This window comes from Halomonas sp. ABH4_019 (genome assembly GCF_056159885.1).
The window spans coordinates 1-225276 of record NZ_JBSWWC010000001.1 but is presented as its reverse complement, the minus strand read 5'-3'; the positions used below and the strand labels follow the sequence as shown (position 1 = coordinate 225276).

The following is a 225276-nucleotide window of genomic DNA, read 5'->3' as shown; positions in this document are numbered from 1 at the left end:
CGGGCCGTGCTCGATGCCGAGGCCGGGCTGCTCGAGCCCGCGCCGAGTGCCGGGCGCCTGGCGGAGGTCGAGGCGGCCGTCGCCGAGCGCGCCGAACGCGCCGCCCGGGAGCGCGCCGCCGCCCATGAGCCGGCCGTCACCCGCGAAGGTCGCGAGATCGAGGTAGGCGCCAATATCGGCTCCGCCGAGGAGGCGCGGCTGGCCGCCGAGGCCGGCGCCGACGGCATCGGCCTGATGCGCAGCGAGTTCCTGTTCCTCGAACGGTCCGCGGCACCCAGCGAGGCCGACCAGCGCGGCGAGTACCAGGCCGCGGTGGACGCCCTGGGCGGCAAGCCGGTGATCATCCGCACCCTGGACATCGGCGCCGACAAGCAGCTGCCCTACCTGCGCCTGCCCCAGGCGCCCAACCCGGCGCTGGGCCTGCGCGGCTCGCGGCTGTGGGAGACCCATCCCGAGCTGCTCGACGCCCAGCTGCGCGCGCTGCTCGGCGTCACGACCCCGGAGCGGCTGCGCATCATGGTGCCGATGATCGCCGATGCCGGCGAGCTGGCACGGGTGCGCGAGCGCCTCGAGCGTCTCGCCGAGGGGCTGGGCGTGACCCGGCTGCCGGCGCTGGGCGCGATGATCGAGGTGCCGAGCGCGGCGCTGTGTGCCCGGCGTCTCGCCGCCGAGGCCGACTTCCTGTCCATCGGCACCAACGACCTGACCCAGTACACCCTGGCCATGGACCGCGAGGATCCCGGGCTGGCGGCCCGTGCCGACGTGCTGCATCCGGCGGTGCTGACGCTGATCCGCGCCACCGTGGAGGGCGCCGCCGGGCGCTGTCCGGTGGGGGTGTGCGGGGCCGCCGCCGGCGACGACCTGGCCGCGCCGCTGCTGGCGGCGCTGGGCGTCGACGAGCTCTCGGTTGAGCCGGCCCGGGTGCCGGCGATCAAGGCCGCGCTGCGTCGCCTGGATGCCGCGGCCCTGGCCGGGACGATCCCCGAGCTGCTGACCCTCGACGACGCCGCGGCGGTGCGCGAGCGCCTTTCGGCCTGGCTCGCCGCGGATGCCACTCGTACCACAACAACAACCCACGAGAGGATGCCCTCATGAGCACCACCCTCGGTTCCCGTCTCATGGCCGGCCTGCAGCGGCTGGGCCGCTCGCTGATGCTGCCCATCGCCGTGCTGCCGGTGGCCGGCCTGCTGCTGCGCCTGGGCCAGCCGGACCTGCTCGATATCGCCTTCGTTGCCGAGGCCGGCAACGCCATCTTCGCCAACCTGGCGCTGATCTTCGCCATCGGCCTGGCGGTGGGCTTCGCCGACGACAGCAACGGTGCCGCCGGCCTGGCCGGGGTGATCGGCTACCTGGTGCTGGACGCCGTGCTCAAGACCCTCAACCCCGACATCAACATGGGGGTGCTGGCCGGGGTGATCATCGGCAGCGTGGCGGGCCTGCTCTACAACCGCTACAAGGCGATCCAGCTGCCGGACTACCTGGCCTTCTTCGGCGGCCGGCGCTTCGTGCCCATCGCCACCGGACTGGCGGCGGTGGGCCTCGGCATCGTCTTCGGCTGGGCCTGGCCGACCATCCAGGCCGGCATCGATGGCCTGGGCCACTGGCTGATCGAGGCCGGGGAATTCGGCAAGTTCGTCTACGGCGCGCTCAATCGGCTGCTGATCGTCACCGGCCTGCACCACGTGCTCAACAGCTTCGTGTGGTTCGTGTTCGGCAGCTTCGACGGCGCCACCGGCGACCTCAACCGCTTCTTCGCCGGCGATCCCAGCGCCGGGGGCTTCATGGCCGGCTTCTTCCCGGTGATGATGTTCGGCCTGCCGGCGGCGGCGCTGGCCATGTACCACGCCGCGCCGCGCGGCCGTCGCGCCCAGGTGGGCGGCCTGCTGCTGTCGCTGGCGCTGACCGCCTTCCTCACCGGGGTGACCGAGCCCATCGAGTTCACCTTCATGTTCCTGGCGCCGCTGCTGTATGTGTTCCACGCGGTGATGACCGGGGTGTCCATGGCGCTGATGCAGTTTCTCGACGTCAAGCTCGGCTTCACCTTCTCCGCCGGGGCCTTCGACTATGCGCTGTCCTACGGGCTGTCGACCCACGGCTGGCTGATGCTGCCGGTGGGGCTGGCCTATGCCGCGCTCTACTACATGGTGTTTCGCTGGGCCATCGTGCGCTTCGACCTGCCGACGCCGGGCCGCGAGCCCGAGAACGAGGCCGCCGAGGCGGCGCCCGCGGCCGCCGGCGAACGCGGCCCGGCCTTCGTCGCCGCCCTCGGCGGGGCGAACAACCTGCAAAGCGTCGGCGCCTGTACCACCCGGCTGCGCCTTGTACTCGCCGATGCCGAGGCCATCGACGAGCCCGCGCTCAAGTCCCTGGGATCGCGTGGCGTGCTCAAGCTCGGCGGCGGCGGCCTGCAGGTGATCCTCGGCCCGATCGCCGACGGCGTGGCCGACGAGATCCGCGCCGCCGTGGCCGCCGAGGGTGTGGCCGCTCCCCGCGCTGTGTCCCCGGATGACGCCCCGCCGAGCGTCGACGAGGCCGGCATGATGGCCGCGGCCCCTGCACCCGATGCCGAGCGGCTCGATCGCTGGCGCGAGGCGCTCGGCGGCCCGCACAACCTGCGCCGCCTGGAGGCCCTGGCCCATAGCCGGCTGCGCGTCGAACTGGTCGACGAGGCCCGCCTCGACGGCGCGGCTCTGGAGGCCCTGGGCTGTCGGGGCGTCCAGTCGCTGGGGCAGGGCGCCTGGCACCTGGTGGTCGGCGACCAGGCAGGCACCCTGGCCGCTTCCCTGGCGGTGCGCGACTGACCGTCTGCCCGTCGCTCCGCGTTCCTAAGCAATGTTTGAAAACTGTCTGCGCTCGGCTATACCACGTTAAAAATCAGCTCGTGCGCGAGCCCGGTCAAAGTCCTCATTTACACCCCGTAAACTCCGGCTTCTCGCTGCTTTTTTGCCTTGTCTAGCCTTCGCTCGCCGACTTTTCAGACAAAGCCTAGCGGAGCCTTTCTTCGGCGGCCGTGTCCGGCCGCCATCCTTTCGCCTTTCATCCTGCATGGCCCCTCGGGGCCGTGTCGGGTGCCTGCGCGCCAGCACTCGGCGGAGGAGGCCGTCGAGCCGGGCCCGGTCGGGCCCATGACAATCGAGATGTCCTCAAAACAATGCCAACAAAGCCAAGGAGACAACGATGCAGTCGTTTCACCGTCATTGCGCCGTGTCGACGTCGCTCATCGGGAGGTACCGCCGGCGCCGCCTGCTGGTAAGTGCCGTGGCGCTATCACTATGGCCCTCGCTGACACCGGCACTGGCCCAGGTGGAGACCGAAGGCTTCTGGGAAAACGCGAGCCTCGACGCCAACCTCTATTACATCTACCGCGATCGCGACCGTCGCGAGGGCGGCAGGGGCGCCAACGGCGAGGGTCGCCCCGGGCGTTATGCCTCTAACCTCCAGCATTCCACCGCCAACCTGGCACTCGACTTTTCCAGTGGCTTCGCCGGAGGCGTGGTGGGGCTGGATCTGGCGGCCTATGCCGCCTACGACTTCCAGAATCAACACCAGGGCACGGAGTTCAACTTCCGGCCGGCCGATACCCTGTGGGACGAGCGCTGGGATGGCAAGGAGGAGAACGGCGCGAGCCTGTATCGCGCCGCCCTCAAGCTGAAGCTGGGCGACAGCTGGGCGCGAATGGGGTATCTGCAGCCCCAGGGCACCAGCGTCATCGCCCCCAACTGGTCCTATCTGCCGGGCACCTATCGAGGCGCGGAAGTCGGCACCGAGGTCGGCGGTGTGGCGCTGAGCTACTTCTATGCCGATGCCTACAAGGCGCCCTGGTATCGCGATGTCTATGAGTTCCGTCAGCCGGATGATCGAGAGATCGATTACCTGCACTCCCTGGGGGCGTCCTATCGTTTCGATGGCGGCGTGACCCTCGAGGCCGCGATTGGCCAGGCCGACGACTTCATGAACCAGGGCTTCGCCAAGCTGTCCTGGGACACCGAGCTGGCCGGCTCGCCCCTGTCGCTGAGCTATCAGTTCTATGGCGCGAACGATACCCACAGCGACGGCTCGGTGAACGACGTCTATGACGGTACCGCCTGGCAGCAGGCCATGACGGCGAGCTACAGCCGTGGGGCCTTCGATTGGAATCTGGAGTTCTCCTGGGTGCGAGCCCCCGGCTCGCAGGGGTATTTCGTCCCGCGCATGACCACGCCCTATGCCTCGTCCAACGGACGCCTCGATATCTGGTGGGACGCTCGCTCGGACTGGAATCACCACGATGAGAAGGCGATCTATGCCGGCGTCGAATACGCCCTCGATGGCTGGTCGCTGCCGGGCTGGGCCCTGGGTGTGTCCTACGCCTATGGCTGGGGCGCGAAACCCTATGCCGGCTATGTCGATCCGGATCGCCGCTTCAGCGAGCGGGCCTGGAATGTCGATGTGCATTACGTGGTGCAGGACGGCTGGGCCGAAGGAACGCGCTTCCAGCTGCACTACACCGACTACGACAACCGCACCGATTACGCCTCCTGGGGCGGGGGTGGTTTCAAGAACGCCTTTCAGGACGAGCGCGACGTGAAGTTCTTGATCGTGGCGCCGTTCTCCCTGCTGTAACGCCCGACCATACCCGGAGGCGCGCCTCCGGGCATGCCGATGTCTTTTCCATGGCCATCTCATGACAAAAAGGAACCCACATGATGACCACGAACACGACTCGCCCGATGCATGGATTCGTTCGACGCCCCCTCGCCACCGCGCTTGCCCGCCGTCGCTGGCTGATGGTCGGGGCGCTGTCCTTGCTGGCGCTGCCCGGCGTCGGGCAGGCCAAGGCCGAGGGTGACCAGGCCCTGGCCGAGCGCCTGGCCGAGCAACTCGAGGTCGATTATCGCATCAACGCCAACCATGCCTCCGTGCACGGTGTCGATTGCCAGTCGCTGGGCGCCGATTTTGCTTCCTGCTTTACTGCCACCATCGGCCTGACCAATCGCGGCGGCGCCATCGAGCGCGAGGACTGGGCGATCTATTTTCCCAGCATCCGCCGACTGCTGCGCGTCGACAGCGATCGGGTCGATATCGAGCACCTGACCGGCGACCTCAACCGGCTCGAGCCCGCTGCCGGGTTCGACGGCCTGGCGGCGGGAGAGCGTCTCGAGATTCCGGTGGTCGGGGAGTACTGGCAGCTGTTCATGACCGATGTCATGCCCCGCTGGTATGTTGCGGTGGGGGACGTCACCGCCACCCTCGACAGCACGGCGACGGAGAGCATCGGGGACTTCGTGGCGCCGATTACCGGCGAGCGAATCAAGCGCACCCCCGAGGATGCCAATGTGGTGATGAACGCGGCGACACGCTTCGAGCGCAACGCCGCGGCCAGTCTCATGCCGGAGGCGGCGTTGCGCGGTGGGATCGTGCCCTCGCCGCGCCGTCTCGAGGTCGGCGCGGCCGAGGCCGACCTCTCCGCCGGTGTCGCGCTCGAGGCACCCGCCATGTCGACGGCCAGCCGTTCGGCCTTGGCGTCGTACTTCTCTCGACGCGACATCGCGCTGCGCGAGGACGGAGGCTGGCCGATCGAGGTGCGGCTGGCCCCGGACGACTTCGAGGGTGAACTGGCGCGGGAGGGCGCCTATCGGCTCAGCTCCGATGCCGAGGGGGCGAGTATCACCGCCTTCGATGCCGCTGGCGCCTTCTACGGCGTGCAGTCGCTGCTGGGGGCCCTGGACGGCGACGGCCACCTACCGGCATTGGAGATCGAGGATGCGCCGCGCTTCGACTATCGCGGCATGATGCTGGACGTGGCGCGCAACATGAAGGACAAGGCCTCGGTGCTGCGGCTGCTCGATCGGATGGCGGCCTACAAGCTCAACCGTTTCCATTTCCACTTGAGCGACGACGAAGGGTGGCGGCTGGAAATCCCGGGCCTGCCCGAGCTGACTGAGGTGGGCGGTGAGCGGTGTCACGATCTGGACGAGAACGATTGCCTGCTGCCCCAACTCGGCTCCGGGCCGACCCGCGCGACCCATGGCAGCGGCCACTTCAGTCGCGAGGATTACCTCGAGATCCTGCGCTATGCCAAGGCGCGCCACATCGAGGTGATTCCCGAGATCGACATGCCGGCCCATGCCCGAGCGGCGGTGGTGGCCATGGAGGCGCGCTACCGTCGGCTGATGGCCGACGGCGACGAGGAGGCGGCCAACGAGTATCGCTTGCTGGACCCGGAAGACACCTCGAAGACGCTCTCGGTGCAGCTCTACGACCGGCAGAGTTACCTCAACCCCTGTCGCGATGCCTCGCTGCGCTTCGTCGACAAGGTGATCGGCGAGGTGGCGGCGATGCATCGCGAGGCGGGGCTGGCGCTGCGTACCTGGCACTATGGCGGCGACGAGGCCAAGAACATCCTGCTGGGCAATGGCTTTCAGGATGTCGATGCCGCCGAGCCGGTGGACTGGAAAGGCACCATCGACCAGCGCGGCGAGGATCACCCCTGGGAGGCGTCGCCGGCCTGTCAGCGCCTGGTGGAAGAAGGCGAGGTGGAATCGGTCGAGCAGCTGCCGAGCCATTTCGCCCGCCACGTCAATGAGCTGGTCGCCGAGCACGGCATCGAGGGCATGTCGGCCTGGCAGGACGGCCTCAAGGATGTGGCCCATGCCGACGACTTCGCGACCGAGCGTGTCGCGGTGAACTTCTGGGAGACCCTCTACTGGGGAGGCAGCGAATCGGCCGTCGACTGGCAGCAGCGCGGCTACGACGTGGTGCTCTCCAATCCGGATTACCTCTATTTCGACATGCCCTACGAGGTCAATCCCCACGAGCGGGGGTACTACTGGGCGACGCGCTTCACCGATACCCGCAAGGTGTTCTCGTTCTCCGCCGCGAGCCTGGCGCAGAATGCCGAGACCTCCCGGGATCGCGATGGCAAGGCCTTCGCCGCCGAGAGCCAGCCGGCCTGGGAGGGCGCCCACGGGCTTTCCGGCCAGGCCTGGAGCGAGACGGTGCGCACCGAGGAGCAGATGGAGTCGATGGTCTTTCCCCGGCTGCTGGGGCTGGCCGAGCGAGCCTGGCATCGCGCCGACTGGGAGCTCGATCCGGTGGCGGGACGCACCTACGAGGGCGGTGTCACCGAGCATGTCGATCGACCGGCCCTGATGAGCGATTGGCGGCGCTTCGCCAATCTACTGGGGCAGCGAGAACTGCCGAGGCTCGAGGCGGCGGGTATCGCCTATCGACTGCCGCTGCCCGGCGGCAGGGTCGAGGAGGGGCGGCTGGCCGCCAACGTGGCCCTGCCCGGTGTCGTCCTCGAGGTCTCGCTGGATGGCGGCGAGACCTGGAGAGCCTACGATGACGCGGCGAGGCCCGAGGTCCACGGCGACGTCCTGCTGCGCACCGTCAGCCGCGACGGTCAGCGTCACAGCCGTGCCGTGTCGCTCTAGCCCCATGGCCCGTCGCGCCGTTCCCCCGGGCGGCATGCGGTGCGACGGGCTGCTAGACTGGCCGCCCATTCATCGAGTGAGGACAACGCATGACGACCCATCTGATCGTCACGGACCTCGACGGTACCCTGCTCGGCGCCGACCATGCCCTGACGGACGTGACGGTCGATACCTTCCGCGCCCTGGCGGCCCAGGGGCATCACCTTGCCCTGGCCTCGGGGCGTCACCATCGCGACATCCTGGCGTTCCGCGACCGCCTCGGCGTGGACGCCCACATCATCAGCACCAACGGCGCCTATACCCACGGCCCCGACGACGGCCTGCTCGAGGCTCGCCACCTGCCGGCCGAGCTGGCCCGCGAGCTGATCGAGCTGCCGCGCCCCGCCGAGGTGCGCTTGAACCTCTATCATGATGACGAATGGGTGATCGATGCCGAAGCCCCGGGGCTACTCGCCCTGCACGCCCACACCGGCTTCGGCTATCGGGTGGAGGCGGCGGAGCGGCTCTCGTCCGACGGCGTCGGCAAGGTGCTCTACATCGGCGAGCCGGCGCATCTCGCCGAGCTCGAGCGGGAAGTGCGCCGGCGCGCCGGCGAACGCCTGCACGTGACGTATTCCATGAGTAACTCGCTGGAGATCATGGCCGGGGGCGTCAACAAGGGTACCGCGCTGGCGGCGCTGCTGGCACGGCTCGGCCTGCCGGCGGAGCGCTGCCTGGCCTTCGGCGACAACCTCAACGACGCCGAGATGCTGGCGCTGGCCGGCGAGGCCCACATCATGGCCAACGGCCACCCCGAGCTGGCGGCGACGCTGCCCGGGGCGCGGCGCATCGGCCACCATGATGACTCGGCGGTGGCCGGGGCCCTACGCGAACGCTTCGCGTTGGCGTGATGGCCGAGCCGATTCTCCCGGCATCCAAGGCGTTGATGGGTAGCCTGGTTGACTGCCGGCGTTTGGCTCGCCGATCGTCGAAGGCGCATCGGGTTCGTCTTCCCCGGTGCATCATCCGCGGTCATCGGGAGACCCCATCCGGCCAGAGATTCCGCCAGTATTCCGTGATCCACTGTCGATGTTCCCTGGCTTCTCCGACCAGCCATTCACGCAGCAGGGTGGCTTCCTGGTCACGGCCTCCTCGCCGCCAGAGAAAGTAATAGGACACCGGCGAAGGGATGGACAGGCGGAAGGGAATGGTGAGACGACCCTCCTCCAGATACTGGCGAGAGCTGACCTCATCGCCAACGGTAATGCCGTCGCCTCGCTGGGCGCTTTCCAGACACAGGCTTGTCTGGTTGTACACGGGGCCCGCCATCCAGTTCAGGTTGGGCATGTCCATCTGCAAGGCCACGTGCTGCCACCATTCCGTGCTGCGGTCGTGTATCAGTCGCACGTCGTGAAGCGTGGAAGGGTCGTGGCGCAGGCGTTTCGCCAACTCGGGCGTGCAGACGGGAAAGGCGGAGTTGGTAAACAGTGGCTCCGACTCGCAGTCGGTCCACCAGCCTCGCCCCCAAAGGATGGCACAGTCGGCGGATTCATCGTCGAGCTCCATCGGATCGATTCGTGTCTGCACCGAGATGGGGGTGTCCGGCATCAATCGCTCGAAGGAGGCCAGCCTGGGCATCAACCAGAGTTGTGCCAGATCGGATTCGACGATGATCTTCAGCGGACGCCGATGCGGTGTCTCGGAGAGCACATCCTCCAGCGCGACATGCATGCGATCCAGGGCGTCGGTCACGCGTGGTGCCAGGCGCTTGCCGTGCCAGGTCAGGGAAACGCTGCGTGGGCTTCGCTCGAAGAGACTCAACCCGAGCTGCTCCTCGAGTCGTGAAATCTGCTTGCTGATGGCCGGTTGGGTGAGGGAGAGCTCCTCTGCCGCCTGGGCGAAGCTTTCGTGGCGTGCGGCGGCCTCGAAGGCTCTTAGTGCCGAGAAGGGCAGGTGCGAACGTTTCATGAGTGTCGTGTGGGCCTGTTGGGTGGCTCGTGGAAAGGGGGTTTCCATCACCGGCGGCCCTGGACGGCCATCGAGTGGAGAGCGCCCCGAGGCGCTCGGTGATGCCATGACCGTCGGCCTGGCGACAGCGGATATCGCGCTGCCAGGCCTCCCATTATGATCGCTAGCTCCCGTCAAGGCTAACTCCAGGTTTGCCTAAAGGTATCGAATAAGTCATTTCACGCACTCTCTTGGCCATGCCAAGCTGTCCGTCATTCGCAGAACGCCAGCCGAGCATGGCCTCAGGCCATGCTCGTCGGCAACGACGTCAGACAACCAAGGAGACTCGTTCATGAAAGTGACCATTGCCGCGACACAGATGTCGTGCACTTGGGATCGCGAGGCGAACCTGGAGAAGGCCGGTGGGCTGATTCGCGAGGCCGCCGCCGCCGGGGCAAATATCATCCTGCCGCAGGAAATGTTCTCGATGCATTTCTTCGGCTTCATGGACTGGAAGCCCGAATACTTTGCCTATGCCGAGACCATCGAAGACAGCGTGACGCTGCAGTACATGCGCAAGCTGGCCAAGGAGCTCGGGGTCGTCATCCCGGTCAACTTCTTCGAGCGCGCCAACCACGTCTACTACAACACCCTGATGATCATCGATGCCAATGGCGAGGACATGGGCATCTACCGCAAGACCCATATGCCGGCGGGGCCTCCCGGCTGCTACGAGAAGATCTACACCAGCCCTGGCAATACGGGGTTCAAGGCCTGGAAGACTCCCCATGGCACCTTCGGCGCAGGTATCTGCTGGGATCAGTGGTTCCCCGAGTCGGCACGCGCCATGTGCGTGCAGGGAGCCGAGATGCTTTTCTATCCCACGGGGATCGGCACCGACTGCCACGATCACTGGCAACGCGTGATGCAGGGACACGCGGCCGCCAATCTCGCCCCACTGGTCGTCGCCAACCGTGTGGGACGTGAGACCGGTGATCTGGGAACCACCGACTTCTGGGGCCGGAGCTTCATCGCGGGCCCCACCGGCGAAATCGTGGCCGAAGCCGACGATCATAGCGACACCTTCATCGCCGCGACCTTCGATCTGGACGAGATCCGGCAGATGCGGGCGAACTGGGGCGTGTTCCGCGATCGTCGCCCGGAGACCTATGGGCCGCTGATGACCATGGATGGCACGAACCCCATGGGGACATAGCAGGGTGTCCGCCCCGGTGGGGGCGGCCTTCAGGATCCGCCGCCACTCGAGGGTGCCTCATGCGTATACCGCCATCGTTCATGGAGCAGCGCCCCGGACCGCTGTGGCGTTTCATCGACAATCGAGGTCTGGGAACGCTGATCCATGCCAGTGATGAGGGCGTCGAAATCTCTCATGTTCCGATTCTTCGTGAGCATGACCTCGGTGCCGAAGACAGCCGCCATTTGAAAGGTGCGATGCTGGTCACTCATGTCGCCAGGTCCAATCCGCTGGTTCGTCGGCTGGAAGAAAGCGCGAGACTGACCGTCTCGTTCCTCGGCCCCAATAGTTACATCTCGGGAGACTGGAACGGGAAGAGTCCCACGGTGCCGACCTGGGACTACATGGCCGTCACGCTGCATGGGCGAGCCCGAGTCTTCCATGACAAGGAGCGAGTGCTTGGCGTGCTGGATCGAACCGCCGAGGTCCATGAGCCTCGTGTTGGTGGTTCATGGTGTCGGAGTGAGGATGCCTTGCAGCTCTCCGACGGTCTATTGGCCGGCATCGTAGGCATCGAGTTCACGATCGATAGCGTCGAAGGGATGTTCAAGCTTCACCAGAATGCCCCCCGGGAAGATGCCGAGAGGGTCGTGGCTTCATTGCAAGGCAGGGCGGATGATGCCTCCCTCCTGCTGGCGGGATCGATGCAGGCCTATTTACAGGAACGGTGTTCAAACGGCGATCTCGAACAAAACTGAACGGGCGGCGAGGAAGTGTTCAAGCAAGAGAAAAGCTTGCGTCATCAACTCCTCGCTTGATTGTCTATCGTATCGATGATGGGCGTGATTGCTCTGGTTCCATGTTATGACGTCTTTCTTGAAAGATTGTCTCGATACTCTGTGCCCGAATTTTATTTGTCTTTCCGGTCATGGGTAGCCCAGGGCCGATATCCCTTAGAGGATTCCATCGAGGAGTCAGTGTATGTCTAATTCAGGAAAGCATCAGGCTCAGGTTCTCCCCTTCAATGATCCTCGCCATACCGAGGATGTCACTCCCAAGATCATGGTCGAGGGGGAGGGGTGTCATGTCTACGATGAGGCAGGCAACAAGTACCTGGAGATGATGAGTGGGCTCTGGTGTGCGGGCCTCGGCTTCAGCAACACGGCTATCACCGATGCCGTCAAGCAGCAGATGGACACCCTGCCCTTCTATCATGGCTTCCTGGGCAAGGCATCGATCACCTCCCTGGAGCTGGCCGACCGCATCGCCGCGGTGACGCCGCAGCATCTGAACAAGGTACTGTTCTCGAACTCGGGGTCGGAAGCGATCGATACGGCGGTCAAGCTCTTGGCGTATTTCAATAATGCCAAGGGGCGACCCAACAAGAAGAAAATCATCGTGCGAGAAGGGGCCTATCATGGTTCGGGTGTATTGAGTGGCGCCCTGACCGCCATGGACTACTGTCACCATGGGTTCGATCTCTCACGGGATCGTATCCTGCACACGGGCAGCCCGAACTATTATCGTTGTGCCGATGAGGGTGAAACCGAGGAAGCGTTCGCGAAACGAAGAGCGCTGGAGTTGGATCGGCTGATCGAGTCGGAAGGCCCGGAGAATATCGCTGCCTTCTTCGGTGAACCGGTTCAGGCGTCCGGTGGAGTGGTCATTCCGCCGAGCCAATACTGGGTGGAGGTTCAGCGGGTCCTCAAGAAGCACGACATCCTTCTGGTCGCCGACGAGGTGGTCTGTGGCTTCCATCGTACGGGCGCGCCCTTCGGCTCCGATCGGTTCGACATGCGGCCTGATATCATGATCCTGGCCAAGCAGCTGTCTGCTGGCTTCGCTCCCATTTCCGCCACCGTAGTGACCCAGGACTTCTATGAGGTGATCGCCGATGAGGCCCATCGCTACGGTATCCTGGGGTGTGGTTTCACCTATAGTGGCCATCCGGTATCGGCGGCGGCTTCTCTTGCCACTCTGGATGAGTACGAGCGTCTCGGCTTTCCCGACAGGGTGATGGAGCTCGAGCCGGTCCTCGCCAGGGCGCTGGCCAAGGTTGCCGACCACAAGGGTGTCGGTAACGTTCGCAGCGTAGGTTTGCTGGGGGGCGTGGAGCTCGACGATGACTATTGTCGCCAGCACCTTGGTATGTCGGCCGCCGCGTGTGCAAGGGAAGTGGTGAAAGTGGCCGAACACAACGGTGTCATCCTGCGCCCCGCCGAGAATGTGGTTGCCTTGTGTCCGCCCATGATCGTGCAGGAAGAGCAGATCGAGGAAACGCTTCGCGTGCTGAAGATGGCCTTGAAAGAGGTCATTCGCTGATGTTCCCGGTGATGATGAAACAGCATGGCGTGATGCATCACGCCATGCGGGATATCGGGAGAGTGACGGGGCTGGAGGCTGTGCTTTAATGGTTTCTTCTCTTGATGTCTCAGGTTAGTGATTGTTCTGGCTGATAAAACTGAAAGGTAGGCATAATGACAAAGTGTAATTCTTTCTTCCTTCTGGCTCTTTCGGTGGCATTCTTTTCGGGGACTTCCCAGGCGGATGATGAGAAAGGGGAGCTCACCGTGGCCGGCAAGGGATATACCGAGCAACTGCTTGTTTCGGCGATTACCAGCGATGTTCTGAGAGAGCATGGCTATGAAGTGAGCAATAGCGACAATTTGCAGAGCTCCATGCTGAGAATGGCCCAGGAGAATGGCGAGGTCGATATCTACTGGGAATACACCGGTACTTCGCTGGCCGTTTACAATGACATGGAGACGGATGGCCTGACCCGGGAGGAGACGATTCAGGCTGTGCGTGAGGCCGATAGAGAAATCGGGCTCGAGTGGTTGAAGTGCTCCGATGTCAATAATACCTGGTCCGTGGCGGTCAAGGGTGGCAGGGAGTTGACCAATGAGTATCAGACCATCAGCGATCTGGCCGAGGCGTATCGTCAAGGAGAAAGTCTGCGTCTCGCGGCGACATCGGAGTCGGCCAATCGTTCCGATGGCCTCAAGGGCATGGAGCGAGCCTACGACTTTCGTGTGCCGCGACCGGAGAAGGTTCTCATGGCGGTTGGCCTCTACAGCACGGCGCTGAAGAACGAGCAGGTCGATGTGGCCATGATCACCTCCACGGACGGTCGCATCAGCGCCTTCGATCTTCGTCTCCTGGAGGATGACAAGCGGTTCTTCCCCGACTACTCGATGTGCCCCGTCGTGCGTCAGGAGACACTGCAGGAGCACCCGGAAGTGAGAGGCATCCTCGAGGAGATTTCCGACAAGCTCGATACCGCCGTGATGCGTCGCCTGAATGAGCGTGTCGACGTCGACAAGGTGTCCATTCCCATGGTGGCTCAAGAGTTTATCGAGGAAAGTGGGCTTTAATGGTTTTCACAGCGAATCAAGGGGAGAGCGCCGTGACCACAGCGAACGACAGGGTGGGGAGGGCGCGGCCCCAGGCCGGCGCCCCCTGGAAGAGTTTCATCGCCGGGCAGTGGGTCGATGGCTCGCAGCACATCGCGGTAGAAGACCCGGGAACCGGGGAAACCTTCGCCGAGGTGATGCTGGCAGGGCCCGGTGACGTCGATGATGCGGTGCGTGCGGCCGCCGAGTGTCATCGCTCGCGCCGCCTGACGGGGCTGCGCCCCGCCCAGCGCCTGGAGCTGATGTTTCGGGTCGCTCGCGAGATACGCGACTTGACCGATGAGGGCGCCGAGTTGCTGTGCCGGGAGTCGGGCAAGCCGTTGAAGGACGCGCGAGGCGAATTCGAGGAGGCGGCGCGCTACTTCGAATACTACGGTGGCATGGCCGACAAGCTGGAGGGACGTTCGATCCCCCTTGGCGATGGTTACGTCGACTGGACACAGCGTGAGCCCCTCGGGGTTTCGGCCCAGGTCGTACCCTGGAACTTCCCGGTGGGTATCGCCGCGCGCTCTCTGTCCGCGGCCCTGGCCACCGGCAATTCGGTGGTGATCAAGACGCCGGAGCTTGCGCCCCTCGCGGTGTTGCTGCTCGGCGTGGCCTGCGAGCGCGCCGGGGTACCGGCGGGCGCGGTCAATATCCTCACGGGCTGGGGGAGTGAGGCCGGGGCGGCGCTGGTGTCCCATCCCGAGGTCGATCAAATCGTGTTTACCGGTTCCGTACCCACGGGGCGCTCGATTCTGCATGCGGCGGCGGAGCGCGTGATTCCCAGTGTGATGGAACTCGGCGGCAAGTCGGCGGCGGTCGTTCACGACGACGCCGATCTCGACAGGGTGATCGAGAGCGTACGTGGCGGCATCTTCTTCAATGCCGGCCAGGTCTGCTCCGCGCTGTCGCGCTTGCTGGTCCACGAGTCGATCCATGATGTGCTGGTCGAGCGTGTGGTGGCCCTGGCCGAGGAACTTCGCGTGGGGCATGGGCTGGAAAACCCCGATCTCACGCCATTGATCTCGGCGGCTCAGCGTGAGCGGGTCGAGGCGCTGTGCCGTGGCGCGGTCGTGGAAGGTGCGACCCTGGCGACCGGCGGGGCGGCGTTACCGCGCCCGGGTTACTTCATGGCGCCCACGGTGTTCACGGACGTGAAGCCGGAGATGGCCATCGCCCAGGAAGAGGTCTTCGGCCCGGTGCTGTCGGTGCTCAAGTTTTCCTCGACGGAGGAGGCGATCCAAATGGCCAACGGCACCGACTACGGCCTGGTGGCCGGGGTGTTTACCCGTGACCTCGACCGGGCCATGGCGACGGCGACTCGCCTGCAGGCGGGGCAGGTGTTCGTCAACGAGTGGTTTGCCGGCGGCATCGAGACACCATTCGGTGGCCAGCGACGCTCGGGGTACGGGCGGGAAAAGGGCCTTGAAGCCCTCGATAATTACCTGCAAACCAAGAACATTGCGGTGAGTCTCGGCGGCGGCCACAGCTGACGACCGAATGCCCCGGTCGCCATTTCCCATGTGCCCGGTGGCATTGTCGACTCCCGCCCAGGGGGTATCGCTCTCGGTGGCATGAGACACCGAGAGCGATCTTGGGAGCAATGAGCTCGGGCGCTGCCACCTTGGTGGTATCGCCCGGGGCCGGTGCCGGGGGTAAGGTGTTCGGCATGACAACCCCCGCCGCTACCCTGATCGTGGTCGACGACGACCCGGAGATTCGCGACCTGCTGGCCGACTACCTGGGGCGCCACGGCTATCGCGCCCTGGTGGCGGCGGATGCCGTGGCGCTGCGCGACTTGCTCGCCACCGAGCGTCCCGACCTGCTGATCGTCGACCTGATGCTGCCCGGCGACGACGGCTTCGCGATCTGCCGCGAGGTGCGCCGCGACGGCGAACTGCCGATCATCATGCTCACCGCCAGCCCCGACGAGACCGACCGCATCCTCGGCCTCGAACTCGGCGCCGACGACTACCTGGGCAAGCCCTTCAATCCCCGCGAGCTGCTGGCTCGGGTCAAGGCGGTGCTGCGCCGCTGCCGGCCCCGGGAGCCGGCGATCGCCCCGGCGCGGGCCCGGGTGGTGGCCTTCGGCGACTGGCGGCTGGATCGCGTGACCCGTGAGCTGATCGGCGCCGACGGCGCGCGCAGCGCGCTCTCCGGCGCCGATTTCACGCTGTTGCAGGCCTTCCTCGACCATGCCGAGCAGGTGCTGTCTCGCGACGCCCTGTTCGACCTGACCCGCGGGCGACCGGCGCCGCCGCTGGATCGCTCCATCGACGTGCATGTCTGCCGGCTGCGCCAGCGGCTGGGCGAGGACGCCCAGCATTCGGCGCTGATTCGCACCGTGCGCGGTGCGGGCTACGTGCTGGCGGCCCGGGTGGACGTGATCGCGTGAGCCGCGGCGCCTGGCGACGCGGCCGCCGCCGCCTGGCGCGCTGGCTGCCGCGCACCCTGCGCGGCCGTTTCCTGCTGATCATGCTGGTCGGGGTGCTCGGCGCCCAGCTCGCCAGCTACGCCATCTGGACGGCCCAGGTACGCGACGGCCGGCTCGCCCGGCTCGACGAGCTGTCCCGCGACATCGCCTACAGCGTGGCCTCCACGGTGCGCTTCTTCCGCTCGCTGCCCTACGGCTACCGCCATATCGTGCTCGACCAGCTGCGCGACATGGGCGGCACGCGCTTCTTCGTCAGCGTCAACGATCACCGCATCGGCGTGGCCGATGTCGGTGCCGGACCCGAGGCGCGGCTGGTGAGCGACAACTTTCGCGACGTGCTGCGCGCCGAGCTCGGCGCCACCGAGGCGGTGGTGAGCTTCTCCCGGCCCGACACCCTGCGGCTGCTCAACAACGAGGTGCCGCTGCGCGACCTGCCGCCGCGCTGGGGCCAACACAGCCTGCTGACGGCGCCGCCGTCGCAGCCGATCCTGGTGGTGCAGCTGCCCCTGGAGGACGCCCAGTGGCTCTACGTGGCGACCCTCTTGCCGGTACCGGAGGGCCTGGACGCGCGCCACTGGCTGTCCGCGGATCGCCTGTTCGTGCTGCTGGTGGTGCTGCTCACCGTGATCGGCCTGTCGTGGCTGGGGATCCGCAGCGCCACGCGGACCCTGGCACGGCTGGCCCGGGCGGCGCGGCGCCTCGGCGACGACCTGGACGCACCGCCGCTCGGCGAGGGTGGCCCGCGGGAGGTCGCGGCCTCGGCGGTGGCCTTCAATCGCATGCAGCGCCGCATCCGCCATCAGCTGGAGGAGCGCGAGCGACTGTTCTCGGCGATCTCCCACGACCTCAAGACCCCCATCACGCGGCTGCGCCTGCGCGCCGAGATGCTCGACGACGAGGCGCAGCGCGAACGCTTCTGCGCCTCCCTCGACGAGCTCGACCGGCTGGTGCGGGGCGCCCTGGATTCGGTCAAGGGGCTCGACATGCACGAGGCGGTCGAAATCGTCGAGCCGCGGGCCCTGCTCGAGGCGCTGGCCGACGAGTTGCGCCTGCAGGGCGGCGAGGTGACCATCGAAGGCGGGGCGTCGCCGCTGGCGGCCAAGCCACTGGCCCTCAAGCGCTGCCTGGCCAACCTGCTGGAGAATGCCGTCTTCTACGGCCGGCGGGCCGAGGTGACGCTGGCGGACGACGAGCGGACCCTGCGCCTCGACATTCGCGACCATGGGCCGGGGATTCCGGCGGCCCAGCGTGAACGGGTCTTCGAGCCCTTCGTGCGGCTCGAACCCTCCCGTAGCCGGCATACCGGCGGCAACGGCCTGGGGCTGGGCATCGCCCGGCACATCCTCGAGGCCCACGGCGGTCGGCTGCATCTCGACGACCCGCCCGGCGGCGGGCTGCTGGTGCGGCTCGTGCTGCCGCGCCCCGGGCCGCTGGCCCCGTAATACTTCGCAGCACTCGGAAACACGGCATCCCCCTCGGCCCGCGCTAGGCTGGATGTCGCATTCACGCAGGAGGAGCCCAGTGAACGTCTACGATCCCGCCTTTCTCGCCGCCCAGGTGCGCAAGACCATGGCCTTCTATCATCCGCGCGCCATCGACCCGCACGGCGGCTTCTTCCACTACCTGCTCGACGACGGCACCATCCTCGACCGCGAGCACCGCCACCTGGTGTCCAGCGCCCGCTACGTGGTGACCTATGCCCGTTACGCCCGCCATGGCGGCGGCGACGAGTATCGCCACTGGGCCCGCCATGGCCTGGCCTACCTGGAGAAGGCGCATTTCCAGACCGCCACCCAGGGCTACGCCTGGACCCTCGACGCCGGGGTGGTGGAAGACGACACCCACCACTGTTACGGGCTGGCCTTCGTGCTGCTGGCCTATGCCGAGGCGCTCAAGGCCGGCATCGACGAGGCGCGAGACGGCCTCCATGCGGTGCATCGGTTGCTGCAGAAACGTTTCTGGGAGCCGCGCTGGCAGCGCTTCGCCGACGAGGCCGATCGTGACTGGCGGGTCTCGGCCTATCGTGGCCAGAACGCCAACATGCACGGCTGCGAGGCGCTGATCGCCGCCTTCGAGGCCACCGGCGAGGCCGCCTTCCTCGACCAGGCGTTGGCCATCGCCCGGGCCATTACCGTGGCCAATCGTGACCATCCCCATGGCTGGATCTGGGAGCACTACGATGCCCAGTGGCGGCCCGACTGGGACTACAATCGCGACGACCCGGCCCACCTGTTCCGCCCTTGGGGCTACCAGGTCGGCCACCAGACCGAGTGGGCCAAGCTGCTGGTGATGCTCGAACGCCACCGTGCCGAGCCGTGGCTGGTGCCCACCGCCGAGCGGCTGTTCCTGTCCAGCGCGGCGATGGGCTGGGATCGCACCCATGGCGGCCTGGTCTACGGCCTCGACCCGGCGCAGCAAGTGTGCGACGGCGACAAGTACTTCTGGGTGCAGGCCGAGAGCCTGGCGGCGGCGGCGTTGCTTGGGGTGCGCACCGGACGGCCCGCCTTCTGGCGCTGGTACGAGCGGCTCTGGGACTACAGCTGGCGCCACTTCATCGATCATCGTCATGGCGGCTGGTACCGCATTCTGACCGCGGACAACCGCCGCTACTCCGACGTCAAGAGCCCGGCCGGCAAGGTCGACTATCACACCATGGGCGCCTGCCACGACGTGATCGAGGCGCTGGGCCGGCGGCATGTTTCAGCCTCGTAACATCACGGCAATACTATCCAGTATTAGGTAACGCCTATCGATAACGCGAATGCGCTAGCGTGTCCCTTGCCGCCGTGTCGGGCGGCCATCGACAACAACAACCGGGAGACACGTCACATGCGCGCATTGATGCGATTCACCCCACTCCGCCATGCCCTGCTGGGACTGACCGCGGCCGGTGCCCTCGGCGCCGGCCAGGTGCAGGCCGGGGAGGTCGAGGTCCTGCACTGGTGGACCTCCGGCGGCGAGGCCAAGGCGGTGGGCGAGCTGCGCGACCTGCTCGAGGCGGAAGGGCATGAATGGAAGGACTTCGCGGTGGCCGGTGGGGCCGGCGACAGCGCCATGACGGTGCTCAAGTCCCGGGCGATGTCCGGCAATCCGCCGGCGGCGGCGCAGATCAACGGCCCGGAGATCCAGGAGTGGGGCGAGCTCGGCCTGCTCGGCAATCTCGACGGCGTGGCGGAGCAGGGCGACTGGGACGCGCTGCTGCCCGAGGTGGTGGCCGACATGATGCGCCACGACGGCCACTACGTGGCGGTGCCGGTGAACGTCCACCGGGTCAACTGGCTGTGGGCCAATCCCGAGGTGCTGGATGACGCCGGGGTCGAGATGCCGACCAGCTGGGAGGAGATGTTCGCCGCCGGCGAGGCCCTGCGCGAGGCGGGCTACGTGCCGTTGGCCCATGGCGGTCAGCCCTGGCAGGACGCCACCCTGTTCGAGAGCGTGGTGCTCAGCCTCGGCGGCAGCGACCTCTATCGCCGCGCCTTCGTCGACCTCGACGAGCAGACCCTTACCGGCGAGACCATGATCGAGGCGCTGACCACCTTCAAGCGCCTGCGCGGGCTGATGGACGAGGGCATGCCGGGGCGCGACTGGAACCTGGCCACCGGCATGGTGATCGACGGCGAGGCCGCCATGCAGATCATGGGCGACTGGGCCAAGGGCGAGTTCACCGCCGCCGACATGCAGGCCGGCGAGGACTATCGCTGTGCGCCGGTGCCGGGCAGCGAGGACGCCTTCACCTTCAATATCGACAGCTTCGCCATGTTCAAGCTCGGCGACCAGGCGGCGCGGGACGCCCAGTACGCCATGGCGCGGCTGGTTCTGGAGCCGGAGTTCCAGCAGACCTTCAACCAGCTCAAGGGCTCGATCCCGGCGCGCCCGGACCTCGACATGAGCGGCTTCGACGACTGCGCCCAACGTTCCATGAACGACTTCCAGGCCGCCAGCGACGCCGACACCCTGGTGCCCAGCATGGCGCACCGCATGGCCATGCGCAGCGACGTCCAGGGCGCCTTCTTCGATATCATCACCAACTACTTCAACTCGAGCGACATGAGCGCCGACCAGGCCGCCGAGCGGCTGGCCCAGGCCGCCAGCCTGGCCCTCTGAGCGTTCCCGCCCGGCGCCCGTCGACGTGCGGGCGCCGCCCCTTCCTCGAGTGTGAGGTGATCCCATGAAATCCGTTTCGACCCACGCGGACGCCTGGCGGCGCGGCGGGCGTCCCGCGGCGCGAGCCAGTCTCACGGGGCGCTTCCAGGCCTGGCTGCCCAAGCTGGTGCTGGCGCCGTCCGTGGCGATCTCGCTGTGCTTCATCTATGGCTTCATGCTGTGGACCTTCGTCCTCTCGCTGACCGACTCGCGCATGCTGCCCAGCTACGACTTCGTCGGTTTCGCCCAGTATGCGCGGCTGATGGCCAACGAGCGCTGGTGGGTGGCGGCCACCAACCTCGGCCTGTTCGGCGCGCTGTTCGTCGGCATCTGCCTGGTGCTGGGGGCCGGCCTGGCGATCCTGCTCGACCAGCGGATCCGCCAGGAGGGCGTGCTGCGCACGATCTACCTGTATCCCATGGCGCTGTCGTTCATCGTCACCGGGGTGGTGTGGAAGTGGCTGCTCAACCCGGGCCTGGGCATCCAGGCGATGGTGCGCGGCTGGGGCTTCGAGTCGTTCACCTTCGACTGGCTGGTGGATCCCGACATGGCGGTCTACACCCTGGTGATCGCCGCGGTGTGGCAGGCCTCGGGCTTCGTCATGGCGCTGTTCCTGGCCGGCCTGCGCGGCATCGACGACAGCATCCTCAAGGCCGCCCAGCTCGACGGGGCCAGCCTGCCGCGGGTCTACTGGCGGGTGGTGATGCCCTGCCTGCGGCCGGTGGTGTTCAGCGCGGTGATGATCCTCTCGCACATCGCCATCAAGAGTTTCGACCTGGTGGTGGCGCTGACCGGCGGTGGACCGGGCTACGCCTCCGACCTGCCGGCGACCTTCATGTACGCCCACGCCTTCACCCGGGCCCAGATCGGCATGGGCTCGGCCAGCGCCATCCTGATGCTCGGCGGGGTGCTGGCGATCCTGGTGCCCTATCTGTATTCCGAACTGCGGAGCCGTCGACATGGATAACGTGATTCGCTCCCGGACGCCGGCGGCGCGTGCCGGGCGCTGGCTGCTGCAGCTGGTGCTGGTCGTCGCCGCGCTGTGGTATCTGCTGCCGCTGGCGGTGATGGTGCTGACCTCGCTCAAGCCCCTCGACGAGATCGGCGCCGGCAGCCTGCTGACGCTACCCGACGACCCGACGCTGGCGCCCTGGCTCAAGGCCTGGGGCTCGGCCTGCACCGGCATGCGCTGCGAGGGGGTGAGCGGCTACTTCTGGAACTCCTTTGCCATCGTCATCCCGGCGGTGGCCATCGCCACCCTGATCGGCGCGCTGAACGGCTATGCCCTGACCAAGTGGCGCTTCCGCGGGGCGGAACTGCTGTTCGCGCTGATGCTGTTCGGCTGCTTCATTCCCTTCCAGGTCATCCTGCTGCCCATGGCCCAGACCCTGGGCTGGCTCGGGCTTTCGAGTTCCCGAGCCGGCCTGGTGCTGGTGCACGTGGTGTTCGGCATCGCCTTCACCACGCTGTTCTTCCGCAACTTCTACGTGTCGATCCCCGATGAGCTGGTGTCGGCGGCCAAGCTGGACGGGGCGGGCTTCTTCCGCATCTTCTGGCGCATCCTGCTGCCGGTCTCCAAGCCGATCATCGTGGTCTCGGTGATCTGGCAGTTCACCCAGATCTGGAACGACTTCCTGTTCGGGGTGGCCTTCTCCGGGCACGACACCCAGCCGGTGACGGTGGCGCTCAACAACCTGGTCAACACCTCGACCGGGGTCAAGGAGTACAACGTCGACATGGCCGCCGCCATGATCGCCGCGCTGCCGACCCTGCTGGTCTATGTGCTGGCCGGCAAGTATTTCGTGCGGGGGCTCACCGCCGGTTCGGTCAAGGGATAACAACGCGAGGTAAATCGCCATGTCAGCTCTGGAAATCGACAATGTCTGCAAGGCCTTCGGCAGCACCCAGGTGCTCAAGGACGTCAGCCTGGCCATCGACTCGGGCGAGTTCCTGATCCTGGTCGGCCCCTCCGGCTGCGGCAAGTCGACCCTGATGAACGCCATCGCCGGCCTGGAGCCGGTGACCGCGGGGACGATCCGCATCGCCGGCGAGGACGTCACCTGGGCGACGCCCGCCGAGCGCGACATCGCCATGGTCTTCCAGTCCTATGCGCTCTACCCGAGCATGACGGTGCGCGGCAACATCGCCTTCGGGCTGGAGATGCGCAGGGTGCCCAAGGCCGAGCGCGAGGCCGCCGTGGAGCGGGTCGCCGACCTGCTGCAGATCTCGCACCTGCTCGAGCGCAAGCCGTCCCAGCTCTCCGGCGGTCAGCGCCAGCGGGTGGCCATGGGCCGGGCGCTGGCCCGCGAGCCCAAGGTCTACCTGTTCGACGAACCGCTCTCCAACCTCGACGCCAAGCTGCGGGTGGAGATGCGCACCGAGATCAAGAAGCTGCACCAGCGACTGGGCACCACCATCGTCTACGTGACCCACGACCAGATCGAGGCCATGACGCTGGCCGACCGCATCGCCGTGATGCGCGACGGGCGAATCCTGCAGTTCGGCACCCCGGACGAGATCTACAACGACCCGGTGGACCTCTTCGTGGCCGGCTTCATGGGCTCGCCGTCGATGAACGTCATCGCGGCCACGCTGGAGGGCGCCCCCGGGGACTATCGCCTGCGCATCGCCACGCCCGGCGCCGACGACCTGCTGCTGCCCTGGCCGGCGAGCCGCGAGACCGCGGCCCTGGCCGAATGCTGCGGTCGGACGCTGACGCTGGGCCTGCGTCCCGAGCACTTCAGCGAGGAAGACGCGCGTCTCGGCGAACGGGCCGAGGGCACGCCGCTGTCGGCGACCGTCAGCGTGGTCGAGCCCACCGGGGCCGATATCCTGCTGCGCCTGCCCCTCGGCGACGGCGAGATCACCGCCCGGGTGAACCCCGACTGCCGGGTGGCGGCGGGGGAGCGCCTCGGCCTGCGCGTCGACATGCGTCGGGCGGTGCTCTTCGATCCCGACAGCGAGCGGCGTCTCGCCTGACACAGGAGGCCATCATGCCAAGCGAAGCCTTTACCCTCGATCTCGAGCGGCTCGGCGAGACCATCGCCGCCACCAAACGCGAGCTGCGCCACCGGATCGGCGACTATCGCGGTGCCTTCGCCCGCGCGGAGGCGGACGTGCGGGCCCAGGCGGCCGAGATTCGTGCCGAACGGGAGGCGGGCCGTTCGCCGATCCCGCGCCTCGCGGCCGACGACGTGGTCGCCAACCGGGTCGATGAGGCGGTCCTGGCGCAGATCCGCCGGCGCGGCGCCTGCGCCATCCACGGCGTCTTCCCGGCGGCCACCGCCGCGGCCTGGAACGTCGAGATCGGCGACTACCTGGCGCGCAACCGCTTCATGGCACGCCTCGCCGAGGCCGCCGAGGATCCCTACTTCGGCGGCCTCGACCAGGGCACGCCGCAGATCTACGGTCTCTACTGGTCGCGTCCCCAGGTGCTGGCGCGCCAGGATCCGCGCCTGGTGGCGGCCTGTCGCTTCCTCAATGGGCTGTGGCGGGCGGGGGAGGCGTTCGATCCCGGGCGCCTGGCCGGCTATGCCGACCGGTTGCGGCGCCGCCCGCCGGGCTCGGCGAGCCTGGGGCTGTCGCCCCACGTGGACGGCGGTTCCGTGGAACGCTGGCTGGAGGCCAACTTCCGCGACGTCTACCGGCACGTCTTCGATGGTCGGCCGGAGCGCTTCGATCCCTTCGACGCCCGCAGCCGCACCCGGGTGCGCGAGGTGAAATCGCCGGCGGTATGCTCGATGTTCCGCACCTTCCAGGGCTGGACGGCGCTGACGGCGCAGCGCGGCGGGGCGGGCACCCTCAACCTGATCCCCGTCGCCAACGCCATGAGCTACCTGCTGCTGCGCGCCCTGCAGGACGACGTGCCGGAAGACGACCTGTGCGGCGCCCGGCCGGGCCGGGCGCTGTCGGTGGACCCGCACTGGCATGCGCCGCTGCTCGAGGCGCTGACGCCGATCCCCGACCTGGCGCCCGGCGATACCATCTGGTGGCACTGCGACGTGGTGCATGCGGTGGATCCCGAGCACCGGGGGCACGAGGACAGCAACGTGATCTACATCGGCGCGGCGCCCTGGTGCGACAAGAATGCCGCCTACCTGGCAGGGCAGTGGCGGGCCTTCGAGGCGGGGCGCACGCCGCCGGACTTCGCTCCGGACGATTTCGAGGTGGATTTCGCCGCCCGCGGCGGCCCCGAGTGGCTGACCCCGCTGGGGCGGGAACTGATGGGTGACCCGGCGCTCAGTGCACGGTGATCACGCTGCAGGTGGCGGCGTGGGCGACCTTGTGGGAGACACTGCCGGTGAGCAGGCCACGCAGGTCGCTCAGGCCGCGGCTGCCCATCAGGATGGCGTCCACGTCGCGGTTCTCGGCCAGCGCGAGGATGATGCGCACCGGGTCGCCGTGATCGATCAGGGGCTCCACGTGATGCACGCCCCGGTCGCGGGCCTCCTCGGCGGCCGCCTCGACCAGGCCCTGGGCGCGCCTTGACTGCTCGTCGCGTGAGGCCGCCACGGCCTGGCGGCCCACGCCCCACACCAGCGGCGGCTCCCGTGGCTCGGCCTCGGGCACGTTGAGCAGCAGCAGCCGCGCGTCGTCCCGGCCTGCCAGCAGCTGGCAGGCCAGGGACAGCGCCTTGCGGGCATGGGAAGAGCCGTCGACCGGCACCAGGATCGTTCGGAACATGGCTGTCATCTCCGAGCCGAAGAGAGGGGCGGCGCTTCAGCCTGGCCTCGGCGCCGGTCAGTGGACGGTGATCACCCGGCAGGCGGCACCGTGGCTGACCTTGTGGGAGACGCTGCCCACCACCAGGCCCTTGAGGTCGCTGAGACCGCGGCTGCCCATGACGATGGCCTCGACGCCGTGCTCCTCGGCCGCCGCCAGGATCGCCTGGCTGGGGTCGCCTTGGGTGAGCACCGGCGTGGCCTGTTCGACGCCCAGGGCCCTGGCCTCCTCGATGGCATGGTCGAGCAGCTCGCGGCCGACCTGCTCGCGCTTCTCGAGGGTTGCGCCCATGGGCACCGCGCCGATGCCCCATACCAGCAGGGGCTCGTGGGACAGCGCCTCGGGGACGTGCAGCAGGACGATGCGGCCGTCCTCCTGGCGGGCCAGCTTGCAGGCCACGCACAGCGCCAGGCGCGAATGCTCGGAGCCGTCGACGGGCACGAGGATGGACTGGAACATGGGAAGGTCTCCTTGGCCGTAGGCACACCCTACAGCCTAGCCCTCCTGTGGCCGGTGTGGGCTGATCCTCGTCATGTCCCGTCGTCCTCGCGGCGCTCCAGTCGCCGCAGGCGGCTCCACAGCTCGCGACGCAGGTCGGCGATGCGCGGGCGCTCGGCCTCGTCGAAGGCCAGCGGCCGCGTCAGCCGCTGGGCGCGCAGCCCCAGCCGCGCCCCCAGCAGGCCGACCGCCATGCCCTGGCCGGCCCGTGCCGAGAGGCGTCCGGCCAGGTTCAGCGACAGCCACTCCATGCCGGCCTCGCCGGCCAGCTCGCTGGCCCCGGCGAAGGCCATGTCGCGCAGCACCTGGCGAAACAGCCGCAGGCGCGCCGCGTAGCCGAGTTCCAGGCCGTAGAGCCGGCACAGCCGGTCGATCAACGACAGGTGGCGCCAGGCCACCAGTGCCATGTCGACCAGGGTCAGCGGGCTCAGCGCCACCATCACCGCGGTCTCGCCGCTCATCCGCGAGATCAGCCGCCGCGCCTCGCGGTCCCGCGGGGCCAGCAGGTGATGGGCCAGCAGGGCGCGGGTCTCGCGGCCGTCATGATGGGGTTCATGGGCGGCGAGGAAGGCCTGCCAGTGAGGATGGTCGTCGTCCAGGCGGAGCTGGCGGCGCAGCCGTTCGGCGGTGGCGCCGGCCTGGCGCGAGGAGGCCTCCGGCAGTGCCGAGAGCGTCTCGCGCAGCCGCTCATGGCGGCGCAGCCGGCGTAGCCGCCACAGCTCCCGAGCCAGGGCGCCGCCCCCCAGGCCGATGGCGCCGAGCCCGAGCAGGCCCCAGCCGAGGCCCAGCCAGTCGCCCTCGGCCAGGGCGGCGGGTATCGACAGGGCGAGCTCCCCGGCGCCCAGGCCGAGCCCCGCGACCAGCAGGCAGAGCATCCCCCAGCGTCGCCGCTTCGGCGGCGCCAGGCCGGCGGTCACGGCGGCCTCGCTTTCGCCGGGCGGTGCGTCGGGCGCCGCCGGCGTCGGCGGATGATGCGTCTGGGCCGGATCGAAGAGGCGTTCCGGGGCCGGCGCCTCGGGCGTTTGTCCAGCGGGGTCGGTCTCCAGCGTGAAGCGCTGGCCGGGCCGCGGGTCGGATTCGCGGGGGGCGGTCATGTCAGCTTGTCTCCGATCAGCCAGTCCAGGGCGGCGTCCAGGCGGATATGGGGCAGGGCGCCGGCGTCCCGGGGCAGGGGGCGGAAGGCGGTGAAGGTGAAGCCCTGGCGGCGCCAGAAGTCGGCGTCGGGCAGCCGCGCCGGGACCTCGCCGGGGAACAGCAGCGTTTCCTCGCCCGCCAGGGTGGTGCCGCGCAGGGCCGGCTGGCGCCGGCCGCGCTGCTCGACCTCGCGGGCCTCGGTGGCGCGGATCGCGGCCAGGCTCAGGGCGCGCACCGGCACGTCGGCGAAGCGCAGGTCCTTGAGCGGCTCGGCGAGCAGTGCCTCGAGCAGCCCGGTGAGGGGGCCATGCTGCTCGGGGGTAACGTGGTCGGCCTTGGTGGCGGCGATGGCCAGGCGGTCGATGCGCGGGGCGAACAGTCGCGACAGCAGGCTGCGCCGGCCGTAGTCGAAGCTCTGCATCAGCCGCGTCAGTGCCCCGGACAGGTCCTCGAAGCGTTCCGGGCCGGCATTCAATGCCCCCAGCACGTCGACCAGCACGATCTGGCGGTCGAAGCGGCGGAAGTGTTCCCGGTAGAAGGGCTTGACGATGTGCTGCTGATAGTGGCGAAAGCGCCGCGCCAGGGTGGCGTAGAGGCTCTCCGGCGGCAGTCGCTCGAGGTCCGCCGGATCGGCGGCGTCGAGCCCCGGCAGGGGAAAGAACTGCAGCACCGGGGCGCCCTCGAGTTCGCCGGGCAGCAGGAAACGCCCCGGCTGCAGGTCCGAGAAGCCGGCCTCCCGGGCCGCCCGCAGGCCCTCGGCGTAGCGCTCGGCGATCTCGGCCAGGCGGGCCTCGTCGACTTCCCGGGCCGGGTCCAGGTCCGCCACCTCGCGCTGCCAGTCGGCGAACAGCGCGGCGCGCTCGCCGTCGAAGCGCTGGGCACGGCACCAGCTGGCGAAGTCGTGGCCGAGCAGCGGCAGGTCGAGCAGCCACTCGCCGGGATAGTCGAACAGGTCCAGGGTCAGCCGCCGGGTATCGCCGCCGATCCAGCCGGGGCGGCGCGGCCGGTAGCGGATCGACAGGCGCAGCTCGCTGATGCCGCGGGTCGGCTCGGGCCAGCGCGGCGGGGCCTCGTCGAGGGCGGCCAGGGCGCGGTCGAAGGGAAAGCGCGGCACGCCGAGGTCCTGTTGCTCGACCCGGCGGGCCCCCAGCAGGCGCCCCTCCCGGGCCGCCGGTAGCAGGTCGAGGCGGGCCTCGAGCCCGGCATGGCGCAGCTGGTCGACCAGTGAGGTGAGAAAGGCGGTCTTGCCCGCCCGCGACAGGCCGGTGACCGCCAGGCGAAGCTGGCGGTCGCGGCCGCGTTCGAGCAGGTCGCGTGTCAGGGTTCGGGGCATGGGGCGTCGCTCGGCATCCGTGTCAGCCCCTAATCTGTGGGCGGCGAGCGCGGAAGGCAAGGTGTCGCAGCCCCAGCAGGGCCAGCGGCAGCACGCACAGCGGGATCAGCAGCGCGTTGAGCGTCGACCAGCCGAGCAGGGTCACGGCCGGTCCGGCGAGCAGCGCCGTCAGCGCCACGGTGGAGAACACCAGGAACTCGTTGGCCGCCTGGGTGCGGGCCTTCTCGGCGGGGCGATGGGCCTCGGTGAGCAGGCCGGTGGCCGGCAGGAAGGCGAAGTTCCAGCCCAGCCCGAGCAGCACCAGTCCGGTGTGGAAGCCGGCGATCCCGGCATCGAACTGGGCGGTCAGGGCGCTGGCGACCAGCAGCAGGCAGCCGGTGGCGATCATTTTCGAGGCGCCGAAGCGGGCGGTCAGCCTGCCGGTGACGAAGGAGGGCAGGAACATCGCCACCACGTGCCACTGGATGGTGGTCGCCACGTGGTCGAAGCCATGGCCGACCTCGGCCATCGCCAGGGGCGTGGCGGTCATGGCCAGGTTCATCACCCCGTAGCCGACCATGGCGCTGACCACCGCCAGCACGAACACCGGCTGGCGGACGATCTCGGCCAGCGGTCGCCGTTCGCCGTCGGTATCACCGGAAGCGGCCTCGGGCAGGCGAACGAAGGCCAGCAGCACCAGGGCCGCCAGATAGAGCACGCCGAGCCCCAGGAAGCTGCCCAGGTAGGGGGTGTCGGCCAGGGCATGGCTATGCCGTGCCAGCCAGGGGCCGAAGAAGGCCGCCAGCACGCCGCCGCCCATTACCAGGCCGATGGCCCGGTCGCGGCCGCCCTCGGGCGCCGCTTCCACTGCGGCGAAGCGATACAGCTGGCCGAAGCCGATGCCGATGCCGATCAGCCAGGTGGCGAGCAGGAAGGTGGCGAAGGCCTGGGCATGCAGGGCGAACACCGCGAGCGCGGCCCCACCCAGCCCCAGCAGATTGCCGAGCACGAAGCCGCGGCGCCGGCCGAGGCGGGCCATGATCAGCGAGGCCGGGATGGTGGCGCACATCAGCCCCAGCCACTGGGTGGCGACGGGGGCGGTGGACCAGGCGGGCGCCGGCGCGAGCTGGGCGCCGATCAGCGGCGACACGGCGATCAGCAGGATGTTGCCGCTGACCAGCAGGGCCTGGCACAGCGAGAGCAGGGAAACCGTCAATGGCATGGCAGGGTGTCCTTGTGGTGGGAGTGCCGAGCGCCGAAGCGCTCATGATAGACCGACGGCGGCACGCCGTAACGGCGATGGAAGAGGCGCCGCAGCTGCTCGGCGCCGCCCAGCCGCCACTGGGCGGCGAGGCGCGCCAGCGGCGGGGCGGGCTGGGAGTCGAGCAGCTGACGTCGGGCGCCTTCCAGGCGTAGCTGGGTCAGGTAGGCGCCGGGCGTGGTGTCGAGATGGCGTCGGAACAGCCGCGACAGATGACGCGGTGTGACCGCCATGCATGCGGCCATGCGCTCCAGGCGGTGGTCGCCGGCGGGGTCGGCGTGCAGCCGGTCCAGCAGCTCGCGCAGCGGGCCGGCGGTGCGCTGCTGGTGGCGCAGTGCCTCGCTGAATTGGGACTGGCCGCCCGGCCGGTGCAGGAACATCACCAGCTCGCGGGCCACCCGGCCGGCCAGGGTGTCGCCGTGGTCGGCCGCGACCAACGACAGCGCCAGGTCGATGCCGGCGGTCACCCCGGCGCTGGTGTAGCGGCCGCGATCGGCGACGTAGAGCGCGTCGGGCTCGAGGCGCAGCGCCGGATGCGCCCGCGCCAGGGCCTCGGCGTGGCGCCAGTGGGTGGTGGCGCGGCGGCCGTCGAGCAGCCCGGCCCGGGCCAGCAGGAAGGCGCCCGTGCAGATGGCCCCCAGGCGCCTGACCCTTGGGGCCATCTCGCGCAGCTCGTCGAGGTGGTGCCCGGCTCGGCATTCCGCGAACACGCCGCTGCCACCGGCCACCAGCAGGGTGTCCGGTGCGCCGCGGGCCGCCAGGCCCGCCCAGTCGAGGTCGGCCAGCATCGCCAGGCCGCCGTTGGTGGTCAGGGTGCCGGGGGCGCGGGCGACCAGCTCAAGGGCGTAGAGAGACCGACCCGAGCAGTCGTTGGCGCTGGCGAATACCTGCCAGGGGCCGCAAACGTCGAGGGCCTGACAGTCGGGGTAGCCGATCAGCGCGATGCGACGGGCAGAGGCGTCGGGCGAGGTGGGGGAAGACGAGGCGGACATCCGGGGCTCCCGTGGTAGGCGATGTCCTCGAGTCTGGCCTCAAGGCGCGATGTCCACAACGACCAATGTCCCACCGATATGGACATGCGGTCCCCAAGCGACGACGCCCCGCGGTGTGTGAAGCGGGGCGTCCAGAGGCGTCGAGAGGTGGGCCGGGGTCAGCCGGCGAAGGCCGCGTAGATGGCGATCACCAGCGCCACCAGCACGATGCCGGCCGGCACCGCGCCCTTCCACGGCGTCAGGTCGACGGCGCCGCTGTCCTCGTGGACCCAGGCCTCGGCCCGCGGGCGCAGCTTGCCGATCACCAGCATCGCCACCACCAGCAGCACGAACACCGAGGCCACGAAGTGGAACTCGTGCATCACCTGCGGCAGCCGGTCGAAGGGCGGAATGAAGTAGCCGGCGAAGATCAGCAAACAGCCGCCCACCAGTCCGACCTTGGCGGCCATCGCCGGCACCCGCTTGGTCAGCAGGCCGACCAGCACCACCGCCAGCAGCGGGATGAAGTAGATGGCGTTCATCTTCTGCAGGTAGCCGAACAGGCTGTCCTGGCCGGCCAGCAGCGGGGCGATGATCATGGCGGTCAGCGCCATCAGCCAGCCGAAGATCTTGCTGGCGCGCACCACCTGGGCCTCGCTGGCGTCCTTGTTGAGCACGCCCTGGTAGAAGCCCAGGCTGAACAGGGTGGTGGTGGAGTTCAGCGCCGAGTTGAACGACGACAGGATGGCGCCGACCATCACCGCGGCGAAGAAGCCGGTGAGGTAGGGCGGCAGCACGTTGAACACCAGGTGGCCGTAGGCCTCGTCGGCCTGGATGCCCTGATCGGCGTAGAGCTGGTAGGCGATGATGCCGGGCAGCACCAGGTACAGCGGCCCGAGCAGCTTGAACAGGCCGGTCAGCAGCACGCCCTTCTGGCCCTCGGCGAGGTTCTTGGCGGCGAAGGTGCGTTGGATGATCTGCTGGTTGGTGGTCCAGTAGAAGACGTTGATCAGCAGCACCCCGGTGAACAGGGTGGCGAAGGGCACCTGCTGGTCCTCGCGGCCCATGGAGTTGAGCCGCTCGGGCTGGCTGTCCTTGAGGATCTCCCAGCCGGCCAGCACGCCGTTGCCGTCGCTGACCGCCTGCAGGCCGAAGTAGACGATCACGAAGCCGCCGACCAGCAGGCCGATGCCGTTCAGGGTGTCGGACACCGCCACGGTGCGCAGGCCGCCGAACAGCGCGTAGACGGCGCCGATCAGGCCCACCAGCCACACGGTCAGCCACAGCAGGACGGTGTCGGACTGGATGCCGGTCAGGCCGTGCAGGTCGAGCATGCCCTGCAGGCCCATGGCGCCGGAGTAGAGGATGATCGGCAGCAGGATCACCGCATAGGCGAGCAGGAAGATCAGGTTGGCGATGCGCTGGGTGGCGGTGTCGAAGCGCAGCTCCAGCAGCTGGGGCACGGTGGCGATGCCGCTTCTCAAGAAGCGTGGCAGGAAGAACAGCGCCAGCAGCACCAGGGCGATGACCGCGACGACCTCCCAGGCCATGACGCTCAGGCCGTCGGCGAAGGCGGCGCCGTTGAGGCCGACCATCTGCTCGGTAGAGAGGTTGGTCATCAGCAGCGAGCCGGCGATCAGCGGGAAGGTCAGGCTGCGCCCGGCCAGGAACAGGCCGTTGGTACTGGCGTGGTCGTCGCGGCGGGTGATCCGCCAGGTGATGAAGGCCACCAGCCCCGTGAAGAACAGGAAGGAGGCGAGGGTGAGGGCATGCATATTGGAAAGATCCTTAACGAGTGGCGCTTGCTGGCATGATCGCCGCGTGGGGCGACGATTTTTTTGCTAACTTTACGAGATGGCGGTGCAGTCTAGGAAACTGTCGAGGCCATGCCATACGCCTTTCGTCTAAGGTCATGCGGGCGGCATGGCGCCGGCGGGGATCGGCGCCACCGGCCCGAACAGCTGTGCCAGCACCGGCGTGGCGGCGATCGCGAACCCCAGTGCGGCGAGCAGTCGACCCGTCCAGCGATGGCGGGGCCGTCGCGCCAGGCTCAGCCCGGCGAGGCAGACCAGCAGGCCGGCGACATTGAAGACATAGCCGAGCATCGGCAGGAGTTGGTAGGCGGTCATGGCGGCCTCCGGCCGGTGTTGGAGAGGGGAGTCGGGCTGCTATGCTGGGATCATATCAGCCGGGGTCGAGACTTGGCCCCATCGCCACAGGGAGGCAGTGACGCCATGGTCGGCCAGGATGCCCAGCCGGTCCTCGACTTCTGGTTCGGGGAACTGACCCCGGCGCAATGGTTCCGCAAGGATGCCGGGCTCGATGACGAGATCCGTCGCCGTTTCGGGGCGACGCTCGAGGCCGCGCGATGCGGCGAGCTGTGGCACTGGCGCCGTTCGCCCCGGGGGCGGCTCGCCGAGGTGATCGTGCTGGACCAGTTCTCGCGCAATATCCACCGCGACAGCGCCGCGGCCTTCGCCGCCGACCCCCAGGCGCTGGTGCTCGCCCAGGAGGCGGTGCTGGCGGGGCTGGACGATGCCCTCGGCGACGCCGAGCGGGCCTTCCTGTACATGCCGTACATGCATAGCGAGTCGCTGCGCGTTCACGACGAGGCCCTGCGGCTGTTCGCGCGACCGGGCCTGGAGGACAATCTGCGCTTCGAGCACCGACACCGCGATATCCTGGTGCGCTTCGGCCGCTACCCCCATCGCAATGCCCTGCTGGGGCGGATCTCGACCGAGGAGGAACTGGCCTTCCTGGAAGGCCCCGGGTCCTCCTTCTGACAGCGTGCCCGGGCGTTTCGGGCGCGTGCAGTGCTTACCATCGACCGCAAACGGAAAAGGAGAGCGTCATGGGTATCATCGCCTGGTTGATCATCGGCGGACTGGCGGGCTGGATCGCCGGCCACATCATGCGTGGCGGCGGCTTCGGCGTGCTGGGCAATATCGGGGTGGGGGTCGTCGGCGCGGTGGTCGGCGGCTTCCTGTTCAGCCTGCTGGGCCTTCAGGCCGGCGGCTTCATCGGCTCGCTGGTCACCGCGGTGGCGGGGGCCGTGGTACTGCTGTGGGTGATCGCCAAGGTCAAGAAAGCCTAGGCGTTGTCCGAGCGTTGCCATGAAAGACACGCCGCCCGGCCAATGGCCGGGCGGCGTGCGTTGGGGGCGCCGGAGTGAGGCATCAGGCGGTGGCGGCGGTCTGGCTACCCACCAGCTCCTTCAGGCACTCCTCGATGATGCCCAGGCCTTCCTCGAGCACCTCGTCCTCGATGGTGACCGGCATCAGGAAGCGGATGGTGTTGCCGTAGAGGCCGCAGGACAGCAGGATCAGGCCCTTCTCGCGGGCTTTCTTGCACAGTGCGCCGGCGAGGTCCGCATCCGGGGTGTGGTTGGCCTTGTCGGACACCACGTCGAAGGCGGCCATGGCACCCAGGTGGCGGCCGTTGTCGATGCAGTCGAAGGCCTGCTGCCACTGCTCGAAGCGCTTGCCCAGCTTGTCGCCCAGCGCCAGGCTCTTGTCGAGGATCTGCTCCTCCTCGAACACGTCCAGCACGGCGAGGGTGGCGGCGCAGGACACCGGGCTGCCGGTGTAGGTGCCGCCCAGCGAGTTGCCGCCTGAGGCATCCATCACCTTGTCGGTGCCGACCACCGCGGAGATCGGCATGCCGTCGGCCATGCTCTTGGCCATGGTGATGATGTCCGGCTCGACGCCGCTATGCTCGATGGCGAACAGCTTGCCGGTGCGTCCGAAGCCGGATTGCACCTCGTCGATGATCATCAGCATGCCGTGCTCGTCGCACAGCTCGCGCACCGCCTTGAGGAAGCTGGGCGAGGCCGGGTAGAAACCGCCTTCGCCGAGCACCGGCTCGAGCACGATGGCGGCGGTGTCCTTGGGGTTGGCGTCGGTCTTCAGCGTCATCTTCAGGCCGCGCAGGGCATCCTCCTCGCTGACGCCGTGGTAGGGCACCGGGTAGGGCGCGCGGAAGACGTTGCCCGGCATGCTGCCGAAGTCGGTGGCGTAGGGGGCGACCTTGCCGTTCATGGCCATGGTCATGAAGGTGCGGCCATGGTAGCCGCCGGTGAAGCAGATGACGTTGTTCTTGCCGGTGGCCGCGCGGGCGATCTTGACGGCGTTCTCCAGTGCCTCGGCGCCGGAATTGGCGAGCATCACCTTGCCGTGGCCGCGCACCGGGGTGACCTGGCTGAGCTTCTCGGCGACCTTCACGTAGCCTTCATAGGGCATCACCGTCTGGCAGGTGTGCATTACCTTGTCGAGCTGGTCCTTCACCGCCTGGACCACCTTGGGGTGGCGGTGGCCGATGTTGAGCACGCCGATGCCGCCGGCGAAGTCGATGATGCGGTTGCCGTCGGCGTCCCAGATCAGGGCATTCTCGGCATGGTCGGCAAACTGGGTGGCCGGGCTCGCGGCGCCGTTGGCGACGTAGCGCTGCTTGAGTTCATTGAGTTGCGCGTTGTTCATGGGGTCCTCTCCTGGTGGGAAAGCGTTGCGGGGCTCAGAGCCCGCCGACACAGACGTATTTTAGTTCAGTGTATTCGTCCAGGCCGTGACGCGAACCCTCGCGTCCCAGACCGGATTCCTTGACGCCGCCGAACGGCGCCAGCTCGGTGGAGAGCAGCCCCTCGTTGACGGCCACCATGCCGTACTCGAGGCCTTCCATAACCCGCCAGATTCGCTGGTAGTCGCGGGCGTAGAAGTAGGCGGCCAGGCCGAACTCGGTGGCATTGGCCATGGCGATCGCCTGCTCGTCGTCGGTGAAGCGGAACACCGGCGCCAGCGGGCCGAAGGTCTCCTCGGTGGCGACGCGCATCTCGTCGGTGACGTCGGCGATCACCGTCGGCTGGAAGAAGGTGCCGCCCAGGACGTGGGGCTCGCCGCCGCACACCAGCCGGCCGCCGCGCTCGAGGGCGTCGCCGATGTGGTCGCTGACCTTATCCACCGCGGCCCGGTTGATCAGCGGGCCCTGGACCACGCCGTCCTCCAGGCCGTTGCCGACCTTGAGCTCGGCCACCCGAGCGGCGAGCTTGTCGAGGAAGGCCTCATAGACGCCGTCCTGGACCAGCAGACGGTTGGTGCACACGCAGGTCTGGCCGGAGTTGCGGAATTTCGAGGCAATCGCCCCTTCCACGGCCGCGTCCAGGTCGGCATCATCGAAGACGATGAAGGGCGCGTTGCCGCCGAGCTCCATGGACGCCTTCTTGACGGTGCCGGCACACTGGGCCAGCAGCCGCTTGCCCACCGGCGTGGAGCCGGTGAAGGAGACCTTGCGCACCCGCGGATCGGTGGTCAGCACCTCGCCGATCTCCGCCGGGCGGGCCGCGGTCACCACGTTGATCACGCCTGGCGGGAAGCCGGCGTCCTCGGCCAGCTTGGCCAGGGCCAAAGCGGTCAGCGGCGTGGCCTCGGCCGGCTTGATCACCACCGGGCAGCCGGCGGCGAGTGCCGGGGCGCACTTGCGGGTGATCATGGCCAGCGGGAAGTTCCAGGGCGTGATGGCGGCGACCACGCCGATCGGCTCGCGGAACACCAGGATGCGCTTGTCGGCGCCGTGGCTGGGCAGGGTCTCGCCGGCCACGCGCTTGGCTTCCTCGGCGTAGTACTCGACGAAGCTGGCGCCGTAGCCCACTTCACCGCGGGACTCGGCCAGCGGCTTGCCCTGCTCGCGGGTCATCAGCCGGGCCAGGGCCTCCTGGTGGGCCATGATGCGCTCGTACCAGCCACGCAGCAGGTTGGCCCGCTGCTTGGCGGTCTGGCGACGCCAGGCCGGCCAGGCCGCTTCGGCGGCGGCCACGGCCTCGCGGGCGGCATCGGCATCGAGGTCGGGCACCTCGGCGAGGGTCTCGCCGGTGGCGGGGTCGGTCACCGGGAAGCGGCGCTCGGCGTCACGCCACTGGCCGGCCACATAGGCCTTGTCGATCAGCAGGTCGGTCTGGGCGGTCATGGGGTATCTCGCTCAAGTGATCATCATGATTGACGAGTGTGCATTATTTAAAACATGTCGCCAAGCCCCGCCGATGACTTTCGTTTCCGGTCGCTCGGAGCATCGGCGCGGCCGGCGCTTTCCGTTACACTGTGTCGCCGAATTTCCCTGCGACGCCCGTCGTCGCGACCAACCGTTGCATGCATGGCGAGGTGAGCCTTGGTCGATCCCCTGAATGCCTGGTGGGCCCAGCAGCTGGTGCTGTGTGATTGGGCCTTCGCTCCCGATCCCCTGACCCTGGAGGCCGAGGTCGCGACGGCCCGCCTCGAGGCACTGGGCGTCGTCGACCGCGGGGAGCTGGGCTGGCGGCTGCTGGAGGCCCTGGGCGCCGGTGGCGAAGCCGATCCGGCGCGGCTGCTGGCGGCCCTGGAACTCGCCGCCCTGGGCGGGGCCGCGGGATGGCTCGATGCCCAACGTGCCAGGGGCTGGGCCCAGCGCGTCGCCGAAGAGGTCGGGACCCATCACGACAGCCTCGACCACTGGCTCAATGCGCTGTGCCGGGCGCGCAGCGCCGAGGGCTGGGTCCACGGCGACGACGGCTTCAGCGAGGCCTGCGAGGCCCTGGCCGCCCTCGAGCATCAGGGCGAGGGCGTCACCTGGGACCTGCTGCGCGAATGGCTCGCCGGGCACCGTCGCCGGGCCGCCCTGTGGCCCGAGGGTGAGGCGGAACGGGTGTGGCGCCTGCGGGCGGCGTTCAGCCCCATCCTCGAGGTCGCCCCGGCGCCCCTGGACTGGCGAGGGCTCGAGGCGTGGCTGGCCGAGGCCTGGCAGATCCAGGGCCGCGACGAACTGGTACGGGTGCTGCTGTGGCTGGGGGCCCAGGGCGATCGCCAGGCCTGGGACCTGGATGCCGGCCGGTTGCTGGCGGCGGCGGGCGAGGAGCGTCTCGCCTGGTGGGAGGCGCTGCCGCCCCGGGACCAGCCTGCCGGCCGGGTGCTGCTCGATTTCGTGTCCGGCGGCGAGCCGCTGGAATGGGCCGCCTGGGACTGGCTGCGGCTGATCGACCTGGCCTGGGCCGGGGCCTGCCTGGGCTGGTTGAGCGAGGAGGAGTCGCAGCACTTTGCGCTGCACGGCGCCGACCTGGTACTGCATCGCTACAGCGACTGGGTGGCGCTGGCCAAGGCCTACCAGCGCGGTCGCAGCCTGTTCGAGGCCCGCGACCTGCGGCCCGCCTTCGACGCCGACTGGGCGCTGCTGCTGCTGTCGCCGGTCAGCCCCTGGCGCACGCCGCTCCAGGGGCTGCTCGACGACGAACGGCTGGAGGCCTCACGCCGGGCCATGCGCGACTGGCGGCGTGATCCCCGCCACTGGGTGCTGGCCCTGTCCGCGGTGCGCGAGCCGGAGCTGGCGCTGCGCCAGGGCCTGGCGCCGGCGCTGCCGGAGGCCCGCCAGCAGGAGGCCCGCCACTATCTGGCCGAGACCCTCGACCTGCACGCCGACGAGGGGGCCGAGGCCCTGGCCCGCTACTGGCTGCCGGCCCAGGCGCATCATCTCAACCAGCTGTCGGCGGACGCCGCCCATGGGGCCCTGCCGTCGGCCCAGACGCCGTTCGGCCACCCGGCGCGGGCCGACGTGGCCGGCCGCGACGCCCTGGGCCAGGCCAGCCGCCATGCCGCCACCGTCCATATGGCCGAGAAGTATGCCTTCCACCTGCAGATGGCCATGGACAGCGGCCTGTTCGCGGAGCGACGCCTGACCGAGATGGCCGCGGCCCTGCACGGTTCGCTGTGTCGCTTCTACGCCAGCCCGCGGCGGCTGTTGTCGGCCTGGGCGCAGTGGGAGGCGTTGCTGCCGGAGCCCGACCAGCCGTCGCTGGTCGCCGAGATCCGTTGGCACCTGGACGACCCCGGCAGCCTCTTTCACTGGCTGGACTGGCGGAGCGGCGAGTGGCAGGAGCTGGGACCCCGGCCGAGCCTGTCCCATTTCACCGCCATGGCCCTGGTGGGCCCCTTGAACAGCGCGGCATGGAGCCTGCCGCAGCCGGAGAGCGAGCGCGAGTGCGAGTCGATCCGCGAGTGGGTCGACGGCCACTACGGCCTGCATGGGGCCGAGGAGCTCACCGACTTCGTGGACTACCTGCTGGAGGCCGGGGATCGCCAGGAATACCAGATCAACTACGCCCCCTATACGCTCAATCCGGCCCGGCTGACCTCGGAGATCGCCACCCTCGAGTCCGGCGAGTGCAACGAGGAAGAGCGCAACCACCTGCTGCGACTGATACGGGTGCGCGACGGCGAGGATGGCTGCAACGACCTGGACCTGGCCGCCTGGGACCTGGCCCAGGCGGTGGACCTGGCGATCGCCGGTCGCCAGCTGGGCTGGCTCGGCGAGGCCGAGTTCCTCAAGACCCTGGAGCGGGCCCATGCCCTGGCCGCCCGTCACTACGGCGGCTGGGAGGAGTATGCCCGGGGACTCCATGCCGGCTTCTCGTTCTTCATGGGCGAGACACCGGAGCGCGAGGCCTTCCTGAGCGGCTTCCGCCAGGCGCTGGTGAGCTGGCTGTCGGCGGCGCCGCCCCTGGCCGGCCCCTGGGCGAGCCTGGACTTCCCCGGCGCGCGGCCGCGCCACTGGGCGCCGATGCACGTGGATACCCTGCCGGGGGACGGCCGGCAGCTGCATTGAGCCCGCGCGCTGGTTATGATGATCGCCGCCGGCGCGAGCCGGGAGACATGAACGCCCTCGAGGATAAGGATCGGGAATGGGAACAGGGATGTCGAAATGGAGCCGTGTGGCGCTCGGCGGGCTTGCGATCGGGTGGCTGAGCGGCTGCGCCGGCACCGGGAGCCAGCCCCCGGCGGACGACTACTTCGCTCGCGACATGCCGGGGCTGCCCGGCGGGGCGCAGATGTCGCCGGTCGACAACCCGGTCCTGGCGCTGCGCGGCCTGCGTCATCCGCCGCCGGCCCAGGTGCGCGGCGCCCTGCTCGCCGAGCATGAGCGCTGGCTCGGTACCCCCTACCGCCTGGGCGGCACCACGCGCCGGGGCATCGACTGTTCCGCCCTGGTGCAGCGGGTATTTTCCGAGACCTTCGGGCTCTCCCTGCCCCGCACCACGTCCCAGCAGGTCCGGCAGGGCGAGGCAGTGAGCCGCGATGCCCTGCGTCCCGGCGACCTGGTGTTCTTCCGTCCGTCGAGCTATTACCGCCATGTGGGGATCTACGTGGGGGAGGGGCGCTTCCTGCATGCCTCGACCTCCCGCGGGGTCAAGCTCTCCTCCCTGGACAATCGCTACTGGCGTCGCCACTATTGGCAGGCCCGTCGCCCGCTGGATGCCGTGAACCTGGTGCAGCGCCTCGACGCCGGCCCGTTTTTGCGCGGCGAGGGCTGAGTTGCCCGCCGGCGGTCAGCGCTGGGCCAGGGCGAAGTCGACGAAGGCGCGTTCGGCCCTCGACAGGTAGGCGCCTTCCTTCCAGGCCAGCGACAGGGACAACCAGGCCGGTGGATCGAAGGACACCGCGGCGAGCTCGGGTTCCTCGACGACCCGGCGCAGGAAGGTGGTAATGCCGAAGCCCTGGCGCACGATGGCCTTGGTCAGCGGAATCAGGTTCGACTCGAAGGCGACGTCGGCGCGGGCGCCGGTGTCCCGGGCCAGGACGTCGATGAATTCGCGATGGAAGTAGCCGTCCTGGAACACCACCAGAGGCTCGGCGAAGAAGGCCTCGGGCGTGACCCCGGCACGCTCGGCGAGGGGATGATTGCGGGGCACGCAGACCACCATTTCCTCGCGGGCCAGCGGTTGGCGCGTCAGATGGCGACTGGCACCGTCGTCGATCACCACCCCCAGGTCCAGCTCGCCCTCGGCGATCAGGCGCTGCAGGCGCCGGGCGCCGGCCTCCACCACCGTCAGCCGGATGCCCGGATGACGCGCCTTGAAGCCCATCAACAGCGGCGGAAAGTAGTAGGAACCGAGCATCGAGGGAATGCCGATGCGCAGCTCGCCCTTGACCAGCTCGTCGAGCTCGCGCATCGCCAGGTGCGCGGCCTCGGCGCGGGCCAGCAGGTCGCGGGCGTGGCCGACCAGCGCCTCGCCCTCGGCGGTCAGGGCGATGCGCCGTTCGTGGCGATGGAAGAGCGTGAGCGCCAGGCGATGCTCCAGGTTGGCGATGGTCTGGCTGACCGCGGACTGGGCCAGGTGCAGCGAACGGGCGGCGGCGCTGAAGCCGCCGTGATCCACCACCGCCAGGAAGACGCCGAGGCTGCGCAGGTCGAAGGGTAGGGCCATAAGGGAATCCGATGGTAGCCATCATGATGTTCTGTTTGGCTTATCATTGTGAAGCCTCGATCATGGGGCGCCAACCCGGAGGTGACCATGATCGATGCCCATAGCCGCGCCTGGTGGCGCGCCACCCTGGCGCTGTGCCTGGGGTCCTTTCTGGTGTTCCTCAATCTCTATGCGGTGCAGCCGCTACTGCCCGAGTTGCACCGTGCCCATGGCATCTCGACGCTGGTCGCCAACCTGACCATGTCGTTGGCGACGCTGTCGCTGGCCGTGGCCCTGCTGGTCTTCGGCCCGTTGTCGGATGCCATCGGCCGGGGCGGGATCATGCGGCTGACCCTGCTCGCCGCCGGCGGCCTGTCGCTGGCCCAGGCCCTCGCGCCGGACTTCGAATCGCTGCTGGCCCTGCGTGTGGTGCAGGGCTTCGTGCTGGGTGGGTTGCCGGCGGTGGCCATCGCCTGGATGGGCGACGAGTTCGAGCGCTCGGCCATGCTGCCGGCGGTGGGGCTCTACATCGCGGCCAACTCGCTGGGCGGGATCGCCGGACGAGTGATCGGCGGCTGGGCCGCCGATGCGGCGGGCGTCTCGGTAAGCTTCCTGTCGGTGGGGGCGCTGACCCTCGTCGGGGTGGGGCTGTTCTGGTGGCTGCTGCCGGCGGCACGGGGCTTCACGCCGCGCCGCTTCCGGGTCGCGTCGGCCCTCGCCGACCTGGTCGGCCACCTGCGCGAGCCGGCGCTGCGCGGCGCCTACCTGCTGGGCGGCCTGAATTTCCTGGTGTTCATCAATCTCTACAGCTATCTGACTTTCCGGCTGGCCGCGGCGCCCTTCTCGCTGGATGCGCGCTGGCTGGGGCTGCTGTTCCTGACCTACCTGGGCGGCACTCTGGGCTCATCGCTGTCCGGACGCCTGGCAAGACGGGTCGCGCCGCCGACCTGCATGGCGCTGGGCACCCTGCTGCTGGCCGCGGGCATGGCGCTGACCCTGGCGTCCTCGCTGCCGGTCATCCTGGCGGGCCTGACCCTGGCCGCCTTCGGCTTCTTCCTCGCCCATTCCATGGCCTCGGGCTGGGTGGGGCGACAGGCGCGCCGCGCCCGCGGCAGTGCCTCGGCCCTCTACCTGGTCTTCTATTACCTGGGCGCGAGCCTCGGCGGGCTGTGGCTCGAGCCGTTCTGGCGTGCGGCGGCCTGGCCGGGGGTCCTGCTGGGGGGCGGCCTGGTGCTGACCGTGACCCTGGTGCTGGCCTGGCGGCTGCGCCGGTGGACGGGCCACGGAGCGGCCGCCGTGCCGCCGCTTCAGGACAGGCCGTGTGCCTCGGCCTCGTCGCCCCAGACCTCCTCGAGTCGGTCGGAGCGCCCGCAGGCCGACTTGTAGAAGTTGTAGCGAACCGGGTTCTTCTCGTAGTAGTCCTGATGGTAGTCCTCGGCGGGATAGAAGGCCTCGAAGTCGAGGATCTCGGCGCCGATCTCGCGGCCGAAGCGCTCGGCCACGGCCTCGCGGCTGGCCTCGGCCATCGCGCGCTGCTCGTCGTCCATCGGAAAGAGGGCGCTCTGGTAGGGACGGCCCCGGTCGCAGAACTGGCGGTCCACGGCGAAGGGGTCGATGTTGCGCCAGAACACGTGCAGCAGGGTGCGGTAGTCGACCACGTCGGGATCGTATTCGACCTTCACCACCTCGATGTGACCGGTACCCCCGCCGGAGACCTGCTCGTAGCTGGGGTTCTCGATCTGTCCGCCGGAATAGCCCGATATCGTCGCCACGACGCCATCGACCTTGTCGTAGGCCTGCTCCACGCACCAGAAACACCCGCCGCCGAACACGGCGCTGCGGGTGTCGGCGGCGTCGACATCGGCGCCCCAGGCGGGGGCGGCGAGGGTGGCCGCGAGCAGGAAGGGCAGGGCGCCACCAGGGCGAAGGACTGTCTTGACCGTCATCATGAAAGACCTCTTCAAGGGCAAAGTGTAGGGTAGTCGAATCCAGCCGCCGGACCTTACAAGGTGGTGCGGAGTGGTATGTAAGGATACTTGTGGGGCGCCGACTCAAGAGGCGATAGCTCACCATGGAACAGGGAGACCGATTTGACCAAGCGACGCCTGATACTACTGTGCCTCATTGCCCTCGTCTTCGTGGGTTTCTTTCTCTCCGGTGCCGATCAGGCGCTGACCCTCGACAACCTCAAGGCCGAACAGGCTCGCTTCCAGGCCTGGCTGGCCGAGGACCCGCTGACGGTGGCCGGCGGCTTCTTCCTGATCTATGTGGCCATGGCGGCGCTGTCGCTGCCCGGGGCGGCCCTGTTGACGCTGCTCGGCGGGGCTCTGTTCGGCTTCGGCTGGGGGCTGGTGCTGATCTCGTTCGCCAGCAGCCTGGGGGCCACCCTGGCCGCGCTGATCGCCCGCACCCTGGCCCGTGAGCCACTCGAGCGGCGCTTCGCCGGCCAGCTCGAGCGCATCAACGCCGGGATTCGCCGCGAGGGTGCCTTCTATCTCTTCACCCTGAGGCTGATCCCGCTGTTCCCCTTCTTCGTGATCAATCTGGTGATGGGCCTGACCCGCATGCCGCTCTCGACCTTCTACTGGGTCAGTCAGCTGGGCATGCTGCCGGGCACCGCGGTCTACGTGAACGCCGGCCGCGAGCTTGGCGACCTGGAATCGCTGTCCGGCATCCTGTCGCCGGGCCTGATCGGGTCCTTCGTGCTGGTGGGGCTCTTTCCCTGGCTGGCCCGGGCCCTGGTGGCCGTCGTCAAGCGCCGTCGGCTGGCCCGTCGCTTTTCTCGTCCGAGCCGCTTCGATCACGACGTGGTGGTGATCGGCGGCGGCTCGGCGGGCCTGGTGGCCAGCTACATCGCCGCCGCCGTCAATGCCCGGGTGGCGCTGGTGGAGCGCGACCGGCTGGGCGGCGACTGCCTGAACACCGGCTGCGTGCCTTCCAAGGCGCTGATCCGCGCGGCGCGCAGCGTCGCCGAGATTCGCCGGGCACCGCGCTACGGCATCGAGGCCGGTGTGCCCAGGGTCGACTTTTCCGCCGTCATGGCCCAGGTGCATCGGGCGATCCGCGAGATCGAGCCCCATGATAGCCGCGAGCGCTACGAGGGGCTGGGCGTCGAGGTTGTCGGGGGCGAGGCGCGCCTGGAGGACCCCTGGCGCGTGCGCATTCGTGAGGATGACGGCGAGCGCGTGCTGACGACTCGGCACGTGATCATCGCCAGCGGCGCCTCGCCCTGGGTGCCGCCGCTGCCGGGCCTCGAGGCCATCGAGGTGCTGACCTCCGATAACCTGTGGCAACTCGAGGCGCTGCCCGGGCGGCTGCTGGTGCTGGGCGGCGGCCCCATCGGCTGTGAGCTGGGCCAGAGCTTCGCACGGCTCGGTAGCCGGGTGACCCTGGTGGAGATGGGCGGCCAACTGCTGCCCCGGGAGGACGAGGACGCGGCCGCCGAAGTCGCCTCGCAGCTGGACGAGGAAGGCGTCGAGGTGTGCCTGAACGCCCGGGCGCTGAGGGTCGTGGCGTTGGATGACGGTGCCCACGGTCTGGAGGTCGAAGTCGGCGAGGGCCCGGAGAAGCGCAGCGAGACGCTGCCCTTCGATCGACTGCTGGTGGCGGTCGGCCGGCGGGCCAACGTCGAGGGGCTGGGGCTCGAGGCGCTGGGCGTCGAGACCCGGTCCGACGGGACCCTGGCGGTGGACGAGACGCTGCGCTCGGTGCTGCCCAACGTCTGGGCCTGTGGCGATGTGGCCGGCCCCTTCCAGCTGACCCACGCCGGCGCCCACCAGGCATGGCACGCCACGGTCAACGCCCTGTTCGGCGAGTTCAAGCGCTTCCGGGTCGGCTATCGGGCCCTGCCGGCGGTGACCTTCACCGACCCGGAAGTGGCCAGGGTCGGGCTCAACGAGCGCGAGGCCCGGACGCGAGGCATCGCCTTCGAGGTCACCCGGTATTCGCTGGCCGAACTCGACCGTGCCATCGCCGACGGCCAGCGAGAGGGCTTTGTCAAGGTGTTGACCGTACCAGGCAAGGATCGCCTGCTGGGCGCCACCCTGGTGGGGGCCGGGGCGGGCGAGATGCTTGCCGAGTTCACCCTGGCGATGACCCATGGCATCGGCCTGAACAAGCTGCTCGGCACCGTGCATCCCTATCCGACTCGCAGCGAGGCGGTGAAGGCCACCGCCGGCGTCTGGAAGAATGCCCACAAGCCGGCGCGGTTGCTGGACTGGCTGGCCCGCTACTTCGCCTGGCGTCGCGGCGAGAGGGGCGCGTCGCGCGATCGCCGCATGACGGGCCATGACATCACCGACAGGGAAGGAGAGGCCTGATGCTCGACCGCTGGACCATGCCACTGACCCAGCGGCCGCTGCGGGGGGTGGCCGGTTGGCTGGCCGGGCTTGGCCTGCGCCCGGACCAGGTGACGCTGGCCGCCTTCGTGGTCGGCCTGCTGGCGCTGCCGCTGCTGGCCATGGAGGCCTATGGCGCGGCGCTGGTGGCGATCCTGCTCAACCGCCTGGGTGACGGCCTGGACGGTGCCCTGGCGCGCTTGACCGAGCGGGACAGCGATGCCGGTGGCTTCCTCGACATCGGCCTGGACTTCGTCTTCTATGCCGCCGTGGTACTGGGCTTCGCCCTGGCCGACCCGGCGGCCAATGCCCTGGCCGCGAGCCTGCTGCTGTTCGCCTTCATCGGCACCGGGACCTCGTTTCTGGCCTTCGCGATCATGGCCGCTCGCCATGCCCTGGATCGGCCGCGCTTCCCGCGCAAGGCCTTCTATTACCTGGATGGCCTGACCGAGGGGACCGAGACCGTGCTGGCGCTGGTGGCCTTCTGCCTGTGGCCGGCGCATTTCCCGGTGCTGGCCGGCATCTTCGCGGCGGCCTGCCTGATCACCACCGCAACCCGGCTGGCGGGGGGCTACCTGACCCTCAAGGGGCTGTCGTCGGACGCGTGCTGAGCTGGCCATGCGGGCATGAAAAAGGGCAGCCAATGGCTGCCCTTTTTCGTCACGGGAGGATGGCGCGAGCCTCAGTGCTCGTGGCCGCCCTCGCCATGGACGTGGCCGTGCTCGACCTCTTCCTCGCTGGCCTCGCGAACTTCGGCGATCTCGACGTCGAAGTTCAGGGTCTGGCCGGCGAGCGGGTGGTTGCCGTCGACGGTCACGGTGTCGCCTTCGACCTGGGTCACGGTGACCATCAGCGGGCCGCCCTGGGTCTGGGCCTGGAACTGCATGCCGGGCTCCACGTTCTCGACGCCCTGGAAGGCATCGCGCGGCACTTCCTGGACGAGCTGCGGCTGCACCTCGCCGTAGCCTTCTTCCGGCGCGACCTTGGCCTGGAGCTTGTCGCCGGCCGAACGGCCTTCCATTTCCTTCTCGAGGCCCGGAATGATGTTGCCGGCGCCGTGGAGGTAGGTCAGCGGCTCACGGCCTTCCGAGCTGTCCAGCACTTCACCTGCATCATTGGTCAGGGTGTAGTGGAAGGCGACAACGGAATTCTGCGCGATCTGCATTGATGAACCTATAGGTGAGTGCATGTAAAAGCGCATGGTAACGTGGCGTCCCGGGAGCTGTCAGTGGCGCGATGACATTTTTCAGCTTGTCCGGGTGCATCCTGAGCGATATTCACGCCTTCGCCGCCGGTTGCGTACCCCCGGTGGCGGGGATACCCTTGCTGCGACGCGTTTCTTCCCCTTCCTATTTCATTCGTACCCTGCTGGAGACCACCATGACCGTGACCGTCATCTGGCTGATCGCCTTCGCCGTGATCCTCTACCTGTGCCTCAACCGCTGGGAGGCCTCCGTCAGCGGGGCGCTCGACAAGCTGATCCCGTCGATCCTGCGCAGCGAGGATGACCGCTGGGTGTGGTGCCCGGCCATCGCCGTGCTGGTCGCCACCGCCATCGTGCGTCCCGTCGACCTGCTGCTGACGCTGATCATCATCGGCTTGATCGCCGTCATCGGCGGCAAGCTGGTGTGCTGGGCGATGAACAAGGCCAGCTTCCACTGAGGCTCGCCCCCTGGAGGCGAGGAGGCCCGCGGCAGTCGCCGCGGGCCTCTTTTTTTCCCGGCTTTTTTTCCTCGGCGGGTTCTGCCCACCGGTCGTGCGATGGGATCAGTAGGGGGCGACGCTGACACGGCTGCCGCTGCCGATCAGGCGGACCCGCTGCCCGACCTGGAAGGCCTGGTCGGCCTTCTGCACCACCACCACGGTCTGGCCGGTGTCCTTGCGGATCTCGAGCTCCCAGGCATCGACGCGGTTGGTGGACTCCTCGACCTTGCTCCCGGCCACGGCGCCGCCGATGGCGCCGGCCACGGTGGCCAGCTGGCGCCCTGAGCCGCCGCCCACCTGGTTGCCGAGCAGGCCGCCGATGACCGCGCCACCGCCGCTACCCAGCAGGCCGCCGGCTCGGCTGTCGGCCTGGATCTGTACTCGGCGCATGGCGGTGATGGTGCCCACGCTGACGTTCTGGGCGGCCTTGGCCTGGTTGCCGGAATAGACGTTGCCCGAATAGGGCGAGGTGTTGGCGCAGCCGGCCAGGGTCAGGGTGCTCAGGGCCAGTACGGGGAGAAGATGCTTCATGGGTGACCTCCTTGCCAGGCGGTGGTATGACAGCGGCGTTGGCGATAACGTGCTGTCAAGACACATGAAATAGTGGATGGATGCGTCTCCGAGTCTATCCCGGAGGTATGGCTTTGACCAGCCGGGGGCGAAGTCGTGCAATGTCGTCGTTGCCTCCCACCGGGGGCCGTCGCGCCAGTGGGCGATCCATCAAAAGGCCCACCCTCGCCGGGCGGCGGGGTGGGCCAAAGGACGTTCGGTGATGAACGGACGGGCGCTTATTCCTCCTCGTCCAGCGGCTGGGCATCCCCGGCCAGCACCTCGTCCCAGGCGTCGTCGAGGGAGTAGCCCACGCGATTGTCGATGGTATCGATCACCTCGACGGCGTGCTGCAGAGACTCCCGATTTCCCTTCAGGGCCAGCACCAGCTTGGCCAGATCCTGCTTGCTGAACGTGCTGGCAATGAGGTCGGCTTGTTGGCTCAGTTCGATGCAGTTCATGTGTAACACCTCTTGATATGGCCATCCGCCGGCGGACATCGGCTCCGGGGAGCCCGCCATCCGCGATGGCATTGTTGTGTGCCTGCTACTCATGCCGGGCCGGGTAAGCGCCCGGTGCTGCAATTGCGAAATGGTCACAAGCTTGGTCAGACCATCGCCTCTGGCGCCCGGATCATCAGGAAAAGCGCCTCGGTGTGTAGCCCAGTGCAGGGTCGTGAATCGGGGTAACGAAACCTTGGCCTGCGCTGTGACTTGACTATGGTGCAGGACAGCAAACTTCACCATGCCTCCTTGGGCGCACTCGCGGTTGTAGCCCGACTACATCGGGCAAGGAACGTCGTGGATGTTGTCGGTATCCTTCACGGGTGAGGAGCGAGAGGAGAAAGGAGTGAGGAGCAAGGAGTGAGGAGTGAGGAGTGAAGAGTGAGGAGCAGGGAGCCAGGAGCCAGGAGCCAGGAGCCAGGAGCCAGGAGCGAGGAGCGAGGGGCAGGGAGCGAGAGGCCTGGGGCGATGAGGGATATGCGAGGAGCGGGAGGCGTGAGGCGAAGGCGAAAGCCAAAGGCGCCGGATGAGCGGGCAGCAAAAGGGGAGGCCGAAGCCTCCCCGGGGATGTGGCCGATGCGGTCGATCAGCCGAACTGGTTCATGGTGTTGTCCTTGCCGCCGGCCTTGAGGGCCGCCTCGCCGTGGAAGAACTCCTTGTGGTCGTCGCCGATGTTGGAACCGGCCATGTCCTGGTGCTTGACGGTGGCGATGCCCTCGCGGATCTCGCGGCGTTGGACGCCCGCCACGTAGGCCAGCATGCCCTCGTCGCCGAAGTAGCCGCGTGCCAGGTTGTCGGTGGAGAGCGCGGCGGTGTGGTAGGTCGGCAGGGTGATCAGGTGGTGGAAGATGCCGGCCTCGCGGGCGCCGTCGCGCTGGAAGTTCCGGGTCCAGTCGTCGGCCAGTCGGCCCAGCTCGGTGTCGTCATACTCGGCGCTCATCAGCTGGGCACGGTCGTAGGCGGAAACGTCGCGGCCTTCGGCCTCCCAGGCGTCGAACACCTGCTGGCGGAAGTTCAGCGTCCAGTTGAAGGACGGCGAGTTGTTGTAGACCAGCTTGGCGTCGGGGCAGACCTCGCGGATGCGGTCCACCATGCCCTTGATCTGGCCGACGTGGGGCTTCTCGGTCTCGATCCACAGCAGGTCGGCGCCGTTCTGCAGGCTGGTGATGCAGTCCAGCACCACCCGATCCTCGCCGGTGCCCGGCTTGAACTGGTAGAGGCCGGAGGCCAGGCGCTTGACCTTGACCAGCTTGCCATCCTGCTTGATCACCACGTCGCCGTTGGCGATATCGTCCGCCGAGGCAATCTCGTCGCCGTCCAGGAAGCCGTTGTACTGGTCGCCCAGGTCGCCGGGCTCCTGGGTCACGGCGATCTTCTGGGTCAGGCCGGCGCCCAGGGAGTCGGTGCGGGCGACGATCACGCCGTCTTCCACGCCGAGCTCCAGGAAGGCGTAGCGCACGGCGTTGATCTTGGCGATGAAGTCCTCGTGGGGCACGGTGACCTTGCCGTCCTGGTGGCCGCACTGCTTCTCGTCGGAGACCTGGTTCTCGAGCTGGATACAGCAGGCACCGGCCTCGATCATCTTCCTGGCCAGCAGGTAGGTGGCCTCGGCGTTGCCGAACCCGGCGTCGATGTCGGCGATGATCGGCACCACATGGGTCTCGTGGTTATCGATCCGGGCGGTCAGCTCGTTGGCTCGCGCCTGGTCGCCGGCCTGCCTGGCCGCCTCCAGATCGCGGAACAGGTGGTTGAGCTCCCAGCTGTCGGCCTGGCGCAGGAAGGTGTAGAGCTCCTCGATCAGCGCCGGCACGCTGGTCTTCTCGTGCATCGATTGGTCGGGCAAGGGGCCGAACTCGGAGCGCAGGGCGGCGACCATCCAGCCCGAGAGATAGAGGTAGCGGCCCTTGGTGTGACCGAAGTGCTTCTTGATGGAGATCATCTTCTGCTGGCCGATGAAGCCGTGCCAGCAGCCCAGCGACTGGGTGTATTGCGCGGTGTCGGCGTCGTAGGCCGCCATGTCCTCGCGCATGATCCCGGCGGTGTAGCGGGCGATGTCCAGGCCGGTCTGGAAGCGGTTCTGGAGGCGCATGCGGGCCGCGTGTTGCGGGTCGATGTTGTCCCACTTGCCGCGCTGGGCCTCGCGCAGCTGGGCCAGGGTCCTGAGTTGGTCGTTGAGTGCTGCCATGGAGCCGTCCTCTCTGCTGGGGAAGTCGCCGTCGGTATCCTCGACGATGGGTATGCTGCAACTGCGAAGTCCTGTTCAGGTTCGTCCGCCCTTCGGCATCTGTCTCTAGGGCCTTGGTCGAACCTCGACGCGGCGGAGGGCCTGGTCTCACTACACGAACGAGCGTTCGCTTCCAGTCGTTCCGCCGTTGCCTTGGTCTTCACTATGGGCCGGCATGGCGGGCCTCAACAATTGATCCTTGGGGGCAGAGGGGGTTGTAGCCCGACTACAGGAGGGGGCTTAATCGTGCCGTTCCTGTAGTCGGATTTCCTGGCGGGAAGGCGGGCAGGGCCGTCAGGCGTCGAGGCGCAGGGCCATGTTGCGGTGCGGAATGCCGGCGTCGAGGAAGGTCTCGCCATGGGCCTCGAAGCCCAGTCGCTCGTAGAAGGCCAGGGCGTGGATCTGGGCCGCCAGCTCCACGGCGGGAAAGCCGCGTCGGCGCGCGGCCTCGATCGCCGCTTCCATCAGGGCGATCCCGATACCCAGGCCGCGGGCCTCCGCGAGTACGGCGACCCGGCCGATGTGGCCATCGGGCAGCAATCTGGCGGTGCCCACCGCCGCGCCGTCGACCAGGGCGAGAAAGTGTACGCACTCGCCGTCGCGGCCGTCCCATTCTTCCTCTCGGGGAACCCGCTGTTCCTCGATAAAGACGACGCGGCGGATCTCGCCGGCCGCCTCGCCGAGGGCGGCCCAGTCGCCTTCGCGGATCTCGATGCTATCACTCATGCGCTTCTTCCTCCTCGTCGCTCCACCAGGCCAGGCTGCCGGCATCGAGCAGCTGGGTCAGCACACGCGGGGCGTCGTCGAAGGCCAGCAGCTCGGCGTCGACCGGCTCGCCGCCGGCCAGGGCGCGGGCCAGGGCGCTCGAGCATGCGAGGCCGTCGCCGTCGACGAACAGGCTGGCGCGATCGTCGTCCAGCGCCCGCCAGGCGAAGCGGGAGCCGGGGCTGCGCTCCAGCGTCTCGCCGTCCTGTAGTGCGGCGACAAGCGCCTCGGGAGCGGTGGGCGTCTCGCTGGCCACCAGCTGGTCGACGTACTTGGGCTGGGTCATCACGCGGCCGAACCACTGGGCCAGTTGGGCCGGGTCGTCGAGGGTCTCGAGGATCAGCGCGCGCATGCGCTCGAGGGCGGCGTCGTCGAGCTCGGCCGGATCGGCGGGCGGCGCCATGCCGGCATCGGCGTAGCGCAGCGAGGGCGGCAGCTGTTCGCCGATGTAGTCGGCGTAGGAGGTCACGGCCTCGTCGGCGGAGGGGGCGCGGAAGCCCACCGAGAAGGTCATGCAGTCGCTGGACTGGCTGACGCCGTGATGGGCCCAGCCCGGCGGCAGGTAGAGCATGTCGCCCGGTTCCAGCACCCAGTCGGCGTCGGCCTCGACCTCGAAGGTCTCGAGGATGCGCAGGTCGATGCCAGAGAGGATGGGCGCGTCGTCGCCGACCTTGCCGCCGAGCTGCCAGCGGCGCTGGCCGCTGGCCTGGAGCAGGAAGACGTCGTACTGGTCGACGTGGGGGCCGACGCTGCCGCCCGGCGGGGCGTAGCTGACCATGATGTCGTCGAGGCGCCAGCGGGGCAGAAAGTCGAAGGTCTCGAGCAGCTCGGCGACCTCGGGCACGTAGTGGTCCACGGCCTGGACCAGCAGGGTCCAGTCCCGCTCCGGCAGGCGGGCGAAGGTCGCCTCGTCGAAGGGGCCGTGGCTGACCTGCCAGGGGCCGTCGGGGCCTTGCTCCTCGACCAGGCGCGCCTCGATGTTGTCCTCGCAGGCCAGGCCGGCGAGCTCGTCGGGCTCGAGCGGGCTCTGGAAGTCGGGGATGGCGCCGCGGATCAGCAGCGGCCGGCGCTGCCAGTGGTCGCGCAGGAAGTCGGCGGCGGTGCGGCCGCCGAGCAGGGTGAGGGGTTCGTCTCGGGACTGTCGTGACATGTGGCTCGCGCTCGCGAAGGGATGAAACGGCGACAGGCGCCGAGTGGCGCCTGTCGGGATACTAGCATGTGGGGCCGGAGTGGCGGGGAACGCGGCTGTTCCGGCGACAGGTCTGGGCGAGGGCGCTGTGAATACGTCCCTGTGCGCTACCGATTCCCTGCGGCGCTCTCGCATCCTGCTCCGCTTGCAGGGCCGGTGCTGGCCATCCTTGGCCGGCCCGTTCGGAGCCGTGCTCCTCACCCCTGGAATCGGACCCTCTTCAGACCTGTCCCCGGCGCCGCTCACGCTTGCTTCCGGCTTCCGGCTTCCGGCTTCCGGCTTCCGGCTTACAGCTTGCGCGCCTGGGCCTCGGCGTTGCCGATGTAGTTGGCCGGAGTCAGCTGCTTCAGTTCAGCCTTGACGGTCTCGGGCAATTCCAGCGTGTCGATAAAGGCGGCGAAGCCGGCCTGGTCGATGCGCTTGCCGCGGGTCAGCTCCTTGAGCTTCTCGTAGGGCTTCTCGATGCCGTAGCGACGCATCACGGTCTGGATCGGCTCGGCCAGCACTTCCCAGCTGTTGTCCAGGTCCTCGGCCAGGCGGGCCGGGTTGGCCTCGAGCTTACCGATGCCCTTCAGCGAGGCCTGGTAGGCCACCAGCGCGTAGGCCATGCCGACGCCCAGGTTGCGCAGCACGGTGGAGTCGGTCAGGTCGCGCTGCCAGCGGGAGATCGGCAGCTTCTCGGCCAGGTGACCCAGCACGGCGTTGGCGAGGCCCAGGTTGCCTTCGGAGTTCTCGAAGTCGATCGGGTTGACCTTGTGCGGCATGGTCGAGGAGCCGATCTCGCCGGCCACGGTCTTCTGCTTGAAGTAGCCCAGCGAGATGTAGCCCCAGACGTCGCGATCGAAGTCGATCAGCACGGTGTTGAAGCGGCACACGGCGTCGAACAGCTCGGCGATGTAGTCGTGGGGCTCGATCTGGGTGGTGTAGGGATTGAAGGTCAGGCCCAGGCCCTCGACGAAGGTGCGGGCGTTGGCCTCCCAGTCGACCTCCGGGTAGGTCGCCAGATGGGCGTTGTAGTTGCCCACGGCGCCGTTGATCTTGCCGAACAGCGCCACGCCCTCGATCTGCTTGAGCTGGCGACGCAGCCGGTAGGCGACGTTGGCCATCTCCTTGCCGAGGGTGGTGGGGCTGGCGGTCTGGCCGTGGGTGCGCGACAGCATCGGCTGGGCGGCGTGCTCCTCGGCCAGGCGGGCCACCTCGTCGGCCACCTGGTGCATCACCGGCAGCAGGGCGTCCAGGCCGCCGCGCAGCATCAGCGCGTGGGACAGGTTGTTGATGTCCTCGCTGGTGCAGGCGAAGTGCACGAACTCGGTGATGGCGTGCAGCTCGGGCTGATCGGCGATGCGCTCCTTGATGAAGTACTCCACCGCCTTGACGTCGTGGTTGGTGGTGCGCTCGATCTCCTTGATGCGTTCGGCGTCCTCCACGGAGAAGTCGCGCACCAGGGCGTTAAGCGCCGCGGTGGCCTCGGCGGAGAGCGGCGGCACCTCGGTGATCTGCGGTTGCTCGGCGAGGCGCTGCAGCCAGCGGGCCTCGACGATGACCCGGGCACGGATCAGGCCGAATTCGCTGAAGTGCTCGCGCAGGGCCTCGGCCTTGCTGCCGTAGCGGCCATCGACGGGTGAAAGGGCGGTGAGGGCGGTCAAGGGGAGTGACTTGGGCTGCATGGTCGCGTTCCGGGTGGGCGTGGTGGGGGAAATCAGTTCAGCTCGTCCAGGGCCTTCTTCAAGGCGCCGCGCTGGAACATCAGCTTCCAGCGGCGGCCGCCCTGCTGGTGCCACAGCAAGGCGAAGCGGATGCCGGTCAGCAGGCAGGCGCGCACCCGTTCGGGCATCATGCGGCTCTGCAGCAGCGAGGGGTCGCCCTGGACGACGATCCGGTTCTTGAAGGTGGAAATGGTGTCCTGATAGGCCTCGCCGAGGCTGGCGATGACGTTCTCGTGAGTCTCGCCGAAGTGCTCGGCCTGGCCCTGGATGCGGGTCAGGCGGGCGCCCAGGGTGTCCATCATGTCGGCGTCGTTGCGCAGCTTGCTCATCAGCATCAGCAGCGAGAAACCGTAGCGCATCACCACGGGGCTGGCCTGGCGGCGGCCCAGCATGCCTTCGAGGGTCTCGAGGCCCTGACGCAGGTTGTTGGGGTGGCCGCCGTAGATGGATTCGAAACTCGCCGGGTCGGTATCCAGGGTGGCGTGGACCAGGGTGTCCCAGGCGCGCTGGTCGACCTGCCCGGTGCGGGCCAGCTGGTCGACCTGGCCGGCAGACTGAAAGACCCCGGCCAGCGCCAGCGCCTGGCGGGAGACCGGCGAGTCCGGGGCGCGGTGAATGGGTGTGGTGCCGTTCATCGCGCGGCCTCCTCGGCGTTCCAGATGGCCTTGATCACGCCGCCGCCCAGGCAGATATCGCCGTCGTAGAGCACCAGCGATTGCCCCGGCGTCACGGCCCGCTGGGCCTCATCGAAGCGCACTCGCACGCCGCCGTCTTCGGTGGTCTCGAAGCGGCAGGCCACGTCTTCCTGGCGATAGCGGGTCTTGGCGGTGAGGCGGCCTTCGGCGGCCGGTGGCTCGCCGGCGACCCAATCCATCGGCTCGGTGGCCAGGCTGTCGGTATAGAGCCGCGGATGATGCTTGCCCTGGACGGCGATCAGCACGTTGCGCTCGAGGTCCTTGTCGGCCACGAACCAGGGCGCATCGGAGTAGTCGGCGAGCCCGCCGATGCCGAGGCCCTGGCGCTGGCCGAGGGTGTAATACATCAGCCCCATGTGCTCGCCGATGACGTCGCCGTCCGGTGTCTCGATGGTGCCGGGCTGGGCGGGCAGGTACTGCTGCAGGAAGTCGCGGAAGCGCCGCTCGCCGATGAAGCAGATCCCCGTGGAGTCCTTCTTGCGCGCGGTGACCAGGCCGTGGCGCTCGGCCAGGGCGCGGACCTCGGGTTTCTCCAGCTCGCCGACCGGGAACAAAGTGCGGGCGATGGCGGCCTCGGGCACCGCATGCAGGAAGTAGCTCTGGTCCTTGTTGGCGTCGAGCCCCTTGAGCAGCCGCGGGCGAGCGTCGCGGATCCCCTCGCGGACGTAGTGGCCGGTGGCGATCTTCTCGGCGCCGAGCATCTCGGCGTACTCCAGGAACACCTTGAACTTGATCTCGCGGTTGCAGAGGATATCCGGGTTCGGCGTGCGCCCGGCCTGGTACTCGGCCAGGAAGTGCTCGAAGACGTTGTCCCAGTACTCGGCGGCGAAGTTGGCGGTGTGCAGCTTGATGCCGAGCTTGGCGCACACGGCCTCGGCATCCGCCAGGTCCTCCTTGGCGGTGCAGTACTCGGTGCCGTCGTCCTCGTCCCAGTTCTTCATGAACAGGCCCTCGACCTCATAGCCCTGCTCGAGCAGCAGCAGGGCGGAGACGGAGGAGTCGACGCCGCCGGACATGCCGACGATCACCTTGCCTTGGGTGGCTGTCATGACGCTCTCGGATTGGGTGGGTCGCAAACGGGGCGAGATTATACATCACTCGAGCGGGAAGCTCGAAGTAGGAAGAACCAAGAGCGCGGCTGCGCCCCTGGAAGAGGGAAGACCGGCGCTGCGCGCCTTGAAGAGGGACGACCAGCCGCTACCCGGCTTCCTTCTTCCCTCGTTCTTCTTCACTCTTCAGCGCTCGTGAATCGCGTCCATTGGGTAGAAGCGCCCGGCCAGGGCATCGCGGACGCGGCGCATTACCAGCGGGCTGTGCAGCCTGCCCTCGCGCTCCAGGGCCTCCAGTTCCTCCAGGGTCAGCCAGTGGGTGGCCAGTATCGCCGGGTCCAGGTCGTGGCCCAGGTGAGCCAGCGCCATGCCGTAGAAGCCGTGGCTGTGGAAGGTCTTGCCGTCCGGGGCCTGGAAGACGTAGAGCCCCAGGTAGTCGCTGATGCCGACCTGCCAGGCGGTCTCCTCGCGGAGCTCGCGCAGGGCGGCGTCGCGGATCCGCTCGTTCGGCTCCAGGTGGCCGGCCGGCTGATTGAAGCGGGTGTGCGGCCCGCCGCGGTCCTCCTCGACCATCAGGAAGCGGCCGGCGCGCTCGACCACGGTGGCCACGGTGACGAAGGGCTGCCAGCGGCTCATCGGCGTCTCCTTGCCGGGCGGTGTCCGGCCGGCGGCTGGGGGGCGTGCAGGGTCTCGTGGCGCCACTCGCCGGGTGCCAGGCCGTCGAGCCGCCAGGGACCGATGGCCACCCGCACCAGGCGCAGGGTGGGGTGACCGACGTGGGCGGTCATGCGTCGCACCTGGCGGTTTCGGCCCTCGGAGATGGTCAGTTCCAGCCAGGTGGTGACCGGGTGGCGCTTCGGATCCAGCGGCGGCTCCCGCTCGGGCAGGCCGCTCGCCGCCAGGCGGCGTACCTTGGCCGGCCGGGTCGGGCCATCCTTGAGGGTGACGCCCGCGCGCAGGGCGGCCAGGGCGTCGTCGTCGGGCTCGCCCTCGACCAGCACGCGATAGGTCTTGGACTGTTTGTGGCGCGGGTGGCTGATGCGGTGGATCAGCTCGCCGTCGTCGGAGAGCAGCAGCAGGCCCTCGGAGTCATGATCGAGGCGGCCCGCCGGATAGATCCCGGGTACGTCGAGATAGTCGGCCAGGGTGGCGCGGGGCGCGCCCTCGGCGTTGCCCTTGTCGGTGAACTGGGACAGCACCCGGTAGGGCTTGTGGAAGAGATATAGGCGGCTCATGGGGGTATCTTACCGGTCGATGCGGCGGGATGGCAGGGATCGTCTCCGATCCGGGCTCATGCGTTGGCGGCGGTGGGCTGGTATACTGCGCCTCGCTCGCCGGAGCGCCCTCGTCATTTTTGGATCTGGCGTGATCAGCCCCGAGGGATGGCCGATGCCTCGTCGCGACTGCTGTGCTGGGCTGTTCTCACCAGGGTTCCTGTCGTCCAGACATCGTGAGCGCGCGCTACCGATCCCGTTTCATGCACCGCAGTGACCAGAGAGATCTACGCCAACATGTCCAACACGCCGAAGATTATCTACACGCTGACCGACGAAGCGCCGGCCCTGGCGACCCATTCCCTGCTGCCGATCATCGATGCCTACACCGATTCGGCCGGCATCACCGTCGAGACCCGCGATATCTCCCTGGCCGGGCGTATCATCTCGCAATTCCCCGATGTCCTGTCCGAGGCGCAGCGGCTGGGCGACCACCTCGCCGAGCTGGGCGAGCTGGCCAAGACGCCGGAAGCCAACATCATCAAGCTGCCCAATATCAGCGCCTCCGTGCCGCAGCTCAAGGCCGCCATCAAGGAGCTGCAGGGGCAGGGCTATCCGCTGCCCGACTATCCGGACGAGCCGAGTAGCGACGCCGAGCGCGACGTCAAGGCCCGCTATGACCGCGTCAAGGGCAGCGCGGTCAATCCGGTGCTGCGCGAGGGCAACAGCGACCGTCGCGCGCCGCGCTCGGTCAAGAACTACGCCAGCAAGTACCCGCATCGCATGGGCGCATGGCAGGCGGACTCGCGTTCCCACGTCGCCCACATGAGCGAGGGCGACTTCTACGGTAGCGAGCGCTCCGCCGTGATCGGCGCCGACGGCGCGCTCAAGATCGAACTGGTCGGCCAGGACGGCAGCGTCAGCGTGCTCAAGGAGCGCACCCCGGTGCTGGCCGGCGAGGTGATCGACGGCGCCATGATGAGCCGCAAGGCGCTCTCGGCCTTCGTCGCCGAGCAGATCGCCGACGCCAAGGCCCAGGACGTGCTGTTCTCCCTGCACCTCAAGGCGACCATGATGAAGGTCTCCGACCCGATCATGTTCGGCATGGTGGTCGAGGAGTTCTATCGCGACGTGCTCGAGAAGCATGCCGCGGCCCTGGAGGAGGTCGGCTTCGACGCCACCAACGGCATCGGCGACCTCTACGCCACCATCGCCAAGCTGCCGGCCGACAAGCAGGCCGAGATCGAGGCCGACATCCAGGCGCTGTATGCCGAGCGCCCGAGCCTGGCCATGGTCGATTCCTACAAGGGGATCACCAACCTGCACGTGCCGAGCGACGTGATCATCGACGCCTCCATGCCGGCGATGATCCGCGATTCCGGCAAGATGTGGGGCGCCGACGATGCCCTGCACGACACCAAGGCGGTGATCCCGGATCGCTGCTATGCCGGCATCTACCAGGCCACCATCGACGACTGCAAGAAGAACGGCGCCTTCGATCCGACCACCATGGGCAGCGTGCCCAACGTCGGTCTGATGGCCCAGAAGGCCGAGGAGTACGGCTCCCACGACAAGACCTTCCAGATCCCCGCCGATGGCACCGTGCGCGTGACCGACGAGGCCGGCGAGGTGCTGTTCGAGCACGCGGTGGAAGAGGGCGACATCTGGCGCATGTGCCAGACCAAGGACGCGCCGATCCGCGACTGGGTCAAGCTGGCCGTGTCCCGCGCCCGCGAGAGTGGTGCCCCGGCGGTGTTCTGGCTCGACGCCGAGCGTGCCCACGACGCCCAGCTGATCGAGAAGGTCGAGGCCTACCTCCAGGATCACGACACCGATGGCCTGGACATCCGCATCCTGGCACCGGTCGAGGCGATGCAGTTCTCGCTGTCGCGCATTCGCCGCGGCGAGGACACCATCTCGGTGACCGGCAATGTGCTGCGGGACTACCTGACCGATCTGTTCCCGATCATGGAGCTCGGTACCAGCGCCAAGATGCTGTCCATCGTGCCGCTGATGAACGGCGGCGGCCTGTTCGAGACAGGCGCCGGCGGCTCCGCGCCCAAGCACGTTCAGCAGCTGCTCGAGGAGAACCACCTGCGCTGGGATTCGCTGGGCGAGTTCCTGGCCCTGGCCGCGTCCCTCGAGCACCTGGGCAAGACCTTCGACAACGCCCGGGCCCGGGTGCTGGCCAAGGCCCTGGACGAGGCCAACGGCATGTTCCTCGACAGCAACAAGTCGCCGTCGCGCAAGGTCGGCGAACTGGATAACCGCGGCAGCCACTTCTACCTGGCCATGTACTGGGCCGAGGCGCTGGCCGCCCAGGACGAGGATGCCGAGCTCAAGGCGCTGTTCGGCAAGCTCGCCGCCGAGCTGACCGCCAAGGAGGCGGCCATCGTCGAGGAGCTCAACGGGGTGCAGGGCCAGGCGGTGGACATCGGCGGCTACTATCATGCCGACGGTGAGCTGGCGGATGCCGTGATGCGGCCCAGCCGCACCCTCAATGCCGCCCTGGAGCTGGTGGCCAAGCGCTGAGTCAGCGCATCCTGCGTCATGGGCACCGAGGTGTCCCGGCCCCCGCCCGGTTCACGGGCGGGGGCCGTTGCATTGAGGGGCCCGCACGTCTATAGCGGGGTGACAAGCCCACGATGAACCCGAGTGCGCCGGTGGCGTCCAAATACGGTTGAGATGTGCCGTGCGCTCGGCTTGTCGATAGTGATAGTGAAGCTTATGTTCAAGACAGAGGAATCGGGCATGGCGGCGCGTCTCGTCCTGCCCCAGGCGGGGATGACGCGTCCTCCCGAGCACGAGGAGGGCGACGACGGCGACCTGGCGGTGCAGTCGTCGGAGCCGGAGCTGGCGCGGCCGCCGATGTACAAGGTGGTATTGCATAACGACGACTTCACCCCCATGGAGTTCGTCGTGGAGGTCCTGCAGACGTTCTTCAACATGGATAGCGAGAAAGCGGTGCAGGTCATGCTGGCCGTGCATACCCAGGGCAAGGCGACCTGTGGCGTGTTCACCCGCGATATCGCGGAAACCAAGAGCCATCAGGTCAACGAGTATGCCCGAGAGTGCCAGCACCCCTTGTTGTGCGACATCGAGGCAACGGATTGACCGTGGCGATGGTCGAAGGGGGGAACCGACAGCGTTGGCGTGACGACTTGCAACGCCGATGTTTGTGCCCGATGTTGATGATGCCGGACCCAGAAAGATCCGACGCAAGCCCTAAGCGGCGAGAAGGGGACTGCCATGCTGAGCAAAGAACTTGAACTGACCCTGAACACGGCGTTTACCGTGGCGCGCTCCAAGCGTCACGAGTTCATGACCGTGGAGCACCTGCTGCTGGCGCTGCTCGACAATGCCTCGGCGGCCGACGTGCTGCGTGCCTGTGGGGCCAACCTCGACAAGCTGCGGTCCGACCTGCAGGATTTCATCAATTCCACCACGCCGCTGATTCCCGAAGACCAGGCAGACCGCGAGACCCAGCCCACGCTGGGCTTCCAGCGGGTGCTGCAGCGGGCCGTCTTTCACGTGCAATCCTCCGGCAAGAGCGAGGTGACCGGCGCCAACGTGCTGGTGGCGATCTTCTCCGAGCAGGAGAGCCAGGCCGTCTACTTCCTCAAGCAGCAGAACGTGGCCCGGGTGGATGCCGTCAACTACATCGCCCACGGCATCTCCAAGGTGTCCGGCCACGGCCAGGGCCAGAGCTCGCCGTCGCCCGAGGCCGAGGAGGCCGAGGAGGCGGGGGGCGAGCCGAGCGGCAACCCGCTCACCGGCTATGCCACCAACCTCAACGAGCAGGCCCGGATGGGCAAGATCGATCCGCTGATCGGCCGCGACCACGAGCTCGAGCGAGTGGTGCAGATCCTGGCCCGGCGGCGCAAGAACAACCCGCTGCTGGTCGGCGAGGCCGGCGTCGGCAAGACCGCCATCGCCGAGGGCCTGGCCAAGCGCGTGGTCGAGGAGGATGTCCCCGAGGTGATCGGCGATGCCGTGGTCTATTCGCTGGACATGGGCGCGCTGCTGGCCGGCACCAAGTACCGCGGCGACTTCGAGAAGCGCCTCAAGAGCCTGCTGGCCGAGCTGCGCAAGCAGCCCAACGCCATCCTGTTCATCGACGAGATTCATACCGTGATCGGCGCCGGGGCGGCCTCCGGCGGCGTGATGGACGCCTCCAACCTGCTCAAGCCGCTGCTGTCCTCCGGTGAGCTGCGTTGCATCGGCTCCACCACCTTCCAGGAATTCCGCGGCATCTTCGAGAAGGATCGGGCGCTGGCGCGGCGTTTCCAGAAGGTCGACGTCATGGCGCCGTCGGTGGAGGACACCATTCGCATCCTCAAGGGGCTGCGCTCGCGCTTCGAGGAGCACCACCAGCTGAAATACACCGACGCGGCGCTGGAGAGCGCCTCGCGGCTGGCCGATCGCTATATCAACGATCGCCACCTGCCGGACAAGGCCATCGACGTGATCGACGAGGCCGGCGCCCACCAGCGGCTGCTGCCGCCGGAGGTGCGGGTCGACACCATCGACGTCGACCAGGTCGAGGCGGTGGTGGCCTCGATCGCGCGGATCCCGCCGAAGAGCGTGTCCAGCTCCGATCGCAAGCTGCTGGCCAACATCGATCGCGACCTGAAGATGCTGGTGTTCGGTCAGGACGAGGCCATCGATGGCCTGGCGGCAGCCATCAAGCTGTCGCGGGCCGGTCTCAAGTCGCCGGACAAGCCGGTAGGCAGCTTCCTGTTCGCCGGGCCCACCGGGGTCGGCAAGACCGAGGTGGCCCGTCAGCTGGCCCATATCATGGGCATCGACCTGGTGCGCTTCGACATGTCCGAGTACATGGAGCGCCACACCGTGTCGCGGCTGATCGGCGCGCCGCCGGGCTACGTCGGCTACGATCAGGGCGGCCTGCTGACCGAGGCGATCACCAAGCAGCCGCACTGCGTGCTGCTGCTCGACGAGATCGAGAAGGCGCATCCCGAGGTCTTCAACCTGCTGCTGCAGGTCATGGATCACGGCCGGCTCACCGACAACAACGGTCGGGAGGCGGACTTCCGCCACGTGATCCTGATCATGACCTCCAATGCCGGGGTCGAGCAGGCCACGCGTCGTTCCATTGGCTTCCAGACCCAGGATCACTCCACCGATGCCATGGAGGTCATCCGCAAGACCTTCTCGCCGGAGTTCCGCAATCGCCTGGACGGCATCATCCAGTTCCACGCCCTGCCCACCGAGGTGGTGCGCAACGTGGTCGACAAGTTCCTGGTCGAGCTCCAGGCGCAGCTGGACGAGAAGCGTGTTCAGCTCGACGTGGACGAGGCCGCTCGGGACTGGCTGGCCGAGAAGGGCTACGACCCCGACATGGGGGCGAGGCCCATGGCAAGGCTGATCCAGGACAAGCTCAAGAAGCCCCTGGCCGAGCTGATCCTGTTCGGGGAGCTGGCCGAGCACGGCGGGCTGGTGCATGTCAGCGTCGAGGGCGACGAGCTGCATCTGGCCACGGAGGCGGAACTGGCCGACGCGCCCTGAAGCGGCGCGTCGTTCACTCCCTCAACCCGCGCAGCGCCCTGTCTTCGGACGGGGCGTTGTGCGTCTGGGAGCAGTGCTGGGAGGGGGGCGAGGGCGATTCCCGCCCTCAGGCTATAGCCTAGCGGGAGCGGTAGACGATGCGGCCCTTGGACAGGTCATAGGGAGTCAGCTCGACCTTGACCTTGTCGCCGGTGAGGATACGGATGTAGTTCTTGCGCATCTTGCCCGAGATATGGGCGGTCACCACATGGCCGTTCTCGAGTTCGACACGGAACATGGTGTTGGGCAGCGTGTCGACGACGACGCCTTCCATTTCGATATGGTCTTCGCGTGCCATATAGGCGGTTCCTCGCTGGTGATAACAAACGACGGCACGAAATGCGGCGTAGCCGCTCGTGCCGATCAGGATAGCGCGATATTGTGCCGCATGCCGGGCGTCAAGGCAAAAAGCGCGGCCTTCAGGCGGAGATCAGGCGTCGCCAGTGTCGTCCCTCGAGCAGCTCGAGGGGCTCGAAGGCCTGCTTGTAGGCCATCTTGCGGCACTCGCGGATCCAGTAGCCGAGATAGACGTGGGGTAGCCCCAGTGAGCGGGCGCGTTCCACCAGCGCCAGTACCGCATAGGTGCCGAGCGAGCGCCGGGCGAGGTCGTCGTCCGGGTCGAAGAAGGTGTAGATGGCCGACAGGCCATGCTCGAGCTGGTCGAAGGCGCAGACGGCCAGCAGCCGTCCGTCCAGGCGCAGCTCCAGCAGCCGGGCGTAGTGCTGGTCCAGGGTCAGGAAGGTGCGGTACTGCTCGTGGCTCGGCGGGTACATGTCGCCGTCGGCATGACGGGTGCGGATGTAGTGGGCATAGAGCGCGTAGTGCTCGGGGTCGAACAGGGCCGGTCGCACCCGCATCTCGAGGTCGGCGTTGCGTCGGTAGAGCTTGCGCTGGGTGCGGTTGGGCGTGAAGTCGTCGGCCGGAATGCGCACCGAAATGCAGGCGCTGCAGCCCTCGCAGTGGGGGCGATAGAGGTGGCGGCCGCTGCGCCGAAAGCCGAGCAGCGCCAGGGCGTCGTAGACGCCGACGCCGGGGGATTCCTGGGGATCCAGGAACAGGGTGGTGGCCTCGCGTCCCTCGAGATAGCTGCAGGCGTGGGGCACGGTCAGGAAGAACCGCAGATCGCGAATCGGCTGGCGGGGAGTGTTACTGCTCAAGTCGGCCGCCTCCTCTGGCTCCGGGGGGCATCAGTCTCGCGGTGTCGAGGCGTTCGAACGACCATGCCGGCGGCGGAATCTCGCCGGGCGCATCGCCCTGAACATCCGGCATCTCGTCCAGCCACTGTTCAAGATAGCCGATGAACTCGCCTCGGGCGATGTCACGGGCGCCGAGGCTCGACAGGTGGGCGGTATGCATCTGGCAGTCGATCAACCGACCGCCCTCGGCGGCCATGGCGCGGGCCAGCGTGACCAGGGCGACCTTGGAGGCATCGGTGGCCCGGGAGAACATCGATTCGCCGAAGAATACCGGTCCCAGGGCGATCCCGTAGAGGCCCCCGACCAGGTCGCCGTGCCGCCAGACTTCCACCGAGTGAGCCGCCCCCATGCCGTGCAGCCGGCCATAGGCGGCGGCCATGTGCTCGGTGATCCAGGTGCCGGGTTGGTCCCGCCGTGGCTCGGCGCAGGCGGCCACCACGTCATCGAAGGCGTGGTTGCCGGTGACCGTGAAGCCGGCGTTGCGCATGCGCTTGGCCAGGCTGCGCCTGACCCGGACCTCGCCGGGGAACAGCACCATGCGCGGGTCGGGGCTCCACCACAGGATCGGCTGACCCTCGCTGTACCAGGGAAAGATGCCATGGCGGTAGGCGGTGAGTAGCCAGGCCGGGCTCAGCTCGCCGCCGGCGGCGAGTAGCCCGCCGGGATCGTCGAGGGCGGAAACGACCGGGGGAAAGCGAACGGGATGCTCGGGGAGCCAGGGCAGCATGGGGCGGACGTCCTCGCGTCGGAGAGGCCCCAGTTTGACGGGCCCGGTGGCCGGGCTCAAGTCAGCGTCTGCCCCTGTGACGGGCGGGCCTGGCTCGGTATGATTGACGGCCGTGGATTCTGGAAGACGCCGTGTGGCGCAAGGGGGTTGGCCGCTTGAGTGCCAAGAAGACGACCACGTCGACGCGCGAACGCGCGGCGACTGCCAAGGAAACGGCCAGGCGCTTCGGCTTGCGGCTGCAGGGTTCGGTGCGCGAGGGCGCGGTGATCCTGCTGCTGGCGGCCTGCGTGTTCCTGCTGCTGGCCCTGTACAGCTTTCGTTCCGCCGATCCCGGCTGGTCGCGCAGCGGCCCCGAGACCGAGGTGGCCAACTGGATGGGGCGCATCGGCGCCTGGCTCGCCGACGTGCTGTACTCGCTGTTCGGAGTCAGCGCCCTCTGGTGGCCGGCCATGCTGGGCTTCGCCGCCTGGTGGCTGATTCGCTCCCGGCAGGTGCGCCTGGAGTGGGATGCCACGGCGCTCGCCGTGCGCTGCGGCGGGCTGATGCTGTTGCTGCTGGGTACCACCACCCTGGGGGCCCTGCACTTCTACGACCCCGACAGCGTGCTGCCCTATGCGGCGGGTGGCATCCTCGGCGAGGGCCTGGTGGGCGCGCTGCTGCCGCTGGTCGGCGCCGGCGGCACCTCGCTGCTGGCGCTGGCCGCCATGCTCTGCGGCGTACCGCTGTTCACCGGCTGGTCCTGGCTGACCATCATGGACGAACTGGGCCATCGGGCCACGGCGCTGGGGCACTGGGTCGCGGAGCGTTTCGCCCTGGGGCGGGATGCCTCCGATGAAACGGCGACCGACGGCCGTGTCGACACGCTGGCCAAGCCCGAGCCGGAATCGGAGCCCGAGGCCTTGCGGCCGCCCTGGTGGCGACGTTGGCTGCCGGCACGCCGCGAGCCGGCGCCGGCGCTGTCCGCCGAACGCGGGCGCCGGGAGCCCGGCTTCGGCGACGACGGCGACACCGAGATTCCCTGGGAGGTGCCCGAGCGCACGCCCTCGGCGAAGCGCCCGGAGGCGGCCTATACCGCCCAGGAGCCGAGCCTGTCGTTGACCGCCGAACGCAGCGAGCCGCGTGAGGCCCGCGAGCCCGCCGTCGCCCCCATGCCGCTGCGCGCCACCGATCCTGCAGAGCCGGAGGCTCCGGCCGCGCCGGCGGCGCGCGCATGGCCGGCAGGGTCGATGCCCCGGACCGAGGCGCCGGGCGACCCCGAGTCGTTGTCGTCTCGCTCGCCCGAGGCCGAGTCCGGGGAGCGGTCCTGGCCTGGCGAGTCATCCGATGCCGCGCGCTCGCCCGAGATGCCTGCCGAGCCCGCCCGGGAGCCCGTCGCGACGTCCCCGGCCCCCGTGCAGGCGCCGGAAGTCGAACCGACGCGGGAGCCCGCTCCCTCCGCGGTCGAGCAATCGTCTTCCGGCACGCCGTCGTCCGGGATGCCGTCGTCCGGGATGCCGGTCGAGGAGGCCCATGCCGAGGCGGACGCGCCGTCCGGGTCGCGTGACGAGATCGACCACTCGGCGCAGGCCGAGCGCGACCTCGCCCCGAATCAACCGGCCGAGCCCCAGGCACCCGAGGCGTCTTATGGGGCTGCCGCACCCCGCGAACCTTTGGCCGAACCCGCCGCGCCGCCGGCGCACGAGCGCCACGAATCGGCCTCGCCGCCTTCGTCCGAGCCGCGCCGCGTGCCGGAGGTGATCCCCGATCCGGTGCTGCCGGACGAGGAGGATGAGACGCCGCTGCCGTCTTCCTCGATGTCGGCAGCGCCCGCCTCGAGGGCGACCGAGCCGTCGCGCCAGCAGGAGGGCGCGTCGGGCCAGGTGGCCACCGCCGACCAGGCGCGCCGCGCCGCCGACGAGGACGATGGGCCGACGCTGTGGACGGTCGAGCACCTGCAGAACCAGCGTCCGGAGATGGAAGCCTTCGCCGAGCCGGAGGGCGAACTGCCGAGCCTGCGGCTGCTGACGCCGCCCCAGGCCCATCAGCCCAACTACACCGACGAGCAGCTGGCCGAGATGGCCGAGCTGCTGGAGGTCCGGCTGCGCGAATACGGCGTCAAGGCCGAGGTGGTCGACACCTGGCCGGGCCCGGTGATCACGCGCTTCGAGATCAAGCCGGCGGCCGGGGTGAAGGTCTCCAAGATCAGCAACCTGGCCAAGGACCTGGCGCGCTCGCTGATGGTCAAGAGCGTGCGGGTGGTCGAGGTGATCCCGGGCCGGCCCACGGTGGGCATCGAGATACCCAACCCCCATCGGGAGATGATCCGGCTGCGCGAGGTGATCGACTCCGACCGCTACCAGCACGAGGCCTCGGCGCTGACCCTGGCGCTGGGCCAGGACATCGGCGGCGGCGCGGTGGTCGCCAACCTCGGCAAGATGCCCCACCTGCTGGTGGCCGGCACCACCGGCTCGGGCAAGTCGGTGGGGGTCAACGCCATGCTGATCTCCATGCTGCTCAAGGCCAAGCCCGACGAGGTCCGCATGATCATGGTGGACCCCAAGATGCTGGAGTTGTCGGTCTACGACGGCATCCCGCACCTGCTGGCCCCGGTGGTCACCGACATGAAGGAGGCCGCCAACGCCCTGCGTTGGTGCGTGGCCGAGATGGAGCGCCGCTACAAGCTGATGGCCGCCATGGGCGTGCGCAACATCGCCGGCTTCAACGCCAAGCTCGACGAGGCCGAGCGCGCCGGGGCCCAGGTTGCCGACCCGCTGTGGGAACCCCAGCCCTGGGAAATGCACCAGGCGCCGCCGGTGCTCGAGAAGCTGCCCTACATCGTGGTGGTGATCGACGAGTTCGCCGACATGTTCATGATCGTCGGCAAGAAGGTCGAGGAACTGATCGCGCGGCTGGCCCAGAAGGCCCGCGCCGCCGGCATCCACCTGATCCTGGCGACCCAGCGGCCCTCGGTGGACGTGGTGACCGGCCTGATCAAGGCCAACATCCCCACCCGCATGGCCTTCCAGGTGTCGTCGCGGGTCGACTCGCGCACCATCCTCGACCAGGGCGGGGCCGAGAACCTGCTGGGCCACGGCGACATGCTCTACCTGCCGGCCGGGTCCGGCATGCCGACTCGGGTCCACGGCGCCTTCGTGGACGACGACGAGGTGCACCGGGTGGTCGAGGACTGGAAGCGTCGCGGCGAGCCGGAATACATCGACGAGATCCTCTCCGGGGGCGTGTCCGCCGATGCGCTGGCCGGCCTCGAGGCCGAGGGTGGCGGTGGCGGCGACGACGACGCCGAGCAGGACGCCCTCTACGACGAGGCCGTGGCCTTCGTCACCGAGAGCCGCCGCGCCTCGATCTCGGCGGTCCAGCGGCGCTTCAAGATCGGCTATAACCGGGCCGCCCGGCTGGTCGAGGCGATGGAGATGGCCGGGGTGGTCTCGACCATGGGCACCAACGGCGCCCGCGAGGTGCTGGCGCCGCCCCCGGCCGGCGACTGAGCCGCGGATCGTGCAACCACCATGCAAGCCGCGGCGGGATTGCAACCCGCTGCGGCCACCGGGGTCCGACCCACAGGATACCCATGGACCCCAGGGATACAGGAGAAGACCATGAAGAAGTCCCTCGCCGCGCTGGCCCTGCTGGCCCTGACCCCGCTCTCCGCACTGGCCGCCGACGGCGCCGAGCGGCTGGCCCGGATGCTGGCGCCGCTGGACACCTACGTCGCCGACTTCGACCAGCAGATCCTCGACGGCTCGGGGCAGCGTCTCCAGGAGGCCAGCGGTCGCATGTGGCTGTCGCGCCCCGGCCGCTTCCGCTGGGAAGTGGACGCGCCCTACGAGCAGATCGTGGTGTCCGACGGCGATGAGGTGACCCTCTACGACCCGGACCTGCAGCAGGCCACCGTCCAGGCCCTCGACGATCGCGTGACTCACACGCCGGCCCTGTTGCTTTCCGGCAGTGCCGACGAGCTCACCGACAGCTACGAGGTGTCGAGCGGCCAGCAGGGCACTGCCGAGACCTTCACCCTGCGCCCGAAGAGCGCGGATACCCTGTTCGAGGAGCTCAAGCTGACCTTCTACGGCGAGCGGCTGGGCTTCCTGCAGATGACCGACAGCACCGGTCAGCGCACCGCCATCGAGTTCGACGGCGTCGAGCAGAACGTCTCGGTCGAGGATTCGCGCTTTCGCGTCGACCTGCCCGAGGGCACCGACGTGATTCGCGAATCGCGCTAAGCCAGACGGCCCCGCCGCTCGTCATCGCCCCCGGCAGTGTCCGGGGGCGATGTCGTTCAGGCCAGGGGAACGGCGCGGCGGCCACGCTGCCGCAACCGGGCATTTACCGCCAGGCTGGCGGCGAGCAACGCGATGCCGAAGGCGACGAGGGCATGGCCCTGGCCGAGGCGCTCCATCAGCGTGCCGGTGACGACGACCGGCACGCTGAAACCGAGGTAGGCCATCAGGAAGAAGCCCGCGCTGGCGCGGGCGGGCTGGTCGCCGGCCGCCTCCAGGACACCGCTCAGACCGCCCAGGTAGATGAAGCCGTAGCAGGCGCTGCTGGCGGCCACGGCGCCCAGCAGCACGACGGTCAGCTGGCCGTTGAGCGCGCCCCAGGCGATCAGTGCATAGGCCAGTGGCAGGATGACCAGGCCGAGCCTGACGGAGACCGTCGGGTCCAGACGCCTGGCCAGGGGCTGGAACAGTACGCCGCCGCTGCAGATGCCGAGGGTGGCGAATCCGGACCAGGGCGACAGGCTGTGGCTGGCCAGCACGCCGGGCAGGATGGCGATGACCAGGCCGACCGTGGCCCAGGCCAGCAGGATCGCGACGCCGAACGCCATGCTACCGGCAGGGTAGGTGGGCATTCGCAAGCGCGCGGGTGCTGACGGGGCGGCGGCGGCATCTTCCAAACGCCACAGGCCGAGCATCGCCAGCGAGGCCGCGCACAGATACCACCACAGGCTCGGCGGGGTCAGGCTGGGCTCGCGCAGCAGGCACAGGCTGGTCAGGGCCGCGCCCAGGCCGAACCCGAGCGAGGTGCTGGCCGTCACCCAGGCCGTGGGGCCACGAGTGTCTCGACCGGCAAACAGCGCAAGCATGTAGGCGGGCGCCGAGGCCGAGGTCAGGGCGGCGGCGATGCCCATCAGGAAGCGGGCAATGCCGAGCGTGACGATGCCCGGGGCGACCCACGTCAGCAGGGTGGCGACGAGGCACAACCCGAGGGCGGTCGCGATCATCGCGCGTCGTCCATAGCGGTCGGGCAGTCCGCTGCCCAGGAGGAGCATCGGCAGAATGCCGAGTACGTAGCAGGCGAAGGCGATGCTGGTGGCGGTGACGCCGAAGCCGTCATGGGCGGCCAGGGCGTCGTAGTAGGGGGCCTGGAGGTTGACGGCGGTGGTGATCAGGCACAGGGCCAAGGCCAGGCGAAGTCCCGAAAGCGTTGGCATGGTGGTCCTCGAGCGGATGGGGGGAGGCCCAGGCTCCCATCCTACCCGTGGCCGCATAAGGTACACTGGCGACGAATTTCTCGGGAACGGTGCGGGCGAGGGAGGAGGTCCATGCAGGTGCAGATCGATCCGCTCGCAGGGCGTCCCAGAGTCGAACAGCTGACCGACGGCATGCGCGACTGGATTTCGCGGCACGGGGCGTCCGGCGAGCGGTTGCCATCGATCCGCCGACTCGCCGCGACGCACGGCGTCAGCCGCAACATGGTCATCGAGGCCTATGAGCGCCTAGTAGCACTGGGCTGGATCGTGTCGCGTCCCGGTTCGGGGTTCTATGTGGCCGAAAGGGCGATCGATGAAGCCGAGCGTGACGCTCGTTCGGGTATGGCCGACGTCTCCGACGAAATGTGGAACCTCTTCCAGGAGGCAGGCGATTCACTGCGCCTGGGCTGCGGCTGGCTGCCCACTGCCTGGCGCGACGACGACGCCTTCGGGCACGCGCTGCGCCAGGTAACGAGGCGGTCATCGGCGGCACTGTTCGAGTATGGTACGCCGCTGGGATCGCCCGAGTTGCGCGCCCTGTTGCAGGAACGGCTGCGTCGCCTCGCGATCGAAGTCGATGCCAACCAGTTGCTGATGACCGGCGGCGGTAGCCAGGCGCTCGATATCATCGTGCGTTGGCTGCTGCGTCCGGGCGACACCGTGCTGGTCGAATCCCCGGGCTACTACAACCTGTTCGGGCTGCTGCATCTCCATCGCGTCAAGGTCGTCGGCGTGCGCCGTACCGAGGACGGGCCGGATCCCGAGCATCTCGAGACGCTGCTCGATCGCCACTCGCCCAAGCTGTTCTTCTGCCACAGCGTCCTGCACAACCCCACGGGCACGACCCTTTCCCGGGGCGTGGCCGAGCGGGTGCTGGCGCTGGCCGAGCGCCATGACCTGAGGATCGTCGAAGACGATATCTATGCCGACTTCCAGTCGGCGCTCACGCCGCGACTGGCGGCTCTGGACGGCCTGCGGCGGGTGCTCTACGTGGGCAGCTTCTCCAAGACCCTGTCCTGCTCGCTGCGCGTCGGCTTCATCGCCGCGCCGCCGGCGCTGCTCAAGCCGCTGGTGGACATGAAGATGCTGAGTAACATCGCCACCTCGCCCTTCGCCGAACAGGTATTAGCGACCCTGTTGCGCAACGGGAGCTACCGTCGGCTGATGGAGAGGCTGCGGCCGCGACTTGCGCGGCGCATGGGCACCGCGCTGGCGCTGGCCCGCGAGGGCGGCTGGGTGCCGTTCGCGACGCCCCGAGGCGGCATGTTCCTGTGGGCACGCCATCCGGACATCACATCGTCCCGGGCGCTGGTGGACGCCGCGGCACGCCGGGGGATTCGGCTGTCTCCTGGCGACGTCTTCCTGCCCGAGGCAAGCGACACTCCCTGGATCCGTCTCAACGTGGCCTACGTCGACGATGCCCGGGCGCGGGCCTTTCTCGCCGACCCGCGATGACTCAGCGCGACTCTCCGTCGGCGTCGGCATCCAGCTCCGCGCGCCACTCCATGATCTGCCCGTAGCGCTTCTCCTGGCCGTAGGCCGTGGGCCGGTAGAAGCGCTCGTGAGGCACGTCCTCCGGCCAGCAGTCATGGGCGCTGCCCGCCGGGTAGCCGTTGGGCTCGTTGTGGGCGTAGCGATAGCCGTCGCCGTGGCCGAGCGATTCCATCAGCTTGGTGGGCGCGTTGCGCAGATAGGTGGGCACCTCGAGCCGCGGTTGGGCGGCGGCGAAGGCCTTGGCGCGATGCCAGGCCTGGTCGACGGCATTGCTCTTGGGGGCGACCGCCAGGTGAACGGCGGCGTGGGCGATGGCGCGCTGGCCCTCGTGGTCGCCGAGCCGCAGGTAGGCGTCCCAGGCCGCCATGGCCAGCGGCAGCGCCTTGGGGTCGGCGTTGCCGACGTCCTCGGAGGCGATGGCGGTCAGCCGGCGGATCACGTCCAGCGGGTCGCCGCCGCCCTGGAGAAAGCGGGCGATGTAGAGCAGGGCGGCGTCGGGCCGCGAGGAGCGCACCGACTTGTGGATCGCCGAGAGCAGGTCGTAGTAGTGGTCGCCCTGCTTGTCGAAGGCGCTGGCCTGGTGGCCGATTACGTCCTCCAGTGCCTCGCGGGGCAGCCGCTCGCCGTCGTCCTCCGGGACGGTGAAGTCGCAGGCGGTCTCCAGCAGGCCCAGGGCCCGTCGGGCGTCGCCGGCGGCGGCCCGGGCCAGCAGGGCCAGCACCTCGTCGTTTACGGCGATACGACGGCTGCCCAGGCCGCGTTCGGCATCGGCCAGCGCGCGCCTGAGCACCTCGATCAGCTCCGCCTCGGTCAGCGACTTGAGCACATGGACCCGGGCTCGGGACAGCAGCGCCGAGTTGACCTCGAAGGAGGGGTTCTCGGTGGTGGCGCCGATCAGCGTCAGCAGCCCGGATTCCACGTGGGGCAGCAGGGCGTCCTGCTGGCTCTTGTTGAGCCGGTGAATCTCGTCGAGGAACAGCAGGGTGCCGCGATCCTGGCCCTGGGCGACGCGGGCGCGCTCCACGGCCTCGCGAATGTCCTTGACCCCTGCCATGACCGCCGAGAGGCGCTCCAGGTGGGCGCCGGACTCCTCGGCGAGGATCTCCGCCAGGGTCGTCTTGCCGGTGCCGGGCGGCCCCCACAGGATCATCGAGCGCACCGTACCGCCCTCGGCCATGCGGCGCAGTGGCTTGTCGGGGCCGACCAGGGCCTGCTGTCCCACGTAGTCGGCGAGACGACGCGGGCGCATGCGCCAGGCCAGGGGGGCGTGGTCCTCGCTGGCGGCCTGCTGGAACAGGTCCATTTCTGACTCCTTCGCTGACGACTGCTATGTTGGAGACTCGATGCCGAACGTTCGACCCCGGCATCGGGCAAAGGTCCTGGGCGAGGCGGGGCGGTCGGCGACGGCCGCTCCTCGTCGTCAGGAACCTGGATGGCGGAGTCGGGTCTAATTCGAGACGCCTTCCGTCCATGACCGATTATGAGGAGGCTGCCGCAATGCCCATGCTGAACCAACTGCGCCAGGATCATGCCAATATGGCCCGCATGTTGCACGTTCTTCAGCTCAAGCAGAAGACCCTGGCCCGCGGCGAACGGCCGAATTTCCAGCTGGTGCGGGAAGTCGTGGATTACATCCTCGATTACCAGGATGGGTTTACCCAGCCACTGGAGAAGGTCTGCTCCGAGCGGCTTCAGGAGCTGGCTCCGGAGGCCAGCGAGGTGACCGAGCGCCTGGCCAAGGACTATCGGGCCCTCAAGGCCCAGCTCAAGCGTCTGTCCGGCGACCTCGACATGATCCTCATGGATGCGGTGATCCCCATGGACCGCTTCGCCGACGACCTCAAGGCCTATCTCGATACCCACCGCGCCTACCTGCGAGACGAACGCGAACTGCTGTTTCCGCTCATTCGCGAGCATTTCGAGGACGGCGACCTGGAGCGCCTCGCCGAGGCCCTGCCGCCCAATGCCGCCGCCGAGCTCGAACGCCTGCAGGAGGCCTATCCCGAGCTCTATGCCGAGCTTCGCGACGCCCCGGAGCCGGTGACCTGAGGGCCTGGTGCCGCGCGTGTCGACCCAGGATTCGGCTCGCGCGGCAGATCGGCGTTAAGTCGAGCCGGCTCGTGAGGTAGAATGCGGCGCATCGTTCGACGGGATGCCTGCGATGCCGCCAACCGAGAGAGCCCCATACATTACGCCCCCCGTGCCCTGCCGGCCGGGGGGCGGTCGCGTGGTGGCCGGCTGATGGCGGGGCCGGTGCTGGTGTTCGATTCCGGGGTCGGTGGCCTGTCGGTGGTCACGGCCCTGCGACGTCGCCTGCCGGACGTCGCCCTGGCCTACGCCTGCGACAATGCCATGCTGCCCTACGGGGTCCGCGAGGATGACTGGCTGGTGGCGCGTATCCTCGCCGTGTGCGAGGCGGCGGTGGCGGCCAGCGACTGCAGTGGCCTGGTGGTCGCCTGCAATACCGCCAGCACCCTGGCGCTCGATGCCCTGCGCGACCGCCTGCCGGTGCCGGTGGTCGGTACCGTGCCGGCGATCAAGCCCGCCGCCGGGGCCAGTGCGAGCCGTCACATCGGCCTGCTGGCCACCAGCGCCACCGTGTCGCGGCCCTACACCGATCGGCTGATTCGCGACTTCGCCGGCGACTGCCGGGTCACGCGGCTGGCCGCCGACGCCCTGGTGGGCCAGGCCGAGCGACTGGTGGCGGGCGAGTCTCCGGACCCCGAGATCCTGCGCCGGGCACTGGCGCCGCTGGCCGCGCTGCCGGACCTGGACACCCTGGTGCTCGGCTGCACCCACTTCCCGCTGCTGCGCGAGGCGCTCGATGACGTGGTCCCGCACCGCGTGCGCTGGGTCGATTCCGGCGATGCCATCGCGCGGCGCACCGGCCAGGTGGTCGCCGCGCCGCGCCGTCGCCCGGCCCTCGAGCGGGGTTGGGTGACCGCGCCCACGCCGGCGCTGGCACGTGGGCTCGCGGGTTTCGGCTTCGCCGAGACCCGGCATCTGGCGCTGTCGTGACCGGCCTCGCTTCCCGTCTTCCTCTTCGACCGACCATATCCAGGAGCCGCCGTGGCCATCCCCGTTGTCGACCCCGATCGCTATGATGAGCAGCTCGCCGCCAAGCGAGACCGCCTGAACGCCGATTTCGCCCGCTTCTCGCCGCCCCCGTTGGAGGTCTTCCCGTCGCCGGCGAGCCATTATCGACAGCGCTGCGAGTTCCGGCTGTGGCACGAGGGCGACGACCTCTTCTATGCCATGTTCGAGGTCGATCCCGAGGACCCGAAGCAGAAAAGGGTCGTGCGCCTGGACGACTACCCGGTGGCCGGCCGGCATATCAACGCCCTGATGCCCAGGCTGCGCGAGCGACTGCTCGACAATCCGACCCTGCGTCATCGCCTGTTCCAGGTCGAGTTCCTTACCACCCTGTCCGGCGAGGCGTTGGTGACGCTGATCTATCATCGCCGGCTCGACGAGGCCTGGGAGGCCGAGGCCCGGGCCCTCGAGCAGGCGTTGGGCATCATGGTCATCGGCCGGGCGCGCAAGCAGCGCCTGGTGCTGACCCGGGACCACGTCTGGGAGCGCCTGAGCGTCGACGGCCGCGAGTTCGTCTATCAGCAGGTGGAGAACAGCTTCACCCAGCCCAACGCCGAGATCTGCCGCTCGATGCTCGCCTGGGCCCGTGGCGTCACCGCCGGCAGCAACGATCGCGACCTGGTGGAGCTGTACTGCGGCAACGGCAATTTCACGATCGCCCTGGCCGAGAATTTCCGCCGGGTGCTGGCCACCGAAATCTCGCGAACCTCGGTGGCCAGTGCCCGGGAGAACCTGGCCGCCAACGGGATCGCCAATGCCACCGTGGGACGCATGTCCGCCGAGGAGTTCGCCCAGGCCCTGAAGGGCGAGAAGGGTGGTCGCCGGGTCGCGGAGATGGCCCTCGACGACTACGATTTCTCCACCGTGCTGGTGGATCCGCCCCGGGCCGGGCTCGACGAGGCGAGTTGCCGCCAGCTCAGTGAGTACGAGCGTATCGTCTATATTTCATGCAACCCCGGGACGCTTGCCGACAATCTGGATGTGCTGACCCGCACCCACGAGGTGGTGCGCTTCGCGCTCTTCGACCAGTTCCCCTGGACCCACCACTGCGAATGTGGCGTTCTGCTGGAGCGTCGCGGCAGCTAGGCGCGATGCGGGTGGCTTGTCAAGGGCGATGCGCAACCGACATGCACCATGAGGGAACCGGCATGTGGCTGGGGCCGTCGGAGAGATTGCCGTAAGCTCCTGGTGCATGGGCATTAAGCCCGGGAAGTACGTCAAGTGATCCGGCCGCACAGGGTGGCCGCTGTCAGTCGAGGTGATGGATGCTACACGTCGCACACGAGGAGAGCCGTCAGGATCTGCTCAAGCAGCTCGAGGAACGGCTGCAAAGCCGCTTGGACAAGGACAAGGCCAAGACGGTGCAGGGGTTCGCCCGGCATTTCTATGCCGCCGTGCCCCTGGAGGACCTGTCGGATCGCCGTCTGGATGACCTCTACGGGGCGACGCTCTCGGTGTGGCATTTCATCCAGCAGCTCGATCCCGAGGCGCCCAAGGTGCGGGTCTTGAACCCGGATTTCGAGGAACACGGCTGGCAGTCGACCCATACCTTCATCGCCGTGCTCCACCGGGACATGCCGTTCCTGGTCGACTCGGTGCGGGTGGAGCTCAACCGCCGCGGCATGACCGTGCATGCCATTCACAACGCCGTGCTGGCGGTGGAGCGTGACGACCAACATCGCCTGCGTCGGGTGGGCTCTCCTAGCGAGGCCGAGGCGCCGGAGTCTCGCGAGTCGCTGATCGCCATCGAGGTCGATCGCCACTCCGACCCGGCCGAGCTGGAGGAGATCGAGGCCAGCCTGCAGGAGGTGCTGCATGACGTGCGCACCGCCGTGGCCGACTTCGACAGCATGCGCGACCAGGTGCGCGCCGCCAAGGCCGAGATCGAGGCCTGCCGGCCGGAACAGGTGGACGCCGAGGACCATCGCGAGGCCATCGCCTTCCTCGACTGGCTGCTCGAGGACAACTTCACCTTCTTCGGCTACGACGAGTACCTGGTCCACGAGGAGGGCGGCGAGCAGCGCCTGGACAAGGTCGAGGGCAGCGAGCTCGGCGTCTTCCGGCTCGATCAGCCCCGCTACCGGGAGCGCATCCGCACCGACCTCGGCGTCGAGGGCGACCGCTACGTGCTGGTGCCCCAGCTGCTGTCGTTCGCCAAGAGCGCCCATCATGCCCGCATCCATCGGCCGACCTACCCGGATTACATCTCCATCGACCGCTACGATGAGCACGGCAACATCATCGGCGAGCGGCGGTTCCTGGGGCTGTTCACCGCCACCGTCTACAACGATTCGCCGCGCCATGTGCCGATCCTGCGCCGCAAGCTTCAAGCGGTGATGGACATCTCCGGGTTCAGTCCCAAGGCCCACAACGGCAAGCAGCTGATGCAGATCCTCGAGGTCTATCCCCGCGATGACCTCTTCCAGATCGATGTCGATGAGCTGGCGCAGACGGCGCTGGGCATCCTGGATATCCGCGAGCGTCGCCGGGTGCGCCTGTTCATCCGTGAGGATCGCTTCGGCAAGTTCTATTCCTGCCTGGTGTTCGTGCCGCGGGACGTCTTCTCCACCGAGCTGCGCGTTCGCCTCCAGGAACTGCTCTGCCAGGAGCTGGATGCCACCTTCGGCGACTTCAACACCTATCTCTCCGAGTCGGTGCTGGCGCGCATCCAGTTCGTCCTGCGCTTCAACGGCGAGCGGCCGGTGGACTACGATATCCGGCGCCTCGAGGAGAAGCTGGTCAAGCTGGCCCGCAACTGGCGCGACGACCTGCTCAATGCCGCCATCGAGGGCTTCGGCGAGGAGCAGGCCAACCTGCTGATGGCGCGCTTCCGGGACGCCTTCCCGGCCAGCTATCGCGATGACTTCAGCGCGCGCACCGCGGTCTACGACCTGCAGCATCTCGGCGAGCTCGACGACGGTGCGCCCCTGGCGCTGTCGCTGTATCGGCTGATCGAGGAGGAGGGCAGCGGGGTCAACCTCAAGCTGTTCAATGGCGATGCACCGATCCCGCTGTCCGACGTGCTGCCGATGATGGAGAACCTCGGCCTGAGGGTGCTCGGCGAACGCCCCTACGGCGTCCACGCCGACGATCGCTCCTATTGGATCCACGACTTCACCCTGGAGCATCACACCAGCGTGGAGGTGAACCTCCAGGAGATGCGCGAGCCCTTCATCGACGCCTTCCAGCGCATCTGGACCGGCGAGGCCGACAACGACCCGTTCAACCGGCTGATCATCGGCGCCAACCTGGACTGGCGCGAAGTGGCCATGCTGCGTGCCTATGCACGCTATCTGAAGCAGATCCGCTTCGGCATGTCCCAGGACTACATCGCCACCACCCTGGTCAACCACCCCGAGATCACCCGCGAGCTGGTGACCCTGTTCGAGCTGCGTTTCGATCCCGCGGATCGCCCCGAGGACAGCGAGGTCGCCGACTGCGAGGCCCGCATCCTGGCGCTGCTCGACGAGGTGCCGAGCCTCAACGACGATCAGCTGCTGCGCCGCTACATGGAGCTGATCCGGGCGACCCTGCGCACCAACTATTACCAGCGCACCGAGGCCGGGGGCTTCAAGGACTACATCGCCCTCAAGCTCGAGCCCTCCCGGGTCTCCGGCATGCCCAAGCCGCGTCCGGCCTACGAGATCTTCGTCTGCTCGCCGCGGGTCGAGGGCGTGCACCTGCGCGGCGGCAAGGTGGCGCGCGGCGGGCTGCGCTGGTCGGACCGCCACGAGGACTTCCGCACCGAGGTGCTGGGCCTGGTCAAGGCGCAGCAGGTCAAGAACGCGGTGATCGTCCCGGTGGGCGCCAAGGGCGGCTTCGTCTGCAAGCGCATGCCCGAGGGGGCGGATCGCGAGACCACCCAGCAGGAGGGCATCGCCTGCTACCGGATCTTCATTCGCGCCCTGCTCGACGTCACCGACAACCTGTCCGGCGGCGAGGTGGTGCCGCCGCAGGACGTGGTGCGCCACGACGACGATGACATCTACCTGGTGGTGGCCGCCGACAAGGGCACCGCGACCTTCTCCGACATCGCCAACGAGATCTCCGCGGAATACGGCCACTGGCTGGGGGATGCCTTCGCCTCCGGCGGCGCCAATGGCTATGACCACAAGAAGATGGGCATCACCGCCAAGGGGGCCTGGGAGTCGGTCAAGCGCCATTTCCGCGGCCTGGGGGTGAACACCCAGGAAGACGAGTTCAGCGTGGTCGGCGTCGGCGACATGGCCGGCGACGTCTTCGGCAACGGCATGCTGCTGTCCGACAAGATTCGCCTGCTGGGCGCCTTCAACCACCTGCACATCTTCGTCGACCCCGAGCCGGACGCCGCGGCGAGCTTCGCCGAGCGCAAGCGGCTGTTCGAGCAGCCACGCTCGAGCTGGGAGGATTACAGCGCCGAGCTGATTTCCGCCGGCGGCGGCATCTTCAAGCGCAGCGCCAAGTCGATCGCCATCACGCCGCAGATGAAGAAGGCCTTCGGCATCCGCGAGGACAAGCTGTCGCCCAACGAGCTGATTCGCGCCATGCTGGTCTCCCAGGTCGATCTGATCTGGAACGGCGGCATCGGCACCTACGTCAAGGGCAGCGAGGAGAGCGACGCCGAAGTGGGCGACAAGGCCAACGATGCCCTGCGCATCGACGGGCGCGACCTCAACTGCCGGGTGGTCGGCGAGGGCGGCAACCTCGGCCTGACCCAGCGCGGGCGCATGGAAGCCGCGGCCAAGGGGGTGCGGGTCAACACCGACTTCATCGACAACGCCGGCGGCGTGAACTGCTCCGACCATGAGGTCAACATCAAGATCCTCATCGACGAGGTGGTGTCCCGCGGCGACATGACCGAGAAGCAGCGCAATCAGCTGCTCGCCGACATGACCGACGAGGTCAGTGAACTGGTGCTGCGCGACAACTACCGCCAGACCCAGGCCATCGACCTGGCCGAGTTGCTCTCTCGACAGGGCATCGGGCCCTTCCGGCGCTTCATCAGCGAACTGGAGGCCGTTGGCCAGATCGACCGCGAGCTGGAGTTCCTGCCCAGCGACGAGGAGCTCCAGGAGCGTACCCACCAGGATCAGGGCATGACCCTGCCCGAGCTGTCGGTGCTGATCTCCTACGCCAAGAGCGCGCTCAAGGGCGACCTGATCGCCTCGGACGTGCCCGACGACCCGACCATCACCCGCTACGTGGAGCGTGTCTTCCCGTCGGTGCTGGCCGAGCGCTACCGCGACGAGATGTACGAGCATCGCCTCAAGCGCGAGATCGTCGCCACCCAGGTGGCCAACGACATCATCGATCACATGGGCATCGTCTTCATCCGGCGGCTGATGGACTCCACCGGGGCCGGCCGCGCGGACATCGCCAGGGCCTACGTGATCGCCCGCGACAGCTTCCAGCTGCCGAAGCTCTGGGAGCAGGTCGAGGCGCTGGACAACAAGGTGCCGACCCGCGTCCAGTATTCGATGATGCTCGACCTGATGCGCATGCTGCGCCGTGCGACGCGCTGGTTCCTGCGTCACCGGACCAGCATGACCACCCGCGATGCCATCGACTACTTCGCCCCGCGCCTGGCACAGCTCCAGGAAGGCATCGGCAAGCGGCTGCGCGGCGAGGAGAAGGCCCAGTGGGAGATCCGCCGCCAGGAGCTGGTCGAGGCCGGCGTGCCCGATGCCCTGGCCAACACCGTGGCGGCCGCCAACAGCCTCTACGCGGCCCTGGGCATCATCCACGCGGCGCGGCAGAGCGACGACAAGCCGCAGCGGGTCGCCGAGATCTTCTACGAGATCGGCGCCCGGCTGGAGCTGCCCTGGCTGCTGCAACAGGTGACCCAGCTCGAGGTGCGCGACGGCTGGCAGGTCAAGGCCCGCGAGACCTTCCGCGATGACATCGAGCGCCAGCAGCTGGCGCTGACCGGCAGCGTGCTCGGCATGGAGGGCGGCCCCCGCGACAGCGCCGAGCGGGTCGAGCGCTGGCTGTCGCTGCACGAGAGCATGCATCGGCGCTGGTGCCGCCTGCTCGAGGAGGTCGGCAGCGGCAGTCAGGGCGGGTTCCCGCTGTTCGCCGTGGCCGTTCGCGAACTGGTCGACCTGGCCGAGAGCAACAGCGAAACCTAGCCGCCTTGCCTTGGCGCCAGCCCCTGCCGGCCCGGAACCGGCAGGGGCGACGCGAAGGCGATCGACCGGCATGAAAAAGGGCGCCCCGCGGGGCGCCCTTTTTCATGCCGGCCGCGCCGCGATCAGCGGCAGCGGATGCTCCAGACGGCCTTGTAGCCTTCGCCGTCCTGGTTCAAGGCCTCGAGGTCGGTGTCCTCGTTGACGGTGCCGCCTTCCACCATGGCGGTGGCCTGTTCGCGCTTCTCCGCGCTGGCGTCTGGGCCCAGCACCTGCTGGCGCTCGATGATGAACTCGTCCCGGTCGCGGGCCTCGCACACTTCCAGGGCGCGTTCCTTGGCCTCTTCCAGGGCTTCCTGCCGGTCGTCGCCCAGGCCGGTCACCACATAGTCGGTGCTCTGCTTTTCCATGGAGGCGCTGTCGCTGGCGCAGCCGGTCAAGCCGAGTGCGGCGATGGCGCCCACCGCCCATAGCATCGAACGAGTCTTGGTCAACATACGGTATCTCCTTTGCCGTCGTGACGATCCATGACGAGGGATTCGGTGAAGGCCACCCGTTCGGGCGGGTGCCCGGTCGCCTTGCCTGTCATGCTAGGGAAATGGTCGAGCGCCGCAAGAGTGGCACTCGGGCGACGCGGGGTGTCGTCGTTCGACGACAGACCGGGGCGGCGCGGTCGGCCTGCGGGCAGGCCGACGAGGGGGAGCGGGGCTACAGCAGGAACAGCGTGGCCAGGCCGAGGAAGGACATGAAGCCCACCACGTCGGTGACCGTGGTCAGTACCACCGAGCCCGACAGCGCCGGGTCGATGCCGAAGCGCTTGAGCGCCAGCGGCACGACGATGCCGGCGACGCCGGCGGCGAGCATGTTGATCACCAGGGCCGCGGCGATGATCACGCCGATGCCGAAGCTGCCGAACCAGGCGACCGCCAGCACCGCCACCACCAGCGCCCACAGCACGCCATTGAGGATCGCGATGCCGACTTCCTTGCGCAGCAGCCAGTTGCTGTTGGTACGGCTGATCTGGCCCAGCGCCAGCCCGCGGATTGCCAGGGTCAGGGTCTGGCTGCCGGCGATGCCGCCCATGCTGGCGACGATCGGCATCAGCACGGCCAGCGCCACCAGCTGATCCAGCGCCGCCTCGAAGCGCCCGATCACCCAGGCGGCCAGGAAGGCGGTCAGCAGGTTGATGCCGAGCCACACCGCGCGCCGCTTGGCGCTGGGCAGCACCGGGGCGAACAGGTCCTCCTCCTCGTCGAGGCCGGCCATGTTCATCAGCGCCTGCTCGGAGTGCTCGCGGATCACGTCGACGATATCGTCGATCACCACCCGGCCCAGCAGCATGCCGCGGCCATCGACCACCGGCGCCGAGACCAGGTCGTGGGTCTGGAAGAGGGTCGCCACGTCTCGTGACTTCATGGTCACCTGGATGCTGTCCACGTCGCTGTCCATCAGGTCGGCCACCGCCAGCTCCTGGTCGCTGGCCACCAGCCGGGCCATCGGCAGCACGCCCATGAACATGCCATTGCGGTCGACCACCATCAGGCTGTCGGTATTGTCGGGCACGTCCTGCTTCCAGCGCAGGAAGCGCTGCACGGTCTCCAGGCTGACGTCGGCGCGCACGGCGATGGTGTCGGTGCGCATCAGGCGGCCGGCCGAGTCCTCCTCGAAGGCCAGCGTCTCCTGGAGGCGCAGCCGCTGAAGCTCGTCCATCGAGCGCAGCATGTCCTCGGCCACCTGCTGGGGAAGGTCCTCGAACAGCTCGGCCAGGTCGGTGGTGTCGAGCCCGGCGGTGGCGGCGACGATCTCGGCATGATCCATGTCGTCGATCAGGGTGCTGCGCACCTCGTCGTGGACATGCAGCAGCACCTCGCCGTCGACTTCCTGGGGAATGCGCTCCCAGAGCCGGATTCGTTCGTTGGGCGGCAGCGACTCCAGCAGCAGGGCGACCTCGGCCGGTTCCAGGTCGGCGATGATATCGTCGACCCACTCCAGGTGTTCCTTCTCCAGCGCCAGGTGAATGCGCGACAGGCGGTGTTCGAGGGTCTCGGTGGTATCGGTCATGGCGTCTCCCTGGCGAGGCGGTATGCGCCCGCGATGTGTCCGCTGTGGGGCGTCCTGATGTGCTGTCAGTAGATCACAAAAGCCCCCCCTCATGGCAGGTGCCAGCGGGGTTCGTCGTCGAGCGGCGGCTGCGCTATACTCGCGCCCCATTGCCCGCCGCTGCCTCCAGGAGATGCCATGTACGCCCTCGCCCGCTCGCTGCTGTTCCGCCTCGATGCCGAGAGGGCCCACGGCCTGGCGCTGTCGGGGCTGGATCTGGCCGATCGCCTGGGCCTGACGCGGGCCACGGGGCGGCGGGTCGAGGATCCGGTGGAGCTGATGGGACTGCGCTTCCCCAATCGGGTCGGGCTGGCGGCCGGGCTCGACAAGAACGCCGATCACCTGGACGCCTTGGGAGCGCTGGGCTTCGGCTTCGTCGAGGTCGGCACCGTGACGCCCAAGCCCCAGGACGGCAACCCCAGGCCGCGGCTGTTCCGTCTGCCCGAGGCCGGCGCCATCATCAACCGCATGGGCTTCAACAACGCCGGCGTTGATCATCTCGTCGCCAATGTCCGGGCCAGCCGCTTCGACGGCGTGATCGGCATCAACATCGGCAAGAACCTGGCGACGCCGGTGGAACGGGCGGTGGACGATTACCTCCACTGCCTGCGCAAGGTGCACGCCCACGCCCACTACGTCGCCGTGAACATCTCCTCGCCGAATACCCCGGGACTACGCAACCTGCAGTTCGGCGAGCACCTGGACGAGCTGCTCGGCGCGCTGCGCGAGGAGAGTGAACGCCTCGACCGGCAGAGCGGGCGTACCGTGCCCCTGGCGGTAAAGATCGCCCCGGACATGGACGCCGAGGAGGTGGCCCTGGTGGCGGCAAGCCTGACGGCCAATCGCATCGACGCGGTGATCGCCACCAACACCACCGTCGCCCGAGAGGCGGTGGCCGGCCTGCCCCACGGCGAGGAACAGGGCGGGCTCTCCGGGCGGCCGGTATTCGAGGCCTCCAACACGGTGATTCGCGAGCTGCGCCGGCACCTGCCGGACCTGCCGATCATCGGCGTGGGCGGCATCGACGGCGGCGAGGCCGCGGCGGCCAAGGTCGAGGCGGGGGCGGACCTGGTGCAGCTGTATTCCGGTTTCATCTATCGCGGACCGGCGCTGGTGGGAGAGTGCGCCCGGGCCCTGCGGGCGAGAGGGCACTAAAAAGCCCACGCCAGGCGTGGGCTTGAGGAGATCGTGTGGGGCGGTGATGCCCGTTGCGGGTCAGATCACCATGGGGTTCTTGTGAATTCCGGAGACACCCGTCATGCCGGACCAATGATCTCCACGACCTTCACGCCAACCGCTCATCCAGTACTCGCGTAGATTGATATCCTGATTGGGGCAGTCATCACGGGAACGACCAGTAAGACCCGCCTTGTACCCATGGACATAGGCACGCTGGAAGCGATCACGTTTCTGTCGTTTCATTGGATTACCTCTTGCTAAAGGTACCGTTGGAATACGACGCTCGGAAAGGCGTCGCACCCGTGCTTGCAGGATGTCGCCGGCGCGATCGATGTACCGTGCCCTGAGGGTCGACATCCCGTTGACAGGAACGCATGCGTTGTCTGGTAGCTACCACTTCATTCATAGCGCAATCTGGTCGATGCCGTCGACTGGTGATTTGTAACAAAGCGTACATTCAGGCGTCACGCCGGCGTGCCGGGCCTGATGCCACCCGATGGACTTGATCATGACCGAACCACGAGCTTCCGACTCCCGGGCCTTCCTCGCCACCTGCCCCAAGGGCCTCGAGCTGCTGCTGGCCGAGGAGCTGGCGGCGCTGGGTGCCGAGCCCGGCAAGACCACCCTGGCCGGCGTGCACTTCCAGGCCGACCTGGCGACGGCCTATCGGGCCTGTCTATGGTCGCGGCTGGCCAACCGGGTGGTGCTGTGCCTGGTCCGGGAGGACGGCATCGAGACCCCCGAGCAGTTGCGTGCGGCCGCCGCGGGCGTGGCATGGCGCGACCATCTGCCCCGCGGTGCGACCCTGGCGGTGGATTTCCACGGGCGTTCCAGCGAGATCCGCCACACCCGCTTCGGGGCCCAGACCGTCAAGGACGGGGTGGTGGATCGCCTGCAGGCGGAGGGCCAGCCGCGGCCCAGCGTCGACACGCGCCAGCCGGACCTGCGGCTCTACGCCCACCTGCATCGTGGCCGGTTGACCCTGGGGGTCGATTTTGCCGGCGACAGCCTGCATCGCCGCGGCTATCGCCGCGACGTCGGTCACGCCCCGTTGAAGGAGAACCTGGCCGCGGCGCTGCTGATCCGCGCCGGCTGGCCGGCGCTGGCCCGAGAGGGCGCGCCGCTGGTCGACCCGCTGTGCGGTGCCGGTACCCTGCTGATCGAGGCGGCGATGATGGCCGCCGACATGGCCCCCAACCTGCATCGCGAGCGCTTCGGCTTCGAGGGCTGGGCCGGCCACGACGCGGCCCGCTGGCAAGAGCTCAAGCGCGAGGCCGAGGCCCGGGCGAGCATCGGCCGCAAGCGCTGCCGTTGCCGGCTCTACGGCGTCGACCAGAGTCCTCCCGCGCTGTCGTCGGCCAAGGCCAACGCCATGCGCGCCGGCATCCCGGCGCTGATCACCCTGAAGGGCGCGAGCCTCGGCGAGCTGGCCCGCCCCGAGGAGCTCGAGGCCGAGGCGAGGGGTCTGCTGATCACCAATCCGCCCTATGGCGAGCGGCTCGGCGAGCTGCCGGAGCTGGTGGGGCTCTATGCCGAGCTCGGCGAGGGCGCGCGCCGGGCCTTTCCCGGTTGGCGCCTGGCGCTGTTCACCGCCAACCCCGACCTTGGCCATCGCACCGCGCTGCGTGCCCACAAGCAGTACTCGCTGAAGAACGGTCCCCTGGATGCCAAGTTGCTGCTGATGGATATCCCGGAGACCTCGCAGGAGGCGGGGCAGCGAGAGTCGGTCGCACCGGCGCCGCGCTCCGAGGGCGCGCAGATGTTCGCCAATCGCCTGGTCAAGAACCGCAAGCGTCTCAGGAAGTGGCTCAAGCGCTCCGGCGAGCCCTGCTACCGGCTGTACGACGCCGACATGCCGGAATATGCCCTGGCCATCGACGTCTACGGCGATCACGTGCACGTGCAGGAGTACGCGCCGCCGAAGTCCATCGACGCCGGCCAGGCCCAGAAGCGGCTGTTCGAGGCCCTCTCGGTGATTCCCGAAGTGCTGGAGGTCGACGCCGGCCGGGTGGTGGTCAAGCGCCGCGAGCGCCAGAGCGGCCGGGCCCAGTACCAGAAGCAGGCGGCCAGTGGCGAGCGTTTCGAGGTCCGGGAGGGCGAGGCCCGGCTGTGGGTGAACCTGCGCGACTACCTGGATACCGGGCTGTTTCTCGATCATCGGCCGGTGCGGCGGATGCTGGGCGAGATGGCCCAGGGCAAGCGCGTGCTGAACCTGTTCTGCTACACCGCCACGGCCACCGTCCAGGCGGCGCTTGGCGGGGCGTCCGACAGCGTCAGCGTAGACCTGTCCAACACCTACCTGGAATGGGCCCGGGACAACTTCGCCCTGAATCGCCTCGATCCCTCGCGACATCGCGTAGTGCGCGACGACTGCTTCCAGTGGCTGGAGACCGCCGGTGTGCAGTTCGACCTGATCTTCATGGACCCGCCGACCTTCTCGAACTCCAAGAAGATGGCCGATACCCTGGACGTGCAGCGCGATCATCCCCGGCTGGTGCGCCTGGCCATGGCCCGGCTGGCCCCCGGCGGCACCCTGGTGTTCTCCAACAACCAGCGGCGCTTCAGGCTCGACGCGGAGCTCGCCGAAGCCTTCGCGGTGGAGGATATCTCGGCGAAGACCTTCGATCCGGATTTCACCAGGCGCCCGGATCTGCACCACGTCTTCCTGGTCCGCCATCGCGAGGAAGAGGAGGAGAGGGGGGCATGAGACCTTCGATCCACTCTCTATTCCGGCAGCCGCCGACCGGATCTGCATCATGTCTTGTTGATACGTCACCGCGAGGCACAAGAGCATGAGACCTTCGATCCACTCTCTAATCCGGCAGCCGCCGACCAAATCTGCACCACGTCTTCCTGATCCGCCATTGCGAGCAAGAGGCGGAAGAGGAGGAGAGGGGAGCATGAGACCTTCGATCCGCTCTCTATCCCGCAGCCGCCGACCGGTCCGGTGCCATGTCTTGTTGATTCGCCCTGGCGAGTCGACTGAGGGAAGGGCGGGACACCCATGGTTCACCTGACGCTCTATACCACGCTGGGTTGCCACCTCTGCGAGGCGCTGGAGGCCTGGCTCTCGCGGCTGGCCGTCGTCGAGTATCGCCTGACGCGGGTCGAGATCGGTGACGACGAGGCCCTGCTGGCACGCTTCGGTGAGCGCATCCCGGTGCTGTTGGAGGAGGCGACGGGCGAGACGCTGGAGGGTGGCGTCGATCCGCAGCGGCTGGCCGACTGGCTGGCCGCAAGGGGCTGGTTGGACGAGCCGGCCTGGCGGGCGTCGCAGGGTGTCAGCGACAGCGCGCCGTCGCCCGCCGGCGGCGCACGCCTGCGTCGGGGGCGTCGTTATCTGACGCCAGGAGAGTGACGCTGGAAGACCCTTTTGCCCCACGTTAGAGGCAACACGCTGCCTGCCAGCTTACGGGGTATCCAGCAGCGACAGCTGGGCCACGGCGTCACGGCCCTCGGGGCTGTGGTCATCGGCCTCGAGTACCTTGCGAAAGCCCCGCGAGGTCTGGATGGTCGTTTCGTCGTCGAGCCACATCATGGCCTGGGCATGGTCGTCGGCGAGACGGTGCTTGAGGCCGCCGAACTGGGTGCCGATCTGCCCCCAGGCGCGGCTGAAGATCCAGTCGCCGAACATGTCCTGATGGACATGTACCAGCACATAGTCATGGTCGGTTTCCCAGCGGACGATCACGGCGGCTCCCGGTGTCGGCGGCGGCGCGTGAGCGCCCCGCTCGTGTAACATGGGGCGCTATTGTAAGGCCTTGTGTTCCCCGGACAAGTCACGCGAAGGAGGCAGTCATGAGAATCGTCGTCGATGCCAATGTGCCGGCGGCCCAGGCGTACTTCGGGCCCCTGGGCGAGGTGGTCACGATGCCGGGGCGGGAGATCGATGCCGCCACGCTGCGCGAGGCCGATGCCCTGGTGGTGCGCTCGATCACCCGGGTCGACGAGGCCCTGGTCGCGGGCTCCCGGTTGCGTTTCGTCGGCACCTGCACCATCGGCACCGACCACGTCGACCGGGCGGCCCTGGCGGCGCGCGATATCGGCTTCGCCAATGCCCCGGGCTGCAATGCCGAGGCGGTGGTCGACTACGTGCTGGCCAGTCTCGCGACCCTGGCCGAGCGTCATGACGTCAGGCTCGCCGAACGCCGGGTCGGCATCGTCGGCGTCGGTAACGTGGGCGGCCGGCTGCTGGCGCGCCTCGAGGCGTTGGGCATCGAGTGCCTGGCCTGCGATCCTCCCCGCGCCGAGGCGGAGGGCGAAGAGGGCTTCCACGACCTGGAGGCGTTGATCGAGGCCTGTGACGTGCTCTGCCTGCACACGCCGCTGGTCGAGGAGGGCCCCCATGCCACGCGGCACCTGCTCGACGCCCGTCGCATCGCCGAGCTGGCGCCGGGCACCATCCTGCTCAACGCCGGGCGCGGCGACTGTCTCGACGGCCGCGCCCTGCGGTCGCGCCTCTCCGGGCAGGGTGACATCGCCGCGGTGCTCGACGTCTGGGAAGACGAGCCCGGCATCGACGCCGCGCTGCGCGACCTGGCGACGCTGGCCACGCCCCATGTCGCCGGCTACAGCCTGGATGGCAAGCTGCGCGGCACCCATGCCGTCTATCGCGCCCTGGCCCATCGCTTCGGCCTGCCGGTACGGCAAACCCTGGAGGACCTGGCGCCGACCCCGCCGCTCGCCGCCCTGACCCTCGACGGTGGCCTGTCGGTGGAGGAGGCGCTGCGGCTGTGCATGCGCGCGGTCTATGACGTGCGCCGCGACCACGATGCCTTGCAACGCGAGAGCCGTCGCCAGGGCGTGGCGGTCGGCTTCGACGCCTGCCGCGCGAACTATCCGCTGCGCCGTGAGTTCTCGACCCTGGCCGTGCGGCTGCGCCCGGCGGCCGAGGCCCTGGCCGGGCCGCTGTCGGCCGCCGGTTTTCGGGTAGAGCGCGGTAAGGCGTGAGGCGAAAGGTGGAAGAGATCGGGGTAAGCAGAGCAACGGACGCGGCGAGCCACCGGTCGTCTGTCGAAAGAAAGCCCCGCTGGCGGCGGCCAGTGGGGCTCGTGATTGCAGGGGCGATGGCGGTGCTGGAGGGCGGGGCACGATGCCGCGCCTCACGCCTCTCTCATCGCTCTACTGCCGGTAGGCCGCTTCCTTGAGGGCGCGAATCCGCTCGTCCAGCGGCGGGTGGCTGGCGAACAGACGCTCCATCAGCTTGCGGGTCTGGCCGGTGGTGATGGCGAAGGCCGTCAGGGTGTCGGGCATCTGGTCGGGCATCTGGGTCTCGGCCTTGAGCCGGGCCAGGGCATTGATCATGGCCCCGCTGCCGGCCAGCTGGGCGCCGGCGGCGTCGGCGCGGTACTCGCGGAAGCGCGAGAACCAGGCGACGATGGCCGAGGCGATCAGGCCGAACACGATCTCGGCGACGATCACCACCGCGAAGTAGCCGAAGAAGCCCAGCCCCTCGTTGTCGTCACGGCGCAGGAAGCTGTCGACCAGCTGCGCCACCACGCGGGCGAAGAACATCACGAAGGTGTTGAGCACGCCCTGGATCAGCGCCAGGGTCACCATGTCGCCGTTGGCCACGTGGCCGATCTCATGGGCCAGGACGGCGCGGATCTCCTCCGGGCGCATGCGGTTGAGCAGGCCGGCGGAGACCGCCACCAGGGCGTCGTCCTTGTTCCAGCCGGTGGCGAAGGCGTTGGACTGCTGGGCCGGGAAGATGCCGACCTCCGGCGTCTTGATGCCGGCCTCGCGGGCCAGTTCGCCCACGGTGTCGAGCAGCCACTGCTCGCTGCTGTTGGACGGCTGCTCGATGATCACCGTGCCCGTGGTGCGCTTGGCCATCCACTTGGAGATGAATAACGACACCAGGGAGCCGGCCATGCCGAACACGAAGCAGAAGATCAGCAGGGCATTGAAGTTGATGCCCTGGGCGGTCAGGTAGGGCGCCACGCCGAGCAGGCGCAGGGTGATGCTGGCCACCAGGATCACCGCCAGGTTGGTGCCCAGGAACAGCAGGATTCTCATCATTGCCGGAACTCTCCCCTCAAGGGTTGTCACGCGGGCGCCGCGCCCGGGTGGGCGCAGCGAGTAGAAGCATTTGCTTAGATACGGCCTTTGGCCGAGGGTTTCAAGTCCGATGCGTTATTGACGATAGCGCGACAGGAAGCGGGCGAAGCGATCCAGGGCGTCGTCGAGCTGCTCGGCCCAGGGCAGGGTGACGATGCGCACATGGTCCGGTTCCGGCCAGTTGAAGGCGGTGCCCTGGACCAGCAGGATCTTCTCCTGCAGCAGCAGGTCGAGCACCAGCTGCTGGTCGTCCTGGATGTTGTACACCTTGGGGTCGAGGCGCGGGAAGGCGTACAGCGCCCCCTTGGCCTTGGTGCAGGACACCCCGGGGATGGCGTTGAGCTTCTCGAAGGTGATGTCGCGCTGGGCCAGTAGCCGGCCCCCCGGCAGGATCAGGTCATTGACCGACTGGTAGCCGCCCAGCGCGGTCTGGATGGCGTGCTGGGCCGGCACGTTGGCGCACAGGCGCATCGAGGCCAGCATGTTGATGCCCTGCAGGAAGTCCTCGGCGCGCTGCTTGGCGATGTGGCCCGAGAGCGTCATCCAGCCGCTGCGAAAGCCGGCGCAGCGATAGCTCTTGGACAGCCCGTTCATGGTCACCACCAGCTGGTCGTCGCCGGCCAGGGCCCCGGTGGCCACGTGCTCGGTGCCGTCGTAGAGGATCTTGTCGTAGATCTCGTCGGAGAACACCACCAGATCGTGCTCTCGGGCGATCTCCAGCAATTCCCGGACCACTTCCGGCGGATACACGGCGCCGGTGGGGTTGTTGGGGTTGATGATGACGATGGCCCGGGTGTGGCCGGTGACCTTCTCGCGAACGTCGGCCAGATCCGGGGCCCAGTCGGCCTGCTCGTCGCAGCGATAGTGGACGGCGCGCCCGCCGGAAAGGTTGGTGGCGGCGGTCCACAGCGGGTAGTCCGGTGCCGGAATCAGCACTTCGTCGCCGTCGTTGAGCAGCGCCTGCAGGGCGATGGTGATCAGCTCGGAGACGCCGTTGCCGATGAAGATGTCCTCGATGCCCACCCCCGGGATGCCCTTGCGCTGGCACTCCTGCATGATCGCCTTGCGCGCCGAGTAGAGTCCCTTGGAATCGCAGTAGCCCTGGGCGGTGGGCAGGTTGCGCATCACGTCCTGGAGAATCTCCTCCGGGGCCTCGAAGCCGAACGGGGCAGGGTTGCCGATGTTCAGCTTGAGAATGCGCTGGCCTTCCTCTTCCAGGCGCTTGGCGTGGTCGAGCACCGGGCCGCGGATGTCGTAGCAGACGTTGTCGAGCTTGTGCGATTTCCTGAGCGGGGCAGTGTCCATGGGTCGTGTCCAGTGGTGTCCAGGGCCGCCGGGGGCGGGGCTGTCGTCTTGGCGTATTCGAGATCGATCACGACGCCGCGTCGTCGGCGGCGTCTTCGTCGGCTTCGGGGGCATCCGGCGGGATGTCGGCGGGCGTCTCCAGGGTCAGCCGGCCGAGCTTGCCGTCGCGCAGTTCGTGGAGCAGCACCTCGGCGCCGCGGTGCAGGTCGACCTCGCCGCCGGGGCGCAGGCCGCCACGCTTGCCGGCGATGGTGCTCAGGATGGCGTGGCCGTCGAAGCCGGCCAGTGCCAGCAGGTCCGGCTGGGGATCTCCATCGGCCTCGACTCGGTCGGCCTCCGGGTTGGCTTGATAGGCCGGGAGTGACTTGAGCTTGTAGCGGGAGGAGAGAGCCTCGGGGTAGCGCTTGGCCAGCTCGGCGGCGGCCACCACGGCCACATCGACGTAGTCGATGGCGGTGTCGCGGATGGCGCCGCTGGCGGCCAGGCGATAGGCGCTGGCCTGATCCTCGATCTTCGGCCACAGCACGCCTGGGGTATCGATCAGTGCCACCTGACCATTGAGGCGCACCTTCTGCTGGCGCTTGGTGACCGCCGGCTCGTTGCCGGTCTTGGCGATGGTGCGCCCGGCCAGGCCGTTGATCAGCGTCGACTTGCCTACATTGGGAATGCCCATGACCATCACCCGCACGTCGCGGTCGGCGCGCACCTGGCCGGCCAGCTCGTGGCACAGCTTGGGGATGCGCTTGAGCTCGCGTGCCTGGGTGGTCGTCACCGCCAGCGCGCGGGTATCGGCCTGGGCATCGAAGTGGGCCGTCCACTCCCGAGTACGGGCCGGATCGGCGAGGTCGGCACGGGAGAGGATCTTGAGCACCGGCTTGTGCCGGGTGAGCTCCGCCAGCATGGGATTGGCGCTGGAGTAGGGCAGGCGGGCGTCGAGCACCTCGATCACCACGTCGATCTCCGGCAGCGCCTCGAGGATCTGACGGCGTGCCTTGTTCATGTGTCCCGGGTACCAGCCGAGCATCACTCCTCTCCTGCTTGCCAAATGAAACGGCCGACCATCATAGCAGATGGCCGACCGCCTCAGGGTGGGGCGCTCGACTATTCGCCGGGGTGAAAGTCGATGGCCACGGAGTTGATGCAGTAGCGCTGGCCGGTGGTCTCGGTCGGGCCGTCGGGGAAGACGTGGCCCAGATGGGCATTGCAACGAGCGCAGATCACCTCGGTGCGTTGCATGCCGTGGCTCGAGTCATCCTGTTGTTCCACGCAGCCGGCGGCCAGCGGTCGGTCGAAGCTCGGCCAGCCACAGCCGGCGTCGAACTTGTGCTCGTTCTCGAACAGCGGGGCATGGCAGCACACGCAGTGGTAGATGCCGTGCTCCTCGCTGACCCGGTAGTCGCCGGAGAAGGGGCGTTCGGTACCTTTCTCCCGGGTCACCTGATACTGCTCGGGGGTGAGCTGCTCACGCCATTCGGCATCGCTCTTCTCGATCTTCTTGCGCATGGCCTCTCTCTCCTTAGTCGCGTCGCGGGCGCCGCACCTCATTGTGACATCCAGGGGCGGCATTTTTTCCACCCCCGCTACCAACGCTGGCGCTCCGGGGATCGACCGCGCTTGACACTTTCCCGGCCTGTCAGTACTATACGCGCCATCTCGACGAGGCGAGACACAGCGTCCCATTCGTCTAGTGGTCTAGGACACCGCCCTTTCACGGCGGTAACAGGGGTTCGAACCCCCTATGGGACGCCACTCCTCTCGAAGAGATGCCGGAGCGCGGGAATAGCTCAGTGGTAGAGCATCGCCTTGCCAAGGCGAGGGTCGCGAGTTCGAATCTCGTTTCCCGCTCCAATTGCTCCTTTGGGGTAATGATGCGTCCCATTCGTCTAGTGGTCTAGGACACCGCCCTTTCACGGCGGTAACAGGGGTTCGAACCCCCTATGGGACGCCACTTCCGGTGTTTGACAATGCGAGACCTGCGGGAATAGCTCAGTGGTAGAGCATCGCCTTGCCAAGGCGAGGGTCGCGAGTTCGAATCTCGTTTCCCGCTCCATTTTCCTTCGGGTTGATGGACTTAGAGTAGGGCCTGCGAGGGTCGCGAGCTGGTGCGCCAGCCCGGTCGGATCTCGTTTCCCGCTCCATGCGTCCCATTCGTCTAGTGGCCTAGGACACCGCCCTTTCACGGCGGTAACAGGGGTTCGAACCCCCTATGGGACGCCACTTCGCATCGTCTCCCTCCTGTAAGCGGGAATAGCTCAGTGGTAGAGCATCGCCTTGCCAAGGCGAGGGTCGCGAGTTCGAATCTCGTTTCCCGCTCCATTCGAAAGGTTTTCCTCACCGGTCAGGCCAAGGCTCCCGTCACGAGCTGGAGCGCCAGCCCGGCGGATGGCCGCCCCATCGATCTCGTTTCCCGCTCCATTTGATTCCAGTGCTTCAATCGGTTTGGCCAAGGCTCGGGTCACGATCCGGTGCGCCGGCCCGGCGGATGGCCGCCCCATCGATCTCGTTTCCCGCTCCATTCGATTCCAGTGCTTCAATCGGTTTGGCCAAGGCTCACGCCGCGATCCGGTGTGCCGATCTTAATCGTGTCACTTTTCTCGCTCTAGTCCTTTCCCCTTTCTTTCACGACCGTCGACGCCGCCAAGCGGGGCCGACTGTCATTGCGCGCGCGAATGCGCTATGGTGCGGCCAAGACACGGGGTGCGGCAGCCGCCGCTGAGATGATACCCGTTGAACCTGATCCAGCTCACACTGGCGAAGGGATGTCGGCCGGCTCCAGCGCGGCGCCCTTTGCCGCGTAAAAGGAGTCCCACCCCATGGCTGTTTCCTCCCTCCCGATCGACGAGCAGGTGGTGCTCATCACCGGCGGTGCCCGCGGCCTCGGTGAGCACTTGACCCGTGCATTTCTCGCCCAGGGGGCCCGGGTGGTGATCAACTACTTCCAGAGTCGCGAGGCCGCCGAGGCATTGGTGAGGGAAGCGCCGCAGCGGGCCCTGGCCGTGCAGGCCGATGTGCGGGAGGCCGAGGTGGTCGCCGCGCTGTTCGAGCGGGCGCGCAGCCACTTCGGTGCACCGATCACCACCGTGGTGAACAACGCCTTGCCCGCGTTCACCTTCAACGGCGATGCGCGTCCCCACGCCGACGCGCTCGACTGGGCGCACCTCAACCAGCAGATCGAGGGCGTCAACCGAGGGGCGCTGAATACCATCCGCTCGGCGCTTGCCGGCATGCGCGAACGCGGTGGCGGCCGCATCCTCAACATCGGCACCAACCTGTTCCAGAATCCGGTGGTGCCCTATCACGACTACACCGCCGGCAAGGCCGCGCTCCTCTCGTTGACCCGCACGCTGTCCCATGACCTGGGGCCCGACAATATCACCGTGAACATGATCTCCGGCGGTCTCCTGCGCACCACCGATGCGTCGAGCGCGACCCCGGAGGCGGTCTTCGAGCTGATCGCGCAGAACACGCCGCTGCGTCGGGTGACCACGCCGGAGGAGTTCGCCGACGCGGCCTTGTTCTTCGCCTCGCCCTGGGCGAGGGCGGTCACCGGCCAGAACCTGATCGTCGATGGCGGACTGGTGAAAGGCTGATGACGTCGCGCAACCCCGACGAGACACTGCACATCAACCTGTTCGTCATGGGCTGCGGCCACCATCGCGCGGCCTGGCGGCACCCCGATTCCTGTGCCGAGCGACTCGGTGACATCGCCTATTACGAGTCGCTGGCGCGCACCGCCGAGCGTGGCAAGCTGGATGCGGTGTTCTTCGCCGACGGTATGAGCGCCGGCAGCGTTGAGGATGGCTTTCACTGGCATCTCGAGCCGCTGACCGCGCTCTCTGCCATGAGCCGGGCGACCCGGCGAATCGGGTTGATCAGCACGATCTCGAGCACCTTCTATAGCCCCTTCCATGCGGCCAGGCTGGTGGGCTCGCTGGACCACATCTCCGGCGGACGCGTGGGCTGGAATGTGGTGACTTCGATGTTCGACAGCGAGGCGCGCAATCACGGCTATCCGGCGATGCCCGGCCACGCCGAACGCTATGCCCGTGCCGAGGAGTTCGTCGCAACCGTGCTGGCCCTCTGGGACAGCTGGGCCGACGATGCCATCGAGCGCGACCGGCAGGGGCGCTATGCCGATCCGCACAAGGTGCGCAAGATTCATCACCACGGCGAGCACTTCCTGGTGGACGGCCCCCTGAACCTGCCGCGGCCGCCCCAAGGGCATCCGGTGCTGGTGCAGGCGGGCTCCTCGTCGCAGGGGCGCGACCTGGCGGCCCGCTACGCCGAGGCCATCTACGCGGTCGCCTACGACCTCGAGACCGCCCAGGATTACTACCGCGACATCCAGTCGCGGGTGAAGGCGGCCGGCCGCGAGGCGTCGGTGCCCATCCTGCCGGGGCTTGTCACCTACGTCGGCTCCACCATGGAAGAGGCCAGGGCCAAGCAGCGCGCCCTAGACGCATGCCTGCCGGTGGCGGCCTCGCTGCGTCAACTGGGGCTGTTCATCGATCAGGACTGCAGCGACTGGGAGCTGGATGCGCCGGTGCCGAGCTTGCCGCCGCTGGCCGAGTTCCGCGGCCCGCAGGGGCGCTACGCCACCATCCTGCGCATCATCGAGAGCGAAAGGCCCACCCTGCGCGAGCTGCTGGGGCGGCTGGCCGCCGGTGGCGGCCATTGCACCATGATTGGCACGCCGGAGAGCATCGCCGACGAGATGGAGCGCTGGTTCCGCGGGCGCGGGGCGGATGGCTTCAACCTGATGCCCCCGTCACTACCCGCGGGGATCGAGGACTTCGTGGATCACGTGGTGCCGGAGTTGCAGCGCCGCGGGCTGTTCCGCGAGGCGTACGAGTCGGCCACGCTGCGCGGCCACCTCGGCCTCGAGCGGCCGGTGAAATAACGCCCCTTGGCAGGGGCGTTCGCCTGTCGGCTGGGAGAGCATTACCCCTCGAAGCGTCGGGCGCCGGCGCTCAGCACCGTGAAGTCGAAGCGCCGTTTCGCCGGCAGCAGCGCCAGCAGCGCCAAGCCCGTGGCGACCGGGGCGAAGGTGGCGAGCAGGAAGGACGCCATCAGCGTGTTCAACGCGTCGCCCGGGGCCGGGAAGAGGGAGAGGCCGGCAGCTAGACCGCTGATCGTGGCGAGCACCGCGGCGCGCCCGTCGAAGCCGCGGTTGAAGAGTCCGAAGAACACCGGGAACGCGGCCGCGCAGCACAGCAGGTCGGCCAGCAGGAACAGGTACAGCACGCTGTAGCCCTGGGCAGCCACGAAGGTCACCGGCAGCGCCAGCAGCAGGATCAGCCAGCGCGACAGGCGCATCAACTGCTGATCGCTGGCCCGGGGCAGGAGGCGTCCGCCGTCGACGGCAATCATGCTCGAGGCGGCGCTGATGGTGGTGTCGGCGCTGCTCATGACCAGTGCCAGGCCCAGGAAGATCAAGCCTACGGCGAACCAGCCGGGGATATCGGCCAGCAGCACGCTGAACAGCGCGACCGAGCCGTCGCCGGGCAGCCCCAGCCCCACGAACGCTAGCCCGAACAGGCCCATCACGAAGATCATCGGTGCGCTCAGCAGGCCGCCGAGCAGGAAGCCCAGGCGCACGGCACGGTTGTTCCGGGCGGCATACACGCGTTGCCAGTTACCCTGGTAGAAGAGCCCGGTCAGCATCACCGCCAGGAAGAAGGTGAGGCCGGCCTCGAGCCCGCCCGGATCCGTGATGTCCAGTAGCTGCGGCGCCGTGGTCGCGAGGCCGTCGAGGGTGGGGCCGACCCCGCCGGCGGCCTGCCAGCCGAAGATCAGCAACGTGGCGAGCAGCGGCATGATCACCAGCATCTGTACCTTGTCGGTGAAGATCGAGGCGCGCAGGCCGCCGTAGAGGGTGTAGAGCAGGGTGGCGGCCATCACCACTGAGCTGGTCGCCCAGAGCGGGACCGGTGCCAGCAGCCCGACCATCCTGGCGATGGCGGTGATCCCCGCGGCCAGGGAGATGAACAGGTAGAACAGCATGATGGCCAGGGTGAAGGCGTACATGGGGCGCCCGTAACGGCTCATCACGAATTCGGTGAGCGAGTGGCCGCTCGGGGACAGCTCGCGCAGGCGCCGCCCCAGGGGAATCATCACCAGCCGCGGCGCCAGCGAGCCCAGCGCATAGCCGGCAATCGCGGCCAGGCCGCCCCAGGTGGCCGCCTGGGCGGGGCCGAACAGGATCCAGGTACCCATCGTCGATGCCATCAACGTCAGCACCGTGGCGGTGGCGCCCTGGCTGTTGCGCGCGATGATGAAGTCTTCCAGGTTCTCCTGGCGGCGGCGGGCATACAGCATGCCCGGCACGGCAAACAGGACGGCGAAGGCGGTGAGCCACCAGAGGGCATTAGCGGTCGCGAGCATTACGTTCTCCCTAGCGTGGAAACGCCCGGCACGATGCCAAGCGCCGCTGCGAGAGGGCGCGAATGCGTTGGGTGAGAAGCGTGGGCAGATGGCACTTCCTTCCCTTCGCCGGCATGATCCGGATCAGGTTCGAAGGGTTACCGTCGTCGCGTGGCGTTCACGCGGCGACGGAGTCTCAGTCCGTCAGGACTCCCCCAGGAATGCGCTCAAGCCTAGAGACCCAGCGTCGCGGGGTCAACTCGGCCCGGTCGACGGGCGCGTCTCCGATTAGCATGCGAACCGTCAGGCCAATGACGTAAGATGGGCGAGCGCCGCCTTCGGGGCCGGACGTGCCGAGGCGCGGAAGGCCCCGGCCATCGCTTGAATTGCGTCATGGCGCCCCCATCTCATAGCGCCCACGTGCTGCATGGCGAGCCTGCCCGCCTGATGCGGGCAGGCGTGGCACGACATTCATTTTCTGGACGGGATCTTTCATGGCCGAACCGGCTCTGTCCATTCGTGGCCTGACCAAGGTCTACGGCAATGGCTTTCAGGCCCTCAAGGGCATCGACCTCGACGTCGCCAGGGGCGACTTCTACGCCCTGCTGGGCCCCAACGGGGCGGGCAAGTCCACCACTCTGGGGGTGGTCTGCTCGCTGGTGCAGAAGACCGCCGGCGAGGTCTCGATCTTCGGCATCGACATCGACAGGGACTTCGCCCGCGCCAAGTATCATCTGGGCGTGGTGCCCCAGGAGTTCAACTTCAACCAGTTCGAGAAGGTGATCGACATCGTGCTGGCCCAGGCCGGCTACTACGGCATGTCGCGCCGCGAGGCCCTGCCGCGCGCCGAGGAACTGCTCCGCGATCTGGGGCTGTGGGACAAGCGCAACGGCAGCGCGCGCATGCTCTCCGGCGGGATGAAGCGCCGGCTGATGATCGCCCGCGCCCTGATGCATCGCCCCAAGCTGCTGATCCTCGACGAGCCGACCGCGGGCGTCGATATCGAGCTGCGTCGCAGCATGTGGGAGTACATGCGCCGCATCAACGAGCAGGAGGGCACCACCATCATCCTCACCACCCACTACCTGGAAGAGGCCGAGAGCCTGTGTCGGCATGTGGGCATCATCAATCACGGCGAGATCATCCGTGACACCAGCGTGCGCGAGCTGCTTGCCGAGCTGGATACCGAGACCTTCCTGCTCGACCTGGCGCATCCGGTCGAGGCGGCGCCGGTGGTCGAGGGCTTCGACCTCAGGAAGGTCGACGACGCCCAACTGGCGGTCGTGGTCCATCGCGGCCAGCGGTTGAACGACGTCTTCGACGCCCTGGGGGCGCAGGGCATCGCGGTGGTGTCGATGCGCAACCGGGCCAACCGACTCGAGGAGATGTTCGTGTCGATGGTCGAGAGCAGCCAGCAGCCGGCCAAGCAGAACGCGGAGGTAAAAGGATGAACCCGAGCCAGATCGCCATCGCCCTGTGGACGCTCGTGGTCAAGGAGATCAAGCGCTTCACCCGCATCTGGCCGCAGACCCTGCTGCCGCCGTCGATCACCATGACGATGTACTTCATCATCTTCGGCAACCTGATCGGTTCGCGCATCGGGGCCATGGATGGCTACAGCTACATGGACTTCATCGTGCCCGGGCTGATCATGATGTCGGTGATCACCAACAGCTACTCCAACGTGGCCTCGAGTTTCTTCTCCAACAAGTTCCAGCGCAGCGTCGAGGAGATGATGGTCTCGCCGATGCCCAACTGGGTCATCCTGTCTGGCTTCGTGCTGGGCGGCATGGCCCGAGGCCTTGGCGTGGGCGTCATCGTCACCTGCGTGTCGCTGTTCTTCACCCGCATCGACGTGGCCCATCCGCTGCTGACCATCGGCGTGGTGGTGCTCACCGCGGCACTGTTTGCCATCGGCGGCTTCATCAACGCCCTGCTGGGCAAGAAGTTCGACGACATCTCCATCGTGCCGACCTTCGTGCTGACGCCGCTGACCTACCTCGGCGGGGTGTTCTACTCGATCTCGCTGCTGCCGGCCTTCTGGCAGGGCGCCTCGATGCTCAACCCGATCCTCTATATGGTCAACGTCTTCCGCTACGGCTTCCTGGGCGTCTCCGACATCCCGGTAGGCTGGGCGCTGGCCGCCATCCTCGGCTTCATCGTGGTACTGTTCGGCATCGCCCTGTGGATGCTCGACAACGGCAAGGGCATCAGGAGTTGACCATGACACACGAACGCCCCGAGACGCTCAAGGAGGCCCCGCTGGGCCGCGAGTCCGCCTACCCGGAGCACTACGATGCCGGGCTGCTCTACCCGATTGCCCGCGCCGCCAACCGTGCGCCACTGGGCATCGAGGAGGGCGCCTTGCCGTTCGTCGGCGAGGACGAGTGGCACGCCTTCGAGGTCTCCTGGCTCAACGCCCGCGGCAAGCCCATCGTCGCCGTGGCGCGCTTCCGGCTGCCGGCGGACTCGCCGCGGCTGATCGAGTCCAAGTCGTGGAAGCTCTACCTCAACGGCTTCAATCAGACTCGCTTCGCCTCCCGGGACGAGGTCCAGGCGATCATGGAGCGCGACCTGGCCGCCTCGGCCGGGGCGCCGGTGACCGTGGAGCTGTTTGGCGTCGACGACGAAGCGCTCGCTCCGCGCCGCCTGCCGGGGGAGTGCATCGACGACCGCGACATCGAGGTCGAGGACTACACGCCCAGCGCCGAGCACCTGGACGTCGGCGACGCGATCGTCGAGGAGACGCTGAACTCGCACCTGCTCAAGTCCAACTGCCCGGTCACCGGCCAGCCCGACTGGGGCAGCGTGATGATCCGCTACCGTGGGCCGCGCCTCGACCGTGACGGCCTGCTGCGCTACCTGATCGGCTATCGCCAGCATCAAGACTTCCATGAGCACTGCGTCGAGCACATCTTCATGGACCTGATGGAGAAGGCTCAGCCCGAGCGGCTGCTGGTGCTGGCGCGCTACGTACGCCGTGGCGGGCTCGATATCAGCCCCTGGCGCGGCACGCCCGGCGAGCGGCCGCCGACGCCCCTTCGCCTGTCGAGACAGTAGGCGAGTCGGGACGGCAAGGCCGGCGCGACAGCGAATGGCTGGCTTGATAGAGTGACGAGAACTCTTCTCGTTTGAATCCTGGCAAGGAGACCCTGATGGATGCGATGACGCTGCTTCACGAACGCAGTTCCATGGGCAAGCTGATGGGGCCCGCCCCCGGTCCGGAACAGCTCGAGGCGATGTACCGGGCGGCGTTGAGGGCCCCGGACCACAAGGAGCTGAGGCCCTGGCGGTTCATCGAATTTTCCGGCGAGGGCCTCGACCGGCTCGGTGAACTGTTCGCCGAGGCCGAATTCCGCGAGGACCCTCATGCCGGGGATGCCGTGCTGGACGCCGCGCGCAAGAAACCCAAGCGCGCCCCGATGATCATCGCCGTGATCGCCAAGGTGACCCCGGACGAGCCCAAGGTCCCGCGGGTGGAGCAGGTGATCTCCGCCGGCTGTGCAGCTCACGGTCTGCTGTTGGCGGCCCACGCTAAGGGGCTTGGTGCCATGTGGCGCACCGGCAAGTACGCCTTCGATCCCACGGTGCGCAAGGGGCTCGGGCTGGCCGAGGACGATGAACTCGTCGCCTTCCTCTATGTTGGCCAGCTCGGTGGGCGCCATCGGCCGGTGCCCGAGCATGACATCGACGCCTTCGTCGAGCGTTGGGACTGACCGTGCGCGAACCTGGCATTCCCCATCCCCGCCTGGCGCTGCCGTCGCCGGGCGACGAGGATGATCCGGCGGCCTTCCTGGCCTGGCTTGGCGAGGCGATACCCCTGGTCCGGCATCTCGGTATCGAGGCGATGCGCCGTGACGGCGATGCCCTCGAATGGCGGCTTGGGCTCTCGCCGAACCTCAACGACAAGGGCACCGGCTTCGGCGGCTCCCTGACCGCCCAGACCACGCTGCTCGGCTGGTGCTGGACGACGCTCTGGCTGCGCCGGCACGGACTCCAGCGCGATGTGGTGGTGGCCGAGGCCGGCCAGCGTTTCCTGGCGCCGGTCACCGGCCACTACCGGTTGGTGTGCACCCCCGAGGCCGAGGAGGGCCCGGCAAGGCTGGACGATCGCCTGGCCCAGCGTGGCAAGGGACGTATCGCCCTGGTCCAGCGCCTATGGTGCGGTGATACCCTGTGCCTCGAGGCTCATGGCGACTACGCGGTGCTGCCGGCAGAGTAGGGCGTTGCCGCGGATGCGATCGCCTGGCCAACCAAAAAACGGCTTGCATTCGCGGACTTAAGGCGATAATATATGCGCCGTTCTCGAGGGGAAGGCAAGGCGCCATCGATTCGAGAACCACAATGCGGAGGGGTGTCCGAGTGGTCGAAGGAGCACGCCTGGAAAGTGTGTAAGTCGAAAGGCTTCGAGGGTTCGAATCCCTCCCCCTCCGCCATAGAATTTTGAAGGGGAATCAACCGCTAGGTTGATTCCCTTTCTTCGTTTTTGGCCTTTGGGAACGATTTTGGGAACAATCCTGGGGATGCTTATAGACCCAGGAGCTTCTCGATCATGGTTGGCACGTCCTACCCGCCGGCATGAATCGATTTGCCATATCGCCGCTGAACCATGGTGACGTGGGAGTGGCCGACATGGTTGGCGATCCAGCGCAGCTGCACCATGCCGAGCGACAGCATCTGGCTTTGGGTCGCCGTCATGTCTTCCATAGCATTGCCATCGACTGTCGCACTTTCGCCACAGGGATAGCACGGCGCTTGTTGCTAGCCTGATGCTTAAGCCTGCCGCTCTATATCGCCAAGGGGGCCTCTATGCGTCTGATTCACTTGCTATTGTGCTCTATCGCCATGTCTGCCCTGGTCGGGTGCAGCTATCAGCCTGCGCGAATCAATACGGTACCGGCCATTGTCATTGACGATGACCGATACCACCGCGACCGTCATTGGGAGCATCGTGACTGGGATGACGATGACAGATGGGAACGTCGGCGTGAGTGGCAACAAGAACGCCGGGAGCGTGAACGGGAACGCTGGGAAGAGGCACGAGAGCGTGAATATGAACGCATAGAGCGAGAGCGTGAACGCCGAGAGGAGCTGCGAGAGCGTGAGCGGGAGCGCTGGGAAGAGCGGCGCGAGAGATGGGAGGACGACTAATGGCGTGCCCGCTTGACCCATTGTGCCCCCGGCCTTATGCCGGGGTGCTTGCCTGAGTGGCCCAACCCGCGCTGCCTTTCACCTCACACTGCACCCGCGTGCCGAAGCCGCTGTCACCCAGAGAGTGTTCCACCTCGGTGATCAGCCAGAGCGTGGCGTCGAAGCGCTCGCCGAGCCGGGTCAGGAAGTTGAGGTCACTCTCGTCGGCCTGGTCGATGTGCTCGACCCGCGTGTCGGCGAGCGAGCCGCCGGAGACCGACGCCAGGCTGCGTTCACCCCGTTTGCGTGCCGGCTTCCCCATCTCCGAGGCAGTAGCGCTGCGTGACCTGGCCACAGGCGACGCAGGTGATCCGGTAGTGATCCGCATCGAGGCGCCTGAGCTCGAATCTCGACCAGTTTGGCCCCTGGGGGGAGCGTAGCTCGGTGGCGCCGCATGAACACATCAGCATCCAGTGGCCCAATGGGGAAGGGCTCAGTTCAATTCCTTGCATCCCGGTCTCTCCGCATGAGCTACGACACCTTCAGCCTCGTGGACCGGCGAAGAGGCGGACATAGGCGATGTCGGAATTTTCATGTGCGGGTTCACTGAATGGCGAATCCCGGGAGGACGAGGCGGCCTCGTCCCAAGTGCGTGTCCGTCAGAGACGACGGCTTCGCGGCGAGTAACTGATCTCGGGCACGCCAGTTGCCTCGATGTCGCGTTGTCGATGTCGTACGCGCGACGTCGCCAATGCCATGCGGCCCCTTCTCGGGTTTAGGCTCAAGCTTACACACGTGGCGTCTCGCTGGCGTCGGGTCAGCGGTCTCCTCGCGAGACCGGTGCGTCGATAGGCGAGGGCCCATTGGCCAAGGTTGGTACATCGACCGAGGCCCCGTGCCCCTTGCGGGGCCCGATGCGGGCGACTCCTCTTCGCTATCCGCCATATCAGGCCCCGATATTTCCCTGTTTGGCCCCCCGCCGGGGGGCATTTTTTCGTGCTTCTGCTCGACTCGGGCAGGGCTCACGCGGGGTTGGCGGCGGGCAGCTCGGGCGGGTGGCGCACCCATTCCAGGGCCTTGGGCTTGTCGCGGACCGAGAAGGCGCGGACGTCCATGCGCCTGAACATCCGGTTCTCCAGCCGGGCGAGGTGGCGCACCCAGTGCTTGTCACTGAGCACCGCGGCCCGGTAGTAGCGGTCGAGGTCGCCCACCTGGGTCAGGCCATAGCCCAGGTCGCGGAGAAAGGCCGTGAAGGTCATCCAGCGCATCTCGTCGAGTTCGGTGTAGAGGCTGACACGGGGCTGGGTCTTCTTGACGGCCTCGATGGCATCGATGGCCACCTGGAGATCCGCCGCGGTGACCCGGCCGCTGATCTTCATCGCCACCACGTGATCGGCGCCCGGGGGCAGGAGTTCGAGCATTGTGGATCCTCCTCCATGCAGTGTTGCGGCTCCCTTCTAGGAGCATAGTCCCTGCAGGCGCCTACACTAAGCGACACGTCTACGGAGAACGCCATGCAAGCGCGCATCAGCATGATCACACTGGGTGTCGCCGATCTCGAGCGGTCGGTGCGCTTCTATGCCGAGGGTTTGGGCTGGGAGCGGATGGAATCGCCACCGAGTGTGGCCTTCTTTCCCCTCAATGGCACCTGGCTGGGGCTCTACGGGCGAGAGGCGCTGGCCGAGGATGCCGGGGTCAGTGCCGATGGCGAGGGGTTTCGCGGCGTGGCGCTGGCTCACAACGTGGCAAGCGAAGCCGAGGTGGACGACGTGCTGGCCCTGGCGGTGGCCGCGGGAGCCCGGCTGGTCAAGCCGGGCCAGGCGGTGTTCTGGGGCGGCTATTCCGGCTACTTCGCCGACCCCGACGGCCACCTCTGGGAGGTGGCTTACAACCCCTTCATGTGGGTCGGGCCCGGCGCCGAATGACGCCGGGCCAGGCGGAGGTTCAATGCCGGGCCGGCGCCTCGCCCATCTCGTGCTCCAGGCGGCGGGCCACGTCGCCGGGTGAGCCGGTGCGCCGCGCCAGCAGGTCATAGGCCACCGGTACCACGAACAGGGTGAAGAAGGTGGCCGCGGCCACCCCGGTGAAGATCACGGTGCCGATCACCAGGCGCGTCTCGGCGCCGGCGCCGCTGGAGAGGATCAGCGGCACCGAGCCGGCGATGGTGGTGGCCGAGGTCATGACGATCGGGCGCAGCCGGGTCATGGCGGCGCGCAGCAGGGCATCGCGGAAGGCGGTGCCCTGGTCGCGAAGCTGGTTGGCGAACTCCACGATCAGGATGCCGTTCTTGGCCGCCAGCCCCACCAGCATCACCAGGCCGACCTGGCTGTAGATGTTCAGCGACTGCCCGGTCAGCCACAGGCCGAGCAGGGCGCCGCCGATGGCCAGCGGCACGGTGAGCATGATCACCAGCGGGTGGATGAAGCTCTCGAACTGGGCGGCCAGCACCAGGAACACCACCAGGATGCCGAGGACCAGCAGGAAGGTGGTGGCGCCGCTTGACTCGCGGTAGTCACGGGCGGCGCCCTTGACGTCGGTCTGCACGCCCGGCGGCAGCACCTCGTCCACGGCGTTCTCGAGGTACGCCAGCGCCTCGCCCATGGCGTAGCCGTCGGCCAGGTCCGCCTGGACGGTGATCGCCCGCAGCCGGTTGTAGCGATTGAGCTCGCCGGGGCCGGCGTAGGTCTCGATCTCGACCAGGCTCGACAGCGGGATCAACTCGCCTGTGCGCGCCGAGCGCACGCGCACGCTCTCCAGGGCGCTCGGCGTCGGCGTGGCGCCGCGCTCGCCCTCGAGGATGACGTCGTATTCCTCGCCCTGGTCGGTGAAGCGTGTAACGGTGCGCCCGCCCAGCAGGGTCTCCAGGGTGCTGCCGATCTCGCTGACGGTGACGCCGAGGTCCGCCGCCCGGGTGTAGTCGATGTCGACGCTGAGCTGCGGCTGGTTCTCCTCGTAGTCGCTCTCCAGGTTGAGCAGCCCCGGATTGTCCCGGCGGATGTGCGCCAGCAGGGCGTCGCGCCAGGCCGCCAGCTGCTCGTAACTGCCGCCGCCCAGCACGAACTGGACGCCCTGCTCGCTGCCGCCGCCGAAGCCCTGGCTCATGATCGGGAAGGCACGAATGCCGGGCAGCTCGGCCAGGGTCTGGCGCACCTCGTTCATGATCGGCCAGGCCGGGCGGCGTTCGGCCCAGTCGGCGAGGCCGACGATGGCGAAACCGGAGTTGAAGTTCTCGGTATTGCCCCGGCCCCGGGGGGAGATGATCAACACCCGCTCCACCTCGCCGTCCTCGCGCAGCGGCAGCAGCCTGGCCTCGACCTCGTCCATGTAGTCTTCCATGTAGGAGAAGGTGGCGCCGGGCGGGCCGTTGATCAGCACGAAGAAGGTGCCGCGATCCTCCCGCGGCGTGTACTCCGCGGGCAGCTGGGGATAGAGCCAGGCGAGAGCGGCGAGCAGGGCCACGAAGCCGGCCACCACCAGCCAGCGCAACGCGAGCACCGCCTCGAGGCAGCGGCGGTAGAGGCCCTGGGCCCAGTGCAGGCCGTCGTCGACCCAGTGGGCCAGGCGACCCTCGTGCAGGTGCGACGAGAGGATCTTGGAGGCCATCATCGGCGTCAGGGTCAGCGCCAGCAGGGTGGAAATGGCCACCGCGGCCGAGAGGGTCAGCGCAAACTCTGTGAACAGCTTGCCCACGTCGCCCTGGATGAAGCTCAGCGGCACGAACACCGCGATCAGCACCAGGCTGGTGGCGATGACCGCGAAGGCCAACTGGCGGGCCCCGCGGTAGGCCGCTACCAGCGGCGTCTCGCCATACAGGTGCATGCGCCGGTGGATGTTCTCGAGCACCACGATGGCGTCGTCCACCACCAGGCCGATCGCCAGCACCAGCGCCAGCAGGGTCAGCAGGTTGATGGTGAAGCCCATGGCGGCCAGGGCGGCGAAGGTGCCGATCAGGGTCACCGGCACCGTCACCGCCGGCACCAGGGTGGAGCGCAGGTTGCCGAGGAACACGAAGATCGCCACCACCACCAGGCCGATGGCGATCAGCAGGGTGGTCACCACCTGGCGGATGGCATCGGAGACGAAGTTGGAGGCATCGTAGTTGAGCGACAGGCTCATGCCCTCGGGCAGCCTCGGCGCCACGCGCTCCATCTCGGCGCGCACCGCCTCGGATAGCGCCATGACGTTGGCGGTGGACTGCTTGACCATGCCCAGGCCCACTACCGTCTCGCCGTTGCCGCGGAACAGCGAGCGCTCCTCCACGGTCCCCAGCTCGACCCGGGCCACGTCGGCGAGGCGCACCAGGTAGCCGTCCTCGCCGCGGTCGAGCACCAGCTCGCGGAAGTCCTGCGGGGTGGCGAAGCTGCGCGGCAGGCGCACGATGAACTGGCGATCCGCGGACTCCACGGCGCCGCCCGGCAGCTCCACGTTTTCCTCGCGCAGGGTGTCCTCCACGTCGCTGACCGCGAGCCCACGAGCGGCCAGGGCATCGCTGTCGAGCCATACGCGCATGGCGTATTCCCGGCCGCCGCCGACGAACACCCCCGAGACGCCCTCCTGCACCGAGAAGCCGTCGACCAGGTAGCGCTCGGCGTAGTCGGTGAGCTCGGCGGTGGTGTAGCCCTCCCCGGAGAGCATCAGCCACATCACCACCTCGGAGCTGGTGTCCTCCTTGCGCACCTCGGGCGGGTCGGCCTCGTCGGGCAGGTTGTCCGCGGCCCCGGAGATGCGGTCGCGCACGTCGTTGGCGGCGGCGTCGACGTCGGTGGCGAGGCTGAACTCGATGTTGATGTCGGATTCGCCGTCGCTGCTGGAGGACGAGATCACCTCGATGCCGGCGATGCCGGCGATGCGTTCCTCCAGCACCTGGGTGATGCGGGTCTCGACCACCTCGGCGTTGGCGCCCGGGTAGTCGGTACTGACGCTGACCACCGGCGGGTCGATGGTGGGATACTCCTGCAGCGGCAGGCGGGTGAGGGCCAGCAGGCCGAAGGCGACGATCAGCGCCGCCATGACGATGGCCAGCACCGGGCGCTGGACGGAGACGTCGGACAGGCGCATCAGGCGTCATCTCCCTGGCGGTCGGCCCGCAGGATATCGCTGATGCTGGTCGAGTCGTCTTCGATGCCGATCAGCCGGACCCGGGCGGCGGCGTGCAGGCGGTCGGCGCCGTGGCTGACCACCAGGTCGCCCGCCGCCAGGCCCTCGGTGACCTCCACCTCGCCGCGGCGACGGGCCCCCACGGTGATGTCGCGGCGCTCGACGGTGCCGTCCTCCCGTGAGGTGATGACCCACACGCGCTGGAAACGCCCCTCCACGACCACGGCGGATTCCGGGATCACCAGTGCCTGGCGCGGGCGCCGGTCGAGGGTGACGCGCATCAGCATGCCGGGCCGCAGCAGGCGCTCGGGGTTGTCGAGCAGGGCGCGCACCGCGACGCTGCGACTGACCGGGTCGACCCGGGAATCGACGGTGGCCACCTCGCCCTCGAACACCCGTTCCGGATAGGCCGCGGTGGTGGCGCTGAGGGCGAGCCCCCGGGCCAGCGAGCCCAGCTGCACCTCGGGGACCTCGAAGTCGAGCTTCATGCGCGACATGTCGTCCAGGGTGACCAGCTCGGTGCCCGGGGTCACCAGGCTGCCGGCGCTGATGTCGCGTACCCCGACCACGCCGTCGAAGGGCGCCTTGACCCGGTAGTTCTCGAGCCGGGCCCGCAGTCCCTGGAGGGTGGCGTCCACCTGCTGCAGCTGGGCGCGGCTGTCCTCGACATCGGCGCGGGGCGCCAGGTTGCGGCTTTGCAGTTGGGAAAGCCGGTCGACGGCGTTCTGGCGTTCGACGCGCAGCGCCTGGGCCTCGCGCAGCGCGGCCTGCTCCTCGTCATCGGACAGCTCGACCAGCACCTCGCCCCGCTTGACCCGCTCGCCGCCCTCGAAGTTGATCGCCGATACCGTGTCGGTGACCGTGGCCGAGAGCGTCACGCTTTCGTTGGCCGAGAGGGTGCCCAGCGATGCCAGCGGGTCGGACCAGGCCTTGCGCTCGGCCTGGGCGCCGATCACCGGGGTGAGCGGACGGTCGCCGGTCGGCTGGGCCGGCGCATGCGGCGACAGCAGGCCGAGCAGGGCGGCGATGGCGGCAAGGCCGAGCGCAAGGCCCGGGGGGCGAGGCGAGGCGAGAGAGTGGCTCATGAGCGTGTGTCCAGAGAGGGAAGCGTGGCCCTCGGCAACAGGGGTGTCGACGTAAAGCGACAGCATGCCTGAAGCCGGGATCCCAGGGTGGCATGATACCGGGGGTTGCACATTGTTTTCGCAACTCGTTGCCCTTGTCGCAACGCCTCGTCGTCGATGCTGCAACCGCGGGGGATAGACGCGGCCGGCTTTGCTAACATGGCGCCCTTTTCCGGCCGGCGCGATGCGTGGCTCCGGCACATCCCCCGCAAGAGAGGTAGGCATGACATACGACGTGGTCGTCATCGGCGCAGGCGCCGCCGGACTGATGTGCGCGCTGACCGCCGGCTATGCCGGGCGCTCGGTGCTGGTGATCGATCACGCCAACAAGCCGGGCAAGAAGATCCTGATGTCCGGGGGCGGGCGCTGCAACTTCACCAACCTGGCGGCCACGCCGGCCAACTTCTTCTCGGGCAACCCGTCGTTCTGCATCTCGGCGCTCAAGCGCTATCGGCCGGAGCACTTCGTCGAACTGGTCGAGCGCCACGGCCTCGAGTACGTGGAGAAGGCGCCGGGCCAGCTGTTCTGCGCCGAATCGGCCAAGGACCTGCTGGCGGTGCTGCTCACCGAGTGCGACTGGGCGGGCGTCGAGCTGCGCATGAAGACGGTCGTCGAGCGCCTCGAGCGCCGTGGGGAGGGCATGCGGGTCGAGACCTCGGAAGGGCGCATCGACGCCGGGGCGGTGGTGATCGCCACCGGGGGGCTGTCGGTGCCCACCATGGGGGCGACCGGCTTCGGCTATGACGTCGCGCGCCAGTTCGGCCTCGAGGTGACCGACACCCGGGCCGCCCTGGTCCCCTTTACCCTGACCTCGGCCTGGAAGGAACGGGCGGCGGCGCTCTCCGGCGTGTCCACCGAGGTGGTGGCGCGCTGCCGGGACGGCGAGTACCGGGAGCCGATGCTGTTCACCCACCGCGGCCTGTCGGGGCCGGCGATGCTGCAGGTGTCCAGCCACTGGTGGCCGGGTGACGAGCTCGCCATCGACCTGCTGCCCGGCGAATCGGCCTTCGAGGCCCTGGCGGCGGCCCGCCGGGAGACGCCCAAGCGTCGCCTGGCCACCTGGCTCGGCGAGCGGTTGCCGCGCCGCCTGGCCCAGTCGCTGGTCGAGTGGCATGGCGGCGATGGTCCGCTGGCCGAGCGCTCCAATGCCGAACTCGCGGCCTGGGCCGCGCATCTCAACGACTGGCGGCTCAAGCCCGCCGGCACCGAAGGCTGGCGCACCGCCGAGGTGACGATGGGCGGCGTGGACACCCGGGGCCTGTCGTCGAAGACTTTCGAGGTCAACGGCTTGCCCCAGCTGCGCTTCATCGGCGAGGTGCTGGACGTGACCGGTGAGCTCGGTGGCTACAACTTCCAATGGGCCTGGGCCAGCGGTGTGGCCTGCGGGCAGTCGGTGTAGCGGGGGGCCGTCGTACTCGCCATCGGCGCTCGAGCCGCCGGGTTACCGACGCCTCGATTCCAGTATTCGGGCACGTCAGGGGGCCCTTCAGTCGTCGGCTGAAGGGCCCTTGACGATGCATCGTTATCGGAATGTTTCGGTCGGCACGCAGAAGAAGCGCCCGGAACCTTCAGGCCATGACGCTGCCATCCAGCAGGATGCCCCCTTCGAACTGACCCACCAAGGCGGCCTGGTGTTCGTCGCTTTCCGAGAAGCTTGCGAGGACGTCGCCTCGGTCAGCGCCTTGCTCGAGCTGGTCGAGATAGTAGGCCCTTCCGTCGTCGTCGGCCATGCGGTCCAGGACGTTCTGGTAGAGAAAATCGACGTATTCATCGTCGTTCATGCCGCTGACACTGCCGAAGCTGTCCATGAACTCGTCCGAGTTCAAGAAGCTGTTGGCGATCTCGCCCAGGCTGTCCCCGGCATCCAACTGGTTGGTGTAGAAGCTGAGGCCAGGCAGGTCCCCCTCTCGATCGAGTGCTGCATCATAGAGGCGCGATGCCTGGCCGGCGCTTCCTCCCGCGTCGAAGGCCACGACATCATTCGAGACCGAGATGCGGCCATCTTCCAGGTCGGCCATAGCCTGCGAAGCACTGACACGTTCGATTTCGCCCACGGCGATCGGCAAGACTGCCTTATAGCCCGCGGTACCGTCGGCCTGGCCATCCGTCCCGGCACCCTGAGAGCCATCCAGGGAAAGGCCATGCAGCACGATTTCGCGCTGGTCGAGGTTCTCCGCGGTCAGGGCCATCTCGAGACTGGCCCCCATGCCATCTGCGTTGTCGGCGCCGGCATCCAGTTCACTCAGATCGTATGAGGCGGTTTGTACGAAAAAGGTGCCATCAGGCGTCGGGAAGTCTTCGATGGCACCGCCAGCGGGGTCGGTCAATGATAACTGGATGGGGCCATAAAGTTCGGCGCCCTCGGAGAGTTCGACGATCCCGTCGCCATCGGCATCCTGGTCCAGCGTCGGCGATTGGGCGGTCTGTAGGCTGCCGTCATCAGCGATGTCGAAGCCGTGGATGTGCTGCGGGTGCACCATCCCGGCTTCCACCCCAAGGCCGGTGGTCACGACGGTCAGTGTGTTGGTCTCGGAGTCGAGAGCCAGGAACGCACCCCCTGAGACACCGCTGCTGTTGAGCGCTGTGTAGTCGACCTTGTAGAACGCATCGGCATTTACCAGTGCGTTGTAGGAGTCACTTGCCGAGCCTAGTCGATCCTGGGACAGAGCATTATGAGCCATGATCCATTACTCCTCTTTGAGACGTACATCACATTCAGCGTCACGGCCGGGTTCGCAAATCGCTTTATTGCGCGATGACGCATCCGGCAAGTGCAGATACGTCCGTCAAGCCAATATGGATTCAGGTTCTTTCGCTTTTTGTGACGCCATCCGGACGCGAGGTTGCGGCCGGGAGAGGCGCTGCTTGTGGCTCATGCACGGCGCCTGAGCCGTCAGCTCAGGCGTTGGTCGAGCTCCCGCCACAGCGTCGCATAGGCCCTGGCCGCGGCGCTGCGCGGGGCGAAGTCGCGCACCGGAGCGCGCTCGAGGCCCATGCGTTCGACCACGCTGGCCGAGGGGATGGCCGTCGACAGCCGCAGCGGCCATTGCTCCTGCAGGCCGGCCATCACCTCGCGGTGCAGGGTGCGCCGCCGGTCGGCGAGGGTGACGAAGGGCCAGCGCGGACAGGCGATGTCGCGGTCGTCCAGGAAGCCCTCGAGCTGCTCCAGGGTGCGCAGCGAAAGTACGGTCGGCACGACTGGCACCAGTAGGGCATCGACGCTGGAGAAGATGTTTTCCGAGAGGTGGGAGAGGCTCGGGGGGCAGTCGAGGATGACCAGGTCGTAGTCGCTGCGTACCGGCTTGAGGATCTGTCGCAGATGGCTGTGACCTCGCTTGGCGAGCAGGGCGTCCATCTCCCGGGAGGCCAGGGCCGCCGGCAGCAGGTCGAGCCCTTCGACCCGGGTGGCGCGGATTACCTTGTCGAAGGAGGCCTTGCCCTTGACCAGCTTGCCCACGCCGCCGCGCAGTCGCGGTTTGACGCGCAGGTAGAAGCTGGTGGCCGCCTGGGGGTCCAGGTCCCAGAGCAGCACGCGATATCCCGCCCGCGCGGCTTCCGCCGCCAGGTTCACCGCCGAGGCGGTCTTGCCGACGCCGCCCTTGATGCTGTAGAGCGCCAGCATGCGCATGGGATGCGTGTCCTGTCGTGGAATTGTCATGAAGTCGACACGGGAGCATAACAGGCTCGCCATCTCGGGATGTTACGGCGAGATGATGGTGGCCGCCCTGCGACGATCGGACGCCCCGGGAGGCGGCGATGAGCGGGGCTCAGGGCAGGGTCAGGGCAGAGGTAGTACGCGGCGCAACTGCTGCAGTCGCCGCGCGGTGATCCAGGCAAACAGCCCGCGCTTCGCGATGCGCTTGGCGGCGGCGGGATGGCGCAGAGACCACCAGAGCAGCAGGGCGCTGCCAGCGAGCGCCGGCAGTCGATAGCGCTGCATGGCCTGCCAGCCGGCCTCTAGCGGGCGAGCCGCGGACTGCCAGCGCTGCGCCTCCACCAGCAGGTCGAGTCGCTGCTGCTCGATGGCGGCCTCGAGGGCCGCCTTGCGTGCCCGTCGCTCAGTCCTGCGCATCGCGGTGGGTCTCCAACAGCTCGCGGTCCAGCGCCAGATGCTTGAGGGTATCGACCAGCAGGGTGCGCCGTCTGGCCAGGTGGAGCACCCAGCCCGCGAGCCCCAGGCCGCTGAACAGCAGCACGCCGGCGCTGACGCCGATGGCGGTCAGCCGGTGGCTGTCCCAGAAGGCGACGATGACCAGGGCGGTCAGGGTCCCCAGCCCCAGAAGCAGCAGCAACAGGCTGATCCCGGCCAGCATCAGCAGGGTGACCAGACGGGCACGCTCCTCCTCGAGCTCCAGCACGGCGAGACGCAGTCGCGTCTCGCCGGTGGCGAGCAGGCTGCCCAGCAGGCGCTTGCCGGCGCCGAACAGTCGCTGAGCCGGTCCCTGGCTCTGGGCCATCAGCGCCGCCCGATCAGCATGCCGACCACCACGCCCACGGCGGCGCCGATGCCGATGCTGGTCCAGGGGTTCTCGTGGACATAGCGGTCGCAGGCGTCGGCCTGGTGGGTCACGGAGTCGCGAGCGTCATGGTAGGCACGTTCGCCGCGGGCCTCGAGGCGGGCGCGGGTCTCGTTGAGACGCTTCTCCGCCCGCTCTCTCAGTTCCTTGATGTTGTGGCGGGAATCGTCCGCGGTGGCGTTCACCAGCTCCTCGATGGTGTGCGAGAGATGGCGCAGGTCTTCCTTGAGCTGGCGGGTGCTTTCACGGGTATGGGACCGGTGTTCGGTCCCGCTGTTGTCCTGGTTATGGGGCGCTTGGTCGGTCATCGGGTCATCCTCTGACGGTACATGACAGCCCCAGCATAGCAGCCGCTCTCGCTCACCGTAATGGCCCGGGGCGGGTCATTGCTCGAAGCTGCCGGTGGAGAACAGCGGGTTGAGGCTGAAGCCCACGCTCAGGCGCTGCACGCTGCGGTTGTAGTCGATCAGGCTGTCGCCGTAGCCGTGGTAGTACTGGAGGTGCCCCCGAACCTTGCCGAACAGCGGCCAGGAGTAGTCGAGCTGGGCGCCCATGTGGCCGCGGTCCGGGTTGCCGCGCCACAGCAGGCTGGCCTCGTGGTCGTCGAACAGCCGGCGTGCCACCGTGACGTCGCCGTAACCCAGGTACTCGTGGATGTCGGGATTGTCGTCCTCGCCCTCGGCTTCCGGGAGTCGCCAGTAGGGTGCCAGCGAGACGGCCCAGTCGTCGTTGATGAAGGTGCTGGTCAGGATCAGCCGGTTCCAGCTGCGCGACAGGTCGCCGGAGCGTCCGTTGGACTGGTGATTGATGGCGATGCGATTGTTGATGTTGGTCCAGCCGGCCAAGGTCCAGTCGTTGTCGAAGTCGATGAACGCCTCGGGCTCGTAGTTGGTCTCGCGGAAGGGCGATGAGGCGTCGGCGTTGTAGGCCTGCCACCAGCTACGCTGGGTATAGCCGAAATAGAGATCGCCGTGGCCCAGAATCAGCTCCTCGGCGAGCTGGAACTTGGCGCTGAACTGGAACTTCACTTCCAGGCGGTCGGGATTGGCCTTCTCGTCGATCTCACGGAAGCCGCTCTCGTTGGGGCTGGTGGTATAGCTGAGCGGCAGCAGGTAGTTGCGGTGGTGAGTGGTGATGGCGAAGGGGTTGGCGGCCGACTCCTCCTCGAGCAGGCGTCGCTCGGCGACCGACGCCTCGAGTTCCGGCTTGGCCTGCGAGGCATCGGTATCGGCCTCGGGCGTCTCGGCCGCGACGGCCGGCTGACGGGCCAGGCGCGCGCGCAGCTCGCCGATCTCGGACTGGAGCGAGTCGATACGATCGCGAATGGCCTGTCGCTCGGCATCGCCGAGCGGTTCGTCGGTCTGGGCATGGGCCGTCCCCTGGCTGGCCAGGGCGGCGGCCAGCGCAAGCGCCGACAGTCGGGGCAATGAGCATGAAGCCATGGTGCTGCGGCTACCTTGTCGAGGTTGATAGGTCGTTCTATCACGCCCGTCGGGCAAGTCAACGGGCCTGGCCGAGTGGCGTGGCGATTGCCTTGTCGGCTCGGGCGGTCGAGAATCCGGGACACGGCCCATGGTAACGCTCTCGACGAGGTGCCCTTGATCGCTTTTCCACGCCCCTGGCGGCTCGCCCGCTTTCACATTCTTTGCCTCGTGCTGCTGGCGCTGGTCCTGGTGCCGCTGGCCGTGCCGGCCGCCGAACTGCCCGAGCGTGCCGCGCTGGAGGAACGGCTCGCCTCCCTGCAGCCCGCCGAGGGAAAGACGGCCGACGAGGCCACCCAGGCCGACATCGAGGCGCTGGAGTCGGCCCTGGCGGGGCTCGAGTCGCTGGACGAGGTCGAGACCCGGCTGAACGAGCTGGAGGAGCGTGCCGAGCGCGTGCCCCAGGAGCTGGGCGAGACCAGCCGGGCCTTGGCGGCCGCCCGACAGGCCCAGGATCCGGTGCCGGGAGACGAGGAGCTCGAGGCGCTGGAACTCGACACCCTGGAGACGCGCCGCGAGTCGGCGAGCGACGACCTGGAGGAGGCGCAGGATCGTCTCGCCGAGGTGGAAACCCGCCTGTTGGGCACCCAGACCCTGCCCGAGCGGGCCCAGCAGGGGATCGGGGAGGCGACCGCGGCGATGGACGAGCATCGACGCGCCCTGGAGGAGCTGGCGGCCCGGGAAGCGGCGGATGGCGATCCCCAGCGCCTGCGCCACCTCATCGCTCGCCGGCTCGCCGAGCGTCGCCTTGCCCTGCATCAGCGCGAACTGGCCACCAACTCGCGCTTTCGGGAGCTGGCCCAGCAGCGACGCGATCTGCTTCGCCTCCGGGTGGAACGCCTCGAGGCACGGGTCAGGGCCCTGCAGGGCGCCCTCGAGCGTCGCCGTCGCGAGCAGTCGGAGGAGGCCATCGCCCAGGCGGTTCGCGACGAGCCGGAGGGCGTGGCTCGTCATCCGCTGATCCTGGAGGCCCAGCAGCTCAATCGCGAGATGAGCCTCGAGCTGCTGCGCGCCACCAGCCGGGCCAACGACCTGGCCCGCCAGGGGCAGGAAGCGCGTCGACGCCTCGATCGCGTGCGCCAGATGCAGCGCGGCCTCTCCGAGCACATCGAGGCGATTCGCGGCAGTCCGCTGCTGTCGCGCATCCTGCGCGAGCAGCGCCAGGCCCTGCCGCAGGTCGAGACCGGCGGCGGCCTCAAGGAGGAGATCGCCGACCTGCGCCTCAAGCAGTTCGACCTCGACCGCCAGCGCGAACGCCTGCAGGACGCCGAATCGCTGGCCCGCCAGCGCCTCCAGGAGGCCGACGCGGATGCCTCCGCGGCCGTCCGCGACTCCCTGACCCAGTTGCTGCAGGCGCGCCGCGAACTGCTCGATCGGCTGGAGCCGACCTACGGTGAGGTGCTGACCGCCGCCATCGAGCTGCAGCTCAACCAGCAGCAGCTGCTCGAGACCAGTCGCGACCTGCGTGCGGCCATCGACGAGCAGTTGTTCTGGGTCGCCAATGCCCGGCCCCTGGATCTGACCTGGCTGCTGCGGCTGCCGGGCCACCTGCAGGCCGAGTGGCGGGAGGGCGAGTGGCGCCAGGCCCTGCCGACCCGGTGGCGCTGGCCCGATGCCGGGGCCCTGCTGGGGGTGCCGGTCCTGCTGCTGGCCGGCCTGTTGCTGGGGCTGCGCCGGCCGCTGTCTCGACGGCTCGAGCGGCTGCACGGCGAGATCGGCCACCTGCGCCAGGACAGCCAGGGGCACACCCCGCTGGCGGTGGCGCTGGAGGCCTTGCTGGCCCTGCCGGGGCCGCTGTGCCTGGTGGCGCTGTCCCTGGCCCTGACCCAGGGCGGTGCCGGTATCGCCGCGAGCATCGGCTGGGCGTTGGCGCACCTCGCCCTGGCCTGGGCGGTGCTGGCCTGGTCGAGGGGCCTGCTGGTCCCCGACGGGGTGGCCATCCGCCATTTCCACTGGTCGACCGGTTACGTGGTGGAGCTGCGGCGGTGGTTGCTGTGGCTCGGGGTGGCCCTGGTGCCGGTGCTCTTCGTGGGCACCCTGGCGCGGGAGGCGGCCATCGACCTGACCCAGCGCCCGGTGGCCCTGCTACTACTGCTGGCGGGGCTGGCGGGCATGAGCCTGGCGCTGGCCAAGCTGATCCTGGCCCATGTGCCCTTCTTCGGCCTCAAGCTGTTCCGCCTGCTGGTGGGTCTGGCGATGGCGGTGGTGCCTCTGGTGCTGGGCGGCCTGGTGGTCTATGGCTTCGCCTACACGGCGCTCAGCCTGGTGGCGCGCTTCGTCATCACCCTCTACCTGCTGGGCGTGTGGATCCTGGTCGAAGCGGCCGTGGTGCGGGGGCTGGCGGTGGCGGCGCGGCGGCTGGCCTATCGCCGGGCCCTGGCGCGGCGCCGCGCCCTCGCCGAGGAGACCGACAACGGCGAACACGAGCACGGGGTCGAGGTGGTCGAGGAGCCGCCGCTGGACATGCAGCAGGTCAACCAGCAGTCGCTGCGGCTGTCCAAGCTGATCCTGATGCTGGCCTTCCTGGTGGTGCTCTACCTGGTGTGGGCCGACCTGCTGGCGGTGTTCGGCTATCTCGACCAGGTGATGGTGTTCGGTGGCGAGGGCCAGCAGGGCACCGATCTGGTGGGGGCCTCGATCTCGGTGGCCGACCTCTTCGTGGCGCTGCTGGTGGTGGCATTGACCCTGATCATGGCGCGCAACCTCCCGGGCCTGCTCGAGGTGATGGTGCTGTCGCGCCTCGAGCTCAAGCAGGGCAGCGCCTATGCCATCAGTTCACTGCTCTCCTATACCATCGTCGGCACCGGCGTGGTCTGGGCGCTCGGCACCCTCGGGGTGTCCTGGAGCAAGCTGCAGTGGCTGGTGGCGGCGCTGGGCGTGGGGCTGGGCTTCGGCCTGCAGGAGATCTTCGCCAACTTCATCTCCGGGCTGATCATCCTGTTCGAGCGCCCGGTGCGCATCGGCGACACCATCACGCTCGGTAACCTGACCGGCACGGTCAATCGCATCCGCATCCGTGCCACCACGGTGACCGACTTCGACCGCAAGGAAATCATCATTCCCAACAAGACCTTCGTCACCGATCAGCTGATCAACTGGTCGCTGTCGGACAACATCACCCGGGTGATCCTGACCTATGGCGTGGCCTACGGCAGCGATCATCGGCTGGTGCAGCGGCTGCTCTACCGGGTCGCCGAGGAGAACGAGCGGGTACTGGTCGACCCCGAGCCCCAGGTGTTCTTCATGCGTTACGGCGCCAATAGCCTGGAGTTCGAGCTGCGCATCTTCGTCAACAGCCTGGGGGATCGGCTGTTCGCCACCGACGAGATCAACGGGCGGGTCGGCGAGCTGTTCGCCGAGCACGGGCTGGAAGTGGCCTTCAACCAGCTGGATGTCTGGCTGCGCGACCGCAACGGGAACGAGGCCAGGGTCGTCGGTCGCCGCGACGGGGAGACGCCGTCGCATCCGCCGCCGGGGGCCGGCGGCGACCCCGGCGACCTGGATGCAGGCGACGGCGGTGGGGGTGACGCCGGGCGCTGAGCCCGTTCAGCCCAGGCGGGCGTAGAGCAGGAACTCGCGATTGCCGTCGCCGCCGCGGATCGGGCTTTCCTGCCAGTGGCGGATCGCGAAGCCATGGGCGGCGCAGGCCTCGCGCAGGCGGGCTTCCACCTGGGCGTAGCGCGCGGGCTCGGTGACCAGCCCCCGGGCGTTGACGCCCTCGGGGCCGACCTCGAACTGTGGCTTGACCAGCGACACCAGTTCGCCGCCGGCGGGCAATAACGCGGCCAGCTCCGGCAGGATCAGCGTCTGCGAGATGAAGGACACGTCCATGACCGCCAGCGTCGCCGGATGGTCGGCCAGCGCCGCGGCGAGCCGCGGATCGCCGCGCATGGCGCGGGCGTTCAGTCCTTCCAGGCAGGTGATGCGCGCCTCGTCGCGCAGTTCGGGGGCGAGCTGGTCGTGGCCGACCTCCACGCCGATCACGTGTGCCGCGCCATGGCGCAGCGCGCAGTCGCTGAAGCCGCCGGTGGACTGGCCCACGTCGAGGACCGTGACGCCCTCGAGCGGCAGCGACAGGGCGTCGAGCACCGCCTCCAGCTTGAGCCCGGCGCGGGACACGTAGCGCTCCTCCGGGTCGTCCTCCACCAGCAGGCGGGCCGTGTCGGGGAGTTTCTCGCCGGGCTTGGTCAGCACCCGGCCGTCGTCGGCCAGGCGCACCCGGCCGTGGCGGATCAGGCGCTGGGCGCGAGTGCGCGAGCGGGCCAGTCCCTGGTGGAGCAGCAGCTGGTCGAGGCGTGGCATGGGGCGTTCCGACGGTAGCAGCGACATGGACCCGCCATTATGCCACAGCGGGTCGCTCGGCCGTCGTTCAGGCGCCGGGGTCGGCCTGCAGGCCACCCGGCGGCAGGCGTTCGCCCCCCCAGCTGCGCTGCAGGTAGCCGATCACCCGGTCCAGCTCGGCCTGCTCCACCTGGGCCAGCTCGCCGCGTTCCAGGGGGTCGTGGTGGAAGATGTAGAGCCGGGAGGCGAACTGCTCGAAGGGCAGCGAGGCCTCGCCGAAGCGCTCCCCGCGCCCGGCGGTGCTGACCCGCACCCCGTCGCCCCAGTCCTGGCCGCTGTCGTTGTTGGGGTTGTAGAAGTAGACCCGCATCTCCTCGGCGGGGTCGAGGCTGACCCGCAGCAGGGTGATGGCATGCCAGCCGATGAAGCGGGCGGCGCTGTCGGTGACGGCGATGCCCGCCGGCTGGGGATGGATCAACGGCTGGTTGCCGTTGTAGTAGGGGTGGTAGCTGGCGTAGAAGTGGCGCAGGAAGGCGTCCAGGTCGACGATCCGGCCGCTGGCCACGTCGACGTTGATGCGAAAGCCGCGCCCCGACCACCAGCCGTGGAACTCCGGGTTCACCCAGCGGTGGGGGTCGCCCTCGCGACCGATGCAGCGTCGGCCCATCTCGCCGTAGATGCGGTCAAGGTGGGGCACCACGATCAGCGATACCGGGTCCAGGTCCATGGGCAGTTCGGTGGCCACGCCGCCGGTGCTGGCCATCGAGGACAACGGCATGCCTTCGAAGTGCATGATGATCTCGTCGTCGCGGGCCGCCCAGGCCACCATCTGCAGCAGGTAGTCCGGGTCGTTGTAGGCCCACATCGACAGCGCCCGGGCGGACTGGCAGGTCGGGTTGTTGCCCTGGCCCACGCCCAGCGGCAGGCCCAGCATGCACAGCACGCCCTCGAGCAGCCGGGCCCGCGGCGACACCGAATCGCCGAAGGCCAGGTTGAGCCGCGCCTCGGACCAGGCGGAGAGCGTGAGCCCGAGCTGGCGCCACATGGCCGGTGCCACCGGCGGCTGGTAGAGGATGCCGCGCTCGAGCATCAGCGCCAGGCCGTAGACGGCCTGGGGCGTGGCGGGGTAGACGCCGCCGCGGATCAGCGCATGGACCAGCTCGCGGTAGCACAGCAGGCAGTCTCGACCGGTGGACGACAGCCCCAGGGCCTCGCTGATCAGCTGGTCGCCGTGCTCGGTGAGGTGGCGCAGCAGCACCGGGTGATAGGGCGACACCAGGCCGGTATCGTGCATCGCCCGGGCGAATCCGGTGGCCTCGGCTTGCAGGGCGGGGGTGTCCATGCCGGCCAGGCGCTCCCGATAGACGTCGACGCCCGGGTCCTCGCGGCTGGCATGGGTGGGGCCGAACAGCGAGCTGACCAAGCGGTCGGCGCCCTGGCCGCTGGCGCCCAGGTCGATCGCCGGGTCGGCCTGGGAGACGGCGATCTGGGTGATCATCTGCTTCACCGGCTCGACCTGGATCGGGCGCTGCTGCAGGATCCGCCAGATCTCCGCGATCAGCTTGTCGATGATGTGTTCGTAGCCGATACGCCGGGCCAGGTGCGCGAAGAGGTGCCGGGGCAGGGCGGCCAGGCGCCCCTGAGACTCGCGCTCGGCCTCGCTGGGCGCGCCGAACAGCAGCCACAGGTTCAGGGCGATCACCTGGGTCAGGTAATGGTGCGCCTGTTCCGCCGAGACCTGGGCATGGCGATACTCGCCCTTGGCCACCGCCAGCAGTCGCAGTTCGCTGAGTGCCTCGATCACGACGGTGTTGGCGTCCGGGCTCTTCAGTGCCTGGGTGGTCAGCGAGGGCACCAGGAACTGGGGGGTGGCCCAGTCCGAGCCCTCGAAGACGCCGGCCGTTTCCAGGCTCTCGGCCCGGGCCTCCATCGCCGCGGCGCCACCCTCCAGCAGCAACACCCGTCGGGCCGTGTCGAGCACCCGTGGCAGCTTGCCCGGCTTGGCGAAGGCCTTGGCGCCGGCCAGAAGGCCGACGGCTTCGTCCAGTCTGGCCAGCAGGCCCGTGAGCCTGTCGTCGCTGGCTCCGGCTTGGTCGGGTTGCGTGGTCACGCCGACTCCTCGTCGTCAGGTTGTCATGACCGACATGACGCCCCCTTCAGACATAGAAATCAAGTTCTTCCAGGTTCTTGAGCAGGTCGCGCATGCGATGGGGGTCGTCGCCCTTGAAGTACACCAGGCCCCAGTGAGTGCCGAAGGCGGTGCGCTTGGTGACGGTTTCCTGCAAGGGGGGCGTCAGCTCGTGGGACTCGAAATAGGGGTCGTCCTCGATCTGCTCGGGAATCTCCAGTCGGCTGACCACCCGCAGGCGCGGATAGACCCCGAAGCAGCCGGCGTAGCCGTCGGCGTCGACCACCTCCCTGGGGAAGAAGTTCTTGACCTCCTCGGCGGTGGACTTGGGATCGAACACCAGCATGCTGGCCTGGTAGGCGTTGATGCCGTAGACCCGCTCGAGCAGCTCGAAGACCTTGAACCCCGGGGGGCGGTAGGCGACCTCGCCGAAGTACATCTCGCCGTCGCTGGTGACGAAGTACTCGGGGTGGATCAGGCCGAACTCGATGTCGAAGGCCTTGATCAGCTTCTCGATCTGGGCGGTGATCTGGGCCCGATATTTCTCGAGCTCCGGCGAGGCGGGCACGAATACCGAGTAGCCGAGGGTGACGTACTCGGAGATGTTGAGAAAGGCGATCTTGCCATTGTGGATCCAGGCTTCCACGGCGAATTCCCAGCCGTCCAGGTGCGATTCCATCAGCACCGGGAATTCTTCCTCGGGAATGGTATCCACCTCGTCGGGGGTGCGGATCACCCGATGGCCCAGGCAGCCCGCCTTGTCGAAGGCCTTGAGGTGAATCGGGTCGTTGGGGTCGCCGTCGAGTTTCAGCAGCGTCTGGTTGACGCGCTTGAGGAAGCGGATGACGTCGTCTCTGTCGTGAGCCTCCTCGAAGATGCCGACCCGGATCCCGCCGAGCTGGGCGCGACGCTTCATCAAGGCCTTGTCGCGCAGCAGCAGCGACTGGCCGTAGAGCCGCGGGCTGTCGAGGAGCACCGAGTTGATGGCGCCCGCCCACTCCACGGTTTCTTCGAACAGCGGGATGGCCACGTTGACGCCCATCTCCTTGAGCGTTTCGGCGATCTCCATGGAGCGGTCGTTGAGGCGCTCGAAGTTCCAGGACACATAAGGAATATCGTGCTGCTGGCAGTATTCCTCCGCCCAGTCCGGTGCCACCACCACATAGCGCCGGTCGAAGTTCTCGGCGGCCTCGACGGCGTTCAGGCTCCAGCCCAGTAGAGCGATATAACCCTTGTTCGGATCCTTCTTCATGGCGTGCCTCCAGAGTCGGCATGAGAAAAAGGCCCGTCGGCGCCTCGACGCCACGAGCGTATACATGCCTACCACCATAGCAGCTGGGTGCGTTGTTCTTGCCGGCTGTCGTCAACGCCCGGCGCGCTCGGCAATCCATCCTTGCCGAGCGGAGGGCCACTTGATATAGTGCGCGGCGTTCGACAAGTGATTGATCACACGTCGACTTCGGCATTCCAAGCAGTGCCCGCTGTGGTGGCCTCGTCGGTCCTCTCGCAACGCTAAACCGCAAACCCCGCCAGGCCCGGAAGGGAGCAACGGTAGTGGTGGACGCGTGTGCCGGGATGTGGCTGTCGGGGCCGCCTCCATTTCAGCCCTTGTCTCAAGGGGCGTCCTTTCCTCTTCAGCCGCCCGCTGCGCCCATTCCCCGGGGCATCGCTTTTCCCGTATCGACGCGCTTGCAGCCCACTATCGGCCGCGTCATAGTCGTGCCCGAGGCATCGGGGGCGATCGCGCCGTGTCCGCCCGATGCCGTTCCCACACGGTGTTACCCGGCGAGGAGGCGGCAATGAATGCCCAACGGATTCTCTCCCAGTTGATGCAGCAGGCCGGCGCGGGTCGCCGCGGCGGTGTCGATGTCCAGGGGCTGATGGATGGCCTGTCGTCCAGGTTGTCCGGCGGCGAGGCGTCCGGCCAGGCATCGTCGCGTTCCGGCGGTGGGCTCAACAGTGCCCTCGGCGGCGGCGCGCTCGGCCTGCTGCTCGGCTCCAAGCGAGGCCGCAAGCTGGGCGGCAAGGCGCTCAAGTACGGTGCCATCGCCGGCGTCGGGATGCTGGCCTGGAAGGCCTGGCAGGGCTCCCGTGGCGGCGCCTCGGGGGAGGCGGCCGCGGAGGGCGCGCCCCTCGAGGACCTGCAGGGCGAGGCCGGCGAGCAACGCAGCCTGGCCCTGCTGCAGGCGATCATCCTGGCGGCCCGGGCCGATGGCCACATCGACGAGCGCGAGCGGGCGCTGATCACCGAGCAGATCGACGCCATCGGCGCCGACGACGAACTGCATGCCTGGGTGGAGCGCCAGCTGTCGGCGCCCCTGGATGCCCTGGCCCTGGCCCGGCAGGCCGATTCGCCCCAGGCGGCCCGGGAGATGTACCTGACCAGCGTGGCGGTGATCGACGAGGAGAACCCCATGGAACGCGCCTGGCTCGATCAGCTCGCCTCCGGGCTGGGCCTGGACGAGACCGTGAAGCGCTCCCTCGAGCACGAGGCCGGGGCGGCCGGCGAGCCCGAGGCATGACAAGGAACCCCTGATTCGATGTTGACCTTTCACAGTGACGAGACCGGGCGTCGCCGCGCCCGCACCGAGCTCGACGAGGGCCGGCTGGTGACGCCCTACGAATGCCCCGAGCGGGTCGCGCTGGTGCTCGAGCGGATCCGCGAGGTGGGCCTCGGCGAGGTGCGCGCCCCCGAGGTCTTCGGGCTCGAGCCGGTACTGGCCGTGCACGACCGCGGCTACGTGGACTTCATCGCCCGCTGCTGGGACGACTGGTGCGCCGCCGGCCATGGCGGCGAGGCCATTCCCTCCATCTGGCCGACCCGCACCATGCGCGACGACATCATCCCCGAGCACATCGACGGGCGGCTCGGCTACTATGCGCTGGCCGCCGAGACCTCCATCTGCGAGGGCACCTTCGAGGCCGCCATGGCCAGCAAGGACATCGCGCTGTCCGCCGTGCGCCACACGCTGGCCAGCGGCGACCCCTGCTTCGGGCTGTGCCGGCCGCCGGGCCACCATGCCGCCACCGACCAGTTCGGCGGCTACTGCTTCTTCAACAATGCCGCCATCGCCGCCCAGCACGCCCTGGACAGCGGCGTGGCCCGAGTGGCGGTGCTGGACGTCGACTTCCACCACGGCAACGGCACCCAGCAGATCTTCTACGAACGCGACGATGTGCTGTTCGCCTCGCTGCACGGCGATCCGCGCAGCTGTTTCCCCTACTTCCTGGGTCACGCCGACGAGATCGGCCGCGGGCGAGGGGAGGGCTTCACCCTCAATTACCCGATGGCCCCGGGTACGGCCTTCGACGCCTGGTCCCGAGCGCTCGACGACGCCCTGGCGCGCATTCGCGACGCCGGCTGCGAGCTGCTGGTGGTCTCGCTGGGCGTCGATGCCTTCGAACACGATCCCATCAGCGCCTTCAAGCTGACCAGCGACGATTTCACCGAGCTCGGCCGGCGCCTGGCCGGCCTGGGGCTACCCACGACCTTCCTGCTCGAGGGCGGCTATGCGGTGAAGGAGATCGGCATCAATGCCGTCAACGTGCTGTCCGGCTTCGAGGCCGCCATTCACAAGGAGTGATCCATGGCACGCATCCACGACGACAATTCCCGCTCGATCGGCAACACCCCGCTGGTCCGGCTCAACCGGGTCAGCGAGGGGGCGACGATCTGGGCCAAGATCGAGGGCCGCAACCCGGCCTACTCGGTCAAGTGCCGCATCGGCGCGGCGATGATCTGGGACGCTGAAGAGCGCGGCGTGCTCAAGCCCGGCATGAGCATCGTCGAGCCCACCAGCGGCAACACCGGCATCGCCCTGGCTTTCGTCGCCGCGGCCCGCGGCTATCCGCTGCTGCTGACCATGCCGGCCTCGATGAGCCTCGAGCGGCGCAAGGTGCTCAAGGCGCTGGGCGCCGAGCTGGTGCTGACCGAGCCGGCCAAGGGCATGGCCGGGGCCATCGCCAAGGCCAGGGAGCTGGCCGACGCCGAGCCGGACAAGTACTTCCTGCCCCAGCAGTTCGACAACCCGGCCAACCCGCGCATCCACGAGACCACCACCGGCCCGGAGATCTGGCGCGATACCGACGGCGAGGTGGATGTCTTCGTCGCCGGGGTGGGCACCGGCGGTACCCTGACCGGGGTCTCGCGCTACATCAAGGAGACCCAGGGCAAGGCGATCACCAGCGTGGCCGTGGAGCCGGTCGACTCGCCGGTGATCAGCCAGACTCGGGACGGCCAGGCCCCGACGCCCGCCCCGCACAAGATCCAGGGCATCGGCGCCGGCTTCGTGCCGACCAACCTCGACATGTCGCTGGTCGACCGGGTCGAGACCGTCGGCAACGACGAGGCGATGGAGATGGCGCACCGGCTGATGCAGGAGGAGGGGATCCTGTGCGGCATCTCCTGCGGCGCCGCCGTGGTCGCCGCGGTGCGCGTCGCCCGCGACCCGGCGCATCAGGGCAAGAACATCGTCGTGGTGCTGCCGGACAGCGCCGAGCGCTACCTCTCCTCGGCGCTGTTCGCCGGCCGTTTCGGCGAGCTGGAAACCGAGCAGTAAGCCTCGTTCCGGCGGCCCCCGGCCGCCGGCACTGCCCCTGTTGCGCTGCTATCCCTGTGGCGGGGGCAGGCTGGGCACCCAGTCCACCACCCCGAACGTCTCTCCCCCGATCCACGCCAGGAAGCCCACGTAGAGCGCCAGCAGGGCCACGCATTCGCGTCGGGTCAGCACCATGCCGGTGCGCATCATCAGGAACAGCGCCACCGTGGCGGCGGTGAGCACCGCCATCATCGGTGCGGCGATGGAAAAGTTGATCATCGCGGTGCCGGCGATCAGCACCCCGGCCGGAATGCACACCAGCAGGTCGAAGGTATTGCTGCCCAGCACGTTGGCGATGCTGGTCACCCCGCGTCCCCGGCGGGCGGCGCGGATCGACACGAAGGCATCGGGAATCGAGGTGCCGGCCGCCACCACGGTGATGCCCCACAGGAAACTCGGGGTGTCGAAGATCTCGCCGAAGTGGATCGCCGCCTGCACCAGCCCCTCCACGCCGATCACGATCACCGCCAGCGACAGCGCCAGTCGGCCCCACTCGCGGCCGGGGCGGACGTCGCCGGCGTCGACCTCGCCCTCGTGGTCGAGAGTGTCCTGGTACTGCACGAACAGATAGAGGCCGTAGAGCGCCACCGGCATCAGCGCCAGGCCGCGGGTCAGCTCGCCGCTGATCGCGTTCCCGGGGCCGTCCGCCGGGTGATAGATGGCGGCGAAGGCGAAGGTCAGCGTGAGCACCGCCACCGCGATCATGTAGAACTGGGCCTCCTTGTAGACCAGGTCGCGATTGGCGGTCAGCGGCCGACGACTGGCCAGGCCCGACAGCGCGGGAATCACCAGGATATTGAACAGCGCCGAGCCGACGATGGCCGCCACGCCCAGCTCGAACTCGCCGTGCACCAGGGTCGAGATCACCGTGGTGGAAAGCTCCGGAAAGCTCGAGCCCACGGCCACCACGATGGCGCCCTGCACGATGTCCGGCAGTCGGTAGTAGGCCGCGAGGCGCTCGCTGCTGCGCTCGAGCAGGCCGCTGCCGCGCCAGATGACGGCGGTGGCGATCACGGCCACGAGGCTCCAGATCAGGATGGGGGGCATGGCGGTCGTCCCTTCCGTGAATGACGTGCACAGCCTACCAGCCCCTGCGGCCTCGTCCGATGCGGGGACGAGGCTGGCGGCGCCTCTCGGATGACGCGCCCTGCGCCGGGGCGAACCGGTGCGCATCGAGGCTATCGCCGCCGGCTCCTCGCCGACAGGCGCGACAGCGGCCGGCGGGGCCACGCTTTGCGCCCGGGCCGCCACCCGGTAGAATGTGGCCATCTCTTTCCAGCCCGTCGGTGGGCGAGCCCGGTACCGGCGGGGCTTTCGTGTTCGGCTGCCAGCCAGCCCAGCCGCAAGGATTCCGAGCTGCATGAGCTATCAGGTTCTGGCCCGCAAGTGGCGGCCGCGTACCTTCCATGAACTGGTCGGCCAGGAGCATGTCCAGCGCGCCCTGGTCAACGCCCTGGACCAGGGCCGGCTGCACCACGCCTACCTGTTCACCGGCACCCGAGGGGTCGGCAAGACCACCCTGGCGCGGATACTGGCCAAGTGCCTGAACTGCACCGCGGCGGGGCACGGCGACGAGGGCGTGACCTCCACCCCCTGCGGCCAGTGCCCGAGCTGCGAGGCCATCGACCAGGGGCGCTTCGTCGACCTGATCGAGGTCGACGCCGCCTCGCGCACCAAGGTCGAGGACACCCGCGAGCTGCTCGACAACGTGCAGTACGCGCCGACCCAGGGACGCTACAAGGTGTACCTCATCGACGAGGTGCACATGCTCTCCACCAGCAGTTTCAATGCGCTGCTCAAGACCCTGGAAGAGCCGCCGCCCCACGTGAAGTTCCTGCTGGCCACCACCGACCCGCAGAAGCTGCCGCCCACGGTGCTGTCGCGCTGCCTGCAGTTCACCCTCAAGCACATGCCGCCGGAACGCATCGTCGGCCATCTCTCCCAGGTGCTCGAGGCAGAGGACGTCTCCTTCGAGGAGAGTGCGCTGTGGCTGCTGGGCAAGGCCGCCGAGGGCTCGATGCGCGACGCCATGAGCCTGACCGACCAGGCCATCGCCTTCGGCCAGGGCGCGGTGCGCCACGCCGACGTGGCGGCCATGCTCGGCACCCTCGATCACCGCCATGTGCTGGCGCTGCTCGAGGCGCTGGCCGAGGTCGACGCCGCCCGGGTGCTGGCCGAGGTCGCCGCCCTGGCCGAGCAGGGGCCGGATTTCGCCGGCGTGCTCGACGACGTCACCGGCGTGCTGCATCGCCTGGCCGTCGCCCAGATGGTGCCCGAGGCCCTGGACAACGGCCACGGCGACCGCGAGACGCTGCTGGCGCTGGCCGCGCGCTTCACCGCCGAGGACATCCAGCTCTACTATCAGGTCGGCATCCAGGGCCGCGGCGACATGGCCCATGCGCCGGACCTGCGCACCGCGCTCGAGATGACCCTGCTGCGCATGCTGGCCTTCCGGCCCCAGGGCGTGCCCAGGCCGGCCCAGACGCCGCTGCCGATGCGCGGCGACGGCGGCGCGCCCGCGGCCGGAGGCGGTGGCGGGCAGCCGGGTGGCGATGATCAAGCCGCCGGCGCCGCTACGGCGCCGAGTGGTACCGCCGCCGCCGCGCCTGACGCTTCTGCGCCGCGGCCCATGGCCGAATCCGCACCCGCTTCCGACGCGCCGGCCCCTCGGCCCGACGTCGCGCCCGAGCCGGCGCCTGAACCGGCCTCCGCGCCGGTCGACGCTGCCGAGCCGTCCGAGCCGTCCGAGCCGGCCGAGCCGGCCGGTCAGCCGCAGCCGGTGCCCGAGCCGCCGCCCTGGATCGAGGACGCACCCGCTCAGGAGATGCCTGTTCAGGACGCCCCCGTTCAGGACATGCCGGTACAGGACATGCCGGTACAGGACGTGCCCGCTCCGGCGGCGCCGATGCCGGAACCGTCGTCTGAACCCGCGGTATCCGAGTGCGCAGCGCCCGAGCCACGGCCCGAACCGGCTCCTGAGCCCGCGCCTGCGCCTGCGCCCGAACCGCAGTCCGCATCCGCCGAGGCGCCGGCCTCCGCCTCGCTGGCAGAGGCCGGCTCGGGCGAGCTGACCCACGCTACCTGGCTGGCGCGCTTCGATTCCCTGGGGCTCTCGGGCCTGACGCGCAACCTGGCCGCCCATTGCGTGGTCGAAGCCGACGACGGCGTGGCGTTGACGCTGCGTCTCGATCCGTCCCAGGCGGCCATGCAGGCCGAGGTCCACGTCGAGCGGATCCGCCAGGCGCTGGCCGGCGCCGGCATCGAACGTCGCCTGACTGTGGCCGACGGGCCGCTGCCCGCGGGGGTCGAGACCCCCAAGCAGCGCGCCGACCGCCTGGCCGCCGAGCGCCATGCCGAGGCGGTGGCCTCACTGCAGGCCGACCCCCAGGTGCAGAAGATCCAGCAGGCCTTCGGCGCCAGGCTGATCGAGACCACGGTGAAGCCCGCCGAGGCGGGTCGCCACTGACCGCCGAGTCGACGCGCACGGCTCTCAAACACAGAAGGGGCGCCGAGTCGGCCCCGCGGAACATCCAATCGAGAGGACGAGACCATGATGAAGGGTGGAATGGGCAACCTGATGAAGCAGGCCCAGGAGATGCAGGAGAAGATGCAGCAGGCCCAGGAGGAGGTCGCCAAGGCCGAGGTCCATGGCGAAGCCGGGGCCGGCATGATCAAGATCACCATGAACGGCCGTCACGACGTGCTCAAGGTCGACATCGATCCGAGCGTCATGGAAGAGGACAAGGAGCTGCTCGAGGATCTGCTGGCCGCCGCGGTCAACGATGCCGTGCGCAAGGTCGAGGCCAACTCCAAGCAGCTGATGGAAGATGCCACCTCCGGGATGAATCTGCCGCCCGGGTTCAAGATGCCCTTCTAAGGCATCCCGCCCCGAGATCGACGAGGGATGGGCGTCCGCGGGGCGCTCATCCCACCGCCTGACGAGACTGGATTCCTGGACGACCCATGAGCTTTTCTCCCCTGGTCGAACGGCTGATGGAGGCCTTCCGGGTGCTGCCCGGCGTCGGCCCCAAGACCGCCCAGCGCATGGCCATGCACCTGCTCGAACGCGATCGTGACGGCGGTCGACGGCTGGTGGAGTCGCTCGGCCTGGCCCTCGAGGCGGTGGGCTATTGCCGACGCTGCCGCACCCTCACCGAGGAGGAGCTGTGCGGCATCTGTGCCAGTCCCCGTCGCGACGACGGCGTGCTGTGCGTGGTGGAATCGCCCGCCGACCAGCTCGCCATCGAGGAGGCCGGCGGCTATCGGGGCCGCTATTTCGTGCTGCACGGCCATCTCTCGCCGCTGGATGGCATCGGGCCCGAGGATATCGGCCTCGACCTGCTGGACGCCCGGGTCGCCGAGGGCGGCATCGAGGAGGTGATCCTGGCCACCAACCCCACCGTCGAGGGCGAGGCCACGGCCCACTATATCGCCGCCCAGCTCGCCCCGCAGGGCGTCAAGCTCTCGCGCCTGGCCTATGGCGTGCCGATGGGCGGCGAGCTCGAATACGTCGACGGCGGCACCCTGAGCCGCGCCTTCAACGGCCGGTTGCCCTTCCAGGGCGAGTGACCGTCGTCTCACCTTCCTGCCATGTCGGATGACCGCATGTCCCTGACTCCCGAGATCCGCTGGATCGACACTCCCGAGGCCCTGGATGCCGCCTGCGCCGAGGTGGCCGGGGCCGATGTCCTGGCCCTGGACACCGAATTCTTTCGCGAGCGCACCTTTCATCCGGTGCCGGCGCTGATCCAGTTCTGTGCTGGCGGGCCGGCCTTCCTGGTCGATCCGCTGGAGGTCGCCTGCACCGAGCGCTTCCGCCGCCTGCTCTCCGAGGGGCCGCTCAAGCTGCTCCATGCCTCCAGCGAGGACCTGGAGGTGTTCGCCCACTGGGCCGGCGTGCCGGTGGCGCCGTTGGTGGATACCCAGATCGCCCAGTCGCTGCTCGGCGAGGTGCCGGCCATGGGCTACCAGAAGCTGGTCGAGCACTGGGTGGGCGAGACCCTGCCCAAGGACGAGACGCGCTCGAACTGGCTGGAACGCCCGCTCTCCGAGGCCCAGAAGACCTACGCAGCGCTGGACGTGGTCTACCTGCTCGACGTCTGGTCCGGCCAGCACGAATCCCTGGAGCGCCACGGGCGCCTGGCCTGGCTGGAAGAGGACTGTGCGGTCCTGGTGGACCAGGCCACCCGCAGCGACGACGCCGACGGCCAGTGGTACCTGCGACAGCGCAACCTGTGGCGACTGGGTCCTCGGCAGATCGAGGCCTACCGGCGGCTGACCATCTGGCGCGAGGGCGAGGTGCGTCGCCGGGACCTGCCGCGCGGCTGGCTGGTCAGCGACAAGCTGCTGTTCGCCATCGCCGAGCGGCTGCCCGAGAATCGCTTCGAGCTGGCCTCGGTGGAGGGCATCAAGCCGCCGCTGGTCAAGCGCGAGGGCGATATCCTGCTGGCGCTGGTCAAGGAGGCGCGCCATCTTGAGGAGAGCGAGCTGGCGCCGGCGCCGCTGTCGCCGCTGTCGCCGGCCTTCAAGCGCTGCCTGAAGGCCATGAAGAAGGTCGTGGGCGGCGAGGCCGAATCCCTGGGCGTGGCGCCGGAGGTGCTGATGCGTCGCCGTGACCTGGAGGCCCTGGCCAGCGCCAAGCTGCGCGGCCGGCCGTTGCCGTTGCCCGTCGGCTGGCGCGGCGAGCGCCTGGCCGCGAGCCTGGAGCGCACCCTGAACGAGGTGGGAGAGCCCGCATGACGACCCTGAACGGCAAGCTGTTGTGCGAGGTGTTCAAGAGCCCGCGCAAGGACGAGATGTACCTCTACGTGGACAAGCGCCGCGGCCTCGAGGGCGTGCCCGAGGCGCTGCTCGAGCGCTTCGGGCGGCCGGTCTCGGCGATGACCCTGATCCTCACCCCCGGCAAGCGGCTGGCCCGGGCCAGCGGCGCCGAGGTGATGGCCGCCATCGCGGAGAAGGGCTTCTACCTGCAGTTGCCCCCGGCCAGGGAGGAGTATCTGCTGGATCTTTACCGGACGCCTACGGAAGCAAAATATTAGGCTGCGGGCTGCGGGCTGCGGGCTGCGGGCTGCGGGCTGCGGGCTGCGGGCTGCGGGCTGCGGGCTGCGGGCTGCGGGCTGCGGGCTGCGGGTCGGCAGGCTTGCGATGAATCGCTCGTTGCCCGGGGCTCGCTGCTCGCGGCTTGTTTGCCACTAACCGATCGACGACGGTGACGATGAGAGAACGTTTCTGGGAGCGCTTCCCGCTGGAAGAGCTGACCAATGAGGAGTGGGAGGCGCTGTGCGACGGCTGCGGCCAGTGCTGCCTGCTCAAGTTCCTGGACGAGGAGGGCGACCTGGCGGTGCTCAACGTGGCCTGCGAGCTGCTGGACATCCAGGGGTGTCGCTGCGGCGACTATGCCCACCGCTTCGAGCGGGTGCCGGACTGTCAGCAGCTGACCGTCGACCGCATCGAGCAGTTCCGCTGGCTGCCCAGGTCATGCGCCTATCGGCGCCTGGCCGAGGGGCGCAAGCTGGCCGGCTGGCACCCGCTGATCTCCGGCGATCCCGAGCGGGTCCATCGCAAGGGCATCAGCGTGCGCAGCTTCGCCGTGTCCCAGGCCGAGGTCCCAGAGGAAGACCTCGAGGACCATATCATCGCCATCCTGCCGATCGACGGTTAGGTCGCCCGATAGGGGGCGAAGACAAAGAGAGGCGGCCAAGCGGCCGCCTCTTGCGTTTTTGTGCCGCTCGCTTAGGCTTCCCGCGCTTCCAGCCCCAGCGCCCACAGGATGAAGGCATCCTGGCGGGCGTTGTCGTGCCAGCCTTTGAAGCGCCCCGAGGCACCGCCGTGGCCGGCCTCCAGGTCGGTCCGCAGCAGCGTGGGATGCTCGCTGGCGTCGACGCCGCCGGCCTCGGCCAGCTCGGTGAGGCGCGCATACAGCTTGGCCGGTTCCCAGTAGGGCACCCGGGTGTCGTGCCAGCTGCCCTGGAGGAACACCGGCGGCCAGGGACGCTCGGGCAGGTTGTCCAGCGGCGAGTAGTCGCGGATGCGGCGCCGCGCGGCGGGCTCGCGGGGATCGCCCCACTCGCTGTACTCGGCGGTGGTCAGCGGCAGGTCGGGGTTCTCCATGGTGCGCAGCACGTCGACGAAGGGCACGTCGAGCACCGCGGCACGGAAGCGATCCGGTGCCAGGTTGAGGCTGGTGCCGACCAGCAACCCGCCGGCGCTGGCGCCGTAGGCGACCAGTCGCTCGCCGTCACTGAAGCCCTGCTCGACCAGGGCATCGCGGGCGGCCAGGAAATCCCGAAAGCTGTTGGCCTTGTGCTCGAGCTTGCCGGCCAGGTACCAGGGCTCGCCGCGGTCGCCGCCGCCGCGCACGTGGGCGACCGCGAAGGCCGCGCCCCGCGCCAGCAGTTCGAGGCGGGCCACCGAGAACCAGGGATCGAGCACCTCGCCGTAGGCGCCGTAGCCGTAGAGCAGGGTGGGCAGCGGATGGCCGCTGAGGTCGGCCCGCATCACCACCGAGACCGGCACGCGCTCGCCGTCGTGGGAGGTCGCCCACAGCCGCTCGCAGGTCAGTTGCTCGGGGCGCAGGTCGCCGTGTACCGGCTGTTGCTTGAGGAGGCGGCGCTCGCCGCTGTCCAGGTCCAGTTCGGTCCAGGTCACCGGCAGGGTGAAGGACTCCTCGCGCAGCCGCAGCCGGCGCTCGTCGAAGTGCGGGGCGTCGCCGAGGGACAGGCTGCAGGGCGTCTCGGGCAGCGTCAGTCGCTCATCGCGGCCGACAGCATGGCGCGCGTCGAGCTCGATCACCCTCAGGTGCACCTGGGCCTGGTGATGGTCGCGCTCGGTGGCCACCAGGCCCCAGGCGAAGGCGTCCACGCCCTCGAGGGTGGTGTCCTGGCGATGCGCGAGCAGTCGCTGCGGTGGCGCCTCGGGGTCGGCCTCGTCGACGCGGTCGAGGCAGAAGTGGGGCGCCTCGCGGTTGTGCAGCACGTAGAAGTGCCCGGGGCGGTGGTCAATGGCATACTCCACGCCGTGCTCCCGGGGGCGGAAGCGCCGCGGCGGGGTCGCCGGGGCCGCGGCCGGAACCAGGTGGACCTCGCTGGTGTCCTTGGAGGCGGTTTCCAGCAACAGCCACTGGCGGGAGCGGGTCTTGCCGAGCCCCAGCCAGAATTCCGGGTCGTCCTCGCGCAGCATCAGCGACGGCTCATCCGCCGTGGGTGTCGCGCCGAGGACGAGCGGCAGTCGCCAGATGCTGTCGGGGCGCTGGGTGGCGTCGTAGCGGGTGAACAGCAGGGTGGTGCCATCCTCGGCCCAGCACAGCTCGGGACCGATGGCCTCGAGCAGGGCCAGCGGTTCGCCGTCGGGCAGGCGCTTGAGCCAAAGGGTAAAGGTCTCGTCCCCTCGGGTGTCCTCGCTCCAGGCCAGCCAGGCCTCGTCCGGCGACAGGGCCATGTCGCCGACCTCGAAGAAAGCGTGGTCGGCGGCCCTGGCCTCCAGGTCGAAGAAGGGCTCGCCTCGCCTGGGCTCGTCGTTGGGGTGGCGCCACCACACCGGGTGGTCGGCGTCCACCGCGGTCTCGCTCCATACCGTGTAGTGGTCGAGTGCCGTGGGAAGGCCGTGCACGGCCAGTTCCCGGCGTGCCAGATGGCCGTGGTAGAGCCGCTCGGTCAGGTCGTCGAGGGGTGTGAACCAGGCCCGTGACTGGGCGTTGGCGGCCTCGAGGAAGGCCGTTACCTGCGGGTCGTCGCGGTGTTCCAGCCAGTGCCAGTCGGGATCGTCGGGGCGCTGGAAGTCGGCGACGGGAGAGGGAGTGGCGCCGGCCGTTGGTTGGCCGGAATCACGTGGCGGCTGTGCTTTCATGGTGCGGGATGTACCATACTCGGAGTGAATTCAACAGGGTGCGTCTTTCGACGCCGCAATGACGAGGTACCGATGCTGCTTTCGGATTCGATGTCTCTACTATGGCTGAGCTATGCCGTGCTGTCGCTGGTGGTGCTCGGCACCGGTTACCTGGGCCTGGCCTTCCTGCCGCGGCTGCCGCGGCTGGTGATCACCTGGGCCGTGGCCGGCGTGATGTGGGTCCCGGCCAGTTTCCAGCTGCCGCTGATGGAAGAGGGGCAAGTCTACAACGGACTGGCCCCGGCCGTGGTGGTCAGCGGGTTGGCCTTCCTCGAGGGAGATGCCGGCACCCTGCTGCCGGCGCTGCTGCTGGTGGCGGTGGCCGCCGGGCTGGGCGCCCTGGTCGGGTTGCTGTGGTGGCGTCGTGGCCGCCGCCGGGCGCTGGCCGCCGCGGCGGGCAACGACGATGATCGTGCGGGGGAACGCCGCCAGGAGGGCGGGGCGGAGCGCCAGGAGCCGGTCATCGGCTAAGGAGTCGCGATGCGTAGCGCAGTGGGGTGCGGTCCGTGGAGTCGTCGCCGCTGGTGGGGGCCGTTGCTGTGGCTGGTCGCGGCGCTGGCGATGGCGGTCGCGTCGCCGGCCTCGGCGCGTCCCGACGTGCGGGTGGTCGTCGACGTTTCCGGCAGCATGAAGACCCACGACCCCGATCGCCTGGCGGCCAGTGCCATGGGCTTGCTCGTGTCGCTGCTGCCCGAGGGGGCGAGCGCCGGCGTCTGGACCTTCGGCGAGCGGGTCGACAACCCGCTGCCGCTGGGGCGCGTCGAGTCCGCCTGGCGCGAGCGAGCCCTGGGCCTGCCCCCGGCGCTGCGCGACTACCAGCAGTACACCGACATCGAGGCCGCGCTGCGCCGTGCCGGCGAGGCCGAGGCCAACGGCGGCCGGCACCTGATCCTGATGACCGACGGGGTCATCGACCTGCCCCCCGCCCGGGGTGCCAAGCCTGGCATCGATCGCGATTCGCGGCGCCGGCTGGTGGAGGAATTGGCCCCGGCGCTCGCCGACCGGGGCGTGGCGGTGCACGCCATCGCCTTCTCCGACGAGGCCGACCTGGCCCTGGTCGAGCGCCTGGCCCAGGATACCGGGGGGCTGGCCGCCCGGGTGAATTCTCCGGAGGGCCTACTGGGCGCCTTTCTGGATATCTTCGAGCGCATCTTTCCCGCCGATCGCCTGCCCCTGGACGACGAGGGCCGCTTCATCGTCGACGAGGGCGTGGATAGCCTCTCGGCGCTGATCTTTCATGACCCGGACGCGCCGCCGCTGACCCTGATCGCCCCCGACGGCACCCGCTATCGGGCGGATTCCGCCCCGGCGGGCACGCGCTGGCAGGTGGAGCCACGCTTCGACCTGATTCGCCTGCCCGATCCCCAGGCGGGGGAGTGGCGGCTCGAGGGCCCGGTGGGCGAGCGCAGCCGCATCAGCGTCAGCGGAGCCTGGCAGCTGCGCACCTCGCCGCTTCCCGCCACGCTGTACCGGGGCTTCCCGGTGCCGGTCGAGGCCTGGCTGGCGGCCGAGACCGACGCCACCCGCCTGCCCGGCAACCTGACGTTCGAGGTCCGGCTGGAAGATGCCGACGGTGAGGTGCAATCCTCGGTGAGCCTGGGCGACGGCGAGGACGAACGCTTCCGGGGCGAGCTGCCGCCGCCGGCCTTCACCGGCAACGCGCGGCTGGTGGTGCGTGCCTCCGGCGAGGGCTTCGCCCGCCAGCGCAGCCAGGCGGTCAACGTCCTGCCGGCCATCGGGGCGGTACACGACCCGGCGGCGGGGCGCGTCGTGCTGGCCGCCGAACATCCGCGGCTGACGCGCGACAACACCCGGATCCGCGGCGACCTGCGCGGCGAAAGGCTTGACGCCAAGGCGGTCGACGAGGCGCGCTGGCACCTGCCGCTGCCCGAGCTGGATCCCGAGCTGCGCCAGCCGCTCGAGCTGAGCGCCAGCATCACCCTAGACGGCGAGACCCGCGAGCTGCGCCTGCCGCGGCTGATGCTCAATCCGGACGCCCGGGTGGGGATCGCGGGCGCCGACGCCGGGCCGACGCTGTCCGCCGAGCGCTTCGCCGAGGCCAACGACGCGCCGGTTTCCGGGCCATCGCCGACCCTGGCCGACCGCTTCGTCGAGGGCGTCAATACCGTGCCGGCGAAGCTGCGGCTGGCCTGGCAGGAAGGCTGGCCGGGGCTGCTCGAGCGGGCCCGCGGCTGGGCGGACGCGCCGATGTTCTGGCTCTTCCTGATATTGGTGATCGGCCTGGCGCTGCTGCCCGCACTGTGGCGACATGCCCGGCGTTCTCGATCCCATGAGCGTAAGGACCCGTATGTGTGAATTGCTGGGCATGAGCGCCAACGTGCCGACCGATATCTGCTTCAGCTTCACCGGCTTTCTGCACCGTGGCGGCGGTACCGGGCCGCACCGCGACGGCTGGGGCATCGCCTTCTACGAGGCAGGCGGCTATCGCGACTTTCGCGACCCCCATCCCTCGGTGGATTCGCCGATCGCCCGGCTGATCCGCGACTACCCCATCAAGTCGCACATCGTGATCAGCCATATCCGCCAGGCCAACGTCGGCCAGGTGCGGCTGACCAACACCCACCCCTTCACCCGGGAAATGTGGGGCCAGCCCTGGTGCTATGCCCACAACGGCCAGCTCGAGGGCTGGGAGGCGCTGCCGCTGTCCTTCTACCGGCCGGTGGGGGCCACCGACAGCGAGCATGCCTTCTGCTGGCTGATGGGCGAGCTGCGCCGGGCCTTCCCCGAGCCGCCGGACGACCGCCGGGCGCTGTGGTCGCACCTGCACGGGCTCTGCGAGCGGCTGCGAGGGCTCGGGGTCTTCAACCTGCTGCTGGCCGACGGCGAATACCTCTACACCTTCTGCACCACCAAGCTGGCGCACATCACCCGCCGTGCGCCGTTCGGCCAGGCCAGCCTCTCGGATGCCGAGCTGGCGGTGAACTTCGCCGAGCACACCACGCCCGACGACGTGGTCTCGGTGATCGCCACCGAGCCGTTGACCGACAACGAGGACTGGGTGCGCCTGGCCCCCGGCGAGCTGCTGGTGTGGCGCGACGGCGAGATCCAGGGGCGCTATAAAACGTAGGTTTCAATCGGTCGTTTTACATTCGCGAAAGGGTTGGGATAGGGTAGAGCCAGAACAACAAGGAGCGGCCCGGAACGCCCCGGGGCGACCACAGCCAGGAGAATGCCATGAGCGAGCACGCCACCCCCGCCGTCCTGCGCGGCCCCGAGCTCGAGGACAGCGACGCCTATGCCTCGGTGATGGAGGTCTTTCATGCCGCCATCGAGCGCTTCGCCGACAAGCCGGCCTTTACCTGCATGGGCCGGACCCTGAGCTATGGCGAGCTGGATCGCCTGTCGGCCGATTTCGCCGCCTGGTTGCAGCACGAGACCGACCTGGCCCCGGGCGATCGCATCGCCATCCAGTTGCCCAACGTCCTGCAGTTCCCGGTGGCGGTGTTCGGCGCCCTGCGGGCCGGCCTGGTGGTCGTCAACACCAACCCCCTCTACACCGAGCGGGAGATGGCCCACCAGTTCAAGGATTCCGGTGCCCGAGCCATCGTCATCCTGGCCAACATGGCCGGCAAGCTCGAGAAGATTCTCGACGACACCGGGCTCTCCCATGTGGTGGTGACGGAGCTCGCCGACCTGCATGCCTTCCCCAAGCGGCCGTTGATCAACGCCGCCGTGAAGTACCTCAAGAAGCTGGTGCCGCCCTACCGGCTGCCCGGGGCCTGGCGCTTCCGCGAGACCCTGGCGCGCGGGGCGTCCCGCGAGCACCGCGAGGTCGCCCGTCAGGGCAGCGACATCGCCGCCCTGCAGTACACCGGCGGGACCACCGGCCTGGCCAAGGGCACCATGCTGACCCACGGCAACCTGGTGGCCAACATGCTCCAGGCGCGCCAGGCGATCGGCCCGGGGCTCGCGGAGGGGGGCGAGACCATCATCGCGCCGCTGCCGGTCTATCACATCTACACCTTCACGGTGAACTGCCTGTTCATGATGGAGACCGGCAACCATTCGGTGCTGATCCCCAATCCCCGTGACCTGGAGGGCTTCGTCAGGACGCTGAAGTCGGTGCGCTTCACCGGCTTCGTGGGCCTCAATACGCTGTTCAATGCGCTGTGCCAGCGCGACGATTTCCGAGCGCTCGACTTCTCCGGCCTGCACCTGACCATCTCCGGCGGCATGGCGTTGACCGGCGCGGTGGCCAAGCGCTGGGAGGAGGTGACGGGATGTCCGGTGGCCGAAGGCTACGGCCTCACCGAGACCTCGCCGATCGTCAGCTTCAACCCCATCGACGCCATCCGCCTCGGTACCATCGGCAAGCCGGTGGCCGGCACCGCGGTCAAGGTGGTGGACCTGGAGGGCAACGACTTGCCCGGCGGCGAGGCGGGGGAACTCTGCGTCCAGGGGCCCCAGGTGATGAAGGGCTACTGGAATCGCGACGAGGACACCGCTCGTTCCATCGATGCCGATGGCTGGTTCCACACCGGCGACGTGGCGGTGCTCGAGGACGACGGCTACATCCGCATCGTCGACCGCAAGAAGGACATGATCCTGGTCTCCGGCTTCAACGTGTATCCCAACGAGATCGAGGACGTGGTGGCCAACCACCCCGGGGTGGTGGAGTCGGCCGCCGTGGGGGTGCCGGACGAGGCCTGCGGCGAGGCGATCAAGCTGTTCGTGGTAGCCCGGGACCCGGACCTGGACGCCGAAACCCTGCGCGCCTGGTGCAAGAAGGAGCTGACCGGCTACAAGGTGCCGCGCTTCGTGGAGTTCCGCGACGAGCTGCCAAAAACCAATGTGGGCAAGGTACTGCGCCGTCAGCTACGAGATGAGGTCAGGGAAGAGGACGACGCGAGTTAGGGCAGCATGGCTGCCAAAAACGCTATCGTGTTCAGGAAGGTACTGCGCCGTCAGCTACGAGATGAGGTCAAGGAAGAGGACGACGCGAGTTAGGGCAGCACGGCTGCCAAAAACGCTATCGTGTTCAGGAAGGTACTGCGCCGTCAGCTACGAGATGAGGTCAGGGAAGAGGGCCAGGCGTCCTAGGTCGGCTCGGCTGCCCAAGGCGCGATCACGGCTTGAAGCCTGAGGCCCGCAGCCCGTAGCCGGTAGCCCGCAGCTCGTAGCCCGTAGCCCAAGCCCCCGGGGCGATTAGCCGCCGAGAGTCTCCCGGCGTTACAATAAATGGCCCGCACCGCTTCGCCGGTGCGGGCGCTTTCGTCCCTGCCTGATCGATCACCGGAGCCCTCGAGTCATCGTGAGTACCCTGACCCAAGCCCCCGACGCGCCCGAATCCGACGCCGCCGCCCTGGAGGCCCTCAAGGGCGAACTCGACGGCGTGCTGCTGCGCGACGCGCCCCGCCTGGCCAAGCGCCTCGCCGGCCTGGCGCGGCGCCGTCGTCAGGGCAAGCCGGTGGACCGCGGGCTCGCCGAGGTGCGCCGCGACATCGAGCGCTCCCGGGCCCGGGTGGAGGCACGGGCCTCGCGTCCGGTGACGCTGTCCTATCCCGAGGAACTGCCGGTCGCCGAGCGCCGCGAGGATATCCTCGCCGCGCTGCGCGATCACCAGGTGGTGGTGGTGGCCGGCGAGACCGGCTCGGGCAAGACCACCCAGCTGCCCAAGCTGTGCCTGGAGCTGGGGCTGGGGCGGCGCGGGCTGATCGGCCACACCCAGCCGCGTCGGCTGGCGGCGCGTTCGGTGGCCACGCGGCTGGCCGAGGAGATGGCGGTGCCGCTGGGCGAGCAGGTCGGCTACCAGGTGCGTTTCACCGACCACACCGACGACGCCACCCTGGTCAAGCTGATGACCGACGGCATCCTGCTGGCCGAGACCCGGCATGATCCCGACCTCTCGCGCTATGAGGCGATCATCATCGACGAGGCCCACGAGCGCAGCCTCAACATCGACTTCCTGCTCGGCTACCTCAAGCGCCTGCTCGACCGCCGCCCCGACCTCAAGGTGATCATCACCTCGGCGACCATCGACGTGGAACGCTTCGCCGAGCACTTTGCCCTGCCGGGGGCAGACGGCGCCCGGCGCCCTGCGCCGGTGGTCGAGGTGTCCGGGCGCACCTACCCGGTGGAGGTGCGCTATCGGCCGCTGACGCGCGAGGCCGATGACGAGGACGACCGTACCCTGCAGGAGGGCATCCTGCAGGCGGTGGAGGAGATCGAGGCCATCGAGCGCGAGAAGCGCTGGTTCCACGGACCCCGTGACATCCTGGTGTTCCTGCCCGGCGAGCGCGAGATCCGCGAGGCCGCCGATACCCTGCGCCGCGCCGAGCTGCGCGACACCGAGATCCTGCCGCTCTACGCGAGGCTCTCCAACGCCGAGCAGAACCGCGTGTTCGCCGCGCACCGCGGGCGACGCATCGTGCTCTCGACCAACGTCGCCGAGACGTCCCTGACCGTGCCGGGCATCCGCTACGTGATCGACCCCGGCCTGGTGCGCATCAGCCGCTACAGCTACCGGGCCAAGATCCAGCGCCTGCCGGTGGAGGCGGTCAGCCAGGCCAGCGCCGACCAGCGCAAGGGGCGCTGCGGCCGCGTGGCCGAGGGCGTGTGCATCCGCCTCTACGGTGAGGAAGACTACCTCGGCCGCCCCGAATTCACCGATCCCGAGATCCGCCGCACCAACCTGGCCTCGGTGATCCTGTCGATGCTGTCGCTGAAGCTCGGCGACATCGAGGCCTTCCCGTTCGTCGACCCGCCCGACTCGCGCTTCGTCACCGACGGCTTTCGGCTGCTGTTCGAGCTCGGCGCGGTGGACGCGGGCCAGCGCATCTCGCCGCTCGGGCGCAAGCTGGCGCGGCTGCCCATCGACCCGCGCCTGGCGCGCATGCTGCTGGCCGGCGCCGAGCAGGGCGGGCTGCGCGAGGTGCTGGTCGTCGTCTCGGCGCTGGCCATCCAGGACCCGCGGGACCGCCCCGCCGAGAAGCGCCAGGCCGCCGACCAGGCCCACCGCCGCTGGCAGGACCCGGACTCCGACTTCGTGGCCCTGCTCAACCTGTGGCACGGCTTCGAGGCCGCCCGCGAGGAGCTCTCCGGCAATCGCCTGCGCCGCTGGTGCAAGGATCACTACCTCAACTACCTGCGGCTGCGCGAGTGGCACGATACCTTCCGCCAGCTGCGCCAGCTGCTGCGCGACATGGACATCGAGGTGCCGGCGCCGGCCCCGCGGCCGGCCGGCGACGACGATGGCGAGGCCGCCAGGCAGGCCCGCCGCGAGAGCGCCGTGCGCCTGCACAAGGCGCTGCTGCCGGGGCTGCTCTCGCACCTCGGCCAGCTGCTGGAGAACCGCGAGTACCAGGGCGCGCGCAACCGCAAGTTCATGATCCACCCGGGCTCGGGGCTCTCCAAGAAGACGCCCAAGTGGCTGATGGCCTTCGAGCTGGTCGAGACCTCGAAGCTGTTCGCCCGCACCGTGGCCAAGATCGACCCGGCCTGGATCGAGCCGCTGGCCGGCCACCTGGTCAAGCGCAGCTACAGCGAGCCGCACTGGGAGATGAAGCGCGCCCAGGTGGTGGCCTTCGAGCAGGTCACGCTGTTCGGCCTGGCGATCGTCAACCGGCGCCGGGTGCACTATGGCCCCATCGCCCCGGCGGAGTCCCGGGAGCTGTTTATCCGCCGGGCCCTGGTGGAGGGCGAGTTCAAGACCCGCGGCGCGTTCTTCGCCCACAACCGGGCGCTGGTCGAGGAGGTCGAGGACCTCGAGGACCGCGCCCGCAAGCGCGACATCCTGGTCGACGAGGAGGCGCTGTTCGACTTCTACGATGCGCGCCTCCCCGAGGACATCGTCAACGGCAAGGGCTTCGAGGCCTGGCGCAAGCAGGCCGAGCGCGACGACCCGGACGTGCTCAAGTTCGATCGCGCCGCGCTGCTGGCCCGGGACGCCGAGGAGGTCACCGAGGCCGACTATCCCGACGAGCTGGCGCTGAACGGCGTGCGCTATCCGCTGAACTATCACTTCGCGCCGGGTGCTGCGGACGACGGCGTGACTCTCACGGTGCCGGCGGCGATGCTGCCTCAGCTGCCGGAGGGGCGCCTGGAGTGGCTGGTGCCGGGCCTGCTGCGCGAGAAGTGCATCAGCCTGCTCAAGTCGTTGCCCAAGTCGATTCGCCGCCAGGTGGTGCCGATCCCCGACTGGGTGGACGCCGCCCTGCAGGCCATGACGGCCGACGACGTGCCGCTGACCGAGGCGCTGGGCGAGTTCCTGCGCGTCAAGACCGGGGTGCGGCTCACGCCCGACGACTGGCGGGTCGACCAGCTCGAGCCGCACCTGGTGATGAACCTCAGGGTGGTCGACCACCAGGGCCGCGAGCTCGGCCAGGGACGCGACATTCGCGCCCTCGAGCAGCGCTTCGAGGCCGCCGCGGGGGAGGGCGCCAGGGCGCTGGCCCAGGAAACCAGCGAGGCCGAGACGCTTGAGACCCTGCCCGAGGCGGCGCTGCCGGAATCCCGGGTCACCACCCAGGCCGGCATCCGCGTCGAGGCCTATCCGGCGGTGGTGGCCGAGGACGACCACCTCAGGGTCGAGCTGTTCGACCATCCCGACAAGGCCCGCGAGGCGCACCGCCGCGGCGTGGTGCGCGCCGCCATGGCGCGGCTGCCCGACCAGGTGCGCGCCATCGAGCGCCTCCCCGGGCTTGCGCCCTGCGCGCTGCTGTTCGCCAAGGTGGGCAGCAAGCGCCAGCTGGCCGAGGACCTGGTAAGCGCCGTCTTCCAGCGGGTGGTGGCCGTCGACCCGCTGCCGCGCTCCCGCGACGAACTCGAGACGCGGCTGGCCGAGACTCGCGACGGCCTCGTACCCCACGCCGAGGAACGTCTCGCCATCCTCAAGCAGGCGCTCGAGGGCCATCTGGCGGTGACCAAGGCGTTGAAGGGCAACCTGAACCTCTCGCTGGCGCTGGTTTACAGTGATCTCAAGGCCCAGATGCAGCGCCTGGTGCATCCCGGCTTCGTCACCGAGGCCGGCGACTGGCTGGCCGAGTACCCGCGCTACATGGAGGCCGCGCAGATCCGCCTGGAGAAGGCGCCACGGGAGCGCATGCGCGACCAGATGCACATGCAGGCCGTGCAGGACTTCGAGGCGCGGCTGGCGACAAGGCGCGAGAGCGAGCGGCGCGGCGGCGTCGAGGACCCGGCGCTGGTCGAGTTCGGCTGGTGGATCGAGGAGCTTCGCGTGTCGCTGTTCGCCCAGCAATTGGGCACCCGGATGCCGGTCTCGGAGAAGCGCCTCGAGAAGCGCTGGGCGGAGCTTACCGGGCGCGCCTGATTCACGATCAGATCGGTGGGGCATGCCCCTGCACCGGTCCAAGGAGAAACGCATGACGGACGTGGTCATCACCGGCACCGGCCTCTACACGCCGCCGCAGGCCATCGACAACGACGCCCTGGTGGGCGCCTTCAACGCCTGGGTGGAGACGGAGAACGCCCGCCGGGCCGAGGCCATCGCGGCGGGGGAGTGTGAGCCGCTGGCGCCCTCCAGTAGCGACTTTATCGTCAAGGCCTCGGGCATCGAGAACCGCCATGTGCTCGATGCCGAGGGCATCCTCGACCCGACCCGGATGCGCCCCCGGCTGCCCCGGCGCGGCAACGACGAGCCGTCGATCCAATGCGAGATGGGCCTGGCGGCGGCCAACGAGGCCCTGGCCGCGGCGGGCGTCACGGCCGGCGATATCGACCTGGTGATCGTGGCCTGCTCCAACCTGGAGCGGGCCTACCCGGCGGTGGCCGTGGAGCTGCAGGCGGCCCTCGGCGCCTCCGGCCACGCCTACGACATGAACGTGGCCTGCAGCTCGGCGACCTTCGCCATCGATGCCGCCGCCAACGCCATCCGCGGCGGCGAGGTGCGCCGCGTCCTGGTGGTCAATCCGGAGATCTGTTCGGCACACCTCAACTTTCGCGACCGCGACAGCCACTTCATCTTCGGCGATGCCTGCACGGCCATCGTCCTCGAGGATGCCGCCCTGGCCACCGCCGAGGCCCCCTTCGAGGTGCTGGGGACGCGGCTGGTGACCCGCTTCTCCAATGCCATTCGCAACAACGCGGGCTTCCTGGACCGGGTCACCGACGCCGACCCCCAGGCCCTCGACCGATTGTTCGTCCAGGAGGGCCGGCGGGTGTTCAAAGAGGTCTGCCCGCTGGTGGCGTCGTTGATCGGCGAGCACCTGGCCGCGCTGTCGCTGTCCGGCGAGGATCTCTCGCGGCTCTGGCTGCACCAGGCCAACCGCCACATGAACGACCTGATCGCCCGCCGGGTGCTGGGCCGCGAGCCGGGCCCGGCGGAGGCGCCGATCATCCTCGATCGTTACGCCAACACCAGCTCCGCAGGCTCGATCATCGCCTTCCACCTGCATCGCCATGACCTGGCATCGGGAGCGCTCGGGGTGGTGTGTTCCTTCGGCGCGGGCTACAGTGCCGGCAGCGTCGTGGTGAAGCGACGCTGAGCCGATATGGACGATGAAAGATGCGCAGGGAGACTGCTCCAGCAATGAACTCGTATGCCCCCCTTCGCCAGGCCGGGACCGGCCTGGCGGCGCTGTGCGCGTTGGCCCTGATGACGGGGTGTGCGTCCACGGCCACCGGCGAGCGCTCCCATCCCGAGGATCCCTGGGAAGGGGTCAATCGCCAGGTGTTCGCCTTCAACGACGTACTCGATCGCTACGCCCTCAAGCCGGCGGCCCAGGGCTACCGGTTCGTGACGCCGGATCCCGTGGAAGACGGCATCGGCAACGTCTTCTCGAACCTCGGCGAGATTCGCACCACCCTCAACAGCCTGCTGCAGGGCAAGGGCAGCAACGCCGGCATCGCCACCGGCCGCTTCCTGATCAACTCCACGGTGGGGGTGCTGGGCTTCTTCGATGTGGCCACGCGGCTGGAGCTGACCGGGCGAGAGGAAGACTTCGGCCAGACCCTGGCCACCTGGGGCGTCGGTGAGGGGCCCTATGTGGTGCTGCCGCTGTTCGGGCCCAGCACGGTGCGCGATACCGCCGGCATGCCGGTGGACATGTACACGGATCCGCTCACCTATGTGGAGGAGGATAAGGTACGCTATTCGCTGTTTGCCCTGGATGTCATCGATACCCGGGCCGGGCTGCTCGACCAGGAGCGCCTGATCAGCGGCGATCGCTACAGTTTCATCCGCGATAGCTGGCTGCAGCGCCGGCGCTTCGAGGTCAACGACGGCGAATTGGGTGAGGATCCCTTTGCGTCCGACGAGTTCGACCTCGACGATGCCGATTTCGATGACGCCTTCGCCGAATGAGGCCATGACAGGATGCCTGGAGCCAACGAGCTGGTCGCACTGATCGACGTTCCCGGGCCCGAGCGCGATGCCCTGGCCGAGATCATCGCCAAGGAAGGGCTGGCGGTGCTCGCGGTGGAGAACGCCGAGCAGTTGCCGCGCCATGCCGCCCTGGTGGTGGCGCATTCCCGGGCGCTGCCCAGCGATGCCTGGGACGCGCTGGCCGAGCGCGTGCCGACCCTGGTGGTCAGCGACGACCGCCAGGACAGCGAGCTGCTGCATGCCGTGGATGCCGGCCTGGTCGACTACGTGGTCGAGCCGCGCCGCCACGGCCATCTGTTGCGTCGCATGATCCGCCGGGTCATCGACCTCAATCGCCTGGCCCAGGAGCGCGAGCACGACCGTGCGCGACTGGCCGAACTCAACGAGCGCCTCGAGACCCACCTGGCGATGCTGCGCCTCGACCAGCAGGCCGGTGGCCAGATCCAGCGCAAACTGCTGCCGCCCCGGCCCCAGAGCGTCGGCGGGGTGAGCTGCGACTACTGGCTGGCGCCGTCGCTGTATCTGTCCGGCGACTTCCTCGACTTCCAGCGCTTCGACGACCGCTACACCCTGTTCTATTTCGCCGATGTCTCGGGCCACGGGGCCTCCTCGGCCTTCGTCACCGTGCTGCTCAAGTCGCTGTCCAATCGCTGGCAGCACGAGTGGGACGGCCAGCATCCGGAGTGCCTGGCGCCGCGCTGGCTGGCCGGGCTGAATCGAGAACTGCTCGATACCGGGATCGGCAAGCATGCCACTCTGTTCGTCGGCGTCATCGACCGCGAGCGACGCTATCTCCACTATTCGCTCGGCGCGCAGCTGCCCATGCCGTTGCTGGTCGCCGACGGCGAGGCCCGCTACCTCGCCGGGGAGGGCATGCCGGTAGGGCTGTTCCCGGAGGTCGAATATCCCCAGCTGGGCTGCGAACTGCCCGCCGATTTCCGGCTGTGGCTGTGCTCCGACGGGATCCTGGAGTGCCTGCCGGGCGAGACCCTGGAGGCGCGCCTGGAGGAGCTGCGCACTCGGGCGCAGGACAGCGATAGCTTGTCGGCGCTGCGCAACGGCCTTGCCCTGGGCGAGAAGATCGCCGACGATGATACAGAGGTCGCCGAGCACGCCCCCGGCCATGACGAGCTTCCCGATGACCTGACGATCATGATGTTGAGCGGATTTGGCAATGATGATGCATGAGGGCCGCATCAAGGCGGCGTTCGATTCCGGGGTCTTCGTGCTCAAGCTGTGCGGGGATGTCCGGCTGACGCTGTGTGCCACCCTCGACAGCCAGGCCCAGCGGCTCGCCGAGACGCCCGGGCTCGAGGCGGTGATGGTGGACCTGCGCGAGGCCACCAACGTCGACTCCACGGCGCTGGGGTTCCTGGCCAAGGTGGCCATGGCCCTGCAGGGTCGCCTGCCTCAGCGGCCGACCATCGTCGTCGACAACCCCGATGTTCGGCGCATGCTGGACGTCATGGGCTTCGCCCACTACTTCACCCTGCTGGACTCGCCGATCAGCGAGCCCCACGAGCTGCGTGACCTGCCCGAAGTGCCCGCGGACGAGGCGGGCCTGCGCCAGCGTATCCTCGAGGCCCACCGCATCCTGATGCACATGAACGAGCATAACCGCGAGCAGTTCCAGCCGCTGGTGGAGATGCTCGAGGCCCAGGACACGGCCTCTCACCGGGACTGAAGGCGCCGTCCGGTGCCAGAATCCTTTCATCGTGCGGGGGAGTCGCCGAGGGCGGCTCCCCCGTTTCGCGTCAGCCCTGACGCAGCTCGCCCAGCAGGCTCTCGAGCTTGCGCTGGTCGGCCATGAACTTGCGGATGCCCTCGGCCAGCTTCTCGGTGGCCATGGCGTCCTCGTTGAGCGCCCAGCGGAATTCGGCCTCGTCCTGGGGCTCAGGGGCGTGGGTCTCGGCATCCAGCGGGGACAGGCGACGCGTCAGCTGGCCGTGGGTCTCGGCCAGCTCGCCCAGCAGGGCCGGCGAGATGGTCAGCCGGTCGCAGCCGGCCAGCGCCTTGATCTCGCCGCTGTTGCGGAAGCTGGCGCCCATCACGATGGTCTCGTAGCCGTGGCCCTTGAAGTGCTCGTAGATGCGCTTGACCGACTGCACGCCCGGGTCGCGGTCGCCCTCGAAGTCGGCCTCGGGGTCCCGGGCCTTGTGCCAGTCGAGGATGCGGCCGACGAAGGGCGAGACCAGGGTGACGCCGGCATCGGCACAGGCGCGGGCCTGGTCGACGCCGAACATCAGCGTCAGGTTGCAGTGGATGCCCTCGCGCTCCAGCACCTGGGCGGCGCGAATGCCCTCCCAGGTGGCAGCGAGCTTGATCAGGATCCGCGACGGGTCCACGCCATGGCGCTGATAGCGCTCGATCAGCGAGCGGGCCCGGGCCAGCGAGGCGTCGGTGTCGAAGGACAGCCGAGCGCTGACCTCGGTGGACACGTAGCCGGGCACCAGGGCGCTGATCTCGCTGCCGATCTCCACCGCGACGGCGTCCAGGGCATCGTCGATGTCGGTGGCCTGGCGGGCAATCTCGGCCAGTCGCTGTCGGCGGCCCTCCTGCTGGGCGGCCTGCAGGATCAGCGAGGGGTTGGTGGTGGCATCGGTGGGCTGGAAGCGGCGGATCGCCTCGATGTCGCCGGTGTCGGCCACTACCGTGGTCATGTCTTTGAGTTGCGTCAGCAGGTCGTCTGCCATGGGTCGTGCGTCCTCCGTGGTGTCCGGCTTTCACTCTAGCAAGGGCCGGTGGGTGAATATAGGTGATTCCGGCAAGAGGTCGGCACTTGGGTTACCATTAGCGCCCTAGTGGATATCGTTCTGGAGGCTCCTTGACCCTCAACGCCCGACGCGTGGCCCTGCTGGTCGCCATCAATACCGCCCTGGCTCCCTTCGCCATCGATGCCTACCTGCCGGCCATGCCGGCGTTGGCCGAGGCGGTGGGGGAAAGCATCCACCATACCGAGCTGTCGATCAGCGTCTTCCTGCTCGGCTTCGCCTTCGGCCAGCTGGCCGGGGGGCCGATGTCCGATCGCCTCGGGCGCCGTCCGGTGCTGCTGACCGGGCTGGTGATCTTCCTGCTGGCCAGCCTGATGATCATCTGGGTCGAGTCGCTCGGCGAGTTGCTGACCTGGCGCTTCATCCAGGCCCTCGGCGGCGGGGCCTGCGTGGTCAATTCGGCGGCCATCGTGCGCGACTGTTTCAGCGGACGCGAGGCGGCCAAGGTGATGTCGACCATGGCGATGATCCTGATGCTGGCCCCGCTGGTGGCCCCGGCGGTGGGCAGCGGCCTGTTGTATCTGGCCGACTGGTGGTTGATCTTCGCCTTCCTGGCCGCCTATGCGGCCTTCCTGCTGTGGTTCATGGGCACCCGGCTGCCGGAGACCCGGGCCCCGGATGCCCCGGTGGCCTCGCCGCGCCAGGTGCTGCGCAACTACGCCAGCGTGCTGCGCCATCGCGAGGGCATGGGCTATGTGCTCTCGGTGGCCGCGACCTTCTCCGGGATGTTCGCCTTCATCACCGCCTCGCCCTTTCTCTACATGACCCACTACGGCGTGTCGCCGGCCACCTACCCGTTGGTGTTCGGCGCCAACGTGGTGGTCATGGCCGCCTCCAATCGCCTGAATATCCAGTTGCTGAGGCGACGCACGCCCCAGCAGAACATGCGCCTGGGGCTCGGCGTCCAGTTCGGGGTGGCCGTGACCCTGGTCGCGCTGGTGGCCGCCGGGCTCGACTCGCTGGTCACCGTGGTCCCGCTGATCATGCTGTTCATGGGCACGGTCGGGCTGATCACCCCCAATGCCATGTCGTCTTATCTGGAGCACTTCAGTCACATGAGCGCCACCGCCACCGCGCTGCTTGGCTGCATCCAGTTCTGCTGCGGGGCCCTGGCCGGGGTGGTGGTCAGCGCCTTCGAGGTCGACAGCGCCTGGCCGATGGTGCTGACCATGCTGCTGGTGTCGCTGGTCGGCAACCTGGCCCTGCGGGGGCTGGTGGGGCGGGCCGCCAATGCTTGACGATATTCTCCTGTGGCGCGACATGCCGTTGTGGCGCTGGGTAGGCACCGCCGCGATCCTGACCCTCGGCGCCTTCGTACAGCGCGCGAGTTGGATAGCGTCTGGCCGCTTGGGCGGGGTGCGCCGTCATGATTGATGGTCTTCTGGCGTGGTTCGATATGACTCTGTGGCGCTGGGCGGGGGCCGCCGCGATCCTGACCCTCGGCGCCTTCGTGCAGCGCGCGAGGTGGATAGCGTCTGGCCGCTTGGGCGGGGTGCGCCGTCATGATTGATGGGCTTCTGGCGTGGTTCGATATGCCTCTGTGGCGCTGGGCGGGGGCCGCCGCGATCCTGACCCTCGGCGCCTTCGTACAGCGCGCGACCGGCTTCGGTCTCGCGGTGGTCGGGGCACCGCTGCTGCTGATGCTGGAGCCGCGCCTGGTGCCGGTGACCCTGGTGCTGATGGGCTTCATGCTTTCGCTGCTGATGCTGCGTCACTATCGCCACGAGGTGCGTCTGGGCGATATCGGGGTGGCCCTGCTGGGGCGCTTGCCGGGCAATGCGCTGGGCCTGGCGCTGCTGGTGACCGCCTCGGCGGCCTGGCTCGAGCGCTGGATCGCCCTGGGCGTGCTGTTCGCGGTGGGCGTCAGCCTGAGTCGCGCGCGGCTGCCGCTCAACCGGCTGACCCTGTTCATTGCCGGTATCCTGTCCGGCGTGTTCGGCACCGTGGCGGCCATCGGCGGCCCGCCCATGGTGTTATTGATGCAGGGCATGGCCCCGGATCGCGTGCGCGGCAACCTGGCGGCCTTCTTCTTGATCACCACCTTGATGACGCTGGCGACCCTGGCCCTGGCGGGTCGGGTCACGCCCTGGCACCTGGGCGTGTCGGCGAGCTTCCTGCCGGCCCTGTGGCTGGGGCATCGCCTGGCCGCGCGGACGGCCGATCGTCTCGATCGCCGGCGCCTGCAGCAGGCGTCGCTGCTGCTGTGCACCCTGGCGGCCCTGGGGTTGCTGATCTGAGTTCGTGCCTGCCGCGCGTCGCGCGCTCCTTGTCATGAAGCTGTCATTTTCGTGGGGCATCGTGTGTCTCGCGCAGGATGATCACTTCTCAGAACAGGAGCCTTCTCCATGAACCGCATCCTCAAGACCACCGCTATCGCTGCCGCCGTCATGGGCGTGGTCGGTGTCGCCCAGGCCCGCGACCAGGTTCGCATCGTCGGGTCCAGCACCGTCTATCCGTTTGCCAGCTACGTGGCCGAGGAGTTCGGCGCCACCACCGACTACCCGACCCCGGTCATCGAGTCCACCGGCTCCGGCGGCGGCGCGCGCCTGTTCTGCAACGGCGTCGGCGAGGATACCCCGGACATCACCAACGCCTCGCGTCGCATGAAGCCCTCCGAGTTCGAGCGCTGTGCCGAGAACGGCGTGACCGACATCACCGAGGCCTTCATTGGCTATGACGGTATCGCCTTCGCCCAGTCCAGCGCCAACGAGGCAATGGAGGTGACCCTGGAACAGATCTTCCTGGCGCTGGCCGCCCAGGTGCCGGTCGACGGCGAGCTGGTCGACAACCCCTACACCCAGTGGAGCGACATCGATGCCGCGCTGCCGGAGCGCGAGATCGCCGTCTACGGGCCGCCCACCACCTCCGGCACCCGCGATGCGTTCGAGGAGCTGGTGATGGAAGCCGCCTCCGAGGACATGGAGGCCTACGGCGGTGAGGGCTACACCGATATCCGTACCGACGGCGCCTTCATCGACGCTGGCGAGAACGACAACCTGATCGTCCAGCGCCTGGCCGAGAACACCGAGGCCTTCGGCATCTTCGGCTACTCCTTCCTCGAGGAAAATGCCGACAGCCTGATCGGGTCCAGCATCGACGGCGTCGAGCCGACGCCGGAGGCCATCGGCAGCGGCGAGTACCCGGTGTCACGCTCCATGTTCTTCTACATCAAGAACCAGCACGCCGATGAAGTGCCGGCCATGTACGAGTACGCCAACCTGTTCATGAGCGAGCAGATGGTCGGCGAGCTGGGCTACCTCAAGGGCATCGGCCTGATCCCGGCCCCGGAAGACATGCGTGCCGAGGCGCGCAGCGCGGTCGAGAATCACGAGACGCTCGAGCTGGCCGACCTCAAGTAAGAGGCCGGGTTACAGCCCTGAACCGGCCGGCAGCCTGGGGCTGCCGGCCGGCGCACGTTCCGGCGGGGCGACGCTTTCAGCCCCGCGGATCCATTCCGCCGAGAGACAACTATGCAGACCAATCAAATCCTCGCGCTGTTCTGCGGCACCTTGCTGGTGCTGGGTCTGATAGCCTTCTTCCTGGGGCGGGCCAAGGCCGCCAAGGTGCGCGCCACCGGCACGTCCATGTACGCGCAGCCCGATCAGTATGCCTGGTTCAGCGTGCTGTCCACCGCCGGGCCGGCGATTCTCGTGGGGGCGGTGGGCGCCTTCGCGATGCTGCTGCTGGGCGCCGCGATTCCGCCCCTCTACCTGCTGGCCGCCAGCCTGGTCGTGGCCTGTGCGGGACTGGCCGCCGGCATCGGCCTGGTGCGCCCCGATTTCCATGCGCGTAAGGCCATCGAGCGGGTCATCCGCTTCATCCTGGCCGGCGCCGCCTTGATCTCGATCTTCACGACGTTCGGGATCCTGATCTCCATCGTGGGGGAGGCCATCCGCTTCTTCCAGATGCAGAGCTTCTGGGACTTCATCACCGGCACCACCTGGAATCCCGGGGCCAGCTTCCTCGAGGCCGCCGGGCGTGCCGAGGAGGGTGGCAGCGCCGCCCAGTTCGGCTCGGTGCCACTGTTCGCCGGCACCTTCATGATCACCGCCATCGCCATGCTGGTGGCGATTCCCGTGGGGCTGCTGGCGGCGATCTACATGGCCGAGTTCGCGCCGGCCCGCGTGCGGACCCTGGCCAAGCCGGTACTCGAGGTACTGGCCGGCATTCCCACCGTGGTCTATGGCTTCTTCGCCGCCATTACCGTCGCCCCGATCATCGTCGATGTGGCCGGCGCTTTCGGGATCGACGCCTCGTTCAACAACGCCCTGGCCCCGGGCATCGTCATGGGCATCATGATCATTCCCTTCATCTCCTCGCTGTCCGATGACGTCATCAACTCGGTCCCGGACAGCATGCGGCAGGGTTCGCTGGCGCTGGGCATGACCAAGGCCGAGACCATCCGCGACGTGGTGGTGCCGGCGGCCTTGCCGGGCATCATCTCCGCCTCGCTGCTGGCGGTCTCCCGGGCGCTGGGCGAGACCATGATCGTGGTGATGGCCGCCGGCATGCGGCCCAACCTGACCGCCAACCCCTTCGAGGACATGACCACCGTGACGGTGCGCATCGTCGCCGCCCTGACCGGCGATCAGGAGTTCGCCAGCGCCGAGACCCTTTCGGCCTTCGCCCTGGGGCTGGTGCTGTTCGCGGTGACCCTGTCGCTGAACCTGGTCTCGGTGATCATGATCCGCCGGTTCCGCGAGAAGTACCGGATCAACAACCTCTAACGCTGGGAGCCATTCCGATGAGCCAATCCTTCGACGAGATCAGCGCCCAGCTCCGGCGTCGTCATCGCAAGTCCGCCCGCCTCAAGTGGGTGTCCATGGGCGCCCTGGGGCTGGCCGGCCTGTTCCTGGTGCTGTTCTTCGCCGACATGCTGGTCAAGGGCCTGCCGGCCTTCCAGCAGGCGCAGATCCAGGTCGAGGTCGACTACAGCGAACGCGCCGCCGAACTGCCCCTGGCCGCCGTCCAGGAGGACGTCCGCCCGCTGGTCAGCCGCGGCTACCTGCGGCTGATTCCGGGCCGCATGGAAGACAATGCCGGCCTGCTCGGCACTACCCGCATGGAGTGGGTGCTGGCCGATGGCCAGGTCGACCAGTACCTCAAGGGCCACCATTCGCGGCTCAACGCGGGCCAGCAGGCGGTGGTCGATCGCCTGGTGGACGAGGGTCGCGCCGAGCTGCGCTTCAACACCACTTTCTTCAGCCGCGGCGACTCCAAGATGCCCGAGCTCGCCGGCATCGCCGCCGCCGCCATGGGCACGGTGATGACCCTGCTGGTGACCCTGGCGGTGTCCTTCCCGATCGGCGTGATGACCGCGGTGTATCTCGAGGAGTTCGCCCCGGACAACCGCTTTACCCAGCTGATCGAGATCAACATCAATAACCTGGCGGCCATTCCCTCGATCCTGTTCGGCCTGCTGGGCCTGGCGATCTTCATCAACTTCTTCGGCGTGCCGCGCTCCTCGCCGCTGGTCGGTGGCCTGACGCTGGCGCTGATGACCCTGCCGGTGATCATCATCGCCACCCGTACGGCGCTGCGCAGCGTGCCGGACTCGATCCGCCATGCCGCCTTCGGAGTGGGCTGCTCGCGCTGGCAGGTGGTTCGCGACCACGTCCTGCCCCTGGCCCTGCCGGGCATCATGACCGGCTCGATCATCGGCCTGGCCCAGGCCATGGGCGAGACGGCGCCGCTGATCATCGTCGGCATGGTGGCCTTCATCCCCGATGTCACCGCCTCGTTCGGCGAAGCCGCCACGGTGCTGCCGGCGCAGATCTTTACCTGGGCGGGCGAGCCCGACCGTGCCTTCATCGAGAAGACCTCCGGCGGCATCCTGGTGCTGCTCAGCGTGCTGATTACCCTCAACGCCACCGCCGTGGTGCTGCGCAAGAAATTCGAACGTCGCTGGTAACCCATGCGGCCCGACACAGGACATGCCAAGATGAACATTCAAGTTGCCCAGCGGAGCATGACGCCCATGACCGGTCACAGCGCGGGCGAGCCGGCGGCCGGGGCCCCGGTGACCCGAAACGAGCAGGCCAACCACGAACTGAGCGTGCGCGTGCGCGACCTCAACCTGTGGTACGGCGCCAGCCAGGCGCTGCGCGATATCAACATCGACGTCTACCAGAAGAACATCACGGCGCTGATCGGCCCGTCCGGCTGTGGCAAGTCGACCTTCCTGCGCTGCCTCAATCGCATGAACGACCTGATCCCCAGCGTGAGCATTGCCGGCCTGGTGGAGATGGACGGTCGCGACGTCAACGAGACCAGGATGGACGAGGTGGCGCTGCGTCGCCGGGTGGGCATGGTGTTCCAGAAGCCCAATCCCTTCCCCAAGTCGATCTACGACAACATCGCCTATGCGCCGCGCATGCATGACCTGGTGAGCCGCAAGGCCGACACCGACGAACTGGTGGAGCGCTCGCTGCGCGACGCCGGGCTCTGGGAGGAGGTCAAGGACAAGCTGCAGGACCCCGGCACCTCGCTGTCCGGCGGCCAGCAGCAGCGCCTGTGCATCGCCCGGGCGATCGCCGTGCAGCCCGATGTGATCCTGATGGACGAGCCGACCTCGGCCCTGGACCCGATCTCCACGGCGACCATCGAGGACCTGATGGACAAGCTCAAGCAGCAGTTCACCATCATCACCGTGACCCACAACATGCAGCAGGCCGCGCGGGTCGCCGACTACACGGCGTTTTTCCACCTCGGCGAGCTGGTCGAGTACAACGACACCCAGACCATGTTCTCCAACCCGGCCACCAAGAAGGCCGAGGACTACATCACCGGCCGTTACGGTTGATCGCGGCGCGAGCATGAGGGATCGACGGGGAGGCGGCCACGCCTCCCCGTCGTCGTTTCTGGCTGTCACGGATTTGACATCTCCGTCTTGTATATATGAAATTCCATATATCCTCAGGAGATCTGCACATGGCCAAGCAGAGCGTGCTCTTCCTGTGCAACGCCAACTCCGCTCGCTCATTGATGGGCGAGGCCCTGTTGCGCCACCTGGCGGGAGACCGTTTCGCGGCATCGAGTGCCGGCACTGAACCGGATTACCCCCATGAGATGGCCCTGGCGACGCTCCACAAGCAGGGCATTGCCACCGAGGGGCTGGCCAGCCAGTCGCTGGATGATTTCGCCGGTGAACACTTCGATGCAGTGATCGTGCTCTGCGACAAGGTGCAGCAGGCTTGCCGCGACTGGCGGGGCAGCAGCGACGAGCATCTCTACTGGGACATCCGCGATCCACGTCTGATCGAACGCGAGAATGCCTATGAGCAGGCATTGCGGGAGATCCGGCTGCGCCTCTCGCTGTGGCTGGAAATCAAGGCCCGGGACGATCTGCCCCAGGCGTGACAGCTCGTCGGAACCATCCTTTCATCTCATCGGAGAACGACATGACACTTCGCATCGGCATCAACGGCTTCGGCCGCATCGGACGCCTCGTGCTGCGCAGCCTATGGCCGCGCGTCGAGGCCGGCGAGGTCGAGGTGGTGCGCCTCAACGACCCCGGCGGCGACGCCGCCACCTTCGCCCACCTGCTGGAGTTCGATTCGGTCCACGGCCACTGGTCGCCGGGACGGGGCATCCGGGCCGAGGACGACGGCCTGGTGATCGATGGCCGGCGTATCGCCTTCGGCGCCCACCACCTGTTGGCCGACAGCGACTGGTCCGGCTGCGATGTGGTCGTCGAGTGCTCGGGCAAGATGAAGTCGAAGGAAAAGCTGCAGGCCTACCTGGATCAGGGCGTCGAGCGGGTGGTGGTCTCGGCGCCGGTCAAGGAGGAGGGCGTGCTCAACGTGGTGATGGGCGTCAACGACGACGCCTTCGACCCCGCCCGCCATCGCATCGTCACCGCGGCCAGCTGCACCACCAACTGCCTGGCCCCGGTGGTCAAGGTGATCCACGAGACCTTCGGCATCCGCCACGGCTCGATGACCACGGTGCACGATATCACCAACACCCAGACGATCCTCGATGCTCCCCACCAGGATTGGCGCCGAGCGCGTGCCTGCGGCATGAGCCTGATTCCCACCACCACCGGCTCGGCCAAGGCGATCACGGCGATCTTTCCCGAGCTCGAGGGCAAGCTGAACGGCCACGCCGTGCGGGTGCCGCTGGCCAATGCCTCGCTGACCGACATGGTCTTCGAGCTTGCGCGCGAGACCACGGCGGAGACGGTCAACGCCGCCCTCGAGGCCGCCGCCCAGGGGCCGCTGGCCGGGATTCTTGGCTATGAGACGCGCCCGCTGGTGTCCATCGACTACCGCACCGACCCGCGCAGCTCGATCATCGATGCGCCCTCGACCATGGTGGTCAACGGAACCCAGCTGAAGCTCTACGCCTGGTACGACAACGAATGGGGCTACGCCAACCGAACCGCCGAACTGGCGATAAAGGTGGGCGGTGAACGGGGGCGGCATGGCTGAGTCGCTTGTCGCTCGACTCCAGGCGCTGCCCTTCGAGATCCGTCAGTACCTGCTGATCACCGGCAACTACTGGGCCTTTACCCTCACCGATGGCGCGCTGCGCATGCTGGTGGTGCTGCACTTCCACCAGTTGGGCTACACGCCGCTGGAGGTGGCGCTGCTGTTCCTCTTCTACGAGGCCTTCGGCGTGGTTACCAACCTGGTGGGCGGCTGGCTGGGCGCGCGGCTCGGCCTCAACCGCACCATGAACGTCGGGCTCGGCCTGCAGATCGTGGCGCTTTCCATGCTGATGGTGCCCGCCGCGGCCCTGACCGTGCCCTGGGTGATGGCCGCCCAGGCGCTGTCGGGCATCGCCAAGGACCTCAACAAGATGAGCGCCAAGAGCGCGGTCAAGGTACTGGTACCCGAGCGCGGCGCCCAGGGGGCCCTTTACCGCTGGGTGGCGATCCTTACCGGCTCGAAGAACGCGTTGAAGGGCGCCGGCTTCTTCCTCGGCGGGCTGCTGCTGACGCTGATCGGCTTTCGGGGCGCGGTGATCGCCATGGCGGCGATGCTTGCCGCCGTGCTGGCGCTGTCGCTGGTTCGGCTCAGGGCCGACCTGGGGCGGGGTAAACGCAAGCCCAGGTTCAGCGAGGCGTTCTCCTCCTCAAAGGCGGTCAATGTGCTCTCGGCGGCGCGGCTGTGCCTGTTCGCCGCTCGGGACGTGTGGTTCGTGGTAGCGCTGCCGGTGTTCCTGTATGACCAGCACGGCTGGAGCCACTGGACGGTGGGCGGGTTGCTGGCCGTCTGGGTGATCGGCTACGGCGGGGTCCAGACCCAGGCGCCGCGGCTGACCCGCCATCTCGGCACGAGTCCGCGTCGCATCACCGCGGGGCTGGCGGTGTTGCTGGCCGGCCTGCCGGCATTGCTGGCCCTGCTGCCCCTGGCCGAGGTGGGGTGGCTGGTGGCCGGCCTGCTGGCCTTCGGCGTGCTGTTCGCCGTCAATTCGAGCTGGCACAGCTACCTGATCGTGCGCTTCGCCCGGGCCGAAGGCGTGTCCATGGACGTGGGTTTCTATTACATGGCCAACGCCATGGGGCGGCTCGCCGGGACGCTGCTGTCCGGCTGGCTCTACCAGGCCGAGGGGCTGGCCGCCTGCCTGGCCGTGTCGGCGGCGCTGGTGGCGGCCAGTGCGGCGTTGGCCCTGGCGCTGCCCCGCGATGCTTGAGGGGCAAGCGTCACATGGTGGGAAGAATAACCGAGGAGGCGACGACACCGTGATACCACCGACCCCCGTGCAGGTCTTCAAGTGCCTGGCCGACGACACCCGCCTGATGCTGGTGCTGCTGATTCGCCACCAGGGCGAGCTCTGTGTCTGCGAGCTGACCGAAGCCCTCGGGCTCTCCCAGCCCAAGGTATCGCGCCACCTGGCCCAGCTGCGCCGCTGCGGCCTGCTGGAGGGCCGTCGCGCCGGACAATGGGTGCATTACCGCCTGTCCGTCGAGCTGCCCGACTGGGCGCTGTCGACGCTCGCCGCCGCCGCCGAGGGCGATGCCGAGCGGCTGAACGGCTTGGCGGCACGGCTGAACGAGATGGGCGGGCGGCCGGCGCGCCGCGCGGCGCTCTGTTGAAACGGGGCGGTCACACCGTCCCTTCGCCCCGAGAGGGCGTGCCACGCAGGCTCCAGAGTCCCAGCACCGGGCCCGGCAGCAGCCACCAGATCGCCCATGGCCCCTGGGAGGCCCACAGCGTGGTCGTCAACCAGATGCCGGGCAACGTCAGGCCGAAGCCGATGGCGTTCATCACCGCCAGGGTCGAGCCGATGTGGGCGCGTGGCGCATTGGCCGCGGCCAGGGCGGAGAACTGGGGCGAATCGGCGATCACCGTCAGTCCCCACAGCGCCATCAGCGCCAGCAGCCACCAGGGCGACAGGTTCGCCAGTAACGGATAGCCCAAGCAGATCAGCCCCGAGACGCCGAGCGCGCCCCGGGCCACCGGCAGGCTGCCCAGTCGCCGGCTCAGCCGCCCGCCCAGCACGCAGCCCACCGCCCCCAGCGCGATCACGGCGAAGGCCAGCCAAGGCACCAGCGCCGGCGAGGCCGAGAGCCGGGCGAGCTCGCGGCCGACCAGGAAGGGCGTCAGGGTCCATACCGCATAGAGTTCCCAGCAATGGCCGAAGTAGCCGCCGGCGAGGGCTCGGAAGCGAGTATCGCGCAGCGCGGCCAGCCCCTCGCGTAGGCGTGCCCGGCCACCGGGTGGCGGCAGGTGAGGGCCGTCGCCGAGGGCGAGCACCAGGGCGCCGCCGGCGAGCGCCAGCGCCGAGGCGCCCAGCAGCGGCCACTGCCAGGGTAGCCCCAGGGTGGCACCGCGCAGCAGGTGGGGCAGGGCGGTGCCCAGCGTCAGCATGCCCAGCAGCCAGGATAGCGCCGCTCCGGTGTAGCGTGGCGTCCAGCCGATCACCAGCTTCATGCCCAGCGGATAGATGCCCGCCAGGCAGACGCCGGTGAGAAAGCGCAGCACCAGGGCGAACGCGGGGTGTGGGGCGGCCAGCATGAAGCCGGCATTGGCCAGGGCGCCGGCCAGGCAGGCGGTGGCGAACACGCGGCTGGCGCGGAAGCGGTCGGTGAGCCCGCTGGTGGCGAGCCCCAGGGCGCCGAGGATGAAACCGGCCTGGACGGCCAGCGTCAGCCGGCCCAGGTCGGCATCGGTGAGCCCCAGGTCGGTGGCCAGCGACAGGCCCACGCCGTTGACGCTGAACCACAGCGAGGTGCCGAACAGCTGGGCGATGACGATGATGGCCAGCGGGTGGCGCGATGGCGAGGGCATGACAGGAATCCGCGAAGCGAGGCTGGAGCGACCATCCTATGAGCCATGGCTCATATTAGCCAGCCGGCCCGGCAGTGAGGCGCGAGGCGAGGCCTCCGTGCCAGGAGGCCGACCGCCAAGGGGCAAGACGGCGAGGAAGAGGGCGAGGCTGGCGACGCGGCATGCCAGCACCCGGCCCCTTCCACCGCGGTCGGCGTCAGTCGACCAGCTCGATGGCCACCGCCGTGGCCTCGCCGCCGCCGATGCACAGACTGGCGATGCCGCGCTTGCCGCCCCGGGTGCGCAGGGCGTGAATCAGGGTGGCGATGATGCGCGAGCCGGTGGAGCCGATGGGGTGGCCCTGGGCGCAGGCGCCGCCGAAGACGTTGACCTTGTCGTGGGGCAGGCCCAGGTCGTCCATGGCGATCAGGGTGACCACGGCGAAGGCCTCGTTGATCTCGAACAGGTCGACGTCGGCCACGCCCCAGCCGAGCTTGGTCATCAGCTTCTCGATGGCGCCGACCGGGGCGATGGTGAACTCGCTGGGATGCCGCGAGTGGGTGCTGTGGCCCAGCATGCGGGCGATGGGCCTGGCGCCTGCGCGGTCCGCCGCGGCCCGACTGGCCAGGATCAGCGCCGAGGCGCCGTCGGAGATGGAGCTCGAGTTGGCAGCGGTGATGGTCCCGTCCTTGGCGAAGGCCGGGCGCAGCGAGCGGATCTTGTCGAGCTTGGCCTGGAAGGGCTGCTCGTCGCGCTCGACGAGGGTATCGCCGTGTCGGCCGGGGACCGTGACCGGGGCCATCTCGGCATCCAGGTGGCCGGCGTTGGTGGCGGTCATGGCCCGCTCGAGGGAGGCGATGGCGAAGTCGTCCAGGCGCTCGCGGGAATAGTCCCGGGCGCTGGCCACCTGCTGGGCGAAGCCGCCCATCAGCTGCCCCGTCTCGGCGTCCTCGAGGCCGTCCAGGAACATGTGATCCTTGAGTTCGCCGTGGCCCAGTCGGTAGCCGCCGCGTGCCTTGGTCAACACGTGAGGCGCGTTGGACATCGATTCCATGCCGCCGGCCAGCAGGATGTCGCCACTGCCGGCGCGGATCAGGTCATGGGCCAGCATGGTGGCCTTCATGCCGGAGCCGCACAGCTTGTTGACGGTGGTGGCGCCGATGGCGTCGGGGATGCCGGCCTGGCGCATGGCCTGGCGGGCCGGGCCCTGCTTGACGCCGGCGGGTAGCACGCAGCCCAGGATGCCCTCGTCGATGGCATCGGCCTCGATGCCGGCGCGCTCGATGGCGGCGCGGATCGCCGTGGCGGCGAGCTCGGGGGCGGCGAGGCCGGACAGGCTGCCCAGCAGGCCGCCCATGGGCGTGCGGGTGGCGGAGAGGAAGACGATGTCTTGGGAATCGCTCATGGGGGGTCTCCCGACGTCGAGGGTTGTGATTGTGAGGCGCCAAGCCGGGCGGCGCGTTGACCTGCCGGCGGGGCTATGGTTCTCTCGGGGGCAACCAAGCAAGCGCTAGTGTAAACGTCGATGAATGTAATGAATGACTCGCCGCGCCGCAAGGAGCTTACGCGCCAGGCCGCCCAGCTGTTCGTCCAGGAGGGCTTCGACCGTACCACGGTACGCATGCTGGCCCAGGAAATGGGTATCAAGTCGGGTAGCCTCTTCCATCACTTCCGCGACAAGCAGGAGATCCTCGCCGCGGTGATCGAGGAGGGCACCGAGAACGCCCTGAGCATCGCCCGTGCGGCCCTCGATGATTGCGACAGCGACCCGGAAGCGAGGTTGCACGCCATGGCCCGGGCCCACCTGGAAACCCTGCTCACCGACCGCAACGCCCACGTGGTGGCGCTCTACGAGTGGCGCCGCCTGGACGGCGAGGCCCGCGCCCATCTCAGCCATCTGCGCGATGCCTACGAAGCCCTGTGGGAGGCGGTCATCGACGAGGCCCTGGCCGCCGGCCTGATCCAGGGCGACCGCTTTTTGGTGTCGCGCTTCGTGATGGGCGCGCTCAACTGGACCGTGCGCTGGTACGATCCCGCCGGTGCGCGCAGCCCGGACGACCTGGCCCGCGAGCTCATCGCCATGCTGCTGATGCCCCGCCGCTGATCCCCCCGTGTCGCCCGTCGTCCGGCGGGCTCGACCATCGTCTAGTCGCCTTCAACCCCTTTACGCCTTGCCCCGTCGCCGGGAAGTCTCTAGCTTGACCCTAGCGCTTGCTAGGGTAACGTTTACGTCAACGGCATATTGGCGTGGTCGCTATCCGGCACGGAGCGCGCCGGCAGACGGCCGAGCGCCGACAACAAGCACAACAGGCCCCGTCACGGGGCCGTCAGCCAGAGGGCAGCCCATGAGCACAACAGCGACGCTTTCCGACTACGCGGCCTATCTCGACGACTTCTCCGTGGAGGCGGTGGTCGACCGCCTCGACGATCACCGCGATGGCCGGCTCAACGCCTTCGAGGCCTGCTGTGGCCGCCACCTGCGCGAGGGTCGCGGCGAGGTGCCGGCCCTGGTGCAGGAGGATGCCGAGGGTCGGGTGACCACCCTGACCTACGCCGAGCTGGCCGCCCAGAGCGAGAGGCTCGCCGGCTGGCTCGAGCGCCGTGGCCTGGGGGAGGGCGATCGCATCGCCTGCATGCTGCCGCGCTCGCCGCAGCTGCTGATCGCGGTGCTCGCCAGCTGGCGCATCGGAGCGGTCTACCAGCCGCTGTTCACCGCCTTCGGCCCGGACTCGGTGGAGTACCGCCTGGGCCGTGCCGATACCCGGCTGGTGATCACCGATCACGCCAACCGCGGCAAGTTCGACGGCCTGGCCGGCTGCCCACCGGTGCTCGCCGTGGGTGGCCCCGATGGCGATCACGGCGATGACCTGGACTGGGCCGAGGCCCTGGCCGGGGCGCCCATCGTCACCGCCCCGCCGCGCCAGTCGCCGGACGCCCCCTTCCTGCAGATGTTCACCTCCGGCACGGTGGGCAAGCCCAAGGGCGTGGCCGTGCCGCTCGCGGCGCTGCCGGCCTTCGCCCTCTACATGGAGCTGGCCATCGGCCTCGAGCCCAGCGACCGCTTCTGGAACATGGCCGATCCGGGCTGGGCCTACGGGCTCTACTACGCCATCGCCGGACCGCTGCTGCTGGGCGTGACCACCCACTTCTGCGAGGCCGGCTTCAGCGCCGAGGGGGCCCTGGCCTTCATGAAGCGCCACCGCATCACCAACTTCGCCGCCGCGCCCACCGCCTATCGTCTGATGAAGGCCTCGGGCCTGTTCGACGACGCCCACGAGACCCTCGAGCTGCGGCGGGCCAGCTCCGCCGGCGAGCCGCTCAACACCGAGGTGGTGACCTGGGTGGAGAGCGCGCTGGGCTGTCCGGTGATGGACCACTACGGCCAGACCGAGACCGGCATGACCTGCTGCAACCATCATGCCCTCGAGCATCCCAAGCACGTCGGCGGCATGGGCGTGCCGATGCCGGGCTATCGCCTGGCGATCCTCGACGCCGAGTATCGCGAGCTGCCCCCCGGCGAGCCCGGCGTGCTGGCGGTGGATATCGCCCGCTCTCCGGCCCACTTCTTCCCCGGCTACACTTGGCAGGAGAAGCATCCCTTCGCCGAGGGCTACTACCTCACCGGCGACGTGGTGATGCGCAACGAGGACGGCACCTTCCAGTTCGCCGGCCGCGACGACGACATCATCACCACCGCCGGCTATCGGGTGGGGCCCACCGACGTGGAGAATTCCGTGCTCACCCATGCCGCCGTGGCCGAGTCCGCCGCCGTCGGCCAGCCCGACGAGATCCGCGGCGAGATCATCAAGTCCTACGTGGTGCTGCGCGAGGGCTTCGAGCCGAGCGAGTCGCTGGCCGACGAGATCCGCCAGCAGGTACGCGAGCGCCTCTCGACCCACGCCTTCCCGCGGGAGATCGAGTTCGTCGATGCCCTGCCCAAGACCCCCAGCGGCAAGATCCAGCGCTTCAAGCTGCGCGCGGATGCCGCCGACAAGGCGGCGACGGCCGCCCCCTGACCCTGGAGAGTTTTCGATGCAAGTGAAGGACAATGCCTTTCTGATCACCGGCGCCGCCTCCGGACTGGGAGCGGCCACCGCCGAGCGCCTGGTGGCCGCCGGCGGCCGGGTGGTGCTGTGCGACCTCAGCGAGGCCGTCGAGGCCCATGCCGAGCGCCTGGGCGAGGCGGCGCGCGCGGTGCGCGGCGACGTCACCTCGGCCGACGACATCCAGGCCGCGGTGGATGCCGCCGTGGCCCTGGGGGGCGAGCGGGGCCTGGCCGGGGTGGTGCACTGCGCCGGCGTGGTCAGCGTGGCCAAGCTGCTCGACCGCGAGGGCAACCCCGCCGACCTCGAGGCCTATGCGCGCACCGTGCAGATCAACCTGGTGGGCACCTTCAACGTCATGCGCCTGGTCTCGGCCGCCATGGCCGGGAACGCGCCGGGCGAGGATGGCGAGCGTGGGGTGATCATCAATACCGCCTCGGTGGCGGCCTTCGACGGCCAGGTGGGGCAGTGTGCCTACAGCGCCTCCAAGGCCGGGGTGGTGGGCATGAGCCTGCCGGCGGCCCGGGAGCTGTCGCGCCACGGTATCCGCGTGATGGCCATCGCCCCGGGAGTATTCGAGACGCCGATGATGAGCGACATCCCCGAGGATGCCGTGGCGGCGTTGTCGGCGGCGGTGCCGTTTCCCAAGCGGCTGGGGCGGCCGGACGAGTACGCCCGGCTGGCCGAGCAGATCGTCACCAATCCCATGCTCAACGGCGAGGTGATCCGCCTGGACGGCGGCATCCGCATGCAATGACCCGGCGTCGCCCTGAGTGATAAGCCGTCAGCCATAAGCTGGAAGCGCAACATCCTCGAGAAAGCCTCGAGGGTGTTGCTCGCCCGACAGGCGAGCCACTCCCTGCTCACGCCTCACGCCTCACGCCTCACGCCTCACGCCTCACGCCTCACGCCTCACGCCTCACGCCTCACGCCTCACGCCTCACGCCTCACGCCTTCGCTCTAAAACGAACGCTTGACTGCCCTTTCGCGCGGGCGTAATTTCAAACATGTGTTTGATTGTGGCCTCGGTCGTGTTCCTGCGCCCGATGTCAGGCGACCCTTAGTGGAGAGACGAGATGCCCGATTACCAGGCCCCGCTGCGCGACATGCGTTTCGTGATGGAAGAGCTGCTGGACTACCCGACCCACTATGCGGGGCTGCCCGGTGGCGAGGAAGCCACCCCGGACGTGGTGGCGGCGATCCTCGAGGAGGGCGGGCGCTTCGCCCGGGAGGTACTGTTGCCGCTGAACCAGAGCGGCGACCGCGAGGGCTGTTTGCTGGAGGGCGGCGAGGTCAAGACGCCGCGCGGCTTCAAGGCCGCCTACCGGCAGTACGTCGAGGGCGGCTGGCCGGGCCTGGCGGCGTCTCCCGAGCACGGTGGCCAGGGCCTGCCGCCCTCGCTGTCCATGGTGCTGTCGGAGATGATCTGTTCGGCCAACCTGGCCTGGGGCATGTACCCGGGGCTCTCCCACGGGGCCGCCGATGCCCTGCGCCACCACGGCAGCGCGGCCTTGCAGGCCACCTATCTCTCGAAGCTGGTGGAGGGCACCTGGACCGGCACCATGTGCCTGACCGAGCCCCACTGCGGCACCGATCTCGGCCTGATCAAGACCCGGGCGGTGCCCAACGACGATGGCAGTTACGCCGTGACGGGGACGAAGATCTTTATCTCCGCCGGCGAGCATGACCTGGCCGAGAACATCGTCCACCTGGTGCTGGCCAAGCTGCCGGACGCCCCCGAGGGGTCCAAGGGCATCTCGCTGTTCGTGGTGCCGAAGCACTTGCCGGAGTACCTGCCCGAGGCCGGTGGCGCGCCGGGCGAGCGCAACGGGGTGAGCTGCGGCTCGCTGGAACACAAGATGGGGATCCACGGCAACGCCACCTGCGTGATGAACTTCGATGGCGCCAGGGGCTTCCTGGTGGGGCAGCCCCACCGCGGGCTCGCGTGCATGTTCACGATGATGAACGCCGCGCGCATCGGGGTAGGCATCCAGGGGTTGGGGCTCGCCGAGGCCAGTTTCCAGAACGCCCTGGCCTACGCCCGGGATCGGCTGCAGATGCGTGCCCTCTCCGGTGCCAAGGCCGCGGACAGGCCCGCCGACCCGATCATCGTGCACCCGGACGTGCGTCGCATGCTGCTGACCCAGAAGGCCTTCGCCGAAGGCGGCCGGATGCTCACGCTCTACACGGCGCAACTGGTCGACGTGGTCGAGCACGGCGAGGACGTGGCCGAGCGCGAGCGCGCCGACACGCTGCTCGGCCTGCTCACGCCCATCGTCAAGGCGTTTCTCACCGAGGTCGGCTTCGAGGCCACCAACGAGGGCGTGCAGGTATTCGGGGGCCATGGATTCATCCAGGAATGGGGCATGGAGCAGCTGGTGCGCGATGCCCGCATCACCCGGCTCTACGAGGGCACCACCGGGATCCAGGCCCTGGATCTGCTGGGCCGCAAGGTGCTGATGAGCCAGGGCGAGACCCTCAAGGTCTTCACCAAGGAGATCCACAAGTTCTGCGAGGCCGAGCAGGCTACCCCGGGGCTGGCGGAGTTCGTCCGGCCGCTGGCCAAGCTCAATGCCGAGTGGGGCGAGCTGACCATGGGGATCGGCATGAAGGCCATGAGCGATCGCGAGGAAGTGGGGGCGGCCAGCGTCGACTACCTGATGTACGCGGGCTACGTGACATTGGCCTACCTGTTCGCCCGTGCCGTCAAGCAGGCGCGCGCGGCGCTCGACGCCGGCACCGAGGAGCCGGCCTTCTACCGGGCCAAGATCGATACTGCACGCTTCTACTTCGAGCGGCTGCTGCCGCGGACCCGCGGCCACAAGCAGGCTGCCGAGGCGGGGGCGGATTCGCTGATGGCGATCTCCGCCGAGGATTTCGGCCTCGGTTTCGAGATCTGATCGCGACCTCGGGCGAGGCGTGCCGCGGTGGGCCTCGCTCCGCCGCTCCTCGACATGCGCGGGCGCGGCTCGTGAGACGCGGGCCCGGCGGCGACGGCCGCCGTGGCCCCGTGACGACGCTGAAACGCGCCGAATATGGCCGCGGCGACTATCCTGAGGGTCCGTCCCCCTGGCGAGGTCGTTCGAGATGGAATCGACGCTGGTCTTCTATACCCACCCCTTGTCGCGGGGCGCCATCGTGCACTGGATGCTCGAGGAGCTCGGCGTGCCCTATCGCCGTGAGGTGCTCGACTACGGCGCCGCCATGAAGGCCCCGGACTACCTGGCGATCAATCCGATGGGCAAGGTGCCGGCCCTTCGTCATGGTGAGGTCGTGGTCACCGAGGCCGCGGCGATCTGTGCCTATCTCGCCGATGCCTTCCCCGAGGCGGGCCTGGCCCCGGCCCCCGAGCAGCGCGGCGCCTACTACCGCTGGCTGTTCTTCGCCGCCGGCCCCGTGGAGGCGGCGCTCTCCCTGCAGGACTGCGGGTTCTCGCCGACGGCGGAGCAGCAGATGCGACTGGGCTTCGGCAGCGTCGAGGCGGTCATCGAGACCCTGGCCTCGGCGGTCGCCGGGCGTCGCCATCTGGCGGGAGATGCCTTCAGCGCGGCGGACGTCTATGTCGGTTCGCACATCGGCTGGGGCATGGAGGTCGGCACCTTGCCCAGGCGCCCGGAGTTCGAGGCCTACTGGGCCGGCCTGTGCGACCGGCCGGCGCGCCTGCGCTGCCAGGCCGTCATCGACGAGGCCATGGGTGACGGCTGAGCCGAGGCGTCGGGCCCGCCGTCATTTCCATTTGATGTTGCAGCCGATGGACGGTTGCTGGTCCGGCGACGGTGCGCTCCCGGCCAGCACGGCATCGATGGCGGCGCAGAGGTCCTCGCCGGTCACCGGACCTTCCTTCCCGGGGCGGCTGGCGTCGAACTGGCCGCGGTAGGCGAGCCGGTGATCGCGGTCGAACAGGAAGAAGTCCGGGGTGCAGGCGGCCTGGAAGGCCCGGGCGACCTCCTGAGTCTCATCGACCAGGTAGGGGAAGGTGTAGCCTCTCGATCGGGCCTCCGCCAGCATCATCTCGGGGCGATCCTCCGGATGGCGCCGATAGTCGTTGCTGTTGATGCCCACCACCGCCAGGCCCTTTGCCTGGGACTCCCGGGCGACGTTGGCCAGGACGTCCGCCAGGTGCTTGACGAAGGGGCAGTGGTTGCACATGAAGACCACCAGCAGCGGCCGGTCGGGAAAGTCGTCGCTACCCGTCACCCGGCCCTCGGCATCGGGCAGGCGGAAGGAGGGCAGGGGGCTGCCCAGATCGATCATGGTAGAAGGCGTCAGCGCCATGGGACCTCCATTGCGTCGGTGGTGTGTTCAGCCTGGCAGGGGGCGGGGCTCGGCCGTCGAGGGACTATTCATCATAGCCCAGCGCCACGCGCAGCCGGTCGGCGTGGGCAGCCACCCAGTCCGGATCGATGGGGCCCCAGTCGCGGATCACGTAGTGGCCGACGTTGTGGCGCTGGCCGGGTTCGGCCTCGAACTCGCAGCGAACGTCCAGTTCGGCCAGGGCGGTGATGGTGTCCTGGGCGGTGCGACGGGGCATGCCGGTGGCGCGCATGATCGCCGGCACGCTGGCGGTACCGTCGGCGACCAGGTAGGCCACGTAGAGGCGTCGGTAGAAGCTGGCTTGGGTCTTGCTCAGGGGCATCGGGGCGTCTCCGGGTTTTGCCCCAGGCTGACACGGCGCCGGGGCCTGTACCAGCCCCGGCGCCCGACGATCAGCCCTGCCGGAACCAGCCCTTCATGGTGCCGGTGATGAGTCGCAGGTCGTCTTCCGCGGTGATGTAGGCGGGCATGGTGTAGAGCCAGCGGCCGAAGGAGCGCAGCCACACGCCCTGGCGGCGGGCGAAGTCGGCGACGCCGTCGAGCGAGTCGGCGTCGTGGACCTCGATCACCGCGGTGGCGCCGAGCACGCGCACGTCGGCCACCTCCGGGTGGGCGCGCAGCGCCTCATCGTCCGCCAGCTCCTCGCGCAGCACGCCGTTGAGCGCCTGGATGCGGCCCAGGTAGTCGTCTTCCTCGAACACCGCCAGGCTCTCCAGCGCCACGCGGCAGGCCAGCGGGTTGCCCATGAAGGTGGGCCCGTGCATAAAGGCATGTTCGGGACTATCCCCGATGAACGCCGAATGCACCCGATCGGTGGCCAGCGTCGCCGCATGGCCCAGATAGCCGCCGGTCAGCCCCTTGGAGAGCACCATGATGTCCGGCGTGACGTCGGCGTGGTCGGCGGCGAACATCCTGCCGGTGCGGCCGAAGCCGGTGGCCACCTCGTCGAAGATCAGCAGCACGTCGAACTCGTCGCACAGTTCGCGGGCGCCGCGCAGGTAGTGGGGCGAGGTCATGTTGAGCCCGCCGGCGGCCTGCAGCAGCGGCTCCATGAGCAGGGCGCCGATCTCGTCGTGATGGGCTTCCAGTACGGCGCGCAGGGCGTCGAGGTCGGCCTGCACCTCCTCCCGACTGGCGTCGAAGCCGGCGGTGGGCGCCGGGGCGAAATGGTGCCGGGGCAAAAAGCCGGTGAACAGCGAATGCATGCCTTCCTCCGGGTCGCACACCGCCATGCAGCCGGCGGTGTCGCCGTGGTAGGCCTTCATCAGCGTCAGCATGCGGTGCTTGGCCGGCTGGCCGCGCAGGTAGTGGTACTGCACGGCCATCTTCATGGCCACTTCCATGCCCACCGAGCCGCTGTCGGAGAAGAACACGTGGTTCAGGCCTTCCGGCGTGACGCGCACCAGTTCCCGGGCGAGGCGGTCGGCGGGCTCGTGGGTGAGTCCGCCGAGCATCACGTGACACAGCTCGTCGGCCTGGCGCTGGATGGCCCCGACCAGCCGCGGATGACGATAGCCATGGATCATGCACCACCAGGAGCAGGTGGCGTCGAGCAGCGACTCGCCGGTGTCCAGGGTGAAGCGCGGGCCCTCGCCGCCGACCACCTTGGGTGACGGGGCCTGGGTCTTGAGGTGGGCATAGGGGTGCCAGACGGGGGAGCTCATCTCGGCCTCCGTTGCTGCGGGTGGGAGTGATACGGGCGCGGCGAATCGCCCCGCGACGCTTGGCAAAGGCGGGTGCTCGGTTTCGAGAAGGCGCTGATTGGATGGTGCGGATGGGGAGACTTGAACTCCCACGCCCGAAGGCACCAGAACCTAAATCTGGCGTGTCTACCAATTCCACCACATCCGCACGGGTAGGCAGGCGTCCACATTTTACGGACGGCCCCGCGCAAGTCAATCCGCATCCGGCGCCTCCCGCCTCGCGTCGAGGGGAGCGGGAAGGGCCAGGTAGTCGGCCGCGGCTTCGGCCCTGCTGTTCGGGGTCTCGGCCCCCAGGCGCGGCACGATGCCGAGGCAGGGGGCGTCCAGGGTGCGCGCCAGCGTCGCCAGGTTGTCGCGATAGCAGGCGTCGTCGGCAGAGAAGTCGGGGTCGATCAGGTTGCCGACCCAGCCGGCCAGGCGCAGGCCGTCGGCGCGAATCGCCTCGGCGCTGAGCCGGGCGTGGTTCAGGCAGCCGAGCTTGAGGCCGACCACCAGGATCACCGGCAGCTCGAGGCGTACCGCCAGGCCGGCGAGGTCCTCGTCGTCGTTGAGCGGCACTCGCCAGCCGCCGGCGCCCTCGATCAGCGTCAGGCCGCGCCGCTCGGCCAGCGGGGCGGCGACGCGTGCGGCCAGGGCGTCGACGGTCGGCCGCTCGCCGATCTGCTTGGCTGCCAGGTGGGGGGCGATGGGCGGCGCGTAGGTGTAGGGATTGATGACGGCGTAGGGCGTGGCCGGCTCGCTCTGGGCCTGCAGGGTCAGGGCATCGATGTTGCGCAGCCCCTCGGCGGTCGACTCGCAGCCGGAGGCCACGGGCTTGAGCCCCAGGGTGGTCAGGCCTCGGCGGCGGGCCTGGGCCAGCAGGCCGCTGGCGACGAGGGTCTTGCCGGCGTCGGTGTCGGTGCCGGTCACGAAGTAGGCGGTCATCTCAGCGTTCCAGCTCCAGCGTCAGCAGGTGATAGGAGACGGGCAGGCCGTGCTCGGTGCGCAGGGCTTCGAAGCGACGGGCGGCGCGGGCCACGTCGGCGCGCGAGAGCCGTGCGCCGTCGCGCGCTACCTGGGCACCCACGCCCTTGATGGAGGCCATCACCGCGGACAGGTCGGGGTAGTGGAAGCGCTCGAGGCGCTCTGTGACCTCGACGCGGCGGAAGCCGGCCTGGTAGGCGGCTCGGCGATGGCGGGCGGCGTCGCGGAAGCCGAGCAGGGCGGCGGGGCGCGCCCAGGCCTGGCCGACCTCGGCCAGCGTGCCCGGCGCCAGGGTGTTGATCAGCGCGCGACCGCCGGGGCGTAGCACCCGGACGAGTTCGGCGAGCACCGCGTCCAGGTCCGGACACCACTGGATGGCCAGGTTGGAGGCCACCAGGTCGAGGCTTGCGCTCGGCAGCGGCAGCTCGGCGGCGTCGGCGCACAGCCAGCCGATGGCCTCGCCGTGGCGGCGGCTGGCCTCGGTCAGCATGCCGGGTGCCAGGTCGAGGCCGTGGATCGAGGTGTCATCGCCATCGCCATCAACATAGCGCCGCGCCAGCTCGGCGGTCATGTCGCCGGGGCCGCAGCCCAGGTCCAGCACGGCACCGGCACGGTGGGGCAGTCGCTCGAGTAGCCGCTCGGCCATGGCCTGCTGGGCCTGGGCGCGTTCGCGATAGTGGGGCGCGGCCCGGGAGAAGGCGTGGGCGACCCGGGCGCGCCAGTCGCGATCCTGGTCGCCGTCAGTCGCGTTGAGGTCGCGACTCGGCAGGGCGGTCATGGCATGGGCTCCTGGATGGTCTCGGCCCTGGCCTCGGACAGCGTCGTGTGCTCGGGTGCCGCCGCCATGGCGGCCAGCGCTCGGGCGAGCCGAGCCGGCTGGCTGAGCAGCGGGCAGTGGCCGGCCTCGGGCAGTCGCAGGTCGGCCCGCTCGCGCACCGCCGGGGCCAGCAGCGGGTCGGCCTCGCCGGCCAGGCGATGCACCGGACAGGGTGGTGCTTCGAGGCGCTCGGTGTTGTCGAGCCCGGCGAGCTGGGCGAGGCCCGCGGTCAGGGTCGCGGTGTCGGCGCTGGCCTCATTGCCCAGCAGGCCACGCAGCCGGCGATGGGCGGCCCGGGGCGACGGCTCGCCGCCGAGCTGCCAGCGCAGGAAATGGGCGTGGGTGCCCGCCGGATCGCGGCGGAAGGCCTTGCGAAACTGGGCCAGGGCGGCGCGGCTGACGCCCTCGGGATGCGGGAAGCGCTCGCCCATGCCCAGCAGCACCAGGGCGCGGGGTGTGGGCAGCCGGTCGAGCAGGGCGCCGGCCAGCAGGCCGCCCAGCGACCAGCCGACCCAGGCGGCGTCGCTCGGCAGCTCACTGGCCATGGTCTCGGCCAGGGCCTCCAGCGAGGTGGGGTCGTCGAGTGCCGCTCGCTCGCCGTAGCCCGGCCAGTCCGGCGCGGAGACCTCGAGCCCGCTCGGCCAGTGGCCGTCGAGCGCCTGCCAGATTCGGGCGTCGCAGCCCCAGCCGCTGAGCAGCACCAGCTTGCGCGTCGGTGATTGGCTCATGCGGCCTCCTCCCGCTGGCAGGCGGCCAGTCCGTCGAGCAGGGCGTCCAGGGCGTCGTCGTCGTGGGCGGCGGAGAGCGTGATACGCAGCCGCGCCTCGCCTTTCGGCACCGTCGGGGCGCGGATGGCGCCGACCCGCAGGCCGGCGTCGCCGAGCCGGGCGGCCCAACGCAGCGTGCGCGCGTTGTCGCCGAGGCGCAGCGGCTGAATCGGCGTGGACGATTCGTCCAGTTCGAGGCCGAGGGTGGCGGCCTCGCGGCGGAAGCGCGCGATGCGCTCATGCAGCCGGGCGCGGCGCTCGGGTTCGGCCTCGAGCACGTCGAGGGCGGCCAGGGTCGCCGCCGCCACGCCGGGGGGCTGGGCGGTGGTGTAGACGTAGGGCCGGGCGAACTGCACGAGATGCTCGATCAGCGCCTCGTCGCCGGCCACGAAGGCGCCGGCGCTGCCCAGCGCCTTGCCCAGGGTGCCGACCAGCACCGGCACGTCATCGACGCCGTGGGCCCGGCCGGCGCAGCCGTCGCCGGCCTCGCCGAGCACGCCCAGGCCGTGGGCGTCGTCGATCATCAGCCAGGCGTCGTGGCGGCGTGCGGTGGCGGCGAGCCCCGCCACGTCGGCCACGTCGCCGTCCATGCTGAATACGCCGTCGCTGACCACCAGCGCCGGCGCATCGCCAGTGGCGCGAGCCAGCAGGCGCTCGAGGTCATCGAGGTCGCGGTGGTGGAAGCGCCGCGAGGGGGCGCCGGCGAGCCGCGCGCCGTCGATCAGCGAGGCGTGGTTGAGGCGGTCCTGGAAGACCGGTGTATGGCGATCGCACAGCGCCTGCAGCACGCCCAGGTTGGCCATGTAACCGGTGGAGAACAGCAGCGCCCGGGGGCGGCCGGTGAGCGCGGCGAGGCGCCGCTCCAGCGCCTCGTGAATCTCCTGATGGCCGCACACCAGATGCGAGGCCCGGCCGCCGGCGCCGAAGCGCCGTGCGCCCTCGGCCTGGGCCTCGGCGAGGCGCGGGTCGCGGGCCAGGCCGAGATAGTCGTTGCCGGCGAAGTCGCGCCGGCCGTCCTCCCGCCCCACGGTGGGGCGGGCGCGCCACAGCCCCTCGGCGCGGCGGGCCTCGGCCCGCTCGGCCAGGCGACGCGACCAGGTCTCGGCCATGGGATCAGGCCCCGGTGGCGTCGTAGAACATCGCGTCGTCCTTACGCTCGCGCATGGCGGCTTCCAGGGCGGCCTCGGTCTTCTCGTCGTCGGCGCAAGTCTCGCGCTGCTCCGGGTGCAGGCCGAGCTTGTCGAACAGCGCCCGGTCGCGCTCGACCTGGGGATTGCCGGTGGTCAGCAGGGTGTCGCCGTAGAAGATCGAGTTGGCACCGGCCAGGAAGGCCATGGCCTGGGTGGACTCGTCCATCTGCTCGCGGCCGGCGGACAGGCGCACGTGGCTGTTGGGCATCAGGATGCGGGCCACGGCGATGGCGCGGATGAACTCCAGCGGGTCCATGTCCTCGACGTTTTCCATCGGGGTGCCCGGCACCTTGACCAGCATGTTGATCGGCACCGACTCGGGATGCGGCTCCAGGCGCACCAGCTGCTGGAGCAGGGCGGCGCGGTCGCGGGGCGCCTCGCCCATGCCCAGGATGCCGCCGGAGCAGACCTTCATGCCCGCCTCGCGCACGTTGGAAAGCGTCTCCAGGCGATCGGCGTAGGTGCGGGTGGTGATGATCTCGCCGTAGTAGTCCGGCGAGGTGTCGAGGTTATGGTTGTAGTAGTCGAGCCCGGCCTCGGACAGGCGCTTGGCCTGATCGACGTCGACCATGCCCAGCGTCATGCAGGTCTCGAGCCCCAGCGCCTTGACCCGGCTGACCATCTCCATCACCACCTGCAGGTCCTTCTCGCGCGGGCTGCGCCAGGCGGCGCCCATGCAGAAGCGGCTGGCGCCGGCTTCCTTGGCGGCCTTGGCCTGGTCCACCACCTTCTCGATCTCGAGCAGCTTCTCCTTGCCGAGCCCGGTGTTGTAGTGGCCGGACTGCGGGCAGTACTTGCAGTCTTCCGGGCAGGCGCCGGTCTTGATCGACAGCAGGGTGGAGACCTGCACGGCGTTGGGATCGAAGTGCGCGCGGTGGACCTGCTGGGCGCGGAACAGCAGGTCGTTGAAGGGCAGCGCGAACAGCGCCTCGATTTCCTCGAGGGACCAGTCGTGGCGAAGCGCCGGGCGGGTGGCTAGGGTCAGATCAACCGGGGCGTTGTCGCGGGGTTGGGCAGGCATGGGAGGCTCGCTTATGGTCAACTTTGCTCGAGTATGGCGGTTGACCGACAGGGTACGGGGACGAGGCGGCATGTCAACCTTTCGCTATCGCGAGGTTGACGGTTGGCTGCGCCGGGTGCTGCCGGGGCGTTGCGTGTTCTGCCTGGCGGCCTGTCCCGTCGTGCGGCCCTGGTGCCCGGCCTGCCAGGCGGCGCTACCCTGGAACCGGTCGGCCTGTTCGATCTGCGCCGAGCCGCTGCCGGCCTCGGTCGGTCCACGACCCTGCGGCCACTGCCTGCGCCGCCCGCCGGCCTTCGACCGGGCGCGGGTGCCGCTGCGCTACGAGGCCGAGGTGGTCGGGCTGATGCAGCGCTTCAAGTTCCACGCCTCGCCGCGGGCCGGCACGGTGCTGCTGGCGCTGCTGGAAGAGGGTTTGCAAGAGGGGTTGGCCGGCGTCGCGCCGCCCCAGGCGCTGGTGGCGGTGCCGCTGCATCCGCGCCGGGCCCGTGAGCGCGGCTTCGATCAGGGACGCTGGCTGGCCGAACGCTTGGCGGCGAGACTCGAGGTGCCGCTCATCATGGGCCGGAGGCGGAAGGACACCCCGACCCAGCGGGGCCTCGATCGTCGTGGGCGGCGGGGCAACCTGCGCGGGGCCTTCGAGGTCGCGGCACCGCTACCGCCTCGGGTGGCGCTGCTCGACGACGTCATGACCACCGGCGCGACCCTCGACGCCCTGGCCCGGGCCTGCCGCCGGGCGGGCGCCGTGGAGGTCGAGGCCTGGGCGATCGCGCGCACGCCGCTGGAGCACGGGTGAGCGTGGCGGCCTCGGCGGCGGAGTCAGGCCGTGGAGGCGTGGCGGTGATCGGCCAGCCGCTCGCCGGCGGCCAGGGTCTCGCGCTCGTGGGGTTCGTCCCGCCAGGGCTCGGCGAGGGCGGCTCGGTACCAGTCCCGCATGCCGGGCAGGGCCAGCAGCCGCTCGACGTAGCCGCGTGCGGCCGCGTCGAGGGGCAGATCGAAGCCCTGCACGCGAAAGGCGACCGGGGCGAAGAAGGCGTCCACCGTGGTGAAGGCCGGGCCGGCCAGGAAGGGGCCGCCGAATCTCTCCAGCCCCTGCGCCCAGAGCTCTTCCAGGCGCGCCAGGTCCTGTCTCAGCGGTTCGGAAGGCGTCGTGAGCCGCACGCGCAGCCCGCAGTTCATGGGGCACTCGTCTCGCAGTGCCTTGAAGCCGGAGTGCATCTCGGCGCAGGCCGACCGCGCCCAGGCCCGAGCCCCACGGTCCTCGGGCCAGACGCCGTCATGCTCCTCGGCCAAGTATTCGACGATGGCCAGGGAGTCCCAGACGGCTCGCTCGCCGTCGACCAGGCAGGGCACCTGGCCGGTGGGCGAGAAGGCGCGAAACGAGGCCCAGCTCGAGCCGTCCTCGAAGGGCGTCAGTCGCTCCTCGAAGGCGATGCCGAGCTCGCGCATGAGCAGCCAGGGGCGCAGCGACCAGGACGAGTAGTTCTTGTTGGCGATATGCAGTCGATACACGGCATCAGGCCTCTTCGGGGGGAACGGGATGTGCTCAGGGCGACGTGGCGATCAGCGAGCCGCCCGAGACCATGAACAGGCCGCCGGTGGCGCGATGAAAGCCCCGGGCCCGGCGCGGGTGTTGGAACCAGCGCCCCAGGCCCGAGCCCATGGCGGCGTAGAGCGACATCAGGGTGAGGTCGACCACCGCCCAGGTGGCGGCGAGGATGGCGAACTGCACGAGCCGGGGTTCGCCCACGTCGATGAAGTTGGGGAACAGGGCGGCGAAGAACAGCAGGTCCTTGGGGTTGCTGATGCCGACCAGGAAACCCTGGCGCAACAGCCGGATGGTGGAGGTGTTCGCGGATGGGAGCGCCTCGGCGGTGTCCGGTGCCTGCAGCGGAGAGGCATCGCCGGCGCGGCGCCAGGCCTGGAGGCCGAGGATCACGAGATAGGAGCCTCCGACGAGCTTCAGCACGTGGAAGGCGGTCTCCGAAGCGGCCAGGATGGCGCCGAGGCCCAGCGACGACAGTACCATCAGTGCCAGGGAGGCCAGGGTGCCGCCCGCCACGGTGGCCGTGGCGCGGCGTTGTCCGAAGCGCAGGCCGTGGCTGGTGCAGAGCAGGGCCACCGGCCCGGGGAAGATGATCAGTGCGACGATCACGCCGAGGTAGGTGATCCAGATCAGCAGTTCCATGGCGTGTCTCCGGCCGCGACGTCCGTGAAGTGCATCGGGCCCCGTGCCGATGAATGCACTAGCATAGGGCAGGCGCGGCGACGATTTCCAGCCGCTTTCCTGACCGGCGTCACCCGCGGCGAGGGGCGCCGGGCACGGGTCGTAGAGAAGGGAGGCCTGTCGATGGATCCGCCCCGAGCAGCCGCCCGGAGGATGGCTTTGTTACCATGGGGCTTTGCCTGCGACGAGAACGCCCATGTCCGATGCGATTCATCCCTTCGCCCGCCTCGAGCCCGCCCGCGTGGTGGCGGCGGTGGAATCCCTGGGCTTCTGGCTGCCCGGCGAGCCCTTCGCGCTCAACAGCTACGAGAACCGGGTCTACCTGGTGCACGATGACGAGCGCCGCCGCTGGGTCGTGAAGTTCTACCGCCCCGGGCGCTGGAGCGACGCCCAGATCCAGGAGGAGCACGACTTCCTGGCCGAGCTCACGGAGGCCGAGGTGGCGGTGGCCGCGCCCTGGCGAGACGCGGCGGGCAGGAGCCTGCACCGCCACGACGACTTCCGCTTCGCGCTCTTTCCCCACCTGCCCGGCCAGGCCCCGGAGCTCGACCATCCCGAGCACCTGTTCGCCCTCGGCGAGGTCATCGGGGCGACCCATGCGGTGGGGGCGCGCCGTCCCTTCGTGCACCGGCGCACCCTGGTGGCGCGAAAGATGGCTGAGGAGGCCGTCGAGACCGTGTTGGCGAGCCACTGGCTGTCGGATCGTCAGCACCGCGCCTACCGACGCATCGGCGAGGCGCTGGCGGCAGCGCTGGCCGAGCGGGACTGGCCGGCGCATCAGCTGCGGGTCCAGGGGGATTGCCATCTGGGCAACATGCTGGGGCGCGACGAGCGCTTCGCGCTGGTGGACTTCGACGACTGCCTGATGGGGCCGGCGGTGCAGGACCTGTGGATGCTGATCACCGCCGAGGACGAGGGCGAGCGCCAGATGCAGCTCTCCGAGGTGATCGAGGGCTACGAGCAGCATCGCGACTTCGACCGGGGCGAGCTGGCGCTGGTGGAGCCGCTGCGCGCGCTGCGCCTGCTGCGCCACAGCGCCTGGCTGGTGGCGCGCTGGGAGGATCCGGCCTTCCCGGTGGCGTTTCCGTGGCTGGCCGATGCCGGCTACTGGGACACCCACCTTCGCGAGCTGGAGCAGCAGCGCCAGGTACTGGACGACGGCCCCAGGTGGCTGGCCTGACATGCCGCGACACCCGGGCTTGGCCGGCGGGCCGAAGCGCCGCAGGCGTCACTGACCGGCGGCGTCTCCCTCGACGGCCGGTGCGCCGTGCCGGCGGCGTTGCTCGTTGAGCTCCGCCGAGGGGTTGGCCTGCTGCTTCAGGCTCAGCGGCCGGGTCAGCGTCAGCAGGAAGGTATCGGCCGGCGTCAGGCGGCAGCGGCTTGCCTGGCAGGCGGCGATGCCCACTTCGCCGTCTGTGTCGTAGGCGCTGGCGCCGAGCTCGCCGGTGAAGACGGCACTGTCAGCGCCTCGGGTCTCGATGCAGGTCAGGGCGCTGGCGGTGAGGCGCAGGCGCTCGCCGTCGCGCCGGGCATCGCCGGTGATGACGCAGTAGTCGGGCAGTCGATGGCTGCCGGCGCCGTCGCCGACCGGGCGCATTACCAGGTCGTGGCGGATCGGGGTGTCGGCATCGAGGACCAGGTCGTCGACCACGGCCATCGATACGCGGGCGTCGGCAGGCAGGGACAGGGTATCCCCCAGCGCCAGGCTTGGCAGCACGAGAGTGGTCGCCAGCAGCAGCAGGGTCGGTGTCTTGATCATGTCGGCGGTCGTGGTGTCGGTGGGCGCGGGGCGACGGCCACACTTTATCACAGTCCCCGGTCCGCGTTCCGGTGGGCGCCCCAGGCCGACCGGCTCGCCGTCGCGGGAGGCCGTGACGGTGGCGGCATGGCACTGCGTCGGGCCGCGGCATGCGATAGAATCATGGCCATTCCTGCCTCGTATATTGTACAAATACGAGATGTTGCATAGTTTATGTATAAGGGTGTGTGGCCGGGGAGTTCGCCGCCACACCGCCACCAAGACACTGCATGGGGCCTGACCATGACCGAACAGCTCGCCGACCACTATCGCCACATCATCGAGGAGATCGGGGAAAACCCCGATCGTGAAGGGCTTCGCGACACGCCCAAGCGGGCCGCCAAGGCCATGCAGTTCCTTAACCGCGGCTATCACCAGTCGCTCGAGGAGATCGTCAACGGTGCGGTGTTCGCCTCGGACACCGACGAGATGGTGCTGGTCAAGGACATCGAGCTCTACTCGATGTGTGAGCATCACCTGCTGCCGTTCATCGGCAAGTGCCATATCGCCTACCTGCCGCGGGGCAAGGTGCTGGGGCTGTCCAAGTTCGCGCGCATCGTCGACATGTATGCGCGACGCATGCAGATCCAGGAGAACCTCACCCGCCAGATCGCCGAGGCGGTGCAGCGGGTCACCGAGGCTCGGGGCGTGGCGGTGGTCATCGAGGCACGCCACCTGTGCATGATGATGCGCGGCGTGGAGAAGCAGAACTCCAGCATGACCTCCTCGGTGATGCTCGGTGCCTTCCGCGAGTTGCAGAGCACCCGCCAGGAGTTCCTGACCCTGGTCCACGGCCGCTGAGGAGACCGAGATGCCATTGCATGCACTGGGCGACGAACACCTCGACCATGATCTGGCGACGATCCGCATCAAGGACCTGCGCCTGCGGACCCATGTTGGGATCAAGGAGGAGGAGATCCAGAATCGCCAGGACGTGGTGATCAATGCGGTGATTCGCTACCGTGCCGACAAGGCCGTGGCGTTCAATCGCATCGAGCAGGCGCTGAACTACCGCACCATCACCAAGCAGGTCATCGCCCATGTCGAGGACAACCGCTTCCTGCTGCTCGAGCGCATGACCCGCGAGGTGCTCGACCTGATCATGAGCTTCGAGCAGGTGCTCGCCGCCCAGGTCGAGATCGACAAGCCCCATGCCCTGCGCTTCGCCGATTCGGTGTCGATCACTCTGTCCGATTCCCGGGAGGCCCGTCGCGGGGCCTGACCCTGCCTCCCGCATGAGCGGTTGGCGTGTCGGGGGGCTTGCGCTTAGCATGAGGAACATCCCCATTGAAGTGCGCCCACACGCCAGGAGTCGACCATGGAATCCCTGAAGGAAACCCAGCTCTACTGTCCGTTCGCCTATATCGACGGGAGTTGGGTCGCCGCGGACAGCGGCGAACAGATCGATGTGCTGAACCCGGCCACCGGCGAGACGATGGGCAACGTGCCGCGGCTGGGCCGTGCCGAGACCGAGCGGGCCATCGATGCCGCCGACGCCGCCCTGCCGGCCTGGCGGGCGCTGACCGCCCAGGAGCGGGCCGATATCCTGATGAAGTGGCACGACCTGATGCTCGAGCATCAGGATGATCTGGCCATGATCATGACCCACGAGCAGGGCAAGCCGCTGGCGGAGGCCGCCGGCGAGATCGCCTACGCGGCGAGCTTCCTGCGCTGGTTCGCCGAGGAGGCGCGTCGGGTCTACGGCGAGACGGTGCCTCCCGCCAAGCCCCATCAGCGCATCGTCGTCACCAAGCAGCCGATCGGTGTGGTCGGTGCCATCACACCGTGGAACTTCCCGGCGGCGATGATCACCCGCAAGGCCGGCGCCGCCCTGGCCGCGGGCTGCACCTTCGTGGTCAAGCCGGCCAGCCAGACGCCGTTCTCCGCCACCGCCCTGGCGCTGCTGGCCGAGCGTGCCGGGGTGCCGCGCGGGGTGTTCAACGTGGTGCCCGGCCGCGCCGCGGAGATCGCCGCGGCGCTCACCGAATCGCCGCAGGTGCGCAAGATCACCTTCACCGGTTCCACCGAGGTGGGGCGCGAGTTGATGAGCCAGGCCTCGCGCCACGTGCAGAAGATCTCGCTGGAGCTCGGCGGCAACGCGCCCTTCATCGTCTTCGAGGATGCCGACCTGGACGCCGCCGTGGAGGGGGCCATGGCCGCCAAGTTCCGCAATGCCGGCCAGACCTGCGTGTGCACCAATCGTTTCCTGGTGCAGTCCAGCGTGGTCAACGCCTTCTGCGAGAAGCTCGCCGTGGCGATGAACAGCGAGCTCAAGGTGGGCAAGGGCACCGAGGGCGGCATCAACATCGGCCCCTTGATCGACGACAAGGCGGTGACCAAGGTCTCCGAGCACGTCCAGGACGCCGTGGACCACGGCGCGGAGCTGCTGCTGGGCGGCCATCCGCACCCGCTGGGCGGCAACTTCTTCACGCCGACGCTGATCAGCGATGCCAACGACACCATGAAGGTGGCCACCGAGGAGACCTTCGGGCCGCTGGCCGCGGTGTTCCCCTTCGAGGACGAGGAAGACGCCGTGCGCATGGCCAACGACACCGAATTCGGCCTGGCCTCCTACTTCTATTCCCGCGACCTGGGACGCGTCTGGCGAGTGGCCGATGCCCTGGAGTACGGCATGGTGGGCATCAACACCGGGCTGATCTCCAACGCCGCCGCGCCCTTCGGCGGGGTCAAGGCCTCGGGGCTCGGCCGCGAGGGCGGCCACCAGGGCATCGAGGAGTTCCTCGAGACCAAGTACCTGTGTATCGACCTCGGCGACTAACGCTGGACGCCTGAAGAGCGCGGCTTCGCGGCTGGAAGCGGTAAGAACAACACCCCGTCGAGGAGACTCGACGGGGTGTTGTTCTATGACTGACTCGCGAAAACCGCTGGACGATGGTCAGGCTAGGCGAAAAGCGGCGAAAGAGCGGAGTTTGTCAGCAAATGAGCATCTTGATGCCGCTTTTCAACGACGCATGGCCGAATTCCAGCGTTTTCATTGAAGATCAGTGGCGGAAGTGGCGCATACCGGTGAACACCATGGCGATGCCCGCCTCGTTGGCGGCGTCGATCACCTCCTGGTCGCGCATGGAGCCGCCGGGCTGGATCACCGCGGTGATACCGGCCTTGGCGGCGGCGTCGATGCCGTCGCGGAACGGGAAGAAGGCGTCGGATGCCATGACCGAGCCGGGCACCGAGAGGCCCTCGTCGGCGGCCTTGATGCCGGCGATCCTGGCCGAATAGACGCGGCTCATCTGGCCGGCGCCGACGCCGATGGTCTGGCCGTCCTTGGCGTAGACGATGGCGTTGGACTTGACGTACTTGCCGACCTTCCAGGCGAAGGCCAGGTCACGCATCTCCTGCTCGCTGGGCACCCGCTCGGTGACCACGGTCAGCTCGTCGCGACCCACCATGCCGAGGTCGCGGTCCTGGACCAGCAGCCCGCCGGTGACGCGCTTGAAATCGTGGGCGTGCTCGCGCTCACCGGGCCAGTGGGCGCCGATATCGAGCAGTCGCACGTTCTTCTTCTCGGCGACGATCTCGCGGGCCTCGGCCTCCACGCCCGGGGCGATGATCACCTCGACGAACTGGCGGTCGATGATGGTGCGGGCGGTCTCGGCGTCCAGCGCCCGGTTGAAGGCGATGATGCCGCCGAAGGCGCTGGTGGGGTCGGTGGCGAAGGCCTTGTCGTAAGCCTCCACCGGGCTGGCGCCCACCGCCACGCCGCAGGGGTTGGCGTGCTTGACGATCACGCAGGCGGTGTCGGTGAAGGTCTTGACGCACTCCAGGGCGGCGTCGGTGTCGGCCACGTTGTTGAACGACAGCGGCTTGCCCTGCAGGGTCTCGGCGGTGGCCACGCTCGGCTCGCGGCAGTCGGGCTCCACGTAGAAGGCGGCGGCCTGGTGGGGGTTCTCGCCGTAGCGCATGGCCTGCTTCTTGTGGAACTGCAGGTTGTAGGTGCGCGGGAAGCCGTCCTCGCCGCCCTCGACGCGCTGGCCGAGATAGTCGGCGATGGCGGCGTCATAGCCGGCGGTGTGTTCGAAGGCCTTGACCGCCAGGTCGAAGCGGGTGACCTGCTGCATGCCGCCCCGGGCGACCTCGTCCAGCACCCGGGCATAGTCGCCGGCGTCCACCACGATGGTGGTGTGGGCATGGTTCTTGGCGCAGGCGCGGACCATGGTCGGGCCGCCAATGTCGATGTTCTCGATGGCGTCCTCGAGCGTGCAGTCCGGGCGCGCCACGGTGGCCGAGAACGGGTAGAGGTTGACCACCACCATGTCGATGGGGTCGATGCCATGCTCGGCCATCACCGCGTCGTCCTGGCCGCGACGGCCGAGGATGCCGCCGTGGATCTTGGGATGCAGGGTCTTGACCCGGCCGTCCATGATCTCGGGGAAGCCGGTGTGCTCGGAGACCTCGGTGACCGGGATGCCGTTCTCCTGCAGCAGGCGGAAGGTGCCGCCGGTGGAGAGCAGCTCGACGCCCTGGGCGCTGAGGCCGCGGGCGAAGTCGACGATGCCGGTCTTGTCGGACACGCTGATCAGGGCGCGGCGAACCGGCGTGGTGGAGGCTTGGGACATGGATTCACTCTGTTGCGGGCATGGAGAGGGTGGTCGGAAAGCAGGCGAGGGCGCTCTTCGGCGCCCTCGCGGGAATCAGATCAGGCCATAGTGCTTGAGTTTCTTGCGCAGGGTGCCGCGGTTCAGGCCGAGCATCTCGGCGGCCCGGGTCTGATTGCCCTGGGCGTGGGCGAGGACGGCCGTGAGCAGCGGCGCCTCGACCTCGGCCATGACCATGGCGTGAAGGTCGGTGACGTCGCTGCCGTCGAGATGAGCGAAGTAGCGGCGCATGGCGGCCTCGACGGCCTCGCGCAGGGGCATGTCGTCATGCGGGCGAGGGGCGGTGCCATCGGCGGCCTCGGCGAGGCTCCGGGAGGCGTGGGCGTCCAGCTCGGTCAGCGCGGGATCGTGGTCAAAGGCTTGGCTGCTGGTCATGCGGCACAGGTTCCGTCCGGCGCCATGACCCGGGCGACACGGTCGGGGGCCGTGGCGGGGTCATGACGAAAGAGTTCGTCGATGAAGCGGCACTGGTCAGCGGCGCTGTCCAGGCCATTGAAGGTGGCACGCAGGGCGCGGCGCCCGTCGTCATCGAGCCGGGCGTCCCCGGCCAGATACCAGCCGAGGTGCTTGCGGGCGATGCGCACGCCCATGTGCTCACCATAGAAATCGTGCAGGGCCACCAGGTGGCCGTGCAGCACCGTCGCGCGCTCGGCGTCGTCCGGGGACGCCAGGCGCCGGCCGTGGCGCAGGAAATGGTCGATCTCGCGGAAGATCCAGGGATTGCCCTGGGCGCCGCGGCCGATCATCACCGCATCCGCCCCAGTATAGTCGAGGACGTGGCGGGCCTTCTCGGGCGAATCGATGTCGCCGTTGGCGAACACCGGCAGGCCGACGGCGGCCTTGATGGCGGCGATGGTGTCGTATTCCGCTTCGCCCCCGTAGCGCTGCTGGCGATGGCGACCATGAACGGCCAGGGCCTGGATGCCGGCGGCCTCGGCCAGCCGCGCTACCCGCACCCCGTTGTTGCTGTCGGCGCACCAGCCGGTGCGGATCTTCAGCGTCACCGGCACGTCCACCGCGGCGACCACCGCGTCGAGGATCTCGGCGACCAGCGCCTCGTCGCGCAGCAGCGCCGAGCCGGCGGCCTTGTTGCAGACCTTCTTGGCCGGGCAGCCCATGTTGATGTCGATGATCTCGGCGCCCATCTCGGCATTGAGCCGCGCCGCCTCGGCGAGCATCTCGGCGTCGCCGCCGGCGATCTGCACGGCGCGGGGACCGGGTTCGCCACTATGGTCCATGCGCAGCCGCGACTTGCGGGTATGCCACAGCTTGGGGTCCGAGGTCACCATCTCGCCCACCACCAGGCCCGCGCCCAGCCGGCGGCAGAGCGCGCGGAAGGGGCGGTCGGTGACGCCGGCCATGGGCGCCAGGATCACCCGGTTGGGCAGGGTGTGGCGGCCGATGCGGGGCAGGGAACGTGAGTCGGGCATGAGCGCAATCGGTGGTTCGAAGGGGGACACATCATACGCCCCCCGAGGGCCTGGGTGAAGGTGGGCGCGCGTCTCAGTGCGGGCGCCGCCCCGTGAGGCGGACCCAGCCCTCGCGCACCTCGGGCTCGTCCATCAGCAGCCCGCGGGCCTCGTAGGCCTCGCGGACCTCGCCGGCCTGGGCCTCGAGGATGCCGGACAGCGCCAGGCGCCCGCCCGGCGCTACACGTTCGGCGATCTCGTCGGCCAGTTCGACCAGCGGCCCGGCCAGGATGTTGGCGACCACCACCGGGAAGCGCGCCGAGGCGTCGAGCCGTTCGGGGTAGTGCAGGGCGAAGGCCTCCGCGGCGATGCCGTTGCGCTCGGCGTTGTCGCGGCTGGCCGAGAGCGCCTGGGGATCGATGTCGGTGCCCACTGCGCTGTCGGCGCCGAGCCTGAGGGCGGCGATGGCCAGGATGCCGGAGCCGCAGCCCACGTCGAGTACCTGACGAGTCGCCAGTTCGCCGGCCACGGCGAGCTCGTCCAGCCAGGCCAGGCACAGCGCCGTGGTCGGGTGAGTGCCGGTGCCGAAGGCCAGGCCGGGATCGAGCAGCAGGTTCACCGCCTCGGGGTCCGGCGCCTCGTGCCAGCTGGGCACGATCCACAGGCGCTGGCCCATGCGCAGGGGCTGGAAATCGTCCATCCAGGCGCGTTCCCAGTCGCGGTCGTCGAGCAGCTCGTGCTCGATCTCGGGGCAGGGTTCGCCGGGCATGGCCTCGGCCCAGGCGGCGCCGAGGCGCTCGAGCATCGCCGGCAGGCCCTCGAGGTCGTCGTAGAGGCCGGTCAGCACCGTCTCGTCCCACAGCGGCGTGGTGCCGCGTTCGGGCTCGAACAGTGGATCGTCCTCGGCGTCCTGGAGCGTGATGGCGGTGGCGCCTTCGTCCAGCAGCAGTTCCTCGAGCAGGTCGGCCTGCTCGGGGGCGATGCGCGCCTTGAGTTGCAGCCAGGGCATGGTGACTCCCGGGAATCGCGTGGGGAAACGACGGCGGGGCGGCCAAGCCGCCCCGCGCCGCAGGAGGTTCGGCCGGGCTCAGAGTCCGAGCTTCTTCTCCAGATAGTGGATGTTCACGCCGCCCTGCTGGAAGTAGCCGTCGCGGACCAGGTCCTTGTGCAGGTCGGTGTTGGTCTTGATGCCCTCGACCAGCAGCTCGTCCAGGGCGTTGCGCATGCGCGTCAGCGCCGTCTCGCGGCTGGCGCCCCAGGTGATCAGCTTGCCGATCAGCGAGTCGTAGTGCGGCGGTACCGAGTAGCCGGTATAGACGTGGGAGTCCATGCGCACGCCCAGCCCACCCGGCGGGTGATAGAGGGTGACCTTGCCGGGGGAGGGCATGAAGGTCCTGGCGTCCTCGGCGTTGATCCGGCACTCGAAGGCGTGGCCATTGAGCTCGACCTCGTCCTGGCCGATCGACAGCGGCAGGCCGGAGGCGATGCGCAGCTGTTCGCGGACGATGTCGACGCCGGTGACCATCTCGGTGACCGGGTGCTCGACCTGCACGCGGGTGTTCATCTCGATGAAGAAGAACTGGCCGTTCTCGTAGAGGAACTCGAAGGTGCCGGCGCCGCGGTAGCCGATCTCGAGGCAGGCGTCGGTACACGACTTGAGCACCTGGGCGCGGGCGTCCTGGTCCAGGCCCGGGGCAGGCGCTTCCTCGATGACCTTCTGGTGACGGCGCTGCAGCGAGCAGTCGCGGTCAAAGAGGTGGATGGCGTTGCCTTGGCCGTCGGCCAGTACCTGCACCTCGACGTGGCGCGGATTCTCGAGGAACTTCTCCATGTAGACGGTGCCGTCGCCGAAGGCCGAATGGGCCTCGGTGCGGGTCACGGTCACCGCGGAGAGCAGGTGGCCCTCGGCGTGCACCACGCGCATGCCGCGTCCGCCGCCGCCGGCGGCCGCCTTGATGATCACCGGGTAGCCGATGCGCCGTGCGGTGGCGAGGATCTCGCCCTCGTCGTCGCCGAGCGGGCCATCGGAGCCCGGCACGGTGGGGACGCCGGCCTTCTTCATGGCCTCGATGGCGCTGACCTTGTCGCCCATCAGGCGAATGGTCTCGGCCCTGGGGCCGATGAAGGTGAAGCCGGAGCGTTCCACCTGTTCGGCGAAGTCGGCGTTCTCGGAGAGGAAGCCGTAGCCGGGATGGATGGCGCTCGAGTCGGTGACCTCGGCGGCACTGATCAGCGCCGGGATGTTGAGGTAGGACTGGGCCGAGGAGGCGGGGCCGATGCACACGGCCTCGTCGGCCAGGCGCACGTGCATCAGCTCGCGGTCGGCCTTGGAGTGTACCGCGACCGTGCGAATGCCCAGCTCCTTGCAGGCGCGCAGGATGCGCAGGGCGATCTCGCCGCGATTGGCGATGAGAACCTTGTCCAGCATGATGGGGTCCGCCAAGTGGGTGAAAAGATCAGGAGATGACGACCATCGGCTGCTCGAATTCGACCGGCTCGCCGTCCTCGACCACGATGGCCTCGATGACGCCGTCACGGTCGGCCTCGATCTGGTTCATCATCTTCATCGCTTCGACGATGCAGATGGTCTCTCCCTTCTTGACGCTCTGGCCGACTTCGATGAAGGGCTTGGCACCCGGCGCCGGGGCCCGGTAGAAGGTGCCCACCATGGGGGAAAGGACTTCCTGGCCCTGGTAGCTGGGGCCCTGGTCGGCGGCGGGCTCGGCGGGAGCCGCGGCGGACTGGGCCGCCGGGGCGGCGGGCTGGGCCGGGGCCGGAGCCGGCCAGGCGGGCGCCGGTGCCTGGGGATAGGCGGCACCGTTGGGGTGGCGGCTGATGCGCACCGATTCCTCGCCTTCCTGGATCTCGATCTCGCTGATGTTCGACTCTTCCAGCAGCTCGATCAGCTTCTTGACCTTGCGGATATCCATATGACGTCGTCTCGATGGGTGGATTCGGGGTGACGGCCGGCGCTGTCAACCTTGGCTGAATGTACATAGATCGCGGCAAGATGTCGTCTCTTGCCGCCTCTATCGGCCTCGAAGGGCGATGTGGACGGAGTTTGCCGAAAATCAACGGCGATGTCCAGCGAGCCGGCGAACGCTGTTCGCCGGTGCGTTAAAAGGCCCGTCAGCCCGGATGGCCCGCGCCGTTCAGCCAGCGCTGGACGTCGTCCAGATGGCGCGCCAGGCGTTCGGCGTCGACCTCGCCCTGGAGGCGCGCCTGGCGCAGTTCGCGACCGTCGTCGAAGAATAGCAGGCTCGGCGGGCCGAACAGGGCATAGTGCTCGAGCAGCGTTCGGCTGGCGTCATCGGAGGCGGTGACGTCCACCTCGATGCGGCGAAAGCCTGCCAGCGCCTCGGCCACGGCCGGGTCCGGAAAGACCTCGCGCTTCATGACCTGGCAGGAGATGCACCAGTCGGCGGTGACATCGACGAAGGCCGGCTTGGTCCCCTCGGCCACGGCCGCCTGCAGCTCGTCGAGGCGGGTGACCACCTGGATCGGCTGCCGGGACGAGGTCGCGTCGGTGGCCGTCGTCGGGGTGGCGATGCCGGCCAGCGGTCGCAGCGGGTCCTGGGCGCCCCGGGAGGCGCCGATCACCAGCGTCACCCCCCACACCAGCAGCAGGATGCCCAGCGCCTGGCGAGCCCGTGGCCAGCCCTGGGGCGAGTTCAGGGTCAGGGCGCCGAGCGCCAGGGCGCTGCCGATGGCCAGCGCCGCCCACAGCAGCAGGGCGACCGGCCCGGGGATCAGCCGCTCGACCAGCCACACGGCGACCCCCAGCAGCAGGATGCCGAACACCGCCTTGATGCCTTCCATCCAGGCGCCGGTGCGCGGCAGCAGGCTTGGGCCCAGGGTGCCCACCAGCAGCAGCGGCACGCCCATGCCCAGCGCCAGGGCCAGCAGCGCGGCGCCGCCCATGGCGGCGTCACCGGTGGAGGAAATGAACACCAGGGCGCCGGCCAGCGGCGCCGACACGCAGGGCGATACCACCAGCACCGAGAGGGCTCCGGCCAGGGCCAGTCCCGCCGGTCCGCTGCGCTGGGCGCGGTTCTGCCAGCCCTCGATGCGCTGCGCCAGCCGCGATGACAGGCGCAAGTCGAAGGCGCCGAACATGGCCAGGGCGAACACCGCGAACAGCACGGCGAAGCCGATCAGCACCGGGGCCGACTGCAGTCGGGCCTGGAGATTGAGGCCGGCGCCGAACAGGCCCATCAGCACGCCGACGATGGCGTAGGTGGCGGCCATGCCGGCCACATAACTCGACGACAGCGCCAGGGCCCGCGGGCGACTGGGGTGCTGGCCGACGATGATCGAGGAGAGGATCGGCACCATCGGCAGCACGCAGGGCGTGAAGGTGAGCCCCAGGCCCGCGATGAAGAACAGCCCCAGCACCAGCGGCAGGCTGGCCTCCTGGAGCAGGGTGCGGAAACGGCCGTCCTCGCCGACCGGGGGAGCGGGCGCGGACGTCGTCCCGGCGTCGCCCGGGGCGGTGTTTCCGGCATCTCCCGCGGCATCGGTCGGGACGTCGCGGAAGGCCTGCGGTGCCTGTCCCTGGGGCGCCTGTAGCGAGACCCGTTCGGGAGGGTAGCAGAGGCCCGCGTCGGCGCAGCCCTGGAAGCCCAGGGTCAGGTCGAGGGGGCCGTGCGTCTGGCCCTCGATCGGCACCGTGAACACCACCCGGTCGTAGAAGACCCGCACGTCGCCGAGGAACTCGTCGGTCTTGGCCTCGCCGGCGGGGAGGCGAGGCGTGCCCAGGGTAGTGCCCTGGCTGTCGCTTTCGACGCTGAAGCGATGGCGATAGAGATAGTAGCCCGCGGCGTTCTCGAAGCCGATGTGGAGCGTCTCGCCGTCGTGCCAGGCGCTGGGCTGGAAGGCGGCCTCGACCGGCAGGAAGTCGCCTGCCCCGTCGTCATCGTCGAACCATTGGGCCTGGGCGGTCAGCGGGATCCACAGCAGGGCGAGCAGGCAGAACAGGCGACGGAGTTGCAACACGGGACTTCCCTTCTCAAGGTCTCAAGATGTTTGGCGGAGCGCGTTTGTGACCCGTAACGGGGCATGGGGTTCCGCGGCAGGGCCCGCTATGATCAGATGCTAGGCAATGTCGGAAAACTGTCTGCGCTCGGCTATACCGCGTTAAAAATCGGCTCAAGGTCCTCATTTACACCCCGTAAACTCGCACGCGAGCCCGGTCCGGCTTCTCGCTGATTTTTGCCTTGCGACCCACAGGGATGTGGGAAGTGCGTTGGCCCGTCGGGAACGGGCCTAGCCTTCGCGCGCCGACTTTTCAGGCAAGGCCTAGGGTCGTGCGATGCCCGAGCGGGCGTCGATCCGGTCTAGGATAACGTAGCGGCGGGGTACTGTGGATGCTCCGCCTCCCGGCGCGGGCGAGGCCCGGGCCTTCATCGTCAGGGAATTCGCATCATGGCATTGAAGCGACAGGCGGCCGAACGGCGTCGCCGCAGGATCGAGGCGCTCGAGCGTCCCCAATACGGCTGGATCTGGAAGCCGCTGCTGGCGCTGCTGGTGATCTATCTGCTGGTGGCCCTGGGGCTGGGCATCTGGTGGAGCCGCGCGCCGGCCCTGGAGGCGCAGCGGGAAGCCCCGCCGGTCCCCGAAGCCGCCCCGGGCGGCGCGACCCTGGGCGCCCTGTCGGGCCTGACGACGACGCTGCTCGACAAGCCCGGCGGTTACCTGCGCAACGACCTGGCGCCGCCGGGCCTGTGGCTCGACAACATGCCGGCCTGGGAGCTCGGCGTGCTCAGCCAGGCCCGTCGGCTAGGCCAGGCGCTGCCCGCCATGGCCGGCAGCGAGCCGGCGGCCCTCGAAGCGGTGCGGGTGCAGCTGGAGGGCGACAGCCGTGACTGGTTCTATCCCTCCACCGAGCATCGCCTGGAACAGGTGCGCTCCGGCCTCGAGCGCTATCGGCAAACGCTGGCCGAGGGGCAGGACGGCTTCGCGGCCGATGGCCGGGGCTTGACGCCCTGGCTATCCGGCGTGGCACGTGGGCTCGACGACCTGGGGCGCCGCCTCTCGGCCAGCGTCGGCAACCCCGAGGCGCTGGCGGACCTGGACCTGGAGGCCGAGGGCCTGCCTCGGGAGACGCCCTGGTATCGGGTCGACAACGTCTTCTTCGAGGCGCGCGGCCAGACCTGGGCGCTGCATCGTCTGCTCAGCGCCGTGGGACAGGAGCAGGCCGAGCGGCTCGCCGCCGCCGGGCTGATCGCCCGTTGGGAGCTGCTGGTGGCCGAGCTGGAGCGCAGCCAGCGCCGCCTGTGGAGCCCGGTGGTCCTGAATGGCTCCGGCTTCGGGATCTTCGCCAACCACTCGCTGGTGATGGCCAATCATGTGCTGCGTGCCCGCGATCTGAGTCGCGAACTGGCCGAGGCACTGGCCGTCTCGGGGGCCGCTGGCCCCGCAACAGGCATGACGCCGGAAGCCGGGGACGAAGGCATCGAGGAGTCGTCCGGCGATGCGGGTGCCGCGGAGCCCGTCGGCGTTGCCTCCGATGAGGGCGCGGCGGGGGGCGATGACGTCGAAGCGAGTGTCGAGGCGGCGGCCTCCGGCGATGGCGGCGACGACAGCGCTGACGGCTTGACCGCCCCCGAACCCGGCGCAGACGACTGAGCAGCCAGACTCTACCGTGCTGGTCTGCTTGGAACATACAAGCGCCACTCACGATGAAGGGCCGCCCACCGGGCGGCCCTTCGGTCATTCGCGACACTGCGGCGTCGATCAGGCCTTTTCGTAGGCGGCGGCCGACTTCTCGATGGCCTTGCGGGCGGCCTCGACGCCTTCCCAGGATTCCACCTTGACCCACTTGCCCTTCTCGAGATCCTTGTAGTTCTCGAAGAAGTGGGCGATCTGCTGGCGCAGCAGCTCCGGCAGGTCGGTGACTTCCTGGATGTCGTCGTAGAGGCTGGAGAGCTTGGGATGGGGCACGCACACCAGCTTGGCGTCCTCGCCGGCCTCGTCGGTCATGTTGAGGATACCGACCGGGCGGGCGCGGATGACGCTGCCGGGTTGCACCGGGTAGGGCGTGACCACCAGGGCGTCGAGGGGGTCGCCATCGTCGGCCAGGGTGTGCGGGATGAAGCCGTAGTTGGCCGGGTAGAACATCGGGGTGGCCATGAAGCGGTCGACCAGCAGCGCCCCCATGTCCTTGTCGATCTCGTACTTGACCGGGGCATGGTTGGCCGGGATCTCGATCGCCACGTAGAGGTCGTCGGGAAGGTCCTTGCCGGCGGGGATGTTGTCGAAGTTCATGAGCGCGTCCTTCTCTGGCGGATAGCCGTCGGGTGTAAAATCCGCCGAATTATACGAGGCCGACCCGGCGATTACCAATCCGACCTAGTGTCGAGGGGGAGAGTCAGGAGCGGTGTCTGGCGTGTATCATGAGCCCGCTAGGAAGGGGCCGTCGGCCCTCGGAACCGCTGCCAGCACAAGGAGATCGTCTTGGCGTCCGCGCAACTGTCACTGAGTTTCGGCCAGGCCTTCGTGGTCCCGGCGCGGGGCCGGCATCGCAGTTCGATGTCGGTGTGCCTGCCCGAGGACGCGCTGGTGGCGACCAAGGGCGCCTGCGCGCTGATCACCGATTCCACCTCGCGCAATCCGCTGGCCAAGCAGGCCGGCGACCTCAGCGTCCAGGGCTTCCTGGCCGACTACTATTCGACGCCGGACCACTGGGGAGCCAAGCTGTCGGCGACCCGGGTGCTGCGCTCGCTGAACGCCTGGTGCTTCGGCCAGAGTCGGCAGGTCAGTGACGGCGGCTATGTGAGTTCGATGTCCACCATGGTCTACGAGGGGCGTGAGGCGCACCTCTTCCACATGGGCGACACCCTGGTGTTTCGGCTCAGGGGGGCGGAGTTCGAGCAGCTCACCCGGGATCACGTCACGGACCTCGGCGGCTATCGCTATCCGTCCCGGGCGCTGGGCATGGATGCCAGCCTCGATATCGACTATGTGCAGATGCCGCTCAAGCAGGGCGATATCTTCCTGTTCACCACCCAGGGTGTTCAGGGCACGCTGATGCCGTCGGACTATGTGCGCCTGATTCGCCAGGATGCCAGCGACCTGGATGCCGCCTGCGAGCGACTGGCCCAGACCGCCGGCGAGCGGGCCCGGGAGCGCGGCTACGGCGGCGACCAGTTCTGTTTCCAGCTGGTGCGCATCGATGCCTTGCCCGAGGAGGGCGAGGATCGGCCCGATCGGCGCTACGGCGACCTGCCGATTCCGCCGGAGCTCGACGTGGGCGAGCGGCTGGATGGCCTGGAGGTGCTGGAGGTGCTGTCGCGCACCGCCCAGTCGCGGGTCTACCGGGTGCGCGATGTCCAGTCCGGGCGCGAGATGGTGATGAAGGCGCCGAGTCCCGAGCTTTCCAGCCGCAACGCCTATCTGGAGCACTTCCTGCTCCAGCAGTGGGTCGTGGAGCGCGTCCGTTCGCCGTTCGTGGTGCGGGTCATGGCGCCGTCGCGCCCGCGGCGGCACCTCTACTACCTGATGGCCTACGTGGCCGGGGAGACGCTCGCCGAATGGGCGAGGCGCCATCCCCGGGCCGGCCTGGCCCAGCGCCTGGATATCGCCATCCAGCTCGGCAAGGGCATCCAGGCACTGCATCGCCGCGACCTGCTGCACCAGCGGGTGCATCCCGACAACGTGTTGATCGATCGGCATGGCCAGGTGGTGCTCGCCGACCTGAGTGCCTGCCACCTGCGCGACGTGGACGGCCATCGTCGCTCCCGGGGGCTGCTGCGCCAGGTCGGGCTGACCGAACACAGCGCGCCCGAGTATGCCCTCGATGACGAGGTGGGGCGTCGCAGCGACCAGTACTCGCTGGCCTCCACGACCTACTGGCTGCTTACCGGCGCCTTGCCCTATGAGCAGCCGGTCAAGGACCTGCTGCGCCACACCGACCTGGAGCGAATGCACTATCGCAGCGCCCGGAGCCACGACGCCGAGATTCCGCCGGCCCTCGATGAGGCGTTGCGGCGGGCGCTCACGCCCCAGCGGGCGCTGCGCTATCGGCGACTGTCGGAGTTCCTGCACGCCCTGCGCACGCCGGAGGAGGCCGGCGGCGCCGCATCGCGCCCTCGCTGGCACGAGCCGAGTCGGCTGTGGCAGGCGGTGGCCGGCGTGCTGCTGGTGCTGCTGGTGCTGAGCTGGTGGCTGCGCTAGTCACGAGCCACGAGCTACGAGCGAAAAAGAACGCCACCGCCCCGAGGGGTAGTGGCGTTCTGTTTTGTGTGGGGCAGGCTTGTTAGCCCGCAGCCCGCAGCCCGCAGCCCGCAGCCCGCAGCCCGCAGCCCGCAGCCCGCAGCCCGCAGCCCGCAGCCCGCAGCCCGCAGCCCGCAGCCCGCAGCCCGCAGCCCGCAGCCCGCAGCCCGCAGCCCGCAGCCCGCAGCCCGCAGCCCGCAGCCCGCAGCCCGCAGCCCGACGCTTAGATCTTGAATTCCGGCAGCTTGCGCTCGGCGCGATGCTTGGTCAGCTTGGCCACCTTGGGCAGGCCGTTCTCGAAGGGCGGGAAGTCCTCGCCCTGGATCAGCGGCGACAGGTAGCGGCGGCAGGCCTCGGTGATGCCGAAGCCGTCCTCGCGGATGAAGTCGCGGGGCATGAACTTCTCGCGGTTGGCCACCTCGGCCAGCGGGGCGGCCTCGACGCTCCAGGAATAGGGCGCGTCGCCGGTGCGCTTGATCGCCGGCATCTTGGCGTTGTCGCCGGCCAGCGCCAGCTCGACGGCCTTCTCGCCCACCGCGTAGGCCTGGTCGACGTCGGTCTTGGAGGCCAGGTGACGCGCGGCACGCTGCAGGTAGTCGGCCACCGCCCAGTGGTACTTGTAGCCCAGGTCCTGCTTGACCATACCGGCGAGCGTCGGCGCCACGCCGCCCAGCTGACGGTGGCCGAAGGCGTCGGTGTTGCCGGAGTCGGCGAGGAAGGTGCCGTCCTCGTAGCGGGCGCCCTCGGAGACCACGATCACGCAGTAGCCGTAGTCCTTGACGGACTGCTCGACCCGGGCCATGACCGCGGCGCGGTCGAAGGCGACCTCGGGGAAGATCACCAGGTGCGGGGCGTCGCCTTCCTTCTCCCCGGCCAGGGCGCCGGCGGCGGCGATCCAGCCGGCGTGGCGGCCCATCACCTCGAGCACGAACACCTTGGTGGAGGTGGCGCACATGGAGGCGATGTCCAGCGATGCCTCCAGGGTGGAGGTGGCGATGTACTTGGCCACACTGCCGAAGCCCGGGGAGTTGTCGGTGATCGGCAGGTCGTTGTCCACGGTCTTGGGCACGTGGATGGCGGTCAGCGGGTAGCCCATCTTCTCGGACAGCTGGGAGACCTTGAGGCAGGTGTCGGCGCTGTCGCCGCCGCCGTTGTAGAAGAAGTAGCGGATGTCGTGGGCCTTGAAGACCTCGATCAGGCGCTCGTACTGGGCGCGGTGGGTCTCGATGTCCTTGAGCTTGTAGCGGCAGGAGCCGAAGGCGCCGGCGGGGGTATGACGCAACGCCGCGATGGCTTCGTCGCTCTCCTGGCTGACATCGATCAGGTCCTCGGTCAGGGCGCCGATGATGCCGTTGTGGCCGGCGTAGACCTTGCCGATCTGGTCGGAGTGGCGGCGGCAGGCCTCGATGACGCCGCAGGCGCTGGCGTTGATCACGGCGGTGACGCCGCCGGACTGGGCGTAGAAGGCGTTGTGCTGGGCCATGGGGCTATCCTGTTGCTGGTCGCGTCATGGGAAGCGGCCGCGCGGCGGGGCGCTTCCGGGGTTCGTCCGGGGAAAGGCGTCGATTCTAGCCCATCGCCCCGATGCCTGCATCCCGTCGGCGATCCGCGACGTCCGCGGACGCTGGAGGGGGCGCGGGGGCCATGCTAGGCTGCCGCTTTCCGCGGGCGGCCGATGGTCGTCGGCAAGGCATTTCGGTAGCGGAGAGTCCATGCACCTTCATATTCTCGGCATCTGCGGCACCTTCATGGGTAGCCTGGCGCTACTGGCCCGGGAGCAGGGGCATCGCGTCAGCGGCTCGGATGCCGGTGTCTACCCCCCCATGAGCACCCAGCTCGAGCAGGCGGGCATCGTCCTCGCCGAGGGCTTCGCCGCCGGAAACCTGGAGCCGCGCCCCGACCTGGTGGTGATCGGCAATGCCCTGTCTCGGGGCAACCCCGAGGTCGAGGCGGTGCTGGATCGAGGGTTGCCCTACGTCTCCGGTCCCCAGTGGCTCGCCGAGCATGTCTTGCCCGGCCGGAGGGTGATCGCCGTGGCCGGCACCCACGGCAAGACCACCACGGCGAGCCTCACTGCCTGGCTGCTGGAGGCAGCGGGTCGGGCGCCGGGGTTCCTGATCGGCGGCGTGCCGCGCAACTTCGGCATCTCGGCCCGCCTGGGAGCGCCGGAGGCGCCCTTCGTGGTGGAGGCCGACGAGTACGATACCGCCTTCTTCGACAAGCGTTCCAAGTTCGTCCACTACCGCCCCGAGATCGCGGTGCTGGGCAATCTGGAATACGACCACGCCGACATCTTTCCCGACCTGGCCGCCATCGAACGCCAGTTCCACCACCTGGTGCGCACCGTGCCGGGCAAGGGGCGGCTGCTGGTGGCCGACGGCGAGCCGGCCCTGGAACGGGTGCTCGAGCAGGGCTGCTGGACCCCGGTCGAACGCTTCGGCCAGGCGTCGGACAGTCCTTGGCGCCTCGAGCTCGAGCGCGAGGACGCCAGCCGTTTCCGGGTCGTGCATCGCGGTGCCGACCGCGAGCAAGAGGCCGTGATCGACTGGGGGCTGACCGGCGAGTACAACGCCCGCAACGCCCTGGCGGCGCTGGCCGCCGCCCAGGCCTGCGGCGTCGCCCTGGCCGAGGGCGCCGAGGCGCTGGCCCGCTTCCAGTCGCCGCGTCGCCGCCAGGAGGTGCGCGGCGAGGTGGCCGGCATCCAGGTGATCGACGACTTCGCCCACCATCCCACGGCCATCGCCGCCACCCTGGCCGGGCTGCGCGCCGCCACGCCTGGCGGCCGCCTGCTGGCGGTGATCGAGCCGCGTTCCAATACCATGCGCCTCGGCACCCTGCGCGAGCGGCTGGCGAGCAGCGTGGCCTGTGCCGATGCCGCCTACTGGTATCAGCCGCCGGGGCTCGACTGGTCGCTGTCGCCGGTGATCGAGGCCGCCGGCCGGCCGGGTGGCGCCTTCGACGACCTGGAGGCGCTGGTGGCGACCCTGGTCGCCGAGGCCCGCGAGGGAGACCGCCTGGTGGTGATGTCCAACGGCGGCTTCGGCGGCATCCACGACAAGCTGCTGACGGCGCTGGAGGTGGCCCATGGCGGCTGAGCATGAAGGTCGGTTCGAGCCCCCGGTCACGGTGGCGCTGACCGGAGCCTCGGGGGCCCAGTACGGGCTGCGCCTGATCGAGGCGCTGGTGGCGGCGAACCGCGAGGTCTGGGTGATGATCTCCAAGGCCGCCCTGCTGGTGATCGCCACCGAGACTGAGGACGAACTGCCGGCGCGCCCCGAACGCCTGGCCGAGGCGCTCACCGAGCGCTGCGGGGCAGGCCCCGGCCAGATCCGCTGCTTCGGCCGCGAGGACTGGATGGCCCCGGTGGCCTCCGGCTCCGGGGCCAGCTCGGCAATGGTGATCTGCCCCTGCTCCACGGGGACCCTCTCGGCGGTGGCCTGCGGCGCCAGCAACAACCTCATCGAGCGCGCCGCCGACGTGGCGCTGAAGGAGCGTCGCCAGTTGATCCTGGTGCCCCGCGAGACGCCGCTGTCGGCCATCCATCTGGAGCACATGCTGTCGCTGACCCGGATGGGCGCGGTGATGATGCCGGCGGCGCCGGGGTTCTATCACAAGCCGCAGGGCATCGAGGATCTCGTCGACTTCATCGTCGCCCGGATCCTCAACCAGCTCGGCATCGAGCATCGACTGATGCCCCGCTGGGGGGAGTGAGGAGCGATGAAGACGGGGTGAGGAGTAAGGAGTAAGGAGTAAGGAGGAGGCAGCGGAGACGAGCCACCGGCCATACTGCTTCCTTCGCACCTCGCACCTCGCACCTCGCACCTCGCACCTCGCACCTCGCACCTCGCACCTCGCACCTCGCACCTCGCACCTCGCACCTCGCACCTCGCACCTCGCACCTCGCACCTCGCCGCCCGACGTGCGTTTTGGCCATTCAAGGAGGAGGCCCGCCACCGATGATCGATCTCGCCGTCTTGTCGGTGTTCGTGCCGACCTTTCTGCTGGTCTCGTTGACCCCGGGCATGTGCATGACCCTGGCCATGGTGCTGGGCATGACCCAGGGGGTGAGGCGCACGCTGTGGATGATGGCCGGCGAGCTGGTCGGCGTGGGGCTGGTGGCGGTGGCCGCCGGGGCCGGGGTGGCCGCCCTGATGCTGCGCCAGCCCGGCCTGTTCGCCGTGTTCAAGTGGCTGGGCGGGGCCTACCTGGCTTATCTGGGCGTGATGATGTGGCGTTCCCGGGGGCGCATGGCGATCCCCGATACCCTGGCGTCCCAGGCCCGTGCCGGCCGCCGCGAGCTGGCCGTGCAGGGGCTGGTCACCGCCATCGCCAACCCCAAGGGCTGGGCCTTCTTCATGGCTCTGCTGCCCCCCTTCCTGGATGCCTCGCGGCCGCTTGCAGCCCAGCTGGTCGCGCTGGTGGCGGTGATCCTGACCATCGAGTTCGGCGCCTTGCTGGCCTATGCCACCGGCGGACAGACGCTGCGCCACCTGTTGGGGCAGGCCGACAAGGTGCGGTTGCTCAATCGCCTGGCCGGTACCCTGATGGTGGGTGTGGGGCTGTGGCTGGCGCTGGGCTGACCCCGGACATCGTCCGGGAGCTAGAAGCTTGAAGAGCGCCGCTTCGCGGCTGGACGCTTGAAGTCAAAAACGTGCAGAAACCCTTGACCCGATTGTTGCCGGGCTCATGCTGACTTCCAGCTTCCAGCTTCCAGCTTCCAGCTTCCAGCTTCCAGCTTCCAGCTTCCAGCTTCCAGCTTCCAGCTTCCAGCTTCCAGCTTCCAGCTTCCAGCTTCCAGCTTACGCCGGCCCCAGCCAGGCCACCCGTGCGGCGGCCAGCGCCAGGGACGCCGCGCCCAGCGCCCATCCGGGGCAGGGGCGCAGGGTCTCCCGCGAGCGATGCTGCCAGGCGAGCTGCACCAGGGCGCAGACCACCAGGCCGAGCAGGGCGCCGCCGATCAGGTCGCTGAGCCAGTGAACGCCCAGCACCAGCCGCGACAGCGCCATGGGCACGATGATGGCGATGGCGCCCCAGTAGGCCCAGAAGCGTCGCTGCAGCGGCATTTCCCGGGCGATGAAGGCGGCGGCCAGGCCGAACAGCACCACGGCGGTGGAGGTGTGGGCACTGGGGTAGGACAGCGAATCGACCAGATGGGCCGAGGCATCCGGCCGGGCGCGACCGATGACGGCCTTGCCCAGGGTGTTGAGGGCGGCGATGCCGAGCAGGCCGGCGGCGACGTGGCCGAGGGCGTCGAGTCGCCCCCTGGCCAACCACCACAGCCCCCAGGGTAGCACCAGGGCCAGCACGCCATAGAGGTCGCCGAGCCTCGCCAGTACCTGGCTCAGCGTCAGCAGGCCGGGAAGCGCCAGGTCATCCATCAGGACGTCGAGGCGACGATCCATGGGCAGCGGGCCGCCATGGTGCAGCACCACCAGGGTCCAGGCCGACAGCGCGGTGAGCGAGGTCAGCAACAGCAGCCAGGTGCCCAGCGGCGGCTCCCGGTCATGGGGGCGGGCCAGTGCCCGCCAGGCCCAGCGCCCTCCGGGGTGACGACGCAGCAGCCAGGCCATGCCGCGATACACCAGGCCGTCGTGGTGGGTCTGGTGGCGCAGCCAGGAGAACACCAGGGCCAGCACGACCAACAGGACGCCGAGGCCCACCAGCCAGGGCTGCAGGGCCTCGGGGAAGCCCGGCAGGCGTTGCCAGGTGCGGCCCAGCAGGTAGCCGGGCAGCACATAGGCCGGGGCCCACAGCGCCGCCGACACCAGATTGGCCCAGGTGAAGCGGCGCGGCGGCATGTGCATCATGCCGGCGATCAGTGGCACCACCGGCCTGACCGGGCCGACGAAGCGGCCCAGGAATACCGACAGCGAGCCGTGGCGTCGGAAGAAGCGCGCACCTTGGGCCAGCCATTCCGGGTAGCGTGAGAGCGGCCAGATGCCGGTGACGCGCTCGCGTTGGGTATAGCCGAGCCAGAAGCTGAGGCCGTCGCCGACGACGGCGCCGACAAAGGCGGCCCCAATCACCGTCGCCACGGCCATTTCCTGGTGTCCGGCCATGGAGGCGGTCGCGGTGATCAGCACCACGCCGGGCACCAGCAGGCCCACCAGGGCCAGCGACTCCACCAGCGCGATGGCGGCGATCAGCAGCAACAACAGCGCCGGGGAGGGCGTCAACTGCTGGAGCAGGTCGACTGGGTTCAAGAGACTCTCCGTGGTCGGTGGCGGTCCGTCTAGTCGGCGGCCAGGGCCTGGGTCATGGCCTGCAGGCGGGTGAGAAAGGCCGGCCAGCGTTCGCCGTGGCGCGGCGTTTCCAGGCGCTGGCGCACCTCCAGCGGCCCGGTCTCCACCAGCACGACCTGCTCCAGGGCCTGCTGCAGCCGTTGCTGGACCAGCAGCGCGCCGTTCTCGGTGGTGTTCGGCAGGATCAGCCAGAAGGCGGTCTCGTCCTCTCGCCCGAGGGTGTCGAGCTCGCGGCAATGGCGCAGGGTGCCCTGGCAGAACGCCGTCAGCATGGCGCGGCGGGTGGCCTCGCCGAACTGCTCGCGGGTCATGTCCAGTTGAGGCAGATGGATCAGCAGCACCGCCAGGGGGCATTCGAGCAGGCGAGTCCGCGCGAACTCGCCGGTCAGCCGCTCGTGCAGGTGCTGGCGGGTCAGGGCCGGGCATTCATGTTCGCGGGGGTCGGTGGCCTGGAGCAGGGCGCGCTGTCGCAGCCGGTCCCAGAGTGCCAGCGTGGCCACCGCGACCAGGGCCAGGTAGCCGACGGCGAGTTCCGGGTCGAGGGCACCGTCGCCGAGCAGGGCCAGCCAGACCGGCGTCAGCGCCAGGTTGAGCAGTACCGCCGGGCCCAGCGGCAGCAGTACCAGGGTCAGTACCGGCGGCAGGCCGATCCATAGCGCCGCGGTGCTCGAATGGCCGGGCAGTTCCACCGCGATCAGCAAGAAGCCGCAGATCAGCACCAGGTAGGCCGCGGTGCGCGAAGCCGTGGCGCCGGCGGTGGCCGCGAGCAGGGCGGCGAGCGCCATCACCGGCGAGAGCAGGGCGGGCAGCAGGATGCGCGTGTAATGGCCCATCAGGTAGAACCACAGCGCCTGGCCGAGCAGCATCAGGATGCCGATGCCGATGGCCAGGGTGAAGAGCCGGGAGCGCGGCGAGCGGGGCTCAACCATGATGGGCGATCTCCTTGACCTCCAGGGGGCTGGCCTGACGAGCCAGGGCGCGCCGCTCGCGGGTCAGCGAACCCAGGCCGGGCAGGGCGACGGCACGCACGCGCACCGGGATGCTCAGCGCCGACAGCAAGGCCTGGCGGCGCGTCTCGGCCTGGGCGGCGTCGCGGCTGATCAGCAGCAGCCCCAGGGTACGGTGGTCCAGCCGGTAGCCGTTGTCATAGGGCTGCAGCAGCCGGCAGCATTGCTCCGCCAGCGGCCAGAGCTGCCAACGGCCGGTGCGCAGCAGCAACAGCTCGACGTGGCCGCCCTCGTGGCGGGCGCGGTGCCGTTCGTGGCGCACGTCGTGCAGCAGGCGCTGGCTCGACCACAGGCGTAGCTCGGGGGTCAGGCGCGCGCGGTGGTAAATGCGCCGGCGCAGGGCCTGCAGCTCCAGCGAACGCGACAGCCCCAGCAGCATCAGCCCGGCGAGCAGCAGGCCCGCCAGGGACCATTGTTCCGGGCCGAGCCGATCGTAGAGGCTCCACCAGCTGGCCGTGGCCAGCAGGGCATTGAAGATCAGGATCCAGCGCGGCTGGGGCACCATCAGCAGGATCGCCCAGGCCCAGAACCAGGTCAGATGACGGGCCGGCGTGACCCACAGCAGGGCCGCCAGGAGCAACCCGGGAAGCAGCTGCCAGGGGATGGTGGCCGGATGCCGGTGGCTGAGCCGGACCTGGGTGGCCGTGACGCCGAGCCACAGGCAGGCCAGCCCCAGCAGCAAGGCGTCGGGCAGGCTGTCGGCGGTCAGCGCCAGAAAGGCGGTGAGACCGGCGGCCACCAGCAGGTTGATCCGCATCAGGCCGACTTTGTACTTGCTCTGCATGGTGACTTAGTATGGGCTCCTTCCCGTTTCGACTCGAGCCTGGGGCGCGGCCCGGCGCCACGGCCCTTTTCTTGGAGACACTCTACGGCATGACAGCTCACGCCTCCCACTCCGACGACGCCGTTGCCGACGTCGACGCCTACATGCAGCGCCTGGGCCAGCAGGCCCGGGATGCCGCGACCCGGCTGCGGCGCGCCGATACCGCGGCCAAGAACGCCGCCCTGCTGGCCATGGCCGCCCACCTGGACGCGGCGCGCGCCGAGGTGCTGGCGGCCAACGCCCGGGACCTGGAGCAGGGCCGGGCCAATGGCCTCGATGCCGCGCTGGTCGACCGCCTGGCCCTCGACGAGGCGCGCCTGGACGCCATGATCGAGGGGCTCCACCAGGTGGCGGCGCTGCCCGATCCGGTGGGCGAGATCGATGGCCTGAGCGCCCGACCGAGCGGCATCCAGGTCGGCCAGATGCGCGTGCCGCTGGGCGTGATCGGTATCATCTACGAATCGCGGCCCAACGTCACCATGGAAGCGGCCAGCCTGTGCCTCAAGTCCGGCAACGCCGCGATCCTGCGCGGCGGCTCCGAGGCCCGAGCGTCGAACGCGGCCATCGCCGCCTGCATCCGCGCCGGGCTCGAGCAGGCCGGGCTGCCCGAGTACAGCGTCCAGGTGGTGGCGACCACCGACCGGGCCGCCGTGGGTCGCCTGATCGCCATGCCGGAGTATGTCGACGTCATCATCCCGCGCGGCGGCAAGTCGTTGATCGAACGCATCAGCCGCGAGGCGCGGGTGCCGGTGATCAAGCACCTGGATGGGGTCTGCCACGTCTACCTGGATGCCACCGCGGACCGGGACAAGGCGCTGGCCATCGCCGTCAATGCCAAGACCCAGCGCTACGGTACCTGCAACACCATGGAGACCCTGCTCATCGATGCGCCCCTGGCCGAGGCGTTGCTGCCCGCGCTGGCCGAGGCCTACGCCGAGCATGGGGTCGAGCTGCGGGGCTGCGAGCGCACCCGGGCGATCCTCGCCGACGTCGCCGCGGCCAGCGAGGCCGACTGGGCGGCCGAGTACCTGGCGCCGGTGCTGGCGATCCGCGTGGTCGACGGCATCGAGGCCGCCATGGCGCACATCGAGCGCTACAGCTCCCGGCACACCGACGCCATCGTCACCGAGAGCTACACCCTGGCCCGGCGCTTCCTGGCCGAGGTGGATTCCAGCTCGGTGATGGTCAATGCCTCCACGCGCTTCGCCGACGGCTTCGAGTACGGCCTGGGCGCCGAGATCGGCATTTCCACCGACCGCCTGCATGCCCGGGGGCCGGTGGGGCTGGAGGGCCTGACCACGCGCAAGTACGTGGTGTTCGGCGACGGCCAGATCCGCCGGTGAGCGAGACGATGCAGGCCCCGCGCCTCGCCATGCTCGGCGGGACCTTCGACCCGGTGCATCTCGGGCATCTGCGCAGCGCCGTGGAACTGCGGGAGGCGCTGGGGCTCGACCGGGTGCACATGATGCCGGCCGCCCGGCCGCCGCTGCGTGGCGAGCCGCGGATAGCGCCGGAGGAGCGCCTGACGCTGCTGCGGCTTGGCATCGGCGACACGCCGGGGCTGGTGGCCGATCCCCGCGAGCTCGAGCGCCAGGGGCCCTCCTACAGCGCCGACACCCTGGCCGAGCTGCGCGGCGAGGTCGGCGGCGAGGCGCGGCTGGTGATGGCGCTGGGCCACGACGCCTTCCTGCGGCTGGCCGATTGGCATGCCCCCGAACGCCTCTTCGCGCTGGCCCACCTGGTGGTGATGGATCGTCCGGACCACGAGGCGGCGCTGCCCGGGCCCCTGGCCGATCTGATCGACGGGCGCGAGGTCGACGATGCGCCGACGCTGATGGCAGCGCCGGCCGGGCGATTGCTGCGCCTGCGTCTGCCGTCGCGGATGGCGATCTCCGCCACCGAGGTACGGCGGCGCCTGGCCGAGGGGCGCAGCGTGCGCTACCTGCTGCCCGAGGCCGTGGAGGCGCACATCCTCGCGCGGGGGCTCTACCGATGCTCGCGCTGACGGGACATGCGGAAAAAACCGGCCCATCGCGTCACGAGGCGCTGCCAGGCCTCGCTCGAGTCGGTACAATGGGGACATGACCATTTCCCGCTGAGAGGGGCTGATACGAAGGCATGCACATCGACGCACTCAAGACGCTGGTGCTGGACGCACTGGAAGAGCTCAAGGCCCAGGACATCGCCGTCCTCGACGTCTCCCACCTGACCAGCGTGACCGACCTGATGGTGGTCGCCAGCGGCACCTCGAGCCGCCACCTGGCGGCGCTCTCCGGCAGGGTGATCCAGACCGTGAAGGAGCAGGGCGTGCCGCCGCTGGGCGTCGAAGGCGAGAACGGTACCGATTGGGTGCTGGTCGATCTGGGCAGCATGGTGGTGCACATCATGCTGCCCGAGACCCGGGCCCTCTACGACCTGGAGCGACTGTGGGCCGACCTGCCGAGCGACGGCGTGGCCCTGGAGGAAGAGGCTCACGGCACCTCATGAGGGTGCGACTGCTGGCCGTGGGGACTCGCATGCCCGACTGGGTGACCCGCGGCGTCGAAGAGTACCGCAAGCGCCTGCCCCGGGATTTCGCCCTCGACCTCGAGGAGATCGCTCCCGGTCCGCGGGGCAAGAACGCCGATACCCGACGCGCCGTGAGCCAGGAGGCCGAGCGCATTCGCGCCCGGCTGAAAGGCGACGAGCACCTGGTGGCCCTGGAAGTGGGCGGCAAGGCCTGGAGCACCGAGCAACTGGCGCGCCAGGCCGAGGACTGGCGCCTGGAAGGGCGAGACGTGGCCCTGCTGGTCGGCGGCCCCGATGGGCTCGACCCGGCGCTCTCCGCGGCCGCCGATCAGCGCTGGTCGCTGTCGCCGTTGACCCTGCCGCATCCGCTGGTGCGCATCCTGCTGGCCGAGCAGCTCTATCGGGCCTGGACCCTGATGGTCGGTCACCCCTACCATCGCTGAGCGCTCCCGAGGTCATCACCAAGCATGCGTCAGCCACGCGACACCCTGAAGAATCCCGAGCAGGAACTGCGCATCTTTCGCTGGCGCTCGCTGCTGGCGGTGGCCGTGGTGCTGTTGCTCACGGGCCTGCTCGGCGGGCGCCTGGCCTACCTGCAGATCGTGCAGCACGAGGTCTACACCACCCGCTCCGAGAAGAACCGCGTGCGGGTCGAGCCGCTGCCCCCGACCCGAGGGTTGATCTATGACCGCAACGGCGTGCTGCTGGCCGAGAACCGCCCCACCTACAACCTGACGCTGGTACGCGAGCGGGTCGATGACCTGGACGAGACCCTGGCGCTGCTGGTGGAGCTGCTGGAGCTGCCCGAGGATCGCCTGGCGGCGTTTCGCGACCGCTCCCGTCAGCGACAGCGGCCTTTCCAGCCGGCGCTGCTGATGAGCGACCTGGACGAGGAGCAGATCGCCCGCCTGGCGGTCAATCGCCATCGGCTGCCCGGGGTGGAGGTCCAGGCCCAACTGCTGCGCTATTACCCGGACGCCGAGATCATGTCCCACGTGCTCGGCTACGTGGGGCGCATCAACGCCGAGGAGCTCCAGACGCTTGATGCCGGCAACTATGCCGGGACCCACTTCATCGGCAAGACCGGCGTCGAGCGCTTCTACGAGGAGGCGCTGCACGGCCAGGCCGGCCTGCGCCAGGTGGAAACCAATGCCCGCGGGCGGGTGCTGCGCGAGCTGGGTCGCACCGACCCGGTGCCCGGGCAGAACCTCACCCTGACCCTGGACAAGGGGCTGCAGCGGCTCGCCGTGGACCTGCTCGACGGGCGCCGCGGCGCCATCGTGGCGGTGGCCCCGCAGAGCGGCGAGATCCTGGCCATGGCCTCGGTGCCGGGATTCGATACCAACCAGTTCGTCACCGGTATCGACCTGGCGTCCTACCGGGCGCTCCAGCAGGACATCGACCTGCCGCTGTTCAACCGCGCGATCCGCGGCAGCTATCCCGCGGGCTCCACCATCAAGCCGTTCATGGCCATCACCGGGCTGCGCGATGGCGAGATCACCCCGGGCGAGGTGATCTACGATCCCGGCTACTACCAGCTGCCCAACGACTCGCGGCGCTACCGCAACTGGCTGCGCTGGGGCCATGGGCGGGTCGACCTGGAGCGGGCGCTGGCGGTGTCCAACAACACCTATTTCTATTCCCTGGCCCATGACCTGGGCATCGACCAGATCCACGAGAGCCTGTCGCAGTTCGGCTTCGGCCGCCGGGTGGCGGCGGACGTGGCCGGCGAGAGCTCGGCCCTGCTGCCGTCCCGGGAATGGAAGCGCGAGCGCTTCAACCAGCCCTGGTATCCCGGCGAGACGCTGTCGGTGGGGATCGGCCAGGGCTATCTGCAGATCACCCCGCTGCAGCTGGCTACCGCCACCGCGGTGCTGGCCAACCGCGGCGACTGGATCAAGCCGCGCCTGGCCCTCGAAGTCGGCGGTGAGCCGGTGCCCACCGAGCTGCCGGACACGCCGCCGGACATCGAACTCGACAACCCCGGCTGGTGGGATCGCGTCTACTCCGGCATGGAGAAGGTGCTGTCCGGCCGCGAGGGCACCGCGCGCCGCGCCGGCGCCGGCCTCGAGTATCGCATGGCCGGCAAGTCCGGCACCGCCCAGGTGTTCTCGCTGGGCCAGGACGAGAAGTACAACGCCGAGGAGCTCAAGGAGCGGTTGCGCGACCACGCCCTGTTCATGGCCTTCGCCCCGGTGGACGATCCCCAGATCGCCGTCTCGGTGATCGTCGAGAACGCCGGTGGCGGCAGTAGCCATGCGGCGGGGCTGGCGCGTGACACGGCCGATTACTGGCTGCTCGAACGCCACCATGGCGAACCGCAGGAGGCCGCCGACGGCGAGCCGAGCGAGGGAGAGGACTAATCGCGATGGTCGATTTTCTGCTGCGCCGCCCCCATCCGGTCAAGCCCTCGCTGAGCGGCATCACCCGCAAGCGCGGACTGTGGGAGCGCATCCACCTCGACCCCTGGCTGCTCGGCATGCTGCTGGTGCTGATGCTGGCCGGGCTGGTGGTGCTCTACAGCGCCAGCGGGCAGCGCCTGGACGTGGTGATCGCCCAGGCGGTGCGGTTCGGCGTCGCCATCGCCGGCATGGTGATCATCGCCCAGTTCACGCCCGCGACCCTGCAGCGCTGGTCGATTCCGGCCTACCTGGTGGGCATGGCCATGCTGGTGGCGGTCGAGATCATGGGCGACATGGGCATGGGGGCCCAGCGCTGGCTGGTGATCCCCGGCGTGGTGCGCTTCCAGCCCTCGGAGATGATGAAGCTGGCGGTGCCGATGATGGTGGCGGTCTGGCTCAGCCGCCGGGAACTGCCGCCGCGCTGGCAGGACCTGCTGGTCTGCGCGCTGTTGATCGGCGCGCCGGTGCTGTTGATCGCCCGCCAGCCCGACCTCGGCACCTCGCTGCTGGTGGCGGCGTCGGCGGTCGTGGTGGTGCTGCTGGCCGGACTGTCCTGGCGCATCATCGGGTTGCTCGGCGCGCTCGCGGCCGCGGCGTTGCCGCTGCTATGGATGAACATGCACGACTACCAGCGCCAGCGGGTGCTGACCCTCCTCGACCCGCAGAGCGACCCGTTGGGGGCCGGCTGGAACATCATCCAGTCGACCACCGCCATCGGCAGCGGCGGGCTGTGGGGCAAGGGCTGGCTGCACGGCACCCAGTCCCACCTGGAATTCCTCCCGGAGCGGCATACCGACTTCATCGTCGCCGTGCTCGGCGAGGAATTCGGCCTGGTGGGCATGCTGGCCTTCCTCGGCCTCTACCTGCTGATCGTCTGTCGCGGGCTGTGGCTCGCCGGGGCGGCCCAGGAGACCTTCGGGCGGCTGCTCGCCGGCAGCATCATCCTGACCTTCTTCATCTATGTGTTCGTCAACGTCGGCATGGTCAGCGGCATCCTGCCGGTGGTCGGCGTGCCGCTGCCGCTGGTCAGCTACGGCGGGACCTCCAGCGTGACCTTGCTGGCCGGTTTCGGTATTCTCATGGCCATTCATTCGCACCGCCGCCTGCTGCCGCGCTAGCGCGGCCGGCGGGCAGGACGACTCAGGGAGAGCAGCATGACGGTGACGATGTCGCGACACGGACGCCGCTGGATGGGCCTGGCCCTCGGCGGCCTGCTGGCCGGACTGGCCGTCGGCGCCACGGCGGCGGACTTCGACCCCCGCCGCGGGGAGGTAGGGGGGCTGGTCGACGAGGTCGCCGAGCGCGGCGTCGACCGCGCCTGGCTCGAGGACGCCCTGGGCCGGGCCGAGTTCCGCCAGGAGGTGCTCGACGCCATGTCCGGCGCCGCCGAGCATCGCCTGGTGTGGCACGAGTATCGCGACATCTTCCTCGGCGAGGCGCGCATCGCCGAGGGCGCGGCCTTCATCGACGCCCACCGCGAGGCCTTTACCCGGGCCGAGGCGGAATTCGGCGTGCCGCCGGAGATCATCGCCGCGATTCTCGGCGTGGAGACCCGCTACGGCGAGATCACCGGCGATCATCGCGTGCTCGACTCGCTGTCGACCCTGGCCTTCCATCACCCGCGCCGCGGCGGCTTCTTCCGCGACGAGCTGGCCGCCTTCCTCGAGATCACCTATCGCCAGGAGGTCGCGCCGGACAGCATCGAGGGCTCCTACGCCGGGGCCATGGGCTATCCGCAGTTCATCCCGACCAGCTATCGCGCCTATGCGGTGGACTTCGACGGCGACGGCCACCGTAACCTGTGGACCGACCCGGTGGATGCCATCGGCAGCATCGCCAACTACTTCGCCGAGCACCGTTGGCAGGCCGGGGCGCCGATCTATCACGAGGCCGAGGGGCCGAGCGAGCGCCCCGGGGGCATCACCTTCAACGCCGCGCGGCCGCCGAGTGCCACCGTCGGCGAGCTGGCCGCGGCAGGCATCGAGAGCGATGCGGGGCTGGCGGATGGCACCGAGGTGGTGCCGCTGGCGCTGGAGCGGGAAGACGGCAGCCTGCAGTACCGCTTCGGCCGCGACAACTTCTACGTCATTACCCGCTACAACCACAGCCATCTCTACGCCATGGCCGTGACCGAGCTGGCCGAGGCCATCGCCGCCGCCGAGGGGCGCCAGGCCGACTGGTTCACCGCCACCGCGGCCGATCCGGAGGAACGCCCATGAGAGCCTGGTGGATTCCGCTGCTGGCCGCGCTGTGGCTGACCGGCTGTGCCGGGGGCGGCGGCACCTCGCCGACGCCGTCCGGCAACGCCGGTGCCGATGTCACCGATGGTGCGTCGAGCGGCGGCGAGCGCTATGCCATGAGCAGCGATGCCTACCCGCAGGAGCCGCCCGACGTCAGCCGGGTGCCGGATGCGGTGCCGCGCATCGAGTCGCCTTCCCGGGCGGGCAACCGCTCCACCTACGAGGTGTGGGGCAAGACCTACCATGTGATGGACGACCCCAGCGGCTATGTGCGCCGGGGCACCGCCTCCTGGTACGGCAAGAAGTTCCATGGCTATGCGACGTCCAACGGCGAGATCTACGACATGTACAAGATGAGCGCCGCCCACCGCTCGCTGCCGTTGCCGACCTTCGCCCGGGTCACCAACCTCGACAACGGTCGCTCGGTGATCGTGAGGGTCAACGACCGCGGCCCCTTCCACAGCGAGCGCGAGATCGACCTGTCCTATGCCGCGGCGGCGCGCCTCGAGATCCTCGAGCGCGGCACCGGCCGAGTGCGCGTCGAGGCCATCGATCCCGCGGCCTGGCTGGCCGAGCATCGCGGCGCTACCGAGGCGCCGCGGCCCGCCGTCGCCGAGACGCCCGAGCCGGCAGCGGCTGCGGTAGCCGCCACGCCGGCGGCGAACGAGGCGTCGGCTCCCGCCCCGGCGGGATCGGCGGCTGCCCCCATTTTCCTGCAGGTCGCGGCGCTGGGCTCCGCCGACAGCGCCAATGCGCTCAAGGCGCGGCTCCAGTCGTCCCTGGAACAGCCGGTGCGCGTGGCCACCGCGCCGGGCCTGTATCGCGTCCAGGTCGGCCCGCTGGCCGGGCGCGCCCAGATCGACCCGGTGCGCGGCGAGTTGCGCCGGGCCGGCTTCGACGAAGCCTTCGTTGTCGATGAGTCGACCGACTGAGTCGGCCCTCACGAATCTCCCGATGTACCCGAAGAGACTGCCATCCATGAAAGTCCTGAGTTCGTCCTCGCTACGCCGGCTGCTGCCGGTCCTGATGGTCTGCCTGTCGCTGGTGGCCTCGCCGCTGATGGCTCAGAAGCCGCAGCCCCAACGGCCCCAGGTCCAGACCATGATCCCGGCGCCGCCGCGGCTGGCCGCCAAGTCCTGGGTCCTGATGGACGCCGACAGCGGCCGCGTGCTCGCCCAGCACAATCCCGACGAGCGATTGCCGCCGGCGAGCCTGACCAAGCTGATGACCGCCTACCTGGTCGAGCGCGAGCTCAACAGCGGCAACATCGCCCCCGACGACCTGGTGCCGGTCAGCGAGAAGGCCTGGCGGACCGGGGGCTCGAAGATGTTCATCGAGGTCGGCGAGCAGGTGCCGGTGAGCGAACTGTTGCACGGCATCGTGATCGTCTCCGGCAACGACGCCAGCGTGGCCATGGCCGAGTACCTGGCCGGGGGCGCCGAGCCCTTCGCCGATATCATGAACCAGCATGCCGCGCGCCTGGGCATGAGCAACACCCACTACATGAACCCCACCGGGCTGCCCCACGACGACCACTATTCCTCGGCCCGGGACCAGGCCGTCCTGGCCCAGCACATCATCAACGACTATCCGGACCACTACAGCATCTATCGCCAGAAGCACTTCAGCTACGGCGGCATCGACCAGCCCAATCGCAATCGCCTGCTGTGGCGGGACGCCAGCGTCGACGGCCTGAAGACCGGCTGGACCGAGGCCGCCGGCTACTGCCTGGTGGCCTCCGCCGAGCGTGACGACATGCGCCTGATCTCGGTGGTGATGGGCACCGACTCCGAAGAGGCCCGCGCCCAGGAGTCGCAGAAGCTGCTCAGCTACGGGTTCCGCTACTACGAGACCCTCAAGCTCTACGACCAGGGTGCGGTGCTCAACACCCCGCGGGTGTGGGGCGGCGATCGCAACGAGCTCAAGGTCGGGGTGGACCGCAACGTCTTCATGACCGTGCCGCGGGATCGCAACGAGGAGCTGACCGCCAAGCTGGATATCCGTGCCGATCTCACCGCGCCCATCGCCGCCGGCGACCAGGTGGGCACCATGGAGGTGCGCCTGGGCGACGAGGTGGTCGGGGAGCGTGCCTTGCTGGCCCTGGAGCCGGTCGAGGAGGGCGGTTTCTTCAAGCGCCTGATCGACAAGGTGCAACGTTTCTTCACCAACCTGTTGGGCGGTTTCTTCGACTAAAGCCGATGTCGCCTTGGTGGGCGAGCGCGGGTCGCGTAAAATGATCGCTCATGCTTCCAGATGGGTGAGGGATGAACGACAAGACCCTGCGTGACCTGCGCCGCCCGAGCGCGACCAAGGGCGGCAAGCCGCCCAAGATCACTTTCCCCTGCGACTACTCGATCAAGGTCGTGGGGGATGCCAGCGACGACTTCGCCGCCATGGTGTGCCAGGTGGTGACGCGCCACGACCCCGCCTTCGATGCCGCGAAGATCCAGGTGGTACCCAGCCGCAACGGCCGCTTCCAGTCGGTTCGCCTGACCCTGCGTGCGACCGGCGAGGCCCAGCTCAAGGCGCTGTTCGCCGAGCTCAAGGCCAGCGGTCGCGTGCACATGGTGGTGTGAAGTGGAGCCACTGCAGTTGCACCGCCTCGGGCGGCGGCCCTACGAGCCGGTCTGGCGGGCCATGCGCGAGCTGACCGACACCCGGGACGACAGCACGCCGGACCAGCTGTGGCTGGTCGAGCACGACCCGGTTTTTACCCAGGGGCGGGCCGGCAGGCCCGAGCACCTGCTGATGCCCGGCAATATCCCGGTGGTCCAGACCGATCGCGGCGGCCAGGTGACCTATCATGGCCCCGGCCAGCTGGTGCTCTATCCGCTGCTCGACGTGCGTCGCGCCCGGGTCGGGGTGAGGGAGCTGGTCAGCGCCCTGGAGAATGCCGCCGTGGCGCTGCTGGCCGAGCACGACATCGAGGCCCATGCGCGCCCCGACGCCCCCGGCGTCTACGTGGGCGAGGCCAAGATCGCCTCGCTGGGGCTGCGCATCCGGCGCGGGGCCAGCTTCCATGGCATCGCGCTGAACGTCGATGGCGACCTGACGCCCTTCGCGCGTATCAACCCCTGCGGCTATGCCGGCCTGGCGATGACCCGCCTGGCCGATCTCGTATCCGAGCCCCCGTCGCTGGCACAGGCCGGCGAGGCGCTTGCCGCCTGCCTGGCCCGCGAGCTCGACCGGGAGCTGGTCGAGGCGTAGGAGCATCGACGGCGTGCGGTGCGACATAAAAAAGCCCGAGGCTATCGCCTCGGGCTTTTCTGTTGCTGTGAGCCATGGGTGAAGATCCGTTAGCCTTGCTGCGCCTCACGCCTCACGCCTCACGCCTCACGCCTCACGCCTCACGCCTCACGCCTCACGTCTTTCAGCCCACATTACGCACGGGAATGATATTGGGGTCGGGTTCCGCCTGCCCGGGCACCTCGGCGGGGGAGGCCAGCTCGAGCCCGAGGTTGTTGTTCTCGAACACCCGATCGGCGCGATAGCTGGAGCGGACCAGCGGCCCGGAGGGCACTTCCATGAAGCCTTTCTCGAGGCCCTGCTGACGATAGCGCTCGAACTCCTCGGGGGTGACCCAGCGCTCCACCGGCAGGTGGTTGCGGGTCGGGCGCAGGTACTGGCCGAGGGTGACGATGTCCACGCCGATCTCGCGCAGGTCGTCGAAGGTCTGCAGGATTTCCTCCTCGGTCTCGCCGAGGCCCAGCATCAGGCTGGTCTTGGTGATGACGTCGGGGCGATGACGCTTGGCATGGGCCAGCACGTCGAGGGTCTTGCGGTAGCCGGCGCGGGGGTCGCGGACGCGGCGGGTCAGGCGTTCCACGGTCTCGACGTTCTGGGCGAACACCTCGAGGCCGGAGTCGACGACCCGCTCGATGGCGCTGGGGGCGCCGTCGAAGTCGGGCGTCAGGGCCTCCACCGCGACCTCCGGGGTGCGCGCCTTGATGGCGCGAATGCAGTCGGCGTAGTGGCCGGCGCCGCCGTCGGGCAGGTCGTCACGATCCACGGAGGTCAGCACGATGTAGCGCAGGCCCATCAGCTCCACCGACTTGGCGGTGTTCTCGGGTTCCTCGGCGTCGAGCCAGCCCTTGGGATTGCCGGTGTCGACGGCACAGAAACGGCAGGCACGGGTACACACCGAGCCCATCAGCATGATGGTGGCGGTGCCGTTGCTCCAGCACTCGCCCATGTTGGGACAGTGGGATTCGGCGCACACGGTGCTCAGCCGATGCTCGGCCACGTTCTTCTTCACGGCGTCGAAGCGCTCGCCGCCGGGGATCTGGGCGCGCAGCCACTTGGGCTTGCGCCCCAAGGCCGGGCTGTCCTCGGCCTGCGGACGCGATTTCATGCCATCCTTGATGGCCGTTGCACCGTGTTCGTTGCGGTACTTCTCGCCGCTGGACACATGCTTGCTGGTGTTGTCGCTCATGAGCTGGGCGCCTCTTCCACTCGGCGGCCGGTCGCTGGGGCATCCTGTGACGCTGCCCCGGCGGCAGGCATGGCGTGTATACAAAGGTAGGGGGGCAATCTATCACATTCGCCGTCCGGCTGGACAGGCACCGGCCATGGCCGGTGCCCGCCGGGCGTCATGGGGAGGCCTGCGGCAGGCAGGCCACGCCATGGCTCGGCAGGGGCGCGGGGCCGCCGGCGAAGTGGGCATGCAGCTCGTCCAGGTGCTGGCGAACGAAGCGCAGGAACAGCTCGGTGACCGGGGTCGGGAAGCGCTCGCGATGGTAGACGGTGCACCAGGAATGGCGCAGCGGAAAGCCGGGCAGCGCCAAGGGTGCCAGCAGTCCGGCCTCGAGTTCGAGGCGCACCGCCAGGCGAGGCAGCACGGCCACGCCGAGCTGGGCCATCACCCCCTGCTTGACCGCCTCGTTGGTGCCCATCTCGATGGCGTGGTCCAGGCGCACGTCCTGCTCGGCGGCCAGTTCCTCCAGGGCGCCACGGACCCCGGAGCCGGGCTCGCGCATCAGCATGTAATGATGGGCCAGGTCCTCCAGGGTCGGGCTCGGGGCGTCCAGCAGCGGATGGCCCGGCCACACCACCGGGATCATCTCGTTGTCGAGAATCGGCATGAACACCAGGGCCTCGTCGTCGGGCACCCGGGCCATGATCACCAGGTCGTCGCGACGCTCGGCGAGGCGCTCCAGGGCCTGGCTGCGGTTGCAGACCCGCAGGCGGATCTGGACGTTGGGATACTGGGCCCGGAAGCGGGCCAGCAGGTGAGGTACCACGTACTGGGCGGTGGACACCGCGGCGAGATTGAGTTCGCCGGTGATCGTGCCCTCCAGATCCGACAGGCTCATCTGCAGCCGCGACACCTGCCCGAAGATGGCCTGGGTCGAGGCGGCCAGGGCGTCCGCGGCGGGCAGGGCGTGCAGGGTGCGCCCTGCGTACTTGAACAACGGATGCCCCAGGGCCTGTTCGAGCTGGCGGATCTGGGCGCTGACCGCGGGCTGGGTCAGGCCGAGCGCCTCGGCCGCGCGAGAATAGGACTGGCGCTCGTGGACGGTGCGGAACACCTGTAGCTGGCGAAAGGTCAGCCGATTGAGCAGCTTGGGTGTGGTCATGGATCATCCGTTGAGGCGGCGCCGAGGCGCTCGTTGAGGCCTCCCCATGCTAGCATCTTGCCTCGGCATGCCGGTAACCTCCGGCCGACTGCTTCCTTCTCCTCTCCCGCATGGGGACATCGTCGATGTCGTTCTCTCTCTGCGTTCCCCGTCGTCCGCTGATCGTGGGTCATGGTGCCGGTGCGATGCGGCTGCGCCAGGCGGCCGACGAGCTGGGTATCGGCGGCCTGGTCGCCGAGGGTGAGCCCAGGGCGCTGATGGCCCGGGCCCTCGACGAGGGCTGCGACGCGGTGCATCCCGGCGAGCTGCCGGCGGCGACACAGCTCGAGCTCGCCAAGGCCTGCCGCGAGGCGGGACTGCGCTTTCTCGGCCAGGGGGCGCCGTTGCTGTCCGCCATGGCCGATGGTGCGGCCATGCGCCGGCTGATGGCGGAGGCCGGGCTGCCACTCGCCGCAGCTGGCGGCGAGGGGGCGCTGGTGCGCCTGTCGCTGCTGGCCGATCGCCATGGCCAGGTGGTGCACCTGGCGCCGCGCCAGGCCCTGGACGGTGGCATGGCGGTGGCGCCGTTGCCCTGGTTGACCGCGGAGCGTACCGCCTACCTGGGCCGCCTGGCCGCGCGGGGCGTCGCCGCCCTGGGCGCGACGGGGCTGGTCGAGGCCGCTTTCCGCCTCTCGGGCAATGCGCTGGGCTTCGTCGCCCTGGGGCCGGGCCCTGTGGGTGAGGAGGCACTCGACGAGGCGCTGTTCGGCCTCGACCCGCTGGTGGCCCAGTGGCAGCTGCTGGCCGGCGAACGCCTGCGCGAGCGGCAGTCCCACCTGCCGGGCCCGGGGCATGCCCGGCTGTGGCAACTGGCCCTGCCCGAGGGCGCCCGGCTCGATGGCGGCCCCGGGGTCCGCCTGGATCATCCCGGCGACGGGCACGAGGCGCGGCTGGTGGTCTGGGGGCGCCGCCGCGAGGACCTGGCGCGGCGGGCGAGCCGTGCGCTGACCGGCCTGCTGGGGGCCGAGGCGGCACGCGACCGGTTGCCCTGACGGGGCGCCATCCCTCGCCAGTCGGCGGATACTGGGGTATATTGCATTGCAGCAAAGGCGGTTCGGCGCCGCAGGCGCGACCGTCTTCCTTCCCCATGGCGACCCATGGAGTGACGATACGATGATGCCCCTGATGCCGACACTGCCTCCCGCCCTGATGCCCTGGATGGATCCCTTCGGCTTCGGTCGCGCGGCCTTCGATTACTGGCGCGACGGGGTGGAGCGCAGCACGCTCTACCTGGACGTCATGCGCCAGCGCGGCAACCAGTACCTCGAGCATATCGAGAAGACCAAGCCCAACGTGCTCGGCTTCGAGGCCGAGGTGCTGCTCGACGGCCGCGAGCTGTCGCGGCCCGTCAACTACGAGCTGATGCGGATCCTGCCGCCCGACGGGGTGGAGACCGATGACCTGATGCGGCCCTTCGTGGTCGTCGACCCGCGGGCCGGCCACGGTCCGGGGATCGGCGGCTTCAAGCCGGACAGCGAGCTCGGCGTGGCGTTGCGCGCCGGCCATCCCTGCTACTTCATCGGCTTTCTGCCTTACCCGGAGGCCGGGCAGACCGTCGAGGACGTGGTCGAGGCCGAGGTGGCCTTCCTGAGCCATGTCATCTCGCTGCACCCGGATACCGCCGAGAAACCCATGGTGGTCGGCAACTGCCAGGCGGGCTGGCAGATCATGATGGCCGCGGCGCTGGAGCCCGACGTCTTCGGGCCCATCCTGATCGCCGGGGCGCCGCTCTCGTACTGGGCCGGCGAGCGTGGCCAGGCGCCGATGCGCTACACCGGCGGCCTGACGGGCGGCAGTTGGGTGACCTCGCTGCTCAGCGACCTGGGCGACGGCCTGTTCGACGGCGCCTGGCTGGTGCAGAACTTCGAGCGGTTGAACCCCGCCAATACCTGGTGGCAGAAACAGTATCGCCTCTATGCCCAGGTCGACACCGAAGCGGAGCGCTACCTGGACTTCGAGCGCTGGTGGGGCGGCCACGTGGTGCTGGGCGGCGAGGAGATCCAGTACATCGTCGACAACCTGTTCGTCGGCAACCGCCTCTCCACCGCCCAGATGGTCACCGCCGACGGGCGGCGCATCGACCTGCGCAACCTGCGTTCGCCGGTGGTGGTGTTCTGCTCCCGGGGCGACGACATCACGCCGCCGCCCCAGGCCCTGGGCTGGATCCAGGACCTCTACGAGGATAACGACGAACTCATCGCCAACGAGCAGACCATCGTCTACTGCGTCCACGACACCACCGGCCACCTGGGGATCTTCGTGTCGGGCAGCGTGTCGCGCAAGGAGCACACCGAGTTCACCGCCAACATGGACTACATCGACGTGTTGCCGCCGGGGCTCTACGAGACGGCGATCTCCCGGGCCGAGGACCGCCCCGATGCCGAGTTGATCGAACGCGATTACCTGCTCGAGTTCCAGCCGCGCAGCATCGAGGAGCTGGACCGGGAGATCCATCATCGCCCCGACGACGAGCGGCGCTTCGCCGCCGTGGCCCGGGTCTCGGAGATCAACCAGGGGCTGTATCGCCAGTGCCTGCGGCCCTGGGTCCGGGCCATGGCGACCCCCGAATCGGCCCGCTGGATGCGGCGCATGCACCCCAATCGCCTGGGCTATCGGCTGCTCTCCGACCGCAATCCGCTGATGGTGCCGGTGCCGGTGCTGGCCGAGCGGGTGCGCGAGAACCGTCACGCGGTCGGTGAGGATAACGTCTTCCGGGCGCTGGAGGGCGTGCTGTCCAGCCAGATCACTCAGGGCCTGGAAGCCTGGCGGGAGTGGCGGGATCGCAGCCTCGAACGATGGTTCCTGGACCTCTACGGCCAACCGCTGCTGCAGGTCCTCGTGGGGCTCGGCGGCAATGCCCCGATGCGTTGCCACCCCGGCGCCGAGCCCGAGCAGCGCCGCTTCGTCCAGCAGCGCCGCGCGGCGATACACGCCAGGGTCGCCGAGGGCGGCAGCCACGAGGCGGTGATGCGCTCGGTGATCTACGTGCTGGGCGGCGCGCCCGCCACTGACGGTCGCAACTTCAAGCGTCTGCGAGCGTCGCGCGCCGAGCTCGAGCCGACCGCGCGGCTGGCCGACTTCAAGCACCTGGTGCGCGAGCAGTTCTTCATCCTCGAGCAGGATCGCGAGGCGGCGCTGGCGGCCATTCCGCGCCTGCTGGCCGGCGGCAGCGCCGAGGACATCGACGGCCACCTGGAGCATATCGAGCATGTGCTGGCGGCCAGCGGCGAGCTCAGCGAGCGGGCCGCCCAGCGCTTCGAGCGCATCCGGGCGCTGTTCGCGAGCGCTCGCCCCGAGCCCCCGACGCCATCGTCCACGCCCGACGAGACGCCGGATGGGACGCCCGAGAAAGGCGGTTCGTCTGGGTCGGCCAAGCCGGCCGCCGCTCGGTCCGGCGCGCCATCGGCCTCTGAGACGCCCGCGTCATCGGCGTCGCCCCAGACCGTCGAGACGCCTGCAGCGCCCAGGGCGAGCCCGGCCGCCAGGGAGGCCGCTCCGGCCAAGAGCGATCCGAGCAAGGCCGCTACGGCGTCCAAGGCGTCTTCGCCTTCCAAGGCCGCCTCGTCAGAGGCGTCCGGGAAGGCGGAGGCATCGGCGACGAAGCGCGGGGCGCGCCGCAGCGGCTCGCGTCAGACCGGCGCACGGCGCCGCAAACCGCCAGAGTCCGAGAGCTGACGTTTTCGAGTCTCTCCCATCGCGCCCCCGCCGGTTACGCCGGCGGGGGCGTTTGGTTGAAGGCGCGCCCTTGTCGGGTCGTGGGCGGCGGTCTAGGGTCAAAGGCCCGACGAGGCCGCGACTGGCGTGTTGGGTGGCGCTGGGGTAGGGTAAGCGCATTTTTCCGCCCGCCTGCGGGTGGCAGATTCCGTTCGACGCGGGGATTCCCGCGCCTACTGACGTTTGGAGCACTATGGGCAAGTCTCTGGTCATCGTCGAGTCGCCGGCCAAGGCGAAGACGATCAACAAGTATCTCGGCAACGAGTTCATCGTGAAGTCGAGCGTGGGGCACATTCGTGACCTGCCGACCAGCGGCTCGGGCAAGGCGGCCTCGGATCCCAAGGAGCGTGCCCGGCAGGCCGCGGCAACGCGCAAGATGTCCGCCGAGGAGAAGGCGGCGTATCGTCAGCGCAAGTCCCAGGAGCAGTTGATTCGGCGCATGGGCATCGACCCCGAGCATGACTGGGAAGCCAACTACGAGATCCTGCCCGGCAAGGAAAAGGTCGTTGCCGAGCTGCAGAAGCTCGCCGAGAAGGCCGATGCCGTCTATCTCGCCACCGATCTGGATCGCGAGGGGGAAGCCATCGCCTGGCACCTTCGCGAGACCATCGGCGGCGACGAGTCGCGCTATCGTCGGGTGGTGTTCAACGAGATCACCAAGAATGCCATCCACGAGGCCTTCGAGGATCCCGGCCAGCTCAACATGCCGCGGGTCGAGGCCCAGCAGGCCCGACGCTTCCTGGATCGGGTGGTGGGCTTCATGCTCTCGCCGCTGCTGTGGGCCAAGATCGCCCGCGGCCTGTCCGCGGGCCGCGTGCAGTCGGTGGCCATGCGCCTGATCGTCGAGCGCGAGCGGGAGATCCGCGCCTTCGTGCCCGAGGAGTTCTGGGACGTCCACGCCGACCTGAAGCCGGGCGGCGACCCGGAGGCCGCACCGGTGCGCTTCGAGCTGGCCCGCCAGGACGGCAAGGCCTTCCGCCCGACCTCCGAGGCCGAGACCCTCGAGCGTATCGAGGCGCTGCGGACGGCGTCGCTCGCGATCACCTCCCGCGAGGACAAGCCGACTCGCTCCAGGCCCAACGCGCCCTTCATCACCTCGACCCTGCAGCAGGCCGCCAGCGGCCGCCTCGGGTTCTCGGTCAAGAAGACCATGACCCTGGCTCAGCGCCTCTACGAGGCCGGCTACATCACCTACATGCGGACCGACTCCACCAACCTGTCCCGCGAGGCGGTGGACGGCGTGCGCGACTTCATCGGCGAGGAGTACGGCGAGCGCTACCTGCCCGAGGCGCCCAACCGCTATTCCAGCAAGGAGGGCGCCCAGGAGGCCCACGAGGCCATTCGCCCCTCCGAGGTCACCCGTCGCGCCACCGACCTGGCCGGCATGGAGCGGGACGCCGAGCGCCTCTACGAGCTGATCTGGCGCCAGTTCGTGGCCTGCCAGATGACGCCTGCCGAGTACCTCTCGACCACCCTGACGGTGGCCAAGGACGGCTATGAGCTCAGGGCCAAGGGGCGGGTGCTGAAGTTCGACGGCTATACTCGGGTCATGAAGCCCATGGGCCGCAAGGACGAGGACCAGTCGCTGCCGGACCTGGCCGAGGGGACGCCGCTCGGCCTGGAGGCGCTGGACCCGCAGCAGCATTTCACCAAGCCCCCGGCGCGCTACACCGAGGCGAGCCTGGTCAAGGAGCTGGAGAAGAAGGGCATCGGCCGGCCCTCCACCTATGCGTCGATCATCTCGACCATCCAGGATCGCGGCTACGTGCGCCTCGAGAACCGGCGTTTCTATGCCGAGAAGCTCGGCGACATCGTCACCGAGCGCCTCAAGGAGTCGTTCCCCGACCTGATGGACTACTCCTTCACCGCGCGCATGGAGGACAGCCTCGACGAGGTGGCCGAGGGCGAGCGTCGCTGGCGCGAACTGCTCGACGCCTTCTACGGCGAGTTCCGCGAGGAACTCGACGAGGCGCAGAGCGAGGAGGGCATGCGGCCCAACCAGCCGGTACCCACCGATATCGACTGCCCGACCTGCGGGCGCAAGATGCAGATCCGTACCGCCTCGACCGGGGTCTTCCTGGGTTGCTCCGGCTACAACCTGCCGCCCAAGGAGCGCTGCAAGACCACCATCGACCTGCTGCCCGGCGACGAGGCCGTGGCCGCCGACGCCGACGAGGATGCCGAGACCGACGCGCTGCGCGCCAAGCATCGCTGCCCGAAGTGCGGCACCGCCATGGACAGCTACCTGATCGACGAGACGCGCAAGCTGCACGTCTGCGGCAACAGTCCGGACTGCGAGGGCCATGAGGTCGAGCAGGGCAAGTTCCGCATCAAGGGCTACGAGGGCCCGACCATCGAGTGCGACAAGTGCGGCAGCGAGATGCAGCTCAAGTCGGGGCGTTTCGGCAAGTACTTCGGCTGCACCAGCGAGAGCTGCAAGAACACTCGCAAGCTGCTCAAGAGCGGCGAGGTGGCGCCGCCGAAGATGGACCCCATCCCCATGCCGGAGCTGTCCTGCCAGAAGGTCGACGACCACTACGTGCTGCGCGACGGGGCCAGCGGCCTGTTCCTGGCCGCCAGCAAGTTTCCCAAGAATCGCGAGACCCGGCCGCCGCTGGTGATCGAGCTCAAGGCCCACGCCGAGGAGTTGCCGGACAAGTATCGCTACCTGCTCGATGCGCCCGACGCGGATCCGGAGGGTCGCCCGGCGCAGATCCGTTTCTCGCGCAAGGCCAAGGCCCAGTTCCTGATGACCGAGGACAACGGCAAGGCCACCGGCTGGAAGGCCACCTTCGATGACGGCAAGTGGCAGGTGGAGGACAAGCGCAAGTGACCCCGCGAGCCCGCACCAATCAGCTGCTGTACCAGGCGGAGCTGCTGCTGGCGGCGCCCGCCGGCGATGACGAGCACGCCGAGGCGCGGCGCATGGCCGGCGAGGAGGGCGCCCTGGCGCTGCTCGAGCTGGCCCTGGAATCGCTGCTGCGCGAGGTGACCGAGCACGCCGGCCTCGCGCGACACGACTGGCGCGAGCTGCTGTCGGCGGACGGCGAGCCGCTCGCCGAGCTCGAGCGATTGCGCGGCCTGGCCGGCCGCCCGGATAGCTGGCTCGCGCGGTTGATCGCCCGACTGGAGGCCCTGCACACCAGTGACGGCGTGGCGCGTCGCGCCAGCGGCGCGGCGCAGGGCATCATCGCCGTAGGCAGCGCCGCCGCCCTGGGGGATGAGTTGAGCGAGTGCCTGGCGGCCGCCAAGCGCGAGATCGCCGAGCTGCGCCTGACCAGCGAGGAGTGGTAGCCGCCAGGCGCTGGCGTGCCTGTCGACGCTCCTGCATCGCCGTATCCCCCGCAGAGCCGGTGGTGCCGACATGCTCCGCTCGGCGCCGTATGTTCCCTTGAGGCACCGCCGTCGTGGTGGTGCCGTCCTCTCCCCCCGGTTCGCTAGGCGCGCGCCCGCGAAACGCGTAGCGCCCCCCGCCACTTTTACCTGAAAGGATGCCGCTCGCACCCCTGGACGACGGGCCCGGCAATGTCTCGTGCCAGGCTCTCGCGTCTTGCTCGCGACGATCGCTGCCGTCTGGTTCGGCATGGCCAAGATGCCGCGCGTCGAGAGGGGCGGCGGAGCGTCGAGAGGCGCGTACGCTTGCGGCGGGAGCGGCCGTCTCGGCCGGCGGCGGCTCGCCATCGGCGCGGTGGGATGGCACTCGGTCGGCACTCATAGGTGTCTCTCTTTGGAGACGCTTGGCGCCGGTGTCGTCGAAGGGCCGGGAGTTGGCCGCATTCCGCGGCGTCCGGCCGAATCTTTCGTCATGTCTCGATATGGCGACAGCCCGGCGGCCTTGTGGGTCGAGAGGGCCGTGGGGAAGAGTGAGCCGTAAACTTCTCCGCCTCGGTGCCTGACATCAACGCCATGATGCGCTATAACGGCGTCGTCATTTTCGGTCCCGTGCGAGCCATAAGGAACATGCGAAAGATGCCCAAGATGTCTCGTCGCCGCTTCGGCCTGCTGGCGTTGAGCCTGCCGTTCTGGTCGGCGACCCAGGGCGCCCCCCTGATGTCCGAGGTGCTGGTCGATGCCAGCGAGCCGCTGTATCCGGGTGAGCTCTGGGTGTTGGTCGACGACCAGGAGGCGAGGCTCAGCATCTTCCGCGGCCGCCAGCTGGTGAACCGCTTTTCCCCGATTTCCCTGGGTCGCGGCGGGGCCAGGCCGCAGCGCGTGCGCGGCGATCGCACCACGCCGCTGGGGGAATTCCGGGTGACGCGGTTCAACTTCGACAGCAAGTATCACATCTTCGTCGGCCTGGACTTTCCGACGCCGACCCACGCCCGCATGGCGCTGGATGCCGGCGTCTACAGTCAGCGCGACTACGACGACTACTTCAGCTACTACCGCCGCCATGGCACGCCGCCCCAGGACACGGCGCTGGGAGGCTACATCGGCATCCATGGCGTCGGCGTGGCCGATCCCGAGATTCATCGGCGCTTCCACTGGACCGATGGGTGCGTGGCGGTCACCGATCGGCAGATCGAGGCCCTGTCGTCGATGATCGACATTGGCACGCGGGTCGTCATCCGCTAGGCTTTACATGCGCTAAGGACGTTCTAGTCGGCAGTCGTGCGTTGTCCCTTGAAACATAACAGCGTTTACGCCGCCGACTTGCAGCAAGCCGCTTGCTGCAGTAGAACCTGCGATAGCAGGAAGCCTGTTCATCAGGCATCACCAACGCAGTACCAAGGAAGACCCAAGGAGAACACTATGACCCTCAAGACTACTCTGAAGCTGTCCGCCGCTGCCGCCTCTCTCGCCGTTCTGGCAGGTTGCGCTTCCTCCGGCGCCCTGGAAGAAGTTCGCACCACCGCCGAGTCCGCGCAGGCTGACGCTGCCGAGGCTCGCAGCATTGCGACCCAGGCGCAGAACACTGCCAACCAGGCTCAGCGCGACGCTCAAGCGGCTCTGCAGATGTCCCAGCAGAACCGTGAAGAGATGAACCGCATGTTCGAGCGTTCCATGCGCAAGTAAGCGGTAGCGTGCAGGCCAGGCTCAGCGCCTGGTGATGCCACGATCCACCACCCCTCGCGAGAGGGGTGGTTTTTTTGTGCCCGACGCTCGGGCAGCCCGGGCCGACGCGTCTTCCTGCATCGGCGGTGGATCAAGATCCCTGGCTGGCTTCGACTGCGAGCCGAATCGGCCTTTGTCCGGGGCGGGCCGGGCGGTGTCGTCAGCGATCGCCCAGGCCTTTCAGTGCCGTGAAAGGCGGGGCTTCGGCATTGTCCGCGCGATAGCCGGGTTGGGAAGGTCGCGCCGGGCGAGGCCCGGTGGGCGGGCTAGGGCTCGAGCAGTAAGCGTATCGCAGGTCAGTGTAGGAGTTTTGCCAGCCTTTATCGTGTCGAAGGACTGGCCAAAAACTAAGAAAAATGTACTATCTTAAACTCAGTCTTCGAGTTGGTAAGTATGCTTAGTCATTGGCTGAATGAATAAACAATAAAACGCCAGGCCAGTACCTCCACGATATCGACGCCCGGGGAGGGCATGAAGTGGCCAGGTCGAAAAGCGGGCAGGGGAATCGACCTCGCCGAGTGCTTGGAGACGCCGCCGAGACCGCGATCACGCTCATGCGGCCGGGGTTGCCTCGAAGACGGCTTGTTACGCAAGGGACAAAAGGATGTCAGCCGACCCGGAACGTCGGCGACCAGGGCAGGGCCGCGACGATCGCCATTCGCCGGGGCCGGCGCAAGGTAATATCACGTAACGACAAGCGGGGAACTCACCATGAAACGTCTTTCTCTCTTTCGAGTGCTCGCCAAGGCGCACGCCACCATGACCACCAGTCAACTGAACCGCCCTGTCTTCCGTCGACAGCGGGGGGCGACGGCGATCGAGTACGCCATTATTGCTGCAGTCCTGGCAATTGCCATTTTTGCGGTTTTTAGTGCTTCTGACGGGGGGTTCCAGACACTTCTTGGAAACCTATTCGATCGAGTCGAAAGTGCGCTGACAACTACTGAATAGTTCAGTGGTGAGTACATCTGCTGGCTGGCATTTTTCTGTTGATCTGATGTCTTGAATGGTGGCTGTCTGATGTCCCCAAACTTGCTGAAAGGCATCGCCGTCTTGCTGGTGATGATCGCCATCGGCCTGGCCTTCGCCGGCTGGCGGATGGCCGGCGACGTCCCGCAGGCGGTGGTGACGGCGCCTGCGATAGTGCCCAAGGCGACGGAGGAGGCCGGCCATGCGGTGCTGACCGCCGCCCGTCGTCTGCCGGTAGGGACGCGTCTCGAAGCGCCTGGAGAGGGCCAGGCGCCGTTGCTGAGTAGCGTCGATTATCCCGCCCCGCTGGCGGCCAGTTTCGGCGACCTCGCCGAGGTGGAGGGGCGGGTGCTGACCCGGCCGCTGGCGCCGGGCGACGTGCTGCGCCAGTCCCATTTCGCCGCCGGCGGGTTGCTTGCCGAGGCCGTGCCGCCGGGCAAGCGGGCCATCGCGGTGGGCGTCGACGAGGTGATCGGGAGCGGCGGTTTCGTGGCCCCGGGGGACCGCGTCGATGTGTTCTTCTTCGCCCGCGACGACGATGACGCGGGCACTCGGCTGGCGCGACGCCTGCTGCGTGACATCGAGGTGTTGAGCTTCGGCGATGCGCTGCGCGGGCAGCCGCCTCTCGATGACGAGGCGAGCGGCGTCAAGCGAAGCGGTCGCACGGCGGTGCTGGCCCTGGATGAAGACCAGGCACCGCGGCTGCTGCTCGCCGAGGAGACCGGCCGTTTGCGGCTGGCGGTGATCGGCAGCGAGGAGCGCCGTGCAGTGCTCGCGCCGGCAACGCCCGATCCCGTCTCCGGCGGTTGGCTGATGTCGGCCGCACTCGATGTCCCCCGCGACGGACTTGACGATGCCGATGAGCTAGGCGAGGCGGTCGAGTTCGATACCTTGATGGGTCGT

Annotated in this window: 195 protein-coding genes, 8 tRNA genes, 1 other RNA gene and 2 riboswitches (1 of these 206 only partly in view); of the genes, 121 read left to right on the top strand and 83 right to left on the bottom strand. The window is 68.8% G+C overall.

Annotated features, from left to right (window positions below):
* From ACXAFN_RS01020 to ACXAFN_RS01000, 5 genes are all read left to right on the top strand, one after another.
* Nucleotides 1-1095, top strand: partial view of a glucose PTS transporter subunit IIA gene (locus tag ACXAFN_RS01020; RefSeq protein WP_474985414.1) — the 3' portion only. Its footprint begins 1365 nt before the window's first position; 1095 of the gene's 2460 nt are visible here — the last part of the coding sequence; its start codon lies off the left edge, out of view; the stop codon is at nucleotides 1093-1095.
* On the top strand, nucleotides 1092-2801 hold the full coding sequence (gene nagE, locus ACXAFN_RS01015; protein WP_474985412.1) for an N-acetylglucosamine-specific PTS transporter subunit IIBC: 1710 nt from the start codon (nucleotides 1092-1094) through the stop codon (nucleotides 2799-2801). Before ACXAFN_RS01020 ends, nagE begins: the two co-directional genes overlap by 4 nt.
* Before the next feature lie 376 nt (nucleotides 2802-3177).
* Nucleotides 3178-4602 (top strand): OprD family outer membrane porin, encoded by a 1425-nt coding sequence (locus ACXAFN_RS01010; protein WP_474985410.1) that lies wholly within the window; start codon nucleotides 3178-3180, stop codon nucleotides 4600-4602.
* 80 nt (nucleotides 4603-4682) lie between these two features.
* Nucleotides 4683-7415 (top strand): beta-N-acetylhexosaminidase, encoded by a 2733-nt coding sequence (locus ACXAFN_RS01005; protein WP_474985409.1) that lies wholly within the window; start codon nucleotides 4683-4685, stop codon nucleotides 7413-7415.
* An 89-nt stretch (nucleotides 7416-7504) separates the two neighbouring features.
* Nucleotides 7505-8305 carry a Cof-type HAD-IIB family hydrolase gene (locus ACXAFN_RS01000; protein ID WP_474985407.1) on the top strand — a complete coding sequence of 267 codons (801 nt, stop codon included), beginning with the start codon at nucleotides 7505-7507 and terminating at the stop codon, nucleotides 8303-8305.
* Nucleotides 8306-8426: 121 nt separating this feature from the next.
* Here the strand turns inward: ACXAFN_RS01000 and ACXAFN_RS00995 are convergent, their stop codons facing one another.
* Nucleotides 8427-9362 (bottom strand): LysR substrate-binding domain-containing protein, encoded by a 936-nt coding sequence (locus tag ACXAFN_RS00995; protein ID WP_474985405.1) that lies wholly within the window; start codon nucleotides 9360-9362, stop codon nucleotides 8427-8429.
* Between the two features lie 331 nt (nucleotides 9363-9693).
* Here ACXAFN_RS00995 and ACXAFN_RS00990 point away from each other — a divergent pair, with 331 nt between their 5' ends.
* From ACXAFN_RS00990 to ACXAFN_RS00930, 13 genes are all read left to right on the top strand, one after another.
* The gene (locus ACXAFN_RS00990; protein WP_474985403.1) at nucleotides 9694-10557 is read left to right on the top strand and encodes a nitrilase-related carbon-nitrogen hydrolase; all 864 of its coding nucleotides are present in this window, start codon (nucleotides 9694-9696) and stop codon (nucleotides 10555-10557) included.
* Nucleotides 10558-10616: 59 nt separating this feature from the next.
* A complete protein-coding gene (locus ACXAFN_RS00985; protein ID WP_474985401.1) occupies nucleotides 10617-11294 on the top strand; it encodes an FMN-binding negative transcriptional regulator in 678 nt (225 codons plus the stop codon).
* Between the two features lie 223 nt (nucleotides 11295-11517).
* Entirely contained in the window at nucleotides 11518-12858 is a 1341-nt protein-coding gene (locus ACXAFN_RS00980; protein WP_474985399.1) for an aminotransferase, read from the top strand.
* Between the two features lie 155 nt (nucleotides 12859-13013).
* Nucleotides 13014-13910 carry a glycine betaine ABC transporter substrate-binding protein gene (locus ACXAFN_RS00975; protein ID WP_474985397.1) on the top strand — a complete coding sequence of 299 codons (897 nt, stop codon included), beginning with the start codon at nucleotides 13014-13016 and terminating at the stop codon, nucleotides 13908-13910.
* A 32-nt stretch (nucleotides 13911-13942) separates the two neighbouring features.
* Entirely contained in the window at nucleotides 13943-15424 is a 1482-nt protein-coding gene (locus tag ACXAFN_RS00970; protein ID WP_474985396.1) for an aldehyde dehydrogenase family protein, read from the top strand.
* Nucleotides 15425-15600: 176 nt separating this feature from the next.
* On the top strand, nucleotides 15601-16326 hold the full coding sequence (locus tag ACXAFN_RS00965) for a response regulator (protein WP_474985394.1): 726 nt from the start codon (nucleotides 15601-15603) through the stop codon (nucleotides 16324-16326).
* A complete protein-coding gene (locus tag ACXAFN_RS00960; RefSeq protein ID WP_474985392.1) occupies nucleotides 16323-17807 on the top strand; it encodes a sensor histidine kinase in 1485 nt (494 codons plus the stop codon). Before ACXAFN_RS00965 ends, ACXAFN_RS00960 begins: the two co-directional genes overlap by 4 nt.
* Before the next feature lie 79 nt (nucleotides 17808-17886).
* Entirely contained in the window at nucleotides 17887-19077 is a 1191-nt protein-coding gene (locus ACXAFN_RS00955; RefSeq protein ID WP_474985391.1) for an AGE family epimerase/isomerase, read from the top strand.
* A gap of 117 nt (nucleotides 19078-19194) precedes the next feature.
* On the top strand, nucleotides 19195-20469 hold the full coding sequence (locus ACXAFN_RS00950) for an ABC transporter substrate-binding protein (protein ID WP_474985389.1): 1275 nt from the start codon (nucleotides 19195-19197) through the stop codon (nucleotides 20467-20469).
* A 64-nt stretch (nucleotides 20470-20533) separates the two neighbouring features.
* Nucleotides 20534-21475 (top strand): carbohydrate ABC transporter permease, encoded by a 942-nt coding sequence (locus ACXAFN_RS00945; protein WP_474985387.1) that lies wholly within the window; start codon nucleotides 20534-20536, stop codon nucleotides 21473-21475.
* Nucleotides 21468-22346: a carbohydrate ABC transporter permease gene (locus tag ACXAFN_RS00940; protein ID WP_474985385.1), complete on the top strand. Its 879-nt coding sequence runs from the start codon at nucleotides 21468-21470 to the stop codon at nucleotides 22344-22346. The genes ACXAFN_RS00945 and ACXAFN_RS00940 overlap by 8 nt, the downstream gene beginning before the upstream one ends.
* Before the next feature lie 19 nt (nucleotides 22347-22365).
* Nucleotides 22366-23487 carry an ABC transporter ATP-binding protein gene (locus ACXAFN_RS00935; protein WP_474985384.1) on the top strand — a complete coding sequence of 374 codons (1122 nt, stop codon included), beginning with the start codon at nucleotides 22366-22368 and terminating at the stop codon, nucleotides 23485-23487.
* A gap of 14 nt (nucleotides 23488-23501) precedes the next feature.
* Nucleotides 23502-24761: a YbiU family protein gene (locus tag ACXAFN_RS00930; RefSeq protein WP_474985382.1), complete on the top strand. Its 1260-nt coding sequence runs from the start codon at nucleotides 23502-23504 to the stop codon at nucleotides 24759-24761.
* Here the strand turns inward: ACXAFN_RS00930 and ACXAFN_RS00925 are convergent.
* The 8 genes from ACXAFN_RS00925 to ACXAFN_RS00890 form a co-directional block, all read right to left on the bottom strand.
* Nucleotides 24748-25191, bottom strand: coding sequence for a universal stress protein (locus ACXAFN_RS00925; protein ID WP_474985381.1), 444 nt, complete (start codon nucleotides 25189-25191; stop codon nucleotides 24748-24750). The two genes, ACXAFN_RS00930 and ACXAFN_RS00925, sit on opposite strands and share 14 nt — an antisense overlap.
* A gap of 57 nt (nucleotides 25192-25248) precedes the next feature.
* On the bottom strand, nucleotides 25249-25689 hold the full coding sequence (locus ACXAFN_RS00920; protein ID WP_474985379.1) for a universal stress protein: 441 nt from the start codon (nucleotides 25687-25689) through the stop codon (nucleotides 25249-25251).
* 71 nt (nucleotides 25690-25760) lie between these two features.
* On the bottom strand, nucleotides 25761-26822 hold the full coding sequence (locus ACXAFN_RS00915; protein WP_474985377.1) for a TIGR01620 family protein: 1062 nt from the start codon (nucleotides 26820-26822) through the stop codon (nucleotides 25761-25763).
* Nucleotides 26819-28195, bottom strand: a complete 1377-nt coding sequence (locus ACXAFN_RS00910; RefSeq protein ID WP_474985375.1) for a YcjX family GTP-binding protein — start codon at nucleotides 28193-28195, stop codon at nucleotides 26819-26821. Before ACXAFN_RS00910 ends, ACXAFN_RS00915 begins: the two co-directional genes overlap by 4 nt.
* Nucleotides 28196-28217: 22 nt before the next feature.
* On the bottom strand, nucleotides 28218-29396 hold the full coding sequence (locus ACXAFN_RS00905; RefSeq protein WP_474985373.1) for an MFS transporter: 1179 nt from the start codon (nucleotides 29394-29396) through the stop codon (nucleotides 28218-28220).
* A complete protein-coding gene (locus ACXAFN_RS00900; protein WP_474985372.1) occupies nucleotides 29387-30427 on the bottom strand; it encodes a GlxA family transcriptional regulator in 1041 nt (346 codons plus the stop codon). Before ACXAFN_RS00900 ends, ACXAFN_RS00905 begins: the two co-directional genes overlap by 10 nt.
* A 158-nt stretch (nucleotides 30428-30585) precedes the next feature.
* Entirely contained in the window at nucleotides 30586-32181 is a 1596-nt protein-coding gene (locus tag ACXAFN_RS00895; protein WP_474985370.1) for a solute:sodium symporter family transporter, read from the bottom strand.
* 135 nt (nucleotides 32182-32316) lie between these two features.
* Nucleotides 32317-32535 carry a hypothetical protein gene (locus ACXAFN_RS00890; protein ID WP_474985369.1) on the bottom strand — a complete coding sequence of 73 codons (219 nt, stop codon included), beginning with the start codon at nucleotides 32533-32535 and terminating at the stop codon, nucleotides 32317-32319.
* Between the two features lie 105 nt (nucleotides 32536-32640).
* Here ACXAFN_RS00890 and ACXAFN_RS00885 point away from each other — a divergent pair, with 105 nt between their 5' ends.
* On the top strand, nucleotides 32641-33189 hold the full coding sequence (locus ACXAFN_RS00885) for a DUF924 family protein (protein WP_474985368.1): 549 nt from the start codon (nucleotides 32641-32643) through the stop codon (nucleotides 33187-33189).
* 68 nt (nucleotides 33190-33257) lie between these two features.
* On the top strand, nucleotides 33258-33500 hold the full coding sequence (locus ACXAFN_RS00880) for a GlsB/YeaQ/YmgE family stress response membrane protein (protein ID WP_474985367.1): 243 nt from the start codon (nucleotides 33258-33260) through the stop codon (nucleotides 33498-33500).
* Nucleotides 33501-33582: 82 nt separating this feature from the next.
* Here the strand turns inward: ACXAFN_RS00880 and gabT are convergent, their stop codons facing one another.
* Both gabT and ACXAFN_RS00870 read right to left on the bottom strand, forming a co-directional pair.
* Nucleotides 33583-34881 (bottom strand): 4-aminobutyrate--2-oxoglutarate transaminase, encoded by a 1299-nt coding sequence (gabT, locus tag ACXAFN_RS00875; RefSeq protein WP_474985365.1) that lies wholly within the window; start codon nucleotides 34879-34881, stop codon nucleotides 33583-33585.
* A 34-nt stretch (nucleotides 34882-34915) separates the two neighbouring features.
* Nucleotides 34916-36361, bottom strand: coding sequence for an NAD-dependent succinate-semialdehyde dehydrogenase (locus ACXAFN_RS00870; protein ID WP_474985363.1), 1446 nt, complete (start codon nucleotides 36359-36361; stop codon nucleotides 34916-34918).
* Nucleotides 36362-36559: 198 nt separating this feature from the next.
* On the opposite strand from ACXAFN_RS00870, the gene ACXAFN_RS00865 reads away from it, so the two are divergent.
* On the top strand, nucleotides 36560-39022 hold the full coding sequence (locus ACXAFN_RS00865; protein ID WP_474985362.1) for a DUF1266 domain-containing protein: 2463 nt from the start codon (nucleotides 36560-36562) through the stop codon (nucleotides 39020-39022).
* 88 nt (nucleotides 39023-39110) lie between these two features.
* On the top strand, nucleotides 39111-39728 hold the full coding sequence (locus ACXAFN_RS00860; protein ID WP_474985360.1) for a C40 family peptidase: 618 nt from the start codon (nucleotides 39111-39113) through the stop codon (nucleotides 39726-39728).
* Between the two features lie 15 nt (nucleotides 39729-39743).
* On the opposite strand, the gene ACXAFN_RS00855 is transcribed toward ACXAFN_RS00860, so the two are convergent.
* Nucleotides 39744-40622, bottom strand: coding sequence for a LysR family transcriptional regulator (locus tag ACXAFN_RS00855; protein ID WP_474985359.1), 879 nt, complete (start codon nucleotides 40620-40622; stop codon nucleotides 39744-39746).
* 87 nt (nucleotides 40623-40709) lie between these two features.
* Here ACXAFN_RS00855 and ACXAFN_RS00850 point away from each other — a divergent pair, with 87 nt between their 5' ends.
* Nucleotides 40710-41987, top strand: a complete 1278-nt coding sequence (locus ACXAFN_RS00850) for an MFS transporter (RefSeq protein ID WP_474985357.1) — start codon at nucleotides 40710-40712, stop codon at nucleotides 41985-41987.
* On the opposite strand, the gene msrA is transcribed toward ACXAFN_RS00850, so the two are convergent.
* Nucleotides 41909-42550 (bottom strand): peptide-methionine (S)-S-oxide reductase MsrA, encoded by a 642-nt coding sequence (msrA, locus tag ACXAFN_RS00845; protein WP_474985356.1) that lies wholly within the window; start codon nucleotides 42548-42550, stop codon nucleotides 41909-41911. The two genes, ACXAFN_RS00850 and msrA, sit on opposite strands and share 79 nt — an antisense overlap.
* A gap of 141 nt (nucleotides 42551-42691) precedes the next feature.
* On the opposite strand from msrA, the gene ACXAFN_RS00840 reads away from it, so the two are divergent.
* Nucleotides 42692-44920: an FAD-dependent oxidoreductase gene (locus ACXAFN_RS00840; RefSeq protein ID WP_474985354.1), complete on the top strand. Its 2229-nt coding sequence runs from the start codon at nucleotides 42692-42694 to the stop codon at nucleotides 44918-44920.
* Entirely contained in the window at nucleotides 44920-45549 is a 630-nt protein-coding gene (locus ACXAFN_RS00835) for a CDP-alcohol phosphatidyltransferase family protein (protein WP_474985352.1), read from the top strand. Before ACXAFN_RS00840 ends, ACXAFN_RS00835 begins: the two co-directional genes overlap by 1 nt.
* Nucleotides 45550-45620: 71 nt before the next feature.
* Here the strand turns inward: ACXAFN_RS00835 and ACXAFN_RS00830 are convergent, their stop codons facing one another.
* Complete coding sequence (locus ACXAFN_RS00830; protein ID WP_474985351.1) at nucleotides 45621-46103, bottom strand: FKBP-type peptidyl-prolyl cis-trans isomerase; 483 nt, start codon at nucleotides 46101-46103, stop codon at nucleotides 45621-45623.
* Nucleotides 46104-46318: 215 nt separating this feature from the next.
* Between ACXAFN_RS00830 and ACXAFN_RS00825 the strand changes: the two genes are divergently transcribed.
* Nucleotides 46319-46600, top strand: coding sequence for a hypothetical protein (locus tag ACXAFN_RS00825; RefSeq protein WP_474985349.1), 282 nt, complete (start codon nucleotides 46319-46321; stop codon nucleotides 46598-46600).
* 105 nt (nucleotides 46601-46705) lie between these two features.
* On the opposite strand, the gene ACXAFN_RS00820 is transcribed toward ACXAFN_RS00825, so the two are convergent.
* The 10 genes from ACXAFN_RS00820 to ACXAFN_RS00775 all read right to left on the bottom strand — a co-directional run bounded on the left by ACXAFN_RS00820 (nucleotide 46706) and on the right by ACXAFN_RS00775 (nucleotide 56557).
* Nucleotides 46706-47173 (bottom strand): outer membrane lipoprotein, encoded by a 468-nt coding sequence (locus ACXAFN_RS00820; RefSeq protein ID WP_474985347.1) that lies wholly within the window; start codon nucleotides 47171-47173, stop codon nucleotides 46706-46708.
* 257 nt (nucleotides 47174-47430) lie between these two features.
* Complete coding sequence (locus tag ACXAFN_RS00815; RefSeq protein WP_474985345.1) at nucleotides 47431-47652, bottom strand: hypothetical protein; 222 nt, start codon at nucleotides 47650-47652, stop codon at nucleotides 47431-47433.
* A 628-nt stretch (nucleotides 47653-48280) separates the two neighbouring features.
* Nucleotides 48281-49879 carry an isocitrate lyase gene (locus ACXAFN_RS00810; protein ID WP_474985343.1) on the bottom strand — a complete coding sequence of 533 codons (1599 nt, stop codon included), beginning with the start codon at nucleotides 49877-49879 and terminating at the stop codon, nucleotides 48281-48283.
* A gap of 333 nt (nucleotides 49880-50212) precedes the next feature.
* Nucleotides 50213-50644 carry a GNAT family N-acetyltransferase gene (locus ACXAFN_RS00805; protein ID WP_474985341.1) on the bottom strand — a complete coding sequence of 144 codons (432 nt, stop codon included), beginning with the start codon at nucleotides 50642-50644 and terminating at the stop codon, nucleotides 50213-50215.
* Nucleotides 50637-51833, bottom strand: a complete 1197-nt coding sequence (locus ACXAFN_RS00800; protein WP_474985339.1) for a JmjC domain-containing protein — start codon at nucleotides 51831-51833, stop codon at nucleotides 50637-50639. The genes ACXAFN_RS00805 and ACXAFN_RS00800 overlap by 8 nt, the downstream gene beginning before the upstream one ends.
* Before the next feature lie 326 nt (nucleotides 51834-52159).
* Nucleotides 52160-53539 (bottom strand): adenylosuccinate lyase, encoded by a 1380-nt coding sequence (gene purB, locus ACXAFN_RS00795; RefSeq protein WP_474985338.1) that lies wholly within the window; start codon nucleotides 53537-53539, stop codon nucleotides 52160-52162.
* Nucleotides 53540-53571: 32 nt separating this feature from the next.
* Nucleotides 53572-54213, bottom strand: coding sequence for a high frequency lysogenization protein HflD (hflD, locus tag ACXAFN_RS00790; protein ID WP_474985337.1), 642 nt, complete (start codon nucleotides 54211-54213; stop codon nucleotides 53572-53574).
* Nucleotides 54210-55322, bottom strand: coding sequence for a tRNA 2-thiouridine(34) synthase MnmA (gene mnmA, locus ACXAFN_RS00785; RefSeq protein WP_474985335.1), 1113 nt, complete (start codon nucleotides 55320-55322; stop codon nucleotides 54210-54212). Before mnmA ends, hflD begins: the two co-directional genes overlap by 4 nt.
* A gap of 186 nt (nucleotides 55323-55508) precedes the next feature.
* Nucleotides 55509-55958 (bottom strand): NUDIX domain-containing protein, encoded by a 450-nt coding sequence (locus tag ACXAFN_RS00780; protein ID WP_474985333.1) that lies wholly within the window; start codon nucleotides 55956-55958, stop codon nucleotides 55509-55511.
* Nucleotides 55955-56557: a pseudouridine synthase gene (locus ACXAFN_RS00775; protein ID WP_474985331.1), complete on the bottom strand. Its 603-nt coding sequence runs from the start codon at nucleotides 56555-56557 to the stop codon at nucleotides 55955-55957. The genes ACXAFN_RS00780 and ACXAFN_RS00775 overlap by 4 nt, the downstream gene beginning before the upstream one ends.
* A gap of 276 nt (nucleotides 56558-56833) precedes the next feature.
* Here ACXAFN_RS00775 and ACXAFN_RS00770 point away from each other — a divergent pair, with 276 nt between their 5' ends.
* The 3 genes from ACXAFN_RS00770 to clpA all read left to right on the top strand — a co-directional run bounded on the left by ACXAFN_RS00770 (nucleotide 56834) and on the right by clpA (nucleotide 62062).
* Nucleotides 56834-59068 (top strand): NADP-dependent isocitrate dehydrogenase, encoded by a 2235-nt coding sequence (locus ACXAFN_RS00770; protein WP_474985329.1) that lies wholly within the window; start codon nucleotides 56834-56836, stop codon nucleotides 59066-59068.
* 219 nt (nucleotides 59069-59287) lie between these two features.
* Nucleotides 59288-59650, top strand: coding sequence for an ATP-dependent Clp protease adapter ClpS (gene clpS, locus ACXAFN_RS00765; RefSeq protein ID WP_474985328.1), 363 nt, complete (start codon nucleotides 59288-59290; stop codon nucleotides 59648-59650).
* Between the two features lie 135 nt (nucleotides 59651-59785).
* Nucleotides 59786-62062: an ATP-dependent Clp protease ATP-binding subunit ClpA gene (gene clpA / locus ACXAFN_RS00760; RefSeq protein WP_474985326.1), complete on the top strand. Its 2277-nt coding sequence runs from the start codon at nucleotides 59786-59788 to the stop codon at nucleotides 62060-62062.
* 118 nt (nucleotides 62063-62180) lie between these two features.
* Here clpA and infA read toward each other — a convergent pair whose 3' ends face one another.
* The 3 genes from infA to aat all read right to left on the bottom strand — a co-directional run bounded on the left by infA (nucleotide 62181) and on the right by aat (nucleotide 64024).
* Nucleotides 62181-62399, bottom strand: coding sequence for a translation initiation factor IF-1 (infA, locus tag ACXAFN_RS00755; RefSeq protein WP_013332816.1), 219 nt, complete (start codon nucleotides 62397-62399; stop codon nucleotides 62181-62183).
* Nucleotides 62400-62520: 121 nt separating this feature from the next.
* Nucleotides 62521-63258, bottom strand: a complete 738-nt coding sequence (locus tag ACXAFN_RS00750) for an arginyltransferase (RefSeq protein WP_474985325.1) — start codon at nucleotides 63256-63258, stop codon at nucleotides 62521-62523.
* The gene (gene aat / locus ACXAFN_RS00745) at nucleotides 63248-64024 is read right to left on the bottom strand and encodes a leucyl/phenylalanyl-tRNA--protein transferase (RefSeq protein WP_474985324.1); all 777 of its coding nucleotides are present in this window, start codon (nucleotides 64022-64024) and stop codon (nucleotides 63248-63250) included. The genes ACXAFN_RS00750 and aat overlap by 11 nt, the downstream gene beginning before the upstream one ends.
* A 155-nt stretch (nucleotides 64025-64179) precedes the next feature.
* Between aat and ACXAFN_RS00740 the strand changes: the two genes are divergently transcribed.
* On the top strand, nucleotides 64180-67509 hold the full coding sequence (locus ACXAFN_RS00740; RefSeq protein ID WP_474985323.1) for a DNA translocase FtsK: 3330 nt from the start codon (nucleotides 64180-64182) through the stop codon (nucleotides 67507-67509).
* Between the two features lie 111 nt (nucleotides 67510-67620).
* The gene (lolA, locus tag ACXAFN_RS00735) at nucleotides 67621-68244 is read left to right on the top strand and encodes an outer membrane lipoprotein periplasmic chaperone LolA (protein WP_474985322.1); all 624 of its coding nucleotides are present in this window, start codon (nucleotides 67621-67623) and stop codon (nucleotides 68242-68244) included.
* A 56-nt stretch (nucleotides 68245-68300) separates the two neighbouring features.
* Here the strand turns inward: lolA and ACXAFN_RS00730 are convergent, their stop codons facing one another.
* Nucleotides 68301-69455: an MFS transporter gene (locus ACXAFN_RS00730; RefSeq protein ID WP_474985320.1), complete on the bottom strand. Its 1155-nt coding sequence runs from the start codon at nucleotides 69453-69455 to the stop codon at nucleotides 68301-68303.
* A 111-nt stretch (nucleotides 69456-69566) separates the two neighbouring features.
* Between ACXAFN_RS00730 and ACXAFN_RS00725 the strand changes: the two genes are divergently transcribed.
* Complete coding sequence (locus ACXAFN_RS00725) at nucleotides 69567-70949, top strand: aminotransferase-like domain-containing protein (protein WP_474985318.1); 1383 nt, start codon at nucleotides 69567-69569, stop codon at nucleotides 70947-70949.
* Nucleotide 70950: 1 nt separating this feature from the next.
* Here ACXAFN_RS00725 and ACXAFN_RS00720 read toward each other — a convergent pair whose 3' ends face one another.
* Entirely contained in the window at nucleotides 70951-72291 is a 1341-nt protein-coding gene (locus tag ACXAFN_RS00720; RefSeq protein ID WP_474985316.1) for a replication-associated recombination protein A, read from the bottom strand.
* Between the two features lie 200 nt (nucleotides 72292-72491).
* On the opposite strand from ACXAFN_RS00720, the gene ACXAFN_RS00715 reads away from it, so the two are divergent.
* The 4 genes from ACXAFN_RS00715 (at nucleotide 72492) to ACXAFN_RS00700 (ending at nucleotide 80188) form a co-directional block, all read left to right on the top strand.
* Complete coding sequence (locus ACXAFN_RS00715) at nucleotides 72492-73037, top strand: hemerythrin domain-containing protein (protein ID WP_474987438.1); 546 nt, start codon at nucleotides 72492-72494, stop codon at nucleotides 73035-73037.
* Between the two features lie 192 nt (nucleotides 73038-73229).
* Nucleotides 73230-74006, top strand: a complete 777-nt coding sequence (murI, locus tag ACXAFN_RS00710) for a glutamate racemase (protein ID WP_474987436.1) — start codon at nucleotides 73230-73232, stop codon at nucleotides 74004-74006.
* Between the two features lie 51 nt (nucleotides 74007-74057).
* Complete coding sequence (gene trmA / locus ACXAFN_RS00705) at nucleotides 74058-75167, top strand: tRNA (uridine(54)-C5)-methyltransferase TrmA (protein WP_474985314.1); 1110 nt, start codon at nucleotides 74058-74060, stop codon at nucleotides 75165-75167.
* A 179-nt stretch (nucleotides 75168-75346) separates the two neighbouring features.
* On the top strand, nucleotides 75347-80188 hold the full coding sequence (locus tag ACXAFN_RS00700) for an NAD-glutamate dehydrogenase (protein ID WP_474985313.1): 4842 nt from the start codon (nucleotides 75347-75349) through the stop codon (nucleotides 80186-80188).
* Between the two features lie 122 nt (nucleotides 80189-80310).
* Here the strand turns inward: ACXAFN_RS00700 and ACXAFN_RS00695 are convergent, their stop codons facing one another.
* Together ACXAFN_RS00695 and mgtE are read right to left on the bottom strand one after the other, a co-directional pair.
* Nucleotides 80311-80682 (bottom strand): hypothetical protein, encoded by a 372-nt coding sequence (locus tag ACXAFN_RS00695; RefSeq protein WP_474985312.1) that lies wholly within the window; start codon nucleotides 80680-80682, stop codon nucleotides 80311-80313.
* 211 nt (nucleotides 80683-80893) lie between these two features.
* Complete coding sequence (gene mgtE / locus ACXAFN_RS00690; protein WP_474985310.1) at nucleotides 80894-82246, bottom strand: magnesium transporter; 1353 nt, start codon at nucleotides 82244-82246, stop codon at nucleotides 80894-80896.
* Between the two features lie 177 nt (nucleotides 82247-82423).
* Here mgtE and ACXAFN_RS00685 point away from each other — a divergent pair, with 177 nt between their 5' ends.
* Nucleotides 82424-83440, top strand: coding sequence for a quinone-dependent dihydroorotate dehydrogenase (locus ACXAFN_RS00685; RefSeq protein ID WP_474985308.1), 1017 nt, complete (start codon nucleotides 82424-82426; stop codon nucleotides 83438-83440).
* Between the two features lie 60 nt (nucleotides 83441-83500).
* Here the strand turns inward: ACXAFN_RS00685 and rmf are convergent, their stop codons facing one another.
* The gene (rmf, locus tag ACXAFN_RS00680; protein WP_474985307.1) at nucleotides 83501-83707 is read right to left on the bottom strand and encodes a ribosome modulation factor; all 207 of its coding nucleotides are present in this window, start codon (nucleotides 83705-83707) and stop codon (nucleotides 83501-83503) included.
* Nucleotides 83708-83972: 265 nt separating this feature from the next.
* Here rmf and rlmKL point away from each other — a divergent pair, with 265 nt between their 5' ends.
* Nucleotides 83973-86171: a bifunctional 23S rRNA (guanine(2069)-N(7))-methyltransferase RlmK/23S rRNA (guanine(2445)-N(2))-methyltransferase RlmL gene (rlmKL, locus tag ACXAFN_RS00675; protein WP_474985306.1), complete on the top strand. Its 2199-nt coding sequence runs from the start codon at nucleotides 83973-83975 to the stop codon at nucleotides 86169-86171.
* Between the two features lie 297 nt (nucleotides 86172-86468).
* Nucleotides 86469-86822 (top strand): glutaredoxin family protein, encoded by a 354-nt coding sequence (locus tag ACXAFN_RS00670; RefSeq protein ID WP_474985305.1) that lies wholly within the window; start codon nucleotides 86469-86471, stop codon nucleotides 86820-86822.
* 51 nt (nucleotides 86823-86873) lie between these two features.
* On the opposite strand, the gene ACXAFN_RS00665 is transcribed toward ACXAFN_RS00670, so the two are convergent.
* Nucleotides 86874-87155, bottom strand: coding sequence for a hypothetical protein (locus ACXAFN_RS00665; protein WP_474985303.1), 282 nt, complete (start codon nucleotides 87153-87155; stop codon nucleotides 86874-86876).
* A 107-nt stretch (nucleotides 87156-87262) separates the two neighbouring features.
* On the opposite strand from ACXAFN_RS00665, the gene pdxB reads away from it, so the two are divergent.
* Entirely contained in the window at nucleotides 87263-88414 is a 1152-nt protein-coding gene (gene pdxB / locus ACXAFN_RS00660) for a 4-phosphoerythronate dehydrogenase PdxB (RefSeq protein WP_474985302.1), read from the top strand.
* Nucleotides 88415-88585: 171 nt separating this feature from the next.
* Here the strand turns inward: pdxB and htpX are convergent, their stop codons facing one another.
* The 4 genes from htpX to msrB all read right to left on the bottom strand — a co-directional run bounded on the left by htpX (nucleotide 88586) and on the right by msrB (nucleotide 92332).
* On the bottom strand, nucleotides 88586-89485 hold the full coding sequence (gene htpX, locus ACXAFN_RS00655) for a protease HtpX (RefSeq protein ID WP_474985301.1): 900 nt from the start codon (nucleotides 89483-89485) through the stop codon (nucleotides 88586-88588).
* Between the two features lie 114 nt (nucleotides 89486-89599).
* Nucleotides 89600-90829, bottom strand: coding sequence for a pyridoxal phosphate-dependent aminotransferase (locus ACXAFN_RS00650; RefSeq protein WP_474985300.1), 1230 nt, complete (start codon nucleotides 90827-90829; stop codon nucleotides 89600-89602).
* Nucleotides 90830-90896: 67 nt separating this feature from the next.
* Complete coding sequence (gene ylqF / locus ACXAFN_RS00645; RefSeq protein ID WP_474985299.1) at nucleotides 90897-91853, bottom strand: ribosome biogenesis GTPase YlqF; 957 nt, start codon at nucleotides 91851-91853, stop codon at nucleotides 90897-90899.
* Between the two features lie 77 nt (nucleotides 91854-91930).
* A complete protein-coding gene (msrB, locus tag ACXAFN_RS00640; protein WP_474985298.1) occupies nucleotides 91931-92332 on the bottom strand; it encodes a peptide-methionine (R)-S-oxide reductase MsrB in 402 nt (133 codons plus the stop codon).
* Nucleotides 92333-92502: 170 nt separating this feature from the next.
* On the opposite strand from msrB, the gene ACXAFN_RS00635 reads away from it, so the two are divergent.
* The 8 genes from ACXAFN_RS00635 to ACXAFN_RS00600 all read left to right on the top strand — a co-directional run bounded on the left by ACXAFN_RS00635 (nucleotide 92503) and on the right by ACXAFN_RS00600 (nucleotide 95729).
* Nucleotides 92503-92578 (top strand) — tRNA-Glu (locus ACXAFN_RS00635).
* Between the two features lie 24 nt (nucleotides 92579-92602).
* A tRNA-Gly gene (locus tag ACXAFN_RS00630) sits at nucleotides 92603-92677 on the top strand.
* Between the two features lie 24 nt (nucleotides 92678-92701).
* Nucleotides 92702-92777 (top strand) — tRNA-Glu (locus ACXAFN_RS00625).
* Between the two features lie 27 nt (nucleotides 92778-92804).
* Nucleotides 92805-92879, top strand: a tRNA-Gly gene (locus ACXAFN_RS00620).
* A 91-nt stretch (nucleotides 92880-92970) separates the two neighbouring features.
* Nucleotides 92971-93046 (top strand) — tRNA-Glu (locus tag ACXAFN_RS00615).
* Nucleotides 93047-93070: 24 nt separating this feature from the next.
* Nucleotides 93071-93145: transfer RNA gene (locus tag ACXAFN_RS00610), tRNA-Gly, on the top strand.
* Between the two features lie 367 nt (nucleotides 93146-93512).
* Nucleotides 93513-93606, top strand: a riboswitch (TPP riboswitch).
* A gap of 36 nt (nucleotides 93607-93642) precedes the next feature.
* Nucleotides 93643-94419 (top strand): 3-oxoacyl-ACP reductase, encoded by a 777-nt coding sequence (locus ACXAFN_RS00605; protein ID WP_474985297.1) that lies wholly within the window; start codon nucleotides 93643-93645, stop codon nucleotides 94417-94419.
* Nucleotides 94419-95729 carry an LLM class flavin-dependent oxidoreductase gene (locus ACXAFN_RS00600; protein WP_474985296.1) on the top strand — a complete coding sequence of 437 codons (1311 nt, stop codon included), beginning with the start codon at nucleotides 94419-94421 and terminating at the stop codon, nucleotides 95727-95729. Before ACXAFN_RS00605 ends, ACXAFN_RS00600 begins: the two co-directional genes overlap by 1 nt.
* A gap of 41 nt (nucleotides 95730-95770) precedes the next feature.
* Here the strand turns inward: ACXAFN_RS00600 and ACXAFN_RS00595 are convergent, their stop codons facing one another.
* Nucleotides 95771-97213 (bottom strand): sodium:solute symporter family transporter, encoded by a 1443-nt coding sequence (locus ACXAFN_RS00595; RefSeq protein ID WP_474985295.1) that lies wholly within the window; start codon nucleotides 97211-97213, stop codon nucleotides 95771-95773.
* Nucleotides 97214-97296: 83 nt separating this feature from the next.
* Nucleotides 97297-97419, bottom strand: a riboswitch (TPP riboswitch).
* A 267-nt stretch (nucleotides 97420-97686) separates the two neighbouring features.
* On the opposite strand from ACXAFN_RS00595, the gene ACXAFN_RS00590 reads away from it, so the two are divergent.
* The 6 genes from ACXAFN_RS00590 (at nucleotide 97687) to ACXAFN_RS00565 (ending at nucleotide 101628) form a co-directional block, all read left to right on the top strand.
* The gene (locus ACXAFN_RS00590) at nucleotides 97687-98643 is read left to right on the top strand and encodes an ABC transporter ATP-binding protein (protein ID WP_474985294.1); all 957 of its coding nucleotides are present in this window, start codon (nucleotides 97687-97689) and stop codon (nucleotides 98641-98643) included.
* The gene (locus tag ACXAFN_RS00585) at nucleotides 98640-99413 is read left to right on the top strand and encodes an ABC transporter permease (protein WP_474985292.1); all 774 of its coding nucleotides are present in this window, start codon (nucleotides 98640-98642) and stop codon (nucleotides 99411-99413) included. The genes ACXAFN_RS00590 and ACXAFN_RS00585 overlap by 4 nt, the downstream gene beginning before the upstream one ends.
* 2 nt (nucleotides 99414-99415) lie before the next feature.
* Nucleotides 99416-100252 carry an NADPH-dependent 7-cyano-7-deazaguanine reductase QueF gene (queF, locus tag ACXAFN_RS00580; protein ID WP_474985291.1) on the top strand — a complete coding sequence of 279 codons (837 nt, stop codon included), beginning with the start codon at nucleotides 99416-99418 and terminating at the stop codon, nucleotides 100250-100252.
* Between the two features lie 95 nt (nucleotides 100253-100347).
* Nucleotides 100348-100908, top strand: a complete 561-nt coding sequence (locus ACXAFN_RS00575) for a nitroreductase family protein (RefSeq protein ID WP_474985290.1) — start codon at nucleotides 100348-100350, stop codon at nucleotides 100906-100908.
* A 2-nt stretch (nucleotides 100909-100910) separates the two neighbouring features.
* Nucleotides 100911-101414, top strand: coding sequence for a YiiD C-terminal domain-containing protein (locus ACXAFN_RS00570; RefSeq protein WP_474985289.1), 504 nt, complete (start codon nucleotides 100911-100913; stop codon nucleotides 101412-101414).
* A gap of 126 nt (nucleotides 101415-101540) precedes the next feature.
* Nucleotides 101541-101628: transfer RNA gene (locus tag ACXAFN_RS00565), tRNA-Ser, on the top strand.
* Nucleotides 101629-101758: 130 nt separating this feature from the next.
* On the opposite strand, the gene ACXAFN_RS00560 is transcribed toward ACXAFN_RS00565, so the two are convergent.
* The 3 genes from ACXAFN_RS00560 to ACXAFN_RS00550 all read right to left on the bottom strand — a co-directional run bounded on the left by ACXAFN_RS00560 (nucleotide 101759) and on the right by ACXAFN_RS00550 (nucleotide 103743).
* Complete coding sequence (locus tag ACXAFN_RS00560) at nucleotides 101759-101899, bottom strand: hypothetical protein (RefSeq protein ID WP_474985287.1); 141 nt, start codon at nucleotides 101897-101899, stop codon at nucleotides 101759-101761.
* Between the two features lie 478 nt (nucleotides 101900-102377).
* Nucleotides 102378-102710, bottom strand: coding sequence for a hypothetical protein (locus ACXAFN_RS00555; protein WP_474985286.1), 333 nt, complete (start codon nucleotides 102708-102710; stop codon nucleotides 102378-102380).
* Between the two features lie 634 nt (nucleotides 102711-103344).
* Nucleotides 103345-103743, bottom strand: a complete 399-nt coding sequence (locus ACXAFN_RS00550) for a SpoIIAA family protein (RefSeq protein WP_474985285.1) — start codon at nucleotides 103741-103743, stop codon at nucleotides 103345-103347.
* A gap of 93 nt (nucleotides 103744-103836) precedes the next feature.
* On the opposite strand from ACXAFN_RS00550, the gene ACXAFN_RS00545 reads away from it, so the two are divergent.
* On the top strand, nucleotides 103837-104247 hold the full coding sequence (locus tag ACXAFN_RS00545) for a VOC family protein (RefSeq protein ID WP_474985283.1): 411 nt from the start codon (nucleotides 103837-103839) through the stop codon (nucleotides 104245-104247).
* A gap of 19 nt (nucleotides 104248-104266) precedes the next feature.
* On the opposite strand, the gene ACXAFN_RS00540 is transcribed toward ACXAFN_RS00545, so the two are convergent.
* Together ACXAFN_RS00540 and ACXAFN_RS00535 are read right to left on the bottom strand one after the other, a co-directional pair.
* Nucleotides 104267-107380, bottom strand: coding sequence for an efflux RND transporter permease subunit (locus ACXAFN_RS00540; RefSeq protein WP_474985281.1), 3114 nt, complete (start codon nucleotides 107378-107380; stop codon nucleotides 104267-104269).
* On the bottom strand, nucleotides 107380-108504 hold the full coding sequence (locus ACXAFN_RS00535; protein WP_474985279.1) for an efflux RND transporter periplasmic adaptor subunit: 1125 nt from the start codon (nucleotides 108502-108504) through the stop codon (nucleotides 107380-107382). Before ACXAFN_RS00535 ends, ACXAFN_RS00540 begins: the two co-directional genes overlap by 1 nt.
* Before the next feature lie 262 nt (nucleotides 108505-108766).
* Here ACXAFN_RS00535 and ACXAFN_RS00530 point away from each other — a divergent pair, with 262 nt between their 5' ends.
* Nucleotides 108767-109942 carry a BaiN/RdsA family NAD(P)/FAD-dependent oxidoreductase gene (locus tag ACXAFN_RS00530; protein ID WP_474985277.1) on the top strand — a complete coding sequence of 392 codons (1176 nt, stop codon included), beginning with the start codon at nucleotides 108767-108769 and terminating at the stop codon, nucleotides 109940-109942.
* Between the two features lie 169 nt (nucleotides 109943-110111).
* Here the strand turns inward: ACXAFN_RS00530 and ACXAFN_RS00525 are convergent, their stop codons facing one another.
* The 6 genes from ACXAFN_RS00525 to ACXAFN_RS00500 all read right to left on the bottom strand — a co-directional run bounded on the left by ACXAFN_RS00525 (nucleotide 110112) and on the right by ACXAFN_RS00500 (nucleotide 114502).
* Nucleotides 110112-111224, bottom strand: coding sequence for a DUF4214 domain-containing protein (locus ACXAFN_RS00525; protein ID WP_474985276.1), 1113 nt, complete (start codon nucleotides 111222-111224; stop codon nucleotides 110112-110114).
* 212 nt (nucleotides 111225-111436) lie between these two features.
* Nucleotides 111437-112171, bottom strand: coding sequence for a ParA family protein (locus tag ACXAFN_RS00520; RefSeq protein WP_474987434.1), 735 nt, complete (start codon nucleotides 112169-112171; stop codon nucleotides 111437-111439).
* 150 nt (nucleotides 112172-112321) lie between these two features.
* Nucleotides 112322-112615 carry a YqjK-like family protein gene (locus ACXAFN_RS00515; RefSeq protein ID WP_474985275.1) on the bottom strand — a complete coding sequence of 98 codons (294 nt, stop codon included), beginning with the start codon at nucleotides 112613-112615 and terminating at the stop codon, nucleotides 112322-112324.
* Nucleotides 112602-113000 carry a phage holin family protein gene (locus ACXAFN_RS00510; RefSeq protein WP_474985273.1) on the bottom strand — a complete coding sequence of 133 codons (399 nt, stop codon included), beginning with the start codon at nucleotides 112998-113000 and terminating at the stop codon, nucleotides 112602-112604. Before ACXAFN_RS00510 ends, ACXAFN_RS00515 begins: the two co-directional genes overlap by 14 nt.
* Entirely contained in the window at nucleotides 113000-113368 is a 369-nt protein-coding gene (locus ACXAFN_RS00505; RefSeq protein WP_474985272.1) for an ElaB/YgaM/YqjD family protein, read from the bottom strand. The genes ACXAFN_RS00510 and ACXAFN_RS00505 overlap by 1 nt, the downstream gene beginning before the upstream one ends.
* Before the next feature lie 75 nt (nucleotides 113369-113443).
* Nucleotides 113444-114502, bottom strand: a complete 1059-nt coding sequence (locus tag ACXAFN_RS00500; RefSeq protein ID WP_474985270.1) for a phospholipase A — start codon at nucleotides 114500-114502, stop codon at nucleotides 113444-113446.
* 156 nt (nucleotides 114503-114658) lie between these two features.
* Between ACXAFN_RS00500 and mscK the strand changes: the two genes are divergently transcribed.
* Nucleotides 114659-118081, top strand: a complete 3423-nt coding sequence (gene mscK / locus ACXAFN_RS00495) for a mechanosensitive channel MscK (RefSeq protein ID WP_474985268.1) — start codon at nucleotides 114659-114661, stop codon at nucleotides 118079-118081.
* Nucleotides 118082-118087: 6 nt separating this feature from the next.
* On the opposite strand, the gene ACXAFN_RS00490 is transcribed toward mscK, so the two are convergent.
* From ACXAFN_RS00490 to ACXAFN_RS00480, 3 genes are all read right to left on the bottom strand, one after another.
* Nucleotides 118088-118843: a TlyA family RNA methyltransferase gene (locus tag ACXAFN_RS00490; RefSeq protein ID WP_474985266.1), complete on the bottom strand. Its 756-nt coding sequence runs from the start codon at nucleotides 118841-118843 to the stop codon at nucleotides 118088-118090.
* Nucleotides 118844-118910: 67 nt separating this feature from the next.
* A complete protein-coding gene (locus tag ACXAFN_RS00485) occupies nucleotides 118911-120932 on the bottom strand; it encodes a hypothetical protein (RefSeq protein ID WP_474985264.1) in 2022 nt (673 codons plus the stop codon).
* Between the two features lie 46 nt (nucleotides 120933-120978).
* Complete coding sequence (locus ACXAFN_RS00480) at nucleotides 120979-122202, bottom strand: ATP-grasp domain-containing protein (protein WP_474985263.1); 1224 nt, start codon at nucleotides 122200-122202, stop codon at nucleotides 120979-120981.
* A 241-nt stretch (nucleotides 122203-122443) separates the two neighbouring features.
* Between ACXAFN_RS00480 and ffs the strand changes: the two genes are divergently transcribed.
* The 4 genes from ffs (at nucleotide 122444) to cysK (ending at nucleotide 125509) form a co-directional block, all read left to right on the top strand.
* Nucleotides 122444-122540: signal recognition particle sRNA small type (gene ffs, locus ACXAFN_RS00475), an RNA gene on the top strand.
* A gap of 209 nt (nucleotides 122541-122749) precedes the next feature.
* Nucleotides 122750-123472, top strand: coding sequence for a tellurite resistance TerB family protein (locus ACXAFN_RS00470; RefSeq protein WP_474985262.1), 723 nt, complete (start codon nucleotides 122750-122752; stop codon nucleotides 123470-123472).
* Nucleotides 123473-123490: 18 nt separating this feature from the next.
* Nucleotides 123491-124534, top strand: a complete 1044-nt coding sequence (locus tag ACXAFN_RS00465) for a histone deacetylase family protein (RefSeq protein WP_474985260.1) — start codon at nucleotides 123491-123493, stop codon at nucleotides 124532-124534.
* 3 nt (nucleotides 124535-124537) lie between these two features.
* Nucleotides 124538-125509, top strand: coding sequence for a cysteine synthase A (gene cysK / locus ACXAFN_RS00460; RefSeq protein ID WP_474985259.1), 972 nt, complete (start codon nucleotides 124538-124540; stop codon nucleotides 125507-125509).
* 48 nt (nucleotides 125510-125557) lie between these two features.
* On the opposite strand, the gene ACXAFN_RS00455 is transcribed toward cysK, so the two are convergent.
* Entirely contained in the window at nucleotides 125558-126595 is a 1038-nt protein-coding gene (locus ACXAFN_RS00455; RefSeq protein WP_474985258.1) for a sodium:calcium antiporter, read from the bottom strand.
* Nucleotides 126596-126908: 313 nt separating this feature from the next.
* Between ACXAFN_RS00455 and dnaX the strand changes: the two genes are divergently transcribed.
* From dnaX to ACXAFN_RS00425, 6 genes are all read left to right on the top strand, one after another.
* Nucleotides 126909-129014, top strand: coding sequence for a DNA polymerase III subunit gamma/tau (gene dnaX / locus ACXAFN_RS00450; protein ID WP_474985257.1), 2106 nt, complete (start codon nucleotides 126909-126911; stop codon nucleotides 129012-129014).
* 84 nt (nucleotides 129015-129098) lie between these two features.
* Nucleotides 129099-129425, top strand: a complete 327-nt coding sequence (locus ACXAFN_RS00445) for a YbaB/EbfC family nucleoid-associated protein (RefSeq protein WP_474985256.1) — start codon at nucleotides 129099-129101, stop codon at nucleotides 129423-129425.
* Between the two features lie 86 nt (nucleotides 129426-129511).
* Nucleotides 129512-130117, top strand: coding sequence for a recombination mediator RecR (gene recR / locus ACXAFN_RS00440; protein WP_474985255.1), 606 nt, complete (start codon nucleotides 129512-129514; stop codon nucleotides 130115-130117).
* A 36-nt stretch (nucleotides 130118-130153) separates the two neighbouring features.
* Entirely contained in the window at nucleotides 130154-131287 is a 1134-nt protein-coding gene (gene rnd / locus ACXAFN_RS00435) for a ribonuclease D (protein WP_474985253.1), read from the top strand.
* Nucleotides 131284-131586, top strand: a complete 303-nt coding sequence (locus ACXAFN_RS00430) for a YcgL domain-containing protein (RefSeq protein ID WP_474985252.1) — start codon at nucleotides 131284-131286, stop codon at nucleotides 131584-131586. The genes rnd and ACXAFN_RS00430 overlap by 4 nt, the downstream gene beginning before the upstream one ends.
* Nucleotides 131587-131762: 176 nt before the next feature.
* Nucleotides 131763-132209 (top strand): YcgN family cysteine cluster protein, encoded by a 447-nt coding sequence (locus tag ACXAFN_RS00425; protein WP_474985251.1) that lies wholly within the window; start codon nucleotides 131763-131765, stop codon nucleotides 132207-132209.
* A 71-nt stretch (nucleotides 132210-132280) separates the two neighbouring features.
* Here the strand turns inward: ACXAFN_RS00425 and ACXAFN_RS00420 are convergent, their stop codons facing one another.
* A complete protein-coding gene (locus ACXAFN_RS00420) occupies nucleotides 132281-134392 on the bottom strand; it encodes a S9 family peptidase (protein ID WP_474985249.1) in 2112 nt (703 codons plus the stop codon).
* A gap of 72 nt (nucleotides 134393-134464) precedes the next feature.
* Here ACXAFN_RS00420 and ACXAFN_RS00415 point away from each other — a divergent pair, with 72 nt between their 5' ends.
* The 9 genes from ACXAFN_RS00415 to ACXAFN_RS00375 all read left to right on the top strand — a co-directional run bounded on the left by ACXAFN_RS00415 (nucleotide 134465) and on the right by ACXAFN_RS00375 (nucleotide 147417).
* Nucleotides 134465-134902 carry a hypothetical protein gene (locus ACXAFN_RS00415; protein ID WP_474985247.1) on the top strand — a complete coding sequence of 146 codons (438 nt, stop codon included), beginning with the start codon at nucleotides 134465-134467 and terminating at the stop codon, nucleotides 134900-134902.
* A gap of 9 nt (nucleotides 134903-134911) precedes the next feature.
* Entirely contained in the window at nucleotides 134912-136747 is a 1836-nt protein-coding gene (locus ACXAFN_RS00410; protein ID WP_474985245.1) for a vWA domain-containing protein, read from the top strand.
* A complete protein-coding gene (locus ACXAFN_RS00405; RefSeq protein WP_474985243.1) occupies nucleotides 136740-137519 on the top strand; it encodes a class II glutamine amidotransferase in 780 nt (259 codons plus the stop codon). Before ACXAFN_RS00410 ends, ACXAFN_RS00405 begins: the two co-directional genes overlap by 8 nt.
* Nucleotides 137520-137626: 107 nt before the next feature.
* The gene (locus ACXAFN_RS00400; RefSeq protein WP_474985241.1) at nucleotides 137627-139306 is read left to right on the top strand and encodes an AMP-binding protein; all 1680 of its coding nucleotides are present in this window, start codon (nucleotides 137627-137629) and stop codon (nucleotides 139304-139306) included.
* A 397-nt stretch (nucleotides 139307-139703) separates the two neighbouring features.
* Complete coding sequence (hrpA, locus tag ACXAFN_RS00395; RefSeq protein WP_474985239.1) at nucleotides 139704-143720, top strand: ATP-dependent RNA helicase HrpA; 4017 nt, start codon at nucleotides 139704-139706, stop codon at nucleotides 143718-143720.
* Nucleotides 143721-143772: 52 nt separating this feature from the next.
* A complete protein-coding gene (locus tag ACXAFN_RS00390; RefSeq protein WP_474985238.1) occupies nucleotides 143773-144894 on the top strand; it encodes a beta-ketoacyl-ACP synthase III in 1122 nt (373 codons plus the stop codon).
* 44 nt (nucleotides 144895-144938) lie between these two features.
* A complete protein-coding gene (locus tag ACXAFN_RS00385; RefSeq protein WP_474985237.1) occupies nucleotides 144939-145712 on the top strand; it encodes an MlaA family lipoprotein in 774 nt (257 codons plus the stop codon).
* 12 nt (nucleotides 145713-145724) lie between these two features.
* A complete protein-coding gene (locus ACXAFN_RS00380) occupies nucleotides 145725-146921 on the top strand; it encodes a PP2C family protein-serine/threonine phosphatase (protein ID WP_474985235.1) in 1197 nt (398 codons plus the stop codon).
* Complete coding sequence (locus tag ACXAFN_RS00375; RefSeq protein ID WP_474985233.1) at nucleotides 146908-147417, top strand: STAS domain-containing protein; 510 nt, start codon at nucleotides 146908-146910, stop codon at nucleotides 147415-147417. The genes ACXAFN_RS00380 and ACXAFN_RS00375 overlap by 14 nt, the downstream gene beginning before the upstream one ends.
* A 70-nt stretch (nucleotides 147418-147487) precedes the next feature.
* Here ACXAFN_RS00375 and tal read toward each other — a convergent pair whose 3' ends face one another.
* Entirely contained in the window at nucleotides 147488-148426 is a 939-nt protein-coding gene (gene tal / locus ACXAFN_RS00370) for a transaldolase (RefSeq protein ID WP_474985231.1), read from the bottom strand.
* A gap of 131 nt (nucleotides 148427-148557) precedes the next feature.
* On the opposite strand from tal, the gene ACXAFN_RS00365 reads away from it, so the two are divergent.
* From ACXAFN_RS00365 to ACXAFN_RS00320, 10 genes are all read left to right on the top strand, one after another.
* On the top strand, nucleotides 148558-149742 hold the full coding sequence (locus ACXAFN_RS00365) for a multidrug effflux MFS transporter (protein WP_474985229.1): 1185 nt from the start codon (nucleotides 148558-148560) through the stop codon (nucleotides 149740-149742).
* A 264-nt stretch (nucleotides 149743-150006) separates the two neighbouring features.
* Nucleotides 150007-150741, top strand: coding sequence for a sulfite exporter TauE/SafE family protein (locus ACXAFN_RS00360; protein WP_474985227.1), 735 nt, complete (start codon nucleotides 150007-150009; stop codon nucleotides 150739-150741).
* Between the two features lie 108 nt (nucleotides 150742-150849).
* Nucleotides 150850-151863, top strand: coding sequence for a substrate-binding domain-containing protein (locus ACXAFN_RS00355; RefSeq protein WP_474985225.1), 1014 nt, complete (start codon nucleotides 150850-150852; stop codon nucleotides 151861-151863).
* A gap of 111 nt (nucleotides 151864-151974) precedes the next feature.
* Entirely contained in the window at nucleotides 151975-153231 is a 1257-nt protein-coding gene (gene pstC, locus ACXAFN_RS00350; RefSeq protein WP_474985223.1) for a phosphate ABC transporter permease subunit PstC, read from the top strand.
* 17 nt (nucleotides 153232-153248) lie between these two features.
* The gene (gene pstA, locus ACXAFN_RS00345) at nucleotides 153249-154415 is read left to right on the top strand and encodes a phosphate ABC transporter permease PstA (RefSeq protein ID WP_474985221.1); all 1167 of its coding nucleotides are present in this window, start codon (nucleotides 153249-153251) and stop codon (nucleotides 154413-154415) included.
* 108 nt (nucleotides 154416-154523) lie between these two features.
* Entirely contained in the window at nucleotides 154524-155306 is a 783-nt protein-coding gene (gene pstB / locus ACXAFN_RS00340; protein ID WP_474987432.1) for a phosphate ABC transporter ATP-binding protein PstB, read from the top strand.
* A gap of 128 nt (nucleotides 155307-155434) precedes the next feature.
* Nucleotides 155435-155863 carry an arsenate reductase ArsC gene (locus ACXAFN_RS00335; protein WP_474985219.1) on the top strand — a complete coding sequence of 143 codons (429 nt, stop codon included), beginning with the start codon at nucleotides 155435-155437 and terminating at the stop codon, nucleotides 155861-155863.
* A 41-nt stretch (nucleotides 155864-155904) separates the two neighbouring features.
* The gene (locus ACXAFN_RS00330) at nucleotides 155905-156936 is read left to right on the top strand and encodes an ArsJ-associated glyceraldehyde-3-phosphate dehydrogenase (RefSeq protein WP_474985217.1); all 1032 of its coding nucleotides are present in this window, start codon (nucleotides 155905-155907) and stop codon (nucleotides 156934-156936) included.
* A complete protein-coding gene (gene arsJ / locus ACXAFN_RS00325; protein ID WP_474985216.1) occupies nucleotides 156929-158143 on the top strand; it encodes an organoarsenical effux MFS transporter ArsJ in 1215 nt (404 codons plus the stop codon). The genes ACXAFN_RS00330 and arsJ overlap by 8 nt, the downstream gene beginning before the upstream one ends.
* A gap of 106 nt (nucleotides 158144-158249) precedes the next feature.
* Nucleotides 158250-158546, top strand: coding sequence for a metalloregulator ArsR/SmtB family transcription factor (locus ACXAFN_RS00320; protein ID WP_474987430.1), 297 nt, complete (start codon nucleotides 158250-158252; stop codon nucleotides 158544-158546).
* A 10-nt stretch (nucleotides 158547-158556) separates the two neighbouring features.
* Here ACXAFN_RS00320 and ACXAFN_RS00315 read toward each other — a convergent pair whose 3' ends face one another.
* Both ACXAFN_RS00315 and ACXAFN_RS00310 read right to left on the bottom strand, forming a co-directional pair.
* Nucleotides 158557-159741 carry an MFS transporter gene (locus ACXAFN_RS00315; protein WP_474985214.1) on the bottom strand — a complete coding sequence of 395 codons (1185 nt, stop codon included), beginning with the start codon at nucleotides 159739-159741 and terminating at the stop codon, nucleotides 158557-158559.
* 196 nt (nucleotides 159742-159937) lie between these two features.
* On the bottom strand, nucleotides 159938-161125 hold the full coding sequence (locus tag ACXAFN_RS00310; RefSeq protein WP_474985212.1) for an acetyl-CoA C-acyltransferase: 1188 nt from the start codon (nucleotides 161123-161125) through the stop codon (nucleotides 159938-159940).
* Between the two features lie 129 nt (nucleotides 161126-161254).
* On the opposite strand from ACXAFN_RS00310, the gene ACXAFN_RS00305 reads away from it, so the two are divergent.
* The 5 genes from ACXAFN_RS00305 (at nucleotide 161255) to ACXAFN_RS00285 (ending at nucleotide 167468) form a co-directional block, all read left to right on the top strand.
* Complete coding sequence (locus ACXAFN_RS00305; protein WP_474985210.1) at nucleotides 161255-161824, top strand: TetR/AcrR family transcriptional regulator; 570 nt, start codon at nucleotides 161255-161257, stop codon at nucleotides 161822-161824.
* Between the two features lie 241 nt (nucleotides 161825-162065).
* Nucleotides 162066-163736, top strand: a complete 1671-nt coding sequence (locus ACXAFN_RS00300; RefSeq protein WP_474985208.1) for an AMP-binding protein — start codon at nucleotides 162066-162068, stop codon at nucleotides 163734-163736.
* 16 nt (nucleotides 163737-163752) lie between these two features.
* Nucleotides 163753-164520: an SDR family NAD(P)-dependent oxidoreductase gene (locus ACXAFN_RS00295; protein ID WP_474985206.1), complete on the top strand. Its 768-nt coding sequence runs from the start codon at nucleotides 163753-163755 to the stop codon at nucleotides 164518-164520.
* Nucleotides 164521-164839: 319 nt separating this feature from the next.
* Nucleotides 164840-166663, top strand: coding sequence for an acyl-CoA dehydrogenase C-terminal domain-containing protein (locus ACXAFN_RS00290; protein WP_474985204.1), 1824 nt, complete (start codon nucleotides 164840-164842; stop codon nucleotides 166661-166663).
* A 187-nt stretch (nucleotides 166664-166850) separates the two neighbouring features.
* The gene (locus tag ACXAFN_RS00285) at nucleotides 166851-167468 is read left to right on the top strand and encodes a glutathione S-transferase family protein (protein ID WP_474985202.1); all 618 of its coding nucleotides are present in this window, start codon (nucleotides 166851-166853) and stop codon (nucleotides 167466-167468) included.
* Nucleotides 167469-167489: 21 nt separating this feature from the next.
* Here the strand turns inward: ACXAFN_RS00285 and ACXAFN_RS00280 are convergent, their stop codons facing one another.
* From ACXAFN_RS00280 to bioB, 9 genes are all read right to left on the bottom strand, one after another.
* Nucleotides 167490-168038, bottom strand: a complete 549-nt coding sequence (locus ACXAFN_RS00280) for a thioredoxin family protein (protein WP_474985200.1) — start codon at nucleotides 168036-168038, stop codon at nucleotides 167490-167492.
* A 64-nt stretch (nucleotides 168039-168102) separates the two neighbouring features.
* Nucleotides 168103-168399 (bottom strand): winged helix-turn-helix domain-containing protein, encoded by a 297-nt coding sequence (locus ACXAFN_RS00275; protein ID WP_474985198.1) that lies wholly within the window; start codon nucleotides 168397-168399, stop codon nucleotides 168103-168105.
* Between the two features lie 70 nt (nucleotides 168400-168469).
* The gene (bioA, locus tag ACXAFN_RS00270; protein ID WP_474985197.1) at nucleotides 168470-169741 is read right to left on the bottom strand and encodes an adenosylmethionine--8-amino-7-oxononanoate transaminase; all 1272 of its coding nucleotides are present in this window, start codon (nucleotides 169739-169741) and stop codon (nucleotides 168470-168472) included.
* A gap of 102 nt (nucleotides 169742-169843) precedes the next feature.
* A tRNA-Leu gene (locus ACXAFN_RS00265) sits at nucleotides 169844-169928 on the bottom strand.
* A 44-nt stretch (nucleotides 169929-169972) separates the two neighbouring features.
* Entirely contained in the window at nucleotides 169973-170704 is a 732-nt protein-coding gene (gene bioD / locus ACXAFN_RS00260; RefSeq protein ID WP_474985195.1) for a dethiobiotin synthase, read from the bottom strand.
* Nucleotide 170705: 1 nt separating this feature from the next.
* Entirely contained in the window at nucleotides 170706-171521 is an 816-nt protein-coding gene (locus ACXAFN_RS00255) for a methyltransferase domain-containing protein (RefSeq protein ID WP_474985193.1), read from the bottom strand.
* Nucleotides 171518-172288 carry an alpha/beta fold hydrolase gene (locus ACXAFN_RS00250; protein WP_474985191.1) on the bottom strand — a complete coding sequence of 257 codons (771 nt, stop codon included), beginning with the start codon at nucleotides 172286-172288 and terminating at the stop codon, nucleotides 171518-171520. The genes ACXAFN_RS00255 and ACXAFN_RS00250 overlap by 4 nt, the downstream gene beginning before the upstream one ends.
* Nucleotides 172285-173436 carry an 8-amino-7-oxononanoate synthase gene (gene bioF / locus ACXAFN_RS00245; protein WP_474985189.1) on the bottom strand — a complete coding sequence of 384 codons (1152 nt, stop codon included), beginning with the start codon at nucleotides 173434-173436 and terminating at the stop codon, nucleotides 172285-172287. The genes ACXAFN_RS00250 and bioF overlap by 4 nt, the downstream gene beginning before the upstream one ends.
* A gap of 4 nt (nucleotides 173437-173440) precedes the next feature.
* Complete coding sequence (bioB, locus tag ACXAFN_RS00240) at nucleotides 173441-174538, bottom strand: biotin synthase BioB (RefSeq protein WP_474985187.1); 1098 nt, start codon at nucleotides 174536-174538, stop codon at nucleotides 173441-173443.
* 70 nt (nucleotides 174539-174608) lie between these two features.
* Between bioB and ACXAFN_RS00235 the strand changes: the two genes are divergently transcribed.
* Nucleotides 174609-175331 carry a double zinc ribbon domain-containing protein gene (locus ACXAFN_RS00235; protein WP_474985185.1) on the top strand — a complete coding sequence of 241 codons (723 nt, stop codon included), beginning with the start codon at nucleotides 174609-174611 and terminating at the stop codon, nucleotides 175329-175331.
* Between the two features lie 23 nt (nucleotides 175332-175354).
* On the opposite strand, the gene ACXAFN_RS00230 is transcribed toward ACXAFN_RS00235, so the two are convergent.
* Together ACXAFN_RS00230 and ACXAFN_RS00225 are read right to left on the bottom strand one after the other, a co-directional pair.
* Nucleotides 175355-176047, bottom strand: coding sequence for a glutathione S-transferase family protein (locus ACXAFN_RS00230; protein WP_474985184.1), 693 nt, complete (start codon nucleotides 176045-176047; stop codon nucleotides 175355-175357).
* Nucleotides 176048-176081: 34 nt separating this feature from the next.
* The gene (locus ACXAFN_RS00225) at nucleotides 176082-176723 is read right to left on the bottom strand and encodes a LysE family translocator (protein WP_474985182.1); all 642 of its coding nucleotides are present in this window, start codon (nucleotides 176721-176723) and stop codon (nucleotides 176082-176084) included.
* A 235-nt stretch (nucleotides 176724-176958) separates the two neighbouring features.
* Between ACXAFN_RS00225 and ACXAFN_RS00220 the strand changes: the two genes are divergently transcribed.
* Entirely contained in the window at nucleotides 176959-177942 is a 984-nt protein-coding gene (locus ACXAFN_RS00220; protein ID WP_474985180.1) for a serine/threonine protein kinase, read from the top strand.
* A 48-nt stretch (nucleotides 177943-177990) separates the two neighbouring features.
* On the opposite strand, the gene ACXAFN_RS00215 is transcribed toward ACXAFN_RS00220, so the two are convergent.
* Complete coding sequence (locus ACXAFN_RS00215; protein ID WP_474985178.1) at nucleotides 177991-178521, bottom strand: hypothetical protein; 531 nt, start codon at nucleotides 178519-178521, stop codon at nucleotides 177991-177993.
* 282 nt (nucleotides 178522-178803) lie between these two features.
* On the opposite strand from ACXAFN_RS00215, the gene folE reads away from it, so the two are divergent.
* The 3 genes from folE (at nucleotide 178804) to ACXAFN_RS00200 (ending at nucleotide 181339) form a co-directional block, all read left to right on the top strand.
* On the top strand, nucleotides 178804-179361 hold the full coding sequence (gene folE, locus ACXAFN_RS00210; RefSeq protein WP_474985177.1) for a GTP cyclohydrolase I FolE: 558 nt from the start codon (nucleotides 178804-178806) through the stop codon (nucleotides 179359-179361).
* Between the two features lie 10 nt (nucleotides 179362-179371).
* Entirely contained in the window at nucleotides 179372-179782 is a 411-nt protein-coding gene (folX, locus tag ACXAFN_RS00205; protein ID WP_474985175.1) for a dihydroneopterin triphosphate 2'-epimerase, read from the top strand.
* A gap of 96 nt (nucleotides 179783-179878) precedes the next feature.
* Nucleotides 179879-181339: an NAD-dependent succinate-semialdehyde dehydrogenase gene (locus ACXAFN_RS00200; protein WP_474985173.1), complete on the top strand. Its 1461-nt coding sequence runs from the start codon at nucleotides 179879-179881 to the stop codon at nucleotides 181337-181339.
* A gap of 223 nt (nucleotides 181340-181562) precedes the next feature.
* Here the strand turns inward: ACXAFN_RS00200 and purH are convergent, their stop codons facing one another.
* From purH to dsbD, 7 genes are all read right to left on the bottom strand, one after another.
* On the bottom strand, nucleotides 181563-183137 hold the full coding sequence (gene purH, locus ACXAFN_RS00195; protein ID WP_474985171.1) for a bifunctional phosphoribosylaminoimidazolecarboxamide formyltransferase/IMP cyclohydrolase: 1575 nt from the start codon (nucleotides 183135-183137) through the stop codon (nucleotides 181563-181565).
* A gap of 75 nt (nucleotides 183138-183212) precedes the next feature.
* Nucleotides 183213-183551 carry a DNA-binding transcriptional regulator Fis gene (gene fis / locus ACXAFN_RS00190; RefSeq protein WP_474985169.1) on the bottom strand — a complete coding sequence of 113 codons (339 nt, stop codon included), beginning with the start codon at nucleotides 183549-183551 and terminating at the stop codon, nucleotides 183213-183215.
* Entirely contained in the window at nucleotides 183548-184606 is a 1059-nt protein-coding gene (gene dusB, locus ACXAFN_RS00185) for a tRNA dihydrouridine synthase DusB (protein WP_474985167.1), read from the bottom strand. The genes fis and dusB overlap by 4 nt, the downstream gene beginning before the upstream one ends.
* Before the next feature lie 73 nt (nucleotides 184607-184679).
* Entirely contained in the window at nucleotides 184680-185594 is a 915-nt protein-coding gene (prmA, locus tag ACXAFN_RS00180; protein ID WP_474985165.1) for a 50S ribosomal protein L11 methyltransferase, read from the bottom strand.
* A 78-nt stretch (nucleotides 185595-185672) separates the two neighbouring features.
* Nucleotides 185673-187013: an acetyl-CoA carboxylase biotin carboxylase subunit gene (gene accC, locus ACXAFN_RS00175; RefSeq protein WP_474985163.1), complete on the bottom strand. Its 1341-nt coding sequence runs from the start codon at nucleotides 187011-187013 to the stop codon at nucleotides 185673-185675.
* 28 nt (nucleotides 187014-187041) lie between these two features.
* Entirely contained in the window at nucleotides 187042-187515 is a 474-nt protein-coding gene (accB, locus tag ACXAFN_RS00170) for an acetyl-CoA carboxylase biotin carboxyl carrier protein (RefSeq protein WP_474985161.1), read from the bottom strand.
* A gap of 199 nt (nucleotides 187516-187714) precedes the next feature.
* Nucleotides 187715-189580, bottom strand: a complete 1866-nt coding sequence (gene dsbD, locus ACXAFN_RS00165) for a protein-disulfide reductase DsbD (RefSeq protein ID WP_474985159.1) — start codon at nucleotides 189578-189580, stop codon at nucleotides 187715-187717.
* A gap of 429 nt (nucleotides 189581-190009) precedes the next feature.
* Between dsbD and ACXAFN_RS00160 the strand changes: the two genes are divergently transcribed.
* Nucleotides 190010-191212 (top strand): DUF2333 family protein, encoded by a 1203-nt coding sequence (locus ACXAFN_RS00160; protein ID WP_474985157.1) that lies wholly within the window; start codon nucleotides 190010-190012, stop codon nucleotides 191210-191212.
* Between the two features lie 108 nt (nucleotides 191213-191320).
* Here ACXAFN_RS00160 and ppa read toward each other — a convergent pair whose 3' ends face one another.
* Entirely contained in the window at nucleotides 191321-191851 is a 531-nt protein-coding gene (ppa, locus tag ACXAFN_RS00155) for an inorganic diphosphatase (RefSeq protein ID WP_474985155.1), read from the bottom strand.
* A gap of 189 nt (nucleotides 191852-192040) precedes the next feature.
* Here ppa and ACXAFN_RS00150 point away from each other — a divergent pair, with 189 nt between their 5' ends.
* Both ACXAFN_RS00150 and ACXAFN_RS00145 read left to right on the top strand, forming a co-directional pair.
* Entirely contained in the window at nucleotides 192041-193759 is a 1719-nt protein-coding gene (locus ACXAFN_RS00150; protein WP_474985153.1) for a bifunctional protein-serine/threonine kinase/phosphatase, read from the top strand.
* 51 nt (nucleotides 193760-193810) lie between these two features.
* Nucleotides 193811-194032 (top strand): hypothetical protein, encoded by a 222-nt coding sequence (locus ACXAFN_RS00145; RefSeq protein WP_474985151.1) that lies wholly within the window; start codon nucleotides 193811-193813, stop codon nucleotides 194030-194032.
* Here ACXAFN_RS00145 and ACXAFN_RS00140 read toward each other — a convergent pair.
* The gene (locus ACXAFN_RS00140; RefSeq protein ID WP_474985149.1) at nucleotides 194022-195281 is read right to left on the bottom strand and encodes a 6-phosphofructokinase; all 1260 of its coding nucleotides are present in this window, start codon (nucleotides 195279-195281) and stop codon (nucleotides 194022-194024) included. The two genes, ACXAFN_RS00145 and ACXAFN_RS00140, sit on opposite strands and share 11 nt — an antisense overlap.
* Nucleotides 195282-195510: 229 nt before the next feature.
* Between ACXAFN_RS00140 and mpl the strand changes: the two genes are divergently transcribed.
* From mpl to ACXAFN_RS00125, 3 genes are all read left to right on the top strand, one after another.
* Nucleotides 195511-196893, top strand: coding sequence for a UDP-N-acetylmuramate:L-alanyl-gamma-D-glutamyl-meso-diaminopimelate ligase (gene mpl / locus ACXAFN_RS00135; RefSeq protein ID WP_474985147.1), 1383 nt, complete (start codon nucleotides 195511-195513; stop codon nucleotides 196891-196893).
* Complete coding sequence (locus ACXAFN_RS00130; RefSeq protein ID WP_474985145.1) at nucleotides 196883-197509, top strand: flavin prenyltransferase UbiX; 627 nt, start codon at nucleotides 196883-196885, stop codon at nucleotides 197507-197509. The genes mpl and ACXAFN_RS00130 overlap by 11 nt, the downstream gene beginning before the upstream one ends.
* Before the next feature lie 245 nt (nucleotides 197510-197754).
* Nucleotides 197755-198378, top strand: a complete 624-nt coding sequence (locus ACXAFN_RS00125) for a LysE family translocator (protein WP_474985143.1) — start codon at nucleotides 197755-197757, stop codon at nucleotides 198376-198378.
* Between the two features lie 219 nt (nucleotides 198379-198597).
* On the opposite strand, the gene ACXAFN_RS00120 is transcribed toward ACXAFN_RS00125, so the two are convergent.
* From ACXAFN_RS00120 to ACXAFN_RS00110, 3 genes are read right to left on the bottom strand one after another with little or no spacing between them, the layout of a single operon-like run.
* Nucleotides 198598-200001: a bifunctional DedA family/phosphatase PAP2 family protein gene (locus tag ACXAFN_RS00120; RefSeq protein ID WP_474985141.1), complete on the bottom strand. Its 1404-nt coding sequence runs from the start codon at nucleotides 199999-200001 to the stop codon at nucleotides 198598-198600.
* 29 nt (nucleotides 200002-200030) lie between these two features.
* Nucleotides 200031-200969, bottom strand: coding sequence for a GGDEF domain-containing protein (locus ACXAFN_RS00115; protein WP_474985139.1), 939 nt, complete (start codon nucleotides 200967-200969; stop codon nucleotides 200031-200033).
* Nucleotides 200962-201831: a hypothetical protein gene (locus ACXAFN_RS00110; protein ID WP_474985137.1), complete on the bottom strand. Its 870-nt coding sequence runs from the start codon at nucleotides 201829-201831 to the stop codon at nucleotides 200962-200964. The genes ACXAFN_RS00115 and ACXAFN_RS00110 overlap by 8 nt, the downstream gene beginning before the upstream one ends.
* A gap of 89 nt (nucleotides 201832-201920) precedes the next feature.
* Between ACXAFN_RS00110 and ACXAFN_RS00105 the strand changes: the two genes are divergently transcribed.
* The 11 genes from ACXAFN_RS00105 to lipB all read left to right on the top strand — a co-directional run bounded on the left by ACXAFN_RS00105 (nucleotide 201921) and on the right by lipB (nucleotide 212227).
* Complete coding sequence (locus ACXAFN_RS00105; protein WP_474985135.1) at nucleotides 201921-203213, top strand: glutamate-5-semialdehyde dehydrogenase; 1293 nt, start codon at nucleotides 201921-201923, stop codon at nucleotides 203211-203213.
* An 8-nt stretch (nucleotides 203214-203221) separates the two neighbouring features.
* Nucleotides 203222-203875, top strand: a complete 654-nt coding sequence (nadD, locus tag ACXAFN_RS00100; RefSeq protein ID WP_474987428.1) for a nicotinate-nucleotide adenylyltransferase — start codon at nucleotides 203222-203224, stop codon at nucleotides 203873-203875.
* 113 nt (nucleotides 203876-203988) lie between these two features.
* Nucleotides 203989-204357, top strand: a complete 369-nt coding sequence (gene rsfS / locus ACXAFN_RS00095; RefSeq protein ID WP_474985133.1) for a ribosome silencing factor — start codon at nucleotides 203989-203991, stop codon at nucleotides 204355-204357.
* On the top strand, nucleotides 204354-204821 hold the full coding sequence (gene rlmH, locus ACXAFN_RS00090; RefSeq protein ID WP_474985131.1) for a 23S rRNA (pseudouridine(1915)-N(3))-methyltransferase RlmH: 468 nt from the start codon (nucleotides 204354-204356) through the stop codon (nucleotides 204819-204821). Before rsfS ends, rlmH begins: the two co-directional genes overlap by 4 nt.
* A gap of 24 nt (nucleotides 204822-204845) precedes the next feature.
* A complete protein-coding gene (gene mrdA / locus ACXAFN_RS00085; protein WP_474985129.1) occupies nucleotides 204846-206741 on the top strand; it encodes a penicillin-binding protein 2 in 1896 nt (631 codons plus the stop codon).
* Nucleotides 206742-206746: 5 nt separating this feature from the next.
* Nucleotides 206747-207898 carry a rod shape-determining protein RodA gene (rodA, locus tag ACXAFN_RS00080; RefSeq protein ID WP_474985127.1) on the top strand — a complete coding sequence of 384 codons (1152 nt, stop codon included), beginning with the start codon at nucleotides 206747-206749 and terminating at the stop codon, nucleotides 207896-207898.
* Nucleotides 207899-207934: 36 nt separating this feature from the next.
* Entirely contained in the window at nucleotides 207935-208999 is a 1065-nt protein-coding gene (mltB, locus tag ACXAFN_RS00075; RefSeq protein WP_474985125.1) for a lytic murein transglycosylase B, read from the top strand.
* The gene (locus ACXAFN_RS00070; protein WP_474985123.1) at nucleotides 208996-209952 is read left to right on the top strand and encodes a septal ring lytic transglycosylase RlpA family protein; all 957 of its coding nucleotides are present in this window, start codon (nucleotides 208996-208998) and stop codon (nucleotides 209950-209952) included. The genes mltB and ACXAFN_RS00070 overlap by 4 nt, the downstream gene beginning before the upstream one ends.
* A gap of 46 nt (nucleotides 209953-209998) precedes the next feature.
* Entirely contained in the window at nucleotides 209999-211213 is a 1215-nt protein-coding gene (locus ACXAFN_RS00065) for a D-alanyl-D-alanine carboxypeptidase family protein (RefSeq protein WP_474985121.1), read from the top strand.
* Between the two features lie 71 nt (nucleotides 211214-211284).
* Entirely contained in the window at nucleotides 211285-211596 is a 312-nt protein-coding gene (locus ACXAFN_RS00060) for an HP0495 family protein (RefSeq protein WP_474985119.1), read from the top strand.
* A 1-nt stretch (nucleotide 211597) separates the two neighbouring features.
* A complete protein-coding gene (gene lipB, locus ACXAFN_RS00055; RefSeq protein WP_474985117.1) occupies nucleotides 211598-212227 on the top strand; it encodes a lipoyl(octanoyl) transferase LipB in 630 nt (209 codons plus the stop codon).
* 163 nt (nucleotides 212228-212390) lie between these two features.
* Here lipB and lipA read toward each other — a convergent pair whose 3' ends face one another.
* Both lipA and ACXAFN_RS00045 read right to left on the bottom strand, forming a co-directional pair.
* Nucleotides 212391-213452, bottom strand: a complete 1062-nt coding sequence (gene lipA, locus ACXAFN_RS00050) for a lipoyl synthase (RefSeq protein ID WP_474985115.1) — start codon at nucleotides 213450-213452, stop codon at nucleotides 212391-212393.
* A 157-nt stretch (nucleotides 213453-213609) separates the two neighbouring features.
* Nucleotides 213610-214596 (bottom strand): LysR family transcriptional regulator, encoded by a 987-nt coding sequence (locus tag ACXAFN_RS00045; protein WP_474985113.1) that lies wholly within the window; start codon nucleotides 214594-214596, stop codon nucleotides 213610-213612.
* A 125-nt stretch (nucleotides 214597-214721) separates the two neighbouring features.
* On the opposite strand from ACXAFN_RS00045, the gene ACXAFN_RS00040 reads away from it, so the two are divergent.
* From ACXAFN_RS00040 to cpaB, 8 genes are all read left to right on the top strand, one after another.
* Nucleotides 214722-215627, top strand: coding sequence for an acetyl-CoA carboxylase biotin carboxylase subunit family protein (locus ACXAFN_RS00040; RefSeq protein ID WP_474985111.1), 906 nt, complete (start codon nucleotides 214722-214724; stop codon nucleotides 215625-215627).
* Between the two features lie 121 nt (nucleotides 215628-215748).
* Nucleotides 215749-218310, top strand: coding sequence for a DUF3141 domain-containing protein (locus tag ACXAFN_RS00035; RefSeq protein WP_474985109.1), 2562 nt, complete (start codon nucleotides 215749-215751; stop codon nucleotides 218308-218310).
* 232 nt (nucleotides 218311-218542) lie between these two features.
* A complete protein-coding gene (gene topA / locus ACXAFN_RS00030) occupies nucleotides 218543-221182 on the top strand; it encodes a type I DNA topoisomerase (RefSeq protein WP_474985107.1) in 2640 nt (879 codons plus the stop codon).
* Nucleotides 221179-221643, top strand: coding sequence for a DUF6586 family protein (locus ACXAFN_RS00025; protein WP_474985106.1), 465 nt, complete (start codon nucleotides 221179-221181; stop codon nucleotides 221641-221643). The genes topA and ACXAFN_RS00025 overlap by 4 nt, the downstream gene beginning before the upstream one ends.
* 675 nt (nucleotides 221644-222318) lie before the next feature.
* Nucleotides 222319-222924, top strand: a complete 606-nt coding sequence (locus ACXAFN_RS00020) for a L,D-transpeptidase family protein (RefSeq protein ID WP_474985104.1) — start codon at nucleotides 222319-222321, stop codon at nucleotides 222922-222924.
* Nucleotides 222925-223101: 177 nt separating this feature from the next.
* The gene (locus tag ACXAFN_RS00015) at nucleotides 223102-223365 is read left to right on the top strand and encodes an Lpp/OprI family alanine-zipper lipoprotein (protein WP_394594062.1); all 264 of its coding nucleotides are present in this window, start codon (nucleotides 223102-223104) and stop codon (nucleotides 223363-223365) included.
* A 750-nt stretch (nucleotides 223366-224115) separates the two neighbouring features.
* Nucleotides 224116-224355 carry a Flp family type IVb pilin gene (locus ACXAFN_RS00010; RefSeq protein ID WP_474985102.1) on the top strand — a complete coding sequence of 80 codons (240 nt, stop codon included), beginning with the start codon at nucleotides 224116-224118 and terminating at the stop codon, nucleotides 224353-224355.
* 69 nt (nucleotides 224356-224424) lie between these two features.
* The coding region (gene cpaB, locus ACXAFN_RS00005; RefSeq protein ID WP_474985100.1) for a Flp pilus assembly protein CpaB at nucleotides 224425-225276 on the top strand (852 nt) is incomplete at its 3' end.

Excerpts from the sequence above, each read along its gene's own strand:
- nagE (WP_474985412.1), top strand. The coding sequence starts at position 1,092 with ATGAGCACCACCCTCGGTTCCCGTCTCATGGCCGGCCTGCAGCGGCTG.
- ACXAFN_RS01010 (WP_474985410.1), top strand. The coding sequence starts at position 3,178 with ATGCAGTCGTTTCACCGTCATTGCGCCGTGTCGACGTCGCTCATCGGG.
- ACXAFN_RS01005 (WP_474985409.1), top strand. The coding sequence starts at position 4,683 with ATGATGACCACGAACACGACTCGCCCGATGCATGGATTCGTTCGACGC.
- ACXAFN_RS01000 (WP_474985407.1), top strand. The coding sequence starts at position 7,505 with ATGACGACCCATCTGATCGTCACGGACCTCGACGGTACCCTGCTCGGC.
- ACXAFN_RS00995 (WP_474985405.1), bottom strand. The coding sequence starts at position 9,362 with ATGAAACGTTCGCACCTGCCCTTCTCGGCACTAAGAGCCTTCGAGGCC.
- ACXAFN_RS00990 (WP_474985403.1), top strand. The coding sequence starts at position 9,694 with ATGAAAGTGACCATTGCCGCGACACAGATGTCGTGCACTTGGGATCGC.
- ACXAFN_RS00985 (WP_474985401.1), top strand. The coding sequence starts at position 10,617 with ATGCGTATACCGCCATCGTTCATGGAGCAGCGCCCCGGACCGCTGTGG.
- ACXAFN_RS00980 (WP_474985399.1), top strand. The coding sequence starts at position 11,518 with ATGTCTAATTCAGGAAAGCATCAGGCTCAGGTTCTCCCCTTCAATGAT.
- ACXAFN_RS00975 (WP_474985397.1), top strand. The coding sequence starts at position 13,014 with ATGACAAAGTGTAATTCTTTCTTCCTTCTGGCTCTTTCGGTGGCATTC.
- ACXAFN_RS00965 (WP_474985394.1), top strand. The coding sequence starts at position 15,601 with ATGACAACCCCCGCCGCTACCCTGATCGTGGTCGACGACGACCCGGAG.
- ACXAFN_RS00950 (WP_474985389.1), top strand. The coding sequence starts at position 19,195 with ATGCGCGCATTGATGCGATTCACCCCACTCCGCCATGCCCTGCTGGGA.
- ACXAFN_RS00945 (WP_474985387.1), top strand. The coding sequence starts at position 20,534 with ATGAAATCCGTTTCGACCCACGCGGACGCCTGGCGGCGCGGCGGGCGT.
- ACXAFN_RS00940 (WP_474985385.1), top strand. The coding sequence starts at position 21,468 with ATGGATAACGTGATTCGCTCCCGGACGCCGGCGGCGCGTGCCGGGCGC.
- ACXAFN_RS00935 (WP_474985384.1), top strand. The coding sequence starts at position 22,366 with ATGTCAGCTCTGGAAATCGACAATGTCTGCAAGGCCTTCGGCAGCACC.
- ACXAFN_RS00930 (WP_474985382.1), top strand. The coding sequence starts at position 23,502 with ATGCCAAGCGAAGCCTTTACCCTCGATCTCGAGCGGCTCGGCGAGACC.
- ACXAFN_RS00925 (WP_474985381.1), bottom strand. The coding sequence starts at position 25,191 with ATGTTCCGAACGATCCTGGTGCCGGTCGACGGCTCTTCCCATGCCCGC.
- ACXAFN_RS00920 (WP_474985379.1), bottom strand. The coding sequence starts at position 25,689 with ATGTTCCAGTCCATCCTCGTGCCCGTCGACGGCTCCGAGCATTCGCGC.
- ACXAFN_RS00915 (WP_474985377.1), bottom strand. The coding sequence starts at position 26,822 with ATGACCGCCCCCCGCGAATCCGACCCGCGGCCCGGCCAGCGCTTCACG.
- ACXAFN_RS00910 (WP_474985375.1), bottom strand. The coding sequence starts at position 28,195 with ATGCCCCGAACCCTGACACGCGACCTGCTCGAACGCGGCCGCGACCGC.
- ACXAFN_RS00905 (WP_474985373.1), bottom strand. The coding sequence starts at position 29,396 with ATGCCATTGACGGTTTCCCTGCTCTCGCTGTGCCAGGCCCTGCTGGTC.
- ACXAFN_RS00900 (WP_474985372.1), bottom strand. The coding sequence starts at position 30,427 with ATGTCCGCCTCGTCTTCCCCCACCTCGCCCGACGCCTCTGCCCGTCGC.
- ACXAFN_RS00895 (WP_474985370.1), bottom strand. The coding sequence starts at position 32,181 with ATGCATGCCCTCACCCTCGCCTCCTTCCTGTTCTTCACGGGGCTGGTG.
- ACXAFN_RS00890 (WP_474985369.1), bottom strand. The coding sequence starts at position 32,535 with ATGACCGCCTACCAACTCCTGCCGATGCTCGGCTATGTCTTCAATGTC.
- ACXAFN_RS00885 (WP_474985368.1), top strand. The coding sequence starts at position 32,641 with ATGGTCGGCCAGGATGCCCAGCCGGTCCTCGACTTCTGGTTCGGGGAA.
- ACXAFN_RS00880 (WP_474985367.1), top strand. The coding sequence starts at position 33,258 with ATGGGTATCATCGCCTGGTTGATCATCGGCGGACTGGCGGGCTGGATC.
- gabT (WP_474985365.1), bottom strand. The coding sequence starts at position 34,881 with ATGAACAACGCGCAACTCAATGAACTCAAGCAGCGCTACGTCGCCAAC.
- ACXAFN_RS00870 (WP_474985363.1), bottom strand. The coding sequence starts at position 36,361 with ATGACCGCCCAGACCGACCTGCTGATCGACAAGGCCTATGTGGCCGGC.
- ACXAFN_RS00860 (WP_474985360.1), top strand. The coding sequence starts at position 39,111 with ATGTCGAAATGGAGCCGTGTGGCGCTCGGCGGGCTTGCGATCGGGTGG.
- ACXAFN_RS00855 (WP_474985359.1), bottom strand. The coding sequence starts at position 40,622 with ATGGCCCTACCCTTCGACCTGCGCAGCCTCGGCGTCTTCCTGGCGGTG.
- ACXAFN_RS00850 (WP_474985357.1), top strand. The coding sequence starts at position 40,710 with ATGATCGATGCCCATAGCCGCGCCTGGTGGCGCGCCACCCTGGCGCTG.
- msrA (WP_474985356.1), bottom strand. The coding sequence starts at position 42,550 with ATGATGACGGTCAAGACAGTCCTTCGCCCTGGTGGCGCCCTGCCCTTC.
- ACXAFN_RS00835 (WP_474985352.1), top strand. The coding sequence starts at position 44,920 with ATGCTCGACCGCTGGACCATGCCACTGACCCAGCGGCCGCTGCGGGGG.
- ACXAFN_RS00830 (WP_474985351.1), bottom strand. The coding sequence starts at position 46,103 with ATGCAGATCGCGCAGAATTCCGTTGTCGCCTTCCACTACACCCTGACC.
- ACXAFN_RS00825 (WP_474985349.1), top strand. The coding sequence starts at position 46,319 with ATGACCGTGACCGTCATCTGGCTGATCGCCTTCGCCGTGATCCTCTAC.
- ACXAFN_RS00820 (WP_474985347.1), bottom strand. The coding sequence starts at position 47,173 with ATGAAGCATCTTCTCCCCGTACTGGCCCTGAGCACCCTGACCCTGGCC.
- ACXAFN_RS00815 (WP_474985345.1), bottom strand. The coding sequence starts at position 47,652 with ATGAACTGCATCGAACTGAGCCAACAAGCCGACCTCATTGCCAGCACG.
- ACXAFN_RS00810 (WP_474985343.1), bottom strand. The coding sequence starts at position 49,879 with ATGGCAGCACTCAACGACCAACTCAGGACCCTGGCCCAGCTGCGCGAG.
- ACXAFN_RS00805 (WP_474985341.1), bottom strand. The coding sequence starts at position 50,644 with ATGAGTGATAGCATCGAGATCCGCGAAGGCGACTGGGCCGCCCTCGGC.
- ACXAFN_RS00800 (WP_474985339.1), bottom strand. The coding sequence starts at position 51,833 with ATGTCACGACAGTCCCGAGACGAACCCCTCACCCTGCTCGGCGGCCGC.
- purB (WP_474985338.1), bottom strand. The coding sequence starts at position 53,539 with ATGCAGCCCAAGTCACTCCCCTTGACCGCCCTCACCGCCCTTTCACCC.
- hflD (WP_474985337.1), bottom strand. The coding sequence starts at position 54,213 with ATGAACGGCACCACACCCATTCACCGCGCCCCGGACTCGCCGGTCTCC.
- mnmA (WP_474985335.1), bottom strand. The coding sequence starts at position 55,322 with ATGACAGCCACCCAAGGCAAGGTGATCGTCGGCATGTCCGGCGGCGTC.
- ACXAFN_RS00780 (WP_474985333.1), bottom strand. The coding sequence starts at position 55,958 with ATGAGCCGCTGGCAGCCCTTCGTCACCGTGGCCACCGTGGTCGAGCGC.
- ACXAFN_RS00775 (WP_474985331.1), bottom strand. The coding sequence starts at position 56,557 with ATGAGCCGCCTATATCTCTTCCACAAGCCCTACCGGGTGCTGTCCCAG.
- ACXAFN_RS00770 (WP_474985329.1), top strand. The coding sequence starts at position 56,834 with ATGTCCAACACGCCGAAGATTATCTACACGCTGACCGACGAAGCGCCG.
- clpS (WP_474985328.1), top strand. The coding sequence starts at position 59,288 with ATGGCGGCGCGTCTCGTCCTGCCCCAGGCGGGGATGACGCGTCCTCCC.
- clpA (WP_474985326.1), top strand. The coding sequence starts at position 59,786 with ATGCTGAGCAAAGAACTTGAACTGACCCTGAACACGGCGTTTACCGTG.
- infA (WP_013332816.1), bottom strand. The coding sequence starts at position 62,399 with ATGGCACGCGAAGACCATATCGAAATGGAAGGCGTCGTCGTCGACACG.
- aat (WP_474985324.1), bottom strand. The coding sequence starts at position 64,024 with ATGCTGCCCTGGCTCCCCGAGCATCCCGTTCGCTTTCCCCCGGTCGTT.
- lolA (WP_474985322.1), top strand. The coding sequence starts at position 67,621 with ATGAAGAAGTCCCTCGCCGCGCTGGCCCTGCTGGCCCTGACCCCGCTC.
- ACXAFN_RS00730 (WP_474985320.1), bottom strand. The coding sequence starts at position 69,455 with ATGCCAACGCTTTCGGGACTTCGCCTGGCCTTGGCCCTGTGCCTGATC.
- ACXAFN_RS00725 (WP_474985318.1), top strand. The coding sequence starts at position 69,567 with ATGCAGGTGCAGATCGATCCGCTCGCAGGGCGTCCCAGAGTCGAACAG.
- ACXAFN_RS00720 (WP_474985316.1), bottom strand. The coding sequence starts at position 72,291 with ATGGACCTGTTCCAGCAGGCCGCCAGCGAGGACCACGCCCCCCTGGCC.
- ACXAFN_RS00715 (WP_474987438.1), top strand. The coding sequence starts at position 72,492 with ATGCTGAACCAACTGCGCCAGGATCATGCCAATATGGCCCGCATGTTG.
- murI (WP_474987436.1), top strand. The coding sequence starts at position 73,230 with ATGGCGGGGCCGGTGCTGGTGTTCGATTCCGGGGTCGGTGGCCTGTCG.
- ACXAFN_RS00700 (WP_474985313.1), top strand. The coding sequence starts at position 75,347 with ATGCTACACGTCGCACACGAGGAGAGCCGTCAGGATCTGCTCAAGCAG.
- ACXAFN_RS00695 (WP_474985312.1), bottom strand. The coding sequence starts at position 80,682 with ATGTTGACCAAGACTCGTTCGATGCTATGGGCGGTGGGCGCCATCGCC.
- mgtE (WP_474985310.1), bottom strand. The coding sequence starts at position 82,246 with ATGACCGATACCACCGAGACCCTCGAACACCGCCTGTCGCGCATTCAC.
- ACXAFN_RS00685 (WP_474985308.1), top strand. The coding sequence starts at position 82,424 with ATGTACGCCCTCGCCCGCTCGCTGCTGTTCCGCCTCGATGCCGAGAGG.
- rmf (WP_474985307.1), bottom strand. The coding sequence starts at position 83,707 with ATGAAACGACAGAAACGTGATCGCTTCCAGCGTGCCTATGTCCATGGG.
- rlmKL (WP_474985306.1), top strand. The coding sequence starts at position 83,973 with ATGACCGAACCACGAGCTTCCGACTCCCGGGCCTTCCTCGCCACCTGC.
- ACXAFN_RS00670 (WP_474985305.1), top strand. The coding sequence starts at position 86,469 with ATGGTTCACCTGACGCTCTATACCACGCTGGGTTGCCACCTCTGCGAG.
- pdxB (WP_474985302.1), top strand. The coding sequence starts at position 87,263 with ATGAGAATCGTCGTCGATGCCAATGTGCCGGCGGCCCAGGCGTACTTC.
- htpX (WP_474985301.1), bottom strand. The coding sequence starts at position 89,485 with ATGATGAGAATCCTGCTGTTCCTGGGCACCAACCTGGCGGTGATCCTG.
- ACXAFN_RS00650 (WP_474985300.1), bottom strand. The coding sequence starts at position 90,829 with ATGGACACTGCCCCGCTCAGGAAATCGCACAAGCTCGACAACGTCTGC.
- ylqF (WP_474985299.1), bottom strand. The coding sequence starts at position 91,853 with ATGCTCGGCTGGTACCCGGGACACATGAACAAGGCACGCCGTCAGATC.
- msrB (WP_474985298.1), bottom strand. The coding sequence starts at position 92,332 with ATGCGCAAGAAGATCGAGAAGAGCGATGCCGAATGGCGTGAGCAGCTC.
- ACXAFN_RS00605 (WP_474985297.1), top strand. The coding sequence starts at position 93,643 with ATGGCTGTTTCCTCCCTCCCGATCGACGAGCAGGTGGTGCTCATCACC.
- ACXAFN_RS00600 (WP_474985296.1), top strand. The coding sequence starts at position 94,419 with ATGACGTCGCGCAACCCCGACGAGACACTGCACATCAACCTGTTCGTC.
- ACXAFN_RS00595 (WP_474985295.1), bottom strand. The coding sequence starts at position 97,213 with ATGCTCGCGACCGCTAATGCCCTCTGGTGGCTCACCGCCTTCGCCGTC.
- ACXAFN_RS00590 (WP_474985294.1), top strand. The coding sequence starts at position 97,687 with ATGGCCGAACCGGCTCTGTCCATTCGTGGCCTGACCAAGGTCTACGGC.
- ACXAFN_RS00585 (WP_474985292.1), top strand. The coding sequence starts at position 98,640 with ATGAACCCGAGCCAGATCGCCATCGCCCTGTGGACGCTCGTGGTCAAG.
- queF (WP_474985291.1), top strand. The coding sequence starts at position 99,416 with ATGACACACGAACGCCCCGAGACGCTCAAGGAGGCCCCGCTGGGCCGC.
- ACXAFN_RS00575 (WP_474985290.1), top strand. The coding sequence starts at position 100,348 with ATGGATGCGATGACGCTGCTTCACGAACGCAGTTCCATGGGCAAGCTG.
- ACXAFN_RS00560 (WP_474985287.1), bottom strand. The coding sequence starts at position 101,899 with ATGGAAGACATGACGGCGACCCAAAGCCAGATGCTGTCGCTCGGCATG.
- ACXAFN_RS00555 (WP_474985286.1), bottom strand. The coding sequence starts at position 102,710 with ATGCGGATCACTACCGGATCACCTGCGTCGCCTGTGGCCAGGTCACGC.
- ACXAFN_RS00550 (WP_474985285.1), bottom strand. The coding sequence starts at position 103,743 with ATGCTCGAACTCCTGCCCCCGGGCGCCGATCACGTGGTGGCGATGAAG.
- ACXAFN_RS00545 (WP_474985283.1), top strand. The coding sequence starts at position 103,837 with ATGCAAGCGCGCATCAGCATGATCACACTGGGTGTCGCCGATCTCGAG.
- ACXAFN_RS00540 (WP_474985281.1), bottom strand. The coding sequence starts at position 107,380 with ATGCGCCTGTCCGACGTCTCCGTCCAGCGCCCGGTGCTGGCCATCGTC.
- ACXAFN_RS00535 (WP_474985279.1), bottom strand. The coding sequence starts at position 108,504 with ATGAGCCACTCTCTCGCCTCGCCTCGCCCCCCGGGCCTTGCGCTCGGC.
- ACXAFN_RS00530 (WP_474985277.1), top strand. The coding sequence starts at position 108,767 with ATGACATACGACGTGGTCGTCATCGGCGCAGGCGCCGCCGGACTGATG.
- ACXAFN_RS00525 (WP_474985276.1), bottom strand. The coding sequence starts at position 111,224 with ATGGCTCATAATGCTCTGTCCCAGGATCGACTAGGCTCGGCAAGTGAC.
- ACXAFN_RS00520 (WP_474987434.1), bottom strand. The coding sequence starts at position 112,171 with ATGCGCATGCTGGCGCTCTACAGCATCAAGGGCGGCGTCGGCAAGACC.
- ACXAFN_RS00515 (WP_474985275.1), bottom strand. The coding sequence starts at position 112,615 with ATGCGCAGGACTGAGCGACGGGCACGCAAGGCGGCCCTCGAGGCCGCC.
- ACXAFN_RS00510 (WP_474985273.1), bottom strand. The coding sequence starts at position 113,000 with ATGGCCCAGAGCCAGGGACCGGCTCAGCGACTGTTCGGCGCCGGCAAG.
- ACXAFN_RS00505 (WP_474985272.1), bottom strand. The coding sequence starts at position 113,368 with ATGACCGACCAAGCGCCCCATAACCAGGACAACAGCGGGACCGAACAC.
- ACXAFN_RS00500 (WP_474985270.1), bottom strand. The coding sequence starts at position 114,502 with ATGGCTTCATGCTCATTGCCCCGACTGTCGGCGCTTGCGCTGGCCGCC.
- ACXAFN_RS00490 (WP_474985266.1), bottom strand. The coding sequence starts at position 118,843 with ATGCCACGCCTCGACCAGCTGCTGCTCCACCAGGGACTGGCCCGCTCG.
- ACXAFN_RS00480 (WP_474985263.1), bottom strand. The coding sequence starts at position 122,202 with ATGAAGAAGGATCCGAACAAGGGTTATATCGCTCTACTGGGCTGGAGC.
- ACXAFN_RS00470 (WP_474985262.1), top strand. The coding sequence starts at position 122,750 with ATGAATGCCCAACGGATTCTCTCCCAGTTGATGCAGCAGGCCGGCGCG.
- ACXAFN_RS00465 (WP_474985260.1), top strand. The coding sequence starts at position 123,491 with ATGTTGACCTTTCACAGTGACGAGACCGGGCGTCGCCGCGCCCGCACC.
- cysK (WP_474985259.1), top strand. The coding sequence starts at position 124,538 with ATGGCACGCATCCACGACGACAATTCCCGCTCGATCGGCAACACCCCG.
- ACXAFN_RS00455 (WP_474985258.1), bottom strand. The coding sequence starts at position 126,595 with ATGCCCCCCATCCTGATCTGGAGCCTCGTGGCCGTGATCGCCACCGCC.
- dnaX (WP_474985257.1), top strand. The coding sequence starts at position 126,909 with ATGAGCTATCAGGTTCTGGCCCGCAAGTGGCGGCCGCGTACCTTCCAT.
- ACXAFN_RS00445 (WP_474985256.1), top strand. The coding sequence starts at position 129,099 with ATGATGAAGGGTGGAATGGGCAACCTGATGAAGCAGGCCCAGGAGATG.
- recR (WP_474985255.1), top strand. The coding sequence starts at position 129,512 with ATGAGCTTTTCTCCCCTGGTCGAACGGCTGATGGAGGCCTTCCGGGTG.
- rnd (WP_474985253.1), top strand. The coding sequence starts at position 130,154 with ATGTCCCTGACTCCCGAGATCCGCTGGATCGACACTCCCGAGGCCCTG.
- ACXAFN_RS00430 (WP_474985252.1), top strand. The coding sequence starts at position 131,284 with ATGACGACCCTGAACGGCAAGCTGTTGTGCGAGGTGTTCAAGAGCCCG.
- ACXAFN_RS00425 (WP_474985251.1), top strand. The coding sequence starts at position 131,763 with ATGAGAGAACGTTTCTGGGAGCGCTTCCCGCTGGAAGAGCTGACCAAT.
- ACXAFN_RS00420 (WP_474985249.1), bottom strand. The coding sequence starts at position 134,392 with ATGAAAGCACAGCCGCCACGTGATTCCGGCCAACCAACGGCCGGCGCC.
- ACXAFN_RS00415 (WP_474985247.1), top strand. The coding sequence starts at position 134,465 with ATGCTGCTTTCGGATTCGATGTCTCTACTATGGCTGAGCTATGCCGTG.
- ACXAFN_RS00410 (WP_474985245.1), top strand. The coding sequence starts at position 134,912 with ATGCGTAGCGCAGTGGGGTGCGGTCCGTGGAGTCGTCGCCGCTGGTGG.
- ACXAFN_RS00405 (WP_474985243.1), top strand. The coding sequence starts at position 136,740 with ATGTGTGAATTGCTGGGCATGAGCGCCAACGTGCCGACCGATATCTGC.
- ACXAFN_RS00400 (WP_474985241.1), top strand. The coding sequence starts at position 137,627 with ATGAGCGAGCACGCCACCCCCGCCGTCCTGCGCGGCCCCGAGCTCGAG.
- ACXAFN_RS00390 (WP_474985238.1), top strand. The coding sequence starts at position 143,773 with ATGACGGACGTGGTCATCACCGGCACCGGCCTCTACACGCCGCCGCAG.
- ACXAFN_RS00385 (WP_474985237.1), top strand. The coding sequence starts at position 144,939 with ATGAACTCGTATGCCCCCCTTCGCCAGGCCGGGACCGGCCTGGCGGCG.
- ACXAFN_RS00380 (WP_474985235.1), top strand. The coding sequence starts at position 145,725 with ATGCCTGGAGCCAACGAGCTGGTCGCACTGATCGACGTTCCCGGGCCC.
- ACXAFN_RS00375 (WP_474985233.1), top strand. The coding sequence starts at position 146,908 with ATGATGATGCATGAGGGCCGCATCAAGGCGGCGTTCGATTCCGGGGTC.
- tal (WP_474985231.1), bottom strand. The coding sequence starts at position 148,426 with ATGGCAGACGACCTGCTGACGCAACTCAAAGACATGACCACGGTAGTG.
- ACXAFN_RS00360 (WP_474985227.1), top strand. The coding sequence starts at position 150,007 with ATGATTGATGGGCTTCTGGCGTGGTTCGATATGCCTCTGTGGCGCTGG.
- ACXAFN_RS00355 (WP_474985225.1), top strand. The coding sequence starts at position 150,850 with ATGAACCGCATCCTCAAGACCACCGCTATCGCTGCCGCCGTCATGGGC.
- pstC (WP_474985223.1), top strand. The coding sequence starts at position 151,975 with ATGCAGACCAATCAAATCCTCGCGCTGTTCTGCGGCACCTTGCTGGTG.
- pstA (WP_474985221.1), top strand. The coding sequence starts at position 153,249 with ATGAGCCAATCCTTCGACGAGATCAGCGCCCAGCTCCGGCGTCGTCAT.
- ACXAFN_RS00335 (WP_474985219.1), top strand. The coding sequence starts at position 155,435 with ATGGCCAAGCAGAGCGTGCTCTTCCTGTGCAACGCCAACTCCGCTCGC.
- ACXAFN_RS00330 (WP_474985217.1), top strand. The coding sequence starts at position 155,905 with ATGACACTTCGCATCGGCATCAACGGCTTCGGCCGCATCGGACGCCTC.
- arsJ (WP_474985216.1), top strand. The coding sequence starts at position 156,929 with ATGGCTGAGTCGCTTGTCGCTCGACTCCAGGCGCTGCCCTTCGAGATC.
- ACXAFN_RS00320 (WP_474987430.1), top strand. The coding sequence starts at position 158,250 with ATGCTGGTGCTGCTGATTCGCCACCAGGGCGAGCTCTGTGTCTGCGAG.
- ACXAFN_RS00315 (WP_474985214.1), bottom strand. The coding sequence starts at position 159,741 with ATGCCCTCGCCATCGCGCCACCCGCTGGCCATCATCGTCATCGCCCAG.
- ACXAFN_RS00310 (WP_474985212.1), bottom strand. The coding sequence starts at position 161,125 with ATGAGCGATTCCCAAGACATCGTCTTCCTCTCCGCCACCCGCACGCCC.
- ACXAFN_RS00305 (WP_474985210.1), top strand. The coding sequence starts at position 161,255 with ATGAATGACTCGCCGCGCCGCAAGGAGCTTACGCGCCAGGCCGCCCAG.
- ACXAFN_RS00300 (WP_474985208.1), top strand. The coding sequence starts at position 162,066 with ATGAGCACAACAGCGACGCTTTCCGACTACGCGGCCTATCTCGACGAC.
- ACXAFN_RS00295 (WP_474985206.1), top strand. The coding sequence starts at position 163,753 with ATGCAAGTGAAGGACAATGCCTTTCTGATCACCGGCGCCGCCTCCGGA.
- ACXAFN_RS00290 (WP_474985204.1), top strand. The coding sequence starts at position 164,840 with ATGCCCGATTACCAGGCCCCGCTGCGCGACATGCGTTTCGTGATGGAA.
- ACXAFN_RS00285 (WP_474985202.1), top strand. The coding sequence starts at position 166,851 with ATGGAATCGACGCTGGTCTTCTATACCCACCCCTTGTCGCGGGGCGCC.
- ACXAFN_RS00280 (WP_474985200.1), bottom strand. The coding sequence starts at position 168,038 with ATGGCGCTGACGCCTTCTACCATGATCGATCTGGGCAGCCCCCTGCCC.
- ACXAFN_RS00275 (WP_474985198.1), bottom strand. The coding sequence starts at position 168,399 with ATGCCCCTGAGCAAGACCCAAGCCAGCTTCTACCGACGCCTCTACGTG.
- bioA (WP_474985197.1), bottom strand. The coding sequence starts at position 169,741 with ATGAGCTCCCCCGTCTGGCACCCCTATGCCCACCTCAAGACCCAGGCC.
- bioD (WP_474985195.1), bottom strand. The coding sequence starts at position 170,704 with ATGACCGCCTACTTCGTGACCGGCACCGACACCGACGCCGGCAAGACC.
- ACXAFN_RS00255 (WP_474985193.1), bottom strand. The coding sequence starts at position 171,521 with ATGACCGCCCTGCCGAGTCGCGACCTCAACGCGACTGACGGCGACCAG.
- ACXAFN_RS00250 (WP_474985191.1), bottom strand. The coding sequence starts at position 172,288 with ATGAGCCAATCACCGACGCGCAAGCTGGTGCTGCTCAGCGGCTGGGGC.
- bioF (WP_474985189.1), bottom strand. The coding sequence starts at position 173,436 with ATGGCCGAGACCTGGTCGCGTCGCCTGGCCGAGCGGGCCGAGGCCCGC.
- bioB (WP_474985187.1), bottom strand. The coding sequence starts at position 174,538 with ATGCCTGCCCAACCCCGCGACAACGCCCCGGTTGATCTGACCCTAGCC.
- ACXAFN_RS00235 (WP_474985185.1), top strand. The coding sequence starts at position 174,609 with ATGTCAACCTTTCGCTATCGCGAGGTTGACGGTTGGCTGCGCCGGGTG.
- ACXAFN_RS00225 (WP_474985182.1), bottom strand. The coding sequence starts at position 176,723 with ATGGAACTGCTGATCTGGATCACCTACCTCGGCGTGATCGTCGCACTG.
- ACXAFN_RS00220 (WP_474985180.1), top strand. The coding sequence starts at position 176,959 with ATGTCCGATGCGATTCATCCCTTCGCCCGCCTCGAGCCCGCCCGCGTG.
- ACXAFN_RS00215 (WP_474985178.1), bottom strand. The coding sequence starts at position 178,521 with ATGATCAAGACACCGACCCTGCTGCTGCTGGCGACCACTCTCGTGCTG.
- folE (WP_474985177.1), top strand. The coding sequence starts at position 178,804 with ATGACCGAACAGCTCGCCGACCACTATCGCCACATCATCGAGGAGATC.
- folX (WP_474985175.1), top strand. The coding sequence starts at position 179,372 with ATGCCATTGCATGCACTGGGCGACGAACACCTCGACCATGATCTGGCG.
- ACXAFN_RS00200 (WP_474985173.1), top strand. The coding sequence starts at position 179,879 with ATGGAATCCCTGAAGGAAACCCAGCTCTACTGTCCGTTCGCCTATATC.
- purH (WP_474985171.1), bottom strand. The coding sequence starts at position 183,137 with ATGTCCCAAGCCTCCACCACGCCGGTTCGCCGCGCCCTGATCAGCGTG.
- fis (WP_474985169.1), bottom strand. The coding sequence starts at position 183,551 with ATGACCAGCAGCCAAGCCTTTGACCACGATCCCGCGCTGACCGAGCTG.
- dusB (WP_474985167.1), bottom strand. The coding sequence starts at position 184,606 with ATGCCCGACTCACGTTCCCTGCCCCGCATCGGCCGCCACACCCTGCCC.
- prmA (WP_474985165.1), bottom strand. The coding sequence starts at position 185,594 with ATGCCCTGGCTGCAACTCAAGGCGCGCATCGCCCCCGAGCAGGCCGAC.
- accC (WP_474985163.1), bottom strand. The coding sequence starts at position 187,013 with ATGCTGGACAAGGTTCTCATCGCCAATCGCGGCGAGATCGCCCTGCGC.
- accB (WP_474985161.1), bottom strand. The coding sequence starts at position 187,515 with ATGGATATCCGCAAGGTCAAGAAGCTGATCGAGCTGCTGGAAGAGTCG.
- ACXAFN_RS00160 (WP_474985157.1), top strand. The coding sequence starts at position 190,010 with ATGGCATTGAAGCGACAGGCGGCCGAACGGCGTCGCCGCAGGATCGAG.
- ppa (WP_474985155.1), bottom strand. The coding sequence starts at position 191,851 with ATGAACTTCGACAACATCCCCGCCGGCAAGGACCTTCCCGACGACCTC.
- ACXAFN_RS00140 (WP_474985149.1), bottom strand. The coding sequence starts at position 195,281 with ATGGCCCAGCACAACGCCTTCTACGCCCAGTCCGGCGGCGTCACCGCC.
- mpl (WP_474985147.1), top strand. The coding sequence starts at position 195,511 with ATGCACCTTCATATTCTCGGCATCTGCGGCACCTTCATGGGTAGCCTG.
- ACXAFN_RS00130 (WP_474985145.1), top strand. The coding sequence starts at position 196,883 with ATGGCGGCTGAGCATGAAGGTCGGTTCGAGCCCCCGGTCACGGTGGCG.
- ACXAFN_RS00125 (WP_474985143.1), top strand. The coding sequence starts at position 197,755 with ATGATCGATCTCGCCGTCTTGTCGGTGTTCGTGCCGACCTTTCTGCTG.
- ACXAFN_RS00115 (WP_474985139.1), bottom strand. The coding sequence starts at position 200,969 with ATGGTTGAGCCCCGCTCGCCGCGCTCCCGGCTCTTCACCCTGGCCATC.
- ACXAFN_RS00110 (WP_474985137.1), bottom strand. The coding sequence starts at position 201,831 with ATGCAGAGCAAGTACAAAGTCGGCCTGATGCGGATCAACCTGCTGGTG.
- ACXAFN_RS00105 (WP_474985135.1), top strand. The coding sequence starts at position 201,921 with ATGACAGCTCACGCCTCCCACTCCGACGACGCCGTTGCCGACGTCGAC.
- nadD (WP_474987428.1), top strand. The coding sequence starts at position 203,222 with ATGCAGGCCCCGCGCCTCGCCATGCTCGGCGGGACCTTCGACCCGGTG.
- rsfS (WP_474985133.1), top strand. The coding sequence starts at position 203,989 with ATGCACATCGACGCACTCAAGACGCTGGTGCTGGACGCACTGGAAGAG.
- rlmH (WP_474985131.1), top strand. The coding sequence starts at position 204,354 with ATGAGGGTGCGACTGCTGGCCGTGGGGACTCGCATGCCCGACTGGGTG.
- mrdA (WP_474985129.1), top strand. The coding sequence starts at position 204,846 with ATGCGTCAGCCACGCGACACCCTGAAGAATCCCGAGCAGGAACTGCGC.
- rodA (WP_474985127.1), top strand. The coding sequence starts at position 206,747 with ATGGTCGATTTTCTGCTGCGCCGCCCCCATCCGGTCAAGCCCTCGCTG.
- mltB (WP_474985125.1), top strand. The coding sequence starts at position 207,935 with ATGACGGTGACGATGTCGCGACACGGACGCCGCTGGATGGGCCTGGCC.
- ACXAFN_RS00070 (WP_474985123.1), top strand. The coding sequence starts at position 208,996 with ATGAGAGCCTGGTGGATTCCGCTGCTGGCCGCGCTGTGGCTGACCGGC.
- ACXAFN_RS00065 (WP_474985121.1), top strand. The coding sequence starts at position 209,999 with ATGAAAGTCCTGAGTTCGTCCTCGCTACGCCGGCTGCTGCCGGTCCTG.
- ACXAFN_RS00060 (WP_474985119.1), top strand. The coding sequence starts at position 211,285 with ATGAACGACAAGACCCTGCGTGACCTGCGCCGCCCGAGCGCGACCAAG.
- lipA (WP_474985115.1), bottom strand. The coding sequence starts at position 213,452 with ATGAGCGACAACACCAGCAAGCATGTGTCCAGCGGCGAGAAGTACCGC.
- ACXAFN_RS00045 (WP_474985113.1), bottom strand. The coding sequence starts at position 214,596 with ATGACCACACCCAAGCTGCTCAATCGGCTGACCTTTCGCCAGCTACAG.
- ACXAFN_RS00040 (WP_474985111.1), top strand. The coding sequence starts at position 214,722 with ATGTCGTTCTCTCTCTGCGTTCCCCGTCGTCCGCTGATCGTGGGTCAT.
- ACXAFN_RS00035 (WP_474985109.1), top strand. The coding sequence starts at position 215,749 with ATGATGCCCCTGATGCCGACACTGCCTCCCGCCCTGATGCCCTGGATG.
- topA (WP_474985107.1), top strand. The coding sequence starts at position 218,543 with ATGGGCAAGTCTCTGGTCATCGTCGAGTCGCCGGCCAAGGCGAAGACG.
- ACXAFN_RS00020 (WP_474985104.1), top strand. The coding sequence starts at position 222,319 with ATGCCCAAGATGTCTCGTCGCCGCTTCGGCCTGCTGGCGTTGAGCCTG.
- ACXAFN_RS00015 (WP_394594062.1), top strand. The coding sequence starts at position 223,102 with ATGACCCTCAAGACTACTCTGAAGCTGTCCGCCGCTGCCGCCTCTCTC.
- ACXAFN_RS00010 (WP_474985102.1), top strand. The coding sequence starts at position 224,116 with ATGAAACGTCTTTCTCTCTTTCGAGTGCTCGCCAAGGCGCACGCCACC.